Source organism: Meiothermus taiwanensis WR-220, from assembly GCF_003568585.1.
GTDB lineage: Bacteria > Deinococcota > Deinococci > Deinococcales > Thermaceae > Meiothermus > Meiothermus taiwanensis.
The window spans coordinates 2,622,192-2,802,273 of the sequence record NZ_CP021130.1; the positions used below are offsets into that span (position 1 = coordinate 2,622,192).

Annotated in this window: 172 protein-coding genes, 6 tRNA genes, 1 rRNA gene, 2 pseudogenes, 1 CRISPR repeat array and 1 riboswitch (1 of these 183 running past the window's edge); of the genes and pseudogenes, 73 read left to right on the forward strand and 108 right to left on the reverse strand. The window is 63.7% G+C overall.

The annotated features are described in order from the left end of the window. The 6 genes from MTAI_RS12910 to MTAI_RS12935 form a co-directional block, all read right to left on the reverse strand. Positions 1-183 carry the start of a DUF305 domain-containing protein gene (locus MTAI_RS12910; protein ID WP_027887721.1) on the reverse strand. It extends 399 nt beyond the left edge of the window, so the window shows 183 of its 582 coding nt (coding positions 1-183); its start codon is at positions 181-183; its stop codon lies off the left edge, out of view. A 10-nt stretch (positions 184-193) separates the two neighbouring features. Further along, positions 194-2,713, reverse strand: coding sequence for a heavy metal translocating P-type ATPase (locus MTAI_RS12915; RefSeq protein WP_187388623.1), 2,520 nt, complete (start codon positions 2,711-2,713; stop codon positions 194-196). Beyond that, entirely contained in the window at positions 2,704-2,988 is a 285-nt protein-coding gene (locus MTAI_RS12920) for a metal-sensitive transcriptional regulator (RefSeq protein WP_013012592.1), read from the reverse strand. The genes MTAI_RS12915 and MTAI_RS12920 overlap by 10 nt, the downstream gene beginning before the upstream one ends. A gap of 1 nt (position 2,989) precedes the next feature. Beyond that, entirely contained in the window at positions 2,990-3,187 is a 198-nt protein-coding gene (locus MTAI_RS12925) for a CopZ family metallochaperone (protein WP_027887723.1), read from the reverse strand. Between the two features lie 210 nt (positions 3,188-3,397). After that, entirely contained in the window at positions 3,398-4,363 is a 966-nt protein-coding gene (locus tag MTAI_RS12930; protein ID WP_027887724.1) for an alpha/beta hydrolase family protein, read from the reverse strand. Positions 4,364-4,381: 18 nt separating this feature from the next. Next, a complete protein-coding gene (locus tag MTAI_RS12935; RefSeq protein WP_027887725.1) occupies positions 4,382-4,990 on the reverse strand; it encodes a thioredoxin-like domain-containing protein in 609 nt (202 codons plus the stop codon). Positions 4,991-5,138: 148 nt separating this feature from the next. Here MTAI_RS12935 and MTAI_RS12940 point away from each other — a divergent pair, with 148 nt between their 5' ends. Next, on the forward strand, positions 5,139-6,125 hold the full coding sequence (locus MTAI_RS12940) for a hypothetical protein (protein ID WP_013012588.1): 987 nt from the start codon (positions 5,139-5,141) through the stop codon (positions 6,123-6,125). Between the two features lie 202 nt (positions 6,126-6,327). Here MTAI_RS12940 and MTAI_RS12945 read toward each other — a convergent pair whose 3' ends face one another. The 9 genes from MTAI_RS12945 to MTAI_RS12985 form a co-directional block, all read right to left on the reverse strand. Continuing rightward, positions 6,328-7,623 carry a cytochrome P450 gene (locus MTAI_RS12945; RefSeq protein WP_027887726.1) on the reverse strand — a complete coding sequence of 432 codons (1,296 nt, stop codon included), beginning with the start codon at positions 7,621-7,623 and terminating at the stop codon, positions 6,328-6,330. A 173-nt stretch (positions 7,624-7,796) separates the two neighbouring features. Beyond that, a 16S ribosomal RNA gene (locus tag MTAI_RS12950) occupies positions 7,797-9,285 on the reverse strand. 155 nt (positions 9,286-9,440) lie between these two features. Further along, positions 9,441-11,039, reverse strand: coding sequence for a glycoside hydrolase family 43 protein (locus MTAI_RS12955; protein WP_024049737.1), 1,599 nt, complete (start codon positions 11,037-11,039; stop codon positions 9,441-9,443). Then, entirely contained in the window at positions 11,036-12,370 is a 1,335-nt protein-coding gene (locus tag MTAI_RS12960; protein ID WP_027888515.1) for a GH1 family beta-glucosidase, read from the reverse strand. The genes MTAI_RS12955 and MTAI_RS12960 overlap by 4 nt, the downstream gene beginning before the upstream one ends. An 8-nt stretch (positions 12,371-12,378) precedes the next feature. Next, complete coding sequence (locus tag MTAI_RS12965; RefSeq protein ID WP_063843335.1) at positions 12,379-13,374, reverse strand: endo-1,4-beta-xylanase; 996 nt, start codon at positions 13,372-13,374, stop codon at positions 12,379-12,381. Positions 13,375-13,388: 14 nt separating this feature from the next. After that, a complete protein-coding gene (locus tag MTAI_RS12970) occupies positions 13,389-14,228 on the reverse strand; it encodes a carbohydrate ABC transporter permease (RefSeq protein ID WP_043983286.1) in 840 nt (279 codons plus the stop codon). A gap of 1 nt (position 14,229) precedes the next feature. Then, positions 14,230-15,213, reverse strand: a complete 984-nt coding sequence (locus MTAI_RS12975; protein ID WP_027888513.1) for a carbohydrate ABC transporter permease — start codon at positions 15,211-15,213, stop codon at positions 14,230-14,232. A 52-nt stretch (positions 15,214-15,265) separates the two neighbouring features. Next, a complete protein-coding gene (locus MTAI_RS12980) occupies positions 15,266-16,498 on the reverse strand; it encodes an ABC transporter substrate-binding protein (protein WP_027888512.1) in 1,233 nt (410 codons plus the stop codon). A 93-nt stretch (positions 16,499-16,591) separates the two neighbouring features. Next, the gene (locus MTAI_RS12985; protein WP_027888511.1) at positions 16,592-17,620 is read right to left on the reverse strand and encodes a LacI family DNA-binding transcriptional regulator; all 1,029 of its coding nucleotides are present in this window, start codon (positions 17,618-17,620) and stop codon (positions 16,592-16,594) included. A 178-nt stretch (positions 17,621-17,798) separates the two neighbouring features. On the opposite strand from MTAI_RS12985, the gene MTAI_RS12990 reads away from it, so the two are divergent. From MTAI_RS12990 to MTAI_RS13045, 12 genes are all read left to right on the forward strand, one after another. Continuing rightward, positions 17,799-18,827 (forward strand): LacI family DNA-binding transcriptional regulator, encoded by a 1,029-nt coding sequence (locus MTAI_RS12990; RefSeq protein WP_027888510.1) that lies wholly within the window; start codon positions 17,799-17,801, stop codon positions 18,825-18,827. Further along, entirely contained in the window at positions 18,824-19,771 is a 948-nt protein-coding gene (locus MTAI_RS12995; protein WP_036197295.1) for an ABC transporter permease, read from the forward strand. The genes MTAI_RS12990 and MTAI_RS12995 overlap by 4 nt, the downstream gene beginning before the upstream one ends. A gap of 10 nt (positions 19,772-19,781) precedes the next feature. Next, positions 19,782-20,651, forward strand: a complete 870-nt coding sequence (locus MTAI_RS13000) for a carbohydrate ABC transporter permease (protein ID WP_027888508.1) — start codon at positions 19,782-19,784, stop codon at positions 20,649-20,651. 9 nt (positions 20,652-20,660) lie between these two features. After that, positions 20,661-22,205, forward strand: a complete 1,545-nt coding sequence (locus MTAI_RS13005; RefSeq protein ID WP_027888507.1) for an extracellular solute-binding protein — start codon at positions 20,661-20,663, stop codon at positions 22,203-22,205. A gap of 52 nt (positions 22,206-22,257) precedes the next feature. Next, positions 22,258-23,064, forward strand: a complete 807-nt coding sequence (iolB, locus tag MTAI_RS13010; RefSeq protein ID WP_027888506.1) for a 5-deoxy-glucuronate isomerase — start codon at positions 22,258-22,260, stop codon at positions 23,062-23,064. After that, positions 23,064-23,822 carry a 2-dehydro-3-deoxy-D-gluconate 5-dehydrogenase KduD gene (kduD, locus tag MTAI_RS13015; RefSeq protein WP_027888505.1) on the forward strand — a complete coding sequence of 253 codons (759 nt, stop codon included), beginning with the start codon at positions 23,064-23,066 and terminating at the stop codon, positions 23,820-23,822. Before iolB ends, kduD begins: the two co-directional genes overlap by 1 nt. 10 nt (positions 23,823-23,832) lie before the next feature. Then, positions 23,833-24,474 (forward strand): bifunctional 4-hydroxy-2-oxoglutarate aldolase/2-dehydro-3-deoxy-phosphogluconate aldolase, encoded by a 642-nt coding sequence (locus MTAI_RS13020; protein ID WP_027888504.1) that lies wholly within the window; start codon positions 23,833-23,835, stop codon positions 24,472-24,474. After that, a complete protein-coding gene (locus tag MTAI_RS13025; RefSeq protein ID WP_027888503.1) occupies positions 24,471-25,400 on the forward strand; it encodes a sugar kinase in 930 nt (309 codons plus the stop codon). Before MTAI_RS13020 ends, MTAI_RS13025 begins: the two co-directional genes overlap by 4 nt. Positions 25,401-25,409: 9 nt before the next feature. Then, positions 25,410-25,745: a cupin domain-containing protein gene (locus MTAI_RS13030; protein ID WP_027888502.1), complete on the forward strand. Its 336-nt coding sequence runs from the start codon at positions 25,410-25,412 to the stop codon at positions 25,743-25,745. 55 nt (positions 25,746-25,800) lie between these two features. After that, positions 25,801-26,937, forward strand: a complete 1,137-nt coding sequence (locus MTAI_RS13035; RefSeq protein ID WP_027888501.1) for an oligogalacturonate lyase family protein — start codon at positions 25,801-25,803, stop codon at positions 26,935-26,937. A gap of 45 nt (positions 26,938-26,982) precedes the next feature. Next, positions 26,983-27,705, forward strand: a complete 723-nt coding sequence (locus MTAI_RS13040) for a PIG-L deacetylase family protein (RefSeq protein ID WP_036197292.1) — start codon at positions 26,983-26,985, stop codon at positions 27,703-27,705. A gap of 68 nt (positions 27,706-27,773) precedes the next feature. Continuing rightward, the gene (locus MTAI_RS13045) at positions 27,774-28,421 is read left to right on the forward strand and encodes a monothiol bacilliredoxin BrxC family protein (RefSeq protein ID WP_027888499.1); all 648 of its coding nucleotides are present in this window, start codon (positions 27,774-27,776) and stop codon (positions 28,419-28,421) included. Positions 28,422-28,562: 141 nt separating this feature from the next. Here the strand turns inward: MTAI_RS13045 and MTAI_RS13050 are convergent, their stop codons facing one another. The 4 genes from MTAI_RS13050 to MTAI_RS13065 form a co-directional block, all read right to left on the reverse strand. Then, on the reverse strand, positions 28,563-30,335 hold the full coding sequence (locus tag MTAI_RS13050) for an ExeM/NucH family extracellular endonuclease (protein WP_036197290.1): 1,773 nt from the start codon (positions 30,333-30,335) through the stop codon (positions 28,563-28,565). A gap of 262 nt (positions 30,336-30,597) precedes the next feature. Then, positions 30,598-30,801 carry a YgaP family membrane protein gene (locus tag MTAI_RS13055; RefSeq protein ID WP_027888497.1) on the reverse strand — a complete coding sequence of 68 codons (204 nt, stop codon included), beginning with the start codon at positions 30,799-30,801 and terminating at the stop codon, positions 30,598-30,600. Positions 30,802-30,890: 89 nt separating this feature from the next. Then, positions 30,891-31,430 (reverse strand): DinB family protein, encoded by a 540-nt coding sequence (locus tag MTAI_RS13060; protein ID WP_027888496.1) that lies wholly within the window; start codon positions 31,428-31,430, stop codon positions 30,891-30,893. A gap of 31 nt (positions 31,431-31,461) precedes the next feature. Then, positions 31,462-31,689 (reverse strand): hypothetical protein, encoded by a 228-nt coding sequence (locus MTAI_RS13065; protein ID WP_027888495.1) that lies wholly within the window; start codon positions 31,687-31,689, stop codon positions 31,462-31,464. 169 nt (positions 31,690-31,858) lie between these two features. Here MTAI_RS13065 and MTAI_RS13070 point away from each other — a divergent pair, with 169 nt between their 5' ends. Next, entirely contained in the window at positions 31,859-32,653 is a 795-nt protein-coding gene (locus MTAI_RS13070; protein WP_027888494.1) for an enoyl-ACP reductase FabI, read from the forward strand. 173 nt (positions 32,654-32,826) lie between these two features. Here the strand turns inward: MTAI_RS13070 and MTAI_RS13075 are convergent, their stop codons facing one another. After that, the gene (locus MTAI_RS13075) at positions 32,827-33,207 is read right to left on the reverse strand and encodes a S1 RNA-binding domain-containing protein (protein ID WP_027888493.1); all 381 of its coding nucleotides are present in this window, start codon (positions 33,205-33,207) and stop codon (positions 32,827-32,829) included. 323 nt (positions 33,208-33,530) lie between these two features. Between MTAI_RS13075 and MTAI_RS13080 the strand changes: the two genes are divergently transcribed. Beyond that, positions 33,531-34,715 (forward strand): acyl-CoA dehydrogenase family protein, encoded by a 1,185-nt coding sequence (locus tag MTAI_RS13080; RefSeq protein ID WP_027888492.1) that lies wholly within the window; start codon positions 33,531-33,533, stop codon positions 34,713-34,715. Positions 34,716-34,759: 44 nt separating this feature from the next. Beyond that, on the forward strand, positions 34,760-35,827 hold the full coding sequence (locus tag MTAI_RS13085) for a quinone-dependent dihydroorotate dehydrogenase (RefSeq protein WP_027888491.1): 1,068 nt from the start codon (positions 34,760-34,762) through the stop codon (positions 35,825-35,827). Here MTAI_RS13085 and MTAI_RS13090 read toward each other — a convergent pair. Continuing rightward, positions 35,802-36,647: a patatin-like phospholipase family protein gene (locus MTAI_RS13090; protein ID WP_027888490.1), complete on the reverse strand. Its 846-nt coding sequence runs from the start codon at positions 36,645-36,647 to the stop codon at positions 35,802-35,804. The genes MTAI_RS13085 and MTAI_RS13090 overlap by 26 nt on opposite strands. A 63-nt stretch (positions 36,648-36,710) precedes the next feature. Further along, on the reverse strand, positions 36,711-37,118 hold the full coding sequence (locus tag MTAI_RS13095; protein WP_027888489.1) for a thiol-disulfide oxidoreductase DCC family protein: 408 nt from the start codon (positions 37,116-37,118) through the stop codon (positions 36,711-36,713). Positions 37,119-37,229: 111 nt separating this feature from the next. Between MTAI_RS13095 and moaA the strand changes: the two genes are divergently transcribed. Beyond that, positions 37,230-38,204 (forward strand): GTP 3',8-cyclase MoaA, encoded by a 975-nt coding sequence (gene moaA, locus MTAI_RS13100; protein ID WP_027888488.1) that lies wholly within the window; start codon positions 37,230-37,232, stop codon positions 38,202-38,204. On the opposite strand, the gene MTAI_RS13105 is transcribed toward moaA, so the two are convergent. Together MTAI_RS13105 and MTAI_RS13110 are read right to left on the reverse strand one after the other, a co-directional pair. Further along, positions 38,201-38,557: a hypothetical protein gene (locus tag MTAI_RS13105; RefSeq protein WP_223299641.1), complete on the reverse strand. Its 357-nt coding sequence runs from the start codon at positions 38,555-38,557 to the stop codon at positions 38,201-38,203. The two genes, moaA and MTAI_RS13105, sit on opposite strands and share 4 nt — an antisense overlap. A 177-nt stretch (positions 38,558-38,734) precedes the next feature. Beyond that, complete coding sequence (locus tag MTAI_RS13110) at positions 38,735-39,274, reverse strand: inorganic diphosphatase (RefSeq protein WP_027888486.1); 540 nt, start codon at positions 39,272-39,274, stop codon at positions 38,735-38,737. A 49-nt stretch (positions 39,275-39,323) separates the two neighbouring features. On the opposite strand from MTAI_RS13110, the gene MTAI_RS15630 reads away from it, so the two are divergent. Genes MTAI_RS15630 through MTAI_RS13125 form a run of 3 tightly spaced genes read left to right on the forward strand, consistent with a single transcriptional unit; the run spans position 39,324 to position 41,755 of the window. Next, complete coding sequence (locus tag MTAI_RS15630; protein ID WP_051349842.1) at positions 39,324-40,268, forward strand: M23 family metallopeptidase; 945 nt, start codon at positions 39,324-39,326, stop codon at positions 40,266-40,268. A 9-nt stretch (positions 40,269-40,277) separates the two neighbouring features. Then, positions 40,278-41,105 (forward strand): hypothetical protein, encoded by an 828-nt coding sequence (locus MTAI_RS13120; RefSeq protein WP_027888485.1) that lies wholly within the window; start codon positions 40,278-40,280, stop codon positions 41,103-41,105. Further along, a complete protein-coding gene (locus MTAI_RS13125; protein ID WP_027888484.1) occupies positions 41,102-41,755 on the forward strand; it encodes an outer membrane lipoprotein carrier protein LolA in 654 nt (217 codons plus the stop codon). The genes MTAI_RS13120 and MTAI_RS13125 overlap by 4 nt, the downstream gene beginning before the upstream one ends. A gap of 108 nt (positions 41,756-41,863) precedes the next feature. Here MTAI_RS13125 and MTAI_RS13130 read toward each other — a convergent pair whose 3' ends face one another. Next, on the reverse strand, positions 41,864-42,613 hold the full coding sequence (locus MTAI_RS13130) for a DUF6615 family protein (RefSeq protein ID WP_036197287.1): 750 nt from the start codon (positions 42,611-42,613) through the stop codon (positions 41,864-41,866). Positions 42,614-42,672: 59 nt separating this feature from the next. On the opposite strand from MTAI_RS13130, the pseudogene MTAI_RS13135 reads away from it, so the two are divergent. Then, positions 42,673-43,760 (forward strand): annotated as a pseudogene (locus MTAI_RS13135) (integrase core domain-containing protein). A 117-nt stretch (positions 43,761-43,877) separates the two neighbouring features. After that, positions 43,878-44,333: a methyltransferase family protein gene (locus MTAI_RS13140; RefSeq protein ID WP_036197189.1), complete on the forward strand. Its 456-nt coding sequence runs from the start codon at positions 43,878-43,880 to the stop codon at positions 44,331-44,333. Here the strand turns inward: MTAI_RS13140 and MTAI_RS13145 are convergent. The 4 genes from MTAI_RS13145 to MTAI_RS13160 form a co-directional block, all read right to left on the reverse strand. Further along, positions 44,330-44,980 carry an HAD family hydrolase gene (locus tag MTAI_RS13145; RefSeq protein WP_027888305.1) on the reverse strand — a complete coding sequence of 217 codons (651 nt, stop codon included), beginning with the start codon at positions 44,978-44,980 and terminating at the stop codon, positions 44,330-44,332. The genes MTAI_RS13140 and MTAI_RS13145 overlap by 4 nt on opposite strands. Continuing rightward, complete coding sequence (locus tag MTAI_RS13150) at positions 44,949-46,052, reverse strand: MFS transporter (protein ID WP_027888306.1); 1,104 nt, start codon at positions 46,050-46,052, stop codon at positions 44,949-44,951. The genes MTAI_RS13145 and MTAI_RS13150 overlap by 32 nt, the downstream gene beginning before the upstream one ends. Positions 46,053-46,247: 195 nt before the next feature. Beyond that, positions 46,248-46,322: transfer RNA gene (locus MTAI_RS13155), tRNA-Glu, on the reverse strand. 75 nt (positions 46,323-46,397) lie between these two features. Further along, positions 46,398-46,471 (reverse strand) — tRNA-Gln (locus tag MTAI_RS13160). A 133-nt stretch (positions 46,472-46,604) separates the two neighbouring features. On the opposite strand from MTAI_RS13160, the gene MTAI_RS13165 reads away from it, so the two are divergent. The 9 genes from MTAI_RS13165 (at position 46,605) to MTAI_RS13205 (ending at position 55,363) form a co-directional block, all read left to right on the forward strand. Continuing rightward, positions 46,605-47,234, forward strand: a complete 630-nt coding sequence (locus tag MTAI_RS13165; RefSeq protein ID WP_027888307.1) for a roadblock/LC7 domain-containing protein — start codon at positions 46,605-46,607, stop codon at positions 47,232-47,234. 12 nt (positions 47,235-47,246) lie between these two features. Further along, positions 47,247-49,067, forward strand: coding sequence for a hypothetical protein (locus MTAI_RS13170; protein ID WP_027888308.1), 1,821 nt, complete (start codon positions 47,247-47,249; stop codon positions 49,065-49,067). A gap of 198 nt (positions 49,068-49,265) precedes the next feature. Continuing rightward, positions 49,266-50,027 (forward strand): sugar phosphate isomerase/epimerase family protein, encoded by a 762-nt coding sequence (locus tag MTAI_RS13175; RefSeq protein ID WP_027888309.1) that lies wholly within the window; start codon positions 49,266-49,268, stop codon positions 50,025-50,027. A 180-nt stretch (positions 50,028-50,207) separates the two neighbouring features. Next, positions 50,208-50,963 carry a c-type cytochrome gene (locus tag MTAI_RS13180; RefSeq protein ID WP_027888310.1) on the forward strand — a complete coding sequence of 252 codons (756 nt, stop codon included), beginning with the start codon at positions 50,208-50,210 and terminating at the stop codon, positions 50,961-50,963. Positions 50,964-50,976: 13 nt separating this feature from the next. After that, complete coding sequence (locus MTAI_RS13185) at positions 50,977-51,468, forward strand: hypothetical protein (RefSeq protein ID WP_013012542.1); 492 nt, start codon at positions 50,977-50,979, stop codon at positions 51,466-51,468. A gap of 21 nt (positions 51,469-51,489) precedes the next feature. After that, positions 51,490-52,134 (forward strand): QcrA and Rieske domain-containing protein, encoded by a 645-nt coding sequence (locus MTAI_RS13190; RefSeq protein ID WP_043983375.1) that lies wholly within the window; start codon positions 51,490-51,492, stop codon positions 52,132-52,134. A 9-nt stretch (positions 52,135-52,143) separates the two neighbouring features. Then, on the forward strand, positions 52,144-53,433 hold the full coding sequence (locus MTAI_RS13195) for a cytochrome b (protein ID WP_043983373.1): 1,290 nt from the start codon (positions 52,144-52,146) through the stop codon (positions 53,431-53,433). Between the two features lie 622 nt (positions 53,434-54,055). Next, positions 54,056-54,598, forward strand: a complete 543-nt coding sequence (locus MTAI_RS13200) for an FAD-dependent oxidoreductase (RefSeq protein WP_043983372.1) — start codon at positions 54,056-54,058, stop codon at positions 54,596-54,598. A gap of 24 nt (positions 54,599-54,622) precedes the next feature. Further along, positions 54,623-55,363 (forward strand): flavin monoamine oxidase family protein, encoded by a 741-nt coding sequence (locus MTAI_RS13205; RefSeq protein ID WP_312030462.1) that lies wholly within the window; start codon positions 54,623-54,625, stop codon positions 55,361-55,363. A gap of 133 nt (positions 55,364-55,496) precedes the next feature. On the opposite strand, the gene MTAI_RS13210 is transcribed toward MTAI_RS13205, so the two are convergent. The 11 genes from MTAI_RS13210 to MTAI_RS13260 all read right to left on the reverse strand — a co-directional run bounded on the left by MTAI_RS13210 (position 55,497) and on the right by MTAI_RS13260 (position 64,051). Then, a complete protein-coding gene (locus MTAI_RS13210) occupies positions 55,497-56,207 on the reverse strand; it encodes an adenosylcobinamide-GDP ribazoletransferase (protein WP_223299737.1) in 711 nt (236 codons plus the stop codon). A gap of 1 nt (position 56,208) precedes the next feature. Continuing rightward, a complete protein-coding gene (locus MTAI_RS13215; protein WP_027888315.1) occupies positions 56,209-56,442 on the reverse strand; it encodes a C1orf53 family protein in 234 nt (77 codons plus the stop codon). Between the two features lie 55 nt (positions 56,443-56,497). Then, positions 56,498-57,535 (reverse strand): nicotinate-nucleotide--dimethylbenzimidazole phosphoribosyltransferase, encoded by a 1,038-nt coding sequence (gene cobT / locus MTAI_RS13220; protein WP_036197183.1) that lies wholly within the window; start codon positions 57,533-57,535, stop codon positions 56,498-56,500. 3 nt (positions 57,536-57,538) lie between these two features. Further along, positions 57,539-58,048 (reverse strand): bifunctional adenosylcobinamide kinase/adenosylcobinamide-phosphate guanylyltransferase, encoded by a 510-nt coding sequence (gene cobU, locus MTAI_RS13225; protein ID WP_027888317.1) that lies wholly within the window; start codon positions 58,046-58,048, stop codon positions 57,539-57,541. A 6-nt stretch (positions 58,049-58,054) separates the two neighbouring features. Beyond that, positions 58,055-58,600, reverse strand: coding sequence for a histidine phosphatase family protein (locus MTAI_RS13230; RefSeq protein ID WP_027888318.1), 546 nt, complete (start codon positions 58,598-58,600; stop codon positions 58,055-58,057). Positions 58,601-58,603: 3 nt separating this feature from the next. After that, entirely contained in the window at positions 58,604-59,455 is an 852-nt protein-coding gene (locus MTAI_RS13235) for an ABC transporter substrate-binding protein (RefSeq protein WP_027888319.1), read from the reverse strand. Continuing rightward, positions 59,446-59,784, reverse strand: a complete 339-nt coding sequence (locus MTAI_RS13240) for a hypothetical protein (protein WP_027888320.1) — start codon at positions 59,782-59,784, stop codon at positions 59,446-59,448. Before MTAI_RS13240 ends, MTAI_RS13235 begins: the two co-directional genes overlap by 10 nt. Further along, positions 59,785-60,582 (reverse strand): ABC transporter ATP-binding protein, encoded by a 798-nt coding sequence (locus tag MTAI_RS13245; RefSeq protein WP_081698406.1) that lies wholly within the window; start codon positions 60,580-60,582, stop codon positions 59,785-59,787. Beyond that, positions 60,575-61,633, reverse strand: coding sequence for a FecCD family ABC transporter permease (locus tag MTAI_RS13250; protein ID WP_043983267.1), 1,059 nt, complete (start codon positions 61,631-61,633; stop codon positions 60,575-60,577). Before MTAI_RS13250 ends, MTAI_RS13245 begins: the two co-directional genes overlap by 8 nt. An 8-nt stretch (positions 61,634-61,641) precedes the next feature. Continuing rightward, positions 61,642-62,523, reverse strand: coding sequence for an ABC transporter substrate-binding protein (locus tag MTAI_RS13255; RefSeq protein ID WP_027888323.1), 882 nt, complete (start codon positions 62,521-62,523; stop codon positions 61,642-61,644). A gap of 117 nt (positions 62,524-62,640) precedes the next feature. Continuing rightward, positions 62,641-62,781, reverse strand: a riboswitch (cobalamin riboswitch). Between the two features lie 58 nt (positions 62,782-62,839). After that, positions 62,840-64,051: a TIGR02710 family CRISPR-associated CARF protein gene (locus MTAI_RS13260; protein ID WP_027888324.1), complete on the reverse strand. Its 1,212-nt coding sequence runs from the start codon at positions 64,049-64,051 to the stop codon at positions 62,840-62,842. 166 nt (positions 64,052-64,217) lie between these two features. On the opposite strand from MTAI_RS13260, the gene MTAI_RS13265 reads away from it, so the two are divergent. Next, positions 64,218-64,304 (forward strand) — tRNA-Leu (locus tag MTAI_RS13265). A 61-nt stretch (positions 64,305-64,365) separates the two neighbouring features. On the opposite strand, the gene MTAI_RS13270 is transcribed toward MTAI_RS13265, so the two are convergent. The 4 genes from MTAI_RS13270 to dnaK all read right to left on the reverse strand — a co-directional run bounded on the left by MTAI_RS13270 (position 64,366) and on the right by dnaK (position 68,346). Beyond that, a complete protein-coding gene (locus MTAI_RS13270) occupies positions 64,366-64,911 on the reverse strand; it encodes a DUF4256 domain-containing protein (protein ID WP_027888325.1) in 546 nt (181 codons plus the stop codon). A gap of 23 nt (positions 64,912-64,934) precedes the next feature. Next, a complete protein-coding gene (locus tag MTAI_RS13275; RefSeq protein WP_027888326.1) occupies positions 64,935-65,810 on the reverse strand; it encodes a DnaJ C-terminal domain-containing protein in 876 nt (291 codons plus the stop codon). 48 nt (positions 65,811-65,858) lie between these two features. After that, positions 65,859-66,413: a nucleotide exchange factor GrpE gene (locus tag MTAI_RS13280; protein ID WP_027888327.1), complete on the reverse strand. Its 555-nt coding sequence runs from the start codon at positions 66,411-66,413 to the stop codon at positions 65,859-65,861. A gap of 67 nt (positions 66,414-66,480) precedes the next feature. Next, the gene (gene dnaK / locus MTAI_RS13285; protein ID WP_187388556.1) at positions 66,481-68,346 is read right to left on the reverse strand and encodes a molecular chaperone DnaK; all 1,866 of its coding nucleotides are present in this window, start codon (positions 68,344-68,346) and stop codon (positions 66,481-66,483) included. A 177-nt stretch (positions 68,347-68,523) separates the two neighbouring features. Here dnaK and MTAI_RS15735 point away from each other — a divergent pair. The 4 genes and pseudogenes from MTAI_RS15735 to MTAI_RS13305 all read left to right on the forward strand — a co-directional run bounded on the left by MTAI_RS15735 (position 68,524) and on the right by MTAI_RS13305 (position 72,983). After that, a pseudogene (locus tag MTAI_RS15735) lies at positions 68,524-69,002 on the forward strand (transposase family protein). A 515-nt stretch (positions 69,003-69,517) separates the two neighbouring features. After that, on the forward strand, positions 69,518-69,670 hold the full coding sequence (locus tag MTAI_RS13295) for a hypothetical protein (RefSeq protein ID WP_155915750.1): 153 nt from the start codon (positions 69,518-69,520) through the stop codon (positions 69,668-69,670). Positions 69,671-69,910: 240 nt separating this feature from the next. After that, positions 69,911-71,788 (forward strand): ATP-dependent zinc metalloprotease FtsH, encoded by a 1,878-nt coding sequence (ftsH, locus tag MTAI_RS13300; RefSeq protein ID WP_027888330.1) that lies wholly within the window; start codon positions 69,911-69,913, stop codon positions 71,786-71,788. A gap of 22 nt (positions 71,789-71,810) precedes the next feature. Further along, positions 71,811-72,983, forward strand: coding sequence for a serine-tRNA(Ala) deacylase AlaX (locus MTAI_RS13305; protein ID WP_027888331.1), 1,173 nt, complete (start codon positions 71,811-71,813; stop codon positions 72,981-72,983). Positions 72,984-72,995: 12 nt separating this feature from the next. Here MTAI_RS13305 and MTAI_RS13310 read toward each other — a convergent pair whose 3' ends face one another. Continuing rightward, positions 72,996-75,200, reverse strand: coding sequence for an MMPL family transporter (locus MTAI_RS13310; RefSeq protein WP_027888332.1), 2,205 nt, complete (start codon positions 75,198-75,200; stop codon positions 72,996-72,998). A gap of 145 nt (positions 75,201-75,345) precedes the next feature. On the opposite strand from MTAI_RS13310, the gene MTAI_RS13315 reads away from it, so the two are divergent. After that, a complete protein-coding gene (locus tag MTAI_RS13315; RefSeq protein ID WP_281004672.1) occupies positions 75,346-76,224 on the forward strand; it encodes a restriction endonuclease in 879 nt (292 codons plus the stop codon). Here the strand turns inward: MTAI_RS13315 and mltG are convergent. The 6 genes from mltG to MTAI_RS13345 form a co-directional block, all read right to left on the reverse strand. Beyond that, positions 76,221-77,297, reverse strand: a complete 1,077-nt coding sequence (gene mltG, locus MTAI_RS13320) for an endolytic transglycosylase MltG (RefSeq protein WP_081698407.1) — start codon at positions 77,295-77,297, stop codon at positions 76,221-76,223. The two genes, MTAI_RS13315 and mltG, sit on opposite strands and share 4 nt — an antisense overlap. 32 nt (positions 77,298-77,329) lie before the next feature. Continuing rightward, positions 77,330-77,734, reverse strand: a complete 405-nt coding sequence (gene ruvX / locus MTAI_RS13325; RefSeq protein ID WP_027888335.1) for a Holliday junction resolvase RuvX — start codon at positions 77,732-77,734, stop codon at positions 77,330-77,332. A gap of 47 nt (positions 77,735-77,781) precedes the next feature. Then, positions 77,782-80,433 (reverse strand): alanine--tRNA ligase, encoded by a 2,652-nt coding sequence (alaS, locus tag MTAI_RS13330; RefSeq protein WP_027888336.1) that lies wholly within the window; start codon positions 80,431-80,433, stop codon positions 77,782-77,784. A gap of 205 nt (positions 80,434-80,638) precedes the next feature. Continuing rightward, a tRNA-Ser gene (locus MTAI_RS13335) sits at positions 80,639-80,733 on the reverse strand. Positions 80,734-81,247: 514 nt separating this feature from the next. Beyond that, positions 81,248-81,337 (reverse strand) — tRNA-Ser (locus MTAI_RS13340). A gap of 136 nt (positions 81,338-81,473) precedes the next feature. After that, the gene (locus MTAI_RS13345) at positions 81,474-82,691 is read right to left on the reverse strand and encodes an MFS transporter (protein WP_027888337.1); all 1,218 of its coding nucleotides are present in this window, start codon (positions 82,689-82,691) and stop codon (positions 81,474-81,476) included. Between the two features lie 105 nt (positions 82,692-82,796). On the opposite strand from MTAI_RS13345, the gene rlmN reads away from it, so the two are divergent. The 6 genes from rlmN to MTAI_RS13375 all read left to right on the forward strand — a co-directional run bounded on the left by rlmN (position 82,797) and on the right by MTAI_RS13375 (position 88,124). Further along, entirely contained in the window at positions 82,797-83,825 is a 1,029-nt protein-coding gene (rlmN, locus tag MTAI_RS13350; protein WP_027888338.1) for a dual-specificity RNA methyltransferase RlmN, read from the forward strand. 43 nt (positions 83,826-83,868) lie between these two features. Further along, positions 83,869-84,345 carry an FKBP-type peptidyl-prolyl cis-trans isomerase gene (locus MTAI_RS13355; RefSeq protein ID WP_027888339.1) on the forward strand — a complete coding sequence of 159 codons (477 nt, stop codon included), beginning with the start codon at positions 83,869-83,871 and terminating at the stop codon, positions 84,343-84,345. A 216-nt stretch (positions 84,346-84,561) separates the two neighbouring features. After that, positions 84,562-85,392, forward strand: a complete 831-nt coding sequence (gene rapZ, locus MTAI_RS13360; RefSeq protein ID WP_027888340.1) for an RNase adapter RapZ — start codon at positions 84,562-84,564, stop codon at positions 85,390-85,392. Between the two features lie 11 nt (positions 85,393-85,403). Beyond that, positions 85,404-86,729, forward strand: a complete 1,326-nt coding sequence (locus MTAI_RS13365; RefSeq protein ID WP_027888341.1) for a gluconeogenesis factor YvcK family protein — start codon at positions 85,404-85,406, stop codon at positions 86,727-86,729. Between the two features lie 256 nt (positions 86,730-86,985). Further along, a complete protein-coding gene (locus MTAI_RS13370) occupies positions 86,986-87,672 on the forward strand; it encodes a glucodextranase DOMON-like domain-containing protein (protein WP_027888342.1) in 687 nt (228 codons plus the stop codon). An 83-nt stretch (positions 87,673-87,755) separates the two neighbouring features. Next, positions 87,756-88,124 (forward strand): phage holin family protein, encoded by a 369-nt coding sequence (locus tag MTAI_RS13375; RefSeq protein WP_027888343.1) that lies wholly within the window; start codon positions 87,756-87,758, stop codon positions 88,122-88,124. Between the two features lie 16 nt (positions 88,125-88,140). Here MTAI_RS13375 and MTAI_RS13380 read toward each other — a convergent pair whose 3' ends face one another. From MTAI_RS13380 to MTAI_RS13390, 3 genes are all read right to left on the reverse strand, one after another. Beyond that, positions 88,141-88,578, reverse strand: coding sequence for a CBS domain-containing protein (locus tag MTAI_RS13380; protein WP_027888344.1), 438 nt, complete (start codon positions 88,576-88,578; stop codon positions 88,141-88,143). Positions 88,579-88,689: 111 nt separating this feature from the next. Further along, a complete protein-coding gene (locus MTAI_RS13385; RefSeq protein ID WP_027888345.1) occupies positions 88,690-89,832 on the reverse strand; it encodes an MFS transporter in 1,143 nt (380 codons plus the stop codon). 104 nt (positions 89,833-89,936) lie between these two features. Beyond that, the gene (locus MTAI_RS13390) at positions 89,937-90,821 is read right to left on the reverse strand and encodes an SIS domain-containing protein (RefSeq protein ID WP_027888346.1); all 885 of its coding nucleotides are present in this window, start codon (positions 90,819-90,821) and stop codon (positions 89,937-89,939) included. 130 nt (positions 90,822-90,951) lie between these two features. Here MTAI_RS13390 and MTAI_RS13395 point away from each other — a divergent pair, with 130 nt between their 5' ends. Then, positions 90,952-92,130 (forward strand): MFS transporter, encoded by a 1,179-nt coding sequence (locus tag MTAI_RS13395; protein ID WP_027888347.1) that lies wholly within the window; start codon positions 90,952-90,954, stop codon positions 92,128-92,130. Between the two features lie 158 nt (positions 92,131-92,288). On the opposite strand, the gene MTAI_RS13400 is transcribed toward MTAI_RS13395, so the two are convergent. After that, positions 92,289-92,990 carry an ABC transporter ATP-binding protein gene (locus MTAI_RS13400; protein ID WP_027888640.1) on the reverse strand — a complete coding sequence of 234 codons (702 nt, stop codon included), beginning with the start codon at positions 92,988-92,990 and terminating at the stop codon, positions 92,289-92,291. Continuing rightward, positions 92,990-94,129: an ABC transporter permease gene (locus MTAI_RS13405; protein ID WP_027888639.1), complete on the reverse strand. Its 1,140-nt coding sequence runs from the start codon at positions 94,127-94,129 to the stop codon at positions 92,990-92,992. Before MTAI_RS13405 ends, MTAI_RS13400 begins: the two co-directional genes overlap by 1 nt. Positions 94,130-94,237: 108 nt before the next feature. Between MTAI_RS13405 and MTAI_RS13410 the strand changes: the two genes are divergently transcribed. Beyond that, a complete protein-coding gene (locus MTAI_RS13410) occupies positions 94,238-94,786 on the forward strand; it encodes an LOG family protein (protein ID WP_027888638.1) in 549 nt (182 codons plus the stop codon). On the opposite strand, the gene MTAI_RS13415 is transcribed toward MTAI_RS13410, so the two are convergent. The 13 genes from MTAI_RS13415 to MTAI_RS13475 form a co-directional block, all read right to left on the reverse strand. Then, positions 94,761-95,348 (reverse strand): YceI family protein, encoded by a 588-nt coding sequence (locus MTAI_RS13415; protein WP_043982802.1) that lies wholly within the window; start codon positions 95,346-95,348, stop codon positions 94,761-94,763. The two genes, MTAI_RS13410 and MTAI_RS13415, sit on opposite strands and share 26 nt — an antisense overlap. 10 nt (positions 95,349-95,358) lie before the next feature. Then, on the reverse strand, positions 95,359-95,904 hold the full coding sequence (locus MTAI_RS13420; RefSeq protein WP_027888636.1) for a hypothetical protein: 546 nt from the start codon (positions 95,902-95,904) through the stop codon (positions 95,359-95,361). A gap of 63 nt (positions 95,905-95,967) precedes the next feature. After that, complete coding sequence (locus MTAI_RS13425; protein ID WP_027888635.1) at positions 95,968-97,206, reverse strand: ABC transporter permease; 1,239 nt, start codon at positions 97,204-97,206, stop codon at positions 95,968-95,970. 53 nt (positions 97,207-97,259) lie between these two features. Further along, a complete protein-coding gene (locus tag MTAI_RS13430) occupies positions 97,260-97,973 on the reverse strand; it encodes an ABC transporter ATP-binding protein (protein WP_027888634.1) in 714 nt (237 codons plus the stop codon). After that, complete coding sequence (locus MTAI_RS13435) at positions 97,970-99,313, reverse strand: efflux RND transporter periplasmic adaptor subunit (RefSeq protein ID WP_027888633.1); 1,344 nt, start codon at positions 99,311-99,313, stop codon at positions 97,970-97,972. Before MTAI_RS13435 ends, MTAI_RS13430 begins: the two co-directional genes overlap by 4 nt. Before the next feature lie 84 nt (positions 99,314-99,397). Beyond that, complete coding sequence (locus tag MTAI_RS13440) at positions 99,398-100,456, reverse strand: TolC family protein (RefSeq protein ID WP_027888632.1); 1,059 nt, start codon at positions 100,454-100,456, stop codon at positions 99,398-99,400. Beyond that, positions 100,457-101,782 carry a TolC family protein gene (locus MTAI_RS13445; protein WP_036197412.1) on the reverse strand — a complete coding sequence of 442 codons (1,326 nt, stop codon included), beginning with the start codon at positions 101,780-101,782 and terminating at the stop codon, positions 100,457-100,459. 168 nt (positions 101,783-101,950) lie between these two features. Further along, positions 101,951-102,847 carry an MBL fold metallo-hydrolase gene (locus MTAI_RS13450; RefSeq protein WP_027888630.1) on the reverse strand — a complete coding sequence of 299 codons (897 nt, stop codon included), beginning with the start codon at positions 102,845-102,847 and terminating at the stop codon, positions 101,951-101,953. A 19-nt stretch (positions 102,848-102,866) separates the two neighbouring features. Continuing rightward, positions 102,867-104,222 (reverse strand): M20/M25/M40 family metallo-hydrolase, encoded by a 1,356-nt coding sequence (locus MTAI_RS13455; protein WP_223299647.1) that lies wholly within the window; start codon positions 104,220-104,222, stop codon positions 102,867-102,869. A gap of 75 nt (positions 104,223-104,297) precedes the next feature. Next, a complete protein-coding gene (locus tag MTAI_RS13460) occupies positions 104,298-105,917 on the reverse strand; it encodes a long-chain fatty acid--CoA ligase (protein WP_027888628.1) in 1,620 nt (539 codons plus the stop codon). Between the two features lie 87 nt (positions 105,918-106,004). Next, the gene (locus MTAI_RS13465; RefSeq protein WP_081698424.1) at positions 106,005-106,919 is read right to left on the reverse strand and encodes an MBL fold metallo-hydrolase; all 915 of its coding nucleotides are present in this window, start codon (positions 106,917-106,919) and stop codon (positions 106,005-106,007) included. Between the two features lie 87 nt (positions 106,920-107,006). Further along, positions 107,007-107,708, reverse strand: a complete 702-nt coding sequence (locus MTAI_RS13470) for an endonuclease V (RefSeq protein ID WP_027888626.1) — start codon at positions 107,706-107,708, stop codon at positions 107,007-107,009. Positions 107,709-107,850: 142 nt separating this feature from the next. After that, positions 107,851-107,926, reverse strand: a tRNA-Arg gene (locus MTAI_RS13475). Between the two features lie 43 nt (positions 107,927-107,969). Here MTAI_RS13475 and MTAI_RS13480 point away from each other — a divergent pair. Both MTAI_RS13480 and ndk read left to right on the forward strand, forming a co-directional pair. After that, positions 107,970-109,832: a peptidylprolyl isomerase gene (locus MTAI_RS13480; RefSeq protein WP_027888625.1), complete on the forward strand. Its 1,863-nt coding sequence runs from the start codon at positions 107,970-107,972 to the stop codon at positions 109,830-109,832. A 118-nt stretch (positions 109,833-109,950) separates the two neighbouring features. Beyond that, complete coding sequence (gene ndk, locus MTAI_RS13485; RefSeq protein WP_027888624.1) at positions 109,951-110,367, forward strand: nucleoside-diphosphate kinase; 417 nt, start codon at positions 109,951-109,953, stop codon at positions 110,365-110,367. Here the strand turns inward: ndk and uvrB are convergent. Next, positions 110,364-112,364 (reverse strand): excinuclease ABC subunit UvrB, encoded by a 2,001-nt coding sequence (gene uvrB, locus MTAI_RS13490; protein WP_043982792.1) that lies wholly within the window; start codon positions 112,362-112,364, stop codon positions 110,364-110,366. The genes ndk and uvrB overlap by 4 nt on opposite strands. Before the next feature lie 16 nt (positions 112,365-112,380). Beyond that, positions 112,381-112,602 carry a type II toxin-antitoxin system Phd/YefM family antitoxin gene (locus MTAI_RS13495; RefSeq protein WP_036197407.1) on the reverse strand — a complete coding sequence of 74 codons (222 nt, stop codon included), beginning with the start codon at positions 112,600-112,602 and terminating at the stop codon, positions 112,381-112,383. Between the two features lie 81 nt (positions 112,603-112,683). Here MTAI_RS13495 and MTAI_RS13500 point away from each other — a divergent pair, with 81 nt between their 5' ends. Next, positions 112,684-112,920, forward strand: coding sequence for a ribbon-helix-helix protein, CopG family (locus MTAI_RS13500; protein ID WP_027888621.1), 237 nt, complete (start codon positions 112,684-112,686; stop codon positions 112,918-112,920). Further along, positions 112,920-113,318, forward strand: a complete 399-nt coding sequence (locus MTAI_RS13505) for a type II toxin-antitoxin system VapC family toxin (protein ID WP_027888620.1) — start codon at positions 112,920-112,922, stop codon at positions 113,316-113,318. The genes MTAI_RS13500 and MTAI_RS13505 overlap by 1 nt, the downstream gene beginning before the upstream one ends. Before the next feature lie 47 nt (positions 113,319-113,365). Here MTAI_RS13505 and MTAI_RS13510 read toward each other — a convergent pair whose 3' ends face one another. Next, complete coding sequence (locus tag MTAI_RS13510) at positions 113,366-116,167, reverse strand: S-layer homology domain-containing protein (protein WP_187388557.1); 2,802 nt, start codon at positions 116,165-116,167, stop codon at positions 113,366-113,368. Positions 116,168-116,821: 654 nt separating this feature from the next. On the opposite strand from MTAI_RS13510, the gene glmS reads away from it, so the two are divergent. Both glmS and MTAI_RS13520 read left to right on the forward strand, forming a co-directional pair. Continuing rightward, the gene (gene glmS / locus MTAI_RS13515; protein ID WP_187388558.1) at positions 116,822-118,636 is read left to right on the forward strand and encodes a glutamine--fructose-6-phosphate transaminase (isomerizing); all 1,815 of its coding nucleotides are present in this window, start codon (positions 116,822-116,824) and stop codon (positions 118,634-118,636) included. Positions 118,637-118,704: 68 nt separating this feature from the next. Then, the gene (locus MTAI_RS13520) at positions 118,705-119,514 is read left to right on the forward strand and encodes a DUF72 domain-containing protein (RefSeq protein WP_027888926.1); all 810 of its coding nucleotides are present in this window, start codon (positions 118,705-118,707) and stop codon (positions 119,512-119,514) included. Here the strand turns inward: MTAI_RS13520 and MTAI_RS13525 are convergent. From MTAI_RS13525 to MTAI_RS13535, 3 genes are all read right to left on the reverse strand, one after another. After that, positions 119,503-120,675 (reverse strand): MFS transporter, encoded by a 1,173-nt coding sequence (locus tag MTAI_RS13525; RefSeq protein ID WP_027888927.1) that lies wholly within the window; start codon positions 120,673-120,675, stop codon positions 119,503-119,505. The two genes, MTAI_RS13520 and MTAI_RS13525, sit on opposite strands and share 12 nt — an antisense overlap. Positions 120,676-120,719: 44 nt before the next feature. Continuing rightward, positions 120,720-121,679 (reverse strand): branched-chain amino acid transaminase, encoded by a 960-nt coding sequence (locus tag MTAI_RS13530; RefSeq protein ID WP_027888928.1) that lies wholly within the window; start codon positions 121,677-121,679, stop codon positions 120,720-120,722. Positions 121,680-121,757: 78 nt separating this feature from the next. Further along, complete coding sequence (locus MTAI_RS13535) at positions 121,758-122,558, reverse strand: DciA family protein (RefSeq protein ID WP_027888929.1); 801 nt, start codon at positions 122,556-122,558, stop codon at positions 121,758-121,760. An 81-nt stretch (positions 122,559-122,639) separates the two neighbouring features. On the opposite strand from MTAI_RS13535, the gene MTAI_RS13540 reads away from it, so the two are divergent. Then, positions 122,640-123,380: a sulfite exporter TauE/SafE family protein gene (locus MTAI_RS13540; protein WP_027888930.1), complete on the forward strand. Its 741-nt coding sequence runs from the start codon at positions 122,640-122,642 to the stop codon at positions 123,378-123,380. Between the two features lie 204 nt (positions 123,381-123,584). Here MTAI_RS13540 and MTAI_RS13545 read toward each other — a convergent pair whose 3' ends face one another. Both MTAI_RS13545 and recF read right to left on the reverse strand, forming a co-directional pair. Continuing rightward, positions 123,585-123,950 carry a hypothetical protein gene (locus MTAI_RS13545; protein WP_036197668.1) on the reverse strand — a complete coding sequence of 122 codons (366 nt, stop codon included), beginning with the start codon at positions 123,948-123,950 and terminating at the stop codon, positions 123,585-123,587. Beyond that, positions 123,950-125,005, reverse strand: coding sequence for a DNA replication/repair protein RecF (recF, locus tag MTAI_RS13550; protein ID WP_027888991.1), 1,056 nt, complete (start codon positions 125,003-125,005; stop codon positions 123,950-123,952). Before recF ends, MTAI_RS13545 begins: the two co-directional genes overlap by 1 nt. A gap of 94 nt (positions 125,006-125,099) precedes the next feature. On the opposite strand from recF, the gene MTAI_RS13555 reads away from it, so the two are divergent. Continuing rightward, a complete protein-coding gene (locus MTAI_RS13555) occupies positions 125,100-125,939 on the forward strand; it encodes a DMT family transporter (protein WP_027888990.1) in 840 nt (279 codons plus the stop codon). A gap of 27 nt (positions 125,940-125,966) precedes the next feature. On the opposite strand, the gene MTAI_RS13560 is transcribed toward MTAI_RS13555, so the two are convergent. The 3 genes from MTAI_RS13560 to MTAI_RS13570 form a co-directional block, all read right to left on the reverse strand. After that, the gene (locus tag MTAI_RS13560) at positions 125,967-126,566 is read right to left on the reverse strand and encodes a GNAT family N-acetyltransferase (protein ID WP_027888989.1); all 600 of its coding nucleotides are present in this window, start codon (positions 126,564-126,566) and stop codon (positions 125,967-125,969) included. After that, a complete protein-coding gene (locus tag MTAI_RS13565; protein ID WP_043983310.1) occupies positions 126,566-128,737 on the reverse strand; it encodes a primosomal protein N' family DNA-binding protein in 2,172 nt (723 codons plus the stop codon). Before MTAI_RS13565 ends, MTAI_RS13560 begins: the two co-directional genes overlap by 1 nt. Before the next feature lie 221 nt (positions 128,738-128,958). After that, complete coding sequence (locus tag MTAI_RS13570; RefSeq protein ID WP_043983309.1) at positions 128,959-129,894, reverse strand: GGDEF domain-containing protein; 936 nt, start codon at positions 129,892-129,894, stop codon at positions 128,959-128,961. 111 nt (positions 129,895-130,005) lie between these two features. Between MTAI_RS13570 and MTAI_RS13575 the strand changes: the two genes are divergently transcribed. Then, positions 130,006-131,064: an MFS transporter gene (locus tag MTAI_RS13575; RefSeq protein WP_027888986.1), complete on the forward strand. Its 1,059-nt coding sequence runs from the start codon at positions 130,006-130,008 to the stop codon at positions 131,062-131,064. Here the strand turns inward: MTAI_RS13575 and MTAI_RS13580 are convergent. Together MTAI_RS13580 and MTAI_RS13585 are read right to left on the reverse strand one after the other, a co-directional pair. After that, complete coding sequence (locus tag MTAI_RS13580) at positions 131,041-131,676, reverse strand: MBL fold metallo-hydrolase (RefSeq protein WP_027888985.1); 636 nt, start codon at positions 131,674-131,676, stop codon at positions 131,041-131,043. The two genes, MTAI_RS13575 and MTAI_RS13580, sit on opposite strands and share 24 nt — an antisense overlap. Further along, the gene (locus tag MTAI_RS13585; RefSeq protein ID WP_027888984.1) at positions 131,673-132,362 is read right to left on the reverse strand and encodes a sulfurtransferase; all 690 of its coding nucleotides are present in this window, start codon (positions 132,360-132,362) and stop codon (positions 131,673-131,675) included. The genes MTAI_RS13580 and MTAI_RS13585 overlap by 4 nt, the downstream gene beginning before the upstream one ends. Positions 132,363-132,407: 45 nt before the next feature. On the opposite strand from MTAI_RS13585, the gene MTAI_RS13590 reads away from it, so the two are divergent. From MTAI_RS13590 to meaB, 4 genes are all read left to right on the forward strand, one after another. Then, a complete protein-coding gene (locus tag MTAI_RS13590; RefSeq protein WP_036197673.1) occupies positions 132,408-132,995 on the forward strand; it encodes a GNAT family N-acetyltransferase in 588 nt (195 codons plus the stop codon). Positions 132,996-133,271: 276 nt separating this feature from the next. After that, positions 133,272-133,730 carry a hypothetical protein gene (locus MTAI_RS13595; protein ID WP_043983308.1) on the forward strand — a complete coding sequence of 153 codons (459 nt, stop codon included), beginning with the start codon at positions 133,272-133,274 and terminating at the stop codon, positions 133,728-133,730. Positions 133,731-133,769: 39 nt separating this feature from the next. After that, on the forward strand, positions 133,770-134,147 hold the full coding sequence (locus MTAI_RS13600) for a RidA family protein (protein WP_027888981.1): 378 nt from the start codon (positions 133,770-133,772) through the stop codon (positions 134,145-134,147). 10 nt (positions 134,148-134,157) lie between these two features. After that, positions 134,158-135,084, forward strand: a complete 927-nt coding sequence (meaB, locus tag MTAI_RS13605) for a methylmalonyl Co-A mutase-associated GTPase MeaB (protein ID WP_027888980.1) — start codon at positions 134,158-134,160, stop codon at positions 135,082-135,084. Here the strand turns inward: meaB and MTAI_RS13610 are convergent. From MTAI_RS13610 to MTAI_RS15370, 3 genes are all read right to left on the reverse strand, one after another. Then, entirely contained in the window at positions 135,055-136,236 is a 1,182-nt protein-coding gene (locus MTAI_RS13610; RefSeq protein WP_187388559.1) for an aminotransferase class I/II-fold pyridoxal phosphate-dependent enzyme, read from the reverse strand. The genes meaB and MTAI_RS13610 overlap by 30 nt on opposite strands. A 101-nt stretch (positions 136,237-136,337) precedes the next feature. Then, complete coding sequence (locus MTAI_RS15365; RefSeq protein ID WP_052488391.1) at positions 136,338-136,685, reverse strand: hypothetical protein; 348 nt, start codon at positions 136,683-136,685, stop codon at positions 136,338-136,340. 76 nt (positions 136,686-136,761) lie between these two features. Further along, positions 136,762-137,415 carry a transposase family protein gene (locus tag MTAI_RS15370; protein ID WP_245453120.1) on the reverse strand — a complete coding sequence of 218 codons (654 nt, stop codon included), beginning with the start codon at positions 137,413-137,415 and terminating at the stop codon, positions 136,762-136,764. A 280-nt stretch (positions 137,416-137,695) separates the two neighbouring features. On the opposite strand from MTAI_RS15370, the gene MTAI_RS13620 reads away from it, so the two are divergent. Next, complete coding sequence (locus MTAI_RS13620; protein ID WP_187388560.1) at positions 137,696-137,932, forward strand: hypothetical protein; 237 nt, start codon at positions 137,696-137,698, stop codon at positions 137,930-137,932. 46 nt (positions 137,933-137,978) lie between these two features. Then, positions 137,979-140,759: direct repeats of the CRISPR family, unit length 29 nt; unit sequence CGGTTCATCCCCGCGGGTGCGGGGAATAC. Between the two features lie 20 nt (positions 140,760-140,779). Here MTAI_RS13620 and cas2e read toward each other — a convergent pair. The 11 genes from cas2e to MTAI_RS13675 form a co-directional block, all read right to left on the reverse strand. Next, complete coding sequence (gene cas2e, locus MTAI_RS13625; RefSeq protein ID WP_013015254.1) at positions 140,780-141,160, reverse strand: type I-E CRISPR-associated endoribonuclease Cas2e; 381 nt, start codon at positions 141,158-141,160, stop codon at positions 140,780-140,782. After that, complete coding sequence (gene cas1e / locus MTAI_RS13630) at positions 141,114-142,073, reverse strand: type I-E CRISPR-associated endonuclease Cas1e (protein WP_187388561.1); 960 nt, start codon at positions 142,071-142,073, stop codon at positions 141,114-141,116. Before cas1e ends, cas2e begins: the two co-directional genes overlap by 47 nt. A 2-nt stretch (positions 142,074-142,075) precedes the next feature. Then, positions 142,076-142,708, reverse strand: coding sequence for a type I-E CRISPR-associated protein Cas6/Cse3/CasE (gene cas6e, locus MTAI_RS13635; RefSeq protein ID WP_013015256.1), 633 nt, complete (start codon positions 142,706-142,708; stop codon positions 142,076-142,078). Beyond that, positions 142,683-143,378 (reverse strand): type I-E CRISPR-associated protein Cas5/CasD, encoded by a 696-nt coding sequence (cas5e, locus tag MTAI_RS13640; protein ID WP_013015257.1) that lies wholly within the window; start codon positions 143,376-143,378, stop codon positions 142,683-142,685. Before cas5e ends, cas6e begins: the two co-directional genes overlap by 26 nt. A gap of 1 nt (position 143,379) precedes the next feature. Continuing rightward, positions 143,380-144,552, reverse strand: a complete 1,173-nt coding sequence (cas7e, locus tag MTAI_RS13645) for a type I-E CRISPR-associated protein Cas7/Cse4/CasC (RefSeq protein ID WP_013015258.1) — start codon at positions 144,550-144,552, stop codon at positions 143,380-143,382. 9 nt (positions 144,553-144,561) lie between these two features. Continuing rightward, a complete protein-coding gene (locus MTAI_RS13650; protein ID WP_015586609.1) occupies positions 144,562-145,020 on the reverse strand; it encodes a DUF2939 domain-containing protein in 459 nt (152 codons plus the stop codon). A 28-nt stretch (positions 145,021-145,048) separates the two neighbouring features. Continuing rightward, positions 145,049-145,657 carry a type I-E CRISPR-associated protein Cse2/CasB gene (gene casB, locus MTAI_RS13655; RefSeq protein ID WP_013015260.1) on the reverse strand — a complete coding sequence of 203 codons (609 nt, stop codon included), beginning with the start codon at positions 145,655-145,657 and terminating at the stop codon, positions 145,049-145,051. Next, complete coding sequence (casA, locus tag MTAI_RS13660; RefSeq protein WP_024050681.1) at positions 145,638-147,188, reverse strand: type I-E CRISPR-associated protein Cse1/CasA; 1,551 nt, start codon at positions 147,186-147,188, stop codon at positions 145,638-145,640. The genes casB and casA overlap by 20 nt, the downstream gene beginning before the upstream one ends. Beyond that, a complete protein-coding gene (locus tag MTAI_RS13665; protein WP_024050682.1) occupies positions 147,175-149,898 on the reverse strand; it encodes a CRISPR-associated helicase/endonuclease Cas3 in 2,724 nt (907 codons plus the stop codon). The genes casA and MTAI_RS13665 overlap by 14 nt, the downstream gene beginning before the upstream one ends. Further along, entirely contained in the window at positions 149,895-150,902 is a 1,008-nt protein-coding gene (locus MTAI_RS13670) for a helix-turn-helix transcriptional regulator (protein ID WP_223299810.1), read from the reverse strand. The genes MTAI_RS13665 and MTAI_RS13670 overlap by 4 nt, the downstream gene beginning before the upstream one ends. A gap of 455 nt (positions 150,903-151,357) precedes the next feature. Further along, a complete protein-coding gene (locus MTAI_RS13675) occupies positions 151,358-152,263 on the reverse strand; it encodes a C40 family peptidase (protein WP_027888977.1) in 906 nt (301 codons plus the stop codon). A 217-nt stretch (positions 152,264-152,480) separates the two neighbouring features. Here MTAI_RS13675 and MTAI_RS13680 point away from each other — a divergent pair, with 217 nt between their 5' ends. The 4 genes from MTAI_RS13680 to MTAI_RS13695 all read left to right on the forward strand — a co-directional run bounded on the left by MTAI_RS13680 (position 152,481) and on the right by MTAI_RS13695 (position 157,557). Continuing rightward, on the forward strand, positions 152,481-153,710 hold the full coding sequence (locus MTAI_RS13680) for an S-layer homology domain-containing protein (protein WP_027888976.1): 1,230 nt from the start codon (positions 152,481-152,483) through the stop codon (positions 153,708-153,710). A gap of 196 nt (positions 153,711-153,906) precedes the next feature. Beyond that, positions 153,907-155,166, forward strand: a complete 1,260-nt coding sequence (locus MTAI_RS13685) for a DNA polymerase Y family protein (protein WP_223299549.1) — start codon at positions 153,907-153,909, stop codon at positions 155,164-155,166. A gap of 112 nt (positions 155,167-155,278) precedes the next feature. Then, positions 155,279-157,108 carry a DNA polymerase III subunit gamma/tau gene (gene dnaX / locus MTAI_RS13690; protein WP_027888974.1) on the forward strand — a complete coding sequence of 610 codons (1,830 nt, stop codon included), beginning with the start codon at positions 155,279-155,281 and terminating at the stop codon, positions 157,106-157,108. 173 nt (positions 157,109-157,281) lie between these two features. Beyond that, positions 157,282-157,557: a metal-sensitive transcriptional regulator gene (locus MTAI_RS13695; RefSeq protein WP_027888973.1), complete on the forward strand. Its 276-nt coding sequence runs from the start codon at positions 157,282-157,284 to the stop codon at positions 157,555-157,557. A 3-nt stretch (positions 157,558-157,560) separates the two neighbouring features. On the opposite strand, the gene MTAI_RS13700 is transcribed toward MTAI_RS13695, so the two are convergent. After that, complete coding sequence (locus MTAI_RS13700; RefSeq protein WP_027888972.1) at positions 157,561-158,457, reverse strand: alpha/beta hydrolase; 897 nt, start codon at positions 158,455-158,457, stop codon at positions 157,561-157,563. A 96-nt stretch (positions 158,458-158,553) separates the two neighbouring features. On the opposite strand from MTAI_RS13700, the gene MTAI_RS13705 reads away from it, so the two are divergent. The 6 genes from MTAI_RS13705 to MTAI_RS13730 all read left to right on the forward strand — a co-directional run bounded on the left by MTAI_RS13705 (position 158,554) and on the right by MTAI_RS13730 (position 163,763). Further along, a complete protein-coding gene (locus MTAI_RS13705; protein ID WP_187388562.1) occupies positions 158,554-160,224 on the forward strand; it encodes a sugar phosphorylase in 1,671 nt (556 codons plus the stop codon). Positions 160,225-160,305: 81 nt separating this feature from the next. Next, positions 160,306-160,908 (forward strand): hypothetical protein, encoded by a 603-nt coding sequence (locus MTAI_RS13710; protein WP_013015272.1) that lies wholly within the window; start codon positions 160,306-160,308, stop codon positions 160,906-160,908. 60 nt (positions 160,909-160,968) lie between these two features. Then, positions 160,969-161,382, forward strand: a complete 414-nt coding sequence (locus tag MTAI_RS13715) for a hypothetical protein (RefSeq protein ID WP_013015273.1) — start codon at positions 160,969-160,971, stop codon at positions 161,380-161,382. Positions 161,383-161,392: 10 nt separating this feature from the next. Next, positions 161,393-161,803, forward strand: a complete 411-nt coding sequence (locus MTAI_RS13720) for a hypothetical protein (RefSeq protein ID WP_013015274.1) — start codon at positions 161,393-161,395, stop codon at positions 161,801-161,803. Between the two features lie 2 nt (positions 161,804-161,805). Continuing rightward, complete coding sequence (locus MTAI_RS13725; protein ID WP_013015275.1) at positions 161,806-162,462, forward strand: response regulator transcription factor; 657 nt, start codon at positions 161,806-161,808, stop codon at positions 162,460-162,462. Beyond that, on the forward strand, positions 162,459-163,763 hold the full coding sequence (locus tag MTAI_RS13730) for a sensor histidine kinase (RefSeq protein ID WP_187388563.1): 1,305 nt from the start codon (positions 162,459-162,461) through the stop codon (positions 163,761-163,763). The genes MTAI_RS13725 and MTAI_RS13730 overlap by 4 nt, the downstream gene beginning before the upstream one ends. Positions 163,764-163,799: 36 nt before the next feature. On the opposite strand, the gene MTAI_RS13735 is transcribed toward MTAI_RS13730, so the two are convergent. The 4 genes from MTAI_RS13735 to MTAI_RS13750 form a co-directional block, all read right to left on the reverse strand. Further along, positions 163,800-165,164, reverse strand: a complete 1,365-nt coding sequence (locus MTAI_RS13735) for an FAD-dependent oxidoreductase (RefSeq protein ID WP_027888169.1) — start codon at positions 165,162-165,164, stop codon at positions 163,800-163,802. 89 nt (positions 165,165-165,253) lie between these two features. Further along, positions 165,254-165,529 carry a hypothetical protein gene (locus MTAI_RS13740; protein ID WP_027888170.1) on the reverse strand — a complete coding sequence of 92 codons (276 nt, stop codon included), beginning with the start codon at positions 165,527-165,529 and terminating at the stop codon, positions 165,254-165,256. Between the two features lie 176 nt (positions 165,530-165,705). After that, positions 165,706-166,062: a hypothetical protein gene (locus tag MTAI_RS13745; protein WP_027888171.1), complete on the reverse strand. Its 357-nt coding sequence runs from the start codon at positions 166,060-166,062 to the stop codon at positions 165,706-165,708. A gap of 18 nt (positions 166,063-166,080) precedes the next feature. Beyond that, positions 166,081-166,458: a hypothetical protein gene (locus MTAI_RS13750; protein ID WP_027888172.1), complete on the reverse strand. Its 378-nt coding sequence runs from the start codon at positions 166,456-166,458 to the stop codon at positions 166,081-166,083. 245 nt (positions 166,459-166,703) lie between these two features. On the opposite strand from MTAI_RS13750, the gene MTAI_RS13755 reads away from it, so the two are divergent. Next, positions 166,704-168,719 (forward strand): molybdopterin-containing oxidoreductase family protein, encoded by a 2,016-nt coding sequence (locus MTAI_RS13755; RefSeq protein ID WP_027888173.1) that lies wholly within the window; start codon positions 166,704-166,706, stop codon positions 168,717-168,719. Here MTAI_RS13755 and MTAI_RS13760 read toward each other — a convergent pair. Continuing rightward, positions 168,716-170,320, reverse strand: coding sequence for an acyl-CoA dehydrogenase family protein (locus tag MTAI_RS13760; RefSeq protein ID WP_027888174.1), 1,605 nt, complete (start codon positions 170,318-170,320; stop codon positions 168,716-168,718). The two genes, MTAI_RS13755 and MTAI_RS13760, sit on opposite strands and share 4 nt — an antisense overlap. 33 nt (positions 170,321-170,353) lie before the next feature. Between MTAI_RS13760 and MTAI_RS13765 the strand changes: the two genes are divergently transcribed. After that, positions 170,354-171,373 (forward strand): threonine aldolase family protein, encoded by a 1,020-nt coding sequence (locus MTAI_RS13765; protein ID WP_027888175.1) that lies wholly within the window; start codon positions 170,354-170,356, stop codon positions 171,371-171,373. A gap of 7 nt (positions 171,374-171,380) precedes the next feature. Here MTAI_RS13765 and MTAI_RS13770 read toward each other — a convergent pair whose 3' ends face one another. Both MTAI_RS13770 and MTAI_RS13775 read right to left on the reverse strand, forming a co-directional pair. Next, the gene (locus MTAI_RS13770; RefSeq protein ID WP_027888176.1) at positions 171,381-171,575 is read right to left on the reverse strand and encodes a hypothetical protein; all 195 of its coding nucleotides are present in this window, start codon (positions 171,573-171,575) and stop codon (positions 171,381-171,383) included. Between the two features lie 52 nt (positions 171,576-171,627). After that, complete coding sequence (locus tag MTAI_RS13775; protein ID WP_027888177.1) at positions 171,628-172,308, reverse strand: glycerophosphodiester phosphodiesterase; 681 nt, start codon at positions 172,306-172,308, stop codon at positions 171,628-171,630. Positions 172,309-173,345: 1,037 nt separating this feature from the next. On the opposite strand from MTAI_RS13775, the gene MTAI_RS13780 reads away from it, so the two are divergent. Further along, positions 173,346-173,696: a helix-hairpin-helix domain-containing protein gene (locus MTAI_RS13780; RefSeq protein WP_027888178.1), complete on the forward strand. Its 351-nt coding sequence runs from the start codon at positions 173,346-173,348 to the stop codon at positions 173,694-173,696. Then, positions 173,693-175,732 (forward strand): DNA internalization-related competence protein ComEC/Rec2, encoded by a 2,040-nt coding sequence (locus tag MTAI_RS13785; RefSeq protein WP_027888179.1) that lies wholly within the window; start codon positions 173,693-173,695, stop codon positions 175,730-175,732. The genes MTAI_RS13780 and MTAI_RS13785 overlap by 4 nt, the downstream gene beginning before the upstream one ends. A 1-nt stretch (position 175,733) precedes the next feature. On the opposite strand, the gene MTAI_RS13790 is transcribed toward MTAI_RS13785, so the two are convergent. From MTAI_RS13790 to mnmG, 4 genes are read right to left on the reverse strand one after another with little or no spacing between them, the layout of a single operon-like run. Next, entirely contained in the window at positions 175,734-176,552 is an 819-nt protein-coding gene (locus MTAI_RS13790; protein WP_027888180.1) for a ParB/RepB/Spo0J family partition protein, read from the reverse strand. Further along, positions 176,536-177,300, reverse strand: a complete 765-nt coding sequence (locus MTAI_RS13795; RefSeq protein WP_027888181.1) for a ParA family protein — start codon at positions 177,298-177,300, stop codon at positions 176,536-176,538. The genes MTAI_RS13790 and MTAI_RS13795 overlap by 17 nt, the downstream gene beginning before the upstream one ends. Beyond that, positions 177,294-178,022: a 16S rRNA (guanine(527)-N(7))-methyltransferase RsmG gene (gene rsmG, locus MTAI_RS13800; RefSeq protein ID WP_027888182.1), complete on the reverse strand. Its 729-nt coding sequence runs from the start codon at positions 178,020-178,022 to the stop codon at positions 177,294-177,296. Before rsmG ends, MTAI_RS13795 begins: the two co-directional genes overlap by 7 nt. Positions 178,023-178,081: 59 nt before the next feature. Beyond that, on the reverse strand, positions 178,082-179,893 hold the full coding sequence (mnmG, locus tag MTAI_RS13805; RefSeq protein ID WP_027888183.1) for a tRNA uridine-5-carboxymethylaminomethyl(34) synthesis enzyme MnmG: 1,812 nt from the start codon (positions 179,891-179,893) through the stop codon (positions 178,082-178,084). Positions 179,894-180,082: the final 189 nt, after the last annotated feature.

The window sequence follows — 180,082 nt, forward strand, 5'->3', positions numbered from 1 at the left end:
CTCCACCGCACCCTTGTGGTGGTCAATCATCATGGATATGTAGGCGATGTCGAAGTCGCGCCCCTGGAGCTTTTGCAGCTCGGCCATGGCCTGCATGGTCATACCGCCGTGCCCGGCGTGGTCGGTCTGGGCCAGGCTCCATCTCAGGAGCATTGCCAAGAGCATTCCCAACAGTTTCCGCATAGTTTCCTCCCTACGAAAGCTCACGTACCAGCTTTCCCATTGTGGTTTGTTCACCCGGCCCAAAGGGCGGCCTGAAAGCGCGCAGGCGCAGCGCGTTGGACAGTACAAACAGCGAGGAGAGGCCCATGGCCGCCCCGGCCAGCACCGGCGAAAGGAGCCAGCCCGTGAGAGGGTACAGGGCCCCGGCGGCCACCGGAATCAGGAGCACGTTGTAGGCAAAGGCCCAGAACAGGTTGAGCTGGATGTTCCTGAGGGTGGCCCTCGAGAGCGCCAGGGCATTGGGCACGCCCCGCAGATCGCCCGAGATCAGGATCACGTCGGCGGTCTCGATGGCTACGTCGGTGCCGCTGCCGATGGCGATACCCACATCGGCCTGGGCCAGCGCGGGGGCATCGTTGATGCCATCGCCCACGAAGGCCACCTTGTGGCCCTTGGCCTGCAACGTCCGTACCGCTTCGGCCTTGCCGTGGGGCAGAACTTCGGCCAGCACCTCGTCGAGGCCAAGCTGCCGGGCGATGGCCTGGGCGGTGCGGGTATGGTCGCCGGTAATCATGGCCACCCGCAAACCCAGGCGGTGCAGGGCGGCCACAGCCTCCGCGCTGCCGGGCTTGAGGGGGTCGGCCACGGCCAGGATGGCGGCCAGTTTTCCGTTGATGGCCGCGTAGAGGGGGCTTTTACCGGCTTCGGCCAGCTTCTGGGCCAGCGCCGCCAGGGTGTGCACCTCGAGGCCCAGTTGAGCCATATAGCGATCGGCCCCCACCTCCACCCGGTAGAGGCCCACCCGACCCCTCACCCCAAAGCCGGGGAAGGCCTCGAAATCTTCCGGCTCGGCCAGCTCGAGGCCCCTGAACCGAGCCGCGCGCACGATGGCGCGGGCCAGGGGATGTTCGGATTTCTGCTCGACCGAGGCCACCAGGCGCAGCACCTCGGCTTCGTCGTAGCCTTCCAGCACCTCGAGGTCGGTGAGTTCGGGCCTGCCCTGGGTGAGGGTTCCGGTCTTGTCGAGGGCGATGACGCGGGCCTCCTGCAGCGTCTGCAGGGCCTCGCCCCTGCGGAAAAGCACCCCCAGCTCGGCGGCCTTGCCGGTGCCCACCATGATGCTCACCGGGGTGGCCAGGCCCATGGCACAGGGGCAGGCGATAATCAGCACCGCTACGGTGTTGACCAGGGCATAGGTAAGGGCATTTTCGCCGCCCAATACCAGCCACACCCCTGCTGTAAGGGCGGCGATGGCCAGCACGATGGGCACGAAGACCGCCACCACCCGGTCGGCCAGGTTCTGGATGGCCGGCTTGGAGGCCTGGGCGTTTTCGACCAGCCGGATAATCTGGGCCAGCACGGTGCCCTCGCCCACCGCCGTAGCCCGGAAGGTGAGGCTTCCGTTCTGGTTGAGCGTCCCCCCCACCACCGGGGCCCCCTCGGTTTTGTAGACCGGGAGGGGCTCGCCGGTAATCATGGACTCATCCACATAGCTCTGCCCCGCGACCACCACCCCGTCCACCGGTATCTTCTCGCCGGGCCTGACCTGCACCAGGTCGCCCACCAGTACCTCGTCCACCGGGATTTCCCGCTCGAGGCCGTCCTGCACGATGCGGGCGGTTTTGGCCTGCAGCGAGAGCAGCCGCCGCATGGCCTCGGAGGTGCGGCCCTTGGCGATGGCCTCGAGGTACTTGCCCAGCAAAATCAGGGTGATGACCACCCCCGCCGCCTCGAAGTAGGCGTGGCGGGCCTGCGGGGGGAAGAGGCCCGGAAAAAGCACCACCCCCAGGCTGTAAAAGTAGGCCGCGCTGGTGCCAATCATCACCAGGCTGTTCATGTCGGGCGAGCCCGAGCGCAGGCTCCTCCAGCCGTGGCGGTAAAAGCGCAGGCCAGGGCCAAACTGAATGGGGGTGGCCAGGGCCAGCATAACCCAGTTCAGGCCGCTCATCACCCCGTGCCCAAAGGTGCTCATCAACCAGGCCTCGACGGGCGGGAAGAGCATGGGCAGCATGGCGATCAGGAAGAGGGGCAGGGCAAACACCGCCGCAATCAGCAGCGCGCGGCGCAGGCTGGCCAGCTCGCGGGCGCGGGCCTCGCGCTCGAGGTCGGCGCGCTCCTGGCCCCTCCCCAGCTCGAGCACGCCGTAGCCCGCCGCGCGGATGGCCCGCTTGAACTGGGCCACCCCGGTGCTGGCCGGAAGGTATCTCACCAAAGCCCGCTCGGTCGCCAGGTTAACGCGGGCCTCCAGCACCCCGTCCAACTGCTGCAGGGCCTGCTCGACCCGGTTCACGCAGGCCGCGCAGGTCATGCCGGTAATGCCCAGTTCAACCTCGGCCACCTCCGGGGTATAGCCCGCTTCCCGTACCTTTTCCAGCAGGGCCTGGGGGGTGGTCTTCTCGGGGTCGTAGACCACCCGGGCGCGTTCGGTGGCCAGGTTGACCGAGGCCAGCGCCACCCCCTCGAGCTTCCCCAGCCCGCGCTCTACCCGGTTGACACAGGCCGCGCAGGTCATGCCCTGAACGCCGATTTGTAGCTCCTTGGTTAGCGGTATTTGAGCACCTCCATCAGTTCCTCTACCATCCTCTGGGTGTCGCCCCGCACAGCGGCGCTGGCCACGTGGTGCTCGAGGTGGCTTCTGAGCACCATCTCCCCCACCTTGTCGAGGGCCCCCTGCACGGCCTTAATCTGCTTGAGCACGTCCACGCAGTACGGCTCACCCTCGAGCATCTTGAGAATGCCCTCGAGGTGCCCCTTGGCCGAAAGCAGCCGGTTGCGGGCCTCCTGCCGCACCCTGGGGTCGAGGTGCAGGGTGTGTTCGTGGGTCATCTCAGGCCACCCGGGCGGTGTAACCCTCTTCCTGCACCGCCTCGATCAGCTTATCCACCGGCGCCGTCCCGGTTACGGTGGCCCGGCCCTCCTGCAGCGAGACCTCCACGTGCTCAACCCCCGGCACCTTTTTGAGGGCTTCGGTCACGTGACGCGCGCAGTTGTTGCAGCTCATGCCTTCAATCTTGAGTTGGGTCATGGTTTCCTCCACAGCGTCAGTATACCCACCCCCCTGGGGTGGGGTAAGGACAAAAGTCACTTTTTGCTCGAGGCAGGCCAGACCGGACTCAAGGGGATTGAGTATTACAGAACGTCAGTTCGAAGTTATCCAACGAGTCGAAACAGCATGGTAAAGTCCGCCCTACCGCGTAGGGGAGGCTCGCTTGTATCCGGGCGAATCAAGCCCCACTCAGCGCTTCAGATAGCGGTCGAAATAGGCCACCGAGCGCCGCATGGCCAGGCCGAAGCTCTGGCTCAGGTTGTGGTCGTTGCCGGGATAGGTAAAAAGCTCGTAGGGCCGCCCGGCTGCCCGCAGGCGCTGGGCCAGGCGCTGGGAAAAGCTCACCGGAACCACCGTATCGGCCAGGCCGTGGTGTAGCTGGATGGGCCCGACCCGCTCGAGGTAGTTGTGGGCGGTGATGGAGGCCCAGAAACCGGGGTTGCTCTCGGGCGAGCCGTAGCGGGCCAGAAACAGCTCACGCCGCCGCAAGGCGCCCGGCGGAAGCTGGGCCGGGGGGCTGCGCCGCCAGCGGTAGAGCAGGTCTTCGTAGGTGCCCACCACCCCCGCCCAGATCACCCCCACCCGGATGCGCGGCTCCACCACCATGGCCCGCAGGGCCAGGTAGCCCCCCATGGAGTGGCCCCAGATGCCGATGCGCTCGGGGTTGGCCTGGGGAAACCGGCGCAGCGAGGCAAAGGCGTTGAGGGTATCAATGGTGTAGTCCGGCGACCAGTAGGCCCCGCTGGCGGTGCCCTCGGAGTTGCCGTGCCCGCGCAGGTCAATCTTGAACACGATATAGCCGGCCCGGGCCAGCGCGTCCACATAGGCCCCATAGCGCTCGGTGGTGCGGTACTGGGCCGGTGGGATGTAGCCATGCACGAAGACGATGGCCGGCCAGCCCGCCCGGGGACGTGCGCCGTTGGGAACGGTGAGCAGGCCGTAGATTTTCAGCCCCTCCGAACGGTATGAAGCAATATAGCGGCGGTAGTTGGCGCCGGGGGCCAGGGTTTGCTCGAGGGTGATGGCGCTGCCCGGATAGCTGCCCTGGCGCAGGGCCTCGATGGACATGGGATGGGCCTCGAGCCCCCCCTGGGCCAGCGCCGTGCCCAGCAAGACCGCCAGCAGCGTTGTTCCAAAGCGTAGGGTGTGGCTCATGGTTGGCCGTGGCCTACTTTAGCGCACCGGGTTCTCCGGCCCCCGGCCCCGGTAGGCATCAATAAAGGCCGCAGCCAAAGCGGCATCCCAGGTCTCCAGGCGCAGCAGCTTGCTCCAGGCGGTGAGTTCGATGGTCTGACCCAGCCCTTGCTTGGGCACCACCACCAGCCCATCCCAGGCCCCGGTAAAGCGGCGCTGCCAGGCGCGAATCTGGCTCAAAACCTCGGCCGGGGGTTGGTCGTAGTAAATGACGATGTTGCCGTGCTCGAGGGCGTGTACCAGTTTTTCCTTGGGCTCGGGGCGGGTGTAAAACCCCGGCTCCGTCCAGTTGGGCCAGTGCACCCCCGAGGTGGGCGGGTCGGTGGCATACACAATGGAGACCCCGATGGTGCCGTGACCCCGCCCGGCATCGGGGTAGGTAATCTCCCGCGCTGCCAGACTGGCTTTGCCCGCCGCAACCAGCCCCTCAAAGGCCTGCGCGGTTTGCCGGGACTGCCACCAGAAATAGCCGCCCACCAACACCGCCAGCACCACCACTCCTCCCAGCACCCAGGGCATGGGCGAGGGTTTGGGCTGGGAGCGGTACTTGGCGGCTGCTTTCTTTTTCTTTTTTGATTGCGTTGCCATTGGATCACCCTTGAAACCCTAGCTTAGGAGCACTTTAGAATCTAGAGTACCCAATCATTTCACATTTTCCACCTTAAGGCTGGCTTAAGCTTATACCCCTCTGGCCTTCAGCTTTAAAGCGCAGCTTGTTAAACCGGGAGGAACAACCATGCACAAACACCTTCGCGCACTCGCAGGACTGGCCTTACTGGGGCTTCTGGCGGCTTGCAGCAATCCGTCCTCGAGCTCCGACCAGCTCAGCCAGAGCGATGCCCAGGCCCTATCTGAAGCGGTTCAGGGGGATCTGCAACTCACCGGCGCCATGCTCGGCGACGCAAGTACTGCCGCACTGGGCGCCCAGGGCCAGGTGGATGGCCTCGAGGCCGCCGCCCAGGCCTGGGGCCTGCCGCGTAGGGGCAGCCTGATTCTGCGGGCGGTGGGCGTGCTGTACCTACCCCCCACCTCCAGCGCCAACTGCTCCATCAGCACCAACCCCGCCACCCCGGTGGATGCCGACAACGACGGCGTACCAGCCAGCGCCACCACCACTTACGACTGCACCTATACCGGCCCTGGCAACACCAGCTACAGTCTGAAGGGCAGCGTGACCCTGCAAGACACCAACGACAACCAGCCCTACAGCGGCTACAGCGTTGCCTTCGACCGGTTCACCACGCGCCTGACCAGCGGCAACACCAGCATCGAGCGCACCCTGAATGGTAGCTACTCTATCGACAAGCAGGATGCCACCCTCTTCAAGATCACCAAGAATTACACCCATGCCGTCACCAAGACCGTCTTCAACAACACCTACACCGGCTCGCTGGTCTTTGATGTCAGCAAGACCTATGCCCCTGACCAGGACGGCAACAGCAACCCCTGGGATGCCGGCAGCATCACGGTTGAGCAAAACAACCCCGGCAGCGCCACCTGGACGCGCAACAACAACACCCGCAGCCTGATCTGGTACACCGACCCCAGCCTGCACTGGAACCGCGCAGCCTGCCAGAATCCCCTGGGCCGCCTGATGAACTTCGACAGCGGGGCCAAGGTGTTTGTCTACACCAACCCAGCGGGTGAAAGATCCACCCTGCGCATCGAGTTCAGCGGTTGTGGGCAGTTTACCGTGACCCTGAACGGACAGCCCGTGGAGTAATACGCATTTCGGTAGTATCGTTCACTTCGGCAAGCCTAAACGATACTACCGAAAGGCTTTTCTACTCCCTTCGGTCGGCTTGAATCCTTCACCTCTGACTTCGTTCAACGGCGAAGGATTCAAGCGGAAACGGTATAATACCGGATTCAAAGCAACTATTCGGCTGGGGTGGGCGGTTCTCCAAATCCACCCCAGCCCGGCATTACTTCCACCGGCGCACCCGCATGGGCATCCCACCATGGGCGCAGAGGGTGAAGTTGGGCTCCGGGCGCACAGGCGCGGGACGGACGAGCTCGAGGTCGAACTGCTGCAAAACCATAGCCACAATCAGCTTGTACTCGAGGGTAGCAAACCCCTGGCCGGTGCACACCCGGGGCCCCAGGCTAAAGGGAAAGTATGCCCCGCGCGGCAGCGACCTCTCAAACTCCGGTGTCCAGCGCTCGGGCCGGAACTCGTCGGGGTGCTCAAAGAAACGGGGGTCGCGGTGGGCCGCCCACTGGCTCATCACAATCTGGGTTCTGGGCGCGAGGCGCATCCCCCCCAGTTCCAGCTCCTCTACATTCTCCCGCCCGATAATCCAGACCGGGGGGTATAGCCGCAGGCTTTCCTTGAAAACCTGATCCAGGTAGGGCAGCCGCTGCACATCCTCAAAGCCGGGCAGCTTGCCCAGACTGTCCACCTCGGCCTTGAGCCGGGCCTTTACGTCTGGGTGCTGGTCAAGCAGATACCAGGTCCAGATCAGGGCGTTGGCGGTGGTCTCGAGGCCCGCCGTAATGACCGTGAGCACCTCGTCACGCAACTGCCGGTCGGATAATTGCACGCCAGGCTGGCTCTGGGCTTCCAACAACATCGAAAGCAGATCGTCGCCCAAATCGCCGCGCTCGCGCCGGTAGGCGATGTGGCGGCTCACCATATCGTTCAGGGCCCGCACCACCCGGATGCCATCGCGGTTGAGGCCGGGGTGCCAGTCGGGCAGGTTGAGCCAGCCATAAACCATCTGCCCCACCACCTTCTGCCCCAGCATGATGGCCCGGTGCATAATCTCGCGGTCTTCGCCAGCTTCCACGTCGAACATGCACTTAGCCACCACCCGCAGGGTAAGGGCGTTCATGTCTTCGTCGATGTGCCGGATTTCGCTGTTTTGCCAGTGCGAAAGCATCTCCAGGGTGAAGCGGCTCATCACCTCGGCATAGCCCTGCAGGCGCTTGTAGTGAAAGGCCGGGCGCATCAAGCGAATCTGCTGCTTCCAGAACTCCCCCTCGGAAAGCAGGATGCCGTTGCCCATCCCTCCAGCGAAGGAGCGGGTCAGGTCGGACTTATGAAACTGCTCGGCCCGCTCAATCAGCACCTCCCGGATCAGGTCAGGGTGGTTGAGAAAAACGATCTCCTTACCCGAAGCAAAGCGAAAGGTGGTGATATCGGGGCTGGTGCGTGAGAGGTGGACAAAAAAAGCCAGCGGGTCTTGGCGTAGCTCGAGTTCGGTGGGATCCAGAATCATCCAGATAAAGAATACCGCAAGGCCTGGAAGGTTCTACCACGCAAATAAAAAACCCGCCCCGAAGGGCGGGCATAAATCTTGGCGCAGGTTAGGCGAGTCTTCGCTTGCGCGAAGTCTGGCTCGGCTACGACAGCCGCCAGATTGGCGCCACAAAGGGCGCATGAACTCCTTAGAAAGGAGGTGATCCAGCCGCACCTTCCGGTACAGCTACCTTGTTACGACTTAGCCCCAGTCATGAGCCTTACCCTAGGCGCCTGCCTGTGGCTCCCGGCGACTTCAGGCAAAACCCACTCCCATGGCTTGACGGGCGGTGTGTACAAGGCCCGGGAACGTATTCACCGCGGCATGGCTGATCCGCGATTACTAGCGATTCCGGCTTCATGGGGTCGAGTTGCAGACCCCAATCCGAACTGAGCCTGCTTTTGTGCGATTGGCTTCCCGTTACCGGGTCGCAGCGCTTTGTGGCAGGCATTGTAGCACGTGTGTCGCCCAGGTCGTAAGGGCCATGCGGATCAGACGTCATCCCCGCCTTCCTCCTACTTTCGTAGGCAGTCTCGCTAGAGTGCCCAGCCGAACTGATGGCAACTAGCAACAGGGGTTGCGCTCGTTGCGGGACTTAACCCAACATCTCACGACACGAGCTGACGACGACCATGCAGCACCTGTCTCTGGGCTCCCTTGCGGGCACCCCCGGCTTTCACCAGGGTTCCCAGGATGTCAAGACCTGGTAAGGTTCTGCGCGTTGCTTCGAATTAAACCACATGCTCCACCGCTTGTGCGGGCCCCCGTCAATTCCTTTGAGTTTCAGTCTTGCGACCGTACTTCCCAGGTGGAGTGCTTAACGCGTTAGCTACGGCACCCAACAGATGTCGGACACCCAGCACTCATCGTTTAGGGCGTGGACTACCCGGGTATCTAATCCGGTTTGCTCCCCACGCTTTCGCGCCTCAGCGTCACAAATCGTCCAGGTAGCTGCTTTCGCTATCGGCGTTCCTTCCGGTATCTGCGCATTTCACCGCTACTCCGGAAATTCCGCTACCCTCTCCGACCGTCTAGCCTCACAGTATCCAACGCACCCCCGAAGTTGAGCTTCGGTCTTTAGCATCGGACTTGAGAGACCGCCTACACGCCCTTTACACCCAGTAAATCCGGGTAACGCTCGCACCCTCCGTATTACCGCGGCTGCTGGCACGGAGTTAGCCGGTGCTATTACCTCGGTACCGTCATTATCGTCCCGAGTTCAGAAGTTTACACCCCGAAGGGCTTCGTCCTTCAAGCGGTATCGCTCCGTCAGGCTTTCGCCCATTGCGGAAGATTCCTAACTGCTGCCTCCCGTAGGAGTGGGGTCCGTGTCTCAGTACCCCTGTGGCTGATCGTCCTCTCAGACCAGCTACGCGTCGTCGGCTTGGTAGGCCATTACCCCACCAACTACCTGATGCGCCGCAGGCCCATCCCAAAGCGCCGAAGCTTTAAACATCCACCAAAGTAGATGTCCACATCCAGGATTAGCTAAGATTTCTCCTAGTTGTCCCAGACTTTGGGGTAGGTCACCTACGTGTTACTCACCCGTCCGCCACTGGCTGCATAAACAGCCCGTTCGACTTGCATGTCTTAGGCATACCGCCAGCGTTCACCCTGAGCCAGGATCAAACTCTCCGAAAACATTTGAGTTTGAGCTGTGACGCTCAAAAGTTTATGACGTGGAAAACCACGTTTTGGTCGTATTTATTTCCTAACCTGCGCTTTCAAGATTCTCGCATCACCGTTTGGCGACGCAAAGAGGAGATTATCAAATGCTTTGGGTTATGTCAATAGGCTTACTCGAGGCCCCGGTAGACAAAGTAGTCGAAATCGGCGTGCAGGCGCGCTCCGCTCAGATCCTGCGCGCACAGCCCGATAAAGGTGCCGGTAAAGCCCAGCCCCCGGCAGTGGTCGTCGGAGAGTTTGTAGGCCGGGAAGCGCAGGGGAATCTCGCTCCAGTCCAGGCCATTGGCTGAGTAGGCGAAGCCAAAGGTATCGCGCTGGTATCGCACCTTGAGGTAGACCCTTGACCAGCCCTCGATTCCCAGCTCCCCATCCAGCGGCTCGTCGTAGTGGCCGTTGTCACAGGTCAGGATGCTAAGGGTTTTGCCCAGCGCTTCGTCGCGGCTTACCCGCAGGTATACCCAGTTGCCGGTGTCGTAGTAGCAGACCAGCCCGGCCATCTGCTGGAAGTGCTGGGGTTCGAACTCCAGCACCGTCTCGGCCTCGGCGTAAAAGTGTTGCAGGCGGCGGGCCACCAGGCTTTGGCGGTGGCGCGAACTGAGCGACTCGCGGCCAAAAAGGCGCAGGTAGCCGGGGCGCTCGGTGAGCGAGAGCCAGGAGGGATCGGGGGGGTGGCGCAGGGTCTGGAAGTGGAGGCTCAGGGTTGGGGCTTCGAAGTCGTCGCGTTCGGGTTCCTTCGGCCAGGGGTGGGGGGGGAGGGCCGGGGCTTCCACCTCCAGGGCCGGGGTATTGCTCCCGTGCCAGAGCCGGGGCCAGCCATCCGGGCTCCAGCGGATTTTTTGCAAGGCGGTCTCGCGGCCTAAAGGGCAGTGGCGGCGCAGGGCCTGGGGGGGCTCGAGGGGGCGTCCGACCAGGTGGGCCATGTACCACTCGCCCTGCTGGGTCTGCACCAGCGAGGCGTGGCCGGCTTTTTGCAGGGGTAGTTCCGGGTGGCCTCGAGCGGTCAGGGTGGGGTAGCAGGGATCCACCTCGTAGGGCCCCTCAATGCGCTGCGAGCGGGCCACCGTCACCGCGTGGGCATAGGTCGTACCGCCTTCGGCCACCACCAGGTAGTACCAGCCGTCCTTCTTGTACAGGTGCGGCCCCTCGGTCACGCCCAGGGGGGTTCCCCGGAAGATGTTGTGCACCGGCCCCACCAGCCGCTTTTGCTGGGGGTCGTACTCTTGCAGCAGGATGCCAGCAAAGGCGTTGCGGCCCTTGCGGTGATCCCAGCGCATATTCAAGAGCCATTTGCGCCCGTCCTCGTCGTGGAAGAGCGAGGGGTCGAAGCCCGAGGAATTGAGGTACACCGGCTCCGACCAGGGGCCTTCGATGCTTGGAGCGGTTACCAGGTAGTTGTGCGCATCCTTGAAGACCTCGCCGTTGCCCCAGGTTTTCACGTCGGTGTAGATGAGGTAGAACTGCGCCCCATCGTGGCTCAGGCAGGGGGCCCAGATGCCCCCGGAGTCGGGGTTGCCCAGCATCTCGAGCTGCGAGGTGCGGGTCAGGGCGTAGCCGATGGGCCGCCAGTGCACCAGGTCGCGCGAGTGGTGCAGCCGCACCCCCGGCCACCACTCGAAGGTGGAGGTGGCGATGAAGTAGTCGTCCCCCACCCGCAGGATGGAGGGGTCGGGGTGGAAGCCCCGCAGGATGGGGTTGAGGATCCGGGTCATGGCCTGACTACCGCCTCCCGCAGAAAATCCCGGAACCAGTAGCCGCTGGCCTTGATGCGGCGTCGCTGGCTGGGAAAGTCGACGTACACCAGCCCGAAGCGCTTGGCGTAGCCCTCGGCCCACTCGAAGTTATCCAGCAGGCTCCAGGCGAAGTAGCCTTTCAGGGGCGCGCCGTGCTGCAGGGCTTCCAGGCAGAGGGCCAGGTGGCGCTGGAAGTAGCGGACGCGCTCGAGGTCGTGAATCCCGCCGTCGTCGGCGACGGCGTCGGGGTAGGCCGCCCCGTTCTCGGTGATGTAGATGGCTTTGGGGCGGTACTCCCGGCCCAGCCGTATGAGCAGGTCGTAAAGCCCCTCGGGGTACACCTCCCAGTCCATATCGGTGTGCTCCTCGCCGACCCGCACATACTGGAAGCGGTAGGGCTCGAGGTCGCTGTTGCGCACCACCGCGCGGGAGTAGTAGTTGATCCCCAGGAAGTCGGTGGGTGCAGCAATGGTGATTAGGTCGTCGCCCTGCACGGACGGGGCTTCGCCGTAGAGGGCCAGCATATCCGCTGGGTATCCAAGGCCGTACAGCGGATCCAGGTACCAGCGGTTCTGGAAACCGTCGAAGCGACGGGCAGCGGCCACATCGGCGGGGTCTGGAGAGGCCGGGTAGCCTGGCGAAAGGTTGAGGGTAATCCCCACCCGAGCGCCCGTTACATTCCGACGGATCACCGGTACGGCCAGCCCATGGGCCAGCAGCAGGTGGTGCGAGGCCCATATCGAGTGCTTAAAGTTCTGCTGGCCCGGTGCATGGATGCCAGCGTGGTAGCCCAGGTACGCCGAGCACCAGGGCTCGTTAAGGGTAATCCAGTGCTTGACCCGATCCCCCAGGTGCCGGGTTACCAGGTCGGCATATTCGGCGAAAGCGTAGGCCGTCTCCCGGCTCGGCCAGCCGCCCTGATCCTCCAGGGACTGGGGCAGATCCCAGTGGTAGAGGGTGGCCCAGGGGGTAATACCCTGCTCCAGCAGGGCGTCCACCAGCCGGTTGTAAAAGTCCAGGCCCCTGGGGTTCACCCTCCCCCGGCCCTCGGGCAGGATGCGCGGCCAGGCCACCGAGAAGCGGTAGGCGTTCACCCCCAGTTCTTTCATCAGGGCGATGTCCTCTGGATAGCGGTGGTAGTGGTCGCAGGCCACATCCCCGTGGTCGCCGCCTTTGGTTTTGCCGGGGGTATGGCTGAAGGTATCCCAGATGCTGGGCCCCCGTCCGTCCTCGGATACCGCGCCCTCGATCTGATAGGCGGAGGTCGCCGTGCCCCAGATGAAGTTGGCGGGGAAATCGCTTCGTTTCATAGGTCTCCTTAGGGTTGTTGTAAGGTGCGCTGGAGGGCAAAATAGGCCGGTTTGGGTTGGTAATCCACGTCGAAGATGAGGGGCTCGCTGGCCCCCCGCCAGGAATGGGCATCGGTAAAGCCCCACAGGGTGAAGACCTTGCAGCGGGGCTGGCGCAGGCAGACTTGCAGTACCTCGCGGTACACCTGGGCCTGCTTCTCGAGCCGTTCGGCTCTGGAGCCGGTGCGACCGAGCAGCACATCCATCTCGGTGATGTGAATTTCCAGTCCGAGCTGGGCGAAGCGCTCGAGGTTCTCTTCCATCCGCACCTGCCTGGGGGAGAAGCTCGAGTCCACGTGCACCTGGAAGCCCACCCCATCCACCGGCACCCCCTTCGCCTTGAGGTCTTTCAGGAGGGCGTAGATGGCGTCCGACTTGGGCCCCAAGCCCTCGGCCCCGTAGTCGTTGTAGAACAGCTTGGCGCCGGGGTCGGCGGCACGGGCCAGCCGAAAGGCTTTTTCCAGGTAGCCGGGCAGCACATCAAAGGGTGTTGAGCGCAACCTGGCGTCGTCGCCGATGGCCTCGTTCACCACATCCCAGTAGGCGATTTGGCCGCGGTAGCGCCCCACCACGGTGCGGATGTGGTCGCTCAGGATGGCCTCCATCTCGGCCGGGGTAAACCGGCCGTACATCCAGCGCGGCAGCTGCTGGTGCCAGACCAGGGTATGCCCCCGCACCGCCTGCCGGTTCCTCTGGGCGAAGTTCAGAAGCAGGTCGGCAGCGGCGAAGTTGTACTCGCCTCGAGCGGTCTGCAAGGCCCCCCACTTCATCACGTTCTCGGCCACCACCAGGTTGAACTCCCGGGCCAGCACCCGGGCGTACTCGGGTTCTTGCAGCAGCAAACTTGGTTCTACGGCTGCTCCGATCTGAATTTTTCGTGCTTCTGCCAGGTTGCGCAGCGGCGGGCCGGGCTGGGCCAGCACCAACAACCCCAGGGATAACCCAAGAAAAACCCATCTAGACATAACCTTTGGGCCTCCTAGTTCTTGACCGCTCCCGAGGTCAGCCCCTCCATGAGCTGCCGGGCGGCCAGGGCAAACACCAGCAGCAGCGGGGCAACCAGCAGGGCCGTACCGGCCATAATGGCCCCCCATTCCACGTCGGTGGCCCCTTGCAGGGTGCGCAGCACCACCGGCAGGGTTTTGGTCTCCTGGGTGCGCATAATCACGTTCACGTCGGCAAAGCGGTTCCAGGAGCCGATAAAGGTAATCAGGCCCAGGGTGCCCAAGGCCGGGCGGATGAGGGGCAGCACGATGCGCCAGTAAATCTGAAACTCGCTGCAGCCGTCTATCCGCGCAGCATCCACCAGTTCCCTGGGAATGGCCGAGATGATGTACTGCCGCATCAGGAAGATGCCCAGCGCGCCGGCCATGGCCGGCACCCAGAGGGCCTTGGGGGTGTTGATCCAGCCGATCTGGTAGATGAGCAAATAGAAGGGAATCAGGTTGAGGATGGCGGGTACCAGCAAGGTCGCCATGACCACCGCAAAGAGCTGTTCACGCCAGCGGAACTGGTACATGGCAAAACCGAAGCCAGCCAGACTGCAGAAGAACAGGCTGGTGACGGTGGTCATCAGGGCCAGGTAGAAGTTGTTCCAGTAAGCCCGCCAGAAGGGTATTTTCTCAAGCAAAATCTGGTAGTTGGTCAGGAAGTGTTCACCAAACCAGAGGGGGGGTGGAAAGCCGAAAATTTCCGAGCGCTGGTGCGTAGCGAACACGAACATAAAGTAGAACGGGGCGATGGTTAGCAACCCACCCAGCACCAGGAGGGTGTAACCCCCTATACGCAGCAGCCAACCCCCCAGGGAAACTCGAGCCATACTAATCCCCTCCCCGGGCCGCACGCCCAAAAATCAGGTTGTTGAGGTAGGTGAGTATGCCGATAAAAACAAAGAGAATCCAGGCGATGGAGGCCGCCGTACCCATCTCGAGCCACTCAAAAGCCGTGCGGTACATGTACATGGTGGCGGTCTGTCCCCCCGGTGTGGCCGCGCTGGCACCCCCGTTAAGCAACACAAAGGGCTGCTCAAAAAGCTGCATGTTGCCGATGATGGTGAGGCTAACGGCAAAAAACATCATGGGCCGCAGAAGGGGCAGGGTGATGTAGCGGAACTGCTGGGCACGGGTGGCCCCATCCACCGCAGCGGCTTCGTAAAGATCCTTGGGGATGGCCTGGATGGCCGAGAGGTAGAGCAGAGTGTTCCAGCCGGTAAACTGCCAGATCACCACCAGCGCAAGGGCGTATTTAATGTTGGCGCTGGTAAACCAGTTGATGTTCTGATCCGGCAGCAGCGCACCCAGCAGAGGCCAGGTGTTGAGGTGGGCGATCACCAGATTGATAACGCCGTTGTTGGTGGCAAAAAGGGTGTTGAAGATCAGGGCAATGGCCACCGAAGAGGTGATGTAGGGGAGGAAGTAAACCGCCGTGACAAAGGTCTTGAAGCGGCTCAGCACCATGTGAATCACAAAGGCCAGCGGGATGGCAATCAGGTGCTGTGGGATACCCGAGAACACCCCCAGCCAGATGGTGTTCCACATGGAGCGCCAGAACATGGGGTCGGTCAGGGTAAAGGTGTAGTTCTCGAGGCCCACGTACTTCCACCGGCCCCACCCGTCGCTGGGCGTCCAGGCCTGAAAGGACATGTACAGAGAAAACAACGTGGGGTACAGGCCAAAAATCAGGAAAAGGATGAAAAAGGGGCTAACAAAAATGTAGGGCGCATAGCGGCGCTGGAAGCCGCTCCAGCGCATAGCCAGGGTAGGGCTGCCCTGGCCGGACGTTGGGATGCTAACAGACTTTCGCACGGATGCTCCTCAAAAGGGAGGGAGAAGGGCCGGCCCCCCTCCCTCCGTTGGGCTAGCGCATACGGCGTTCGATAAGCCGCTTGGCTTCGGTCAGGGCAGCCTGGATGTCCTTGCCCTCGTCCAGCACCTGGGACAGCGCCTGGGTCACAATCTCGTTGGCAATGCGGTCATACTTATTGGCTCGCAAAGGCTTGACCCGGCGGGCGGCGTCGCGCCAGAGCAGCCGGGCCTGCTGGCCGCCCAAGAACTCAATGGGCTCGTTAAAGGAGGGATCTTCCTGGGCCGACAACAGCGAGGGGAAGGCACCGATGGCTTTGAAAGCAGCCACCTGCGCTTCTCTGGTAGTGGTTACAAACTTGATAAGCTCCCAGGCCAGGGCTTTGTTTTTGGAAGTGGTGGGAATGGCATAAAAGCTACCGCCCCAGGAAGCATACATCCCCTCGGGCAGCTGCTGCACCCGCCATAGTCCCTTGGTTTCGGGGGCCATCCAGTTTTGCAGGTGGCCCTGCAGCCAGGCCCCGGAGAACTGCGTGGCCACGGTACCCTTTTTGAAGGCGTCGTACCACTCGTTGGTCCAGGCCCCAACCCGGGCATCCAGCCCGGCCGCACGGATGTTTTTGGCCAGCTCGAAGGCCCGCACAAAGCGGGGGCTGTCCACAATCACTTTGCCCTGGGCATCGAAGTAGGGGCTGGTATTGGCCGGGGTGGTGGCGAAGATATTGATCCAGGCCACATCCGCGGCGTCGGCAATCAGGAAAGCGCCGGTGGTGGCCTTGATCTTACGGCCAGCGGCAATATAGCCCGGCCAGGTCATCATGTTTTTGGGGTCTACGCCGGCTTTTTGCAGGATATCCACCCGGTAAAAGAAGGTGCCGGGCCCGATGTCCACCGGCATAGCGATAAACCGGCCGTCCGACGCGGTGGCCTGGGCGATGGTGTAGGGAGTGAAGAGCCGCTTGTACTGCCCGGCGTTGTAGGGGGCCTTGTTCAGGTCTTCGAAGCCCTGCCCTTCGGCAAAGCGGCCTACAAACCCAATCTCGATGGCCGCCACGTCGGGCAGGCCCTGCCCGGTGGCCAGGGCGGTGGTGAGGGCGTTGTGGTGGTCGGCGTACTGCTGGATCACCAGCTTGACCTCGACATCGGGGTACTTTTTGTTGAACAGCTGTATCTGGGATTTAAGGGCGTCGTCCAGGTTGGGAAAGACCCCAACCGTAAGGGTGGTTTTCTGGGCCAGGCCCAGTCCAAACAAGAGCAGCAGTGCCAGCAGTGACAGGATTTGCTTCATGGTTTCCTCCTAACCAAACAGATTGCCTAGGCCGAGTTTGAAAGCGCTTTCAAAATCACACCGTTGTTTCAACCACCTCCTTCACTCCAACAGTTAGGTCAACAGGTGCGCCGCCAGGGCGCCCGAAGAACGGATCAAGGCTGTGGATTCCCGTACCACCAGCTGGGTGGAAAGGGGTTTAGGGGTGTAATCGCGCCCCTCGAGGAGAGCCAGAATCAAGCGTGCAGCCTCCCAGCCCATGGCCGGGCCGGGCTGGCGGACGGTGGTGAGGGGTGGGGTGAAGTAACTGGAGCTGGGCAGGTCGTCAAAGCCCACCAGCGAGACATCGTGGGGTACGCGGATACCCCGGCGGTACAGGGCCACGTTGGCGCCATAGGCCATCTGGTCGTTGGCGGCGAAAATGGCGGTGAACAGAGCGCCTCGAGCCAGCAGCGCCTCAACGGCCAGCAACCCGGACTGCTCCATATAGTCCCCAACCACCACCAAGGCGGGGTCGAAGGGGATATGGGCGTCCTCGAGGGCCGCCCGGTAGCCCTCGAGGCGCTCGATGGCATCGGGGTGGGAGGTGGGGCCGGCGATGTGGGCAATCCGGCGGTGGCCCAGCTCAATCAGGTGCTGGACGCCCTCGTAGGCACCCTGCCGGTTGTCTATGCCCAGGCATTGCAGGCCCGGTATTTTGCGGCCCACCACCACCACCGGCATGGTGTGGGCCAGTTCCTGCAGGCGCTCTTCCGGCACGCTGCCGTCCATCACAATCAGGCCGTCCACCTGGCGGCTTACCAGCACCTTCAGGGCTGCTTCTTCCTGGTCAACCCGCCAGTGTCCACTGGCAAAGATGGGGTGGTAGGTGGTGCCCTCGAGGGCCTGCTCCACCCCCTTGAGCATCTCGCCGTAGTAGGGGCTGCTGATCTCCTGGGTGATGACCCCAATGGTGAGCGAGCGCCCCTGGGCCAGGCCCTTGGCCAGGATGTTGGGGCGGTAGTGCAGGCGCTCGATGGCCCTGAGAACAGCCTCGCGTTTGCTGGCGGCCACTCGAGCCGTGCCGTTGATGACCCGCGAAACCGTGCTGGGCGAGACCCCGGCCTCACGGGCTACATCGCTAAGGGTTACGGCTTCACGCATACCGGCCTCTAAGACTACTTGGGTTTCTGAGGGAAGAGTAAACCAGATTTTGAAAGCGCTGTCAAGCATCCGCTCGAGGTACCGCCATAACCCGGATGGTTGACAACAGAAAGCACGGGTGATAGTGTTTGCGTTAACGTTGTCTCAAAAAAACAATAAGCAAGGACGGCATAATAAAATGTCTAGAGAAAAGGTTACCCTTTCCCATGTGGCCCGCCTCGCCGGGGTCTCCATCATTACGGTCTCCAGGGTGCTCAACAACAAAGGGCGCTTCTCGGAGGCCACCCGGGCCCGGGTGCTCCAGGCCGCCAGCCAGCTCGGCTACGTAGCCAACACGGCAGCACGCAGCCTGCGCGGGCACCCCACCCAGATCCTGGGGATGGTCATCCCCGAGCTGGTCAGCCCGTATTTTGCCGAGCTGGCACGGGCCGCGGCCGATGCGGCCAGCCAGATGGGCTACGACCTGGCGGTGTTTACCACCTCACGCGATCCGGAGCGGGAGCGCGAGCGGGTGGGGGCCCTGCTCGGTGGGCTGGCCGACGGGCTGATCATCGTGGTACCGATTGGATCAGCCGCCTTTTTAGCCAGCCTCGAGCGCAGCCGTGCCCCGGTGGTGCTGGTCAACCACTTCGGCGCTGCCACCCACCTCCCGGTGGTGCGGGCCGACAGCTTCGAGGGCTCTCTGGCCGCTGTGCGGCACCTGCTGGCCCTGGGTCACCGGCGCATCGGTTTTATCACCGGGGCAGCGCACTCGAGCCAGGCCGCCGAGCGCCTGCGGGCCTACCGGGAGTGCATGCTGGCGGCGGGGCTGTGGGATGAACGGCTGGTGCGGCCCGGGGACTTCACCCAGCGGCGGGGGGTGGAGGCCGGTCATGAGCTTTTGAGCCTCGAGGATCCCCCCACCGCCATCTTCGCGGCCAGCGACCTCACAGCCTTTGGGGTTATCGCGGCTGCACAGGCCCGGGGTTTGCAGGTGCCCCAGGATCTCTCGGTGGTGGGCTTCGACAACATCCCCACCGCGGCCCACTCCCACCCCAGCCTGACCACCGTAGGGCATCCCATTCAAGCCATGGGCCAGGCCATGGTGGATCTGATCATCAAGGCCAAGGCTGGCGAGCAGGTGCGCGACACGCTGGTGGAGTTTCCCAGCGAGCTAATCGTTCGGGAATCGAGCGCACCCCCCCGAACCCCCGGAGAAAAAATATGAACCCAGCAATTGCAAAGAGCCTGGCCGGCCGCGATGGGCTTGCAACCCTGCTCCGCCGGATCTGGCGCTACCGGCTGCTTTACCTGATGTTGCTGCCCGGCCTGCTCTACTTCCTCATTTTCCGCTACTGGCCGCTGTGGAACGCCCAGATCGCCTTCAAGGATTTCCAGCCCATGCTGGGGGTCTGGGGCAGCCCGTGGGTGGGCCTGCAACACTTTCAGGACTTCTTCAGCTCCTACTATTTTGGTCAGCTTTTAGCCAACACCCTCATCATCAGCGTGGCCAAGATCGCGCTGGGCATCCCTCCGGCAATCCTACTGGCAATTGCCCTGCACGAAACCAGCCGGCGCTTTCTCTCGCGCATCGTACAGACGATGAGCTATCTGCCGCACTTTCTCTCCTGGGTCATCGTCTACGGCATCCTGCTGGCCATGCTTTCCCCCAGCGAGGGCCTGATAAACCACGGTTTGCGGGCGCTGGGCCTCGAGCCCATCCCCTTCCTCACCTCCACCGCCACCTTCCAGCCGGTGGTGGTGCTCTCGGAGGTCTGGAAAGAGACCGGCTGGAGCGCGATTCTGTTTCTGGCCGCCCTGCTCTCCATCAACCCCGCCCTCTACGAAGCCGCCGCCATAGACGGAGCCTCGCGCTGGCAACAGGTGCGCCATATCTCCCTGCCGGGTCTGATGGATGTATTGGTGCTGGTGGTGCTGCTCAAGATCGGAAGCATCCTGGATGCCGGTTTCCATCAGATCTTCGTGCTGTACTCGTTACCGGTCTACAGCGTGGGGGACATCATCGACACCTGGGTGTACCGGCAGGGCATTCAGAACTTTCAGTTCAGCCTGGCTACAGCAGTGGGCTTGTTCAAGGGCCTGATCGGCCTGGTCTTGATCGTGGTGGCCAACCGCCTGGCCCGGCGCTTTACCGGCAGCAGCCTGTACTAGGAGGTGCACCTTGAGAAAGCGCAGCCTATCTCCCAGCGACCGCCTCTTCGAGTGGAGCATCGACCTCTTCCTGGTAGGGGTATTGGTGGTCACCCTGGTACCCATGTGGTACGTGTTGATGGTCTCGTTTTTGCCCTTTGGCAAAAGCCCCAGTCTGTTCTTGGCCCCCTGGGACTGGTCTTTTGAGGCCTACGCCCAGCTCATTTTTCAGCCCACCATCTGGCGGGCAGCGCTCAACAGCCTGGTGCTCACCCTGGGTGGGGTGGCCATCAGCCTGACCCTCACCGTCATGGCCGCCTACCCCCTCTCCCGCCGCGAGCTTCCCGGCAGAGGTCTGATTGTGGGTCTGATTCTTTTTACCTTTCTGTTCAATGCAGGTCTGATTCCCACTTTCCTGGTGGTCAAAGATCTGGGCCTGCTCAACACCTACTGGTCGGTGCTGCTCAACGGGGCGGTGAGCGTCTACAACCTTTTGGTGATGAAAACCTTCTTCCAGAGCCTACCCGAGAGCCTCGAGGAGGCCGCCCGGATAGACGGGGCCAACGACTGGCAGGTGCTGTGGCACGTGGTGCTGCCCCTCTCCCGGCCCATCCTCCTGACCATTGGCTTGTTCTACGGCGTGGCTAACTGGAACAACTTCTTCGAACCCATTCTCTTCCTTTCCGACCGCAGCCTGATGCCTTTACCGGTGGTGCTGCGGGACATCCTGACCGGCCTCAACGTGGCCGAGTACGTGGAGGGCACGGCAGCCCAGGCTGCGCCGGCAGAGGCTCTGAAGATGGCAGCGGTTGTCCTTATCACGCTACCGATGCTCCTGGTATACCCCTGGATCCAGCGTTATTTCACCAAGGGCGTGCTGATCGGCAGCGTGAAGGAATAGGAGGTATGCATGAAGATCGGCTCTAGAGTCTTATGTTCCCTGCTCCTGTGTGGCAGCCTGGCCGCCCCAGGTGCGCTGGCCCAGGCCAACCTGACCGAGCTCAGCGTAGCCCTGTACGCCGCCAATCCTGAGGCCCCGGCCCCACCGGCCAACTGGGAGGTATACCGCCTGCTGCGGGAAAAGCTGGGGATCAACCTCAGGTTCACCATGCTGCCCACCGGCGCCGACGGGGACAACCGCCTGGGCGCGCTGGCTGCCGCCAACGACCTGCCCGACCTCTTCGAGGTGCGCAGCCTGGCCCTGTTCGACCGCCTGGTGCAGCAAGGCCAGTTGGCCCCGGTCAATAGCCTTCTGCCTCAGATGCCCAAACGCACCGCCGAGCGCTACAGCGATGCCAGGCGCAACCTGCTGGTCACCACCAACGGCCAGATCTACGGCTTGCAGGAGCCGGTAACCCTGAGCCGCCAGTACGCCATCTGGGTGCGCAAGGACTGGCTCGACAAGCTGGGGCTCAAAGCCCCTACGACCCTCGAGGAGTTCTTCGAGGTAGCCAAGGCCTTCACCGAGCGCGACCCCGACGGCAACGGGCGCAACGACACCTACGGCTTCGCCGGCGTGATCGACTTCGACACCGCTGGCATCCTGCCGGGCCTGGGCCTGGGCAACCACTTCCAGTGGGTCTACGGCGCTTACGGGGTAGCGGGCACCTGGAACTACAACCCCAGAGCCTTTGCCGCCAACCTGCGCGACCCCAACTTCCGCCGGGCCACCGAGTACATCCGGCGGCTGGTGGAGGCCAGGGTCATCGACCCAGACTGGGCCACCATGCGCCGGGCCGACCTGCGCACCCGCTGGCAGCAGGGCCGCTACGGGATGTTTTTTGAGAGCGTAGGCGGCCTGCAGGCTGGTTTACAGAACTTCCATGCCAACAACCCCGGCGCGGAGTTGCTCATGCTGCCCCCGCCCAGGGGCCCCGAGGGCAAAAGCACCATGGGTACCTACTCCTCGGCCGGCTGGCTCTTCGCGGTCTCCAAGCGGGCCATGGACGCGGGCAAGGGCCCGGCCATCGCGCGCTTCCTCGAGTGGGCCCACAGCGGTGAAGGGTACTTCCTGCTGGGCTGGGGTCGCTACAATGTTGACTACACCCTTCCCAACAACGTGCCTACCATCAACACCCAGATTCCCATCAGCGTGCGCGGGAGCTACACCCAGATGCGCTGGCTGGCCTTCAACGGCAACCCCCTGGAGATGCGCGGCCGCTACCCCGAGATCAATGTGGGTGGGCGCAGATATGTGATGCACCAGCTCATGGCCCAGGCCCAGCGCCAGGGCAACTGGATCGATCGCACCGGCGACCTGGTGGTCAAGGCCGCGTCCAACCAGGCCGACATCGAGCGCTACGTATCGGAAAACCTGGTGCAGTTTGCGCTGGGCCAGCGACCCATCAATGACACCACCTGGGGCCAGTTCCTGAGCGGCCTGCGCAACGTGCGTTTCGAGCAGTACGAGGAAGCTGCGGCCAAAGCCCTCCGAGAAAGCGGATACCTCAAGTAAACCCTGGAGGGGCCGCTGGCGGCCCCTCCCCCAAAAGGAGCGGAACCATCCGATGAAGTACTTTCACACCATCCCCCAAGGTTCGGGCCTCCTGCCCCTTGCCGACGAGGCCTGTCAACTGCTGGCCTTCGCCAAGCTCAACCTCGAGGCCGGCCAGAGCTATGAGGGTGAGACCGGCGAGCGCGAGATGCTGTTGGTGGCGCTCTCCGGCCGAGCGGAGCTCGAGGTGGGCGGACGAAAGTTTGCCCCGATTGGCGGCCGGCCCAACGTGTTTGCAGGCAACCCTCACAGCGTTTACTTACCTCGAGGCCAGCGCTTTCAGGTGCGCGCCCTTACCCGCTTCGAGGCCGCCCTGCCCTCCGCGCCCAGCGATCTGGAGACCGAGCCCTACGAGATCCGCCCCGAGCAGGTCAACACCGGCCGCTGGGGCACCCTGAACTTCACCCGCCAGTTCCGGGAAATCCTGGTTGAACCCGATGGGCGCCCGGCCAGCCGGCTGATCGTGGGCGAGACCATCACCCCCAGCGGCAATTGGAGCACCTACCCGCCTCATAAACACGAAACAGCCCAGGGGAGCGAGGTGTTTCACGAAGAGATGTACTACTTCCGCCTCTCCTCCCCGGAAGGCTGGGGGCTGACCCGCCACTACAGCCCCGAGCGCGGCTACGACCAGACCTATGTGGTGAAGGACGAGACCCTGCTCTCCATTCCGCATGGCTACCACACCTACGTAAGCGCCCCCGGCTATACCGGCTACTACCTGTGGTTCCTGGCCGGCGACGGGCGGCGGCAGGGGGTGCGCTTCGACCCCGATCTGGCCTGGGTGCAGAAAACCGTGGGCATGGTGCAAGGAGGCTGATGGTGCAGATGTTTTCGCTGGAAGGCCGGGTGGCCTTGGTCACCGGTGGGGCCGTGGGCATCGGTCAGGCCATCGCCATCGGGCTGGCCCAGGCCGGGGCCGATGTGGCCATCGTGACCCATACCGCCGATGCCGCGCAGACCCGGCGGGCCGTGGAGGCCGCCGGAAGGCGCTTTCACGTGGTGCAGGCCGATCTGAGGCAGCCCGCTTCGGCGGCTCGGGCAATCGCCGAGACCGAGGCGGCCTTGGGGCCCCTGGACATCCTGGTCAACAACGCCGGCATCATCCGGCGGGAATGGGCCGAACGTTTTAGCGATACCGACTGGCAGGAGGTGATCGAGCTTAACCTGAACGCGGTCTGGCGCCTCTCTCAGACGGCAGGGCAGAAGATGCTGGAGCGGGGCCGGGGCAAGATCATCAACATCGCCTCGCTGCTCTCGTTCCAGGGGGGTATCCGGGTGCCTTCTTATACTGCGGCCAAGCACGCGGTGGCCGGGCTCACCAAGGCCCTGGCCAACGAGTGGGCCGCCAGGGGGATCAACGTTAACGCCATCGCCCCTGGTTACATCGCCACCGACAACACCGCAGCCTTGCGGGCCGACCCCGAGCGCTCGCGGCAGATTCTCGAGCGCATCCCGGCCGGGCGCTGGGGCCAGCCGTCCGACCTAATAGGCGCGGCCATCTTTCTGGCCTCGTCGGCCTCCGACTACGTCCACGGCCATGTCCTGGTGGTGGATGGGGGCTGGATGGCCCGGTAGGAGGATACCTGTGAGCCAGCTGGATTTCATTCAAAGCCTGGCCGCGGCCCGGGTGGTGGGCATCTTGCGCAGCAGCACATCCGCCGCGGCGGTGGAGGCGGCGCTGGCCGCGGTGCGGGGCGGTTTGCGGGTTCTCGAGGTCACCTTTACCACCCCCGGCGCCCTCGAGGCCCTGTGCACGCTGCGCCGGCAACTCCCCGACCACGTTCGGCTGGGGGCCGGTACGGTCATGACGGCAGAGGAAGGCCGGGCTGCCCTCGAGGCCGGCGCCGAGTTTCTGGTCAGCCCCCACCTGGGCGAGGATCTGCTGGCTTTGGCCAGCGAAACAGGTGTGCCCTACCTGCCGGGGGTGCTGACCCCCAGCGAGATCGTGCGGGCCCTGGGCCTGGGGGCCCAGATAATCAAGGTTTTCCCGGTGGGCTCGAGCGGGGGCCTGGCCTACATCAAGGACCTGCTGGGGCCTTTGCCCCACCTGAAGATCCTGGCCACCGGGGGGATCCGGCCCAGCGAAGTGCCGGCCTACCTGCAGGCCGGGGTCTGGGCGGTGGGTCTGGGCTCCAACCTCTTTCCCCGCGCCGCGCTCGAGCAAGGCGACTGGGCGGCCATCGAGGCCGCCACCCGCCAGGCCCTGGCAGAAGCGGGGGTTGCATGAAAACGCTCGATCTGGTTGGCCTGGGCGAGTGCATGGTGGAGTTCTTCACCGACGAGCCCCTGGGCCAGGCCCGCACCTTTACCCGGTCGTTTGGGGGGGATGTGCTCAACGCCCTGGTGGCCGCGGCCCGGCTGGGCAGCGCCACCGGTTTTATCACCCTGGTGGGCAACGATCCCTTCGGCCCTGGGCTGCTTCAGGCCTGGAAGGCCGAGGGCATCGACACCACCCTGGCCCCCCTGGTCGAGGGGGAGAACGGGGTGTACTTCATCTCGCTGCTGGAAAACGGCGAGCGCGAGTTCACCTACCGACGCCAGGGCAGCGCGGCCTCGCGGCTCTCCCCCGAACACATCCAGCCCCCCTACCTGGCCCGCGCCCGTATGTTGCTGCTCTCCGGCATCACCCAGGCCATCTCGCCCTCGGCCCAGGCGGCCACGCTGTGGGCTGCCAGGGAGGCCCGTCGAGCAGGTCTCTGGGTGGCCTTCGACCCCAACTGCCGCCCCCGCCTGTGGGCCCTGCGCGGTGGGCTAAAGGCCGCCCAGCAAGCCCTGGAGGAGATCCTCCCGTATGTGGATCTGCTTCTGCCGAGCCTCCCGGCGGATCTGGCCCTGTGGGGCCTGGAGCACCTCGAGGCCCCCTTAGCCTTGCAGGCCCTCCTGCAGTACGTCCCACGGGTGGGGCTCAAGGCAGGGGCCGAGGGGGCCTGGCTGGGCTGGGAGGGCCAGACCCAGCACGTCCCTCCGGTTTCTCCCCGCCAGGTTCGCGACACCACGGGGGCCGGGGATGCCTGGAACGGCGCTTTCCTGCACGGCTTGTTGCAGGGGTGGAACCCCCTCGAGGCAGCCCTACATGCCAACCGCCTGGCCGCGGCCAAGCTGGCCTACCGGGGCGCTATACCCCCCAGACCCTGGCCATTGGAATTAACTTGAGGAGTGTACATGCAGTTGAACGGAGATTGGGAAGCTGTGGAACCAGGCATCGAACGCCGGCTGGTGGCTTTAGGCCAACGCATGATGGCGGTGCAGGTTCGCTTTGCCAAAGGCGCAGTAGGCACCCTGCACACCCATCCACACGAGCAGCTTACCCAGGTTCTGAGCGGACGTTTCCGCTTCTGGCTGGGCCAGGAGGTGCGGGAGGTGGCTGCGGGTGAAAGCCTGCTCATCCCCGGCGGCCTCGAGCACGGCGCCAAAGCGCTGGAGGCGGGGGAGCTGCTCGATGTGTTCTCTCCTCTGCGGGAGGATCTGCTCGATGGCCCCACCGCCCACCCAGAGTAGCAGGCACCCTGGAGGATCGACCCCCAACCGTGCAGCCTTGATGTAAGGAGACACCATGCGCCAGTTCCGCGACCCTCGAACCGGTCGGCTTATCACCCAGCTTACCGACCGAGGGAACAACGTACACCTCTACTTCACCGAAAACGCCTTCGACCTCACCCGGCCCGAGATCATCTTCCGCTCAGACCGGGCGGCCAAGCAGGAGCGCGCCCCGCATGAGAACCCGCACTACAACATCTTTCGCCTGAACTACCTGACCGGCGAGATCACCCAGCTTACCGACGAAGACCAGCCGGTTGGCAGTGTAAGCAAAACCCCCGATAGCGAGCTGATCGCCTACCTGACGGCTGGGAAGGTTAAGCTTTTGAATACCCGCACCGGGAAAACCACCGTGCTTTACGAAGACAAAGGGGACTACAACCTCTACTCCCCTTCGATCAGCCCCAACCGCCGGTATGTTGGGTTTGCCCGTAACGAACGGGTTAAAGCCGTCAATACCAACGTCAACTACGGGGGCTTTAAGGAGAGCTTCTACCAGATCAAGGATGGGCGCATCACCCTGGCCCGCACCGACGGCTCGAGCTGGTTCGACGTCCACTGCGACACCCACTGGCTGGGGCATTTCCAGTTCGCACCGGACGATCCCACCCTGGCTATGTTCTGCCACGAAGGCCCCTGGAACCTGGTAACCCAGCGCATCTGGCTGCTCGACCTAGTCGCTAGGCAGGTAAGACCTATTTTTCGTCAGGATGAGCAGGACTCGGTCGGCCACGAGTTCTGGACTCAGGATGGGCTGATATTCTTTGATAACCGCGGCCCCGGCCACGACGGCACCATCACCTCTGCCAAGACCCAGGCGGTGGTGCAGGCCCCTCACCCTGGCAGCTTCCGCCCTTATGTGGGCTTGATGGATCGCGAGGGGCGGCTGGTACGCCGGATTGAGATGCCTTTTTACTGCAACCATTACCACGCCAACCCCTCCAACACCCTGCTGGTAGGCGATGATGCCGATAACCTGGTGCTCATTGATATCTCCGGGGAGCAGGCCCGGCTCGAGGTGCTGTGCGAGCACGGCACCTCCTGGCACACCCAGGCCAGCCACTGCCACCCCACCTGGAGCTGGGACGGTAAGCGCATTCTCTATGCTTCCGACCGGGGCGGACGGGTCAACCTGTATTTGCTCGAGCTCTGATCCCAGCGGTTGCACGGGCCGTGGGAGTGGGCCATGATAAAGCCCATGGACTTGCTGGTGGTGGTGCCTCACCCCGACGACGAAGTGTTCGGCGCAGGTGGAACACTCATTCAGTACGCCGACTGGGGCCTGGAGACCGGCCTGATCACCCTGACCAAAGGCGAAGCCGGGCGCACTCTGGGCTTGTGCGCCCCCGAGGCGCTGGGGGATTTTCGTGCGGAGGAGTTGCGGCGGGCCGTGGAAATTCTTAAGGTGGGCCATTTTGAGCTATACGATTTCCCCAACGGTCTACCCAACAACCCGGTAGACGGTGAAGCCAGGGGCCACGGCTTCTCCACGCCGCAAGGGGTGGCCGACCATCCCGAAATTGTCGACCTGTTGCTGTGGCGCCTGGAGGTGCTGCGCCCCAGGGCCATCATTACCTTTGGCCCCAACGGCTCCAACCGCCACCCCGACCACGTCGCCACCCATCGGTTTGTGGTGAAGGCCGTAGAAAAATCGGGGCAGAAGATCAAGCTATTCTTCTACGCATCCCCACAGCCACTGCCGGAGTATCTGGAAGGCTGGCTGCCGCCCAACCACGTGCGCCACCTGCCGATGGAGGTGCTGCTGCAGAAACTGCGGGCCATGGCCCAGCACCGCACCCAGGCCCTCTCGGTGCTCAACTTTATGGATCGCTTCAGCCATCGCCTGGCCAGCGAGACCTTTCATCTGGCAGGCTACGAAGGGCCCATACAGCACGAGCTGCTCTGGTATGCCCGGCCTTAGGACGCGCCGGGCTGGGGAAGTGTTCCGGCTGACGGTTAGGAGCGGCCTCGAGGGTTAGACTCAAACCCATGAGAGAACGCATGTTTTCCATCACCACCCCCGAAGAGGCCGATGCTTTTATCGACAGCAGGCCCATCGTGGCCATCTTCAAAGCGGGCACCTGCCACAAAACCATGCAGGGCTGGGGCAACGTCGAAAAAATGCTGCGCGTGCGGCCCGAAATTCCGGTGGGCATTATCAAGGTGGTGGAGCACCGCCCAGCCTCGAACCGGGTGGCCGAGCGCACCGGCATCGTACACCACTCCCCGCAAATTATCCTGTTCCGTAACGGCCAGCCGCTTTTTGAGCTGAACAACTGGGAGATCACCCTGGAAAACCTCGAGCCCCTCTTCCAGCAGCACCTGCCGGATGTAAAGGTCGAACCCGCGCAAGAAGGGGGTAAAAGCAACCTCGAGCCCTACAAGCGCCTTCTGGACGCCTACCTGAGCGGAGCAGTCAGCGAACAGCAGTTCGCCTGGGCCTACCTCAACATGTTCCGCGAAGACGCTTCGCTGCGCTCGCAGGAGGAGTTCGAACTGCTCAACTCCCTGTTCGGCAACCCCGACGAGCACCACATCCACCCCATGACCATCCTACAGTTTGAGCAAGCCAACCCCCAGGCCACGCCCCTGTTCGAGCGCGCCCAGCACCTACGGGCCCGCCTCGATACGCTCTGATGCCAGGTTCGGTTAGTTCGGCGCCGAAAGACAGCAAACCAACCCGACCGAAGTTATCCGCGTAGCGGAAGACGATACCGCCCCTTAGAAGGGAGTGCCCTGGGATTCAAAAAGATAGCCTCTGAAAGTCTTTGCTGTTGATTATCTTTTTGAATCCGGTATAAGGTTCAACCCCACCACCACCGGGTCGTGGTCGGATACACGGTACTGATCAGGGGCGTAAAGGACGGTCTGCAGGTTGGGGGTTTTGAAGTTGGTGTTGTAGTCGAGGACATTAGGTTCGTCGGCGTTGATGTGGTACTCGGCCACTCCTGACACCTGGGCGTTCAGCGAGGGCGAGGCCAGCGCATAGTCCAGGTAGCCCCACTGCCCATCGAACACATACGAGTAGGCCTCGGGGCCCAGGCGGGCCTCGAGCAGGTTGATAAAGCCTGCCTTCCTGAGCGTGGCAATGGGGTCTTCCTGAGCATAAGCGTTGTAGTCGCCAATCAAGAGGATGTCTGGATCGGCCACACCGGTGGGGTTCGTAGCCAGCCAGGCCACCAGTTGCCGCGCAGCGTTGGTGCGCACCGCGTTGCAGTTGCCCTGGCCGTCGCCCTGGTCCGGTAGGTCGCAGGGCGAGCCCTTGCTCTTGAGGTGGTTCACGTTGACGATAAAAATGGCCCCGTTGTCCCTTTGCTGGAAGGCCTGGGCCAGCGAGGCCCGGTTGCGTGGGGCGCTGTCGCCGCCGTTAACAAAGGCCGGGGTGTTAAGAACCGCGGTTCGACCCACTGGGGTCACACGGGCCGGTTTGTAAATCAGGCCCACCTTGATGGCATCGGTGCCCAGGGCGTTCACCTGCCCGGTAGCTGCATCCGCATCAATAAAGGCATAGGTTCCGGGGGCGGTGGCTTCGTTGAGTTTATTCACCAAAAAGGCGATGGCGCTATCGGGGCCGTACCCGTCGTTCTCGAGCTCGTTTACCCCCAGCACATCCGGGTTCATAGCCAGGATGGCCGCCACCGTTTTGGGCCACTGACGGTCGAACTCAGCCGGGGTGTCGGCACCACGGCAGTCGGCGGGAGCTCCGCCCAGTCCGTAGGTGCAGTTATCCACTGTGTCCGGCTGGCCGTCAAAGGTGTTGAAGAAGTTGAGCAGGTTCATCCCCACCACCCGCAGCGTGCCCCCCACCTCGGGCGGGGTGGTCGGGCGTGGGTTGGCCGCCACAAAATTGACGTACCCGTTCAGGGCCCCAATGGGCCGCACCCGGTAGGCGTTTCCACTGGCCGCGTTACCAGACCAGGTGTAGGTCATCACCCCCACGATACCCGTCGCGGTATCCCCCCCACGCAGGGTGTTGCTGGCGCTCAGGGGCTGGCCGTTTCGCCCGAACAGGATGGGGTCGGGGTTCTGATTTTGCAGGGCATCGTCCAGGATGATGCGGTTAAGGCTGTTCTGGGCTTGCAAAGCGTTGGCGGCAGCGCCAGGGGTGGCAACCTGGGTGGGCTGCTTCAGCCGTCCACCGGACGAAAGCACCACCTGCCCAAAGCGCCCAAGCTGAAAGTGTTCGGTTACATAAAGGGTCTGGGGGAGCCGCACCAGCATACCCTCGTAGCGCTCGGCCTCGCTGGCCGAGGCAAAGGGCAGGGTCACATCGGTGGGGGTGACGGTGCCGGTTCCACACCTGGTAATGGAGGTCGAGCTGATCTGGGTCTGATCCTGAAACTCGCCCGCCGTTCCCACCACCCGCACCACCTCGCCCAGGCGCACGCTGTCGTTGTTGCCATTGAATACAAAAATACCATCGGAGGTGCTTGCGTCCCCGTCGCCGTTGGGGTCTTGGATGTAGAAGCCCCGCAGAGCCGGGGTGGGGCCTTCGTAATCCCCTACCACCACGCCTTTGGTCGCCACATCGCCGGTGATGGCTGCCGACATGCCGCTGCCCTGAATTTTATAGATCGGGGTGTAAGGCAGATCGCATTCTGAGGACGCACTGAAAGATAGAAGCCCGTGCGGGCCTATTCCCAAAGGTGTGTAGGCGAACAACCCAGCCAAGACAAGCAACCAAGCCCCTACGCGCAAAAATGGTTCCATACATCCTCCCGGCAAACTGTATCCAAAATGAGGCCGTAGCGCCAACTAAAAGCGCGACAAACAAAAACCCCGGCCTTTGCGGCCGGAGCGGGGTAGCTGGAAATTAGGGGGCCTTCCCTCGAGTATTAATCTTGAGCGCTGCCCAGATGGGGCAGAAGTTGAGGGTTGCGGTCACCACCATGATCAACCCCAACAACCCAAACACCCAGGCCCAGATGCCGCTACTACCGAAAAAGGCGATCAGAAAGAACACCACCGCCAGGATGTAGCGAACGAGCCGATCCGTGCTGCCTACGTTGGGAATCATAGACCCCTCCTTAGCCAGAGCCTAACATTTTCGAGCAGGTACATAGGCCCTTGCTATCAATTATACGCCGCCCACAAGCCTTTTAGATCTCAGGATTCGGGGCGGCTCAAGCGGTAGCGGAGCTGCTGCAGGTGATGCTGCTCGTGGTAGGCCAGGGTCTGTAGCCAGCCGAGGGCAGTCAGCTCGCCGAAAAAGGGGTGGGCATAGGTGGGGGGCCAGGATAGGCGCTCCCCGCTTTCGGCCACCTCGAGCAGCAGGCGTTGGCGCACCGCTTCCAGGCGTTCTAGCAATTGCGCACGGGTCAGCCCCCCCTTGGGCTCCATCTGGGGTGGGGCCAGCAGGCGGCCATCAGGCCGGGTTCGACCGGGCGGCGGGGGCGGGAAGGGCTCGGCCTCGCCCAGGGCGACCTTGCGCAGCCGCCGAATAATTTTTCCTGCCGACTCCTCGACCAGCGCAAGGTGCTCGAGCACCTCAGCGGGACTCCAAACCTCTGGCCCAGGTCGTCTCAACAAGGCCTCGTCGGTAAGACCCTCCACCAGTTGTAAAAGCTCCTGCCGTGAACGTGCCAGATGGCGCAGGCAATGGGCCGCATCACCAAAGCGCGACAGCATCTCCTGGGCGGAAGACATGAAGGCATTCTACAAAAATCAACCCCCCTGGCTACGAGCGATCAAAGGCCTCGCACATCTGGCTGGTGCAGGGCAGGCAGACCAAGCCCTTCAGGTAGAGCTCGTGCACCGCATCCACACCGGCAATCTGTTGCAAACGCTCGAGCGAAATCTGCACTTCGTGATCCGGTAGATACACTTTGACCTGGTTCATGGTGCCCGGAACCCACTCGCACTGGATACCTCCCCTCCCCGGCAATCCTTGTTGAAGCGCCTGCATAACCCTGCACCCCCTCACTGCCACAAAACCTGGTCTTTGAAGATATTTATAGCCGAACGGGTTGAATTGAACTAGAGAATTATGTCCCGTTGCAGGCCAGGCACCCAACACATCATGAAGCGTTTCAATTTGCCCACCCTCGAGCGGGTACAGGTAAGATACAGGGGTTATGGTTCCGATTGATCTGTCCGGTAAAAAAGCCCTGGTCATGGGCGTAACCAACGAGCATAGCCTGGGCTGGGCTATCGCCGAAAAACTGTACGCTGCTGGGGCCGAAGTGGCCTTCAGCTACCAGGGCGAGCGGCTCCGGGAAAAGCTTGAGAAACTTACCGCAGGCCGTCCAAATCAGCGCCTGTACCAGGTGGATGTCACCGACGAAGCCGCCCTCAAGGCCATGTTTGCCGACCTAGGGCAGGCCTGGGGCGGCCTCGACTACCTGGTACATTCAATCGCCTTTGCCCCCCGCGCCGCCATGGAAGGCCGCTTCATCGAGACCACCGCTGCCGACTGGAACACCGCCCTGCAGGTCTCGGCCTACTCGCTGGTCGCCGTGGCCCGCGAAGCCGAGCCGCTGCTCCGCGAGGGGGGCAGCCTGGTCACCCTGACCTACTACGCCTCCGAAAAGGTGGTGCCCAGGTACAACGTAATGGGCATTGCCAAAGCCGCCCTGGAAGCCAGCGTGCGCTACCTAGCCTATGAGTTGGGCAAGAAAAACATCCGGGTCAACGCCATCAGCGCCGGGGCCATTCGCACTGTGGCGGCCATGAGCATTCCCGGCTTTCGCAAGATGGTAGCCAAATACAATGCCACAGCCCCCCTGGGGCGCATGATCACCCATGAGGAGGTGGGCAACCTGGGTTTGTACCTGCTCTCCCCCCTATCCAGCGGCACCACCGGCCAGACGGTGTATGTGGATGCAGGCTACAGCATCATGGGCATGAGCTGGGATGACGCGCAGGAATAGATCCCCAAAGAGGGGATGTGGGGGCGCTATGATCCCTCGGTTTTCACATGCACCCCCGCATGTTCCGAAGGAGCCCATAGCTTAGCGGAAGGGCGGGATGCCCTGTCGCTAGCAGCCGCTCCAGAGGAATGCCCTGGAACGGCCCGCTTTGGGCGATTCCTTACAGACAAAACCTAGCGGCGCTTGCGCCCACCCTTGCCACCGGGCTTTTTACCGCCGCCGCTAAAACCTCCAGCACCGCGCAAAAAGCTTTTGAGCTTGTTTTCAAACTCGGGAGCCTGGCGGGGCAAGCGCTTGGGCCGGGGGGGCTCCACTGGGGCCGGGGTCAGTTCCTTGATGGAAAGATCCAGGCGGCCCTTTTCATCACGCCCCAAAACCAGCACCGAGACCACATCCCCTTCATTCAAATGGTCGCGGATGTTCTTGACGAACTCGTGGGCCACCTGCGAGATATGCACCAGACCCGACTCACCGTTGGGAAACTCCACAAAAGCCCCAAACTCCACAATTCGTGTAACACGACCTTCTACGATTGCACCGGCTTCAAGCTCCATTCAAGCGTTCCTCCAAAACCACACGCAATCCCATAGCTCAGATGTACCAAAGCTGTTGGGGATTCACGATACCTCACTATACCATCCCCGGTCTGCTTCGCCATAAAGCCACGCCCCGTCTAGGCGCTGTAATAGCAGATTCGGCGAACCAACCCCACCAAAGGGATACGCTTTCTTCGCCGAGCATAGCAAGGGGTGTGCTCTAGGATGCCCAAAGATGGCCTCTGTTTGCATCCGGTATAAGGGGTTGGCGGCTCCAAATGTAACGCATTTGCAACACTAAATATAAAAAGTGATATATTTGAACCACGGAGGAACTCAAAATGATCGTCGACCGCCCCAGGGATTTATGGTTTGAGCTCGATAGCGAGGAGCGCCAGATTATCGGCGCTCTGCGGGATTTTTTGCAGGCCGAGGTGGCCCCCACCGCCGCCGAGCGCGACGAGACCGGTGCCTTTCCCTTTGAGATTGTGAAGAAGTTGGGCCAGATGGGGGTGATGGGGGCCCAGGTGCCCGAGCAGTACGGCGGGGCAGGGCTTTCGACGCGTACTTTTGCCCGCATTATCGAAGAAATTGCCGCGGTGGATGGTTCGCTGGCGCTTACCGTGGCCTCGCACAACAGCCTGTGCACCGGCCATATTCTGATTGCCGGCAACGAACAGCAGAAGCGGCAGTTTCTGCCCCGGCTGGCTTCCGCCGAGGTGCTGGGGGCCTGGGGCCTCACCGAACCGGGCAGCGGCTCAGACGCGGCGGCCATGCGCACCAAAGCCGAAGAAACTGCCTCGGGCTGGGTGCTGAACGGTTCAAAGCAGTTCATCACCCAGGGGTCGGTGGCCGGGGTCTATGTGATCAACGCCCGCACCGATGCCGCCCCCAGCGAGGAAAAGAAGCACCTGGGGCTCTCGGCGCTGGTGTTCGAGGCCCCCATACCCGGTCTGCGGATTGGGCGCAAGGAGAAGAAGCTGGGGCTCAACGCTTCGGACACTGCGCAGATAATCTTTGAGGATATTACCCTACCCAAAGAGGCCCTGCTGGGTGAGCGGGGCAAGGGCTTCTACGATGTGATGAAGGTGCTGGAAGGCGGGCGCATCGGCATTGCCGCCATGGCGGTGGGGCTGGGGCGGGCCGCTCTGGAGTTCGCTAGCAAGTATGCCCTACAGCGCGAGCAGTTTGGCAAGCCCATCGCCGAGTTCCAGGCGGTCTCGCACAAGCTGGCCGAGATGGCTACGCAGCTAGAAGCCGCCCGGCTTTTGTACCTGAAGGCCGCCGAACTGCGGGACGCCGGTAAGCCCTTCGGCCCGGCTGCGGCCCAGGCCAAGCTCTTCGCCTCGGAGGTAGCGGTGCAGGCCTGCGACGAGGCCATTCAGATCCTGGGCGGCTACGGCTACATCAAGGAGTACCCGGTCGAGCGCTACTGGCGCGACGCCCGCCTGACCCGCATCGGGGAGGGCACCAGCGAGGTGCTGAAGGTCATCATCGCCAAGCACCTGCTGGCCCAGTACCGCTAACAAAGACCCTTCCCCCCTTCCCTGCGCCCTGCTATCCTTTTGCGGTGTACGAACTGTTCAAGCCCTGGCTGTTCCGCCAAGACCCCGAGACCATCCACGAGCGGGTGATGCACGGCCTGGCCTGGCTGGGGCAGCGGGGGCCTGGCCTCGAGCCCATCCGCCTGTTCTTCAGCCTGCGCGACCCGCGCCTCGAGGTCACGGCCTTTGGCCTGCGCTTCCCCAACCCCATCGGTCTGGCCGCAGGTTTCGACAAAAACGCAGCAGCCGTGCGAACCTGGGCCGCCCTGGGCTTCGGGCACGTGGAGGTTGGCTCGGTGACAGCCCGGCCCCAGCCGGGCAACCCCAGGCCCCGCCTGTTTCGGCTGCCCCAGGATCAGGCGCTCATCAACCGCATGGGCTTCAACAACGAGGGGGCCGAGGCCATCGCCCGCAGGCTAGAACGCTTGCAACAAACCTTTGGCCGGCCCCCGGTGCCGCTGGGCATCAACCTGGGCAAGTCCAAGATCACCCCCCTGGAGGAGGCCCCCCAGGACTATTTGCAAAGCCTCTCCCGGCTGTGGCCGTATGGCGACTACTTCGCCATCAACGTAAGCTCCCCCAACACGCCGGGGCTGCGGGCTTTGCAGGATAAAGAGCGGCTGGAGGAGCTGCTGGCCGCGCTCACCGGGTTTGTGCAGGGCCGGAAGCCCCTGCTGCTCAAAATCGCCCCCGACCTTACCTGGGAGCAGATTGACGAGATTCTGGGCCTGGTGGAAGATTACCGCCTCGCGGGCCTGATCGCCACCAACACCACCACCGCCCGCACCGGCCTGCAAACCCCCATAGACCAGGCCGGCGGCCTCTCGGGCAGGCCCCTGCGGGCGCGCTCGCTGGAAGTGTTGAAGTATCTACATCAGCAGCTTGGGGGCCGGCTACCGATTGTCTCGGTGGGGGGTATTTTCAGTGCAGAGGACGTGTGGGAGCGGCTGGAGAACGGGGCCACGCTGGTGCAGGTGTACACCGGTTTGGTCTACGAGGGGCCCCTGATGATGAAAAAGCTGTGCCGGGGGCTGCTGGAAAGAATGGAGCGAGAAGGTTTGCGCAGCCTCACAGAGCTCCGTTCGACTCCGTAGCCAGCAGTTCGCGAATTTTCTCGAGCTCCCCTTCGGCAGCGGCCTCGCCATCCCGGATGGCCTGCTCGAGCTGCGGCTGCTGAAAGTTAAAGATTCCGATGCCCTCGAGCTTAGGCCGCAGCACCAGGTCGGGGCGCGCGACCGCCAGCTTTACCTCGGCCAGGCGGATCTGCATAATCTCCACCGAACGGTAGACGTTTTGGATGGGGTTGGTGTCCGTGCCACGGCGGAAAATCTGCTGCCACCAGGTTTTTTTCTGGGGGTGCTCATGCAACACCTCCAGCGGGGTCACATCCACCGCAATCACCCGCTCCGCTCCCAAAAAGCGGGCCAGATCCACCGGAATCTGGTTCAGAATGCCGCCGTCGGCCAGCAGCTGCGCGCCCACCCAGATGGGGCTGATCACCCCTGGGTAGGCGATGGAGGCCCGAATGGCCTGGAACACATCGCCCTGGCGAAAATACACCTCGGTTCCGGTAACCAGGTCGGTAGCAGTAATGCCCAGCGGAATGGGGAAATCCTCTATCTGGCGGGGTAGGTGGGGCTCCAAAACACGCACCAGCTCGCTGAAGTTGAGCATATCGCTCAAAGGGTTTAAGTCCAAAAAGCGCCAAAAAGATGTCTGGGACAAGATCTCCTGCACCCCACTGGCCGAGTGACCCGCAGCGAAAAAGGCCGCCATAATGCTGCCCATGCTGGTTCCGGCCATCACGCTGGGGCGGAAGCCCTCGCGTTCCAGCACCCGCATTACGCCAATGTGGGCGTACCCTCTGGCCCCCCCACCGCCCAGAGCCATTCCGAAACGCTTAGACTCCGCCATGCCTCCAGCCTAACCCCAAACCACTGGTTAATTCCATTTAGACTTAGACAAGGACCGCGCCGCCTACAAAGAATCTAAAAAGCGCTTCTTGAGTTCGGGGGTTGGCACCATACAGCGCTCGAGCCGCCCAAAAAGGCGGTAGCGGTTTTTGGCAATCAAGCGGTAGACCCAGTCCCGCAACCCCTTGGGCACCCACCGCAGTAGCGCGGGGATGCGCCACACCCCTCCCAGCCGGTAGAGGATGTGCAGGGCGGCATCCGACTCCAGCCAGACCCGCCCCTCCTCAACCACCACCACGCTATCGGCCAGAGCTGTCTCGGTAGGAATACCGTACCGTCGAAGCAGCTGTTGCCCAACCTCGGACTGCTGGGAAGCAAACACAAAGCGCTGGGACTTGTCGTGGCGAAGGATAAACTGCACGGTGCGGTGGCACAGGTTGCAGACACCATCGAACAACACCACCGTCTTCATGGTTTCAGTTTAGTGCGGTAGGGCTCGAGGGAATGTGGCAGGGGCATTTGTAACCCACCTTGCGCCCCCAACCCCCCGTGTTGCTAAAATGCGCAACACGGGGTAGCCAAGGTGAAACTCATTGACCAATACGGGCGCATCATCAAGGATCTACGAGTTTCGGTCACGCCGCGCTGCAACCTGCACTGTTTGTACTGCCATCCGCTGGGCTGGGAGCAGAGCGAACCCCCCGGCACCCTCTCGGTTGAAGACACCCGCCACTTCCTGAAGGCCATGCAGATGCTGGGCCTGGAATCGGTGCGCTTTACCGGCGGCGAGCCCCTGGTGCGCAAAGAACTGCCCCAGATGATCGCGGCGGCCCGCGAGCTGGGCATCCCCGATATCGCCATCACCACCAACGGCCTCCTCTTCAAGCGAAAGGCCAAGGAGCTTTTAAGCGCAGGGCTCAAACGCATCAACCTCTCGATGGACGCGGTAACCCCCGAGGTCTTCCGAACCATGACCCGGGGCGGGCAGGTCGAGAAGGTCTGGGAGGCCATCGAAACCGCCTGGGAGCTGGGCATGCACCCGGTCAAAATCAACGCGGTGATGATCCGGGGCATGAACGAACAGGAGGTAATTCCGCTGGCCTCGCTCTCGCTGGACAAGCCCCTCGAGGTGCGCTTCCTGGAGTACATGCACCTCGACAACTCCAACCCTGAGCTCTACCACGCCCGCTTTATCAGCGGGGCTGAGACCCGGGCCAGAATCGAGGCCCACTTTGGCCCCCTCGAGCGCGTAGACCACGACCCCACCGCCCCCGCACGGGTTTATCGCATTCCCGGCGCGGTGGGTACGGTGGGCTTTATCAACCCGGTTACCGAGCCTTTTTGCTCCAAGTGCTCCCGCCTGCGCCTGACCGCCGACAAAAAAATCCGGCCCTGTTTGCTGACCGACCTAGAGATGGACATCGCCTGGGCCTTTGAGGCCGAGAACCCTGTGGAGGCCCTGGTAGACGCCATCCTGCTGGCTACCGACCGCAAACCGGCCTTTGGCAACACCCTGCCCACCCTGCGCGAGCGGGTGATGGTGGGAATTGGCGGCTAGAGCACACCGTAGTTGTAGGTATCGTGGCGGCCATTTTTGTCCACAATGGCCCACCAGCGGTGCTCGGAGAGCGAGGGCATCTGGAGTAGAAACACCCAGAACTTGTTGGGGTTTTCGCCGCCATCGGGCTGAATGGGGCTTTCGGGGGTGATCAGGGTGAGCTGGGAATCCCCCGCGTTCATGAAGTCCCGCACGGCATTTTGTAGCTCCTCGTGGTCGGGTTCGTCGGAGAGGTCGTAGGCCGAAGGATCGGCCTCGATCAGGCCCAGGGGGCTTTGGTCGTCCTCGCCGTCCTCTACAAAGCTGGTAATGGCCGCCTCGAGGGCCTCGAGAAAGCCCTCTTCATCGGTCACAGAGGGTACTTCGACATTCAGGTCGGGCACCCCCAGCGCTCTCAGCAAGGATTCTATTCGCTGTTGCAAGGCCATAAGCAAGCTCGTCTGATTACATAACCACAAATGTGCAGACCGGTCAAGCAAAACCCAGGCGAGCCGGGGCTTGACCGCGCTGGTGTTTTCTTCAAAACCCTGTTATTGAGCCTTGGCCTGCCGGAAGCGTTCGATGCAGGCCTGCACCTCGGCCACCGCCCCGGCCCTGTCTTTCCAGCCCGCAACCTTGACCCACTTGCCCTTGTGGGCTTCCAGGGCCTTGTAGGTCTCGAAGAAGTTCTGAATCTCCTGTTTGTAGGCGTTGGGCACGTCGCTTAGATCCTGGATGTGATCCCAGCGGGGGTCTTCCGCCACCACCCCGATGATCTTGGCATCGCCGCCTTTCTCGTCCTGCATGTCCACCATGCCCACAATCCGCACATCCACCACCACGCCCGGCAAGAGGGGGTAGGTGGAGAGGATGATGCCATCCAGGGGGTCGCCGTCCTCGGCTAAGGTGGAGGGGATGAAGCCGTAGTCGCCGGGGTAGAACTGGGCGGTAGGCAGCACCCGGTCGAGCTTGATAGCTTCGAGGTCGGGGTCGTACTCGTACTTGTTAGAGGAGCCGCGCGGCACCTCGATAACCATATGAACGATCTCAGGGGCTTTTTTCCCAACGGGTAGGTTCTTGAGGTTGGCCATAGCGCACTTATTTTGCCACCCTTCCGCCAAAGCGGCAAATAATGGTGCCATGCTGGAAAGGGTTTTCTATCTAGCACTCCTGTACGTCCTGCTGCTTACGCTTCTTGCTCCGCAACTGCAAAACGTGTGGGCCGTAAAACTCGGCCTGTACCTCGCCACCGCCCTCATCTTGCTGTACCCCTTGGTATGGCTGCTAGGGCTGCTGGCTCTGGCGCGGCGGCGCCCTGCCTTGGCCATAAGCCTGGCCCTGAGCACCATCTCCCCACCCATCCTTGCCACCAGCCTCCTCCAGCTCATCGGCGGGTTCGTGGCCTCAGCCCGCTACCGCTCCCGCCCACCCACCGCGGAAACCTACCGCCAGCGAACCCGCTACACCCTTCCGTTCACGGGGGTGTGGTGGGTCGCCAACGGCGGGCCAGACCCCTCCACCTCGCACTCCTGGGAGCTGATAGGCCAGCGCTACGCCTACGACTTCGTCATTCTTGACGAAAGCGGGAAGAGCTATCGCCAAGACGGGCGGCGGATTGAGGACTACTACGCCTTCGGGGCGCCGGTGCTGGCACCGGCGGACGGCATGGTGGTAGCGGTGCAGAACCGCCACCGCGACTGCCCGTGGCCGGGGGTAATAGACCCCTTGGCCTGGAGCATCCTCGGCAATTACGTGGTGATCCGCCACAACGAGGGCGAGTACAGCCTCCTCGCCCACCTGCGCCGGGGGAGCGTGCGGGTGCGCCCTGGAGATCGGGTGCTGCGAGGGCAGGTGATCGGGGCGTGCGGCAACTCCGGGCACTCCACCGAGCCGCACCTGCATTTTCAGGTTCAGGATCATCCCAACTTCTTCCTGGCCGCTTCCCTGCCGGTACGCTACAGCCGCTGGCGCCGCGTGCGGGAAGGACAGGGCCAGGAGGTGGAGGAGGGGTTTTTCGTCCGGGGGGAGTGTGTAGAAAGCCTCGAGGGCGCGCCCAACCCCGCCCGGTGGCCGCTTTTGCGTTAGCATCTTCCTATGCAGCTGCGCTTCTTCCTCGTCCTGGCGGCCCTTGGCTTCGGCGCTTCGGGCCTGGCCCAGTCCCTGAGTTTTGGTCTATATGCTCGCCTGAGTCCGGACTACCTGACCCCCACGGTGGAGGCCACCCTCCCACTGGAGGGACTCGAGCTCAACGCGCGCTTTCAGCGCGAGGCCCTGGGGGTGGGGCTGGGCGGTGCCCTGGAGCTTGGCCCCCTGGGCCGGCTGAGCTACGGCGCACGGGCCAGCCTGGGCTTTGCCGGCTGGGGCTTACAGGCCGCTGCCAGCGGCGTCTTTGGCCCGGTGGCTGCCAGTCTGGAGGCCGCTTATAGCAACACCCTGCGCTCGAGCTTGTGGGTGGGCGACGAGGCCGAGGGCGGGTTGAAGCTGGGCCTGGGCGGGCGCTACCGGCTGGACGGACGGCAGACCCTGGGCCTGCAACTGGGCTTCAAAAACAGCCTGGCCGGCGTCGCCAGCGGCTCGGGGGAGCTGAGCTATGCCCTGCGCCGGCAGGAGACCTACACCCTGGGGCTGGGGATAGACGATTCACGCCTGTATGGCCTGCTGGGCTGGCGGGGCGAGCTCGATGAGGCCGGGACGCTGCTCGAGGCCACCCTGCGGGCCGGGCAGCTCAACCGGCTGGAGGCGGCCCTCACCACCCCGCTCGACGAAGACCTGCTTAACTACCTTAAGCTGCGCCTAACCGTGGCCTACCCCTGGGCTGCTACCCTGGGGGTGGAGGCCTATGGCTTCCGCGTCGATGCCGGCTACGATGGCGGCTTCTCACTATGGTTGCGCTACCGGCTCAGTTTTGGAGGCAACGAATGAAAAAACTACTAACAATCGCCTTCCTATCCCTTGGGCTGGCTATGGCCCAGAACATCACCGAAATTACCCGCCAGGTGCAGGCCAACCTGGAACGCTCGCCCTGGGAGGCCACCATCACCGGCAGGGTGCAGCTACCCGACGGCAGCACCCAGGAGGCCGATTTCCGGCTCCAGGTGATTCCGGGCAAGGAGCAGCTGGCCCGCGTCGAGTTCAAAAAGCCCGCCGCCCTCGAGGGCAACTTTGTGGTGATCTCGGATAAGGAGGTCTGGAACTATCTCTTCCTGACCAACCAGCTCATCATCCAGCCCCGCGCCAAAGCCCGGATAGAGGGCCTGGGTGTGAACCTGACCAGCCTGGGCGACTTCCAGGAGCTCACCCAGCAGGTCACGCTGCGGCTGCTGGGCGAACAAAACACCCCCGCCGGCCCGGCCTGGCGCATTGCCGGCACCCCCAAGGATGCCTCGCTGGGCTTTGCCAGCATGGAAATTCTGGTGCTCAAGTCCGACCCCCGCCCCCTCTCCATCACCCTGCGCGACAGCAGCAACAAAGTGCTGGCCGACCTGAACCTCACCAACTTCCGCCGGGCCAACCTGACCCCCCAGGCCCTGCGTAAGCGGCCCGCCGATGCCGAGGTGTTGCGGCGGAACTAAAGTAAGGGACTTTGGCTCACGCAATGAGCAGCTTGATATGCTATGAATAGCAGACCGACTCAGATCAGGCTTACAGCGCGCAGGCTCGATTAGAGCGAGAAAAGGCCATCACTCGCGCATGTCATAGACAGCTACAAAACGAAAAGCACGCAGCCGTACACGCTCTTCAGGTTCAAGCGAGACACCTTGCCCATCTTGGTTCTTTGAAGAATCTAATAGACGTCTTGCGTAGGAGGGGAGTTCTGCTTCCCCTTCGATATAGATGTTATAAGCACGATGAAAATACTCTTCGAAGTATCCTTGTGTACCCAGAAGGCAGCAGAACATGCAGTGAAAAGGTTTTGCTTCCTTTAGCAATTTGTCGAGTGAAACACGTTTGCCACGTTTTCCGTCAGCAAACTCCTCCATTACTAAAGCGTCAGCTACGTAGATAGCACCGTCTGCAACTGAAAGTGGACAAATTGTTGAAGAAGACAATGTGTAGATGAAATAGAGAGGAAGCCTACCATTTTGCCTGGAATACGCGAGCAGCTTATTCATTTGCGCCTTTGTATTGTTGGGGTACCTAAGTCGCCTAACATAGGAGTCGCTACGCTTGATGAACTTCTTCGCTTGGACAGCAAAAGAAAGATGAAAGGTACGGCCAACTAACCAGAGCTCAAGCTCAAAGTCGGCACCGGTCACCCTCTCCCGGTCACGACTGAACGGTGTCACGCGCAAATAATTGAAGCGCTTATCTATTTCCCGCCACTTCCATACCAAGTAGTCAGTGATCGACTCCTCCTTTGCGCTGTCTACATTCTCAAGGAACTTGCGCACTTCAACGGAAACAGCGTGGTTGTGCTCGGCCGGATACATGTGAGACTCTGAGCGAAAGAGAATAGGGGGAACCGACTCTGGAAAGGAGGTTCCCCCAGATGCAGCTTACTACAGTTGGAAAACCCCTGCTCAAAGCCGCCAACCAAGCCAGCCAGCTCGAACAAGCAGGCGCCGGCGACCCCGTCGTGGCCGAGCGCCTGCGGAAGCTCAAACTGGTAGAGACCCTCAGAAAAAAGAAAGTTCCCTGGGACGAAGTCCAAAAGCTGGTAGGCATCAGCAAGGCCACCTACCACCGCTGGAAAAAAAGACTCGAAGAACAAGACCTTGCCGGCCTCAAACCCAAAAGCCGCAAACCCAGGAAGCTGCGCCGGAAGGTACACTGGAAACCCGATGTCCTCATACGCATAGAGCGGCTGCGCAAACAAAACCCCACCTGGGGCCGCTGGCGCATCGGGCAGAGACTGCACAGAGAGGGCTACACCCTAAGCGAACGCACGGTAGGACGCATCCTGAGCTACCTGGAGCGAAGCGGCCGGGTGGAGCCGGTGAGCGCTTTCCTGGCCAGAAACCGTAAGGCCCGTTTGCGCAGGAAGAGCCAGCGGCCCTATGCCCGGAGGAAGCCCGCGGAGTACACGGCGCTGCGGCCTGGGGATCTGGTACAGGTGGATACGCTGTGGGTGGATCTGGGGGACGGGACGGGTCTGCGGCAGTTTACGGCGGTGGACACGGTAAGCCGCTGGGGGACGGCGGGGGTGTACAGCCGGGCGAGTGCTAAGACGGCGCTGGATTTTCTGCAGCAGCTGGTGCGGCGATGTCCTTGTGTCATCCGTGCGATCCAGGTGGATGGGGGCAGCGAGTTCATGGCGGAGTTTGAGGAGGGTTGTCGGGTATTGGGGATAGAGCTTTTTGTTTTGCCGCCGAGGAGTCCGAAGCTGAACGGGATGGTAGAGCGGCTGCAGCGGACGTTTCGGGATGAGTTTTACACGCGGGCTTTACCGCTGGGGATAGAGGCTATTCAAGGGGAGCTGGAGGGTTATCTGGAGCACTACAACCTGCACCGGCCGCACATGGCCCTGGGGGGGTTGGCGCCGGTGGAGTACCTGGCTAAGCTACAGGAGGTGTCGGTTCCCCTGGAGTCTCAAATGTATTGACCGATTACAGTGGTTTGCAGCGCATATGTCCATAGGTTATGCTGGTCGCGGAACGTTTTGCGCCAGTACGCTGTTAGCACCAGGGCCGTATCTCGGGATTCGATTTTAGTACAAAAGCCCCGAATGCATCAAAGCTCCTGTATCCTATGGTTATGCGCTTCGGCGAGCGGGGCGAGGGGTATGTGGTGGGGCAGTTTGCCCTGCTGGGCCTGCTGGTGCTGGCTTTGTGGCTCACGCCTTCCTTTAGCCCGCCCTGGCTCACCTGGCTGGGGCGGGGGCTGGCCGGGGTGGGCCTGGGGGTGCTGCTGCTGGCGGCCTGGCAGTTGGGCCGCAACCTCACTGCCCTTCCCAGGCCAAAGCCGGAGGGCTACCTGGTGCAGCAGGGGCTTTACCGGGTGGTGCGGCATCCCATCTACTGCGGGGTGCTGCTGTGGGCGCTGGGCAGCAGCCTGGCCCATCTGAACCCCTGGACGCTTGGGCTGTGTGGGCTTTTGTTCGTTTGGCTCGAGCGCAAGGCCAGCCTCGAGGAGCGCTGGCTGGAAGAGCGCTTCCCCGATTATGCCGCCTACCGCCGCCGAACCAAGAAGCTAATCCCCTGGATCTACTAGCCCATCTTTTGCAGCCAGTCCCACAGGCGCGGGTCGGTAAAGTCGGGGATGCAGAGAAAGGCCCCGGCCTGTTCCAGGGCATGGGGTGGGTGGCCGGTGGTGAGGGCCACGGTGCGGAGGCCGGCCCCCACCGCCGAGCGCACCCCGGAGGGGGAGTCCTCAAAGGCCAGGGCCTCCTGGGGGCCGATGTTGAGGTGCTGCAGGGCCGTGCGGTAGGGCAGCGGGTCGGGCTTGCCGGCGGGCAGGTCTTCGGACAGGACGATGGCGTCGAACATTAGCCCCAGCCGCTCTAGCAGGTAGTGGGCGTTCTCCCTGGGGGCGTTGCTTACCAGAGCCCGGCGCAAACCCTGGCTTTGGGCCCAGTCCCACAGCACCCTCAAGCCCGGTAGGGGTTGCACTTCGGATGCCAGCTCGCGGAAGCGGGCCTCTTTTTGCTCGATAAAGGCCACCTGCTCGTCGGGGGAAAGCTGGGGCAGCAGGCGCGCTACAATCTCGGGGTTGAGGCCCCCGCTGATCTGGGCCTGGTAGAAGCGGTGGTCGCCCTGGATGCCGTAGCGGGACAGGCCCTCGAGCCAGGCCTGCTCGTGCAGGCGGTCGGTGTCGGCCAGGGTGCCGTCAAGGTCGAAGAGCAGGGCCCTCAGCTTCACTTTTCCTCCAGAGCAGGTAGGTCATACCGGCCATCCAAGCCACCACCAAAAGCATACCGGTGGCCAAGGTGTCCTTGGGCAGCAGGGCAAATCCCGCCGGGATTAGGTTGCTGCCCACCGCCGCCGCATAAAACAAAAAAGCCAGCCCACCGTAGCCGATGTGCTTCTCAGTGAAGGCATAAAGGGTTGGGAACGTGGGGGCCACCCAGAACCCCACCAGGGGAAAAGTCCAGGCCAGGGGGGGCACGAAGTAGCACCCCACCACCAGCAGCGCTGCCAGGTGCAGCCCCACCAGCCGGGCCAGGGGGTTGGCGGCCACGAAGTCGGCCAGCAGCCAGCGGCCCAGGGTCAGGCTCACCCAGTACAGCGAGAGCAGCACCCCCACCCAGTGGGGGTCGTAGCCCAGGTGGCGCAAATAGAGGCCGGAGAAGCTCGAGACCACCAGCTCCACCCCCACATACGAGACCGCCGCCAGCAGCACAAAGGGCAGCAAGCCCGAAGGTGTAGGGGCCGCTTCAGCCTGGGGGCGTGCCCGCGCCGCGGGGGCTTTCCACAACAGGCCCGCCGCCACCAGGGCCACCAGCGCCAGCACCCCGTAGCCCACCCGCCAGCCCAGCCCCAGCAGCAACAAGGGGGCCAGCACCGCCCCCACCCCAAAGGCGGTGTTGACACGGTAGAGCACGGCCAGCTGGCCCTTGGGGTAGATCTCCAAAGGCAGGGCATTGCAGTGGAAGTTCACCACCGCCACCCCCAGGCCCAGCAGCAAAGCCGCCGCAAACACCCCGTCCATCTGGGGGGTCAGGGCCATTAGCAGCAGGCCCAACCCCTCAACCAGCAAGGCCAGGGCCAGCCAGGGGTGGCGTCGGCGCATCCGGCTGCTCAGGAAGATGCCCAGCAAAGCCCCCACAAAAAACAGGTTGAAGTACCAGGCCAGCTCAGGGCCCACAGCAAACTGGGCCTGCCACTGGGGGATGGCCGCCCCCACCGCCGCCCCAATGGCCCCGGTCATAAACAGCCCCAGGGCACTGCCCCAGGTCAGGCGCAAACGTTGAGTCTTGTCTACCGGGTTCATGGGCGGCCTCGCATACGCATTTCGGTAGTATCGCTCACTTTGACAAGCCTAAACGATACGGCCGAGATGCTTTTCTACTCCCTTCGGTCGGCTCGAATCTTTCACCTCGGACTGCCCATGGCGGTGAAGGATTCAAGCAGAAACGGTATCAGCCTCTCGACAAAGCTAAAACCCCCGGCGCGAACCGAGGGCTGTTGGTGACCCCAAGGGGATTCGAACCCCTGCCGCCGCCTTGAAAGGGCGGTGACCTAACCGCTAGTCGATGGGGCCGGGTTGGGTTTATCTCGGGGCGCTGCCTCGCGCTTAGGTCGGAGCGCAGTGGGTGGCAGCCCTTCGAGATAAATCTGGCTGGGGCACGTGGATTCGAACCACGATTGACGGAGCCAGAATCCGTAGTCCTGCCGTTAGACGATGCCCCAACAAGGAGCCTGTTCGAGCAGGCAACGGGTATGGTACAAGATGACCCGGTTTTTGGCAAGCCCTTCACTATAATCATTCCCAGGCCGGGCCTGCGTGGGGGCTTTCCGGCCTGAACCCAGCGTGGGAGGACATTTGGACAAAACCGCACAGAAAATCATCGAGGCCCTGTCCCAGGTGGTCTCGCCCCTAGCAGCCAGCAGCCTGCTCAAGCGCGCGCTGGGAGGGCAGCCGCCAGAGGCACTGGAACCGCAGCGCTGGGCCGAGCTGATCGAGGGGCCGTTGCAGCGAGAAATCAAAGGCATCCTGCCGCTGAACGGGCTTTTGCCCGAGCTAAAGCAGTTGGCCCAGCAGCTCAAAACCCAAGCCCGCAGCCCCCAGCCAGTGGCGGCTCCTACCCTCGAGGTCACCGATCTGGCCGAGTACATAGATCTGCAAAGCGAGTCTGAGCGCCAGCGCCTGGTGCTAGAACTGGCTCGCAAAGAAGGGGTGCTGGCGGTAATGCTGGAGTCCAGTTACGGACGCGAATTGCGCTTGGGATCTTACAGCGAGAGCCTGGTCGAACTGCTTTCTACCATGCACCGGTTACTTGACCGCAAAGGGAGTTACCGGGTGTTTTACACTGTGTTCAGAGAGGCTCAGCTGGTGCTGCGCCCCTTGGGGCAAGGTTACCTGGCTGTGCTCACGCGCAACGAGGCCAATCTGGGGCAACTGCTATACCGAATGGGCAAGATCGAAGCCCTCCAGGTGGGCGCCGAGCAATAGGAGGTTATGACCATGAAGCGTTGGTTTGCGATAATCGCGCTATTTAGCCTGGCCTGGGCCACTCCGGCCCTCACCCTGTACGACCAGCTCGCACCCATCTTGGATCAGGTGCGCACGCTACAAAACAGCAACCCCGCACGGGCCCTCGAGCTCCTGGCCCAAGCCGAGGACAACTTCCGCAAGGGGGCCGGTGGATTGCCCCCGGTGCTGCGCGAGGGCATACAACAGTCCCTGGCCGATGCCCGCCAGGCCCTAGCGCGCCGCAGCAGCGCCGACCTCGAGGCCCGCACCCAGATCATCAAGGCCATCCTGGGCAAGGCCCTGTACGACAACTACTTCAGCGCCCTCGCGGCAGGCAACAGCGCCGATGCCAACCGCCTGCTGCCCAAAGTGCTCTCAGCCAGCGGGCTGCCCAGCAACCTCCAGGCCCAGGTGCAAGCCCTGGCCGCCGCAAACAACCTGGAGGGGGTGCGTCGTTTGTTTGAGCGCACCTATGCCCAGGGCATCACCAACGCCCTCCAGCGGGCCCAGGCCCAGACCAGTGCAGTACGGGCCTACCTCGAGGCCACCCGGGCCTACGCGCTTTATCTAATCGTGCAGGACTCGCCCCGCGCTCGTGGGCTCAGCGCCAAAGCCTTTGTGGATGCCCTGGGCAAACTGTCCAGCGGCAATCTGGGCGGTTTCAAAACCGATGTACAGGGGTTGGTAACCCAGGCTCAAAACTTCCTAAGAGCGGCCTCGAGCCCCCAGAGTCAACGGCGAAGTAACCCCACCACCACCGCTAACCAAACCCCCCCGGCCGCTGGGGGGGTTCGCCTAGAGGCCCCCCGCACCCCCCCGGCCCCCAGGGAAACGCCCCCAACAGTTGCTGTGCAAACCCGCCCGGCTGTTCAGGCGGCCCCCACCCCAGACGCCTACCAGCAGCTGCTGGGGGATCTGCGCTTCCTAATCAAAGACAGCCGCCAGCTCGAGCGTGTGGCCGACAGCCTGACAGGGGCCGGCGTTTACAGCATCGACGACTGGAAACGGGCCTTGCTGGAGGTACGCGGACGCCTGCTGGAGGCCCAGGCCCAGGTTGAAAATGGGCAGACCGCCCTTGCTCGTCGCACCCTAGCCCAGGTCAGCGCCCGCTACAGAACGGCCATTGCCCCCCTGATCGAGGCCCTGCAGCCCGAGCTGGCCCAACGCACCAACCGGGTGCTCAACCTGGCGGAAAACGCGGTGGGCCTGCGCACCAGCGACTTCACAGTGCTTTCGGGGGAGCTGCTGGAAAACGCCCTGGTTCTGGAGGGAAGAAGCCTAGGGGCTTTCCACAGCCTGCAAATCTGGCTGCTGCAAACCATCCTGGGCATCCCCCGGGCTTTTCTCTTCATCCTAGCCGGACTCCTGGCCTTCTTCCCGCTTTACCTGCTCAAGCTGACCTTCGGTGGGCGCAACGTCTACTGGCGCTTCCTGGGGCTGGCCTTTTTCTTCCTGCTGCTGCCGGCTATGATGGAGGGCTTATCTTACATCGGCTCCATCCTGTCCGACCCGCGCTACGGTCGGCTGCCCTTCCTGAACATCCTCACCTACCTGTCCATCCAGCAAAACCTGGTGGCCCAGTTGTTCTGGGGCCTGACGGTGTTCTTGGTGATCATCTTCGCTACGATTGGCCTGCGCGGCATTGCAACCCAGTTCGGTTTGCTGCAAAACCAGCGCACCCCTGTACAGCGCAGCCGAAGCTCCACCATAGCCCAGACCGCTGCGGGTAGTGCGGCAGGCACCGCTGCCAGCACCAAGCCGCACCCCGGCCTGACCAGCGAGACCATCGTGGAGTGGGATGAGGAGTTCTAATACCAGTTCGGCGCCGGAGTGCTCTAGGATTCAAAAAGACAGTCTTTGGAGGCCTTTGCTTTGGTTGAATATCTTTTTGAATCCGGTATAACAAAGCATCAAAGACCTGCACTGTTCCGGAAGCGTTAAGCTAGCCCAGCAGACCACGTAACGCCATACCCCCAACGCCCAGGCGGTATAATCCACCCGGTTTTTCTTATGAAACTGGGTTTTAGCCCCCTTACCGCTGGCCTCAGCTACCGGCAATCCCTCGAGCTGGCCTCCGATCTGGGCCTTTTTCTGGAAATCGCCTTTGACCAACACGAAATGGATCCCCGGCTGCCCAAAGCCCGGGAGCTGGCCGAAATGGGCCGGGTCGCCGGGGTGGGGTTTACCGTGCATCTGCCTTTCGTGGACTGGAACCTGGTCTCGCTGGTACCGGAGGTGCAACGGCTCTCCCTCGAGCGCACCCAGCGGGCCATCGACTTCGGAGCCCAGATCGGTGCGATCTGTGGGGTGCTGCACACCGGTTTGATTCCGCTGCGGCTACCCGAGGCTGTAAACCACGCCCACCAGCTCGCCCATCAGGCCCTCGAGCAGCTCGAGCTGGCCATACCGGTGGCACTGGAAAACCTGGGCCTCGACCCAAGCGATCTGCTAGAAACCCCCATCGAACTGCGGAACCTGCTGGAGTCCCACCCCCAGTACGGCTTCTGCCTGGATGTGGGCCACGCGCTTATCCAGCGAGGCCCCACGGGCCCCCAGGAGTACCACCACCTGCTGGGCCACCGCCTGCTGCACCTTCATCTGCACGATAACCGGGGTGTTCAGGACGAACACCTACCCTGTGGGGAGGGGGCCGTGGACTGGGCCTGGGTGCGGAAGCTGCTGGAGAACTTCGACGGCACCGCGGCCCTCGAGGTATCGGGCGGCGCGGAGGGTGTGCGCCGGAGTGTGGCTTTGTTGCGGGCTGATTCCTAAATTTATTCCAAGCTACAATTGGCGCACGCAAGCTTTTATTGTTGCAGTCTATACAAGGGACATTTGCCCCTGAGTGAGTTTTTATGATGGTCTTACCGGGGCGCAGGCCCCTAATTTTCTGGTAGTCTTGAAAGCAGTGCCCAGCCCCCCTGAACGGGCCTGGCCAGGAGGAATCAAGCAATGCCGATTGAGCGAATCGAAGTGTATCTGGATGGCGGCGCCGAACCCGTGCAGGTGCTCACCCAACCCCCTTTCAAAGTCACCTACGACACCCGCTCACTAAGCGACGGGGAACACCTGCTTCGGGTGGTTACCTACTACACCAACGGCGCCCGGGAAGTAAAGGAAGTGCCCTTTAAGGTAGCCAACACCCCAGGGGTGCTGCTGCAGGGCCTGGAGGAGGGCAAGGAGGTCTCGGGCACCCTGGACGTGACCCTGCGGGTGGCCGACCCCGATGTGAAGCCCAGCCGCGAGCGATTCCCTGGGCTGGGCGCGGCCATCGCCACCGCCGCTATTCTGGGCGGGGTCTGGCTCTTCTTTGCGGCCACCGGCGTAACCAACAAGACCCTCGAGGAGGTCGCCAAACCCCCCGCTGCCGCCGAGGCAGGGGCCCACGGGGGCGATCATGGCGGCGCGGTAGCAGCCGTGGACGAAGCCCTCAAAGCCAAGGGCGAGCAGATTTACAGCGCCAACTGCGCCGGCTGCCACCAGCCCACCGGCAAGGGCCTGCCGGGGGTCTTCCCGGCCCTGGACGGCAGCAAGAACGTGGCCGACAAGGCTTACACCATCAACATCCTGCTCAAGGGCAAGGGCGGAATGCCCAGCTTTGCCCAGCTCTCCGACGAGGAGCTGGCCGCGGTGGCCACCTACATCAAGAATAGCTGGAGCAACAAGTTTGGCGGCGTGACCCCCGACGAGTTCAAGGCGGCCCGCTAAACCTGGAGGGAAGATGTACCGCAACGATACGGTGGTTCCCTACTTCGCCCTGGTCTTCTCGGCGGCCCTGTTTCTGATGGCCTACCTCAACGACCGGATGCGGGTGGTGCACGAAGCCGGGGTGGTACCCCACCTCACGGTAGGCAACATCGGGCTGATGGCCTTTGCCATGGTGCTGTTTATCTACGGGTTTATCGGGCTGTTGAGCAACTGGCTCGAGGGCTCCGAGCTGCGCCCTGGCAAACATGAACCGGAGCCCAGCAGCCTGCCCATGGTGGCCGGGGTGGTGCTCTCGCTTCTACTGGTGATGCTCTCGGGCTTCTTCGTGCGCACTTTGGTGTTCGCCAACAACCCCGAGATTGGCTATTACAACGCCACCACCCTACAGGCCGGGGTGTTTGCCTCAATGATGCTCATCCTGGCCTTGCTCATCGCCATCTACAAAAAATACTTCGTGCCAGAAGAAGTTCTGGCCGAAGACGAGAAAAGCGACTTCCCCTGGTAGCAGAGTTTGGAGGATTTGACAATGGCCGATCATGAAGCCACTGCCCATCACCACGAGCACCACCACGAAGACCCCCAGGCCCACGCCACCCGCCGGGCCATCCTGCAGGCAGCCATCGGCGTGAGCGCAGGGGCCGCGGTGCTCTCGACCCTGTGGGTGGGCGCGGGTCTGGTACCCCGCGAAGAAAAGATTCCCAGCAAAGAACCGGTGGCGGTGGGCGACACCCTGGTCTTTGCCACCGGCCCCAAAGCCGACCAAGAGATTACCCTGGACGACCTGCGGGCCGCTCAACGGGAAAGAATCCCCTTCATCATCGCTTTCCCCAAAAGCCCTGAGAACGTGGTCAAAAAAGACCTGATCACCAACACCATCATGGTCATCCTGGCCGATCCCAACAAAATGAGCCCGGAGACCCGCCAGCACGCCTCCCCCGAAGGGGTGCTGGCCTACTCGGCGGTCTGCAAGCACCTGGGCTGTACGGTAAGCCTGTGGCAGAACGACACCTGGCTCTGCCCCTGCCACGGCGGCCGGTACGACATCTACAACCAGGCCAGGGTGGTGGGAGGCCCGGTACCTGCGCCCGTTCCCCAACTACCGGTTAAGGTGGAGGGGGGCAAGGTGGTGGTGGCGGGTGAGTTCCTGGGCAAGCCCGGCGCCGACGTATAGGGAGGGAGTATGTATCAGTGGTTAGACGATCGCTTGAGCATAGGAAAGCTATACGCCAAGGCTTTCCGCAAAGCCTTCCCGGTGCACCACTCGTTTTTCCTGGGCGAGATCACCCTGTTTTCCTTTGTCACCCTGGTGCTCACCGGCATCTTCCTGACCCTTAACTACGAGCCGTCCATCCGCCCGGTCTCGGGCTCGCTCTCGGGCGGGCAGGAGGTGCCGGCCGCCTATTACTCGATTCTCTACATCGACTCGCTACCCTTTGGCGCGGTGATCCGCTCACTGCACCACTGGGCCGCCCACATCATGATCGCCGCAGCCTTCCTGCACATGCTGCGCATCCACCTGACCGGGGCCTACAAAAACCCCCGCGAGCTGAACTGGATTGTGGGGGTGTTCCTGCTGGTGCTGGCCATCATCACGGCCTTCACCGGCTACGCCCTGCCCTTCGACAACTACGCCCTCACCGCCACCAAGATTGGCTACGAGATCGGCGCGGCGGCCCCCTGGGTGGGCAAGCTGCTCTCGGATATCCTCTTTGCCGGTGAGCTTTCCCCCACCAACACCCAGACCATCCCCCGGCTCTTCCCCATTCACGTGCTCTGGCTGCCGCTGGCCCTGATTGCCCTGATTGGCGCGCACCTGACCATCATGATCAAGCAGAAGCACACCCAGCCCAAGTACGCCGAGAAGGTGGCGCCGGGCAAGATTGTGGGGGTGCCGCTCTTCCCGCAGCAGGCCGCGATGATGGGCATTCTGTTTCTGGTCTACATCGCCGTGACCACCTTCATCGCCGGGGCTTTCCTGGCCCACCCGGTGCAGGCTTTTGGCCCCCCCACCGCCAACACCCCAGCGGTTAAGCCGGACTGGTACTTCATGTGGATCTACGGGATCTTGCAGATCATCCCGGCCAACTGGCGTTTTGAGTTCCTGGGGGCCACCTTTGGCCCGCAGTTCTGGGGCGGCATCCTGGTACCCACCATCATCATCCTGGGGGCCCTGGCCATCCCCTTCCTGGACTACTCCAAAGAGAAGCAGCGCTACCTCGAGCTCCCCAGCCAGCACCCCTTCCGCACCAGCTTTGTGGTGGGGATGCTGATGTTCTACATCATGAGCACCCTGGCCGGCTACAAGGTGGATCTGGGCCTCTCCAACGGCCTGTTGTGGGTGCTGGTCTTTATCGTGCCCATCGTTACCGGGGTGGTCTGCTACATCATCATGAAGGCCATCTACGGCAAGGACTGGAACCGGGAGCCCGACATCAAGCTGATGGGCAAAGGCTCCGCCGCCGACGATTAAGACTCGTTCAGTCTCAAGGCGCTCCCCTGCGGAGCGCTTTTTTTGGTTCCGCGGCATAATGGGGTCGGGGTTTTTGAGCGAACGCGAGCAGCTGGAAAAGATCCTGGCCCTGCTCGAGCTGCCGACCTCAAGTGCATACACCCCGCAATAGAAACCCACCCCAGCGCATGGCTAATCATCCCCGCGCTCGTTGGGGTGTGCCCGGTTTGCTCGAGCGCGGCCCGCTCCTCACCGCCCGCCTGGATCGCACCGCGCATTTGCATAAATATACACTTGCGAAATATGGCACCATCATGTCCAGGATTTGCTTAGCGGTGCTTTGCCGTAACAAAAAATACGGTTTTTGCCCCAATTGTGCGTAATCCTTCATCGGGCTTCGGGGGCCTCGAGCTAAACTAAAACTACCCCCGCAGAGGGGAAACCAAGCCAGAAAGGAGGTTGATCGAAACACCGCAAGGAACTTCCCATTGCTGGTCAGGCTTTGATTACAAGCAATACGACGAACTGCCACCACACGGTATGCCACCGTGCGATGGAGCGACTAAGTCGGCAGGGTGATGCCCGAGCATCCAGAACAATTCTCGGGAGAAAGGTTTGCAGAAGTGTAAAAAGGTAGATTCGCATGAAAACGCTCGTTATAGGCGCCGGAGCCGCCGGCCTGGCCGCGGCCCAAGACCTAAAGAAGGCGAAGCATCAGGTTACTGTTCTTGAAGCCCAACACCGCGTCGGAGGACGCATCCGCACCGATAGAAGTTTTGCTGCTGTACCTATCGAGCTCGGCGCGGAGTTCATCCACAGCAGCCAGGTTCCCACCTATCCCCTCGCTGCACAGTTTGGCCTGCGCACCCACTACTTCAACCAGCAGGACGACACCCTGGTACGCCTGCCGGATGGCAGCCTTCGCACCATTGCCGAGGTGGGCTGCGAGGCGCTGGGCTACAACAACATCCGGATGGTGGACTGGCCGCAGGCCCAGGGCGAGGAGTCGCTGGCCGCGTACCTCCAGCGCAACCGGCTCGAGGGCCAAAAAATCCCCTACAAGCTGCAAGAGTACATCTCCGACTTCGACGCTCCAGAAACCCTGAGCGCCCAGGCCGCGCTGGAGTTTCTGTGTGACAAGTCCGCCGAGGAGGGGGATTACCGCATCCTCGAGGGCTACGATTAACTAGCGATAAAACTAGCGACCTCACTGGACATCCGGCTGGGGGCCGTGGTGGAGACGCTCGAGTGGGGCCCTTTTGGCGTCAAGGCCCTCACCACCGATGGGCGGGTCTTCCTGGCCGACCAGGCCGTAATCGCCGTGCCCCTGGGCGTGCTGAAAGCCGGCCGGATCCGCTTTGTCCCCGAGCTGCCCGAGGCCAAGCAAGAAGCGCTGCACCGTTTGGGCCTCACCGATGCGGTTAAGCTCTTCTTTTTATTCGATGGGCCGGTCTTCCCGCCCGGCATTGTGGAGCTTTACGTGCCCGGCCACAGCCCCGACGAGTGGTGGAGCAGCGCCGCCGGCCACGGCGTAAACTTCGAGATTCTGACCGCCCTGGCCACCGGCCCCAGGGCCCGCGAACTCCTGGCCCTGCCCGAGGAAGAGGCCCTGAAAAGCGCGCTGCAAACCCTGCGCCAGGCCTTAGGCCGCCCCGACCTCACCCCCCGCCGGGCCCGGCTGGCCCACTGGCAGGACGACCCCTACACCCTGGGGGCCTACTCCAAGGCCAGCGTGGGGGCCTCCCAGGCCCGCCGCATCCTGGCCCAGCCGGTGGGCAACCGGCTCTTCTTTGCCGGCGAACACACCGCCTCCAACGCCTGGGCCGCCACCGTGCACGGGGCCTATGCCAGCGGACGGCGGGCCGCCCGCGAAGTCCTACAGGCCCGCGCGCTCACCTATCCGACCCCCCGTTCCGAAACCCTGCGACCCGCCCTGCCCTTGGGGGCGTGACAACCACAGCGCAGACTGCCCAGCACGGCGAAAAACCGCTGTGCTGGGCATTTGCTGTGGACTGGGGTGCCGCCGCGTTGAAAGGAGAAACACGGCAGCGACGGCAAAAAAGATTCGCCACCACCTGCTCAAATTACATTCCATGCCTCCCCCACCACACCCCCACCATCAAGCCCGCCACCTCCCCCAGCTCCACCAGCGCCCCGTACACATCGCCGGTAAGCCCACCCCCCAGCCTTCTGGCAGCCCAGGAGGCCAGCAGTAGCATCGTCGCAAGCACGGCCAGGGCAACCCAGGGGAAGAAGTAGATGGCCGGCAGGGCAAACAGCAAGGCCGGGAAGATTCGACCCTCGCGGCTGCGGGCCCCCAGGCCCTCCTGGCGGGCCGCCGGAAAGAGGTTCATGGGCAAAAGCAAGCCAAAGCGCACCAGGGCGGGCAGGCACAAGAGCAGCCAGGGCGAGGGGCTCGAGGCCAGCAACTGCCACTTCAGGAGAAGCACCACAAACCCCACCCCAAAGGCAAAGCTGCCCAGGTGCACATCACCCAAAATGCGCAGGCGCTCGGCGGGGGGTTTCATGGAGAGGAGGGCGTCGGCGGAGTCCAGCAGGCCGTCCAGGTGCAGCATGCCGGTACAGGCCAGCCAGACCGCCAGCAGGATGGCCCCTTGCAGCCCATCGGGCAAGGCAGCGGTCAGCCAGGCCACCAGGGCCAGCACCCCACCAATCAGGTAGCCCGCCAGGGGGTAGAAAGCCGAGGCGGCCTTCATTTCGCCGTCTTTGACCTGGCCCAGGTTGGGCACGGGAAAGGTGGTCAGAAAGCCTACAGCCAGCCAGAAAGGGCGCACCTTAAGGTTGTACCAGAACCGCCCCAAAGCGTGCCTCGAACTCTTCTTTGGTTCTGATGGGACGGCCCTCGAGCCGCAGTTGCACGGTCTGGGCCTGAATTTCTTTAGGGTAAGGACAGTGGCGGCACCCAGAGCCGCAGCAGTAGCCGCGCTTGCGGTGATACGCCTCGGTGAAAACGTAGAGACCGTTTTCGATGTAGTAATCTACGTTTTCTTTGAGTTCTACCCTCGCCATTTTTGTTTCCTTGTGAGCATTTTACTTTATTTTCTGGATTGAATATCAATCCAGCCTAGGTTTGCGACACCCCGGCCTGGGCAAAGGTAGCCATCCCCGCCATTACCGAGGCCGCCGCCCGCAGGATGGGAAAGCTCAAAACCGCCCCGGTGCCCTCGCCCAGGCGCATGTCGAGCTCGAGGATGGGCCGCAGCCCCAACGCATCGAGCTGCCTTCTGTGCCCCGGCTCCACCGAGCGGTGTCCGGCAAAAAGATATTCGCGCACGTTCGGCTCGAGGCGGCAGGCCAGCAAAGCCCCGGTGGTTACCGGGAAGCCGTCGGTGACCAGGGGCAGGCCGGCCTCGGCCCCGGCCAGAAACACCCCCGCTATCGCCGCAATTTCCAGCCCACCCAGCTCTGTGAGCAGCTCGAGCGGCCCGGCTTGAGTAAGCGCGCCCAGACGGGCCTGGGCCCGGTGCAGCGCCCTACGCACGACCTGCACCTTTTGCTGGTAGCGGGCCTCATCCACCCCGGTACCGCGCCCGGTCACCGCCTCGGCCTCCAGCCCCAGCAAGGCCGCGGTAAGGGCTGCCGCCGCGGTGGTATTGCCGATGCCCATATCACCGGCGGCCAGGATGGTAGCGCCCTCGGCGATGGCCCGGCGGGCGGCCTCGGCCCCGGCCCGGATGGCCTGCTCGGCTTCGGCGCGGGTCATGGCGGCCTCCTGGGCGATGTTGCCGGTGCCCGGTCGCACCCGCTCCGGCGAGGGAACAGGGGAATTGACGCCCACATCGAGCACGTAAACCTGGGCATGGGCGGCTCGAGCAATTTGATTGATGGCCGCGCCCCCCGCCCGAAAGTTCAGGAGCATCTGGGCGGTCACCTCGGATGGGTAGGCCGAGACGCCCTCGGCGGCCACCCCGTGGTCGGCGGCGCAGACGATCACGGCGCCTTTGCCCAGCACGGGCCGCAGGGTCTGCTGGATGGCGGCCAGGCGAACCCCCAGTTCCTCCAGATATCCCAGCGAGCCCGGCGGCTTGGTGAGCTGATCCTGGTGGGCGCGGGCCTGGGCCAGCCATTCCTGGGGGATGGGTGGGATGTTGAAGCGCATCATAGACTATTTGATCTGTAGCGGAATACCCGCCACCAGCAGGTAGACCCGCTGGGCCTCCTGTGCGACGCGGGCGTTGGCCGCCCCCAGCAGGTCGCGGTAGCGCCGGGCCAGGGGGTTGTCGGGCACGATGCCCAGGCCCACCTCGTTGGTGACCACCAGCAGGGTCTTGCCGGTCTGGGCCCGAACCGCCAGCAGGTGCTCGAGGGCGGGCTCCACCTCGAGGCCGGCCAGCATCAGGTTGGAGACCCACAAGGTGAGGCAGTCCAGCAGCACCACCCCGTGCCGGGCCCGCTCCAGGGCCTGGGGCACCTCGAGCGGGGCCTCCAGGGTCTCCCAGGCGGGGGGGCGCTCGGCCCGGTGCTGGGCAATGCGCTGGCGCATCTCCTCATCCAGCGGCTGTGCCGTCGCGATAAAGCTCACCCGCTCCTGCCCCAAAGCCCAGGCCTGGGCCTGGGCAAAGCGGCTCTTGCCGGCCCGGGCCCCCCCGGTGATGAGCAGCAGATGGTTCTGCATAGGGCCTCACCCCCCGTCCTCGGGCGTTCGCACAAAGCGCACCCGCTTGTGCGCCCAGTCCACCCCCACCACCGCGCAGGGCGGCAGGAAGCGGTCTTGATCCAGCTCCCGCAGCACCAGGCGCAGCACCCCCCCGTGGGTAAAGACCAGGTGGCGGCCCGCCGGCAGGCGGTCGAAGAAGCCATACACCCGGCGCCGCAGCTGGGCGGTGGACTCCCCGCCGGGTGCCTGGAAGCCATCAAAGGCCAGGAGCGCCGCTTTGCAGGCCTCGGGCAGCTCGGCCCACTTCAGGCCCTCGAGCCCGCCGAACTCGAGCTCGCGCAGCGCCGCCGAGACTTCCTGGGGTTCGCCGTAGGCCAGCCGGGCAGTCTGGATGGCCCGCTGCAGGTCGGAGGCCACCACCCGCTCGAAGCGTTCGGCGGCCAGCCAGCTCGACAAAGCCCGGGCCTGCTGCTCACCCAAGGCCGTAAGCGGCACGTCGCTCCAGCCGGTAAGCCGACCCTCCCGGTTCCAGGTGGTTTCTCCGTGGCGCACCAGCCAGAGCTCGCACATCCTTCACCTCCGCAAAGCCTCCTCCGGCGAGGGCAGCGGCCAGGCCTCGGGGTGTAGAATCCCGGCCAGGATCTCCACCCCCCGCACCACCTGGGGGGTCAGGGCGCAGAAGTAGGCCGAGTCCAGCGCCCAGCACTCCACCCCGGATAGGGGGCTTTTCCAGCCGGTCAGATCCCGCAGGGCTGCCTCCAGGCCGTAGCCGCAAAAGGAAAACAGCAGCACCTCGGGCTGCCAAGCGGCTATTTCCTCCCAGGTGGTGCGGAAGCTGGGGGCTTCGGGGCGGGCTCCTACCGGCTCACCGCCGGCGGCCTCGAGTAGGTCGGGCACCCAGTGGCCGCCTAAAAAAGGGGGCTCGAGCCACTCGATAAAAGCCACCCGGGGCCGCTTTCGCCCGGCCACGGCCCGCCGCACCCGCTCGAGCCGGCCCTGCAGCTCCTCAATCCCCGCCTCGACCGAGACCCCGGTGGCGGCCGCTACGGCCCGCAGATCGTCCCACAGGTGGGCCAGCCGGGTGCCCTGCAGGCTGAGGGTGGGCACCCCAAAGGACAGGCAGTCCACCGCCTGGCGCAGCTCGCCGGGCCCCACCGCACACACCTCGCAGACCCCCTGGGTCAGGATCAGGTCGGGCTTTAGGGCCTCGAGCACCTCCGTGCGCACCCGGTACAGGCTCTGGCCGGCCTGGACAGCCTGGCGCACCCGCCGGTCTATCTCGGCCTGCGAAAGCCCTTTGGGCAGGATGCTCTCGGTCAGCACGGGCTTGTCTGTCACGGCGCAGCAGTGCGAGACCCCCACCGGCTCCACCCCCAAAAAGCGCAGTATCTCGGTGGCCGCAGGCACCAGGCTGGCTACCCGCATCCGCCCCCCCTTTCCACCCAGGCATACAGCGGGGTTTCTACAAACTCCGGCGGCCCCTCCAGATACAACCGGAGTCCCGGCAGCAACAGGTTGGCGCCTTCCTGCTCGAAGTCCAGGGGATCGGCGGGCAGGGCATACAGCAGGGTCTCACCGGGAGCAACCCCCAGCCGCATCAGCCGGGCCCGCGCAGGGCGGACGCAGCGGATACGGGCCTCCTGCGCCACGGCAATGTAGCGGGCCAGGCAGGGGCCATCCTGGGTAACCAGGCGGCGCACCTCTCCCAGGTCGAGTAAAAGCAGCTTCTCTGTGACTTTCAAGCTGGCCTGCATCTATTCCTCCAGCACCACCACCGGCCGGTCTTTCACCCGGTGCACCCGCACCCCCGCCCCGTACACCCTTTGCAGCAAGGACTGGTCGAGCACCTCGGCGGGACGGCCCTGGGCCAGCAGCCTGCCCTCCATTAAGAAGGCCACCCGGTCGGCCCTTGCGGCCAGGTTGGGGTCGTGCAGCACCGTCAGGATGCCCAGCCCCTGGGCCCGCAAACCCGCCACCAGGGCCAGAAACTCGACCTGGTGGTGCAGGTCGAGGTGGTTGGTGGGCTCGTCCAGCAGCAAAAACCTGGGCCGCGCCGCCAGGGCTCGAGCCAGCAAAACCCGCTGCCGCTCCCCGCCCGAGAGGGTGGGGAGCCGTCGGTGGCGGAACCCGCTCACCTGGGTCTGCTGCATGGCCCATTCCACCGCTTCCCAGTCGGCCCGCCCCTCCCGTCCCAGCAAGCCCAGGTGCGGGATGCGGCCCAGGGCCACCACCTCTTCTACCGTGAGGTCTTCGGGGTAGCCGCCGTTCTGTGGCAGGAAGGCGATCTGCTGGCCCCGCAACCAGCTCGAGTACCCCCCCAGGGGCCGACCCTCCAGGTATACCCCGCCTGTGGTGGGCTGCAAAAGCCCGGCCAGCAGGCGCAGCAGGGTGGACTTCCCCGAGCCGTTGGGGCCCAATAGGGCCAGCCACTCCCCTGGCTTTAGGTGCAGCTCGAGGCCCTCGAGCACCCTTTTTTGGCGATAGGCAAAGCCCAGATTATGGGCCGCCAGCCCCCTTGGAACTGCCGGACTATCGGAAGGAGGCCTAGCCATACCGCCTCCGCTCCCGCCACAGCAGGTACAGGAAAAAAGGCCCCCCCAGAAGCGTGGTCACGATGCCCACCGGCAGCTCCGCCGGGGCCACCAGCACCCGCGCCCCCAGGTCGGCCCAGAGCAGCAGCACCGCCCCCCCCAGGGCCGAGGCCGGCAGCAGGTAGCGGTAGTCGCCCCCCAGGAGCCGCCGGAGCACGTGCGGAGCCACCAGGCCCACAAAACCGATGATGCCGGCCTGGGCCACCGCCGCAGCGGTCAGCAGCGTACAGACCCCAATCAGCAGCAGCTTAAGGCCTTCCAGCGGCAATCCCAGGCTGCGGGCGGTCTCCTCGCCCAGGGTGAGGGCGTTGAGGGTGCGGCCCAGCAGCAAAAAGACCGGCAGGGTAAAAAGCAGATAGCCCGCCAGCGCCCCCACCCCCGGCCAGCTTATGAAAGATAGGTTGCCCAGCGTGTAGGCGAACACCGCCCGCACCCGGTCGGCGCCCTGCAGCATCAGGTAGCTGGTCAGGCCCACCAGTATGCTTCCCACCACCACCCCGGCCAGAATCAGGTCGTGGGTGCGGCCGGCCCCTCCAGAGAGCAGCAACACCAGCAGCACCGCCCCTACCGCGCCCAGAAAACCAAACCAGGTAGCCGCGAAAGGCAAAAAGCTAAAAATGGCGTGCTGTGCAAAAGCACCGCTCAAGCCACCTGCCAGGCTCACCGCCAGTGTGACCCCAAAGGCCGCCCCCGCCGCCGAGCCCATCAGGTAGGGATCGGCCAAAGGGTTGCGAAACAGGCCCTGGAAGGCCGCTCCCGAGAGGCCCAGCGCGGCCCCCACCAGGATGGCCCCCAGCACCCTGGGCAGGCGCAGTTCGGTGACGATGGGGTTGTCTTGCCAGCCCAGCAGGGCCCTCAGCACCTCCTGGGCTGGTATCTGCACCGCCCCATACCAGAGCCCCAGCAGCCCACCCAGCCCCAGCAGCACCAGCAAAGCAGCAAAAACCCACAGCCGCGGGAGAAGCCCCGCCGCCACCCGGCGCTTAGGTGTGGTGAGGGCTGGGGTGTGCACCGTACCCCCTAGCGGCGCAGTTCTGGGTGGAAGCAGCCCACCAGCAGTTGCAGCCCCTGGGCCACCCGCGGGCCGGGGCGCGAGAGCAGGTTATCCTGCTGGCCGGTAAAGGCGCAGATGCGCTGGCTGCGGATGGCCGCCACCCCTGCCCAGCCCGCCCGCTTGGGCAGGTCGGCGGCCCCTGGGTGGGTGAGCACGATCACCTGCGGATTTTTCTGCACCACCAGCTCGGGGCTGATCTGGGGGAAGAGCCCCAGCTCCTTGGGAATGATGTTCTGGCCCCGGGCCTTGGTAATCAGCACGCCGATGAAGGACTCGGGCCCCACCGTGTAGGGGGTGGGGTCGATCTCGTAGTAGACCGTGGGGCGCTCCTTGGCCTTGGCCGCGCGGGTTTCTACCGTGTACACTTCGCGTTGAATTTGCGCCACCAGCCGCTCGGCCTGCGCCTCCAGCCCCAGCACCCGGCCCAGCAGGCGGGTGGTGCGGAAGATGTCGTCGTAGGTTTCGGGCTTGACGGCAAAGCTGGCCACCCCGGCCCGCTCGAGCCCCTCGTGCAGCCGGCCGTAGACCGAGACGATCACCAGGTCGGGCTTGAGGGCCAGGATGGCCTCGAGGCTGGGGTTATACAGCCCCCCCACCTTGGGCAGCCGCTTGACCTGCTCGGGAAAATCGGAGTAGTCGTCCACCCCCACCAGCCGCCCGCAGGCATTCAGGGCGCACACCGTCTCGGTCACCGAGGGCAGCATGGCCACAATGCGCTGCGGCGCAGCCTTGAGCGTAACGCTGCGGCCGAGGTCGTCGGTCAGGGTGCGCGGGAACGGCTGGGCCAGGCCAGAGGTCAGTAGCGCAAAGCTTAAGGCCAGAAGCAAAAGCCAGAAACTTCTCTTCATTGCGTCCCTCCCCAACCCGGTCTCGCCATGGGGCGTAAAAAAACGCCCTCGGGAGTGAGGACGCCAAACAGGTTCCCCAAAACTCCCCCTTCTTGCGAGAGGTGCCTTCCGTATGGGAGTTAGGAAGGCGTTTTGGCAGGTATTCGGACTTCGGGCTTTCTGCACCGTTACCGCTGCGCGACAGTGCCGGACTTGCACCGGACTTCCCCACTTTAAGCCAGGGCTACGCGCCCAGGCACCAAAACTTGACCGGGTTGTAAGAGCCCTAACGGGCCTTGGCTTCAGGCTACACCCCCAAGACCTACCCGACAAGCGCCTACCAGGTGGGCCAGGCCGGGGCGGCCTCGAGGCCCTTTTCGCGCAGGTAGTCCTGCAAGCCCTGGACAGCTTCGGGCTTAACCGGTTTTACCCCGTGGGCCAGAATGCTGCTGTGCCGCTGCTGCAACAAACCCTGAAGCTTGCTCGAGTAATCACCATAGAGATACTGGGCCAGGGTTCCAGTGTTGCCCAGGCGGGTGTCAATTTCAAAGGCCAGCCCCAGGGCCTCCTTCAGGCCAAGGGTTTTGTTGTTGCTATTGGCCAGGGCCTTCAACTTGTCGGGATAGGTAGATTCCTTGTGTAGGATAATACCGGTGCGCTCGAACAGGTCGGCCTCGGCGGCCAGCTCCACCGCCCGGTACAGCCGGGCCAGGGCATCGTCGTAGCGGCCCCGGGAGGCCCGGCGCTGGGCGTTGGCCAAAAGGTCGGCCAGCAGGGCAAAGGTGGGCTTACCCTCCCGATCCAGGATGTCCCGCAGCCGTTCCTGGGCCTGCTGTAATTCCTGCAACGCCCGCACCTTGGCCCTATGCCCCCAGGCCTCGGCGATGGCAAGGGCGGGCTCGAGGTGTGCTTTCAGCTTCTGCCAGGCCGCCTTGTGGTAGAACAGATCCCAGTCCAGCATCCCCTCGGTAATCCCTTTCAGATGCCCATAAAAGCGCTTTTCGGAGGGGGTCAGGGGCCGGGCCAGCAGTTCGTCCAGAAACTCCTGGGCAGCCTGGTAGTCGCACTGGTTCCAGGCCCGTCTAAAGCCCTCCCACTCGCGCAGGCCGTAGCGGTAGGTGGGGTCTTCCAGCAGCCGCAGCCGCTCGCTGCCGCTTTTCACCCGCCCCTGCGGGTCGCGCTGCTGGCCGCCCACATAGCTAAAGGTAACGCCCTGCCCGGTAAGGGCCAGCACCAGCCCCGCCGACATGGTTTTGGTGCCCCCGGTGATATCGGCCACAATGGCCCGTGCCTCCCACTCGAGGGCCTTTTGCAGCGCCAAGCGCCCTTTGCGGAACACCTCGCCCAGGTCTTCGGGGTCGTCGAGCAGCAGGGTGTGGTAGCGCAACCCATCGCCATACCGCCGGACAAGCTCCCCCGCCACCGCCTGCGAACCCTGGCTGGCTACAAGAATCACCCCCTGCGGGGTGTGCTCGGTCAGGGCAAACTCGAGGGGCCCCAGGGTCTGCCCCACCCCCAGAATCAAAACTGTGTTTAGTTGCTCCTGCACACATCCAATCTACCAAACCCCGCGCGACCTCGAGCTGCGCTCCATTGGCTACTTCTCCGCCAAACCTGGCGAACTCTACCTGTTGTTGTGCCCGTCGTGATAAAAGCCTTCCCGCAAACTTTGGCCTTGACAAGGAAGCAGCCCCCGACTAACCTTAGTTTTGCCTGCCGGGATGGTGGAACTGGTAGACACACTATCTTGAGGGGGTAGCGAGCGCAAGCTCATGCGGGTTCAAGTCCCGCTCCCGGCACCAGGTACCACGGTAAACGCGGTGCAGCCAACCCGACTGCACCGCTGCTTTTTTTAGCCTTTGATCAAACCTTCAAGCAGCCGCGAAAACCCCGGGCCGCGTAGTAGGAATCGGCCCCATTGTGGTAGATGAACACGCGGTCGTAGCGCCGGTCGCCAAAGATGGCCCCGCCCAGCTTTCGGATGGCCTCGGGGGTTTTGAGCCAGCTCGAGGTCTTGGTATCAAAACGTCCCAGCTGCTGCAAGGCCTGGTACTGCTCCTCGGTCAAAAGCTCGATGCCCATGGCCGCGGCCATCTCCAGGGCTGAGCCGGCAGGCCTGTGGTGCTTGCGGGCTAGAAGGGCTTCCCGGTCGTAGCAGAGGCTGCGGCGGCCTTTAGGGCTTTCCGGGGCGCAGTCGAAAAAGATAAAAGCCCCGGTCTTGGGGTCGTGGCCTACCACATCCGGCTCACCGCCTGTGTTCTCCATCTGTAGAAGCGAGGCCAGCTTATCGGGCTGGGCCAGGAGCCGGGCCTCGAGGTCGGCCCAGCGCAGCCCTGGGTGGCGGTGGGGGTGCTGCTCAAAGCGGCTTTTGAGCAGCCTGAGCAAGTCGTCGTACTGCTTGGGGGTCATGCCCATCAGTTTACAAACAGACGCTATCGAACCTTGATCAGCTCGGCCAGCTGGGCGTACAGCCGCTCTTCCTCGGGGCTGGGGTTGGTGGGGATGGTCACCCGCACCTCGGCGTACTGGTCGCCCCGGCTTTTGTCTTTGCGGGGCCAGCCTTTGCCAGCCAGGCGCAGCTTGCGCCCAGTCTGGGTTCGCCTGGGAATGGTGACCTCCATCGGGCCGTCGAGGGTCTGCACACGCACCTTGCCCCCCACCACCGCGATGGGGGCCGGCACCTCCACCACGCTGTAAATGTCATCGCCCTCCAGGCGCATCTCCGGTCTGGACTGCAGCTTGACGTGCAGATATAGGTCGCCTCCGGCGCGCCCCTTGCCGGCCAGGCGAATTTTCTGCCCCTCACGCACCCCTGGTGGGATGCGCACCGTAAGGCGCTCGGAGCCAATGGAGATGGTTTTTTCCCCGCCGTGGTAGGCCTCCTCGAGGCTCAGGGGCAGCTCGGCCTCGAGGTCGCCCGCCACCCGGCGCGCACCCCGGCCCGGCACCTGTTCGAATAGGTCTCCAAAGCCGCCAAAACCACCCCGGCCGCCAAAGAGCTGCTGGAAAAAGTCGGAGAAATCGCCCACATGGCCGGTAAAACCGCCAAAACCACCCTGCCCCGGCGGGGGGCCCTGCCAGCCCGGGCTGCCCGCAGCCGCACCGTAGGTATCGTAGTAGCGGCGTTTTTCCGGGTCGGACAGCACTGTGTAGGCCTCGTTAATCTCTTTGAATTTCTCCTCGGCCCCCGGCTCTTTGCTCACGTCGGGGTGGTACTTACGGGCCAGCTTCTTGAAGGCCTTTTTGATCTCATCCTCGCTGGCGTTCTTAGAAACCCCAAGAATTTTGTAGTAGTCCTTGTAGGCCATATTCATCCCCGCAAGTTAGGCGTAAGACTCGAGGCCGAGGGCCGGAGGTTAGTTGCTCTCGGCGCCTGGTTTCGGGCCTTCGGCCTCCTCCGGTTTGGCACCGCTGCCCACCACCACCCGCGCCGGTCGCACCAGCAGGTCGCCGTACTTGAAGCCTTGCTGGTAGACGTGCATGACCTTGCCCTCCTCGCCCTCCACGGCCCCGATGGCCTCGTGGTAGCGCGGGTCGAACTCGGCGCCCACCCCCGGCACGGCCTCCACCCCCAGGCTCTTAAGGCTGCGGGTGAAGTTTTCCAGCACGCTTTTAACCCCCGGAATCAGATCCTCGGGCTTTACGCTGGCAAAGCCCAGGGCCCGCTCGAGGTCGTCCATCGTGCCCAGCAAGGCCCGCACCGCGTCGAACTTGCCGTTGCGCTGGGCGGCCTCGAGCTCCTGCACCATGCGCTTTTTGTAGTTTTCGAAGTCGGCGTACAGGCGCAGGAATTTGTTTTTGGAGGCCTCGAGCTCCGCTTTCAAAAACTCCACCTCGCCCCTGAGGCGCTCCACTTCGGGCAGGTCGTTCTGGGCTTCAGGGGTATCAACCACCGGTTCCTTATTCTCCATACATCGCACCTCTGTGGGCTAAAGGTGGGGTGCAGGAGGCACGCCCCCACACCCCACCTTCTGCAACCTAGTCAGCCGGTTTGTAATCGGCGTCAATCACGTCGTCGGACTTGGAGGTGCTGCCCTGGGCCTGGCTGCCCGCAGCCGCCCCCTGCTCGTAGGCCTGCAGGGCCGCAAGCAGCTCCTCGGTGGCCTGGCGCAGGTCGGCGTCGGAGCCGTCGGTGTCCACCAGGGTCTTGGCCCGGCTGACAGCGGCCTCGAGGCGGCTCTTGGCCTCGGCGGTGCTTTCCTTCTCCCCCATCACCCGCTCGGCCTGGATGCGCGCGGTATCGAGGTTGTTCTTGAGCTCGGCGTGCTCCTTGCGCTTGCGGTCGGCCTCGGCGTTGGCCTCAGCTTCCTTGATCATGCGCTCGATCTCCTGCTCGGAGAGGGTGGTGGTGTTCTGGATGGTAATGGAGGCTTCCTTGCCGGTGGATTTCTCCTTGGCGGTCGCGTGCAGGATGCCGTTGGCGTCGATGTCGAAAGTGACCTCAATCTGGGGCATGCCAGCCGGCATGGGCGGGATGCCATCGAGGCGGAAGCGGCCCAGGCTCTTGTTATCGGCGGCCATGGGGCGCTCACCCTGCAGCACGTGGATCTCCACCGAGGGCTGGTTGTGCTCGGCGGTGGTGAAGATCTCCGACTTGCGGGTCGGTACGGTGGTGTTGCGCGGAATCAGCACCGTGAACACCCCACCCTTGGTCTCCACCCCCAACGAAAGCGGGGTCACGTCCAGCAACACCACATCTTCTACCTGCCCGGTCAGCACACCGGCCTGCACCGCCGCCCCCAGGGCCACCACCTCGTCGGGGTTGACGCTGCGGTTGGGCTCCTTGCCCAGCATCTCCTTCACAATCTGCTGCACCGCCGGCACGCGGGTAGAACCCCCCACCAGCAGCACCTCGTCGATCTGGCTGGCATTCAGGCCCGCATCGCGCAGGGCCTGCTCCACCGGGCCACGGAGCCGCTTGAGCAGGGGCTGGATCAGCTCCTCGAATTTGGCCCGGGTGAGCTTGCGCTCGAGGTGCAGAGGGGTCTTGGAGACCGGGTCGAGGCCGATGAAGGGCAGGCTGATGGTGGTCTCGGTGACCGCCGAAAGCTCGATCTTGGCCTTCTCGGCGGCTTCAATCAGGCGCTGCAGGGCCTGCCGGTCGGCCTTCAGATCCACCCCACCCGACTCCTTCTTGAACTCCTCGGCCAGCCAGTTCACGATGGCGTGGTCGAAGTCGGAGCCGCCCAGGTGGGTGTCACCCGCAGTGGCCTTGACCTCGAAAACACCGTCGCCGATCTCCAGCACCGTCACGTCGAAGGTGCCCCCACCCAGGTCGAAGACCAGCACGGTCTCGTGGCCTTTTTTGTCCAGGCCATAGGCCAGGGCCGCTGCGGTGGGCTCGTTGACGATGCGCAGCACCTCGAGGCCGGCGATCCTACCAGCGTTGGCGGTGGCCTCGCGCTGGGAGTTGTTGAAGTAGGCCGGTACGGTGATCACCGCCTTGGTGATCTTCTCTCCCAGCTTTTTGGAGGCATCGTCCACCAGCTTGCGCAGGATCATGGCCGAAATTTCCTCGGGGGTGTAGAGCTTGCCACCAATGTCCACCCGCACCCCGCCATCGGGGCCCTTAACCACCTTGTAGGGCACCCGCTTGACCTCATCCTGCACCTCTTCCCACCGGCGCCCGATGAAGCGCTTGATCTCGAAGACGGTGCCCTCGGGGTTGAGCACGGCCTGACGACGGGCCACCCGGCCCACCAACTGGTCGCTTCCCTTATAGGCCACCACGCTCGGGGTGGTGCGCTCGCCCTCGGCGTTCTCGAGCACCACGGGGCTGCCACCTTCCATGATGGCGATAACACTGTTGGTCGTTCCTAAATCAATTCCTACGGCTTTTGCCATATATCCTCCGCTGGCCGCACTTAGCACGGCTCACTGAACTATATGATAGCTGTTATTATTGATATAGTCAATAGAGTTGAGTCAGGTATTATCAAGTTTGAACCCACCCCTGGCCGCGCACCTATGTCTAACTCAAGTTGCCACCTATCCCAACTACGAAAGAAAATAAAGGCCACTATGAACTGGACTGTTCTAGTGGCCTACTGCATTATAGACGACCTGCTCAAGACCCCCGCCAGCGTCGTCCGGACCCTCTGGGTACTGGCAGCCCTGGCGTTTTCCGGAAAGCACAAGCACGCCCTGGCGTACGCCCAGGAACAGGCCTTCTTTCTGGTGCACAGGCGGTAGCCCGTCGTCCACTGCGGATGTGGAGGGGTTGTATCGGCTACCGCTGGACTTACCGAGGGGGAGTGAGCTGTATGTGGATCGGAGGTATGCTGCGGGCCATCCGCAAGAGGAACTCCAAACGCTACCAGCCGGCATCGCAGTGGATTGCCCAGCAGGGGCGGAGGATCATCGAATCGGTGGGTTCTGCCCTGACAGAGCTATTCCCCAAGCGGATTCATGCCACGATCCTCGAAGGGTTTGTGCTCAAGGTGTGGGGGTTCATCTTTGCCTACAACTTCAGGTATTTTGTAGGTGGCAACTTGGGTTAAAAATTTAACGCGGCAAGCCGCACATCCCCAATAAGCAGTTACCCTAGCTAACCATGAAGGCCAAAACAAAACTTTTATACATTTTACTTCGCTCAATCATCTTACTTCTCCTCTCAATGGTGGTTATTTATTACGCAATGCTTTTTATTTTTTCTTCCACAAAGTGGGCTGATTCACGTATTTACGTAGTTAATCAGGGATCTACCAAGATAACAGACGTTAAAGTTGTTTTTGGCGGCTCATGGGACGGCTCAACTGAGGTGTATTCATTGTCAAGTCTCCCACCAGGGGAAAAGTGGGTAATAACGCCAAAGATAAATCAAGAAGGCGGCGTAACACTCACCTACTTTGAGCAAAAGTCGGGGCCGAGGCCGCGAATGTCCTATATTGAACCTAAGTTTTTTAGGATCTATTTTTATGTTCGCTCAGACACAGCGTCGGTCACCACACGCTTATGGCCGCCGTAGGCCTGCCTTAGAACCCGTCCCGGTCGGTAAGAGAACGTATACTGCACTATGATCCACAGAACGCCCGACCACAGCGCCAAAAGCTGTTTCGCCGGGCCTTGGGACTCCAGCCTACCAGTGCCCGTGGGCTACGCCAACCAGGGCATCGAAGAGCCACACCTTCACGCCCAGATGTACGAGGGGCAGGGGGTGGGGCTTTAGGCCGGGGACATGCTGGCGGTGGAACCGGGCGAGGTTCACACTTTTGCCCGGAGTTCGCCGGATTGCTTCCACCCCATTTATTTAAGCAGCAGCTTTCCAGCAGCACAGATCGATTGGTTTCGGTCCCAAAAACAACCCTCATGAGCGCTGAGCGTATTCTCAATGGGACTTTCGAACTTTACAGGCATAGGTACTTTTGACTACCTTTGCGTATGCAATTAGGTGTACGCTAAAAAAACAATGAACCGCCTGCCGTTCAACTTATGGTTTATCCTGCTGGTAGCCATTCTGATTGCCTGGGCCTTCAGCCTGACCTCGCATCAGCAGCCCGCCAATCAGGTGGCCTATACGACGTTTCTGAACGAAATTGACCAGGGGCGGGTGGCCAAAATTACGGTGGATGGACGGCAGCTCAACGTCACCCGCCGCGAAGACGGAGACCAGTACATCACTTTTGCGCCAGGCCCCTTAGATACCAGCACCATCCGCGAGTGGGGCGACAAAAAAATCCAGGTGGAGATTGCCGCACCCAGACGGGAAAACCCCTTGCTGGGCTTCCTGATCCCCTTGCTGCTAATCGGTTTGCTGATCGGGCTCTTCCTCTTCTTCTCGCGCAACCGGGGCCCTTCGGGCGACAATGCCTTTAGCTTCACCAAAAGCCGGGCCAAGGTGCTAACCGAGGCCCCCAAAACCAGCTTTAAGGACGTGGCTGGCTGTGAAGAGGCCAAGGAGGAGCTCAAGGAGATTGTCGAGTTTCTTAAGGCCCCGGCCCGCTTTCACGAGATGGGGGCCCGCATTCCCAAAGGGGTGCTGCTGGTCGGACCACCCGGCTCGGGCAAGACCCACATTGCGCGGGCGGTGGCCGGCGAGGCCAAGGTGCCCTTTATCGCTGCCTCGGGCTCCGATTTTGTGGAGATGTTCGTGGGGGTGGGGGCCGCCCGGGTGCGCGACCTGTTCGAGACCGCCAAACGCCACGCGCCCTGCATCATCTTTATAGATGAAATTGACGCAGTAGGCCGCCGGCGCGGCGGCGGCGTGGGCGGCGGCAACGACGAGCGCGAGCAGACCCTCAACCAACTGCTGGTGGAGCTGGACGGCTTCGAGAAAGAAACCAGCATCATCATCATGGCGGCCACCAACCGCCCCGATGTGCTCGACCCCGCGCTGCTGCGGCCAGGCCGCTTCGACCGCCAGGTGGCCATCGATGCCCCCGATGTGAAGGGGCGTGAGCAGATCCTCAAGATTCATGCCAAGGGCAAGCCCCTGGCCGAGGATGTAGACCTGGCCCTGCTGGCCAAGCGCACCCCCGGCTTCGTGGGGGCCGATCTGGAAAACCTCCTCAACGAGGCAGCCCTGCTGGCCGCCCGCGACGGCCGCAAAAAAATCACCATGAAAGACCTGGAAGAGGCCGCCGACCGGGTGATGATGGGCCCGGCCAAAAAGAGCCTGGTGGTCACCCCGAAAGACCGCGAGATCACCGCCTACCACGAGGCCGGGCACGCGCTGGCCGCGCACTTCCTCGAGCACGCCGACAAGGTGCACAAGGTGACCATTGTGCCGCGTGGGCGGGCCATGGGCTTCATGATGCCCAGCCGCCAGGACACCCTGCACTGGAGCAAAAAGCGCCTGACCGATCAGATTGCCGTGGCGCTGGCCGGCCGGGTGGCCGAGGAGTTGATTTTCGACGACGTGACCACCGGGGCCGAGAACGACTTCCGCCAGGCCACCGACCTGGCCCGCCGCATGATTACCGAGTGGGGAATGCACCCCGACTTTGGCATGGTGGCCTACCAGGTGCGCGAGGACACCTACCTGGGCGGCTACGACACCCGGCAGTACTCCGAGGACACCGCCCGGCGCATTGACGAGGCCGTGCAAAAGCTGCTGCAAGAGCAGCACGACCGGGTGCTGGGCCTGCTCACCGAGAAGCGAGAACAGCTCGAGCGGGTGGCGCGAACCCTTTTGGAGCGGGAGACCCTAAATGCCGAGGAGTTCGTGCGGGTGGTGGAAGGCGAGGCCCTGGAGAGCCTCGAGGCCCCCGAAGCCCCCAAAGACAAGGAGGAGAAAGAACCCCCTCGGGTCATCCCCAAGATCAAACCCAACCTGGGCGGGGCCTGAGGTTTTTGGGTAAGCTGTCGGCGTGCGCGCTTACTGGGAACGCCCCTACGAAAGCGAGTTTGAGGCCCGGGTGGTGCGGGCCTGGAGTGAGGGTGAAAAGCACTTTGCCGTGCTCGATCAAACCCTCTTCTACCCCACCTCGGGCGGCCAGGCCTGCGACACCGGCACCCTGAACGGGGTGGCGGTGCTGGAGGTGCTCGAGGAGGCCAAGGCCACCGGCCCGGTGATCCACCGGCTGCAAAGCCCCCTTCCCGAGGGGCAGCTTGTGGTGGGCCGGATTGAGTGGGCCCGGCGCTACCGGCAGATGCAGCGCCACACCGCCGAGCACATGCTGGGCCAGGCCTTTTTGCGGGCCGCGGGCTGGAATGTGGTGGCCGTCAATATGCTCAACCCGGTCTGCACCATGGACTTCGACGGCGCCCCCGACGAAGCGGTGATCCGCCAGGCCGAGGCCCTGGCCAACTGGGCGGTGTATGCCAACACGGCGGTGCGAACCTATTTTATTGACGAGGCAGAGGCCCCGGCCCACGGCCTGCGCCGCGCCCCCAAGGTGACCGGGCTTATCCGGGTGGTGGAGATCGAAGGCTGGGACAAAGTGGCCTGCGGCGGCCTGCACGTAGCCCGCAGCGGCGAGGCCGGCCCCATCAAAATAACCCGCTTCGAACGCTACAAAGGCGGCACACGCGTCTACTTTGTGGCGGGCTGGGAGGCCCTCGAGCTCTTTGACCAGGAGCACCGCCTGCTCTCCCGCCTGGGGGAGTGGTTTAGCTCGAGCCCCCTCGAGCTCGAAAAGCCCATCGGCAACCTGCGCGAGGAGTGGCGCAGGGCGCGGGCCGAAAACGCCCTGCTCAAGGACGAGCTGGCCGAGCGCATCATGCGCGACCTGCTGACCGAGTTCCCCACGCAGACCATAGCCGCCCAGGTGCCCAACAGCGTGCTGGATATGGTGGGCCGGCGCCTGGCCGAGTGGCCGGGGGTGCTGGCCCTGCTTTTAGCCCAGGCCGAGGACAAAGCCCGCTACGTGCTGCTCAAGCACCCCAGCCGCAGCGAAGACCTGCAAACCATCTGGGAGGAGGTGCTCAAGCCGCTGGGGGCCCGGGGTGGGGGGGCTTTGGTCAAGCTGGGGGTGATGCCCCTGAAAGCGCTCCACCCGGCCCTGCTGGCCTTCGAGCGATACCTGGCCCAGGAGCGATAAGACCGGAAGCAACTACGGCTCGAGCCGCACCTTAGGCATGACCCGCCGGAGCGGCTCGGGCAGCCACCAGTTCCACCGGCCCGCCAGCACCAGCACCGCTGGCACCAGCACCAGCCGTACCAGGGTGGCATCCAGGAACACCGCCAGCGCCAGCCCCAGACCGATGGTCTTGTTGGCCACCACCTGCCCCACCACAAAGGCCGAGAACACGATAATCATGATCAGGGCTGCACTGCTGATCACCCCGGCGGTGCGCTCGAGGGCAAACCGCACGGCCTGGGGGGTGTCCAGCCCGGCCAGATGGGCCTCCTGCACGCGGGAGAGCAGAAAGATCTCGTAGTCCATGGAAAGCCCAAAAATCACCGCAAACATCAGGATAGGCAGCGAGCTGTCGATGCCCCCCACATCGGTGGGCGCGCCCACCAGCCCCGCCGCAAAACCCTCCTGAAACACCAGGGTTATAAGGCCGTAGGCCGCCCCCACCGTCAGGGTGTTCATCAGGATGGACTTGAGGGGGATGACCAGGCTACGGAAGGCCACCGCCAACAAAAGGAAGGTGGCCACAAAAACCGTCCCGATGGCGGCGGGCATGGCCCCCACCAGGGCCTGGGTGAACTCCATCGAACCCACCGGCGCACCGCCCAGCAGCACCCGCTGAAACCCGACCCCCTGGGCTTCCTGCTTAAGACGGGTATACCAGTCGGGGATGCTAGGGGCCTGAAGGGCGTCGCGGGGAATGACCGTAAGGCGCAGGTAGCGGCGGTCTTGGCTGATGTACTGGTTGGTGAGGCCCACCAGCTCGGCAAACCCGCCCTGGCCCTCTAACCTACCCGCCAGGAAAGGCGAGACCACCAGCCGCACCTCCGGCCAGGCGGAAATACGCTGCTCGAGCGCCCGCCAGCGGGCCCGGTTCTGGGGGGTGAAGCCCTCCTCTCCCAGGTCGAGCAGCACCTCGAAGGCATCCAGCGCCCCCCCGAGCTCGAGCTGCCGGATGAGCTCCAGGCCCTTGCGCGACTCCACATGAGGGCCCAGCCCAAACGCACCGGTGTAGCCCAGCTTCATCTGGGTGGCCGGCCAGGCCAGGGCCAGAAGCAGCCCCGTCACCCCAAACGACCACATCCAGGGGCGCTGCATCACCGTGCCGGCCCACCGGCCCCAGAAGGGGCTGGCCTTCCCGCTGCTGGTAGGTTTGAAGGCCCAGCGGCGCGGCGCGTTAACCCGCTCGCCCAGCAAAGCCAGAATGGCCGGAAGCAGGGTGATGGAGGCCAGCACCGTCAGGATAATAGCCATCACCCCGCCCACCCCCATCGAGCGGATGAAGGTCAGGTCGGGCACCAGCATGGCCCCCATGGCAATGGCCACCACCAGGCCGCTCGAGGCCACCGTACGACCGGCGGTCTGGGTGGTGATGGCCGCGGCGGCCTGCGCCGTGCGGCCCGCGGCCAGCTCCTCACGGAAGCGATTGACCATCAGCAAGGCGTAGTCGATCCCGGCTCCCAGCGAGAGCATGGTAATCACCGAAAGCGCAAAACTGCTGACTTCCCCCAGCAGGGTTAAGAAGAACAAGCCCGCCAGGCCGGTGGTAATGGCCACCACCCCGACCAGCAGGGGCAGCCCGGCAGCAACCAAAGCCCCAAAGGCCAGCAACAACACCCCTCCAGTCAGGGGCAGGGCCATCAGCTCGCTGCGCTTGACGTCGGCCTCCAGCAGGTGCAGAAAGTCCTTGGTCACCGCCGTAGCCCCCGTTACGTAAAAGCGGGTTTCGGGGGTCTGGGCCGCCCTGGCCTCACGCCGCAGGGCTTCTATCACCGCCTCGCCGTTCTCCAGGCGGGTGTCCAGCAGGGTTGCTGTTATCCTGCCATCGGCGCTTTTTTGCTGCAAGGGGCTGGGAGCATCGTAGCGGTGGAGGCGCAGCACCCCCTCCAGGGTCTGTATCCGGGCCATCAGTTGGTTGTAGGCCTGGCGAAAGCGGGGGTCGTGTTCAGGCAGGTTGGACTCGCTCACCAGCACCGTACGATCAACCGAGGGCAGCGCAAAGGCCTCGTTCAAGATTTGCAGGACCCTCTGGGCCTCGCTGTTTTTCACGTCGCTGGCGTTGGCGGCCAGGTTTTGCGGGGCCAGCCGGGCAGCTGGGATGGCCAGCAATACCAGCAGAAGCCAGACCAAGACAACCTGTACAGGATAGCGGACAACCAGGCGGGCTAAGGCAGCAAACATAAGAAAGCCCGCCCAATATGGCCCTTCTTTCACAAGAACACAAGGAGGGGTGCTGCAATTGCCCGGCCACACCAGCACCCCACCCCACAACCTGCCAATCCAGTAGAATGCTCGTGAAATGCCCGTTCCAAGCTACCAGAAATTCATGTACCCCCTGCTCGAGCTAGCAGCGGACGGTGAGGCGCACTCAATGGAGGAAGCCTATGAGGTGCTGGCCAAGAAGTTCAACTTAAGCAAAGAAGATCGGGCTGAATTGCTGCCCAGTGGAGGGCAAAGTAGGTATGAGAACCGCGTCGGATGGGCCAGAACCTACTTGATGAAAGCCGGATTGTTGGAGTCTCCAAGCCGAGGACAATTCAAAATCACTGCGGAAGGTCAGAGAGTTTTGCAGTCGGGCATTACCGAACTTAACAACCAGTACCTTATGCGATTCCCCGGTTTTGTTGAATTTAGGCGTAGAGACCGCACCACGGAAGAAACAAGCTCAAAAGAAGAGGTTGGCAATGAGACAACACCAGATGAACAGCTCGAGCAGCTCCACCAGACCCTGAAAAAACAACTGGCCCAGGAGCTTCTAGAGCGCGTCAAACAGTGCTCCCCCGCCTTCTTTGAGCGCCTGGTGGTCCGGCTTCTGGTGGCGATGGGGTACGGTGGCTCGATGGCCGATGCGGGCAGGGCCGTGGGGCGGAGTGGGGATAACGGCATTGATGGCATCATCAAGCAGGATCCGCTGGGCCTGGACAACATCTACATCCAGGCCAAGCGATGGGAAAGGCCCGTCCCGAGCGAGGTGGTAAGAACCTTCCATGGGAGCCTGGCCCTGCAAAAGGCCAGCCGGGGGGTTATCATAACCACCTCGGAGTTTTACAGTGAGGCGATAAGAACCGCCCAGGCGCTGGGGAATATCGTGCTGATAGACGGAAATACCCTGGCCGAGCTCATGATTGAGTACAACGTTGGGGTTACGGTAGCGGCAAGGTACGAGATCAAGCGGGTGGATCGGGACTTTTTCGAGGAGGACTAGCGGTAATACCGCGCCGTATCGCGCAGGTGCCCCTCGAAGTCCACGTTCAAAAACAGGCGGCCCTGGGCGTGCAGGAAGTAGAGGTACTTCTGGCCTTTTTCGTTGGTGCGGATGGGATAGAGCACGGCCTGCAGAGCCTCGGCGCCGGGATTGCCGATGGCCCCGGGGGGTAGGCCGCGCCGGGTATAGGTGTTGTAGGAGTTGTCTTTTTCAAAATCGCCCGCCCCTCGATCGAGTTCGGGCAGGCGTTTACCCAGACCGTAGGCCACGGTGGGGTCGGCCTGCAAGGGCATGCCGATTTCCAGGCGGTTGAGGAAAACCCCTGCAATCAAGGGCTTTTCGCTGGAATTTGCAGCTTCGGCTTGCACGATGGAAGCCAGCGTGACCCAGTCGTGGATGCTTTGTAGACCAAGTTGTTGCAGACGGGCCTTGGCAGCAGAGGTAAACTCCTGTTCCATGCGGCGGGTCATGGTGCGGATAACGTCCTCAGCGGTAAAGTCGAGGGGGAAGTCGTAGGTGGCGGGGAAGAGGTAGCCCTCGAGGGTGGGGCCTTTGGCCTCGGCAGGGCGCAGCTCGGAGGGGGGGTTGTTGACCAGCTCGAGGAATTTGGGGCCATCCAGGTTATTTTCGCTCAAGCGCTGGGCCATATCCACCGCCCGCCAGCCTTCCGGGAAGGTGATGCGCACGGTGAGAGGGCGGGACTCGTCGGTGATGGACAGGGCAATGGCCCGCAACCCCTTGCCCTCGAGCTGGTAGTAGCCGGGCTTGAGTTTTTTATCCTGACCGGAGAAGCGCAAATACAGAGCAAACATATAGCCCGAACGCACCAGTCCGGCCTGCTCGAGGATGCGACCGACCGCTGCAGCCCCGCTGCCTTTGGGAATGCGGATCTCGGCCGTGGTGCCGGTGGGGCCCATCAAATACAGGGCATAGCCAAATACCGCCGCCACCAGGGCAAACATGAACAGCACCCCCCGCAGAATCCAGCGGGTGGGCGACTTGCCCCTTTCCTGGGGGTCGTCGAGGGTTGCAACAGGCCCATCGGGAGGGGTTGGCTTGTTCGAATCGTCCATGCTAAAAGCTCCACGGCTCGGTACGGCCCGGCTTATGCACCTGCCAAATAGGATTCCAGCAGCGCGATGGCCGCGGCTTCGTCCAACTTACCTTTCTCCTGTCGAATGCGCTTGGGGGCATTTTTGAGGCGGTTTTGCCCCAGTTTGGTGGTGTAGCGCTCATCCAGCAGCTCGACCTGCATACCCCGCCCACGCATGGCCTCCACCAGGGCCTGCACCCGCTCGGCCTGGGCGCTGGGCCGGCCATCGGTGCGCAGGGGCAGCCCCACCACAAAGCGTTCGGCCCCTTCGCGCTCGGCAAAAGCCGCCAGGGCCTCGAGGTCGGCCTCGAGGTTTTTGCGCACCAGGTAGCCCCGGCCAAAGGCCCAGGGTGAACCGGTCTCGCCCACGGCCAGGCCAATCCGGGCCTCCCCCACGTCCAGCGCCACTACCCGCATCTACCCTATTATCTCCCTCAGCCCACAGGCGCAGATGAGGCCAAACACTATTCCAGCACCTGCTCGAGGGCCCCCAAGGCCTTATCCAGGTCGAAGCCGCCGCCCTGGGCCAGCGCCCCCTTGCCGCCGCCGCGCCCGCCCGCAACAGCCGACAGTTTCTTCATCACCGCACCGGCATCCAGCCCCTTTTCCAGGGCCTTTTTGCTCACCTTGACCACCAGGTTCTGTCCCGAGCCTACCGCCACCAGGTCGGCCTGGTGCTTGTCCAAAAGCTCGTCCGCTGCGCCCCGCAGGGCCCCGGCCTCGAGGCCCTCGAGCCGAACCGCCAGGTACCGGTAGCCGCCCGCCTCCCTGAGCGAGAGGCCCGCCGCGCCGCCCCCGAGCTGGGCTCGAGCCAGCTCCAGCCTCAGCCTTTCGATCTCTTTCTCGCGGGCCTTGAGTTCGTCCTGGAGCTTGTTCACCCGCTCCAATAGGTGCTCGGGGGCCGTCCCCAGCTCGCGGGAGAGGCCGCCCAGCCAGTTCAGCATCTCGCGCACGTACTGCACCGCCCCGGTTCCGGTCAGGGCCTCAATGCGCCGCACCCCCGCCGCCACCGACTCCTCGGCCACGATCACAAAGGCCCCGATCTCGCCGGTGCGCCGCACATGGCAGCCGCCGCAGAGCTCCTTGGAAGTCACATTGTCGATGGCCCCTTCCACGCTGACCACCCGCACCACGTCGCCATATTTTTCGCCAAACAGGGCCATGGCCCCTTCCTTGCGGGCTTCCTCCAGGGGCTTGTAGGCATAGCTCACCGGGAAGTCGGCCTGAATCCAGCGGTTCACCAGCAGCTCAATCCGGGCCAGATCCCTGGGGGCAATCGGCTCGAACTGGCTGAAGTCGAAGCGCAGCCGATCCGGCCCCACGTAGCTGCCTTTCTGCTGCGCGTGGGGGCCCAGCACGGCCCGCAAGGCAGCGTGCAGCAGGTGGGTGGCGGTGTGGTTTTTTTCGGTGTCGCGCCGCTGCTGATCCACCAAAGCCCGCACCGTCGAGCCGGCTTTAAGGGTGCCCTCCTCTACCCGCGCAATGTGCAAAAAGATGCCGTCGGGGTTTTTCTGGGTGGTCGAGACCCTGGCCCAGCCCCCCTCCCATTCCAGCACGCCCGCATCCCCCACCTGGCCGCCCCCTTCGGCGTAGAAGGGGGTTCTGTCCAGCACCACCTGCACCTCGGTGCCGGCCGGGGCTTCCTCTATGGTTTGCTCGCCCACCAGAAGCAGCTTGACCTGGGCCTGGGCCTCGAGGCTCTCGTAGCCCACAAACTTGGTGCCCCCATAATCCGCGGCCAGGGCCGCCAGGGCCTCGTTGGACCTCTTGAAAAGCTCCTTGCTGAAGGCGGCGGCGGCTCGAGCCCGCTCCTGCTGCTCCTCCAGGGCCCGCTCGAAGCCTTCGGTGTCCACCTGAATCCCATGCTCTCCCGCAATTTCGATGGTTAAGTCGAGCGGGAAACCGTAGGTGTCGTAGAGAGTAAAGGCATCCCGCCCCGCCAGGGTATCGCCCGGCGCCAGGCCTGCCAGCATGGCATCCAGGCGCTTGATACCGCTCTCGAGCGTGCGCAAAAACTGCTCTTCTTCAATTTTGATTTGCTTTTGCACACCCTCGAGGTGCTCCTTTAGCTCGGGGTAGACCCCGCCCATCACCTCGGCCACCACCCCGGCCAGCTTGAACATAAACGGCTCGCGCAGACCCAGCAGGTAGCCAAAGCGCACCGCCCGGCGCAGCAGGCGGCGCACCACGTAACCGCGCCCGGTGTTGGAGAAGTGCACCCCATCGGAAAGGATGAAGGCCACGGCACGGGCGTGCTCAGCAATTACCCGGTGGGCCACCGAGCTGGGGCCTTCGTAACTGATGCCGGTTAGCTCCACAATTTTGGCGATCAGGGGCTGAAACTCGTCGGTCTCGTAAAAGTCGGTCACCCCCTGCAGCACCATGGCCACCCGCGCAAGGCCCATGCCGGTATCAATGTTGGGCTTGGGGAGGGGCTCCAGCACGCCGCCGTCCTTGCGGTCGTACTGCGGAAACACCAGGTTCCACAGCTCCACAAAGCGGTTGGACTCGCGGGTCTCGTAGTAGTCGGCCCAGGTGTCCGAACCGAAGGCCGGCCCCCGGTCGTAGTAGATCTCGCTGCACGGCCCACACGGCCCGTTGGGGCCTTTGGTGGGGGCGTTCTGCGGCCAGAAGTTCTCGTCGGCGTCGAAGCGGTGGATTTTTTCGGGGGGTACGCCCACCCGCGTCCAGTGTTCAAAGGCCTCGTCGTCGTCCTTGTAGATGGTCACGTAGATGCGCGCCGGATCCAGGCCCAGCCACTTGGGGTCGGTCAGGAACTCCCAGGCCCACTCGATGGCCTCTTTTTTGAAGTAGTCGCCGAAGCTGAAGTTGCCCAGCATCTCGAAAACGGTCTGGTGGCGGTTGGTGCGCCCCACGTTCTCGATATCGCCGGTGCGCACGCTCTTCTGGCAGGTGGTCACCCGGTACCACTCGCCCTCGTGGCCGGGGAAGACCGGCTTTTTACCCAGAAAGTAGGGCTTGAGGGGGGTCATGCCCGCGTTGATGAAGAGCAGGGTGGGGTCGTCCTGGGGCACCACGCTAAAGCTCGGCAGGCGCAGATGCCCCTTGGATTCGAAGAACTGGAGAAACTTTTCGCGGATTTCGGCGGTTTTCATCGTGGCCTCTCAAACTAACCCAGCATAAAAAATATACCCCGCTAAGCAAACCCCACCAGCCATTTCAGAACGAAACGCCGGGATCAGCGGGTGGCTTGAGCGAAGGAAGAGGGTTTCATTGCTGAGCCTAGCATTGCACCTGGCCCCCCAAACAAAAAGTTGGGGCCCAGGCCCCAACCCTCAAGCGGATTGCTCGGTTTTACGTTGGCGGAGGAGGGGGGATTCGAACCCCCGATAGGGACTTTCGTTCCCTATAGCGGTTTAGCAAACCGCCGCCTTCAGCCACTCGGCCACCCCTCCATCTGTCCAGTTCTGGGGTATCCTCCCAAAAACTGCAAGCGATACTTTAGCACAAAACCTGGCAAGTAAACCACCCCAACCAAAGCAAAGACGATGCAGAGAAGAGATCCTTCGAATCCAGGCCGCTCTACACAGGTCAGGTGCACAGCGCCCGGCGGCCATGCCCATCGTGCCTGGGCTTTGGGCAGTGTACCAGGCCATCCCACAGGGTGGATGCGTTCGGAGCAAAGGAGTTGAGTGGATGCCTGGGGGCGATCCCCTGTCGTGACTCACCCAGGGGGACTGCCGCCCCAGACCCCAATCGAATGATACCGGATTCAAAAAGATAGTCATCCAAAGCAAAGATCTCCAGAGGCTATCTTTTTGAATCCTAGAGCACACCCCTCGCTACGCTCGGCGAAGAAAGCGTATCCCTTCCAAGGGGCGGTATCGCCCTCCGCTACGCGGATAACTTCGGTCGGGTTAGTTCGCCGCCTTCCAGCGCCGAACTAACCGAATCTGGTATGAAATAGCCTGGCGGAGGGAGAGGGATTCGAACCCCCGGTAGACTTGCGTCTACAACGGTTTTCAAGACCGCCGCTTTCAACCACTCAGCCATCCCTCCAGGACAGCGCATTCCTAACTATGGCCAAGCCCCCCTGGGTTGTCAAGTAAACCCAGCACCCCATCACCAACTTTTTGTAGAAGCAACAAGCAGTTTGCTACGAGGAAGCCCGGTGCGACCCTTCTCAATAGGGCGCTCAACGCACCGAGCGGATCTGGCGAACTAGGAGGGTGCCCAGCACAAAACAAACCGCCGCCACCAAGAACAGCACTGTGTAACCCAACCCAGGGCTCTGGCGGTTGAAGGCATCCAGCATGGCCCCAAACCCCCCTGCCAAGACCTGCGGCAGCACGATGGAGGTCTGCCAGATGCCCATATCGGTGGCGTGGGCCTGGGGGTTGGGCAGCACATCGGAGACCAGGGCCCAGTCTACCGCCAGATAGGCCCCGTACAGCACCCCGAACACCAGGGCCAGCACAACCAGCACATCGTAACGGGGCAGCAGCAGAATGGGCAGCATCAACAACGCCAGACCCACCCCAGCCACATAGATAATGGGCTTACGGCCATACCGGTCGGACAAACGCCCCGCCGGCACCGCAGCCACCGCGGCCCCAATAGAGATGAGTAAGCCCAGCAGGGCCACCGCCTGAAAGGCTTCCGTCGCCAGGGTTTGACCGAAGGCCTGGAATACCTGCACCACATCGGCCAGGTAGTACTGCAAGTAGGTTTGCACCACATACTGGGCCAGCATGACCAGAAAACGCGTAAACCAGACCCAGCGAAAATCGGCGCTGCGCCAGGGGGCCACCAGGCTCTCCCACAAGCCCCGGCGCTGGGGCCTTAATCCCGGCACCTCGCGGATCAGGCGCAAAACCATCCCGGCTGCGATCAGGTTGAGCAGGGCGATCAGCAAGAACTGCCACTGCAGGTTGGCCAGCAGGAAGCCCGTTGCGCCCGCCACCACCTGGCCGCTCACCTGGAGGGTGCCCAGCCAGCCCGAGGCCACCCCCCGCTCGCGCCGGGCCGTGAGGTCGGGGATTAGGGCCGAGTAGGGGCCGGTGGCCATATCGTCGGCCAGCTGCAGCAACAAATAGGCCACTACGAGCTGCCAGTAGCTGCCTGCATAGGCCATCCAGACCAGCGCGCCAGCCGTGATAATTGTGCCCATGGCCAAAAAGGGCATGCGGCGACCCACCCGGTCAGAGATGTAGCCCCAGATGGGCGGCCCGATGAAAGCCATCAACGCCCCCAAGGCGAACAGCAGGCCCAGGCGGGTAGCCCGCTCAGGTTCGGGCACCAGCTCGGCCACCCGCGCCGGCAGCAACACCAGCAAAATAAGAAACCACTTAAAGCTACTGGCAAACCAATAGGAGGAGAGCACCAAATACCACAGGTTGGTGTGGGCGCGCATCTGCCCCAGTATACGGGCGGCAGACCTGAAAGCGCTGCATCGGAAGCCCGAGAACCTCGAGCCGCCCACCATTTGAATCCGTCACGCCAGCTATACTGAAGCGTTATGGCTTTGCCGCAAGACCAAACCCCACTGCTTTCGCTGCCCATCGAACAGCTTCCGGGCCAGGGCTACCGCCGGGCGCAGCTGGCCGCCTGGCTCTATGCCAAGGGGGCGCGGCAGTGGGAGGAGATGACCGACCTGCCCAAGGCCTTGCGCGCTGAGTGGGCCAAGCAGTACCGCATCTCGGAGTTCAGCGAGGTTACCCCCTTCCCAAGCCAGGACGGCTCGGTCAAGTACCTGTTTACCCTGCTGGACGGCCAGAAGACCGAGGCTGTGTACATGCCCTACCTGAACCGTAAAACCATCTGCATCTCCAGCATGGTGGGCTGCCCGGCGGGCTGCACCTTTTGCGCTACCGGCCGGATGGGCTTTGGGCGCAACCTAACGGCAGCCGAGATCCTGGATCAGATTCTGTTTGCAGCCTACCATCAGGGGCACACCCCCCGCGAGATTCGCAACGTGGTGCTGATGGGCATGGGCGAGCCGCTGTTAAACCTGGAAAACGTATATAAAGCCCTCGAGCGCATGCTGCACCCCGAGGGGCTGGCCATGAGCCCGCGCCGCATTACCCTTTCTACCGTGGGGATTCCCCGGGGCATCTACAAAATGGCTGAGTGGGGGCTCGAGGTGCGCCTGGCCCTATCGCTCCACGCTCCCGACGACGAAACCCGCCAGCAGATCATCCCCACCGCCCACCGCTACAGCATCGCTGAAATTATGGAAGCCGTGCGGCACTACTACGCCAAGACCAAACGCCGCATCACCCTGGAATACACCCTGCTCAAAGGCATCAACGACCACGACTGGCAGGCCCGGGCCCTGGCCCAGCACTTCAGGGGCCTGAGCGTTCACATGAACCTGATTCCCTGGAACCCCTGGGAGGGGGCCCCCCACCAGGGCACCCCCAGGGCGCAAATCCTGAAATTCGCCGCTATTCTGGAGCAGCAGGGCATCCCCACCTCGGTGCGCTGGAGCCGGGGGCGCGACGTGGGGGCTGCCTGTGGGCAGCTCGCCCTGAAGCAACCCGCCTGAGCCAGCCAACGCGCTGGGCAAAAGCCATACAATGGGCAGCGGTATGAACCGAAACGTCATCCTCATTGTGGTTATCGCGTTGGCTTTGTTGGGTGCGATCTATTTTATGTTTGGGCGGCGCCCAGGCACCGTCAGCAGTACACTCTGCAGCAACCAACCCCCGGCGGCCACCGGCCTCACCAACGAGGGCGTCACCGCCCTCCGCATCGAAGACCTCAAAGAAGGCAGCGGCCCCCAGGCCATCACCTCCAACACCGTGCGGGTGCAGTACATTGGGCGGCTGGTAGACGGCAAGCAGTTCGACAGCTCCTGCCAGCCGGGCCGCACCCCCTTTGAGTTCACCTTAGGGGCCGGCCAGGTCATTCCCGGCTGGGACTCGGGCATTGTGGGTATGCGGGTCGGCGGCCAGCGCCGGCTGATTATCCCGGCCAGCCTGGCCTATGGTGAGCGCAGCCCCAGCCCCAATATTCCCCCCAACTCGGCCCTGGTTTTTGACGTGGAGCTTTTAGAAATCAAGTAGGCCTTGTAACCCATGCCTTGAAGAGGCCGCGGGTATACTTGGGAGGTGGGCTCGCCCGGCAGGGGGTGTAACACCGGATGCAAGGGGCTATCTTTTTGCATCGCAGGGCACACCCCTCGCCGCACTCGGCATCCCTTCGGTCGGGTTGGTTCGCCGCAGGAAGGCACCGAACCAAGCGAGTCTGGTGTGCATGGCCCGGTTTCCAAAGGTGAATAAATGCGGTTTGTGGTATTGAGCGGACAAAGCGGGGCCGGCCTGACCTCGGCCCGGATGGCCCTGGAAGACCTGGGCTATTTTTCGGTAGACAACATCCCTCCACAGCTTTGGAGTGACCTGCTCAAAACTGTCGAGCCTCGAGGCATCCATAAGGTGGCGGTGGTGCTGGATATTCGGGCCCGGGATTTGCTGAACGAGGTGGAAAGCATCCTGGCCCAGCTCCGTCCCTTCATCATCTACCTGGAGGCCAAGTCCGATATCCTGCTCAAGCGCTACAACCTTTCGCGCCGCCTGCACCCGCTGGGCATGGGCAACCTGCTGCGCGAGATAGAAGAAGAGCGCCTGGCCCTGGCCCCCCTGCGCGACCGGGCCGATCTGGTGATTGATACCTCTGAGCGCACCCCCCGCCAGCTCAAGGAGGCCCTCGAGGCCGCCCTGGGCGAAGAAGAGGGCTTCCTGCTGCGCCTGTTCTCTTTTGGCTTCAAGTGGGGCCCACCCCAGGAGGCCGATCTGGTGCTGGATGTGCGGGTGCTACCCAACCCCCACTACGACCCCGTGCTCAAAGCCCGCCCGGGCACCGACCCGGAGGTGGCGGCGTATGTGTTTTCGGAAAAGAAGCACGAACCCTTCTACCGCACCCTGCTGACCACCATCGGGCTTTCAGCAGACGGTGCCCGCCAGACTGGACGAGCCGCCTACACCGTAGCCATCGGTTGCACGGGTGGACAGCACCGCAGCGTGGCCGTGGCGGAGCGCTTGGCCCAGGAGCTCTCGAGCCGCTTTCGGGTGGAGCTCGAGCACCGCGACCTAGACAAGGCCCTGAACACCTGAGCGAGGCCGCTATGCTCTGGAACAAGGCCAAGCGCCCCAACCTGCAAACCCTCACCCAGGGCCTGCGCACCCACCCTGCCGACGACCGCTTTTTCAGCTTGCTGCGCTGGCTGCTGCCAGGCATGCGGGTCAAGCGGTATGCATTTTTAGCAGCCCTGGGCCTGCTGTGCATGTTCACCGGGGTGGTTCATCTCTCCTGGCAAACCTCGTTCCTGCCCTGGTTCTTGCAGACCACCCGCTGGGCCGGCTACTTTTCCATCCCGCTGTGGATCTCGGGGGGGCTTTGGCTGCTGGGGGGCCTGGTGCTGTTTTTGATGGGCTTGCGCTGGATGAACCGCAGCATGCTCTCAGCCATCACCGACCCCGACTCGATCTCCAAGCAGGTGTATATACACCGGAGGCTCGAGGCCGGCCCCCGCATCGTGGCCTTGGGGGGCGGAACAGGGCTTTCGCGCGTGCTGCGGGGCCTCAAGATGGAGACCGCCAACATCACCGCGGTGGTAGCGGTCACCGACGACGGGGGCTCTACCGGACGCCTGCGCGTCTCATTTGGGGTTCCGGCGGTGGGCGACCTGGTGGACTGCCTGGCGGCTTTGTCGAATGCCGAGGGACTTCCCGACCTGATGAAGTACCGCTTCCAGCGGGGTGGGGAGCTTGCGGGCCACACCTTCGGCAACCTGATGCTGGTCTCCTTGTTCGAGCTCAACAACGACTTTGCCAGCGCCATGCGCCAGGCCAACCAGGTGCTGCGCCTGCGTGGGGCGGTATGGCCTGCAACCTACGAAGCGGCCCACCTCTGGGCCCAGCGCGAGGATGGTTCGCGGGTAGAGGGGGAGACAGCCCTGCGCGAACAGCGCGGCCGGATCCGCAGGGTGGGGCTGGCCCCTATTGGGGTAGCTGCCATGCCCGAGGCCATCGAAGCCCTGCAAAAAGCCGATTTGATTGTGCTGGGGCCGGGCAGCCTCTATTCCAGCGTGATTCCCAGTTTTTTACCCAAGGGCATCCAGGTGGCCATCCAGCAGTCCCCAGCCAAGCTGGTCTACATCGTCAACATCATGAGTGAGCGCGGCGAGACCGAGGGCATGGACGCCTACGAACATTTTCATGCCATCGAGCAGCACCTCGGTCGCAGGCCCAACGTGGTGCTGATCAACAATGCCCGCATCCCCGAGGATCTGCTCCAGCGCTACCATAACGAAGGCCAGGCACCCGTGCGCTTCAACCCCCAGCGCTTCGAGGGGCTGGGGGTGCAGATTGTGGCCGACGATTTTCTGGAGCCTGGTTTTGCCCAACACGACCCCGCCCGCCTGGTTAAGGCCCTAATCAACCTGTGCTAGGGTTCTTGATGTAGGGGCCAATAAAGGGTAGGGTGTGGACTTGTGGGCTGCTCTGGCTCACCCGTTGCCTGTATTTCATACCAGATTCGGTTAGTTCGGCGCCTTCCTGCGGCGAACCAACCCCAGCGAAGGAAGTGCACTGGGATTCAAAAAGATGGCCTCTGGAGGTCTTTGCTTTGGATGACTATCTTTTTGCATCCGGTATCAGGTAGACATTACCGCGGATTACTTGAGCATTGCAGGGAAACCCTCCGCTATGATCCCGCTTCTCTTCTCCGATCCCGTAGGTGACGACCATGGGCTGGGCTATGCCTACCCCCGCGCTCCGCTGTTTGCTGAGGCCGGCTTCGCCGACCTGACTGGTTTCGAAGCCCTTCGCAGAGGGGAAAAGCTAGTACTTCGGGTCAGGCTCCACCGTTACTCTAATCAGAGCAACGCCCCCCACGGCTTCTCACTGGCCACCATTGGCATTTACATCCATACCGGGCCGGGCGGGCAAGAAGAGCTGCCCGGGGCTGGCTTCAAAACCCCGCCGGGGCAGGGGTGGAACTGGGCCTACCTGCTCACTGGCTGGAAAGCTGAGGAGCACCGCCCTGATGGCAGCATCGAGAACGTGTCGGTTACAAGGAATGGGGACTGGCTCGAGCTTGCCTCCAACCTACCCCCAGGGGACTATGGCTACTACGTGGCGGTGGGGCTCTACGACCCTTTCACACCCTGGAACTTTCGCCCAGTGCGCCCCGGTGGAGGCGCCTGGACGCTGGACGGGCCAGCAGGGGCCCCAGCCGCTGTCGATGTGCTCTCTCAGGATCAAAACCAGGCCTACCAAAGCGGTGTCTTGCAACCCGTCCGCGCCACCCAGAACCGCACCCCCTGGGCCATCCTGAGCGCGGCCTTGGGGGTGCTGTTCATCCTGCTGGCCTTCCGCTTTCCCCGACGATGAGACCCGCCACGGTCGCTTAGCCGATGGTTTTGCAGAGTTTTGAACGACCTATGCGAACCCGCCCCCAGGGTGTACCCTGGATTATGCGCGATTTCCTGCTAAGCTTGCTGCTCAACACCCTGGCCCTATGGCTCGTGACCCAGCTCTATGGCGGGCTTTTTTTCGCCCCTGGAAGCGGTTTGGGCGATTATCTGCTGACCGGGTTAATCTTTGGCCTGGCCAACGCCCTGCTCAAACCGCTGCTGCTATTGCTTACGCTGCCCTTCAACATCCTGACCCTGGGGTTGTTTACCCTGGTGGTCAACGCAGTAATTCTGCTGGTTGTGGCGGCCCTCACCCCGCTGGACGTGCGGGGCTTTGGCGGGGCCTTGATTGGGGCTGTTTTACTCGCGGTAATTAGTTTTGGTCTGAACCTGTTGATGGAGCCCCGGGATCGCCGCAAGACAAGGTGAGCCACCCTCATCCAAACTAGCGCGAGCCCGTGATGTAGCTTTCCAGCTCGGCAATCATAAACTCCTGCTGGGTCATGATGGCCTTCACCACATCCCCGATGGAAATCACCCCCACCAGCTTGCCATCCTCGAGCACCGGCAGGTGGCGTACACGGTGGCTGGTCATGAGGTTCATGCAGTCGGCCATGGTGGCCTCGGGGGTCACGGTGATGAGGCTGCTGGTCATGACCTCCTCTACCCGGGTTTCTTTGGAGATGCGACCCATCAGGATGATCTTGCGGGCATAATCGCGCTCGGAGAAGATGCCCACCAGTTGGTCACCTTGCATCACCATAAGGGCCCCCACGTCGTAGGCGGCCATGCGCTCCAAGGCCTCAAACACCGTGGCCTCCGGCGGGATGGCGTATACCACATTGCCCTTAGCCAGAAGCAATTGCCGTACTGTGCTGGTCATAGCGAACACCTCCCCAAACAGGTGTACTAAGCGGCAAGCCTTTCCACTTCCTCTTAGATTCGGAGTGTATAGGCTATTGTACTTGGCCCAGCCCAACTTTTGAAATAGGGGTTAGGCGGCTCGAGGCCGGGGCTGCGCCTCGCGCACCGCCAGGGACAGGGTCAGGGCCGGCACCAGCAGCAGGCCCAGCACGCTCAGGCTCTCGAGCACCCCAAACCGCTCGATAATCGGCCCTACCACCCCATACAAAAGCCCAGCAAACCCCCAGGTGAAGCCCATCAAAAGCCCCGAAACCGTGGCCATCTGGCTGGGCTCGTGCTCCTGGGCCATGGTGACGGCCACCGGCACGCCCGCATTCATCAGCGCCCCGGTAATCGCCAACAACCCCACATAGAACCAGTTCTCCGGCGGAACCACCAGCAAGGCGATATACAGCGGAATGGCAAAGATCATGGTTCCCACCAGCACATTGCGCCGCCCCAGCCGATCCGACAGGGTTCCGCCCAAAAAGGCCCCGACGGTGGCCGAAATGCTATAGACCGACAGCGTGAGGGCCACCTGGGCATCGGAGATACCGCGCTGGTGAAACCAGAACGGAATGGTGGTGGAGAAGCTCATAAACACAATGCTGCGCAGGGTCGAGACGGCCCACAAGCGGGCCACATGCCCCCTAAAAACCCGCTGCAAATCTGCAAAGGAAGAGGGTTTGGTCTGTAGCCGGGCAGGCGGCGCCTGGCGCAAGAGTAAAAAAGCCGGAATCAGGGCCAGGGGAATGAACCAGGCCAGGCTTTGCAGACCCCCTTGGTTCACGGCCGCGAGCGAGACGATAGGCCCCAGCGAGATACCAATGTAGCCCCCCGTACCAAAAAAGCTCATCCAGAAGCCCCGCCGAGCCGGATCGGCGTACTGCCCCACCAAGGCCGCCCCTGCCGAGTGGAACAGGGCTGAGCCCAGCCCCGACAGGGCCAGCACCACCCCCGCCACCCAGAGGTTGGGGAAGAAGCCCAGCAGACCACCCCCCAGGGCCATGAGCAAGGGGCCCAGGGCGGCCAGAACCCGGCGGTCGTATCGGTCGGCCACCAGCCCGGCCAGGGGTTGCAGCAGGCTCCCGGTTAGGGATTGCAAAGCCACCAGTAGCGATACCGCCCCATAGCTCACGCCAAAAGCGGCCTGGAGTTTGGGCAGCAGAGGGGTCAGAAAGGCACCGAATAGGTCGTTGGTGGCATGGAGCCAGGAAAGCAAAAACGGCAGCACCTCAAGAGCATACGCTGACCGCCGGGTCAGGAAAAGCAATTTAGGAATCAAAGCCCGGCTGAGGTGTGCCGCTCACGCAGGCCCGGTGTTTTGCAGCCTTACCCTCACGTAGCCTGCCGCAGGTTGTCCAACACCTCCCAATCGCCCGGCTCCACCCCGTACAGCAAGGCCAGGTAGTAGCTAGTCCAGGCCACGCGGTACCAGTAGCACAGGGCTTTGGCCAGGGTGCCTTCGGCCTCCGGCTCAGGGAGTTCGATAAGGGTATCCACCCGGCTTTCCAGGATTTCCTGGGCGTAGCCTCGGCGCTCGTCGTCGCCTATCAGCACAGCGGCAATGGGATCGCCCTGCTCGTGGCGGGCCTCCAGCGCCGTCACAAAGAATTCCAGGGCCGAGGGCGGGGGGGTGAAGGAAAGGCTTTTGCCGATGCGGCTGAAGGTTTGTTGCAGGGCCTGGCCCAAACCTGGATAGCGGTCGGGCACCACCCACATGGGGGTGCGCTCCAAAAGCGAGTAGGCCATGAACTTGGCTGGATTTTTACTCAAACCAACCTCGGGGCGCAAGCGGTCGCGCTCCAAAAGCAAAGCCCGGTCAATGCGGGACAGCTCAGCTTGCTGCCCTGTGGCCAGCAGCAAAAAACGCAGGTAACGGTAGGTGGCAAGGGGGTGGGCCGGCACCTCCACCTCGACATTCTCCCGAAAACCCAGCCGTACGATCTCCGCACCGCTCACCGATGCATAAAGCCCCGCCCCGGCTGCACCGCCAAAGTCGTAGCCCCCTTCCAGCACGAATTGCGTACCGTTAGCGGTAAGCTCCAGGGCAAAGTCGCGCGCCAACTGCGCCGCCCACCAGCCCTCGCCAAACCCCACCACGCCATACGGCGGGGCGTACTTAGCTTGGGGAATCGGCCCACTGCCCACCAGGTCGCGCAGGTCGAAGGCCAGGCCCAGACGATCGGCCAGGTAGGTTTCTTGGGCGTCAAGGTCACGCATTCTTTTTTCAGTTTACCGATAACCCAACCAAAGCGTCTTGCGGGCTTGATGGCTCATCCGGCCTTGGGCTGTGGGGGCCTGCATGGCCCAGTTTTACGCATCTGGCTAAATGCGGTAGCCTGAAGCTCGCATGTCGCCTTGGGCCGTCCTCATCGCCGCCATGTCCGCCGGAACTGCCGTCTCGCTCATTGGACAGGCCTACCCCACCCTGGCCCCCTATATCCGCACCGATCTACAGCTTTCCCTGGCTGCTGTAGGCCTGCTCAACACGTTTGTTTACATCGGCACCATGCTAGGTTCGCTGCCTTCAGGCTGGCTTACCGACAAGCTGGGCAGCCGCACGGTGATGGTTGTAGGCACCCTAGCAGGCGCTGGACTCGCCATTGCCATTGCCCTGTTTGCCAAGTCTCAATGGATGTTCATTCCATTTTTGTTTCTGGTGGGGCTGGTGGTGGCTTCAGCCACACCCGCCGGCTCGCACGCAGTCTCCCAGTCGTTCCCACCCCAGCGGCGCGGCCTGGTAATTGGGCTGCGCCAGATGGCGGTTCCCCTGGGGGGCGCGCTGGCCGCCGCCATCTTGCCAGCAGTGGCCCATCAGACCAATTGGCGCTGGGCCTCGGTGGTCGCAGCCGTCATCGCCATATTAGCCGCCTTGGTCACAGCCCGGCTCTACCGTGAAAACCCAGCAGCAAGGGCCCCCTCTAAAACCACCCCCCCAGGGCTGGCTACGGTGCTGCGCTCACGCAACATCCTGCTGGCGGCCACCGCCGGCGTAACCCTACCCACCGGGCAGTTTGTGATGATTACCTACCTGATTTTGTTTCTTAAGGAGCAGTACGGGGTTCCTGAGCTCACCGGCGCCGCCCTGCTCACCGCTGCCCAGTTGGCTGGGGCCTTTAGCCGGGTATTCTGGTCGTGGCTATCGGACAAGATGGGGGGCCAGCGCAAACCGCTGCTGGTCATGATGGTGGGGCTGGCCGGATTAAGTGCGCTGGTGCTGGCCTGGCTTCCCCCCGGCACGCCCTTGCTGTTCAAGGCCCTCATCGTGCTGCTGTACGGAGCCACCGCACTGGGCTGGCAGGGCCTACATTTTTCGCTTCTAACCGAGCTTTCGCCCCCCGGCTGGGAGGGGCGGGTGGTGGGGTTTGGCCTGATTTTTACCTCCATCGGCATTGCGGCTGCACCGCCCCTGTTTGGCCTGCTGGTAGATTCCAGCAACAACTACGCCCTAGGCTGGATTGCCCAGGCTGCGGTGTTTGGGCTCGGTGCCTTATTGCTGTCCAACATCGAGGAGAAAAACCGCCGCTAGTGCGGTTTTCGACAGCCAGAGCCTGGCCCCTTCATCCCGGTACCTCTACCCCCTTCGATCGGCTCGAACCCTCATCCCTTAGCAACTTGAATCCTAGAGCACTCCCATCGCTCGGGCTATTTCTTCACCATTCGGTAACGCAATAGGCGAATCTGGTATCAGCAGCTCGAGACGGCAGATCGCTTGGAGGGGGCCTCTTCGATTTCCATCAGCCGACCATCCCGCAGCCGCAAGACGCGTTCAGCCTGGCGGGCTAGCTCGAGGTCGTGCGTCACCAAAATCACCGTGCGCCCCTCCTGGGCCTGGTGCAAAAGCAGCTCCACCACCCGGGCCCCCGAGGCTGAGTCGAGGTTGCCGGTAGGTTCGTCGGCAAATAGGATGGGGGGGTTCAGGGCCAGGGCGCGGGCAATGGCTACGCGCTGCTGTTCCCCACCCGATAGCTTGTTGGGCCAGTGCTTAACCCGATGTCCCAGCCCTACCGCTTCCAGCAGTGCGGCGGCCCTGGCGGTGCGCTCCTTGAGGCCTATGCCCGCCAGCATCATCGGGAAGGCTACGTTTTCCAGGGCGGTCAGGGTGGGAATCAGGTTCCATTGCTGAAAAACAAAGCCCATGTGCTTCAGGCGCAGCTCCGAGCGGGCATCCTCGGACAGGGTGGAAAAGGGGGTGTTGCCAAGCCACACCTCGCCCTCGCTGGGCACATCGAAGCCGGCCAGCAGGTTCAGGAGGGTGGTTTTGCCCGAGCCCGAAGGCCCCACGATGGCGGTCAGGCCAGCCGGAAAGCGGTAGCTGAAGCGATCCACCGCCACCACATCCAACTCGCCCTGATGGTAGCGTTTGTGCAGGTTGATGGCCTCGAGCATCACAGCCTCCCCAACGCCTCGACCACCTTGAGCCGGCTGGCGGTTCGAGCCGGCAAGAACCCGGCCACAAGCCCCAGCACCACCGCCACCAACAACGCGAAGGAGGCCAGGCGGAAGGTGATAGCAGAGAGGGCCAGGCCCACCTCGCGCCCGGTGAACCAGTTCACCAGCCCGGAGGCCGCCTGGCCCAGGAGCAGGCCCAGGAGCCCCCCCACCACCCCCAGCAGCAGGGCTTCCAGGAGCACCAGCCCAAATATAAAGCCCTGCTTGGCCCCCAGGGCCCGCATCAGGCCGAACTCCCGGATGCGCTCGTAGACCGACATCATCACCGTATTGGCTACCAACAAGCCCCCCACCACCAGCGCCACCAGGCTGATGCCAAAGCGCACCAGATCGGAGATGCGCACCGCGCGCTCGGCGAAGCGCAGCACATCCCCGGTGGTCTGGGCGTTCACCCCGGCGATCCGGGCCTTGATGGCCTGGGCCACCTGGTCGGCTTTAAGACCCTCCCGCACACCCACCGCCGCAGCCGTATAGTTGCGTGTGCCCAGGGTCTCCTGCACGACGCTGGAGGGCACGTAGATGATGTTGTCGGAAAGGCCCCCGTTGGGCTTCAAAATACCCTCTACCCGCAGTGAGATGCTGGGCGAAAGGCGCAGCACCTTACCAAGGCCAAGTTGGTTACGCTCAGCCAAGCGGCTACCCACCACCGCACCTCTGGGGCCTGGAACCAGGCTGCCCTCGGCCAGGGTAAGGTTGGGGTATAGCGCCTGGGGGCTGAGCCCCTCGGGGATCCCCTGAAAGACAAAAGCGGTCTGGGGATCCAGCCCCCCTCGAGTCAGCACCACATAGGGAATCACCTGGCTGATACCGAGTTCGGGGGCAGATTTTTTCAGAGCCTCTACCGTTTCGGGCCGTAGCTCTGGGTAGCCAGGGCTAAAGGCCTCAACGCCCTCCGGCAAGACCAGCACCGCAGGCCCCACGGTTGATAACTCGGCCCCCAGGGCTTTACGCAGCCCCTCACCAAACGACAAAAAAAGCACCATAGAGGCCGTTGAAACCACAATTCCCAGCAGGGTCAGGATGCTGCGAACAGGCCGGGCCCGCAGGTTGCGGTAGATGAGCGCCAGAACTTCCACAGCCATCAGGATACCCGTAAAAGGCTGCCAGAAATGGGTAATCCGCGCCAGGTTTCTCGCCAGCTGGAGCCAGTGCGCACTGCTAGCCCTAACAGATAAGCTGTAGGCATGCAGCTCATTACGGTGTTTGGTTCATCGAGGGCACAACCGGGCACACCCGCTTTTGCCGAAGCCCATGCCTGGGGCCGGGCCATCGCCCAGGCCGGGTTCGGCGTGGCCACCGGCGGCTACAACGGGGCCATGGAGGCCGTCTCGCAGGGGGCCAAGGAGGCCGGGGGGCTGGTGGTAGGCATCACCGCGCCCAGCCTCTTCCCCCAACGCAACGGGCCCAACCCGCATGTGGATCTGGAGCTACCCTCTTCTTCACTGCTCACCCGCATCGAGCGGCTGATTGACGTGAGCGTGGCCTGCCTGGCCCTGCCCGGTGGGGTGGGCACCCTGGCCGAGATTCTGGCGGCCTGGAATCTCAACCACATCGCGCAGCTACAGGGCAAGCCGCTCAAGCCGCTGGGGGTGCACGTGGGCTGGCTCGAGGTCATCCGCCCCGGCCTCGAGGTCACCCCCGACAACCTGGAGCTGCTCACCCCCATTGACTCGTTGCCAGGCCTGCAAAGGTTTTTGCAGGGGCTTTCTAGCGCTCCAGCACCCGGAAAGTAAAGCTCACCTCGAGGCGGATGGTCTCGTCCACGCTCAGCACCGACAACACCCGCGGCTGGGTCAAGCCAAAGTCGCGGAAGGTGAAGCTGGTACGGGCTTGCAGGATGGCCGTCTCGCCCCGGAACTCCACCTCGCCCTCCCAGGTCACGCTTCGGCTCACCTCCCGGATCTTCAGGTCGCCCACAATCTGCACCGTGGCCTTGCCGCTCGTGGGCAAGGGGAAACTCAGGCCGCGCACCTCTTTGGGCACAAACTCGGCCAGGGGGTAGCGGTCGGTGTTGAGGGTGTTGCGGCGGAGGTAGTTGTCGCGCCGGGGCTGGTCGCTGGTGAGAGCGGAAAGATCCACCGTAAAGCGGGAACCCTCGAGGGCCCGCCCATTCCGGTCGAGCCGCACCACCCCCTGCACCTGCTTGCTAACCCCCACCGCGTCGCTGGGAAAGTTGACGCCGGCCAGCTGTTCGCGCACCCGGTAACGGGCCTCGCTCTGGGCCGGGACGAGCTCGAGGCGGCTCTGGGCCAGGGCGACCCCACAAAGCAGCAACAGTGCCATCAGCCTTCCCATAGATCCTCCTCTATCTCTTAGAGAGCAAAGCGATCAGATTCTTGAGGTTATCGGCGGCGCGGGGCTGCTCCTTGAAGGGGTTGTAGGGTTTGCCCTGGGTCACGGCCTGGAAGAACCCCCCAGGCCCCCCCTGCCGCGGCTGGCCCTGGAAGTTGCCCTGGCCCATCTGGGGGTTCTGCCCACCGCCCTGCTCCCGCCTCTGGCGGGCCTCCTCCCGCTGCTGGAGAATGGTCTGATCCATCCACTTGAGCTGGGCTGGGGTGAGGATGTTGTCCTCGATGTTGCTCAGTATCTTGCTAGCCTCGGCGGGCTTGAGGTCGGTGCGGGTCTGCAGGTCGCGCAGAATGGGCAGCAGCTTCTGGGCCTGGGCCTTGGTGAAGGCCAGGCCCCGCTGCTTGTCCAGCTCATCCAAAAGCCCAACGGTAGCCACCAGATCCAGCACCGGACGGTAGGCCTCGAACCGCTGCCGCATCTCCGGGCTGAGGTTGGACGGCCCACCCTGCGCCAGCGCCAAGCCTAGAGCCAGTGTGGTTAGCAGGCCGATCAGTCTTTTCATGTGCACGCCTCCAACGCTCGCAGTCTGCCATTGCTTTGTGTAGAAGCGATAAAGATTTGGTTGCTACTCGTACCTGAGCGACTCCACCGGGTCGAGCCGGGCCGCCCTCGAGGCCGGATAAAAACCGAAGAACACCCCCACCGCCACCGAGAACAGGAAGGCCAGCACCATGCTGAAGGGGTCGAAGACCGGGGTCACCCGCAGCAGCTGCCCCACGCTGCCGGCCATGGCCAGACCCAGCAGGATGCCCAGGATACCCCCCCCTACCGAGAGCACCACCGACTCCACCAAAAACTGGGTCAGGATGTCGCGCGGCTTGGCCCCCAGGGCCTTGCGGATGCCGATCTCGCGGGTGCGCTCGGTCACCGAGACCAGCATGATGTTCATGATGCCGATGCCCCCCACCAGCAGGCTGATCCCGGCCACCCCGCCCAAAAACAGGGTCATGGTCTGGGTGACCTGGTTGACCGAGGCCAGGGCATCGGCCTGGTTCTGCACGCTGAAATCGTACTCGCTGGGGTCGGTGACTTTGCGGCGCTGGGCCATAAAGTCGGTGAGCTCCTGCTGCAACCGGGGGAGGGCGTCCTTGTCGGGGGCCTGCACATAGATGGCGTTCACCCGGGGCTGGCCGGTGCTGCTGCTGCGAGCAAGGCGCTGGAGGTAGGTCGAGAGCGGCACCATCACCTGGTAGTTGGGGCTGGCGAATCCCGAGTCGCCCTTGTCGGGCAGCACCCCCACCACCGTAAAGGAGATGCCGGCGATGCGGATGCGCTGCCCTATGGGATCCTGGCCGCCGAACAGATCCTGGGCGATGCCGTACCCAATCACCGCCACCCGGCGGCGGCTTTGCAGGTCGGTCTCGTTGAAGAAGCTTCCAGAGGCCGGCTGGGCATTGCGTACGCTGGCGTAGTCGGGCCAGGTGCCAATCACGGTGGCGTTGAGGTTGTTGGCCCCCACCTTGACCTGCTGGTTGCTTTGCAGGGTGGGGGCAATGCCGACAATGCGGTCTGCAAAGGCCGACTGTACCGCCTCGGCATCGGCCAGGGTGATGGTCTGGGGGCCGCCAAAGCGCACCAGGCCAAAGCCCCCGCCCCGCCCCCCGGTGTTGCTGCCGATGGTGATCAGGTTGGTGCCCAGGCTTTGCAGGCTGCGGGTGATGTTGGCGGTAGAGCCCTGTCCCACCATGGTCAGGGCCACCACCGCCGCCACCCCGATGATCACCCCCAGGGTGGTCAGCACCGAGCGCAAGGGGTTGCCCAGAATGGCCCGCCAGGCGATGCGGAACACCTGCCAGGGGTTCATACCGCCCACGTGGGAGCGAACTTTTTGCGGAGCCGACCCCGCTACAGAAACACTCATGCCACACCTCCTACAGCCCGTTTGCGGTGGGGGTTGGGGCCGTCGGACTCGATCTGCCCGTCCCGGATGCGCACGATGCGCCCAGTGTACTCGGCGATATCGGGCTCGTGGGTCACGATAATCACGCTGGTACCCTCGTCGTTGAGCTCCTGAAACAGCCGCATGACCTCTACGGCGGTCTTGGAGTCGAGGTTGCCGGTCGGCTCGTCGGCCAGCAGGATGGAGGGGCGCATGGCCAGGGCCCGGGCAATGGCCACCCGCTGCTTCTGGCCACCCGAAAGCTGGGAGGGCAGGTTCTTGAGCTTGTCACCCAGGCCCACTTTTTGCAGCACCTCGAGGGCCCGTTCCCGCCGCTCCTGTGGGCTATAGCCGGCGTAGGTAAGAGGAACCTCCACGTTTTCCAGCACATTCAGGCGCGGCAGCAGGTGAAAAGCCTGGAAAACAAACCCGATCTCCTGGTTGCGCACCTCGGCCCGCTGGTTTTCGGTCAGGGTGGTGACGTCCCGCCCGGCTAAAACATAACGCCCCTCGGTGGGCCGGTCGAGCAGGCCGATGATCTGCATCAGGGTGGTTTTGCCCGAGCCCGAGGGCCCCATCAGGGCCACCATCTCGCCCTGGCGAATCTCCAGCGAAACCCCCTTGAGGGCCTCGAACTCGAGCGCCCCGCTTTTGTACACCTTGCGCACCTGGTGGAGGGCCACCACCGTCACCGCCCACCTCCCGGAGGGGCTCCCAGGGGCAGGCGCAGCCCGCCCTGGTTGCTGGAGCTGCTGGAGGTGGATCGGGCACGGCTGGGCAGCACCACGGTCTGGCGCGGCTCGAGGCCCTCCAGCACCACCTGGTTCACCCCGTCGTCGGGCCCCAGCACCACCCGCACGGTCTCCTTGCTGCCATCGGGCTGCAGCACTTCCACGTAAGCCCGGTTGCGCACGGTCTGCACCGCCCGCTTGGGGATGGTTAGGGCATTGGGAATTTCCTCAGCGATAATCTCGCCCTCGGCGGTCATGCCCGGCCGCAGCTTGCGCTCGGGGTTGGGTATGTTCACGGTTACATAAAAGACCGCGATGTTCTGCTGGATGGTGGCGCTGGGCGAGATGGCCGTCACCACCCCCTGGAAGGTCTCGTTGCTGAAGGCATCGAGGGTAACTTCGACCTTCTGGCCCACCTTAACCTTGGCGATCTCGCTTTCGTCGATCTGCACCGGCAGGTTGACGCTGCTGTCGTCAATCAGGGTGAGCAGGGCGGTGCTGTTGCTGACCGTGGCCCCCACCCCGATGCTCCCCACCTGGGCGTTGACCTCCGCGACCACCCCGTCGAAGGGGGCGTAGATTTTGGTGTTGGCCAGGTTTTCCTCGGCGTTTTTGACCTCGAGGCGGGCCTGTTCTACAGCGATCTGGGCGTTTCTAAGGTCTTGCGCGTTGGCGCTGTTCCTGAGCGAGAGGGCCTGGCGCGCGGTGTTCAGGTTAACCCGGGCCATCTCCAGGCTGGCCTGGGCCTTGGCGTAGGCATCGCGCGCGCTTTGCAGGCTCTGGGCGCTGGCCCCACCCAGCTCGAAGAGCTTCTGGGTGGCCTCGAGGTTGGTGCGGGCGGCCTCGAGGTCGCGCCGGGCGCTGTCGTAGGCCACTTCGGCACTGGAAAGGCTTTGCCGGGCTGAGGCCAGGGCGCTTTGCTGATCGGCCCGCAGCTTATCCAGGCTGGCCTGGGCTTTTTGCAGGGCCAGCCGGGCGTTCTCCAGGGCACGCTGGTAGTTGGTGGGGTCGAGCTCTACGATGAGCTGGCCTTTTTGCACCCGGTCGCCCACCGTTGGCAGCTTGAGCACCGTGCCGTTCACAGCAGGTTTAACTGAGAGGCTCTGCACGGCCTCGAGGGTGCCCGGCCCCGAGACCGAGACCCGGAACACCCCCTGCTGTACCGTGGCGGTCTCGACCGTAGGCGCAGCGCTGGCAGGCTTGGGGCGCGAGAACCAATAGGCCACCCCTCCCACGGCCAGCAGCAAAACCAGGGCCAGCCAGAGCCAGGGTATGCGGATACGGGAACGGGCTTGCGTCATGTTCACCCCTCGATTCTCTTCCAAGAGACCCAACGTTTGGTGTATGCCATGCGAAGGTTTGGTGAAGACAAGCCGTGGGAAAACCTAGGGCGCACCCGCCGCCCGCACCAGGCCGGTAAAGTCCTGGCCCGCCGCTACCGAGAAGGCCGCCAGGGCCCTCCAGTAGCTGCCCAAAGCCTGCACCAGGGCGTACTCAGCGCTTCTGAGCGAGACCTGGTCGGTCTGGAGTTGCAAGGCCGAGATGGTGCCGGCCCGCAGGGCGGCCTGGCTCTGCTCCACCACCTTTTGCGCGTTGGCGAGGTTGGCCTGGGCCAGGGCGATGTTTTTGTAGGCGCTCTGGGCGGCCTGGTAGGCGTTGGTGAGGCTGGTCTGGGCGTTTTGCTGGGCGGTTTGCAGGGTGCGCAGGTTGTTCTCCAGGCTGGTTTTGGCGGTGTTGAGCTGAACCGCCGGGGTGTAGTCGTTGTCGGCCAGCTTGACGTTGAGCTGCGCGAGTTCAACCGCCTGCTGGGCCTGCAGCACGCTGGGAAGGCGCTCGAACAGGCCGTTGCGCAGGGCCTCGAGGTTGGCTTCTAGAGCAGGCGGGTTCGGGGGGGGCGCCACCGTCACGTTGCCCAGGTCGCTGAGGCCCAGAAGCGCGGCGAGCTGGGCCGCCAGCACCGGTATCTGCGACTGGGCATTGGTGAGCGACTGCCTCGAGCTGTCCAGGGTGGTCTGGGCCCGGGCCACGTCCAGCGCGGTGGCGTTGCCCGCGGCCTGGCGGGCCCGAGCCACCTCCAGGTTGCGCTGGTTCAGGGCCACCTGGGCCTGGAACAGGGCCACGTTCTGCTGGGCTTCGTAGAGGTTGGTATAGGCGTTCACCACGCTCTGCATCACCGCAAGCCGGGTGGCCTCGAGGTTGACCTGGGCCAGCCTGGCGTTCTGCTCGGCCTGGGTCAGGGCCACAATCAGGGTGCTGGGGTCGGCCTTGAGGGCGGCAAGCTGAAGGTTGGCGTTTTGCAGGGTGGCCTGGGCGCTTTGAAGCGTGGGGCCCCGGCTATAGGCCTGGGCCAGGGCCTGAACCAGGGTCAGGCTGTTCTGGGCCAGTCCAGCCGAAAAAATCAGCATCGGCAGTAGCCAAAAAAAGCGTTTTGCGAGGTGGGTCATCTATTTTCCTCCAAGGGTTGCGGTGAGGTCGGCGCCCAGGGCGTTCTGCAGGGCCAGGGCGGCCAGCTGGGCCTGGATCAGGGCGGCCTCGAGGTTGCGCTGGGCCTGAAGCTGGCTCACCTGGGCCGCCTGCACCTCCACGCTGGTACCGGTGCCGGCCTGGAGCCGGGCCTGGGCGGTGCGCAGGTTTTGGTTGGCCGTATTCAAAGCAGCCCTGGCCGCGGCGATAGCGGCCTGGGCGGTCTGCAGGTTCTGATACTTCTGCCGCACATCCAGCTCGGCGGACTTACGGGCGGTTGCCAGGGCCTGCCGGGCCGCCTGCAAAGCGGTCTGGGCAGTGCGGATGCTGCTGTCGCTCACGGGGTCGAAGATGGGCACGCTCAGCGACAGGCCCAGGCTGTAGCCCTGCAACAGGGCACTGCTGGTGGACTGGCCCACAGGCAGGGCCGCCGAGAGCGAAGCGGTGCCGCTTTTGAGGTTCAGGCCTGCCGAGAGGGTGCTGCCGCTGTCGCTGTAACCCAGGCTAACCGAGGCGTTGGGGATCAGCCGGTTGCGCTCGGCGCTGGCCAGGTTCTCTTCGGCATCGCGCAGCTGGGACAGAGCCCGCAGCACGTCCGGGCGGCTTGCCAGAGCCCTTTGCAGCAGGGCTTCCAGGCCCTCACCGGGCAGGCTGGGTTCCTCGGGGGGGGTGGTGGGGTTGCCGAGCTGCTGGGGGTTCAGGCCCAGGGTGCCCGCCAGGGTGAGCCGGGCCAGCTCGAGGGTTCCCTGGGCGCTCAGCAGGCTCGAGCGGGCCGCGTCCAGGTTCTGCTGGGCGGTGAGCAGGTCGCTGAGGGTGGCGCTGCCGGCCTGGTTCTGGGCGGTCACAATCTGTAGCTGGCGCTCGCGCAGGGCCAGGGTGGCCTGGGCCAGGGCCAGGTCGGCCTGGGCCTGGCGCAGGTTGAAGTACTGGGTGTGCAGGGCGATGTACAGGTTGTTCCGGGCCTCGCGCCGGGCCAGGGCGGCCCGCTCCAGGGCCCGCTCAGCGCTGCGTACGGCATCGGCGCTGCTCGACCAGGGCAGCACCCCCAGGCTGGCAGTAGCGGAAACGGTCAGGCCGCTGCCGCTGCCCTCGCGCAGGGTGTAGTCGGCCCCACCTGAGAGCTTGAGGCCCTGGGCGGCCAGGGCGGCCTCGAGCTGCCGCAGCGCGCTCTCGTAGCTGAGGTCGGCGCTTTGCCAGTCCAGGGTACTGGGTAGGGCTTTGAGCGCATCGGAAAGATCGAGCCCCTGGGCTAGCACGGGGGGGGCCAGGGCCAGTAGGGTTGCAAGGGTTGGGAGCAGTCTCTTCAAAACGCCACCTCCACTCGGGTCATCTTTGACAAGGCGCATGTAGGCGCAACAAACGGGATGTGTAGGTTTGATGAAGGCGTTCTGGATAGCCAACCCAAGCCCGGCCAGGGCCGGGTTTTGTGTGGTCTTTCGCACAGCCGGTACCCAGGCCACCCTGGCTCAAACCCGCTAGCTCATCACCTCTTCCGGGTGGTGCTTGTTCCAGTAGCGCACCAGCCCATCCACGCTCATCCAGGCGGGGTCGGCAAATTCGTACTCCCGCAGCTCTTCCTCGGAAAGCCCCGCGGCCCGTAGGGTGTTGCTCACATAGGCCTCGAAGGCCTGCACCATCTGTTCGCGGGTGAGGCCGGCCTTGAGCTGCTGCTTGATCCAGTCGGCCCACTCCACAAGCCTGGCCTCCAGCGCATCCAGGTGCGGCCCGACCTCCTCGGTCTCGCCAAAGTGGGTCAGGTAAATCCTGCTCAGCTTCAAGGCCCGCAGCCGGGCGATGGACCCGCGCCAGGCTTCGATGTGAATTTCCGGCGGGGGGCAGGGGGGCAGCACCGGGCCGCGCCCGATTTTGACCCCGGTTACGTCGCCGCCGATCAGCACCTCGCCAATCCGGTAGGCGTGGTGGTGGTAGGCATGGCCGGGGGTCTCGAGGGCCTCAATCAGGGCCTCGCCAATCCGGATCACCTGCCCGTCCTGGACGATCTCAATCTGGCCCTCCGGCACGTGGCCCATCTGGCCCCAGAGGGCCTCCATCTGATCGCCGTAGATGCGGCTGGCCGAGGCCCAGAGCTTGCTGGGATCTGCCAGGTGCGGCGCCCCCTTGGGGTGAACGTAGATGGTGGCCCCCCGCTCGGCCATGCGCCAGGCCGCACCGGCATGGTCGAGGTGGATGTGGGTCACGAAGACGTGCTTAACGTCGGAAGCGGCGTAGCCCAGCGCGTTGAGGCCGTCCAGCAGCACCGAGAAGCGCGACTCCGGCCCGGTCTCGAAGAGCACCGGCCCCGCCGCTGTTTCCAGCAAAAACGCGGCGATCACCCTGGGGGCGCGGTCGTGAAGGTCGAGGATGTGGATCACAGGTTCATTGTACGCGGCCCTAAAAGATGCCTGCAAAGCCGTCCAGAATGCGGGCGATGTGCCGGGCGGCGTTGTGGAAGTCCTGGATGCGGATGTTCTCGTTGGGGGCGTGGGTGCGGTTGGTGATGCCGTAGCCCACCCCGGCGTCGATGACCGGGATGTTCAGGGGCCCGGCAAAGGCATACACCGGCGAGCTGCCCCCGGTCAGGGGGATGCGCTGGTAGGGCTTCTGGTAGACCTCCTGGGCCGCGCGGGCCGCCAGCTCTACCAAGGGGTGATTGGGGTCGGAGCGGGCCGGGAACATGTAGTCGGCGTGGGTGATCTGCACGTCGGTGAAGCCCTGGGCATCGAGGTGGGCCCGCAGCTTTTGCAGGATGTCGGTGGGGTTCTGGTCGGGCACCAGGCGGAAGTCGAGCTTGGCCGAGGCTTTAGCCGGAATCACGGTCTTGGTGCCCGGGCCCTGGTAGCCGGTGGTGATGCCCTGGATGTTGCAGGTGGGGTTGAAGACGGCCTTTCTTAGCTCGAAGCCGCTCAGGTTGTTCACAAAGCCCCGCACCCCAAAGCTCTGGCGCAGGTAGGCCTCGAGGTCGGGTAGCTGGCGCAAGAGCTCGAGATCCTGCTCCGAAACAGGCCGCACATGCTCGTAGAAGCCCGGGATCAGGATGCGCTCGTTCTCGTCCTTCAAGGAGGCCAGCACCCGCACCATCCGCCAGGCCGCGCTGGGCAGGATGTGGGCATTGCCGGAGTGGGCGTCGCGCGAGAGGGTCTCGACCTCGAGCTCCAGGGCCAGAATCCCCCGCCGGCCCAGCGAGGTGCCGGGCCGTTCCTCAAAGTCGATGCCCCCCTCCTCCCAGATGGCCCCGTCGCATCTGAGCAGGTTCAGGTGATCCTGCACGAACCGGGCGATGCCGGGGCTGCCCACCTCCTCGTTGCCCTCCACCACAAAGAGCACCCCACAGGGCAGCTCGCCCCCATGCGCGGCCCGCACCGCCTCCACCGCAGCCAGCCGGGCCATAAACTCGCCCTTGTCGTCCTTGGCCCCGCGGGCGAAAAGCCGGCCATCCCGAATCACCGGCGCAAAAGGGGGCGAGTCCCACAGCTCCAGCGGCTCGGGGGGCTGCACGTCGTAGTGGTTGTAAAAGAGCAGGGTGCGCTCTGATTTTCCGGCCGCCCGGCCCACGATCACCGGGTTGCCGTAGCCCTCGATCCTCCAGGTCTCAAAGCCGTGCTGTTGCAGGATTTGTTCGACCAGTTGGGCGCACTCCAGCACCCCCTCGCCGGTGGCCGAGACGCTGGGCTGGGCGCACAGGCGGATGGTCTCTTGCAGGTAGGCCTCGAGGTGCTCTTGCAGGTAGCGGTCAATAGCTTGCGACATAGCCAGACTATAAACCCGTCCCGTACCCCTTGGCCATTACGGGTTTTTGCTTCCCGTTTGCCAAACGTCTTCCCTCTAGGAGGGGGTTGCTTTGGTCTTGTAATCCCTGAACTGCTCCCGCAGCCTGGACTTCAGGAACTTGCCGGTGCTGGTGCGGGGAATCTCATCCAGGAAAACATAGGCATCCGGCAGCCACCACTTGGCAAAGCGGGGCTCCAAAAACCGGGCCAGCTCCTCCGGGGTGGCGCTCTGCCCCTCCTTGAGCACCACCACGGCCAGCGGGCGCTCGTCCCACTTGGGGTCGGGGATGGCGATCACCGCGGCCTCCTTGACGGCGGGATGGGCCATCAGGGCGTTCTCCAGGTCGATCGAGCTGATCCACTCACCGCCGGACTTGATCAGGTCTTTGGTGCGGTCGGCGATGCGGATGTAACCCTCGGGGTCCATCGCCACCACATCGCCGGTGCGGAACCAGCCGTCCTCTGTCCACTTGTCGGACTCCTCCTCCAGGTTGTAGTAGCTCGCGGCCACCCAGGGCCCCCGCACCTGCAGCTCGCCCAGCGACTGCCCGTCCCAGGGCACCGGGCCCTGCTCGCCCACCGCGCGGATCTCCACCCAGGGGGTGGGCAGGCCTTGCTGGGCCCGGTAGCGGTACTCGAGCTCGGGGTCGCCCCGCAGATGGCGCTTGAGCCGGCTCACCGTGCCCAGCGGGCTCATCTCGGTCATGCCCCAGGCGTGCAGCACGGTGTGGCCCAGGCGGTCGAAGGCCCGGATCATGGCCTCGGGGGCCGCGCTGCCCCCCACCACCATCTCCATCGGTCTGAGCTGCCAGCGGGTGGGTTCTTTCTCGAGGGCTTGCAGCACCCCCAGCCAGATGGTGGGCACCCCGGCGGTCTTGGTCACCTGTTCCGACTCGAACAGCTCCAGCAGGCTCACCGGGTCGAGGTGGGGCCCCGGCAGCACCAGCTTGCTGCCCACCATCACCCCGGTAAAGGGCAGCCCCCAGGCCAGCACGTGGAACATGGGCACCACCGGCAGCAGCACATCCTGGCCGGCCAGGTTCAGGGCATCCGGCAGGGCCGAGGCCAGGCTGTGCAGGGCAATGGAGCGGTGCGAGTAGACCACCCCCTTGGGCTTGCCGGTAGTACCGGAGGTGTAGCACATCGCGGCGGCGTCGCGCTCGTCGAGGGCGGGGTAGGCAAAGTCGGGGTCGCCGGTGGCCAGGAAGTCCTCGTAGCTCAATAAGCCCTCCGGCAGCGGCTGGCCCGAGAGGGGCACCACGATCACCCGCTCCAGGTTTACCTGCTCTTTCACCGCCTCATACAGCTTCAAAAGCACATCGTCTACGATGAGAAACCTGTCCTGGGCATGGTTGATGATGTAGGCGATGTCGGAGGGGTGCAGGCGCAGGTTCAGCGGGTGCAGCACCCCCCCGGCCACCGGCACGCCAAAGTAGGCCTCGAGGTGGGCGTAGGTGTTCCAGGAGAGGGTGGCCACGCGGTCGCCTTTTTGCAGCCCGGCCTTCTGCAAGGCCGAGGCCAGCCTGCGCGAGCGCTGGTAAAAATCGCCAAAGGTGTAGCGGTGAAGCGAGCGGTCGGGCCGCCGGGTCACTATCTCTTCCTTTGGAAACAGCTTGCCAGCCCGCTCCAAAAGATGCGGCAGGGTCAGGGGAAAATCCATCATGGTGGACTGCATGGGCGCCTCCTCTTGCTTCGGGTTGTAACAAAAGTATAAAGCCCCCTCGAGGCCGTTACCACGAGGGGGCTGGGTTCTGCGACCGGCCTAGAAAGTGAAGAAGGCCGGAACGAATTCGTAGGCGTTGCCCGCGCGGCGCACGTAGCCCACGCCCGGCCAGGCAAAGTGGTAGCCCACCACCATAATCCGCTCGGCCGCCGCGGCCTGCCACAGCCGGGCCCGGGTGGCCACGGCCTGCTGGGGGTTGGCGTCAAAGCCCAGGTAGTGATCGGGGAAGCGCAGCGAGAGGATGTAGTGGCCCCCGGCATCGCCCAGGTGCCACAGCGTCCGCCCGCCCGAGCTGACCTGCACGGCCAGGTGCCCCACGGTATGACCGGAGGTATCCACCGCCGTAACGCCCGGGGCAATCTCGGCGCCGGGGCGCACCCGGGTAAAGCGCTCGCGCAGGGCCACCAGGTTGGCGGGTGGGGTGGCCTGGGAGAGCCAGAACTGCAGCTCGGCCTCGCCGATGATGTGCTGGGCGTTGGCAAACACCGGCTGCCCATCCCGCACCAGCCCGCCGATGTGATCGCCGTGGCCGTGGGTGATGAAGACGATGTTGATATCGGCAGGCCGCAGGCCGGCGTTGGCCAGGTTGCTGAGCAGCTGCCCGGCCTGGCCCCGGCCCGTATCAACGAGGATCTTGGCCCGTCCGGTGTCGATGACCATGGGGTTGAAGTTGTTGATGAACTGGGTGGGCTCGAGGAAGTTCTCCCGCAGGGCAGCTTCAAACTCGGCCTGCCGGCCGGGGTTGGCCCCCCAGTTGGGGAAGGCATTGCCGGGTGGGGTCTGGCCATCGCTCAGCACCGTGAGGGTAAAATCCCCCAGTTTGAATCGGTAAAAGCCAGCCCCATTGGGCATCGCAGGGGCCTGCTGGGCCATAGTGGGTATGGTACCAGCGGCCGCCACCGCACCGGTGGTACCCAGCAGCTTGAGGGCTTGACGACGAGACAGTTTGCTCATACGGGCCTCCTCATGGTTCTTTCATTTGGCTTGACGAATTAAAGTACATAAAAAACCATAGCTTAGGGGGTTCAGCCCAATGTAAGCTCACCTCACATTGGCCTGCCGCCGCTGCAACCCAGCGTGTATGTGGGCCCAGCGCAGGGGCTCGGGCAGGCGGGTCTTCCCCATCAGCGAGCGCACCAAAGCCAGGCTCTCTTCCATGCCCACCTGGTGGCCCGGCGAGACCACCAGTGGGCGCACCCCGCTGCGGCTGCGGAAAAGCCAGCCCATCTGCGCTTCCCCATCCATCAGGCGCACCGCCGAACCCGCCTGTAAAGGCAGCGCACCCTCGGGCCGGCCAAAGAGCAGGGTCTTGGCCACCCCAACGGCCGGAAGATCCAGGTACACCCCCAGGTGGGCGGCGATGCCCAGCCGCCGGGGATGGGCGATGCCCTGCCCATCCACCAGAAGCACCTCGGGGGGACGGGAAAGCCGGGCCAGGGCCGCCAGGTACAGCGGGGCCTCACGGAAGGAGAGGTAACCGGGAATGTAGGGAAATAGCTCGGCCTCATCCATCTGGGCCGCGGCCACCTCGAGCACCCCCCCCGCCTGCCTGTCCCACAGAACCGCCACCGCCACCGAGGGGCCTTTTACCTTGGAAAAGCGGGTCGGGTGGGAGGCATCCAGGGCCCCGATATACCGGGCCCCACAGGGGTTCCCCGCCAGCACCACGGCCTGGGCCAGCGCGCGTTGCAGCGCCGCGGCCTCCTGTAGGCTGCTGGGTCGGGCCAAGCTATTGGGGTGCATAAACCATCCGCCTAATATGCTACAATCGGCCCTTGGCGTAGGTTCGCTGGTGCTTAACCCGGGTCTTACCTTATCGGGGTACAAAGAGTTGGGTGGGCAGTGCTACCGAAAAAGGGCCGGGCCAGGCCCGACCCTAAGAAGCTGGCGCACCCGACAGGACTCGAACCTGTGACCTTTCGCTCCGGAGGCGAACGCTCTATCCACTGAGCTACGGGTGCATAAGCACCAAGCAGGGTAGCACCGCATAGAGGAGGCAGTCAAGTGTTTGGAATCAACAGAAGGGTAGTTGCGGTTATTTTCGGGGTTCTGGCCCTGGCCTTTGTGGTGGGTTCGGTTCTGCTCTTTACCCCCCAGGGCCAGCGCAGCACCCAGGGCAAGACCGAGTTCACCGTGAACGGTCGCCCGGTCTACGAGCTGGATCTGGCCAGGGCCCAGCAAAGCGATCCCATCTTGAGCACCAACCCCCAGGGCCTTTTGAAAAACCTGGCCGAGGTCAACTTTATAGACCGGATGATCGTGACCACCGCGCTATTGCAGGACACCGCGCGCATCCGGGTCTCGAGCGGGGAGCTCAAAAAAGAGCTCGATACCATCAAGGAGCGCTTTGGCCTGCAGAAGAAGCAAGACTACGACCGCTTCCTGACCCAGGTGGGCTACACCGACTCGCAGCTGCGCAATGAGCTGCGGGATCAGATCCGCATCAATAAGCGGGTTGAGGAGATTCAGAAAAAAGCAGAGCCGACCGAAGAGGAGATGCGGCTGTACTTCGAGCTCAACCGCGAGCAGTACAAAAACGAAGAACGGGTGCAGGCCCGCCAGATTGTGGTGGACGACAAAGCCACCGCCGAAAAGATCTACGCCCAGGTGACCGCCCCGGGGGCCGATTTTGCCGCCATTGCCAAGGCCAACTCCAAGCTGAACGCCGAGCAGGGCGGGGCCTTGGGGGCCCAGGCCGGCCAGAGCGAGCCCGGGCCGGTGACCCGGGTGGTCTTCCCCAACGTGGTGGCCGACGCGGTCTTCAAGCTGCGCGACGGTCAGATCAGCAAGCCCATCGAGGCCGGGGGCCGCTTTTACATCGTGAAGGTTGAGAAGTACCTCCCAGCGGGCGATGTGAAGTTTGAAGAGGTCAAGGATCGGGTCAAGGAGGACGCCAAGCGCATCAAGGGCCAGGGTGCCCTGGAAGCCTACATCGAAGAGCTGCGGGCCAGGGCCAACGTGAAGTTTGCCGAAGGCTCCACCTACAAATTTGAAAACCCGGTCGTGGCCAAGGTCGGTGAGACCGAGATCAAGCTAACCGAGGTAACCCAGTCGGTCTTCGCCAACCCCCAGGTGCCCCAGCTGCTGCAGCAGGGCTTGGGGGAGCTGGCCGTGCAGTTCTTCATGCCGCAGACCCTGGAGCAGCTCATCAGCCGGGAGGCGGCCTACCAGTTCGCCCAAACCCTGGGCCAGCCCTTCTTTGGCTCCAAAAGCGATATAGTCACCCAGGCCCAGCAGTGGAAAACCCGCGACATCACCGTGACGGAGGCCGAGGTGCGCAGATACTACGACTCCAACCTGGCCAACTTCACCATCCCGGCCTCGGCCAAGGTACAGGCCGTGAACTTCAAGAAGGAAGACAAGGCCAAAGCCGATGCCTTCCGGGCCGCCGCCCTCCGAGGCGGAAAGCTCGAGGATCTGGCCAAGGCCAATGGCGGCACCGTGCAGGACTATGGCGTGGTCAACCCAGGTACCATGCCCCCCGTGCCCAACCGGCTGGTCTTCCTGACCCGTGGCACCTTCCCCAAAGGGCCCTTGGGCGAGGTGAGCGAGGTGGTGAAGCTCGAGGATGGGAGCTTCCAGGTGCTCATCGTCAACGACCGCAAGGCCGAGGTGCTGCGCCCCTTCGAGGAGGTCAAGGAGGAAGCCCGCCAGCAGGTGCTGGCCAGCCGCCGGGCCGAGGCCGCGCAAAAGTGGCTGGAGGAGGTGCGCAAGGCCGCCAAAGTGGAGAACAACCTGCAGAAGGTGCTGGCCGCCCTGACCCCCAAAGAAGAGCCCAAACAAGAGCAGCCCAAAACCAACGAGAGCCAGCCCAGCGGCAACCCGTCCCAGCCTGACACCAATCAAAGCACCCCAGCCAACCGCTAATCCCATACTGTTTGTGGCCCTCCCCCAAACTGGGGAGGGTCTTTATATGGCACCTGCTCGAACACCACCCACCCTGACCTTCTGCAATTGGCCGGCAGCGTGTAAACTCTAGGGCGGTATGGAACGCACCTACATCATGGTCAAACCCGACGGCGTGCGCCGGGGCCTGACCGGCGAGATCATCAACCGGATCGAGCGCAAGGGCTTCAAGATTGTGGCGATGAAGAAGATGGTCATATCCCGCGAGACCGCCGAGACCCACTACGGCGAGCACAAAGGCAAGCCCTTCTTCGAGGGGCTGGTTAACTTCATCACCAGCGGGCCGGTGGTGGCGATGGTGGTGGAGGGGCCGAATGCCATCGCCGAGATGCGCCGCCTGATGGGGGCCACCCGCCCCTGGGAGGCCGCCCCCGGCACCATCCGCGCCGACTTTGCCACCACCGTGGACGAGAACGTGATCCACGGCTCGGACGGCCCCGAGAGCGCCCAGCGCGAAATTAGTATTTTCTTCAAGCCCGAAGAGATTATCGGTTAGCGCTTGCGGCGGCGCCTGGCTTTGCCCGCAGTGGTGGGTTCGGGCAGACCCTTGAGGCGGGCCTCGAGGCTGCGCATCTGGTCGCGCAGGCTGGCGGCCTTCTCGAAGTCGAGGGCCTCGGAGGCCGCCCACATCTCGGTCTCGAGCTGCTCCAGCAGGCTCTGCAAAAGCGCCGGGTCGTCCAGCACCGCCTCGGCCGCCTCGGCCTCGTAGTCCTCGGGCTTGACCAGCTTGCGCACCGACTTCTGCACGGTGGCGGGGGTGATGCCGTGCTCGAGGTTGTAGGCTTCCTGCAAGGCCCGGCGGCGGTTGGTCTCGTCAATGGCCGCCCGCATCGCCTCCGAGACGGTGTCGGCGTAAAGAAACACCTCGCCCCCCACGTTGCGGGCAGCCCGCCCGATGGTCTGGATGAGGGAGCGTTCGGAGCGCAGGAAGCCCTGCTTGTCGGCGTCCAGGATGGCCACCAGCGAGACCTCGGGCAGGTCGAGGCCCTCGCGCAGCAGGTTGATGCCCACCAGGGCATCGAAGTAGCCCAGCCGCAGGTCGCGCAGCAGGGCCTGGCGCTCGAAGGCGTCGAGTTCGTGGTGCAGGTAGCGGGCCCGCACCCCGTGCTCCACCAGGTAGGCGGTGAGCTCCTCGGCCATGCGCACCGTGAGCACGGTCACCAGGGTGCGCTCGCCCCGGGCCGCGCGGGTGCGGATGGCCCCCATCAGGTCTTCGATCTGGCCGGCGGTGGGTTTGACCGTCACCCGGGGGTCTAAGAGGCCGGTGGGGCGGATGATCTGCTCCACCACCCGGCCCGAGACCTCGAGCTCGTAGGGCCCCGGCGTGGCCGAGACAAACACCACCTGCCCCACCCGCTCCAAAAACTCGTTGAACCGGAGGGGGCGGTTGTCCAGGGCGCTGGGCAGGCGGAAGCCGTAGTCCACCAGGGTTTTCTTGCGCATGTGGTCGCCGTTGTACATCCCCCGGATCTGCGGCACGCTCACATGCGACTCATCCAGGAGCACCAGGTAGTCCTCGGGAAAGTAGTCGAGCAGGGTGTAGGGCGGCTCGCCGGGGGCCTTGCCCGACAAAAACCGGCTGTAGTTCTCGATGCCGGGGCAGGTGCCCATCACCCCCAGCATCTCCAGGTCGTAGAGGGTGCGCTCCTTGAGCCGCTGGGCCTCCAGCAGCTTGCCCTCGGCCTCGAGCTCCCTAAGCCGCTCCTCCAGTTCCCGCCGGATTTGCGGGATGGCCTCCTTGAGCCGCCACTCCGGGGTGGCGTAGTGGGTGGCCGAGAGCAGCACAAAGCCCGGCAAATCTTTGAGGCGTTCGCCCGTCACGGGGTGCACCACCGTCACCCGGTCGATGGTGTCGCCGAACAGCTCGATGCGGATGGGCTCCTCTTCGTAGGCCGGCCAGACCTCGAGCACCTCACCCCTGGCCCTGAAGCGCCCGGCCGAAAGCTGCAGATCGCCCCGCTCGTACTGCAAGTCCACCAGCCGCTCGATCAGCCGCTCGCGGGGGTAATCCTGCCCCACCTCCACCACCAGGCTCATGTTTTTGTAGTCCTCGGGGCTGCCCAGGCCGTAGATAGCCGAGACCGAGGCCACCACAATCACGTCGCGCCGGGTGAGCAGGCTGCGGGTGGTGGAGTGGCGCAGCCGCTCGATCTCGGGGTTGATGCTGGCGTCTTTCTCGATGTACAGGTCGCGTCCCGGCACGTAGGCCTCGGGCTGGTAGTAGTCGTAGTAGCTGATAAAAAACTCCACCGCGTTCTGGGGGAAAAGCTCGCGGAACTCGGCCGCCAGTTGCGCGGCCAGCACCTTGTTGGGGGCCATGACCAAGGCCGGGCGCTGCAAGGCCTCGATCACCTTGGCCATGGTCACGGTCTTGCCGGTGCCGGTCGCGCCCAGGAGGGTGACAAAGCGCTCGCCATCGCGCAGGGCTTCGGTGAGGGCGGCAATGGCCTGGGGCTGGTCGCCTTTGGGTTCGGGGCCTTGGTAGCGGAACATCGGAAAAACCGGCACCTTAGGATACAATCCCCGGCACCCGCGCTTCATCGGGCAGCGGCTCAAAGAAGGCGTCCTCCACGCTGCCTTTCAAGAAGCCCAGGGGCACCTTGTCCACCGGCTCCAGGGGCGCCAGTTTGGCGTAGGGTTTGCCGCACTTCGAGACCACCACCTCCTCCCCCGCGTGGGCGCGCTCGAGCAGTTCGGAAAAGCGCTGCTTAGCCTGGTGCGCGGTGACCATCCTCACGCCTTATATCCTAGGTATCCAGGCCGACTTTCACAAGCCCGCCCCGTGCGGAGCGATGTATGCTAACATAAACATATGAAGCGGACGACCATCTACCTGGATCCCGAGCTCGAGCTCCTCCTCAAGCTCGAGGCCCGGCGTACAAAAAAGCCCATGGCCGAGATTATCCGCGAGGTGCTGCGCAAAGGCATCACCGCAAAACGCCCGCGCTCCCGGTACGTTGGCGCCTTCGACAGCGGCCACACCACCGACGCCGAGCGCTTTGAAGAAGTGTTGGACGAGCTGGGGTTTGGCGAGCCGGAGAACAGCTAATGCTCCTGGATAGCGGCATCCTTGTGGCCTATTACAACCGCCGCGATGAGTGGCATCACGCGGTGGCCCGTCTCCTGGATGAAAGAGAAATACTGCTGCTGCCGGCCCCGGTCATCCCCGAGGTGGATTATCTGCTGGGTAGGCGCATGGGCCTGGCCGCCCAAATGGCGCTTTACGAGGACATCGGGTCGCAGGTTTACCAGGTAGTCGATCTTTCCGAAGCCGGGTACTGGCGGGTTTTGGAGCTGAACCGGCAGTACGAAAGCCTCCGCCTGGGCTTCGTGGACGCTGCTGTTATTGCCATAGCCGAGGAGCTTGGCATCGGGCAGATCGCCACCCTCGACCGCCGGCATTTTGGGGCGGTGGAGGCCAGAATCAAGCTCGAGCTGCTGCCCTGAAAAAAGAACCCCGCCCTTTCGGGCGGGGCTTGAAGTGGGTTCGGTATTTAGAACTTCACTTCGTAGCTGATCTTGAAGCCCGTACCATTGCTGACAGTCGCGCCCGAGCCGTTCGCCAGGGTGGCCGAGGCCGCTGCCATGGTCAGGTTGCCATACTTCCACTCGAGGTACAGACCGGTCACGCTACCCGAGTTGGTGCCGAAGCCGCCGGTGAGGTTCCAGGGGTACTGCACCTCGCCGGGGTAGTTGAAGACGCGGTCGGTGGTGATGCTCAAGGGGAAGTTGCCGAAGCCGCGGGCCGGAGCACCGCCCACAGGGAGGGGCGATACCACGTTGGTCGCCCTGTACTGAGCATAGCCCACCTTGAAGACGCTCCCGGTAGCCAGGAACTCGTTCAGGTTGAGGCCCACCCGCCAGTATTGCTCGCTCGAGGAGTTGCTGCCAGGTGCAGTTTCAGTGATGGACTGCTGCACGAAGGCACCCTCGAGGCTGGGCTTGAGGGGGATACCCAGCGGGTCGGTGCTGACGCCAATACCGTATTTGAGGGCATTGGTGGACAAGTTAGTGTTGCCCCCTGCCGCATCCGCAAAGCTGTGGTAGCGCACGATGGGGTTGAGCGAGATAAAGCCTAGCTTCAGGTTGTAGCCCGCACTGGCCAAGATATCGGTGCCGGCATCGGGGCCCGCGAAGGACTGGTACCACAGGTTGAGATCCAGGTTCGGAACCAGCGCGTTGCTGGCCCGGCCGCTATGCACCAGCTTGACACCCCAGCCGCTCGACCAGCGGGCGTCCAGGTTGTTGTAGACGTAGAAGTTGTAGTTGCCGTTGAGGCCCGACTGGGTGCCAGCAACGGCGGAGACCTGCCCACCGTTCACGTTGGTGTTGTTGTAGAAGCCGTTCAGGCTGAAGCCGGCGAACAGCGGCACAGTGACACCCAAGCTGAGGGTATCTGCGGTCTGGCTGCGGGTGGCAAAGTCGGCGGAGTTGTCGTAGAAGACACGCGCCTCGATGTTATTCAAGAAGGACAGGGTCAGCTTACCATCGAAACCAAAGCCGATGTTGTTGGCGCCGTAGGGGGCCTCGCCGTTGCCACCCAACCCAAAGAAGTAGTAGCTGGAGGCCGAGGACAGGCCAGCCTGACCGTTATTGTATTGCGGGTCAATGGCGCGGTAGTTGAAGTTGGCCTCAAGGATACCCAGCTTCACCCCAATCTTGGTGTAGAAGGCCTGGTCGGTTACGAGCTGGTTGGAGAAGTCGGGAGTAAAGGCAAAGGGCGTGGAGGCCACATAGGCACCTTCCAGGTTCACAAGCCCAAAGAGGCTACCCTTGTAGTCCACTCCAAAAGCCGAACGGTTACCACGGTTCTCAGCGTAGCTGAGGCCGGTGGTAATACCCAGCAAGTTGAGTTCAGCCCGCAGACCACCGTAGGTGGGGTCGCTTCCCCATACGCGGCTTGCAGCCGGAACTGAAGTGCTGTCAATCCCTTCACCTGCCACCACGGTGAACTTAGGCGCCAGGGGGAAGGCTTTGGCATCCAGGGTAGCCACAAAGCCACGGGTGGTGATCAAGTCCCCCACGGTGCTGTTGTTGAAGAGGTAGGGGTTGAAGCTAAAGGTGCTGTCGTCGTTGTTGTAGGTGACGCTGAAGGCCTGGCCGGAGAGGCTGCCCTTGACGCTGGCGCTGTTGAGGGCCAGGGTACGAGCTGCACCCGAGTTCACCAGATCAGCGCTCAGACCCAGGCTGACCTCGCTGATGGCACCGCCGGTGGGCTTGAGACCAAAGTTCAGGGTGGCCCCGCCATAGGTGTAAGTTTGGTCGAAGTCCCCACGACGGAAGGCGTTGCGAATGCGGTTACCCGAGCTATCATCCGCACCGGTGCCGGAGCTCAGGGCGTTGTTCGGGAAGAGGCGGTCGATGTCGAAGTTACCGCCGGTGTTGGTGGCATAGCCATAGGTGGCCGAGAGCGAGCCGGTCAGGGTCGGGCGGGTGCCTTCTACAGCGGTCAGGCGCTGATCCAGGGCCCCCACCCGGGTGTCCAGGGCGCTCACCCGGTCGGAGAGGCGCACCAGGTCGCTGCGCAGGGCGGTGGCGAACTCCTGGATGGCGCTCACGTCTTCGCGGTTGGCGAAGCTTTCGAAGTCCACGTCGCCGAGCTGCTTCTCCAGGGCGGTTACGCGGTCTTGCAGCGAGAGGACGTCCTGGTTCAGGAGCACGGCCAGCTCGTTGAGGGCGCGGATGCTGTCGGCGTCGGCCTCCACCTGGGTCTTGAGGGCGGCCACATCGCCTTCCACGGCATCGAGGCGCTCGGCCAGCACCTGGGCCTGGGCCAGGGCGGTATCGGCGGCTACGCTGGCGGCCTCCACCCGGTCGGCCAGATCGGCCAGGGCGGCTTCGTCCATACCGGCGGCGGGCTCAGCCTTCATAGCCTTGAGTTCTTCGATGGCGGCCTCGAGGCGGGCGATGTCGTCCTTGGAAGCGGCGTTGTCTTCCAGGGCCGATACGCGCACGCCCAGGGCGGCCAGCTCGGCGGCCAGCTCCTGCACCGCGTTGCGGATGGCGGTCATGTCTTCCGCGTTCATGCCGCTGCCGTCGGCCTTCACGCACTCGCCGCCCTGCTGGATCTCGTTCAGCAAGCGCTGGAAGATCAGGGCGGCCTGGTAGCGGGTCAGGTTGGTGTTACCACGGAAGGTTCCATCGGGGAAACCCGTGATAAGACCGCAGGCCGCGATGCGCTCGACGGCTTCTTTGGCCCAGTGTCCGGCGGGTACGTCGGAGAACTGCGCCTGACCGAAGCCTAGACCGAGCACGGTCAGCAACCCAGCCAAGTAAACTACTAGCTTCTTCTTCATTCTGCCTCCTCAAAGCCTCGCGGGCCTCCGGATGGATGCCGCACGAGAACCGGTTTTGCGGAGGCGCGGGGTTTTGCGGGGCGAGTTGCCGTGTTTCCTCTCCCAGAGTCCCCAGCGTCCGCAACGGATGCTCGGTAGAGCGGGCTCCCCACTCACGGGGCTCAAAAAGCTCTCACCTTGCGCATCCGGGGGCATCATACCCATGTATTTATCGGGATGTCAAGTATGAACAGGCGCTCAGACGATTAAACTGTACAATGGGCTGGGGTTTATTAAGGCCCCAGGAAAGGAGGTTGGGTCTCAAAGTGAGGAGCGCAGGGGGTCGGATACCGACCTTACGAGGTGGCGGTCTCATGCCGAGATAAGCAGCCAACTGCGAAAGATCGAGTGGTTCCGCGGATGCCGCCAGGGGGCGAACCCCTCCCTCTCCGCTGGCCCAGCGGCCAGAGCAGCCCTGCGGGAAAGCCGGATGCGCGAGCGCCGGACAGCCAATGGGCAGGGTTCAGGTGGAGAAAGCAGCCTAAATTCATCACACCCACCGGCCTTATCCAGCCGGTAAGGGGTGGCCTTTGGGGTGTATGGCCCCAGGTTTGGTGCAAATAGCAGCGGCTTGAACGGACAGTTGGTCTATGGTTTAGGAAAAGAGGTAAAAAGATGTGTGGAATCGTAGGGTATGTGGGTTTCCGCGAGGCGTCGGAGGTAATTCTGGACGGGCTCAAACGCCTGGAGTACCGCGGTTACGACTCAGCGGGGATTGCAGTAAAGGTTAACGGGCACCTCGAGGTGGTCAAAAAAGCTGGCAAGCTCCAGGTGCTGGCCGACAGCCTCAAGGAGCATAACCTGAGCGGGCAGTTTGGGGTGGGGCATACCCGCTGGGCCACCCATGGGGCCCCCACCGACCCCAACGCCCATCCCCACACCACCGAGAAGGGCGATATTGTGGTGATCCACAACGGCATCATCGAGAACTACTTGCCGCTCAAGGAAGGCCTGATCGCCCGGGGTCATACCTTCACCTCCGAGACCGACTCGGAGGTGCTGGCCCACCTGATCGAGGAAAAATACCGGGGCGACCTGGTGGAGGCGGTGCGGCTGGCCCTGGCCGAGGCCTATGGGGCCTACGCCCTGGTGGTGGCCCACCAAGACCACGAGGAGATTGTGGTGGCCCGCACGGTGAGCCCGCTGGTGATTGGACTGGGCGAGGGCGAGAACTTCGTGGCCTCGGACGTACCGGCCCTGCTGCCCTACACCCGCCGGGTGATCTTCCTGCACGACGGCGATATGGCCGTGGTGACCCGTGAAGGGGTTAAGGTGACCGACCTGGCCGGCAACCCGGTGGAGCGTGAGGTGGTGACGGTGGAGTGGAGCCTCGAGGCCGCCGAAAAAGGCGGACACCCCCACTACATGCTCAAGGAGATCTACGAGCAGCCGAGGGTGCTGGAGAACACCCTGGGGGGCCGCCTGCACGAGGAAGAAGCCGGGGTGGAGCTGGGGCTCAAGCTCGAGCCCACCCGCTACGACAAGGTGCACATCGTGGCCTGTGGCACGGCCTACTACGCGGCCTGGGTGGGCAAGTACCTGCTGGAAGCCCTGGCCCGCGTGCCGGTGGAGATCGACGTGGCCTCGGAGTACCGCTACCGCGACCCGGTGGTGGACGAGAAAACCCTGGCCATCTGCATCAGCCAGTCGGGCGAGACCATCGATACCCTGGAGGCCATCCGCGAGGCGGGGCGCAAGGGCGCGGGCACCCTGGGGGTCATCAACGCCAAGGGCAGCAGCATCACCCGCGAGGTCGACGACACCCTCTACATCCACGCCGGGCCGGAGATCGGGGTGGCCTCCACCAAGGCCTACATCGCCATGCTGGCCGCCATGGCCATGCTGGCGGTCTGGATGGGCCGGGCCAGGGGCAGCCTGGACGAGAAGACCGCACGGGAATTTCTGGGGGAGATGCGCAAACTGCCAAGGCTGGTGGAAGAGGCGCTCGAGCTGCGCCCCCAGGTAGCCCACATCGCCGAGAAGTACCACCAGGCCCAGGACTACCTGTTCCTGGGGCGGCATATTCAGGCCCCCACCGCCTACGAAGGAGCCCTCAAGCTCAAGGAGATCAGCTATATCCACGCCGAGGCCTACCCCGCTGGCGAGATGAAGCACGGCCCCATCGCCCTGATCGACGAGCGCCTGCCGGTGGTGGTGCTCGCCACCCAGAGCCCCTTCTACGAGAAAACCGTCTCCAACATCCAGGAGGTGCGGGCCCGGGGCGGGCGGGTGATTGCCGTAGCCACCGAAGGCGACACCGAGGTAAAAAAGTTTGCCCAGGACGTGATTTATGTCCCCAAAACCCACCATTTGCTGGCCCCGGTGGTGAGCGTGGTGCCCCTGCAGCTGCTGGCCTACGAGACCGCAGTATGCCTGGGCCGTGATGTAGACCAGCCCCGCAACCTGGCCAAGAGCGTGACGGTGGAGTAGCCGAGCCCGTATAAACGCGCCACCCGAAGGTGGCGCGTTTTTTTGGTTCCTGTGCCACAATGGGCGGGGTGGAAATCTACCTGGGCACCGGCGGCTACACCAACGAGGACTGGGTGGGCCTTTTGTATCCGCTCGAGGCCAAAAAAGACCAGTGGCTCTCGATCTACGCCCGCCAATTCAACGCCGTGGAGCTAAACGCCTCGTTCTATCACATTCCCGGCCTCAAAGCCTTTGCCGGAATGCTAAAGCGCAGCCAAGGGCGGGTGCACTGGGCGGTCAAGATACACCAGAGCATGACCCACGAGCGCAAGGCCAGCGACGAGGATTACCGGCGGCTTTTTGAGTCGGTGGCCCCCCTGCGGGAGGCCGGGGTGCTGGGGCCATTTCTGGCCCAGTTTCCCCAGAGCTTCCACCGCACCCCCGAGAACCGCCGGTATTTGGCGGCCCTGGCCCAGCGTTTCGCCGACAAAACCCTGGCCCCCGGCGGGCTGGCGGTGGAGTTTCGCCATGCCTCCTGGGACCTCGAGGAGGTGCGCGAAGCCTTCAGGAAAGCCGGGCTGATCTGGGTCAGCACCGACTACCCGCCCCTGCCCGGCCTGCCCAAAAACCAGCTCCACATCACCGGCGAGATCGCCTACATAAGGCTCTCGGGGCGCAACAAGGAAAAGTGGTACGAGGGCAAAGACCAGGCCGAACGGCACGACTACCGCTACAGCGAGGAAGAGCTGCGCTTCTGGGTGCGCTCCCTGCAGGCCGCTTTGGAGCACGAAACCCTCACCCAGGTCTGGTTCATCTTCAACAACACCACCAAAGGCCATGCCCTGGTCAACCTGGAGATGCTCAAGCGGTTGCTGGAGGAGGCCGGGCTACCTGGCTAGCTGGGGCCGGGCCAGGAAAAACAAAAGCGCCAGAGCGATCAGCATGGCGGAAAACACATACGGGTAGGCCGGGGAAAGACCATACAAAGAGGTGCCCACCACCGGCCCCAGCATGCGCCCCAGGGCCTGGGCTGCGCTGGATAAACCCGCCACCACACCCTGTTCATCGTCGGAGACGGCCAGGGACTGGGCAGCGGTCAGGCCCGGACTGGCCATGGAGCCCAACCCCAGCAACACCAACGAGGCCGTGAGCCAGCCGAAGCTGGGGGCAAACACCAGGCCCAGGTAACCCAGCAGCAGCAGTGCCAGTCCAAAGCCCAACAGCACCCTGGGCGGCCACCTGACCACGCGCACCCAGAAACCCTGCACCAGTACCCCCACAATGCCAAAAATCACCAGGGCCAGGCCGACGGTCTGGGCCGTCTGGGCCGGGTTCAGGGCCAGGCGATCCTGATACAAGAACGCCACGGTCTGCTCCATGGCAATGGAGGCCAGGTTGATGCTCAAGCCAATGAGGAGCAACGGCAGGATGCGGGGATCGGCCCAGGAGAGGCTGGGAGGGGTTGGGGCGCGCTCGAGCGGCCGGCGCGACTCAGGCAAGGCCAGCCCGACAAAAAGCGCGTTCAGTAAGGCCAGGGTGGCCGAAAAAACCACCGGCACCAGCAGCCCAAAGTGCGCCAAGCCCGCCCCGATGGCCGGGCCAAAAATCACCCCAAGGCCAAAAGCAGCCCCCAGGATAGCAAAGTTCTGGGTGCGCTGTTCGCGCGGGGTGATGTCGGCCAGATAGGCCTGGGCAGTGGGCAGGGTAGCCGAAGAAAACGCACCCCCCAACAGCCTGGAGAAGAGCAGGCATCCAAACAACCCCCAACCCGAGAGCACCTGCTGATAGCCCAGCCAGGCGAACAGTGCAAACAAGAAAAAACTGGCCGCAAAACCCAGAATGCCCATCAACAAGATGGGCTTGCGCCCCACCACCTCGCTGCGTCGCCCCCAGTGGGCCGCCAGGATGAACTGCATCAGGGCGTAGCCAGTGGAAAACAACCCCACCTGCAGCTCACTTAGACCCAGCTCGCGCGACAGGGGCCCCAGGATGGGAAATAAAACCGACAGGCCCAGAATGCTGTTGAACAGGGTAAGGAATAACAACGATAGCGGTTTCACCGCCCAACAGTTTATCGCCTGAGCCACCCGATCGAAAAAGGCACCTATTGAACGTAGGTCAACCAGGCCTGGTATTTGGGGTTTTTGCCGTGCACCACATCCATGTAGGCAGCCCTGATCTTCATGGTGTGCTCACCGGCCCGGCCCGTACCAATGGCCCGGTGATCCAGGTAGGAGACGGGGGTAACCTCGGCGGCCGTGCCGACCATGAAGACCTCGTCGGCCATGTAGAGCTGGTCGCGGGTGGCCCGCACCTCGCGCACCTCGTAGCCCAGGTCGCGGGCAATGGTGATGATCGAGTCGCGGGTGATCCCCATCAGGTTAACCGAGTGCTCCACCGCGTACAGCACACCATTGCGGAAAAAGAAGATGTTTTCCCCCGACCCCTCGGCCACAAAGCCTTCCTTGTCGAGCAGGAGGGCTTCGTCGGCCCCCGCCTGCTGGGCCTCCACACGGGCCAGGGCGCTGTTGACGTAGTTACCCCCCACCTTGGCCTTGCCGGGCATCACGTTGGCCGGGAAGCGAGCCCAGGACGAGGTAATGAGCCGGGCCCCTTTGCGCACGGCCTCCTCACCCAGGTAGGTGCCCCATTCCCAGGCTGCAATCATCACCTCGGCGGGGTTGTTGGGCAGGGGGTTCACCCCCAGGGTGTGGGCCCCCATCCAGGCCAGGGGGCGGATGTAGCAGCTTTTATAACCGTTGGCCCGGACGACCTCCTGGATGGCCTGGTTGATCTGCTCGGGGCTAAAGGGCAGCTCGAACATCATGACCTTGGCGCTGTGAAAAAAGCGCTCGGTGTGTTCTTGCAGGCGGAAAATGGCCGGGCCCCGGGAGGTCTCATAAGCCCGGATACCCTCAAACACGCTGGTGCCGTAATGCAAGGCGTGAGTCAGTACCGAGACTTTGGCCTCTTCCTGGGGCACCATCTGCCCGTTGAACCAGATGAGCCCAGCCTTCATTTTGCTATCGCCACCAACGCTTTTGGTTTTGGTCTCGGTTGCCATGTTTCCTCCAAGGGTAAACGCGGTTCATTTGCTGTGCATCCCTCGCGGCAGGCCAGGGAAGCGCTGCGGACTCCAATATCATACTTCTTTGAGCAACGAGCCCAGGGTATCCGGTAGCAGGTGGCGGTAACTTCGAACCTCTTGTTCACCGGTGCGAAGCTGCAGGTAACGTCGGGCGGTGTCTTGCAGGATGGGCATCAGTTCGGGCTGCTGGATTACCTGGGGTAGCAGGTCGCGTAGCTGGGCCTCGAGCCTCTGTTGGGCCAGGTAGCGAGCGGCCTGTAAGGGCTCGCCCTCGAGGCGGTTCTTTAGCGGGAAGCGTGTCAGTCGCGCCGCCTCACGTTGCACAGTAGGCGTATCCAGCAGCTTCTGGCATGGCCTGCAGGGATGCACCGGACTGGGCGTACCGCAGATGGGGCATGGTGGATGGGGGCTGCTCTTTTGCCTTTGCAGTATGGCCCTTCCGGCCCGCAGAATCACCCCCTGCAGGTCTTGCGGGGAGCGCCCGGCCAGCTCCTGCAACCGGGCCTCTTCTTCGGGGTTTAGCTTGGGTAGGGCTTTTGGCCTTTCCTGGGGCCTGGCCTTTTTCTCAGCGCCTACCAGGAAGCGCAGTTCCCGCACCAGCCCGGGCTGCTTTTCCTGGTAGCGCCTCAGAAACTCCTCCCGCAGATAGGTAAGCTGGTGGGCCACCACCGCATCGACCACCCGCACGAACAACACCCCGTCTTCCAGGCGGTCGGCCTCGGTGAGCTCGCTCAGGGCCGGCCCGGCAATCTCGGGCCACAACGCCAGGGCCTGGCCCCGCCGAACCCCGCTGACCAGCCCCTTTTGGCGCAAAATCTGGGCAACAATCTCGGCAGATGATCGAGGCTTGGACATTCCTTCTACAGGCTAGGCAAAAGCCCCTCCCTTGGCTACTACCCGGCCCACCAATGGGCCGGACTGGGGTATGGTAACAGCGTGGAGCTCAGCCCCCAGTCCTGGATTGTGGCCCTGCTGGCGGCCTGGCTGGTGGGTGCTTCTAAAGCTGGGTTATCAGGTGCAGTAACCATTGCCGTGGTTCTGTTTGCCAGCATTATCCCGGCCCGCGAGGCCACCGGCGCTTTGCTACCGGTGCTGATCTGCGCCGACTTTATCGCTGTCGGCATGCTGCGCAACAACGTGCGCTGGCAGGCGCTCATGCGAATTTTCCCCTGGACAGCGGTGGGAGTGGGCCTGGGCACATGGATGCTCTACTTTAGCAACGACACCCAGGTACAGCGGGTGATCGGGGCCATTGTGGCTGGCATGACCCTGTATCAGCTATACCGCAAGGCCCGCAACCTAGACAAGGTGACGGTCTCCAAACACCCCGCCTTTGCACCCAGTATGGGCGTGGCAGCAGGTTTTACCACCATGGTGGCCAATGCAGCCGGGCCCTTTGTGCTCATCTATATGCTGGCTATGCGGATGGGGAAGCTCGAGGTGGTGGGCAGCATCGCCTGGTACTTTTTGGTGGTCAATCTCTTCAAAGTGCCTTTCGCGGTGGGACTGGGCCTCATCACCTGGGAGTCGCTTGCCTTCAACCTGTGGCTAACCCCTGCGGTGGTGTTGGGGGCGGTGGCAGGCCGCCGGCTTCTAAACCGCATCTCGCAAAACACCTTCGAGTGGATGGCCCTCGTGCTGGCCTTGCTGGGGGGCCTTCGGCTGCTCCTGGCCTAGGGGATCCTTTCATACGCATTTCATACCGGATTCAAAAAGATAGTCATCCAAAGTAAAAACCTCCAGAGGCTATCTTTTTGAATCCTAGAGCACTCCCTTCGGTCGGGTTAGTTCGCCACCATTCGGTGACGAACTAACCGAATCTGGTATCACTCCCTCACCACCAGGCGTAGCCCGGGGTGAAGGATACAGGCCAAACTTCTATCAGCGTTGGCCTTTATTTTTTTGGGGTTTCTTCTGGGTTTTCCTGCTGGTAGCCGGCAGGGGCCTGGCCCAGACCCGCCGCAGCCAGAACAAACCCCAGACCGAGGCCAGACCCAACCCCAGCGCAACAGCAAAGGTTGCAACCGCCACGCGCAGCCAGGAGGGGTGCAGGCGCTCGCCCGAAGGCAGGGTCACAGGCCCGCTCGAGGTCGCCAAAACTTCGGCGTAGGGTAACAGGCGCACCAACACAAAGCCCATAAACGCCGCCACAATGCCAGCCAGAATGGCCAGCCCCAGCAACAGGGCCCAGGCCAGCCCACGCTGGGCCTCCCGAATCGATTCAGCCTCTGCTTCCTTTCTGTGCATTACGAACCCCACACCCCGGCTTCAATCTCGATCACGGCCCCGGTGCCGGGGGTTTCCAGGCCGGCCAGGATGGCCTGCGGCAGGCTCTGGGCATAAGCCAGCAAGGCCCCCCGCCGGCGGTTGTCCAGCTCGCTATGCCATTCGTCTACCAAGAGCAGTGGGGCCTCCTCGTAGTGCTGCCAGAGGAGGCGGTGTTCGGCCAGGCGGAGGGCCAGGGCAATGCTACGGCACTCGCCCCGGCTACCAAAGCGGGCGGCCTCGCGCCCCTCCAGCAGAATCACAAGATCGTCGCGGTGGGGCCCCACGCTGGTGGCCCCGCGCTGGAGATCGTCTTGCAGGTTATCCTCCAGGGCCTGTAAAAAGCCATCGGGGTCGGTGGTCTCAGACAGCTCCAAGCTCAACTCACCCGGTGCCAGCTCGCGGTAGGCCTCGCGGGCCAGGGGGGTGAGCTTGGCCAGCATCCGGCGGCGCAGGCTGAGAATCTCCCCCCCGTACTTGACCAGTTGGTGGTTCCAGATGCTGAGGGTGGTCTGGATCCCGCCGGAGCGGCCCTCCCTGCGAAAACCGCTCTTCAAAACAGCATTGCGCTGCTGTAAAGCCCGGTTGTACTGGCTGAGCATCGAACGGTAGCGGGCCGAGAAGCGCGAGAGCAGCACATCCAAAAACCGGCGGCGCTCCTCCGGGGGGCCCAGCACCAGCTCGAGGTCGTCGGGGCCCAAGAGCACCGCACCGGGCAGCTGGGCCAGCTCGCGCAGCGAGGCCGGGGCCTCGTTGAGCCGGTGTTCACGCCCTTCGCGGCTCAGCTTTACCTCCAGGCGGCTGCTGCCGAACTGGGTCTCGATCTCGGCATGGAGCCAGGCCTCTCCCTGGCCGAAGGCGATGCGCTCGGCCAGGCCGTTGCGCAGCTCGCCCCCCAGGGCCAGCTCGATGGCCTCGAGCAGGTTGGTCTTACCCTGGGCATTCCCCCCCACCACCGTGGTCAGGCCCGGCCCCGGGGCAAAAACCGGGGTGGAGAGGTTTCTAAAATTCTTTTGCCGCAAGCGCACCAGCCGCACGGGGTATAGGCTAAAGGCCACAGGCCCCAGGCTCAAGGGCCAAAGGCGCATTTACAACTCGTCAACCCCCACAGGGTGGCGTATGCTGGCGCTCATGAGTCCCGAACTGCTCGCGGTTTCTTTTGCGCTACTTTCCGCCATTTCCTGGGGTGCAGGCGACTTTAGCGGAGGGGTGGCGGCCCGCCGGCTCAACCCCTACCTGATTGCTTTGCTGGTGCACGCCACCGGCTTGTTGCTTTTTACTCTGCTGGCCTTGCTGCGTGGGGAGGCTTTCCAGCCCAGCGACATCCCCTGGAGCGTGGGCGCAGGGCTGGCGGGCTGTGTGGGGCTGGTGTTCCTGTACCGGGCTTTCGAGGCCGGGCAGATGGGGCTGGCGGCCCCCATGGCCGGGGTGGTGGGGGCCGGGCTGGCGGCCCTGGTGGGGTTTGTGCTCGAGGGCCATCCCACCCCATCCCAGCTCCTGGGCTTTGGGGTGGGTTTGCTGGGCGTCTGGCTGGCGGCGCGCCCCGACGGCGCTTCTGGCCCCTCGAGGGGGCTCGTCTACGCTTTTTTGGCGGGTCTGGGGTTTGGGGGCTATTTCACCCTAATTCATCAGGTGGAAGGCCTGTTCTGGCCCTCGGCCCTGGCCAAACTCACCGCCACCACCCTGATGCTCTGGCTGGTGGGCGGGCTGGGTCTTTTGCAGCGGACAGCCGGTCTTACTGCCAGCCTGGGCCTGGTGGGCCTGGCCGGGATTCTGGACGCCGGGGGCAACCTGCTCTTTCTGGTCGCGGCCCAGACCGGGCGGCTGGACGTGGCCGCCGTGATCTCCTCGCTATACCCCGCCTTTACCACTCTGCTGGCCTGGGCCCTGCTACGAGAACGGCTGAGCCAGGGACAGGTGATGGGGGTGCTGCTTTCGCTGATAGCCATCGCCCTCATCGCCTCCGGTTAGCCGGGCTTGCAACGGGCCGTGTGCTCGCTAAAGCTTCAAGCCGTACTCGTAGCCCCAGGAGAAGGTCTGCAAGCGCGCAAACCCCATCCGCTCATAGAAGGCCACCGCACCCATGTTGCGCCGCCCCACCCCCAGGTGCACGCCCGGCACCCCTAGCTGGCGCAGGCGCTCCAGAAACACCTCCATCAGCCTGCGGCCCTGCCCCTGACCCTGGGCCCTGGGCAGCAGGTCGATGTGCAGGTGGGCCGGGTAGGTGTCGGCCAGGCTCGAGGGCACATAGCCTTTGTGAATCAGGCGGATCATGGCGGCATCCCTGGAGGTATCGGCCTCGAGCGGCAGGGGGTACTTTTCGCGCAGCGGCGGCAGCCACACCGCCTCCATCCAGGCTGCGAACTCGAGCGAGTCGCGGCAGCCCAGCACGTAGCCGCAGACCCCCTCGAGGTCGGTGAGCACGAAGGTCAGGTCGGGCTCGTGAACGGCATAGGGAGCGGCATAGAAATGCCCTAGCAGCGCGGGGTCATGGTACAGGCCGCTGGCATCGGCCCCGCTGTCGCCGGTCAGCAAGCAGATGCGATACAGCTCGGGCAGATCGGCGGGCCTATAGGGGCGGATGGTCATACCTTGCATCAGTCCTCCAGCAGTCCGATAAAGCTCTGCGGATCGGGGTCTATTTTGAGCCGGGCACCGCGCACCGGGGGCAGGTTCGCCATCAGGGCCTGGACTCGCTCTTCGCAGCTTTTGAGGAGCAGGTGAAACACGTACTGGCCCCGCAGGCGGGCCACGGGGGCCGGAGCTGGGCCCAGCAGCTCGCCCGGCTGGGCGCGGGCCTGGAGAACCCGGGCCAGCTGGTAGATGGCATCGCGGGCCACGGGCTCCTTGGCGTGTGCGACCTCGAGCTTCACCATCCGGCTGGCCGGGGGGTAGCCCAGGGCGCGGCGCAGGGCCAGCTCAACCTCCATAAAGCCCTGGGGACTGGCGGCCTGAAGCGCCCGGTGGGCGGCGTGCCCCGGTTCAAAGGTCTGCAACACCAAGAGCGGACGGCGGTGGGGGTGCAGGTCGGCCAGCTGCCACAAAAGCCGGTGGTAGCGTTCGGCCGCCCGAAAGTCGGACTCCAGCACGAAGCCATCGGCATAGGGCAGCAGCACCAGCGCCAGCTCCGGCAGCACCGGCCCCCGCAGTACGGCGGTGGTGCCCACCAGCACCCCCGGCTCGCCTGCCAGCAAAGGGCGCAGGTCGTCTTTGGCCTCGGCGGTGTAGCGGTAGCGGGGCAGGGTGGGCAGGTGCCGCCCCAGGGCCTCCAAAAGCCACTCCACCCCCGGCCCCCTGGGCTCGAAAACATCGGACTGGCAGCTAGGGCATAGCTCGGGGGCCTTCTCCTGGTGGCCGCACTGGTGGCATTGCAAGAGGCCCAGCCGCCCGCTTTTGTGGTAGCGCAGGGGCAGGGCACAGTGGGGGCACATGGCCTTCCAGTTGCACTGCTTACAGCGCAGCACCGCGCTATAGCCTCGCCGGGCCGAGAGCACAATGGCCTGGCGCTTTTTCTCCTGCACCTGCTGCAGCAGGGCAATGGCGGCGCCTGTAAGGGGCCAGCCCCGCTCCTGGCGCAGATCCAGCAGGTGCAGCCGCGGGCGGGGTGGGGGCAGCGTGTAGGCCGGCTCCTCCCAGACCTCCAGGCTGTTGACGCTCGAGCAGTAGTGGATGGGAATCCCCAGGCCCTGGGCCCGCAGCCGGGCCAGCCGGGGCACAAAGGCCCTCGAGCCCCCCGGAAGCTTGTAGGCCTCGGCGCCCTCCTCCACCACCACGATGCGTTCCCAGTCGAGCGGGAGCAAGAGGCCCTGATAGGTCGTCAGCACCCACCTGGCCGACCCTTGCGCGAGCTTTCCCCAGACCAAGCGGCGTTCCTCGGCTTTCATCTCGCCGTGTAAAACGGCGGCCCCGGGGAAGAAAGACTGGCATTTTTTGAGCAGCGAGACCTCGGGAAACAACACCAGGGCCGGGCCCTCTTGCACCAGGCCCATCAGAGCACGCAGGCGCTCCAGCAGCCGCCCCCCTTGCAGGCGCACCGGGGTGAAGGGCAGCGCCAGGGGCTCGAGCGCCCGCGTCGCAGTGGCTTCTGGAGCCGGCAGCACCTCCACAAACCCGATGTACCCCTTCTCAAGCAGGCCCTTCACCACCCCCACCCCCACCCCGGCGGCTCGAGCCAGCGCGGCCATGCTCTCCACCCGACGCAGGTCGCGCAGGGCATACCAGGCTGTCCGGGCCTTCTCGCCCACGCCCTCCGGGGGTTCGCGCAACACCACCAGGGCCTGGGCCGGGGTGCGCCGCTCGGCCACCTCCTCCTGCAAAACCCCAGCCTCGCGCAGAAAATCCAGCAGCTTGGGATCCAGGCCCTGGGCCTCCTGCCAGCCTTCGGCCAGGGCTTCCAGGCCCCCGGGCAGCACCGCCGGGTCGGCTCCGGGCAAAAGCCGCACCCGATGGGCAAGGGGGGGCTCGAGGAAGGGCAGCAGATCGTTGAGCAAAACGCCCACCGCACAAAAGCTGTCGCGGGCGGCGGCCAATAGAAACTCGAGGGCCGCAGGATTAAGCCAGGGCTGTGCATCGAGGTAGGCCAGGGCCTCACGCAAAGCAAAGGCCTTCTGGGGGGCTTCCTCGTAGCCAACCACCACCCCCACCCGCAGCTCACCGCGCCAGGGCACCACCACCCGGTAGCCCAGCACCTCCGCTCGAGGGTCGGTGTGCGGGGGCAGGTAGGTCATCGGCTCGAGCGGCAAGGGCAGGGCAACCTTCAAGACCTGCATCCCGCCCAGATTACCCGAAGGCCCCAGGCCGGTGGCACCCCTACATAGCAGATTCGGTTAGTTCGGCACCGGAGGGCCGCCAGCCCACCCCACCGATGGGGCAGGCTTTCTTCGCCGAGCGTAGCGAGGGGTGTGCTCTAAAGATAGCCTTGTGGTCTTTGCTCTGGATGAGCATCTTTCCGGTATCAATCCGCCCGGTCATCGTGCGACCACCCAAACTGCTAGGCCCTGGGCATCCCAGTAAGACTCTGCTGGGGCCGCCGGTGGCTTCGATACAGCAGCTCCTGGGCCTGGCGCAGGGCCTCCTCCAGGGTCAGGCCGTTGCAGGCCACCCAGACCACCCGGGCGTTGGCAAACCGCTGGCTCAGGCGCTCGGTCAGCTCGTGTCCGCTCACCAGTCCGATGTGCAGCCCGCAAAACAGGTGATCGTCCATGCGGTATAGCCCATCCCCCTGCCGCAGCGCTTCGCGCATAATCTGCCCCAACTCCTGCAGGAGCTGGAGGTTCTGGCCGGCCTCCGGGAGCAGCCAGTAGGAGAACAACAGCGGCTGGTCGCTGCGGCTGGCCAGGGCCTGGTAGCGTTCGTAGTCGACCTCGAGGGCCAGGCGGGTGCTCAGGCCCGTCTGGCGGTCGAAGAGGGCCACCTGGGATAGCTCCTGCTGGGTTGCCTCGAGGTTGCGCACAGCCTGGAAAAGCGCCACCCCCACCAACCCCCCCAGGGCCCACAGCGGCCACACCACCCAGTAAGGCCCCGACTCGGGATGGGGTAGCAGCGCCACCAAACCAATCAGGCTGCCCAGCATTACCCAGGGCCCCCCAAACAAGGCCAGCGCCGTCAGGCCCAGGGTGGCCAGGGTGGCGACCGCGTAGAGCATCACCTCATGATTCCAGCCGGGCACAACTGCCTCCGGCTGCTGCACCGCCCAGACCAGCAGCCCCAGGGTTGCCCCCAGGTGCGCAATGAGCGCCGGCTGCGGGTAGCGCTGGGTCAGCGAGAGTAGGATGGGGGTGGCACCAAGGTAGGCCAGGGCCGTCCACCGGGCTGTGTCGGTTCCCACTAAAAGCTGGGTTAGCGCCAGGGCCCCCCCTCCGAATACGGTCATACGCCAATACAGCCGGTGGAGCCAGGATCCAACCGGTTCGAGTCCCTGCGACATGGGGCTATTGTAGAAAAACCTCCGGGCTGGATGCCACAGGAATGAGCGTTAAAACGCAGACCGGCGTTACTTCCAGGCCCCCGCCCCGGCAGAACTGGATATGCTTTAGGCGTGGCCTGGGCCCTGATTCCATCGGGTGCGCTGCTCTACGTAGCGCTGTACGCGGTGGTGCCCATGCTCCCCGGCCTGGAACGCCTGTTTGGTACCCCGCCCGGCAGCGCCCACCTGGGCATCAGCCTGCCCTTTGTGCTGCTGGTGTTGCTCTCACCGCTGGTACCGCGCCTCCGCCTGCCAGCGGGCCTGGTGATGGGCGGTGGGCTGCTGGGGGTGGGTTTATTTGGTGTGCTGGCCGGGCTGGCACCCAGCCTGGAGGTCTGGACGCTCTGCCGAAGCCTGCAGGGGGCCTTCGCGGCGGCAGTTCCAGGGCTTTCACTGGCCCTGTTACCCCGGCTGTATCCCCGCAGGCATACCCAGATGGCCGGGTTCTGGGTGGCCGGCAATGTGCTGGGCGGGGGCCTGGGGCGGGGGCTGGGGGGGCTGTTTGCCGAGTGGTTTGGTGAGCGCTGGGCCATGGTCTTGCTGGCCCTTCCGGTGGCGGTCATCGCCTGGGTGGTGCTGCGCACCCGCGATCACCTGGCCCTGCCCGCACCCCAGTACACCCTGCGGGCCTGGCCCCTGTACACCCTGGGCTTTATTCTGCTGTTTCTGAACTTTTTTGTAGCCAACCTGCTGCCCTACCGCCTCGAGGCCCTGGGGCTATCGCAGGCCCAGATTGGGGGGATTTTTTTCGCCTATCTGGCCGGTATTCCCGGCAGTGCCCTGGCCGGCGCGCTGGTGCGGTGGCTGGGTGAGGTGCGGGCCTTCCGGCTGGCCTTTGGCGTGGTCACCCTGGGCCTGCTGCTCCAGCTGCCCGACCAGCCCCTGTGGATACTGATAGGTTTTGTGGCGATGATGGCGGGTATCTTCACCGCCCAGGCCATCGCCGGTGGGGCCTCGGGGCGGGGCGGGAGTGGGGTGAGCGGCACCTACGTAGCGGCGTTCTACCTGGGTGGGACGGTGGCAGGCCTGGTGTATCCACCCTTCATTGGGCAAAGCCCCTTGTGGGGCCTCGAGGTGGCCCTGGGGGTCTCGCTGCTGGCGGTGTTTTTAGCCGGGCGGGGGCTGCGCTAGGTCCGCTAGATAGGGGTTGCTGGCCCGCTCATGGGCGATGGTGGTGGTGGGGCCGTGCCCGGGGTAGACCACCGTCTCGGGCGGCAGCTGGGCGATCCGCTGGAGCGAGGCCCACAAGGCCTGGGGGTCGCTGCCCGGCAGGTCGTAGCGGCCAATGCCCCCCCGGAAGAGCACATCCCCGCTCAGCAGGTGGCCGGGCCGGTAGAAGCCCACGTGTCCCGGGGCGTGGCCGGGCAAAAACAGCACCTTTAGGCCCAGGCCAAAGTCCAGGGTCTGCCCTTCGGCCAGGGGCTCGACGGGCTCGGGCGGCTGGGGAATGGAGAGCCCCCAGCGGGCCGCGCTCAAAGCGGCGCTGCGGTAGAGCGGCAGGTCGGCCGGGTGCAGATAGACCGGTAGGTGCAAAGCTTCTACCAGCGGGGCCACCGCCCCCACGTGGTCGAAATGGGCATGGGTCAGCAGGATGGCCTCGGGGTTCAGCCCCACCCGCCGCACCTCGGCCAGAATGCGCCCGGGCTCGTCGCCGGGGTCTACGATGACCCCCCGCCCGTTTTCGGCCATCAGCAGATAGGTGTTTTCCTGCAAGGGGCCTACACTGAGAGCGTATACCTTCATAAGGAACGCTCCACCGGCAGGTCGGCCTCGGCCTCCCACTCCAGCATGCTGCCCAGGTAGTTGCGGGCCTCTACCCCCTGCTGCCGCAGCAGCCAGAAGGCGCTGGCGCTGCGGGCCCCACTGCGGCAGTGCACCCCTACCACCTGGCCGGGCAGAAGACCCAGGGCCCCGGCGTTGTCGGGGCCGAAGGCTCCCAGCGGGATGTTTTTGGCCCCTGGGATCCGGGCGGTGGCAAACTCGTGGGGCTCGCGCACGTCCAGCAAAGGATAGGGCAGCCCCGCCAGGATCTCGTCGGCAGTGAGCAGGATCCCGCGGTTGAGCCGGGCCCAGGGTTCACCGGCCACCGGCTGGGCCGGGGCCTGCTGGGTGGCCCAGGGCTCCCATCCCTGCGGCCACAGGTAGACCTCGAGGCCCCCCAAAGCCAGCATAAAAGCGGTTTTGCTCAGGCGGGTGTTGAGCCCCATATCGTAGACCACCACCGGGCGGTGGGGGCCCGCCCCGATGCGGCCGTTGAGCTCGGCCAGGGCTTGCTCGAGCTGCTCCAGCTCTTCCTGGCTGCGCAAGCGCCCTCGGAAGCCCGACAGGTCGAGGTTAATGGCCCCCTCGAGGTGGCCCTGGGCGTACTCGGCCGGGGAACGGCTGTCGATCAGCAAGGCGTGGGCGGGGGGATCAGCAGAGATAATCATCCTTTCAGATTGTACCGGGCGCACCCCCTGTTTATGCTGATAAAGATGAACCTGCGCGTGGATGTTTTCTCCGGTTCCGAGCTGGCCCCCTTCATCCCCGAGCTGGCCCGCCTGCGCATGGCGGTGTTTCGGGAGTGGCCCTATCTCTACGAGGGGAGCCTCGAGTATGAGACGCACTACCTGGCCAAGTTTCTCAATCTTCCCGAGAGCACCCTGGTGGTGGTGCGGGACGGCGAGCGGGTGGTGGGGGCCTCCACCGCCCTGCCCCTCGCCCAGGCCGAGGCCGAGTTCCAGGAGCCCTTCATACAGGCCGGGCTGGATCCCCAGGACTGGTACTACTTCGGAGAATCGGTGCTGGAGCCGGCCTACCGGGGCCGGGGGCTGGGGGTGGCCTTTTTTCAGCACCGGGAGGCCCGGGCCCTCGAGCTCGGCTACCGCCGGGCCACCTTCTGCGCCGTCGAGCGCCCCGCCGAGCACCCCCTCAAGCCGGCCGATTACGTGCCGCTGGATGCCTTCTGGCAGCGGCGGGGGTTCACCAAGCGCCCCGATCTGGTCTGCCAGTTCACCTGGCGCGACCTCGGCCAGCCCCAGGAAACCCCCAAGCCCATGGTCTTCTGGATGAAGCAGCTCTAATGCAAACCGCATGAATTGGCAACCGTTTCACATTCGGGTTTTTGAATAATATCCCGTCCCAAACGAATAAAACCTATACCCTCCGCTGGGAAACACCCAGATACCCACAGAGTTATCCACAGGCCAGACCGGGTTATCCACAGAGTTATCCACAGGCCCGTCCTTTGCATGAGGAAAAGATGAGGCAAAGCCCAAGGGCTGCCTGAATTTTCCTGGGCCTTCCTTTCACTTGCTTTATAAGCGCGGCCTATAGCATGATGGGTATACGGGTTGTTTATGCCAGGATCGGATGCCATTCGCATTGAGCCGAGGCCGTTTTTGCGCTTCGTGGCGGGCCTTCTGAATCGATGCCCCCTCTGGGTGGCCTCGCCAACCCCCGACCAGAACCATCTTCTGGCCCGATCGCCCCTAGGAACCCGGTATGTCTTCCAGGCATTCTCCCACCTTTCCGGTCTGGACAGCGCCTTGCAAGACGCACTGAGCGCCAAGCGAACCCACCAGGCCGAAGGCGTGGTGCTAATTCTGCTCGACCAGCCCCAGGGCGCTTCGTTCGGCGAGCTGGCCCAGGCCCACGGGGTGCAGCTATGGACCCTGGCCGACGTGGACTATCTGGTGATGGCCGCCGACCTCGAGTCCAACGCCCCCCTGGCCCACCTGGGCCTCCACACACAGCCGACCAACGCCACCATCGCCCCCCCACCCGCCCCCACTGCCCGGGCCGAGCGGGGCCTTTAGCGCCACTGACCCGCCCGGCTTGTGGTATAAGCTGTGGGTATGAGTCAGCAGCGCGTGCAAACCGATCAAGCCCCTCAGGCCATCGGCCCCTACAGCCAGGCCATCGTGGCCGGCGGGATGGTGTTTTGCTCAGGCCAGATTCCCCTCACCCCTTCCGGTGAGCTGGTTGCGGGGGATGTGGAGGCCCAGACCCATCAGGTGATGAAAAACTTAGGGGCGGTGCTCGAGGCCGCCGGAAGCTCTTTTGAGAAGATCGTGCAGACCACCTGCTACCTGGCCGATATGAACGACTTTCCGGCCTTCAACAAGGTGTATGCCGAGTACGTGCGCGAGCCCTTCCCGGCCCGGGCCACCGTGCAGGTAGCCCGCCTGCCCCGCGACGTGAAGGTGGAGGTCGCCTGCATCGCCCTTCTCTAAAGGCCCGCCCATGAATCTCTACGAACGCTTTCTGGCCCAGGACGTGCGGGCGCTGGCCCGGGCCATCACCCTGGTGGAGTCGGGCTACCCCGAGGGGCAGGCCCTGCTGCGGCAACTGCGCGGGCGCGGCCAGGCCAAGGTGGTGGGCCTGACCGGCAGCCCCGGGGCCGGCAAAAGCACCCTCACCGACCGCCTGATCGAGGAGGCCCGAAGGCGGGGCGAGCGGGTGGCGGTGCTGGCGGTGGACCCCAGCAGTCCCTTCACCGGGGGGGCCATCCTGGGCGACCGCATCCGCATGATGCGCCACCACCAGGATCCGCAGGTCTACATCCGCTCGCTGGCCAGCCGGGGGGCCTTGGGCGGGCTGGCCGGGGCCACCGTGGCCAGCCTGGCCCTTCTGGAGGCCTTTGGCTTCGAGCGCATCTTCGTGGAAACGGTGGGGGTGGGGCAGAGCGAGGTGGACATCGCCCGCGTGGCCGACACCACCGTGCTGATCCTGACCCCGGCCGCCGGCGACGCGGTGCAGGCCTTCAAAGCCGGGGTGATGGAGATTGCCGACGTGTTCGTGGTCAACAAGTTCGACCTGCCGGGTGGCGAGCGCATCGTGCAGGAGCTAAAAACCACCCTGGAGCTGGCCGCCCCCCGCCCGGCGGGCTGGAAGCCGCCCGTACTCACCGCCATCGCCCCCAAGGCCGAGGGGGTTCCGGAGCTCTTCGAGGCCCTCGAGGCCCATTACCAGCACCTGCAAGCGCACAACCTGCTCGAGGCCGACCGCCTCGAGCGCGCCCGCTTCGAGGTGGAGAGCGTAATCCAGGAGTGGGGCCGCCGCAGAACCCGCGAGGGCCAGGCCCTCATCGCCCGGGTGGCCCGGGGCGAGCTCACCCCCGAGGAGGCCGCCCTACAGCTGCTAAGCGGGCCCCTGGGCATCCAGGTCTAGGCTGCGCATAAAGGCCCCTATCCGCTGAGCCGCCCGGCGCAGCACCGCCTCGGGCTGCACCAGGGCAAAGCGCACATACCCCACCCCTCCCGGCCCAAAGGCCCGCCCCGGCGCAAGGGCCACCCCGGTCTGGGCCACCAGGGCCTTGGCAAAGGCCAGGTCGTCCAGGGACAGGCTGGAAGGCAGCCGGGCCCACAGATACATCCCGGCCTCGGGCAGCGGCACCGCCCAGCCCTGCTGGGCCAGGGCCTCCACCATGGCTGCCCGGCGGCGGGCCCAGGTCTGGGCGTCGGCCTGCAGGCGCTCTTGGGGTATGGACAAGGCGGCCACCCCCATGCGCTGGATGCCCAGGTACTGGTTGAAGTCGATGGGGGCCTTGAGGGCCTCCAGGCTGGCGATGGCCTCGGCGTTGCCCAGGGCAAAACCCAGCCGGAAACCGGCCAGGTGGTAGCTTTTGGAAAAACTAAAAAGCTCCACCACCCGCTCCCGTCCCCCCGGTAAGGCCAGGGGCGAGGGGGTGGGTTTCAGGGCCTGGTCGAGGTAGGGGTTGTCGTGGATGAGGAGCAGGTCGTAGCGCCGGCAGAACTCGAGGGCCTCGGCAAAAAATTCCTCCGAGGCCAAAGCCGCGGTGGGGTTGTTGGGGTAGTTGAGCAAGAGCGCCCTGGCCCGCCGGGCCACCGCCTCCGGCACCGCCCCCAGCTCGGGCAGCAGGTGCTCGCCCAGGGGCATCAGGTGAACCTCGAGGCCCGCCACCTTGGCCGCTCCGAAATAGGAGGGGTAGGCCACATCGCACATCAGCAGGACATCGCCGGGGTCGGCCACAGCCATCAGCAGATGGGCCAGCCCCTCCTGCGAGCCGATCAGGCTCAGGGCCTCGCGCCGGGGGTCGAGCCGCACCCCGTAGCGCCGGAAGTACCACTCGGTGGCGGCCTCGAGGAAGGGCAGGGTGCCCGACTTGAGGCAGTAGCCGTAGCTCGAGGGGTCGTCTATGGCCTGTTTGAGGGCCTCCAGGGCCTCTGGGGGCGGGGGCAGGTCGGACGCCCCAATCGAGAGATCCACCACCTCGAGGCCCTGGGCGCGGGCCTCGGCCTTGGCCCTGTCCATCTCCAGAAAAACCCCTCCACCGGTGGGAGTGCGGCTCGAGCGAAACATATGGTCTACCATACCGCAAACCGCTCAGTGGTAACTCGAGTGGTTTTCCAAACACCCGGCGGCCTAGCAATACGCCTGTGCGCCTGTGCGCTAGGCTTTTATCACGAAGGGCACAACAACCGGTAGAGTTCGTTGGGGTTGGCAGAGAAGTAGCGAATGGAGCGCAGTGGGGATAGGTTGTGGAGATGTAAAAGGTTGATGAGCACATCACGGAAATACATCAACCCAGCGGCCCCCTTGCGACTGCGGGAAGCGTCTTCACCAAAGACGGTATCGCGGGGGTGGTGCAGGCGGTTCTCTACCTGCCAGTGCCCGCGCCAAAGGGCATAGAAACCCTGAGGGGTGCGATCCAGCGAGGTGATGGCATCGTCGGTCTCCTCGCTGACGTGGAACCGGCAAAGCCACTGACGCTGGGAGGCATGGGGGCGATGCTCAGTGTCCAGATCCACAACTGACCGCTCCGCACCTCGTGGTGCTGGTACTGCTCAGCCGGGTGGGGTGGGTATGTGTCCAGGGCCCAGGCTATCAGCTGCTGCAGGTCTTTCTGGTTACTCTTGACCGTGAAGAGGTAGCCCCCTTTTGCGCCACCACCTGCTGGGCCAGGGTCGGGCTCATCACCCCAGCATCCCCCGTAATCAGCCAGTCCACCCCCAGGTCGCTCATCCGCACCAACCAACCCTCGGCTGCCTTGGCCTCGCTGGTCGTAACCGCTGTGCTACCCAGGCTCAGCCCCAATCCCTGCACCAAGGTGGAGAGGAAGACCAAAGCCGCCTCACCCTTGCGGCCCCGCCGGGTACCTCGCAGGTGTTTGCCATCGGTGGCTATGGCCAGCGGCTCTTCCCGGCCCAGCGCCCGCAGCACATCCTGGGCCCAGGCCAGCATGGCCTCCTGCAAGGCTGCCAACTGCCCATCCAGGAACCAGAAGAAGCGATACATCGTGGCCTGGGCGGGCAGTTTGCGTTGCCCGAAGCGGTTGCGTAGCTTCAGGGTGTTCAGCAGGTACTTCTCCTGATCCCTGATCCAGTGGGCGATGGCTAGGATATTTGTCCGACCGCTGCCCAGGGCCATCAGACTGATCAGCATCAGGTTTTCCCATTCATGCTCGGTCTTCAGATATTCCCTCGGATCGGGTATCTCCGCCAGGTATGGCAAGGGGCTGGGTATCTGTGTGGGATTCATAGGCTCTTATGATAAAAGCCTGCCTGTGCGCAGCTCAGGAGCTTCGAGCCCTCCTAGTTTGCTATAATGTAGGGACTGCCCGGGAGTTTACGTGACAACTAACAAGCCAGCCGTCGCAAACCTGAACGACCACCATCTTGGCACGATGGCTGTTATACACAGGAAGAGTTTGAGCAGCTCTGGCTGTAACCAATCGAGGCTTCTGGCGGAGATTACGAGGCACTTAATGCGGTGCGTATGTTGAACCCGAAGACTGGTTTCTGAACAGCTTGAGGTAGTTATGGCTCCCCACCCGATATCCGAACTGTACGACGAAATGTACATCTTGTACCGAGAAGGCCGCTATACCCGCGAGGACTTTGAGCGGCTCTGGCCGCAAATGGTGGAAATTGCCCGCCAAAATAACGACTGGGATTTGCTGAGTACAGTGCGGATGCTGACCCCCGAGGACTGGCTTCGGGATGCGTGGCAAAAGACGGTTGCCGAAAGCCGCGCAGCAGAAAAAAATCCCGTATAATCGAGCCAATCTCGCCAACCCATACCCTGACCCCAATCGGGGCCAACGGTTCATCCCCGCGGGTGCGGGGAATACACCTTGACGGTATTCGAGCTGGGCGAAGGCCCGGTTCATCCCCGCGGGTGCGGGGAATACCCACTTCAACCGGCACGTTTTCCAATCCTTCGCGGTTCATCCCCGCGGGTGCGGGGAATACCTGGAGGCGGTGAATACTCTGGCTACTGTAGCCGGTTCATCCCCGCGGGTGCGGGGAATACGCTCATCACGCAATAACCATGGGACTGTCCGCGCGGTTCATCCCCGCGGGTGCGGGGAATACGAGATCTCAGTAGACGAGGAAGCTCCCGTAGACCGGTTCATCCCCGCGGGTGCGGGGAATACAGAGAGAGTATCAGGATCAAAAGTACGGACAACGGTTCATCCCCGCGGGTGCGGGGAATACCTGACCCGCGCGGTCAAGCGGGCCTTCCAGGAACGGTTCATCCCCGCGGGTGCGGGGAATACCAGGCCGCCGGAGGTGATCTAAGCGGGATTCCCGGTTCATCCCCGCGGGTGCGGGGAATACGTATCGGCTGGGAGAGGGGAAGCGCTGATGCTCGGTTCATCCCCGCGGGTGCGGGGAATACGCTGCGCGCCTTTATGAGCAATCTGGTGGCCCGGTTCATCCCCGCGGGTGCGGGGAATACCCTCCGCGCTGCCGTCCGGTGGGGACGCTCGCCGGTTCATCCCCGCGGGTGCGGGGAATACGGGCTGAGGTCTTCCGGGCCTGCGTGCGGCACGGTTCATCCCCGCGGGTGCGGGGAATACTATCCCCTAGCCGAACCACCATCCATTACCGCCGGTTCATCCCCGCGGGTGCGGGGAATACGCCGCAGGGGGTAGCATGGGCACCACCCCGGCTGGTTCATCCCCGCGGGTGCGGGGAATACTCCGTGAAAGCTAAGCTGTTAGATCAAGAGATGCGGTTCATCCCCGCGGGTGCGGGGAATACAGTTCAGGGCAGGGGGTGTAGCGGAAGCGCTCCGGTTCATCCCCGCGGGTGCGGGGAATACGCATGGCCTGCATGATGGCGGCCTCGAGGGCGGCGGTTCATCCCCGCGGGTGCGGGGAATACCCCTCCCCTCTGCCCCTGCGGGCGGTCAATATCGGTTCATCCCCGCGGGTGCGGGGAATACGCTCCTCAGAGCCCACCGCCTCTGCCTCTGCCTCGGTTCATCCCCGCGGGTGCGGGGAATACGGCTCGTAGTTCTTCCAGCGCGGCCATCAGGTCGGTTCATCCCCGCGGGTGCGGGGAATACGCGCTGGGGATTTCCTCAAAGGTTGCGTCCTCAGCGGTTCATCCCCGCGGGTGCGGGGAATACGGGTAGGCGTAGGGGGCGGGGCCGCCATAGGGCCGGTTCATCCCCGCGGGTGCGGGGAATACATCCGCTCGGGGGGACCATCAAGCCGTTCGACCGGTTCATCCCCGCGGGTGCGGGGAATACCGCGTACCCCTCGCACGCACTGGCCCCAGCCGCGGTTCATCCCCGCGGGTGCGGGGAATACGGCTGGGGGGTAATCTGGCCCCTGACCCGAAACGGTTCATCCCCGCGGGTGCGGGGAATACACGGTTTCGTTCCAGTTTAGCATGTTCTCCTCCGGTTCATCCCCGCGGGTGCGGGGAATACGGGGTTTTGTCGCTTCAGGAGCTAACCGACAGCGGTTCATCCCCGCGGGTGCGGGGAATACTGGGGAAGAGGAAGCTCCGCGCCTTTTCCCAGCGGTTCATCCCCGCGGGTGCGGGGAATACCCCTGGCCGCTCTCCCCAAGGATTTTTGCAATAGGTTCATCCCCGCGGGTGCGGGGAATACGCCCGCAGGCAGGGCACTGCCGGGAGGTGTTCGGTTCATCCCCGCGGGTGCGGGGAATACTCATGCAGGATGTCCTCAGCATAGCGATAGGCGCGGTTCATCCCCGCGGGTGCGGGGAATACGATGCAGGGAACCCGAGCGGTACTGTTGCGCTCGGTTCATCCCCGCGGGTGCGGGGAATACGCCCGAGGGCCAGCGCTGCGGGCAGGTACTCCTCGGTTCATCCCCGCGGGTGCGGGGAATACGGCTCCAGGGTTCCGTCCTGGCGCAGGCGGGCGGTTCATCCCCGCGGGTGCGGGGAATACGGCCTGGACTACCTCGGGGTTGGCTTTGACGGCGGTTCATCCCCGCGGGTGCGGGGAATACGAAGATTATCCAGGGGCGAGAGCAGTTCATCACGGTTCATCCCCGCGGGTGCGGGGAATACTTAGCCGTCCGCTTCAGCCGTCCGCTTCAGCCGGTTCATCCCCGCGGGTGCGGGGAATACGCAGCAGGGGGGATGTAGCGCACCGCAACCCCACGGTTCATCCCCGCGGGTGCGGGGAATACGGTCTAATGTCATATTCCTGTCCTGGGTTGCTCGGTTCATCCCCGCGGGTGCGGGGAATACTCCTTGCCGCCCGACATCTGCACCACGACGTTCGGTTCATCCCCGCGGGTGCGGGGAATACTTGAGACAATGAAGAGGCGAGGTATTAACACCCGGTTCATCCCCGCGGGTGCGGGGAATACATGTGCTCGATGGTTCCTACTGCCAGGTTTGCCGGTTCATCCCCGCGGGTGCGGGGAATACGGCTGCAACCGCCCCTGATTTAGGGCTTTTCTCGGTTCATCCCCGCGGGTGCGGGGAATACGGAGGCCTCCTTGGCGGTATAGCCCCAGTGCGCGGTTCATCCCCGCGGGTGCGGGGAATACGGTAACTACGCACTCAAAGTGGTGGTGGTTGACCGGTTCATCCCCGCGGGTGCGGGGAATACACTTGATTCTAACAGCAAAACTAGCCGCTCGAGCCCCCGGAAGTGTCAGAATCCCGAGTCTGATTGTCAAGATTCACCCCTGGTTTGGCTTTTCTACTTCGCTTTTGGTGCATACGCTCCCACTCGGCATTCTTCACGGCCACCAGGGTCAGGCCGTCAAAGTCTACGAGGGTGCGGGTGGTGTCGCCATGGGTTCGGATGGCAAAGCCCTGTTCGTTGTTGGTGCGGTAGAGCAGGCAGCAGCGTCCAGCAGTTTTTTTGGCGACGCACTTTTCCCAGAGCAGGTCGCGCACCAGCGCCGAAACGCTGCCCACAAACACACCGGTACTCACCTCGAGCATCCAGCGCGAGAGCTCACCCCTCAGGGTCTTGGGTACCTTCTCCAGGACGATCACTACCATAGGCTATCCCACCTGGAACCGGGCCGTCGGGATCCCATAGATCGCCCGGTGCTGCGGGGTCGGCAGCGTAGGGGTCGGGGGTCTCGAGGGCATCGAAGAGGCTATGCAGGTCGGAGACGATGCGCTCCAGGAGCTTGACCTCCTTAAGCTGTTCGCGCAGGGTGTGGCGCACGCGGCGTTCGACGCCCACGTCCGACTCGGCGACCACTCGGAAGGCGGTGGGTATGAGGGTTTCGGCCTTGTAGATATCGGCCACGTCGTAAACGAAGGAAAGCTGCTTACCGGTGTGGATGAAGCCCAGGGCCGGGCTGTAGCCCGCCGAGAGGATGGCGGCGTGGGCCAGGCCATACAGGCAGGCTGCCCCGGCGGAGATGGCGCGGTTGATGGGGTCGGCGGCGGCCCAGTTGCCCCGCTGGTAGTTGCGGCCCTTCCACTCCACGCCGGTCTCGCGGCTCCAGCGGGCGTATCTCGCGCACCCGCACCCCTTCCGGCCCCGGATTTGCTCAAGGGAAAGCTCGGGCGACAGCGGCTCGGGAAAGCGCAGCCGGTAGAGGCGCTTGACCACCTCGAGGTGGGCCTCGGGGTCGGCCCAGGCCCGCACCTGGCGCATCAGGTTGGCGCTGGAGCGGGTCTCCCCCATCCCGCTGGCATAGAAGCGCACCATCTCCTCACCCACCCAGAACACTGAACAGCCGTTGTTGGCTAGCTGGCGTATAGCGGCGTGGGTGATGGAGGTGCCAGGGCCCAGCATCAGCACCCCCAGCGCCGCCGCCGGGATGGCCACCACCCCTTCCTGGCTGTAGTAGGCCACCGCCTGGTCTTGCTGCTCGAGGCGGCCATGTTCCAGGTAAAGGTACGAGAGCCCATCGCGGAATTTGGGGAGTTCCTGGAGGTTGCGGGTCTCGTACTTCATGGCTAGACCTTTGCGATGGAGAGCAGGCCAAAACCCAGGGCTTTGGCGTGGCCCAGGCCAGCAGCCAGGGTGTGTTTGAAGGCCTCGAGGTCGGTGATCTTCAGATGCCCCTCGTACAGCACCGACTGAAGCACAATCGGGCCGGAGCCGTCGTGTTTGTACATGCGCACCCGCTCGCTCTGAACCACCATCGCGCCCAGCACCGAGAAGCCCCCTTTGGCTCCCTGGCGATGCAGCCACTCGAGCTGCTCTTCGAGGGTTTTCAAACCGTGGCGCTTGCGCTTTTTGCTATCAGGATTGTTGGGATCTTTTTTGGTCACAGTAGGGTTAGCACGTAGGCGAAAGCGCAGCACCTGGGCAGGCTGGAGGTGCTCGAGGGGGATGGGTTTGGAGGCTGGGGGCTGGGCAAAGTAGCCGGGGAAACGCTGGACCAATTTTTCCCAGTCCGGCATCCCGGCACTCTGCACCAGCACAATGGGGATTTTTCCTACCTCAGCCCGCCACAAAAAGCGCGCTGGGGTCTGATTGGGCCCGGCAAAGGCATGGCACAGGGTGGCGTGCAGCTCATAGGGGCTGGCCAGGTCGGTGCGGGCCTGCTTAGAGCGGGGATCAAGCTGGAGTCGGCTCAGGTACACGCTTCACCTCCACCCAATGAGGAACCACAAAACGGGCCCCAAAGCGGCGTTCCGCAAAGGAGCCCAGCGGCTGATCCATGCGCAGCGAACCTTCGCTCGAGCCCCAGTTTTCCAGCATGACCAGGCACCTGACCGACTCGCAATCCTTCCCCTCTTCGTCCTTCGGCCAATCGCGCCCGAGGTAGCGGTACTTGAGGGCTTCCTGCAAAGGCTCCTCGCGCAGGCCGTCCTCGAGATACACCCCTGGGCTGGGCAGGTAGCCCTTTCTACCCAGAAATAGCGGCCAGGAGGGGTTCTTCAGCGCCCGGTGCGCGCGCTCCAGGAGGCGTTGGTCTTCCCCCTCGAGCCCCACCAGGAAAACCGCATCGGCCAGGTAGTAGCGCCGGGATGTGGTGGTGGGGTGCACCTTGGACTCATCGGCGGCGATCACGTTCTGGGCGGTCTGGTAGTCGTAGCGCAGCACCCCCGGCTGGTCGACGCGCACCCCCATCCGCAAACGCGCCAGCTCGAGCACAGGCGCCCGCTCTTCGCGGTCTATGCCCATAGCCGCACACAGCAAGCCGATCACCCCGCTTTTGGAGGGGGTGAGGTCGGTGTCTCGCTCGTCAAAGCGGCTTTTGGTGCCCCAGGACTGCATGGGGCCCGCCAGGCGCAACAGCAGGGTGGGCATCTCAGACCTCCAGCCCAAGGTTGGCCCTGACAGCTTTCATTGTGCTTTGCACCAGTTCGTCCAGGCTTCCCACGGGCGTGCCGATCTGGCTCTGGGCATCGGTGAGGTTGAGCACCCAGGCCGCTCCATCCTGCCCGTAGGCGGCGGAGAGCTTTTGCCACCTGGCCTCGAGCCGCTCCACCGAGGCCTCGGTGAGGCTTTTTTCCCGGCTTGGGCGCACCGGCTTCTCGAAGGCGTTGGCCAGGTTGCGCGGGTCGGCTTCCTGACGCACCGTGAACAGCACATACTCGGGGTCGTTGTGGGCCGCAAAGGAGTTCTGCTTGCCGCTGGGCTTGGCTTTGACTATCGCCCGCAGGAAGGCCTCGAGGCCCCGGAGCATCAGCTCGGTATCGTTCTGGAGGTTCGCACGGAGCTTCTCGAGGTCGAGCGCAACATAGCGGTAAAAGCAGGCCGAGTTGAACTCCACCGTACCGATCATGTCGGCCCCCGCATTGTCATCGGGCTTGAGGTCGTCCACAGCGGTGTAGAAGTCGAACTCGCGCTCCACGGCGTGGGTGGAAAGGGCATGGGCCACCTGGCAGGCGGCGTCCTGGTTCTTCTCGGGGAGGTCGGCCAGCATGCGCCCGAACAGGGCCACGTCCAGGGCCTTGCCGCCATCTAACACACTGCCCAGGGCTTTTTTGATTTCGTCGGGGACGGCTTCCCTGGCAGCTTTCTTGGCATCTTTGGTTTTCTTTTTACCCCCCTCTTCCTCGGCCTGGGGGGCCACCAGGCCATCCCAGTGCTGGTCGATGAGGTCAGCGATCCTGGCTACCTCTTGCCTGCCCAAAAACAGCAGGTACTGGGTTTTGCCCTCTGCATCAACCCTCAGGCCCATACCGCCCAGGGCTTGCTCCACCTTCTGCCGGGCTTCCTCCTTGCCCCTGCCCCTGGCCTCGAGCTGATCTACCAATGCCTGAACCAGCCGCTTGGTGCGTAAAGCCAGCGCCTCCTGGGGCAGGCCATTGGGGTGGTCGCGCACATACTCCCGTGCAGCCCGCTTGAGGCACTGGCTGCTGATGCGCCCGCGGCGGTAGCCACCAAAAATGGCATCCTTGGGAGAGCCAGTGTCGTCGCGGTTGAGGTTGGAGGGGGCGAAGTTTTGCAGGATGTGAATCTCGAGCAGGTGTTTCATGTTTTTCTCCTATTGCGATAGATTGAGATCGATCTGTAGCCGAACAACCTTCCACCCCAGGCCCTGGCGTTCCATGACCAGGCCTTCGTTGGGGTTATCTTTAGCGTGAATAAACGCTTCGGAGAGACCGCGGCGCTTGATGCGCCAGTGGGTCACATTTTGTGTATCGGCCTGCCCCGGCTCCTCTCCCGTACCAACGCTGGCAAGCCCTTCAGGCGTGACGTAAGCATCTATAACCCGGTCGACCATCGGCCCCACAAAAGCCAGGGCCAGCGCCCCGAAGCCCGTGGTGTCTTTCTCAACTTCTCGCATAAACGCGCGGTTGAGATCGGATTTCAGGCTTTCCCGCACCCTGGGAAAGTCCACATATCTTGAAACGGCCGAAGCGTTGTTGGTTGCTATGGCCCGCTGCAACCCGCGAAGGGCAAGGTAGGGGGAGAACCAAAAATAAGCGAACCCCAGCACCATAGCCGCAATCGCTACCCACAACCACTGTTTACTGCGCATCTTCACCCTCCATGGAGATGGTCTCTTCCTTAGCAACGGTACGGTAGAAAGCCCTGGCCCATTTCTGTTGCACTGGCTTGCGCTCACGGTTCCAGGCCAGCAGGTCGCGCAGGAGTTCCGACCAGTAGATGCGGATGTCGTCCTGGCTCTCAATAAGCTGCACCATCTGGCGCAGGCGGTAGGGCAACTGCTCTTCATCGGCATCCAGCAGGGCGATAAAGCGCTGCTCGATGCTTTTGGACTGGTCGCGCGCAAGGTAAAGCTGTGCAATGGCGTGACCCAGCGTGCGGCGGTAGCCTTTATTCACGCCTCCTTCATTGTTCTGGCCCACCTCAGGCTCCTCTTCATCTTTGCGAAACTGCTCCAGCTCCGATGAAGAGACCGTGCTGGCCCACAAACCGGCCACCAGGTAATAACAAATCCGCTCCCAGCGATCTTCGTGCTCGTCCTGGATGCGCCCCAGGAACCCCTCAACCAGCGGAACCACCTCCGCTCCCGGCGCATCCAGGCCGCGGCGCATCCGTGCCAGGTCGGCTGGCGTGCTGCGCTGGCGCAGGTACCGTACAAAAGCCTGTTCTCTACTGACTTCCTTTTGCACCCACTACCTCCTTTTGTTTGTAGATATGGGCCAGCAAAATGCCCTCGCCCTTGTGAACGGCCCGCAAAGCCCGGGCATCGTCCCCCGCGGCCAAAGCAGCAAGCCGCCAGGCCTGCAGGGCCTCGCGCTGGAGAATCTCGCGCCAGGCCCGCTCGAGCCGAGCCTGCTGCTTTTCGAAATCGGGGCCGAGCTGGCTTATCCAATCGGCGAAATGGCCCTCGAGCGCCGACCAGTAAGCCACCTGGTGAGGAAAGCTCCGGGCCAGCTTGCTCACGTCGTCTTTATGGGGCTTGCGATCCCCCATGGACAGCAACCCGGCGGCCAGGGCTCGAGCAGCCCCATTCAAAACCTCTCCCATCACTTCGGCTTCGTTCAGGCATTGCTCGACAAAAGCGCGCAGGTCGGTCTCGCCCAAAATGGCCTCGGGCAGGCGGTATATCTCCCCCCGCCAGAGTTCGACCTTGGCCTGATCACTGGCCTGACCCGCCACCATCACGGGGAGGCCCCGCTGCCTGAAATGGCGGCCCAGGGCGCGGTAAACGTTGCGGGCATGGTCGGCCACGGCCAGCCCCTGGGCCGAGCCGGGCTTGGGCAGCAAAGCGGCAAAGTCGCGCCACAAGGCCCGGCCCTCGCTAAAGCCGAGGGGGCGCTCTCTGGTGGGGTCTTTGGGGTCAGGGCGAAACGCCACCATCGGGTCGCGCCGAACCTGGCTCTCCTCGTAGCGAACCCCCGAGGCGTAGGCGATCCAGCGTACGATAGTCTGACCATCTTCCTCCTCAGGGTGCAGGCGCACCGCGCGCGCGAGCCAGGTGTAGCGGTGCACGATGCCCTTGGCGCTGGCCCTGGCCCGCTCGCAGTCCGCCAGGTCGGCAACCTTCAGGGGCTCCTGCTCCCAGGTGGCGAAATCGTGCTCGTGCTCCCTTTTGGGATAGGCCACTAGGTTCAGGCACAGCGTCTGGTGGAGGTTGTCGCCCAGCACCAGCGCCAGAGCCGCCGTCGCGACCGGCGCCGTGGCGGTGTGGCACAGCACGCTCTTGCCTGCAGAAAGGGCAAAGGTCTGGTTGGCCACCAACAGCCGGGCGGCCTCGGCGGGCAGGAGGGGGCGGGGCCTCGAGGTGACGGTGTGGTCGAAGAGCACCTTGTTGTTGTCGGAGTTGAGTTCGGGGGCCAGCACCGTCCAGGAGCGGCAGGAGCGCTCGAGACTGAAGTCGGGCACCTGGTAGAAGGGCCGCTCGGGGTGGAACAGGTCGAAGCGATCCCGGTACTTACTCAGATAGGTCTGAATCTTTCCGCGATCGAACCCCTCTTCGAACCACTCGGCCGCCTCGTAGGCATCGGCGGGGCCCTCCAGCGCCCGGTGCAGCACCGCCAGCAGCAAGCGGTGCAAGGCCGCCGTCACCAGCGGGCTGGGGTCTTCGATGCGCTCGAACTCGCGGGCCTCGAGCAGGGCCTGCTCGAGGCTCACAAGCAAAAGCTCGTTTCCCGTTCGTACGGGAATCCAGGGCTGGGTTATTAGATTAAACGTGGGCAAAGCTTACCTCCTGTTGCTTCCTGTAAACCACCCCAAGCTCGGGGTGAAGCTCGAGCACAAGTTCCCCCAGCACCGCGCACCCTCCCTCGAGCACCACCGGATGGGCATGGGCCAATAGGGGGGTTTCACTCCAGGGCTTGGCGGGCAGGCCGTGGGCTTTCCGATGGGCCTCCAGGGCCTTAAGGTTGTTTTGCACCAGCTCATACCGGCTGAGCTTGACCGAGCGGGCAAAGATGCGCCTGGCCTGGGCCAGCTCGAGCTGGCTGGCCAGGCTCACCCCCTCCTTCCCGCCCGCATCGAGGCAGAGCTGCCCGCCCACCTTGTGCAGCAGCACCACCGTGGCGCTGGGGGGGCCTTTGCGGGTTTTGAGCAGGCTGGGGTCGTCGTCGGGGTTGGGCTCGTCGTCGGGCAGCCTGGTGAAGTCCCGGGGCTCGAGCCAGCCGGTTTCATCGGGGTCGCCAAAAGGCGCGTAGAAGGCCTCGTCCTGATCTCGGGCGTCCCTTTTTTCCATGCGGGCCTGGGCTTCCTCAAGGGCCCTCCTCCACGCTTCCGGAAGCCCCTGGGGCATAGGGTCGCTGTAAACCTCCTGCACCAGGCGGTCGATATCGCCCGGAAGCTCGATCTGGGTGCGGTTGCGCAGGGCCAGCCAGCTCCGCAGCAGAACGTAGCGCTCGTAGATGCGTTCGGCCGTACCGAAGTCGGGCACCCCTTCGCACTCCAAACCCGCCACCCACAACACCGGTTCGGTGTGGGAATGCCGCTCCTCCGCGCTGCGGGCGTGGCGGTGCAGCCGCCCTGCGCGCTGCAAAACCAGATCCACCGGGGCCAGGTCGGTGAACATCACATCAAAGTCGAGGTCGAGCGATTGTTCAACCACCTGGGTGGCAACCAGGATGGCTCTTTTAGGGCGCTGCCCTTGCTTACCAAACTTATCTAGAACAAGCTGCTCGCGATTTAAGCGCTCCTCGAGCGGATAGCGGGCATGAAACAGGTATACCTCCACCCCATCCGAATTGCCCGCCAAAGCCCGGTACAGCTCCTGTGCCCGCTGCACGGTGTTGACAATACAGGCCACACAGCCGCCCCGGCGGGCCTGCTCGAGCGCCTGCTCGGCGATGGCCTCGAGGCCGAGCGGCAAGGCCCGTAGCCGCAGGGTGGGCTGTTTGCGCGCCTCAAAGGTCTCCACCACGGGCATGGGGTTGTCCTTTACGACACGGGTAATGCGGGGGTATGGCTTGTCCTCGGTTATCTTCTCGGCCCCAAACGCCCTGAGCAGATTTTCCCGCTTGGCCCTGGGCAGGGTCGCGCTCATCAGCACGACCGATGAATCCAGCGCCCTAAGCCAGCGCACCAGCGACTCGATAAGGCCGCTGGTGTAGGTGTCGTAGGCGTGCACCTCGTCCAGCACCACCACCCGGTTGCCCAGGCCCCACAGCCGCACGAACTGGTGCTTGGTGGGCAGGATGCCCAAAAGCGCCTGATCTACCGTACCCACAGCGTACTCCGAGAGCAGGCCGCGCTTGCGGTGAGAGAACCAGATCTGGGCCTCGACTCCTTCTTCACGCTCTTCAGGGCTGTTGGGGCGCACGCGTATCTCCTGGTAGGCCTCCACCAGCTCGCTGGCCCCGTGCAAGAGTTGCAGGTCGAGCCTGCAGGACTGCCCCCAGCGATCCAGAAAGGCCTTGGCCCGCTCGAACATCAGGTTGCCGGTGGCCTGGGTGGGCAGGGCCACGTACATCCCCCGGTGGCCGTTGGCGGCTTGCAGGCGCAGGTGGGCGTAGAAGGCCGCCTCGGTCTTGCCTTCGCCCATGGGGGCCTCCACCAGCAACAGGGCGGGGCGATCCACGCCCTCCAGGAGGCGCTCGATGGCAGCTTGCAGTGGGCGGGCCCTGAACGGCGCTTCGGGGCTACCCAGATAGGCAAAGACCTCTTCCAGGCTTTGCGGCTCGGGCATCAGGGTTTTGCGCTGAAACCAGCCGATGCCATCAAGCTTTTGCGTGGCCCGCACCTTGGCCTCCCGGTAATACCCGGCCAGATCGTCGCCGAGGGGGTGAAAGTCGAGGCTCGAGCCAATCCAGTCGGCAAAGCTGGTAAGGCCCGCCAGGCGCTCGAAAGCCGCACCCCCATAGAGCTTAACTTTGGGAGCCTCCCCCACCCCCAGCACCTCGAGCACCGCTTCGAATAGCTCGCGGCGCACCTCGTCCCAGTTCGCGTTGCCTTTCTCACGGGTTGTTGCTTTGTCCAGATCGCCCCTTGTTGCCCGGAAGCCGTGGTGCTCCCCCACCGCCGCTGCGACATTCTGGGCGGCCCGGTATTTCCACCCCCTGGCCTCGAGTAGTTCGGGCAGCACCGCCTCGCTGATGATGCTGTGGGAAAGGTCGTCGGGCGGCGGCGTTGGGTCGCTTGACCAGGTGAGCCCCGTGGCCCAGAGCCGTTCCTTGCCCTCGAGCCACTTCTGCTGGAAGGCTGGGCTGGCCTTGCCGATATCGTGCAAGCCCGCCAGGGCGCAAACCCAGGCTTTGGCTTGCTGGGGCTCCAGGCTTAGATCGTGGGCGTAAAGCTCGAGGGTCTTGGGGGGCTCGCGCTCGAGGATCGCCTCGGCGCAGGCCGCCACGTCCAGCAAGTGTGCAATGAGCGGATGCCAGGCGCCCTGCTCCCGGCCCCGGTCGCTTTTGGCCCACAGCCTCCTGGCTGACTCCGAAAGCCTCATGAACCCACCTTCCCCTTCATCCCTTCGAACCCCCTGGCATACTCTTCCAGCACCTGCCGCGCCTCCAAAAGCCACCGCTGCCGCAGGCTAGCCGGTTCCAACACCTCCACCCGAGGCCCCCAGCTCTGCACCCAGGACAGAAGCTCCAGGGGGAAGTTGTCGTTGTTGGTGCCCACGGTAATGCAAACCTCGAGGCCCCCGTCGGGAAGCCTCGAGGCAATACGCAGGTTGGGGTAGCCGCCTTCCAGGATGCGGTAGGCGGCCTCGGGGCGGAAGCGAAGCCGGACTTCCACCGGCACGCCGCCGCTGCTGCCCACCACCCCCCAGGCATTGGAGAGGTAGTGGCGGGGGTCGAAGTCCGGTGGGATGGTGTAGGCCCCCGGCTCTCCCACCGCCCGCACCCGGCGCATCCGGCTCAGCTTGTAGGTGCGCAAAGCCTGGTGGTAGCCGCGCTCGAGCCCGATCACATACATCCCCAGGTTGGTGCGGGCCACCTCGAGGAAGTAGACCTCGAGCACATTTTTGCGCGGCCTACCCGAGCCACCGGGCTTGAGGTAGTCGAACTCGATGCGCTGGCGCTTGAACCAGGCCTCGGCCACCACGGCCATGGCCTGCCCTTCATCACGGTGCTGCAGGGTGCGGCGCTCGAGGTCTTCGGTGCTCTTGAGCGCCAGCTCCTGGGCCGGGGAGGGCAGCCGCCGGGCCAGCTTTTTGAGGGCCGAAAGATAGGTTGGCTCGTAGCCGGGGGTGTGGTGGTAGAGCATCCGCAGGGCGCTGTGGGTCACCAGCGCCTCCACCGGGCTCAGCTCGTAGCTTTGCAACAGCTGATACTGGGGAGAACGCCCCACCTTGCCCACCTCCACTGCCTGCAAGTCCTCGAGCAGGTAGCGCAGGGCCGTGCGCTTATGAACCCCCAGTACCTGGGCCAGCTCACCGGCCGTGTAGGGCCTGACCGCCAGCAGGTCGCGGGCCTCCACTAAGCGCAGCGCCTTTTTGTAATCCACACTTTCTCGGCGTGGCTGACCCATATGGCTTTACCTACCTGCAAGTCTAGGTGCTGGCGTCCAGGTCTCGTCCAGATTGTCAGAAAAGCTTCTAGTTCGCTCATAAAACTTGATCGAATCGTGCTAATCTTTACCAGATTTTTCCTCATGGGAAGCGCCGTCGCGAGGTGAGGGTTACCTGGACTACCCGCCCCCACAACATTTGGGGCCACCGTCTACAACCCAATGGCCCGGCCTATTCCCAGGGGTGCCTGTCTGTAGGGCCAAGCTCATCAGCACCAGCAGCAGGATTCCTTTCTTCAACCAACCGGATACCTTTTTATGAATGCCTCGTTTGTTTTCCACGCCCGCCAGTGTGGGCCCCGAGCGTGACAGAGCCTGTCTCGAATCTTTGACAAGCGAACAAACCCCTACCGCTTGGGCCTGAACCCAAGCCGACTTTATTGATGGCGTTACTAGGGATGTACAGCTTGCAGGGCCTCCACCCGCTTGGCCCCGCGATAAACCCGCTTATAGAAAGGGCTGTCCAGGCTTTCGATTACCACCCGGCTGCCGTAGCTGTTGGCGTGGGCGAACACGCCCCGGCCCAGGTAGATGCCCACGTGGTCAATTTGGCGGCCTCCAAAGCTGAAGAACACCAGGTCGCCCTGGCGCATCGCACCCTGCACGGTGCTGAAGGCTTCCCACTGTTCGCGGCTGGTACGGGGCAGTCTGATGCCCACTTCGGCAAAGACCTGCTGTACAAACGCCGAACAGTCCACCGCACGGTCGGAGCTGGCCCCAAACACATAAGGCAGCCCCAGGTATTTGAGCACCACCAGGATCAGGGGGTGGGTGGGGTCGTAGTCGGTGTCGGCGGGCTGGGGCTGTGGGGCGGGGTCGGGCGCAGGCGGGGTGGGGTTGGGCAGCGGGGTCGGGTTCGTCAGACTGGCCGAAGCGCCCGCGGGCGGGGTGGGGCTGGGGTTGGCTGGGGGCGGGTTGGGTGTCGAGGCAGGTGGGTTGCTAGGGGCCACCGCTCCTGCCTGGGGAATCCGGAGCACCTGGCCGGGTGAAAGATTGGTGCCCTCGAGGCCGTTTTCCCGCTGAATAGCCTGCACCGTGGAGCCGTAGCGCCGGGCGATGGAAAAAAGCGTATCCCCCCGCTGAACAGTGTGTTGTATGGTACGGGCCGGCAGCTGCAGCACCTGCCCTACGCTCAGGGTGGCCTCGCTCAGGCCGTTGAGCCGCATCAGGATTTCCACGGTGGTCTCGTGGCGTTTGGCAATGGAGTACAGGGTGTCGCCGCGTTGCACCGTGTAGGTGGGCCCATTCTGGGCCAGCACCAGCGCAACCAGCCAGGGCAACACAGCAATTGTGCGCATAACAAGGTAAGTATACGCTCAACCCCCCCGGCCTTGCGTTTATGAGCGGTTAATGCAGGCTGGCCTTTAGGCCCGGCGGAAAATCGTAAACATGAAATGGGTGATAAGGTTCGCAATTTCGTTTAAAGCCTAGCCATAAGAGTCCCTCACCCTGGCTGCGTAGCGTAGGAATCGAAGCCGAGTTAATCAGGCTTCAACAGCCCAAAAGGAGGTTTATATGCGAAAAAGCCGTGTAACCTTATTGGGGTTCATACTGGCCGTATTTTTCGGCACATTTGCCCACGCCCAGACCCAGTTCCGGGATGTTCCAGCCGGGCACTGGGCCCGCCAGGCCGTGGAGTTTGCCGTGCAGTGTGGCCTCATCGAGGGTTTCCCCGACGGCACCTTCCGTGGCGACCAGAACCTGACCCGCTACCAGGCCGCCCTGATTTTCTTCCGCCTCTACCAGACCAACCGCCTCGAGAACGCCCAGCCCGAGTGCCGTCTGGCGGTAGAGCGGGGAGCCCAGGAGGTAGCCCCCGAGCTTCAGCAGCTACAGCAGCGCTTCGAGGCCCTCGAGCGCACCACCCAGGATCAGGCCGCCCAACTGGCCGCGCTCGAGGCTGAGGTTAAGCGGGCCATCGAGACCAGCCAGCAAGCCGCGGCCCTCGAGCAGCGCCTGGTGACCCTCGAGCAACAAGTCCAGCGCCTGGCCCAGGCCCCGGCCCAACCGGCAGGCCCCACCCCGGCCGAACTCCAGGCCCGCATCGCAGCCTTGGAGGAGCAAGTCCAGCGGCTGGCCCAGGCCCCTGCCGCCCCCACTGCTCCGCAGGAAGTAGCAGCCCTCGAGCGCCGCATCGCCGCGCTGGAGGAGCAGATTCGCAACCGCCCCGACACCGCCCGCGTGGCTGCCCTGGAAGAGCAGGTGCGCGGCCTGAGCAACCAGGTCACCACGCTGCAAAACCAGGTCAACGAGCTGCGCCAGCAAACCCAGCAACCCGCACCACAACCCCAGCCTGAGGTGCGGCCCCCCGAAGCTCCCACGCTCGCTGCACCCCCGGCCCGCAATTTTTACCTCGGTGTAGGTGCGGCCCTGGGCATCGTTCCTCAGCCCAGCGGGGGCATCTTTGACAGCAGCAATATCAACCTTACCGGGATGGTAGGGGTGCGCGAGGCGTTGCTGGGATTCGGTTTGCGGGCCGGCCTGGACTACAACCTCAGCACCCAGGCCCTAGGAATCGAGGCCTACCTGATGCGTCACTTCGGCAGTGAACTTGTTAGCCCCTACCTGGGCGTGGGCGCCCGCTTCCTGCCCGCCCTGGCCGACCCCATCTACGGCAGTGCCGCCGTGGGGCTCGATATCAACCTGTCTGGCTCCCTCGGCCTCTTCGTGGAAGGCAACCCCCGCTTCGAGAGCGGCGGCAACTTTGGTCTGGGGGCACGGGCCGGCTTGAAGCTGAACTTCTAACACCCATCCTTGAGTAAAAAGAGCCCCCACCTGGGGGCTCTTGCTTTTTTGCACCCAGGAGGGCGCCGCCGGTGCCTGCTTTGGGATGGTTCATCGCCAGCGGGTTTTCTGTGGCACGCACAGGCACCGAGCATTTGATCTTGCAAAAACACGAGGCTTGTATTATGTATTATACATAATCACCGAAACCCATTCGGTGTGTACCATCCGACGCATCCTGGAGGTTCGCATGGGCATCCACTACCTGTTTCTGGACATGAACGCCTTCTTCGCCTCGGTGGAGCAACAACTCCGGCCCGAGCTGCGCGGCAAGCCGGTGGCGGTGGTGCCCATGCTGGCCGAGACCACCTGCTGCATTGCCGCCAGCTACGAGGCCAAGCGCTACGGCATCAAGACCGGCACGCTGGTGCGGGAGGCCCGGCTGTTGTGCCCTGGGCTCGAGCTAATCGAGGCCCGCCCCAAAGAGTACATCCGCGTTCATCATCAGATTCTGCAGGCCGTGGACAGCGTGCTGCCCGTCGAGGCGGTGCTCTCGATCGACGAGCTGGTCTGCAAGCTGATGGGCCGGGAAAAGGAACCGGAAAACGCCCTTAAACTGGGCCAGCAGGTCAAAGCGGCCATCTACCGGCGCGTGGGGGAAGAGCTTCGCTGCTCGGTGGGGCTGGGGCCCAACCGCTTTTTAGCCAAGGTGGCCGCCGAGATGCACAAACCCGACGGCCTGACCCTGCTACAACCTTCCGACCTGCCCCACCGGCTCTACTCGTTGCAACTGCGCGACCTGCCGGGTATCGGCCCCGGTATGGAGCGGCGCCTGTTCAAGCACGGGGTAACCACCGTGGAGGGGCTCTACCGGCTTTCTGCGCTGCAACTGGCCCAGGTCTGGGGCAGCCGGGTGCACGGTTTGGCCTGGTGGCACCGCCTGCGGGGCGCCGACCTGCCCGAAGCCCCCACAAGGCGGCGCAGCCTGGGCCACTCGCACGTGCTGCCCCCGGTATTCCGTAGCGAGGCCGGGGCCCGCGCGGTGCTCACCCGGCTGGTGCACCGGGCCGCCGCCCGGCTGCGCCACGAGGGCTACTGGGCGGGTTCGCTGGCCCTGTTTGTGCGCTTTCTGGAGGGGGGTGAGAAGCGCAAATGGGACGCCCATATCCGCATCCAGCCCAGCCAGGACACCCTGACCCTGTTGCGGGTGGCCCTTGGGCTCTGGCAGCAGAAGCCCGAGGGCACCCCTTTCAAGGTAGGAGTGGTTCTGGGAAACCTGATTTCCGGCGACCAGCTTAGCGAGCCGCTGTTTGAGTCCGAGCAAAAACTGGTGCGGCTGGCCCAGGCCATGGACAAGGCCAACAGCAAGTACGGCCCCCAGGCCCTCTACTTCGCCGGTATGCACCGCACCGAGCAGAGCGCCGTGACCCGCATCGCCTTTAATCGCATCCCCGACCTGGACTTGCCGGAGATTTGAAGACCGATCGGGGTTTTTCGGAGGGTTTTTGCCAAAACCATGACCAGCGCCCCTGCTGTAAAACCGAATCTATAGCTTTGCGCTTTTGGCCCCGGGCCTTAAGCTAGAACCCGTGAGTGCGCTCTACCGCCAGGCCCGCCCCACCACCTTCGATGAGATGGTGGGACAGGAGCATGTCAAGGAAGTGCTGCTCAACGCCTTGCGTTCGGGGCGGCTGGCCCAGGCCTACCTGTTTTCGGGGCCCCGGGGGGTGGGCAAGACCAGCAGCGCCCGGCTGATTGCCCAGGCGGTCAACTGCTCGAGCGACCCCAGGCCCTGCGGCACCTGCGAGGGCTGCCGGCTGGTGCGGGAGGGGCGGCACCCCGACGTGCTGGAGATTGACGCAGCCTCCAACAACTCGGTAGAGGACGTGCGCGAGCTGCGCGAGCGCATCCTGCTAAGCCCCATCCTGGGCCAGCACAAGGTGGTGATCCTGGACGAGGCCCACATGATGTCCAAGAGCGCCTTCAACGCGCTCTTGAAGACGCTGGAAGAGCCCCCACCCCACGTGATCTTCATCTTCGCCACCACCGAGCCCGAGCGCATGCCCCCCACCATCCTCTCGCGCACCCAGCACTTCCGCTTCCGACGGCTTTCCGAGGCCGAGATTGTGGAGAAGCTCCGGCGCATCCTGGCCTGGCTGGGCCGCGAGGCCGAACCCCAGGCCCTGCAGCTCGTGGCCCGGCTGGCCGATGGGGCCATGCGCGATGCCGAGAGCCTCCTGGACAGGCTGCTGACCCTCGAGGGCCCCCTCACCCTCAAGCAAACCGAGGAGGCCCTGGGGCTGCCCCCGCAAGAAGCTTTGTTTGCCCTGGCCGAGGCCCTGGACAAAGGGCAGCTCCGGCTGGCCCTGGAACAGGCCCATCGCCTGTACACCCAGGGCTTCGCCGCCCGCACCCTGGCCCAGGGGCTCCTGGAAGCCCTGCGGGCCGGGCTGTACGGGCGCATGGGGCTGGGCACAGGCCCCCACCTGAACCAGCCCGACGAACGCTTAGTAGCCGCCATGACCGCGCTGGACGAGGCCCAGGAGCGCCTCCTCAAGCGCTCGGATGTCATGTCGCTGGAGCTGGCCCTCCTCGATGCTTACCAGGCTCTCCACCCGGCCCCCACCTCCCCAAGCGCAACGGTAACGCCGGCACCGCCCAGCATCCCCGACTTCGACCCCAGACCCAAAAAGCTCGAGGCCCGCAAGGAGGCCCCCGCCGCGCCGGCCAGCCCCCCATCCCCTTCCCCCGGCGTGGCCGACCTGGCTTCGGAGTGGCGGCGGGTCATGAATGCGCTCAAGATGACCATCCGCGGCTTCGTGCGCGAGGCCGAGCCGCGCTTTGAGGAGGACAAACTGGTGCTTTTGTTCCCCGAGCGGGCCAGCTTCCACTTCCAGGGGGCGCAGAAGAACCTCGAGGAGATTCAGAAAGCAGTCCGGGAGGTGCTGGGCATCCAGCAGGTCGAGCTGCGCCTGGGTGGGAAAAAAAAACTAGCGGATGAGCCGGCAGGGAACCGGGCCAACAGCTTACGGGTGCCAGACCGTCCCGAAGGGGATCGTCCATCAACCCCACCCCCAACGGAAATCCCCCGCACCCCAGATACAGCCGCTCCAGCCCCCGCCCCCACCGATGCGCCCTGGGAGGAACCCGCTCTCTCCCCATCACACCCCCTGGATGGGGGCCCGCCCGAACCGGAACCCTGGCACCCCGAAGCGGCCCTCTTTGACCCCAACCCGCCCGACGAAGCCCTCGAGGAGACCGACGGCCAGGCCCGCAGCGAGGCCGGCCTGCTGGAAGACCCGCGTTTTCAGAAGCTCATCCACCTATTCGGTGGAAGGCTGCGCAAGTTTTACCCCGAGGCTCCGCGCGAGGTAGCGCTCGAGGCTCCTGCCCACGAGAGCGAAGGGGAGCCGGACTGATACCCGATCCGGTCAGCTCGGTTCCGGAAGGCAGCGAACCAACCCGATCGAAGGGGGTAGACATGCATTCCTCGGCTTGTCAAAGTGAACGACCTACCAAAATGCGTATGAAGCCAGGAACGCGCTGAATGGGCTGCGCACAGCCCAAAGTAGGGGTGTAGACTAACATTGCCATGAACACCAGCGACCTCAATGGGGAGACTCTAGACGGCATTCTCAAGCGCTTGCGTCGCATAGAAGGACAGGTACGGGGCTTACAAAAAATGGTCGAGGAAGGGCGCCCCTGCGAGGAAGTGCTCACCCAGATGACCGCTACCAGAAAGGCCATGGAGTCGGCTTCCACCCTCATCCTACAGGAGTTCCTGACCCTTTGCGCCCTTGACATCGCAAAAGGCGACACTCAAAAACCCGCGCAAATTGCCGCGATGCTGCGCAAGTTTGCGGGATAAGGGTCAATCTCGAGCCCGAATCTGGGCCACCACCCACCGCATGGCATCGCTGCCCTGGGCGGTAACGCCGCTGTGGTCTTCGCGGGACTGGAAGCGGAACAGGCGGGTTTTGGAGCCGTCGAGCCGGTGGTCGGGGTCGTCGTCGTGGATGAAGTTGACCGGGGCCAGGTTGAGCGGGCGGCGGCTCACCACCTCGAGGCCCACCCCCACGTTGGGCGGTACCACATCGTTGAGATCCTGTTGGGTCGGCAGGCCCGGCACCGTCAGCACCCTGCAGGGGCCGCCGCCTTCATCTGCGTTGAGCGGGAAGGGGCGTCGCAGCCCGCGGGCGTCGTAGTAATCCTGGATGATGCGGTTGTTACGCATATTATCGGTATCCCAGAAGCTACAGATAGCATCCAGGTAGATGGCATAGTCGAAGCGCACCTCGGGGTGGTTCCAGGCCAGCAGGCTGGCCCAGACCGTGCCGTGGGAGTGGGCCAGCAGCACCACCCGCGTGGGGTTCTCGAAGCCCCGGATCCAGTACTCGTAGACCCGTTTTAGATACCCTTCGGCCTCGAGGTAGCCCGGCTCCTGCTGCCGGGAGATGCCGCTGGTGTGGGCGTACAGGAAGGCCGAAACGTCGAAGTATTCCACGCTGTAGCCCAGTTCACGAAAAACCCCCACCACCGTCTGGGCGGTCTGGCGGGGGATGGTGCTGCGAGGAAACACCTCGTCGTCGAGGTAGCCGTAGTTGTCGAAGGGCGGATTGCAGCCATCCCCCACCACCGGCAGCGAAGCGCAGCGACCCGAAAAACCCATCACCACCACATCGGGGCTGCCTGCCGGTCGCAGGTTGCGCTGCGGCGGGGCGGGCAGGCAGGCGGCCAGCAGCACTACCAGCCAGAGCAGGTGCCTCATGGGTTTTAGGTTACAATTTTGGCATTCTTGAGGAACATAGCAAGGGTTCGTTCTGCCATAATCGAGCCAACCCCCGAGGAGCGATCACATCCCACCATGACTGCACACGCCGATATACACCTGAAGCTGAAAGACCACCTTGAGTTCCTCTACCCTGGCCGGGGCCAGGAAGTGCTGGGGCAGCTCATGGCCCTGCTCGAGGGCTACCCAGACCTGGCCCGACCGCACCCCACCCCTCCCTGGAGCGAGCAGGACGCCATCCTGATCACCTACCCCGACCAGATCACCCAGGCCGGCGAACCCCCCCTGCAAACCCTGCACCGCTTTCTGCGCCAGCACCTCCGGGGGGCTTTCTCCGGGGTGCACATCCTGCCCTTTTATCCCTACACCTCCGACGATGGCTTCAGCGTGGTGGACTTCAAGCAGGTCAAGCCCGCGTGGGGTACCTGGGAGGATGTCCAGGCCATCGCGGCGGATTTTCGCCTGATGGCCGATCTGGTATGTAACCACGTCTCGGCCTCGAGCCCCTGGTTCCAGGCTTTCTTGCGGGGCGATCCAAAGTACCAAAACTACTTCATCACCGTGGAGCCCGGCACCGACCTCTCTGCGGTCTTCCGGCCCCGCGCTTTGCCCCTGCTTACCCCCTTCCCCACCACAAGCGGCGAGAAGCTGGTCTGGACGACCTTCTCCACCGACCAGATCGACCTCAATTTCGCCCACCCCGAGGTGCTCCTGGAGGTCATAGATGCCCTGCTGCACTACGTGCACAAGGGGGCGCAGTTCATCCGGCTCGATGCGGTGGGCTTCATCTGGAAGGTGATCGGAACCAGCTGCATACACCTGGAAGGGGCCCATCGCATCGTCAAGCTGATGCGGCTGGTGCTGGATATAAAAGCGCCCCAGGTGGTGCTGGTTACCGAGACCAACGTGCCGCACCAGGGCAACATCGCGTATTTCGGCAACGGCCACGACGAGGCCCAGATGGTCTACCAGTTCCCCCTGCCCCCTTTGGTGCTGCACACCTTCCGCACCGGGGACGCCAGCAGGCTGGCTGCCTGGGCCGCCAGCCTGAAGCCGCCCTCCGAGCGCACCACCTTCTTCAACTTCCTGGCCTCGCACGATGGGCTGGGGGTGGTGCCGGCCCACGGCATTCTGGAGCCCGAAGAAATCGCGGCCCTCGTCCAGCAGGCCCTGGATCATGGGGGCCGGGTCAACTACAAGGACACCCCGGCGGGCCCGGTGCCCTACGAGCTATGCCTGACCCTGTTCGATGCCCTCAATCATCCCCACGGCGACGAGGACGAAGACCTCAAGATCGCCCGCTTCCTGGCAGCCCATGCCGTTCTCCTGAGCCTGCAGGGGGTGCCGGGGGTCTACATCCACAGCCTCTTCGGTTCCCCCTCCGACCACGCGGGCCTGCAAGAAAGCGGGATCAACCGCCGCCTCAACCGGCACAAGTTCACCGGGCCGGAGCTGGCTGGGCTGCTCTCCAACCCTCACTCGCGCGCCCGCAAGGTGCTGGCCCGCTTTACCCACCTGCTCAAGGTGCGGGCTTCTCACCCAGCCTTCCACCCCAACGCGCCCCAGGTGGTGATGGAGTCCAGGGAGGTCTTGCGCATCCTCCGGGGCTACCGCGACCGGCAGGTGGGGTGCTACATCAACGTGACCAACCAGCCCCAGCCCATCCGGCGGGTGGGGCGCGACCTGATTAGCGGCAAATACTTCGCCGGCAGCCTGCCTCCCTACGGGGTGGTGTGGCTGGTCTGAGGCTCCCACATCCTTCCCACCAAACCCATCTACCCTCCTAGGCGAACCTGGTTCACACGGGTTCTTGCAAAGGAGGTCAAGATGAAAAAAAGCATCTGGATTTCACTGATCGCCCTGATTGCCAGCCTGGCGCTGGCCCAGCCGCAGCCGCCCGTTCCCCCCACGCCCCCCCCTGCGGGCCCTGGCACGAATGCTCCTTTGGCCCCCAACCCCAGCTCCTATCGAGAGGCGGAGCGGGCTTCCAAAGAGCTCTACAGGCTGCAATTTGAGCTTTCGCACACGCAAGGCCCCCGCGTAGCCCTGGCCCAGCGCCTGGCCGGTGAAGCCCAGCGGGATTTCCAGGCCCAGCGCTATTTCCAAGCTGCCGAACGGGCCAAGGCCGCCCGGAAAATTCTGGTGGCCCAGCGCTTTGAAAGTGGGATGCTCACTGCAAGCCCCAGCGGTAGGCCCCGCCCAGTAAGCTACTCGGCCCCCTATAGAGCCCAGGAACGGATCACTCGTCTGGAAGCGGAGTTGGCCTATTACCGCAACAACAACCCGCTGGTGCGACAGCTCCTGCAAGAGGCTCGAGGCCTGCTAAGCCGGGTAAGTCCCAACGATTTTAGCTCCCTGTATCAGGCTGAAGCGGCCCATCACCTGGCCAGCGCTGCCGGGGATCTGATCAAGGCCGACCGGGGTTTCTAGCAAGCCTTGCATCACCCGCCCCTGGCGCTAAGGGGCGGGTTCTAATGAAAGGAGGTATCTGTGAAAAAGCTGTGGTTGTTACTGATTCCTTTGCTGGCAGCCTGTGCGCCCTATTATGGGCCTAGAGATTTCTGGGGGCCCCGCGAGCGGGATTTCTTTGAGGCGCTGGTAGGTTTTCTTTTCCTGATACTGCTTGTGCTGCTGATAGCTGTGGTTGTAGTGTGGGTGCTACGTCAGCTACGGCAGGGCCCGTGGTCTCAGCTCAAAGACGCTGTGCTCCCCCTCCCCTCTCCACTGGCCCCGCGAATCCGGGCCCTTAGGGAGGCCACAGGGTCGCTACCACCTGACCAGCGCGAGCGGTTGAATGACATGATTGTAGAAGTCTGGGAGGCCCTCGAGCGCGGGGATCGCAAGAGCGCCGAGGCGGGCGTGCTGCGGGCGGAAGCCTTCCTCGAGTTCAGCCGAAAGGAATAGGCGCGGCGTTATGGTAGGTCTTTGGTTGGTAGCCTTCGCATCCCCCCTGCTGCACATCGAGCAGGCTGTAAAGCTGGCCCAGAACCACCTGGGCCAGCCGTACGAACCTTACAAGGTTGAGTTCAAGCTGGACAAATCGCCCCCATACTTGGAGGTGCGGCTGGGGGGCTGGGAAATTTGGGTAGAGGCCCGCACCGGGCAGATTTTCCGCGTGCGCCCCAAACCCCCGCCCCCCCATACCCGCGAAGCTCACCTGCCTTTTAGTCAAGCCCTCCAGCTCGCCACAGCCAGCCTGGGCACGGTGGAGAAGCTCGAGCTCAAGCCCAAGCCCAAAGAACGTCTGTTGGTCTGGGAGGCCAAAACCGGCCGCCGGGAGATTTGGATTGAGGCCCGCACCGGGCAGATAGTCCTTCGCAGGTGAGTATGCGGCTTTTGTTGGTAGAAGATCACACCGGGCTGGGCCGGTTGTTGCAAGACACCCTCAGCGGTCAGGGATTTGCGGTGGATCTGGCCGAGGATATGGCCAGCGCCGATGGCCTGCTGCAAAGCTTCCCTTACGACCTGGTGGTTTTGGATCTGGGCCTTCCAGATGGGGACGGCATCGAGCTATTGCAATCGCTCCGGGCTCGAGGCGAGAAGATGCCCGTGCTGATTCTAACTGCCCGGGATGGCCTGGCCGACCGGGTAAAAGGCCTGGAAGCCGGCGCTGACGACTACCTGGTCAAGCCCTTCCACCCCGAGGAGCTGGTAGCCCGGATCAGAGCCCTTTTGCGGCGGGCTCGAGGGGAGCCTACCAACCGCTTTAAGGTGGGTCGACTGGAGCTGGATATGGAGCTAAAAAGGGCCTGGTGGGACGGGCAGTCGGTACACCTGTCCGGTCGGGAGTATGCCCTCCTGGAGTTCCTGGCCCTCCACGCCGAGGGTTATTTTTCCCGCGAGGCCCTTATGGAGAAAGTCTGGCCCGGAGAGGCCGCCATAGACCCGCGTACGGTGGACACCTATGTGCGCTACCTGCGGCGCAAGCTCTCGCCGGAGGCTATAGAAACCGTGCGCAATCTGGGCTACCGTTTTCTGGGATGAGCCTGCGCCTGCGCCTGACCTTGCTGGTGATGGTGGTGACCACCGCCGGCTTCCTGGCGAGTGGGGTTCTGCTCAGGTGGGGCCTCGAGGCCAGCCTGCTCCGCCGGCTGGACAGCCAGCTCGAGCGCGCCACAGATATTGCGCTCACCCTTCTGGGCCCCGACCCCGAGGACGGCAGTTCACGCTTTGTTCCAGAGCGGGGCCTGCCGGTTTTACCCCAGCTACTCCCGGGTCTGGTGCTGCTACTGGTGGACGAAAGCGGCACCTTACTGGACGCCTTTGGCCGTCCACCCGCCCCCAGGCTACTGGAGGAGCTGGCCCAGGGAAAATCCTCTGTCTATCGGATACACACCCGCCCTCTCGCAGACGGCCTGCTGCTTCGCGCGGCCCTCCCCCTCGAGCCCGTTCAGGAAAGCCTACGGTTTCTAACCCGTCTTCTTTTGTGGATTATTCCCCTGGTCTTCCTAGGAACCCTGGCGGGGGCCTATTTTCTTCTGGGGCGCGGCCTGAACCCGCTGGATCGCCTCACCCGTCGGGCCATGACCCTGGCCGAGCAGCGCCGGTGGGGTTCCAGCCTGCCCGAGCCCAGAAGCCGCGACGAAGTGTGGCGCTTTGTGCGCGCTGTCAATAGCCTGCTCTTTGCCTTGGGCGAGGTTATCCAGAGCGAGCGCCGCTTCACCCAGGATGCCGCTCATGCGCTGCGCACCCCGCTGTCTATCCTGAGCGGCCGCCTTGAGCGGGCCCTGGCCCAGGCCCCCGCTTCGGTAAAGCCAGAGCTTTTAGAAGCCCAAAAAAGCCTGCGGGATATGCTGGACTTGGTGGAGTCCCTACTCCATCTGGCCCGGGCCGATGCCGGCAGCCTGGAGAAACGCCCGGTGTTCCTGGACACTCTTGCCTTCGAAGAATCTGAGCGTATGCGGGAAGCCTTTAACCGGCTGGACTGGTTCTTGCCCGAGGAACCGGTGGTGGTATCTGGGGACGAAACCGCCTTGCGGGCTGCCATCCGAGCCCTGCTAGAAAACGCCCTGCACCACGGTGGGGGGCAGGCCAGCCTGCGGGTGTACCCCCAGGGACGGCAAGCCTATCTTGAGGTTCACGACCAGGGGCCAGGCCTCGAGCCCGGACAAATCCCCCACATTTTCCAGCGCTTTTACCGTGGGCGGCGAAGCGCTGGCAGCGGGCTGGGGCTGGCTTTGGTAGATGCCGTTGTACGCTGGCACGGGGGCCAGGTCATAGCCGGGCGATCCCCAGAGGGCGGTGCGCTCTTAGGGTTTGCCTTACCGTTGCAAACAAAATCGTAAGCAGACTGGCCGGGAGGTCTTGCTTCCGTGGTTTGTTTAGTTCTGGGCCAGCTCGAGCATCTTCTCTATCTGGGTCACCTTGACCCGCGGGCGGCCCTGGGCCTGCCCCTGGGCGCATTCGTGCTGGTCGAGTTTGAGCCAGTGCTCGAGGGTCACGTACCGCACCCCGCGCGACTGCAATAGCTGGGTGACCGCCTGGGGACTGGGCTCGGGGGCCCGGGGCAGACCGGGAGCATCCTCCAGCAAAAGCCGGATGGTCTCGGTGGCATCGGCCTTGTTGGTGCCGATCACCCCGCTGGGGCCGCGCTTGATCCAGCCGGCGGTATACTCGCCCACCGCCACCTGGCCCTCGCGCAAAACCCGCCCGCCCTGGTTGGGGATGACCCCCTTGCGGCTGTCGAAGGGCACCTCGGGTAGGGGCACGCCCTTGTAGCCCACCGAGCGCAGCACCATCCCCACCTCGAGCTCCTCAAACTCGCCCGTGCCCACCGCGTTCAGGTTCTCGTCCAGGCGGTTTTTCTCCAGGCGGATCCTCTGCACCCGGCCCTCGCCCAGCACCTCCACCGGCGAAACAAAGAAGCGGATGTGGATCCGGCGGGGCTTGCCGCTAAGGGGCCTGGCCGCGAACTCCCGCAGCACCTCGAGGTTCTTGAGCAGGGCCGGATCGTGGGCAATGGAGGCCGCGCTTTTTTCGTCGAGCTCGAGCTCCTCCGGCCTCACTATGACATCGGCGTTGTGGAGCTCGCCCAGCTCCCGCAGCTCCTTGGTGGTGAACTTGGCCTGGGCCGGCCCCCGCCGCCCCAGCATGTAAATATCGGTCACCTGGCTCTCTTCCAGCACCGGCAGGGCATGGTCGGCAATATCGGTTTTGCCCAGCTCCTCCGCCGACTTAGCCAGGATGCGGGTCACGTCCACCGCCACATTGCCCATACCCACCACCGCCACACCCCGCACATCCAGCCGGATATCCAGGTTCTGGTAATCGGGGTGGCCGTTGTACCAGGCCACAAACTCGGTGGCCGAGAGGCTGCCCGGCAGGTCTTCACCGGGAATGTTCAGGTGGCGGTCGCTGGAGGCCCCCACCGTGTAGACCACCGCATCGTAGTGGCGCTTTAGGTCGGCGTAGGTGAGGTCGCGGCCATACTCCACGTTGCCCAAAAACCGCACCCGTGGATCTTGCAGCACCTTCTGCATCACCTTGGTGACCGACTTGATGGTCTGGTGGTCGGGGGCCACCCCATAGCGCACCAGGCCATAGGGGGTGGGTAGCCGGTCGAAGACATCCACCGAGACCGCCACCTCGCCCTGTTTGATCAGGGCCTCGGTAGCATAGATACCCGAGGGCCCCGCACCAATGACTGCTACCCGTAAGGGGCGGTTTGCGTCCAACTGCTCTGCCATCTATCTCCTCCGGTTTGTGTCTGGAATCGGGCCGCGGATGCACCGCGTTCAGATAGGGCCAATCATATCCCATCCTCCCGCCGCAAACACTACGCCCTGAGCAATGCGATCAGTGCGGCGTACAACCCAGCCCCCACCCCATACAGCCCCAGCCAGAGCAGGTCGGCCACCCGCAGCCGCCGGCGCAGCAGCTGCACAACCCCCACCCAGAACAGCCCCAGCGAACCCACCAGGCAAAACAGGCTCAGGTAGGCGATAAACACTGGGGCCGCTACGCTGCGGACCAGCAGCCAGGAGCCCCCTGCCATGACCAGCGGGAGCCAGAGGAGCAGGGCGGCGTAGATCAGCCAGCGGCGGCCTTGCACCCCTTCATTATCGCAGGAGGTCGCCCACCCAGCTCGAGCCCCTTAGCAAAACGCCGCTCGGTCTGAAGGTAGACAAGTTCCGGTGAAAAGCCCAAAAAGGCTTTCCAGGTAGCATCTAGGGTAAGCTCGAGCGCCCCCGGCAGCGGCAGTCCAAAACACCCAGATGCGTGGGGTTTTCATCTGTCTTTGCTATTTAGCCAGAGCTCGACGCGGTACCACAGTAGGTAACTAGCAGCACCAACAGCGAGCAGGATGAGCCAAGATATCCACGGAAATAGCAGGTAAGCGATCAAGGCAGCCCCGAAAGCCACATACGATGCTTCATAAGCGGCAATTTTTCTTTGATCTCCGCGCGCAAATTTTTGCAAAAACTTCTCCTCGAGATTGGTAACGAAAGGATGTAGCAAGTATATCAAGGCGAATACGATCGCAAATCGGAAAATCAATACTCCAAGGTCACTGGAAGGTGATATAAGCTCTCGGGCAACAGCTATGCCCGAGGAATAAAGAAGGCTTTCTCTGAGGCGCTTCATGGCGATCCTTAGGGGTAGTTATAGGCGTGCCCATTGAAAAAAGAAGGTTAGCGCCACCGCAAGTAAAAGCAGAAGAACAAGCGCCCAACCGCTTTCCATACCCCAAGCATAAATTGCGGGCACTACCAGCAGAAAAGCCGAGATGGTATCAAATATGAGAAAGAAACCTTTCTTCGCACCTCTCTTGGTGGTATCGGTGCCAGCTGCGGTCGTTCTTTCAGGGTAGAAGATAGCCTGCAACACGATCCCCAAAATAATCGCCACCGCCATTGGCACACGATTAGCCAAGTCGCTCCACAGATCCCCACCTTGCAGGCTATGGATTAAGGAAAACAAAATGCCTACAGCCAAAACATAGAGACCTATAGCCAAGTAAGCTAGAAGCCTTTTGATCATAGATGCTGGGCTGGCCGTCTCGGGCCTGAGCTAGAACGAGGGCCAACGGGGTAAGCGATGGCTAGGGCTTGATTGGCTCTCCGCATGGTTCCTCACTTTTGAAGTCTCAATAGCAGCAGCGCTGGTACTACAGGTATAGCAAAGCAACACCCCCTAAGCAATGTGGGCTACTTTGGTTGGCCCAAGCTAAGGCATTGTAAGCACCGCATAGACAGGTGCCCATTCGAGTTTTTAGCATGGTTTTTATGACTGTACGCAAAGCCCGCGTCACCTGCCCGCTGGACTGCCCCGACGCCTGCTCGCTGATCGCCAGCATCGACGAGGAAAGCAACACCCTGCTCAAAATCGAGGGCGACCCCCGCCACCCCATCACCCAGGGCTTCGCCTGCGTCAAGACCTACCGCTACCCCGAGCGCAACCACCACCCCCTGCGCCCGCTCTACCCGCTGCGGCGGGTGGGCAGGAAGGGCGAGGGGCGGTTTGAGCGGGTGAGCTGGGAGACTGCGCTGGACGAGATCGCCGAACGCCTAAAGGAGATCATCGAGAAATACGGCCCCGAGGCGGTTCTGCCCTACTACTACGCCGGCACCATGGGGCTCATGCAGTACGAGCATCCCCTGGCTTTCTTCCGGGCCATCGGGGCCAGCGAGCTGGAGACCACCATCTGCGCGACGGCGGGCCGGGAGGCCTGGGTGAGGAGCTACGGCGACCGCTATGGGGTAGACCCGGAGGATGTCCCCCAGGCCAGGTTTATCCTGCTGTGGGGCATCAATAGCCTGCACACCCACACCCACCTGACCCCCTTTTTGAAAAAAGCCCGGCAGAACGGGGCCCGCATCGTGCACATCGACCCTTACGAGAACCTGACCAGCCGCTTTGCCGACGAGCACATCAAGATCCGCCCCGGAAGCGACGCGGCCCTGGCCTATGGGATGGCCCGGGCGATTGTGCAGGCCGGGCTGCACGACAAAGACTACATCGCCCGCATGACCACCGGCTTCGAGGCCTTTATGCAGGTGGCGGAGGCGTGGACGCCAGAGAGGGTGGAGGCCGTCACGGGGGTGCCCGCCGAGGTGGTAAAGAGGCTGGCCCTCGAGTTCGCCCAGGCCAAGGCCAGCCTGATCCGCACCAGCTACGGCCTGACCCGCCACCCCGGAGGGGGCAGCGCCCTGCGGGCGGTGATCCTGCTGCCGGCCATTACCGGGGCCTGGCAGTACCCGGGGGGCGGGGCCCTGCTCAGCACCTCGGGGGCCTTTTTCCTCAACCGCCGCTACCTGGGGGGAGCCCACCTGCTGGCCGCCCGGCCCACCCCACCGCGGCGGATCAACATGACCCAGATCGGCAGCGCCCTCACCAGCCTGGAGCCGCCCATCCGGGCCCTGTTTGTCTTCAACTCCAACCCGGCGGTGGTGGCCCCGCGCTCCGACCTGGTGCAAAAGGGCCTGCAGCGCGAGGATCTGTTTACGGTGGTGCTCGAGCAGGCCCTTACCGAGACCACTCGCTACGCCGACTATGTGCTGCCCGCCACCACCTTTCTGGAGCACCCCGACCTCTACACCGCCTACGGCCACTACTACCTCTCCTGGAACGAGGCGGTGATGCCGCCCCAGGGCGAGGCCCGGCCCAACACCTGGGTTTTTGCCGAGCTGGGCCGGCGGCTGGGCCTGGAGGAGCCCACCCTCTACTGGGACGCCGAGACCCTGGCCCGCTCGCTTTTAGACACCGACCACCCCTGGCTGCAGGGCATCACCCTCGAGCGCCTCAAGGCCGAGGGCTTCGTGCGGCTCAACATCCCCCGGGGCTTCCGGCCCTTTACCGAGCGGGCCGGCACCCCTTCCGGCAAGGTGCAGTTCGACCCCCCGCCGCAGGTGATCCTGACCGAGCCCACCCCGGAGTTCCCGCTCATCTTGCTCACCCCTCCCGCCAAGCACTTCCTGAACACCACCTACGGGCACATCGAGCGCCTGGTGCAGGGCGAAGGGGGGGAGCCCACCCTGCTGGTACACCCCGAGGACGCGCGGGCCTTTGGCGTGGTGGACGGCGCGCGGGTGCGGGTGCGCTCCCAGCACGGCGCGGTGGTGCGGCGGGTGCGGGTGAGCGAGGCCCCCATCCGGGGTACGGTGGTGCTGGAGGGCACCTGGTGGGAAAAACCCGCGCCGGACGGCAAGGGCATCAACTGGCTGACCGGCGAACACCTCACCGACATGGGGGCGGGCTCCACCTTCCACTCCAACCCGGTGCGGTTGGAAGGTTTGGACTAGGGGGCTGGGGTGGGCTCCAAACCCACCCGCCACAGCCCTTCTTCCCGCATGGCCCAGGCCGGGTACTCCTCCTGGGCCAGGAAGCGCCGGGCGTACAGAGCGGCCAGCCGGGCATGGCGTTCGCTATCCAGCTCGTAAAGCAGGGCCACGCTGGCCGCGTCGGCCAGGGTGCGCAGGGCCTCCTTGGCCTGCCACTGGGCCTCCTCGGGGGAGAGGCTTTGCAGGCGGCGGAGGGTGCGCTCCAGGCTATTCAGCGCCAGCCTGGCCTCCTCGCCGCCCACCGCCTCGAGCTTGGCGGCAAACTCGGCCAGGAAGGGCTCGGCCGCGCCCTTGCGGAAGAGCACCTCGAGGGTATCTAAAGCCTGCACGTTGGCGGGGCCTTCCCAGATGGGGGTGATCAGGGCCTCGCGGGCCAGGCGGGCGATGGCGAAGTCCTCCACAAAACCCACCCCGCCGAAAAGCTCCATGCCCAGCTGGGTGCAGTAGGTGCCGTGCTCGGCGGTGCGGGCCTTGGCCAGGTGGGCCAGCAGCCGGGCGTAGTGGTAGCGGGGGCTGTAGGGCGGGGTCTCCTGCCAGGCCGCCTCCCAGGCCGCCACCGCGCGGAAGGTCAGGGCCAGGCCGCCGGCGATGCGCACCGCCAGGTCGGTCAGGTCGCGGCGGATGAGGGGGTGCTCCTCCAGTTTTTTGCCAAAGGCCCGGCGCGAGCGCACCCGGAAGAGGGCCTCGAGCTGGGCCTTGCGGGCCAGCCCCATGGCCCCGCAGGCGTTGGCCAGGCGCGACAGGGTCAGGGTTTCCAGGATGTAGTAGATGCCCTCCTCGGCCCGGCCCACCAGATGGGCCTCGGCCCCCTCGAACTCCACCTCGCCCGAGGGCACCGCGCGGGTGGCGAGCTTGTCCTTGAGCCGCCGCACCCGGTAGTTGAGCCGGCCCTGGCTGTCCAGGCGCGGCACCAGAAAGAGCGCAACGCCCTTGGGCCCCGCCGGCGCGCCTTCGGGCCGGGCCGAGACGATGGCGTAATCGGTGAGGCCGGCCCCACTGGAGAAGTATTTGTCGCCCCACAGCCGCCAGACCGCCCCCTCGGGCACCGCCCGCACCTGGTTGGCCCCCAGGTCGGAGCCGCCCTGCACCTCGGTCATCCAGGTCGCGCCAAAGGCCCGGCCTGCCAGGAGTTCCTCTTTCCAGCGGGCCAGCTGCGGGGCGTACTTGTGGATGGCGTAGACGGTGGCGTTGGTGATGGTCTGGATGCAGTAAAGCCCGGGGTCGGCCAGCAGGTAGCCCAGGGCAAAGTGCAGGTGCCAGCTTCCCCCCTGGTAGGGGGCCCGGTTGATGGCGGCCAGTTCGCGGTTGAGGGCCTCCTGGGCCGGGGATAGCCGCACCCGGTCGATGCGCTGGCCGTCCAGGTCGTGCATCACCAGCACCGGACGGGCTTCTTTATCCACGTGGTCGGCGATGCGGTAGGCCGCCCCCCCGGCCAGAGCCCCGAAGCGCTCGAGCTCTTCCTTGTGGTTTCTCCAATCTTTCCAGTGGCGCTCCAGCAAGGCCGGCAGATCGGGCTCCAAGGCCCAGTGGTTCTTGCCGTAGGCATAGGACTGGTGTTCCATAACTACCCCGCTTTCAGCAGTAGTATAGGGCCTATGCGCATCATCGACCTCCGCTCCGACACCGTGACCCGGCCCACCCCGGCCATGCGCAAGGCCATGGCCGAGGCCGAGGTGGGCGACGATGTCTACGGCGAAGACCCCACCGTGAACCGGCTCGAGGCCCTCGCGGCCGAGATGCTGGGTTTCGAGACCGCCCTTTTTATGCCCAGCGGCACCATGACCAACCAGGTCGCCCTGATGCTGCACCTCAAGCGCGGGCAGGAGGTGATCGCCCCCGAAGGGGCCCACATCTACGAGTACGAGCCGGGCTCGCTGGCGGTGCTCGCGGGCGGAACCATCCGGCTGGTGAAGGCGCCCTACGGCATACCCGACCCCGAGGCGGTGCGGGCCGCCATCCACACCTCGGTGCACCAGGCCCCCACCGGCCTGATCGCCCTGGAGAACACCCACAACACCGCGGGCGGCACGGTGGTGCCCATCGCCGTGCAGCGGGCCATCCAGCGGGTGGCGGAGGAGGCCGGGCTGCCCACCCACCTGGACGGGGCGCGTTTTTTCAACGCGGTGGTGGCCCTGCAAACCACCCCCGTCGAGCTGGCCAAAGGCTTCCGCACCGTCTCTATCTGCCTATCCAAGGGGCTGGGGGCCCCGGTGGGCTCCCTTTTGCTGATGCCCAAGGAATACCGCGCCGAGGCCTGGCGCTACCGCAAGCTGCTGGGCGGGGGGATGCGGCAGGCGGGGGTGCTGGCCGCGGCGGGCATCCTGGCCCTGACCGAAGGCCCCGGGCACCTGGCCCGCGACCACCAGATGGCCCGGGCCCTGGCCGAGGGGTTGTTGCGGCTTTGCCTCGAGGTGGATCTGCAGGCGGTGCAGACCAACATGGTGTACGTGCAGATACCCCAGGCCCCGGCCTTCGTCCAGCGCCTGCGCGGGCTGGGCGTGCTGGCCAACGCCATGGGGCCCAGCCGGGTGCGCTTCGTCACGCACCGCGACCTGCACGACGAGGACATCCCTCTGGCCCTGAAGCGAATCGAGCAGGCCTTGCAGGTGGCCTAGGCCTCCCCTACTCCTTCCACTCCTCCACCGACTTGTACTGCACCAAGGCGGCGTAGGTGGTTTGTGAACCACTCTGGGAGGTGGAAAACTTGACATCTATCAGAAGAGCCTCCAGGGGAAGGCTTTCTACAAAACGGTTGAGGCGTTCCTGGAATATATCGGGATCCGTAGCCGAAATTAGCTTGAACTGCACTCCTTGCATACCAAAAGACTAGCGCAAGAACCGGCCGAACCGGGTGCAAAACCCGGTTGGGTCAAGCCCGGCCGGCCAGCAGTTGCTCCGGCCGGTCACCGATCACACCGTCCACACCCCACCCCAGCAGCTCCCGCACCGCCGCGGCCTGGTTAACCGTCCAGGTGACCACAAACATCCCACGGGCCTTGAAGTATTCCACCTTTTCCCGGCTCAGCAGCTTACTTAGCGGATGCACCCCCTGCACCGGCAGGCAGGGTACCAGCTCTTCCATCTCGGTCTCGGCATAGAGCAGGGCCAGCGGGACATCTGTCCCCAGGCGGTGCAGCCGGATCAGGGCCAGGGGGTCGAAGCTGCTGATCCAGGCCCGTGCGCGCCCTGGCCAGCTCTGCAAGACCTGTACCAGTAGCGCTTCACGGCCATCCGAGGGGCCCGGCCGGCTTTTGAGCTCGAGGTTGAGCCAGGCTTGGGGGAATCCCTCGGCCAGGGCCAAGACCTGCTCGAGTCGGGGCAGCCAGGGCGCTTGCTGCTGCAAGGTGGGCCAGTCCAGCGCGGCAATGGGCTGGCCCTCTAGCTCAAAGTCGTGGTGCACCACCAACACCCCGTCGCGGGTGCGCTGCAGGTCGAGCTCGAGGCCGTCCAGGCCGGCCTCCAGGGCCTTGCGAAAGGACTCGAGGGTATTTTCCTTGGCCTGCAGTGGAGCGCCGCGATGCCCTAGAAGCAAGGGTTTACCTGATAACATGCCATTTCTCCTTGCCAGAGGTACTCACTTCCCAAACCGCTTTTGTGTCTGGGAGTCGAGATTATACCGCTTTCAAGCAAATTGTACGTGATGGATGAAAGCAAGCCGGTCTGCGCATGTTGTAGACTGCTAAATATGGGCAAATATGATGCGCGTCTTTCGCAATTGACCCAGTCCCCCATCATTGCTCGGCTCGAAGGCCCCGGCGGTCTTCTGGCCTTAAGTAGCCGAGAATTGTTCTACCTAGACGATAACACCTCACAGAGCTCACGCCTTTCCATAATCAAGCGCATTAGCGTAAACAAGCAGACCGGCACCATAGACGTGATGAGCGAGCAGGGGATCCTCATGAGCATTGCCCCGGCCGCTTTCCAGAAAGACGAATTAAAGCTTTTCCTGGAGTCGCTCAAAGGACATGTGCTCAGGGCCAAGTCCGAAGCCACCCAGACCGATGAGCCCCCCCGGGTGGTCGAGTCGGTAGAAACACCCCCACCCACACCGGATGCTGCCCGCGAAGCCAGTGTTCCACCCCCCAGCCCCCCCACGCCCCAACCCACCTACCCGACACCCCCGGAAACACCGCCGGTTGCGCCAGCTTTTTCTAACCAACTCAACATCACAGAACCAGCCAAAACCCTCCCCGATGAACCCAGCGATTCCATCTGGGCCTATGAGGGTTCGCCTAAGCCCAGCTCCGCTGCACCCGTACCCGCACCCGCGCCCACCCCTACAGCCACAGACGCGCGAAGCGAGGCCAGCCCAGCGCCCAAGGTTTCTGCTCAAGGCAGGGGCCCTTCCTCAACGCAACGCGTCATTTCGGTGTTACTAAAGGTTTCAGCCCTGATCACAGCAGGTGTTACAGGAGGATATTTAGTAGTAAATATGGGTAGCACCAGCGATATCTGGGTTCCGCTAGGGGTAATTTCAGTGGGTCTCTCTCTTGCGCTTATTCAGTGGCGCTTATCGGAGCCCTACTGAGCGCATTTCTGTAGGTTCAAGGGCTGGATTCGCAGCCCCATACAGTAAATTGGGCTTCAATGAAGCCTTGGCTGAACATAGCCTATATCCTGGTGGTGCTCGGTCTAGGGCTGGCGAGCCTATGGCCCAACCTAACCGTTCGATTCGCGCCAGCCCAGTTCTACACCCCACCCACCCCAGGCCTGGAAGCCACAGATACTCTAAGACCCGGCCCTGCTTTACCCGAGGTTCAAAAGGTCAACCTCAACACAGCCAGCCAAGCCGAGATCGAGAGTCTGCCCGGAATTGGCCCTGCGCTAGCCCAGCGCATCATTCAAGGACGCCCCTACCGCACGCTCGAGGACCTCGAGCGTGTTAAGGGAATCGGGCCCAAAATACTTGAGCGGTTGCGTCCCCTAGTAACCCTATGATTCCTTTTGCTCTGGGTGCTGGGGCCCTGCTGGGAGCCCTCAGCCAGCTAACCCCCTGGGCCTTCCTAGGCTTGCTGGCAGGGCTTGGACTCCCGCAATCCGCACGTTGGCTTGGTTTGGGTGCCTACGCCTTGATCATCCTGCACCTAGGCCTAGCCAAGGATCCTTGGGATTCGCAAATAGGCCGGTGGGTGCGGATCGAAGGCACCCTTCGAGGGGGTTTTCTATACACACCGCAAGGACGCCTGTACGTACACCACTTTCCAAATCTGCAGGATGGCCGCTACGTTTTGGAGGGCCATCTGCTGCGCCCTTTAAGTAAGCGCAACCCCGGGGGCTTTGATCAACAAACCTGGTTGCACAGCCTGGGGGTTACAGCAGTGCTGCGAGCCCAGCAGGTTGTGCATTACGAACCCCTGCCCCCAGATCCCCGCCAGTGGCTTCAAAAGCAGCTTGTAGCGGGCCTCTCCCCTCCAGTAGCCGCCCTGCTCGCCGCCCTGACCCTCGGTGAACGTCGCAATCTAGGTGAAGCCTATACGGAGTTTCAGCAAGCCGGGCTGGCCCACACCCTGGCCCTATCTGGCTTACATGTGGCGATCCTAACCGGCTTTTTTGTACTCTTGCTCCATCCGCTGGGCAGGTGGCGCTACCCTGCAGCCTTGCTTTTATTGCTGCTGTATCTGTGGCTTGTTGGGCCCCAGCCCTCGCTGGTACGAGCAGTGATTATGGCGGGCTTTGTGTTGACGGGGCTCTTCATTGGACGTGGCCGGGTAGCAGTCTTGCCGGCTTTGTCGCTAGCTTTATTTGTTCAATTGCTGCTCGAGCCGCGTACCTTGTTCAGTCTTTCGGCGCAGCTCTCCTATCTGGCCGTGCTGGGCATGGCCCTGGTACTACCACGCCTGCCCAGGCTCGAGGGCTGGAAACAGTGGGTCTGGTCATCGGTGAGCGTCACCCTTGCTGCACAAATTCTGATCCTTCCCCTCTTGCTACATCATTTCCATCAACTGCCCCTGGTCTCCCCCATTGCCAACTTGCTGGTGTTACCCTTGCTGAGCTTCCTGGTTCCCCTGGGCTTTCTCAAACTACTAGTGGGCGGCCTGCTGGCCGGGCCCATCGAGATTCTTGGTTCCTTGGTTCTGGGGCTGGTTGGGTGGCTGTCAAATGGCCCTTTGTTGCGCTGGGGTGAGATACCGCCCGTGGGGTTCGCTCTCTACTACCTCGGCCTCCTCCCACTCCTGCTGGCCCTTTACGGCCGTCTTCACTGGGAACATGCGGCAGGGCTTGCTGCCACGGCGGCCCTGGCCTCCATCCTGCCGCAGCACCTACCCCGGGCCGAACTGTGGCAGCTCGACGTCGGCCAGGGCGATGCCACCCTGGTGCGCCTTCCCGGCAGGGTAGAAATCCTGGTGGACGGAGGGCGTGACTGGGCTTACCCCCGGCTAGAACAAGCCTTGCGGGCCTTGGGTGTGGATGATCTTGACCTGCTCATCGCCACCCACCCCGATGGAGACCATGTGGGGGCCCAGTTAAAGGTTATACGGAATTTTCCAGTTGGTGCATTGGTTACTGGGCCCAGGGTGCGGGGCGCCACCTTGGACGATGCCCTGCACCTGGCCGCCCGTCAGCGTGGAGTCCCGGTTTTTTTTGCACGCAGAGGAAGCCAGCTAACCCTGGCCGGGGCCCGCCTTCGTTTCTTGGGGCCACAAGGTGACGAGGTCGAGGACAACGAACGCAGTTTGGTTTTTGTGTTGGAGTACAGGAGTCACAAGATACTTTTTACCGGCGACGCCCCCGTCTCCGTCGAGGTGCGCTGGCCTACCGAGAGGGTGGATATCCTAAAGGTGGGTCATCATGGCTCTGAGAGCAGCACCGGTGATTATCTATTGCAGCACTTCCGCCCCAAGCTAGCCTTAATTGGTGTGGGCAATAACCCGTATGGCCACCCGTCGAGGGTCGTACTAGAGCGTCTAAATCAGTACGGTGTGCAAATTCGACGTACCGATATCGAGGGGGCTATACGAATTCCGTTGCCTTGAATTACCCCTCGTAGCCCAGGGCCTGCAAGATTGCGGTGAGTTCTTCTTCTGAGTGGTAACTGATCTCTATCTTCCCTTTTTTGAGGCTCGTAAAACGAACTTTTGTACCCAGTCGGCGCGAGAGGTTGCGGGCGATCTCGGGGTAGGCTTCTTCGCCTTTTGCGCGGCCGCTCGAGGCCGCAGGTCTATCCTTGAGTTTTTCAGTCTCGCGCACGCTCAGCTGCTTAGATAGCACCTCAGACAAACCCCAGCTTCGCCTGGACTCAGGCAACATCAGAAGGGCCCTGGCATGCCCTGCACTGATTTTATTCTCCTCCAGGGCTTTTCTAATCTCTGGGCCGAGCTGGAGCAGCCGCAGGGCGTTGGTAACCGTTACCCTGGCCTTGCCCACGGCCCTGGCCACCTCTTCTTGGGTCATGCCCATATCTACCAGCCGTTTGTACCCCTCCGCCTCTTCCATGGGATTTAGGTCTTCACGCTGCAGGTTTTCAATAAGGGCAATTTCCAGGGCCTCGCGCTCCCCTATATCCTTGATAATGACCGGAACCTCGCGCAACCCCGCCATCTGAGAGGCTCTAAAGCGCCGCTCACCCGCCACCAGCTCGTACATATCCCCCTTCGGCCTCACCAGCAACGGCTGCAACAACCCCTTCTCCCTGATGGAGGCGGCCAGCTCTTCCAGCGCCTCTGAGTCGAACAGGCGCCGGGGTTGTCCGGGGTTGGGCTTGATCAAGGCCAGAGGAAGTTTGGTTTGGGAAGCCGGGGTTTTGGGCAGTAAGGCTTCCAATCCTTTTCCCAGACCGCTAGGCTTCTTTGACACGACGCATCACCTCCTCAGCCAGGCGTCGGTAGGCGTGGGCACCGCTGCTGGTTGGTGCGTACTGGCTAATATCCTGACCATAGCTGGGTGCCTCGGCCAGCCGGACATTGCGTGGAATTACAGTCCAGAACACCTTTTCTCCTAGATTGGCTCGGATGTTGCTCTCAACCTGCTGTGATAGCAAGGTGCGAGGGTCGTACATGGTGATCAGTACACCCAGAAGCCGCAAAGCTGGATTTATGCTGGTACGCACTTGTTCAATGGTCTCCATCAGGCCAGCAATTCCCTCGAGGGCATAGTATTCAGCCTGCACCGGAACCACCAAGCCCTCCGCTGCCGCCAAAACGTTGATGGTAATGGGGCCCAAACTGGGGGGAGCGTCCAGTAAGATGAGGTCGTAGGCCGGCTCCAGCGACCGTAAAACTTCAGCCAACCGCGTGGGCTTTTCTATAAGCTCTGCAGAAGCCCCGACCAAATCAGGGCTCGAGGGAAGCAGATCCAGCCCCTCAGCCACCTTCACCAGTGCGTCTCGAACATCATCATTACCTACTAAAACAGTATAAATGTTGCGCTCAGGTACAGCCTGCCCCACCCCCGAGGTTGCATTAACTTGGGGATCGAGATCCACTAACAGAACCTTTTGACCGGCCTTGGCTAGGTAGGCTGATAAATTTACGGCGGTGGTGGTCTTCCCCACCCCCCCTTTTTGATTCACTATGCCAATGCGCTTCACCTTGCTCACTAGGATAACGGATTTTTGGCGGGAACCCCAGGTTTGCGGGGGTACTGGGGCGGTGTGTGCTCCACCTTACGCAGGATAATTAGATGTCGTGTATCGCCTGTGCCTGGCAGCTTCAGGTGTATTACCTCCTCCAGCACGCCCCCCAGCTTTCGTACTGCACCTTGGGCCTCTGCCACTTCACCCATCACCTCAGCGCCTTTCTGTACCAACACAAACCCACCCACCTGCACCAGTGGTAGGGTCAACTCAGCAGTGACGGCCAGTGCAGCCACCGCGCGGGTCAGGGCGGCCCCATATGTTTCACGTTTTACACTCTGCCGACCAAGGTCTTCAGCGCGCCCCCAGAGAGCCTGTGCGTTTGGCAGCGCCAGGTTTTGTATGGCCTTGGTCACAAACCCTATTTTCTTCTGGGTAGCATCCAGCAAATCAAAGCGGATGTCAGATCTTACAACTGCCAAAGGCAGCCCAGGAAAACCCGCTCCGGTACCAACGTCTATCACCGACAGCCCGCTTGTAAAGCCAGAGTAACGCAGACAAGACAGAGAATCTATAAAATGCTTATATACAATGCCACTTTCATCCCGGATGGCGGTTAAGTTAAGGTTTTGGTTTGCGGTTGTAAGCAGGTCAAAGAGCAAAGCAAAGCGGGTTAGATGGGGTTCTAGTTCCAGTCCCAGTTCCGCACCCGCTCGCAACAGCATCTGTTTTCCATCCGCGCTCATCTGCATACATTGGCCGCTCCATCGGCAGCATGCGATATGTAAAACGTGAAACATCACCAGCCTGATCAATGAACAGGAACCGGCATTTTAGCGATGTACACCAAAAGCGCTGTGATGTCTGAGTCCCGGATTCCTGGAACCCTCGAGGCTTCCGCTACCGAGTGGGGGCGAACCCTGCTGAGTTTCTCGACCGCCTCTTTAGAGAGGCTGGGAACCTGGGTATAATCAAGATTCACTGGCAGGCGGTAGGCCTCGAGTTCTTTCAGTCTCTCACGCAGCTTGGCCTGCCGCTCCATATAACCTGCGTACTTGGCCCGCACTTCAACCTGGTAAGCCTCGGCCTTGCTAAGGGGTATCTCCGGCGGCCCAATTAACCGCAGTACCTGTTCATAACTGGCCTCAGGCCGCCGCAGGTATTGCAATGCCGAGACCCCCTCTATACGGCTACGCTGAAGGCGGTTCAACTCGTTCTGAACCCGCGTATATTTGGCCTGTACGGCCCGTAGATCTTCAGCCGGGCGCAGCCCCCAAGCAACCGCCAGCGGTACCATGCGCTCATCCGCATTATCCGACCTGCACAACAAGCGCAGCTCCACCCTCGAGGTCATCATGCGATAGGGCTCGTCCACCCCACGGTGAACCAGGTCGTCTACCATCACCCCGATATAGCCAGAGGCTCGAGGTAGTTGAACCTCTTCCAGCCCCATTGCATACCGCGCCGCATTCAAACCAGCAAGCAAGCCCTGGGCTGCTGCCTCTTCATAGCCCGAGGTTCCATTGAGCTGACCAGCAGTAAACAGCCCCGGTAGCATACGGGATTGCAGACCTGGGGTTAGTTCCAAAGGGTCTACCGCATCGTATTCCACCGCATAGGCATAGCGTTGAATCACAGCCTGCTCAAACCCTGGCAGGCTACGCACCATCTGAACCTGCAGCTCAGGGGGTAGGGAAGAGCTAAAGCCCTGCAGGTACAGCTCTGTGGTGTGCAGTCCATCGGGCTCCACAAAAAGCAGATGCGTCTCCTTGTCGGAAAAACGAACCACCTTGTCTTCAATGGAAGGGCAGTACCGGGGTCCAATGCCTTCAATATCCCCACCGTACAGAGGCGATAGGTGCAGGTTTTCCTGGATCAGCCGGTGGGTGGTTGCAGTGGTGCGGGTCTGCCAGGTGGGGCGGGCCGTCGCATAAGGGCCAGGCACCCCAGCAAAGGTTTCTGGAGGATCATCCGCCGGAACCACCTCGAGCTTGTGGTAATCCACCGAGTCGGCCTGGATGCGGGGGGGCGTCCCCGTCTTAAAGCGCAACAAACGATGCCCCACCGCTCGTAAGCTCTCGGAGAGAAAACGGGCAGGGGGCTCTCCTTGTCGCCCTGCGGGCCGGGACTGCCTTCCATACCAGACCACCCCTTGTAAAAAGGTGCCGCTGGCCACCACCACAGCCCTGGCCGGCAGTCTGCGTCCATCCACGGTTTGCACGCCACATAGCACCCCCTGCTCAACCCACAGCGCCGCCACTTCCGCCCGCACGCTTTCAATCTGAGGGTGCCCCAGCAGCACCCGTTGGGCCTCGAGCGCATAAAGATCACGATCCACCTGCACGCGCAAGCTCTGAACCGCGGGGCCTTTAGAACGATTTAGCACACGGGTGTGAATGGCGGTGGCATCCGCCAGCTTGCCCATCAGGCCACCCAGGGCCTCTACCTCAGCCACCAGTTGGCTTTTGCCGGGCCCACCCACGGCGGGGTTGCAGGGCATCAAGCCGATGCGCTCGGGGTTCGACGTAACCAGGCCCACCCTAGCCCCCAGCCTGGCTGCTGCCCAGGCCGCCTCGATTCCCGCATGACCACCGCCCACCACTATAACGTCATAGGCCCCCATCCCCATCAACTCCTAACCTCGCATTTTAGCAGAGGCCTCCTAGAATCCACGAGCCCAACGGGCACACCACTCGAATTTCACGCGGTCTTATTTTTTACTGTTCCAGATACGGATCCTAGGCTCCAGCAAGGTTTTTCTCACACCCACACAACATTATCCACAGGGGGTTCTCCACCTGTGGATAACTCG

Bases quoted from the DNA above. Each gene is read 5' to 3' on its own strand.
- MTAI_RS13560 (WP_027888989.1), bottom strand. From the start codon at position 126,566: ATGCAAGGTATGACCATCCGCCCCTATAGGCCCGCCGATCTGCCCGAG.
- MTAI_RS13240 (WP_027888320.1), bottom strand. From the start codon at position 59,784: ATGCAGGCCAGCTTGAAAGTCACAGAGAAGCTGCTTTTACTCGACCTG.
- MTAI_RS13500 (WP_027888621.1), top strand. From the start codon at position 112,684: ATGAAGCGGACGACCATCTACCTGGATCCCGAGCTCGAGCTCCTCCTC.
- cobT (WP_036197183.1), bottom strand. From the start codon at position 57,535: ATGATGCGCTTCAACATCCCACCCATCCCCCAGGAATGGCTGGCCCAG.
- MTAI_RS13125 (WP_027888484.1), top strand. From the start codon at position 41,102: ATGAAAAAACTACTAACAATCGCCTTCCTATCCCTTGGGCTGGCTATG.
- MTAI_RS13060 (WP_027888496.1), bottom strand. From the start codon at position 31,430: ATGTCTTCCGCCCAGGAGATGCTGTCGCGCTTTGGTGATGCGGCCCAT.
- MTAI_RS13395 (WP_027888347.1), top strand. From the start codon at position 90,952: ATGTCGCCTTGGGCCGTCCTCATCGCCGCCATGTCCGCCGGAACTGCC.
- MTAI_RS12980 (WP_027888512.1), bottom strand. From the start codon at position 16,498: ATGAAGCAAATCCTGTCACTGCTGGCACTGCTGCTCTTGTTTGGACTG.
- MTAI_RS13380 (WP_027888344.1), bottom strand. From the start codon at position 88,578: ATGACCAGCACAGTACGGCAATTGCTTCTGGCTAAGGGCAATGTGGTA.
- MTAI_RS13760 (WP_027888174.1), bottom strand. From the start codon at position 170,320: ATGGAACACCAGTCCTATGCCTACGGCAAGAACCACTGGGCCTTGGAG.
- MTAI_RS13460 (WP_027888628.1), bottom strand. From the start codon at position 105,917: ATGCAGTCCACCATGATGGATTTTCCCCTGACCCTGCCGCATCTTTTG.
- MTAI_RS13610 (WP_187388559.1), bottom strand. From the start codon at position 136,236: ATGTTTCGCTCGAGCCGCACTCCCACCGGTGGAGGGGTTTTTCTGGAG.
- kduD (WP_027888505.1), top strand. From the start codon at position 23,064: ATGGTGCAGATGTTTTCGCTGGAAGGCCGGGTGGCCTTGGTCACCGGT.
- cas2e (WP_013015254.1), bottom strand. From the start codon at position 141,160: ATGGTAGTGATCGTCCTGGAGAAGGTACCCAAGACCCTGAGGGGTGAG.
- MTAI_RS13355 (WP_027888339.1), top strand. From the start codon at position 83,869: ATGAACCGAAACGTCATCCTCATTGTGGTTATCGCGTTGGCTTTGTTG.
- MTAI_RS13235 (WP_027888319.1), bottom strand. From the start codon at position 59,455: ATGCGGGTAGCCAGCCTGGTGCCTGCGGCCACCGAGATACTGCGCTTT.
- MTAI_RS13545 (WP_036197668.1), bottom strand. From the start codon at position 123,950: ATGCACAGAAAGGAAGCAGAGGCTGAATCGATTCGGGAGGCCCAGCGT.
- ftsH (WP_027888330.1), top strand. From the start codon at position 69,911: ATGAACCGCCTGCCGTTCAACTTATGGTTTATCCTGCTGGTAGCCATT.
- MTAI_RS13725 (WP_013015275.1), top strand. From the start codon at position 161,806: ATGCGGCTTTTGTTGGTAGAAGATCACACCGGGCTGGGCCGGTTGTTG.
- MTAI_RS13315 (WP_281004672.1), top strand. From the start codon at position 75,346: ATGTACCCCCTGCTCGAGCTAGCAGCGGACGGTGAGGCGCACTCAATG.
- uvrB (WP_043982792.1), bottom strand. From the start codon at position 112,364: ATGTTCCGCTACCAAGGCCCCGAACCCAAAGGCGACCAGCCCCAGGCC.
- MTAI_RS13365 (WP_027888341.1), top strand. From the start codon at position 85,404: ATGCTCTGGAACAAGGCCAAGCGCCCCAACCTGCAAACCCTCACCCAG.
- MTAI_RS13270 (WP_027888325.1), bottom strand. From the start codon at position 64,911: ATGACCCCCAAGCAGTACGACGACTTGCTCAGGCTGCTCAAAAGCCGC.
- mltG (WP_081698407.1), bottom strand. From the start codon at position 77,297: ATGGACGATTCGAACAAGCCAACCCCTCCCGATGGGCCTGTTGCAACC.
- MTAI_RS12930 (WP_027887724.1), bottom strand. From the start codon at position 4,363: ATGAGCCACACCCTACGCTTTGGAACAACGCTGCTGGCGGTCTTGCTG.
- MTAI_RS13570 (WP_043983309.1), bottom strand. From the start codon at position 129,894: ATGTCGCAGGGACTCGAACCGGTTGGATCCTGGCTCCACCGGCTGTAT.
- MTAI_RS13415 (WP_043982802.1), bottom strand. From the start codon at position 95,348: ATGGGAAGGCTGATGGCACTGTTGCTGCTTTGTGGGGTCGCCCTGGCC.
- MTAI_RS13785 (WP_027888179.1), top strand. From the start codon at position 173,693: ATGATTCCTTTTGCTCTGGGTGCTGGGGCCCTGCTGGGAGCCCTCAGC.
- cas1e (WP_187388561.1), bottom strand. From the start codon at position 142,073: ATGAAGTACGAGACCCGCAACCTCCAGGAACTCCCCAAATTCCGCGAT.
- mnmG (WP_027888183.1), bottom strand. From the start codon at position 179,893: ATGGGGGCCTATGACGTTATAGTGGTGGGCGGTGGTCATGCGGGAATC.
- MTAI_RS13230 (WP_027888318.1), bottom strand. From the start codon at position 58,600: ATGTGCGAGCTCTGGCTGGTGCGCCACGGAGAAACCACCTGGAACCGG.
- MTAI_RS13255 (WP_027888323.1), bottom strand. From the start codon at position 62,523: ATGAAGAGAAGTTTCTGGCTTTTGCTTCTGGCCTTAAGCTTTGCGCTA.
- MTAI_RS12925 (WP_027887723.1), bottom strand. From the start codon at position 3,187: ATGACCCAACTCAAGATTGAAGGCATGAGCTGCAACAACTGCGCGCGT.
- MTAI_RS13005 (WP_027888507.1), top strand. From the start codon at position 20,661: ATGAAGATCGGCTCTAGAGTCTTATGTTCCCTGCTCCTGTGTGGCAGC.
- MTAI_RS13650 (WP_015586609.1), bottom strand. From the start codon at position 145,020: ATGGTGCTGGGGTTCGCTTATTTTTGGTTCTCCCCCTACCTTGCCCTT.
- MTAI_RS13505 (WP_027888620.1), top strand. From the start codon at position 112,920: ATGCTCCTGGATAGCGGCATCCTTGTGGCCTATTACAACCGCCGCGAT.
- MTAI_RS15630 (WP_051349842.1), top strand. From the start codon at position 39,324: ATGCTGGAAAGGGTTTTCTATCTAGCACTCCTGTACGTCCTGCTGCTT.
- MTAI_RS12985 (WP_027888511.1), bottom strand. From the start codon at position 17,620: ATGCGTGAAGCCGTAACCCTTAGCGATGTAGCCCGTGAGGCCGGGGTC.
- iolB (WP_027888506.1), top strand. From the start codon at position 22,258: ATGAAGTACTTTCACACCATCCCCCAAGGTTCGGGCCTCCTGCCCCTT.
- MTAI_RS13390 (WP_027888346.1), bottom strand. From the start codon at position 90,821: ATGCGTGACCTTGACGCCCAAGAAACCTACCTGGCCGATCGTCTGGGC.
- meaB (WP_027888980.1), top strand. From the start codon at position 134,158: ATGAATCTCTACGAACGCTTTCTGGCCCAGGACGTGCGGGCGCTGGCC.
- MTAI_RS13275 (WP_027888326.1), bottom strand. From the start codon at position 65,810: ATGGCCTACAAGGACTACTACAAAATTCTTGGGGTTTCTAAGAACGCC.
- MTAI_RS12945 (WP_027887726.1), bottom strand. From the start codon at position 7,623: ATGATTCTGGATCCCACCGAACTCGAGCTACGCCAAGACCCGCTGGCT.
- MTAI_RS13680 (WP_027888976.1), top strand. From the start codon at position 152,481: ATGCGAAAAAGCCGTGTAACCTTATTGGGGTTCATACTGGCCGTATTT.
- MTAI_RS13420 (WP_027888636.1), bottom strand. From the start codon at position 95,904: ATGAAAAGACTGATCGGCCTGCTAACCACACTGGCTCTAGGCTTGGCG.
- MTAI_RS13675 (WP_027888977.1), bottom strand. From the start codon at position 152,263: ATGCGCACAATTGCTGTGTTGCCCTGGCTGGTTGCGCTGGTGCTGGCC.
- MTAI_RS13140 (WP_036197189.1), top strand. From the start codon at position 43,878: ATGCGCTTCGGCGAGCGGGGCGAGGGGTATGTGGTGGGGCAGTTTGCC.
- MTAI_RS13495 (WP_036197407.1), bottom strand. From the start codon at position 112,602: ATGGTCACCGCGCACCAGGCTAAGCAGCGCTTTTCCGAACTGCTCGAG.
- MTAI_RS13170 (WP_027888308.1), top strand. From the start codon at position 47,247: ATGAAGCGTTGGTTTGCGATAATCGCGCTATTTAGCCTGGCCTGGGCC.
- alaS (WP_027888336.1), bottom strand. From the start codon at position 80,433: ATGAAAACCGCCGAAATCCGCGAAAAGTTTCTCCAGTTCTTCGAATCC.
- MTAI_RS13770 (WP_027888176.1), bottom strand. From the start codon at position 171,575: ATGCAAGGAGTGCAGTTCAAGCTAATTTCGGCTACGGATCCCGATATA.
- MTAI_RS12990 (WP_027888510.1), top strand. From the start codon at position 17,799: ATGTCTAGAGAAAAGGTTACCCTTTCCCATGTGGCCCGCCTCGCCGGG.
- MTAI_RS13120 (WP_027888485.1), top strand. From the start codon at position 40,278: ATGCAGCTGCGCTTCTTCCTCGTCCTGGCGGCCCTTGGCTTCGGCGCT.
- MTAI_RS13425 (WP_027888635.1), bottom strand. From the start codon at position 97,206: ATGAACCCCTGGCAGGTGTTCCGCATCGCCTGGCGGGCCATTCTGGGC.
- MTAI_RS13035 (WP_027888501.1), top strand. From the start codon at position 25,801: ATGCGCCAGTTCCGCGACCCTCGAACCGGTCGGCTTATCACCCAGCTT.
- MTAI_RS13195 (WP_043983373.1), top strand. From the start codon at position 52,144: ATGTATCAGTGGTTAGACGATCGCTTGAGCATAGGAAAGCTATACGCC.
- rapZ (WP_027888340.1), top strand. From the start codon at position 84,562: ATGCGGTTTGTGGTATTGAGCGGACAAAGCGGGGCCGGCCTGACCTCG.
- MTAI_RS13620 (WP_187388560.1), top strand. From the start codon at position 137,696: ATGGCTCCCCACCCGATATCCGAACTGTACGACGAAATGTACATCTTG.
- MTAI_RS13025 (WP_027888503.1), top strand. From the start codon at position 24,471: ATGAAAACGCTCGATCTGGTTGGCCTGGGCGAGTGCATGGTGGAGTTC.
- MTAI_RS13190 (WP_043983375.1), top strand. From the start codon at position 51,490: ATGGCCGATCATGAAGCCACTGCCCATCACCACGAGCACCACCACGAA.
- MTAI_RS13455 (WP_223299647.1), bottom strand. From the start codon at position 104,222: ATGTCGCAAGCTATTGACCGCTACCTGCAAGAGCACCTCGAGGCCTAC.
- MTAI_RS13055 (WP_027888497.1), bottom strand. From the start codon at position 30,801: ATGATTCCCAACGTAGGCAGCACGGATCGGCTCGTTCGCTACATCCTG.
- MTAI_RS13410 (WP_027888638.1), top strand. From the start codon at position 94,238: ATGCAGCTCATTACGGTGTTTGGTTCATCGAGGGCACAACCGGGCACA.
- cas5e (WP_013015257.1), bottom strand. From the start codon at position 143,378: ATGCCCACCCTGCTGTTGCGCCTGGCGGGCCCCATGCAGTCCTGGGGC.
- MTAI_RS13755 (WP_027888173.1), top strand. From the start codon at position 166,704: ATGACTGTACGCAAAGCCCGCGTCACCTGCCCGCTGGACTGCCCCGAC.
- MTAI_RS13065 (WP_027888495.1), bottom strand. From the start codon at position 31,689: ATGCAGGCGCTTCAACAAGGATTGCCGGGGAGGGGAGGTATCCAGTGC.
- rlmN (WP_027888338.1), top strand. From the start codon at position 82,797: ATGGCTTTGCCGCAAGACCAAACCCCACTGCTTTCGCTGCCCATCGAA.
- MTAI_RS13730 (WP_187388563.1), top strand. From the start codon at position 162,459: ATGAGCCTGCGCCTGCGCCTGACCTTGCTGGTGATGGTGGTGACCACC.
- MTAI_RS13375 (WP_027888343.1), top strand. From the start codon at position 87,756: ATGCGCGATTTCCTGCTAAGCTTGCTGCTCAACACCCTGGCCCTATGG.
- MTAI_RS13175 (WP_027888309.1), top strand. From the start codon at position 49,266: ATGAAACTGGGTTTTAGCCCCCTTACCGCTGGCCTCAGCTACCGGCAA.
- MTAI_RS13200 (WP_043983372.1), top strand. From the start codon at position 54,056: ATGAAAACGCTCGTTATAGGCGCCGGAGCCGCCGGCCTGGCCGCGGCC.
- MTAI_RS13310 (WP_027888332.1), bottom strand. From the start codon at position 75,200: ATGTTTGCTGCCTTAGCCCGCCTGGTTGTCCGCTATCCTGTACAGGTT.
- MTAI_RS13700 (WP_027888972.1), bottom strand. From the start codon at position 158,457: ATGAGGCACCTGCTCTGGCTGGTAGTGCTGCTGGCCGCCTGCCTGCCC.
- MTAI_RS13345 (WP_027888337.1), bottom strand. From the start codon at position 82,691: ATGCGCGCCCACACCAACCTGTGGTATTTGGTGCTCTCCTCCTATTGG.
- MTAI_RS13710 (WP_013015272.1), top strand. From the start codon at position 160,306: ATGAAAAAAAGCATCTGGATTTCACTGATCGCCCTGATTGCCAGCCTG.
- MTAI_RS13130 (WP_036197287.1), bottom strand. From the start codon at position 42,613: ATGTATCCGGCCGAGCACAACCACGCTGTTTCCGTTGAAGTGCGCAAG.
- MTAI_RS12965 (WP_063843335.1), bottom strand. From the start codon at position 13,374: ATGTCTAGATGGGTTTTTCTTGGGTTATCCCTGGGGTTGTTGGTGCTG.
- MTAI_RS13245 (WP_081698406.1), bottom strand. From the start codon at position 60,582: ATGGCTAGGCCTCCTTCCGATAGTCCGGCAGTTCCAAGGGGGCTGGCG.
- MTAI_RS13595 (WP_043983308.1), top strand. From the start codon at position 133,272: ATGCCAGGATCGGATGCCATTCGCATTGAGCCGAGGCCGTTTTTGCGC.
- MTAI_RS13665 (WP_024050682.1), bottom strand. From the start codon at position 149,898: ATGAGGCTTTCGGAGTCAGCCAGGAGGCTGTGGGCCAAAAGCGACCGG.
- MTAI_RS13370 (WP_027888342.1), top strand. From the start codon at position 86,986: ATGATCCCGCTTCTCTTCTCCGATCCCGTAGGTGACGACCATGGGCTG.
- MTAI_RS13600 (WP_027888981.1), top strand. From the start codon at position 133,770: ATGAGTCAGCAGCGCGTGCAAACCGATCAAGCCCCTCAGGCCATCGGC.
- MTAI_RS13150 (WP_027888306.1), bottom strand. From the start codon at position 46,052: ATGAACCCGGTAGACAAGACTCAACGTTTGCGCCTGACCTGGGGCAGT.
- dnaK (WP_187388556.1), bottom strand. From the start codon at position 68,346: ATGGCAAAAGCCGTAGGAATTGATTTAGGAACGACCAACAGTGTTATC.
- cas7e (WP_013015258.1), bottom strand. From the start codon at position 144,552: ATGAAACACCTGCTCGAGATTCACATCCTGCAAAACTTCGCCCCCTCC.
- rsmG (WP_027888182.1), bottom strand. From the start codon at position 178,022: ATGCAGATGAGCGCGGATGGAAAACAGATGCTGTTGCGAGCGGGTGCG.
- MTAI_RS13750 (WP_027888172.1), bottom strand. From the start codon at position 166,458: ATGATCAAAAGGCTTCTAGCTTACTTGGCTATAGGTCTCTATGTTTTG.
- MTAI_RS12960 (WP_027888515.1), bottom strand. From the start codon at position 12,370: ATGAAACGAAGCGATTTCCCCGCCAACTTCATCTGGGGCACGGCGACC.
- MTAI_RS12940 (WP_013012588.1), top strand. From the start codon at position 5,139: ATGCACAAACACCTTCGCGCACTCGCAGGACTGGCCTTACTGGGGCTT.
- MTAI_RS13185 (WP_013012542.1), top strand. From the start codon at position 50,977: ATGTACCGCAACGATACGGTGGTTCCCTACTTCGCCCTGGTCTTCTCG.
- MTAI_RS13050 (WP_036197290.1), bottom strand. From the start codon at position 30,335: ATGTCGGCAGCCATCACCGGCGATGTGGCGACCAAAGGCGTGGTGGTA.
- MTAI_RS13720 (WP_013015274.1), top strand. From the start codon at position 161,393: ATGGTAGGTCTTTGGTTGGTAGCCTTCGCATCCCCCCTGCTGCACATC.
- MTAI_RS13295 (WP_155915750.1), top strand. From the start codon at position 69,518: ATGATCCACAGAACGCCCGACCACAGCGCCAAAAGCTGTTTCGCCGGG.
- MTAI_RS13565 (WP_043983310.1), bottom strand. From the start codon at position 128,737: ATGCAGGTCTTGAAGGTTGCCCTGCCCTTGCCGCTCGAGCCGATGACC.
- MTAI_RS12920 (WP_013012592.1), bottom strand. From the start codon at position 2,988: ATGACCCACGAACACACCCTGCACCTCGACCCCAGGGTGCGGCAGGAG.
- MTAI_RS13440 (WP_027888632.1), bottom strand. From the start codon at position 100,456: ATGACCCACCTCGCAAAACGCTTTTTTTGGCTACTGCCGATGCTGATT.
- MTAI_RS13090 (WP_027888490.1), bottom strand. From the start codon at position 36,647: ATGGCGGAGTCTAAGCGTTTCGGAATGGCTCTGGGCGGTGGGGGGGCC.
- MTAI_RS12955 (WP_024049737.1), bottom strand. From the start codon at position 11,039: ATGACCCGGATCCTCAACCCCATCCTGCGGGGCTTCCACCCCGACCCC.
- MTAI_RS13535 (WP_027888929.1), bottom strand. From the start codon at position 122,558: ATGTCCAAGCCTCGATCATCTGCCGAGATTGTTGCCCAGATTTTGCGC.
- MTAI_RS13585 (WP_027888984.1), bottom strand. From the start codon at position 132,362: ATGATTATCTCTGCTGATCCCCCCGCCCACGCCTTGCTGATCGACAGC.
- MTAI_RS12935 (WP_027887725.1), bottom strand. From the start codon at position 4,990: ATGGCAACGCAATCAAAAAAGAAAAAGAAAGCAGCCGCCAAGTACCGC.
- glmS (WP_187388558.1), top strand. From the start codon at position 116,822: ATGTGTGGAATCGTAGGGTATGTGGGTTTCCGCGAGGCGTCGGAGGTA.
- MTAI_RS13580 (WP_027888985.1), bottom strand. From the start codon at position 131,676: ATGAAGGTATACGCTCTCAGTGTAGGCCCCTTGCAGGAAAACACCTAT.
- MTAI_RS13780 (WP_027888178.1), top strand. From the start codon at position 173,346: ATGAAGCCTTGGCTGAACATAGCCTATATCCTGGTGGTGCTCGGTCTA.
- MTAI_RS13745 (WP_027888171.1), bottom strand. From the start codon at position 166,062: ATGAAGCGCCTCAGAGAAAGCCTTCTTTATTCCTCGGGCATAGCTGTT.
- MTAI_RS13045 (WP_027888499.1), top strand. From the start codon at position 27,774: ATGAGAGAACGCATGTTTTCCATCACCACCCCCGAAGAGGCCGATGCT.
- MTAI_RS13735 (WP_027888169.1), bottom strand. From the start codon at position 165,164: ATGGCAGAGCAGTTGGACGCAAACCGCCCCTTACGGGTAGCAGTCATT.
- MTAI_RS13070 (WP_027888494.1), top strand. From the start codon at position 31,859: ATGGTTCCGATTGATCTGTCCGGTAAAAAAGCCCTGGTCATGGGCGTA.
- MTAI_RS13765 (WP_027888175.1), top strand. From the start codon at position 170,354: ATGCGCATCATCGACCTCCGCTCCGACACCGTGACCCGGCCCACCCCG.
- MTAI_RS15370 (WP_245453120.1), bottom strand. From the start codon at position 137,415: ATGAATCCCACACAGATACCCAGCCCCTTGCCATACCTGGCGGAGATA.
- MTAI_RS13280 (WP_027888327.1), bottom strand. From the start codon at position 66,413: ATGGAGAATAAGGAACCGGTGGTTGATACCCCTGAAGCCCAGAACGAC.
- MTAI_RS13555 (WP_027888990.1), top strand. From the start codon at position 125,100: ATGAGTCCCGAACTGCTCGCGGTTTCTTTTGCGCTACTTTCCGCCATT.
- MTAI_RS13510 (WP_187388557.1), bottom strand. From the start codon at position 116,167: ATGAAGAAGAAGCTAGTAGTTTACTTGGCTGGGTTGCTGACCGTGCTC.
- MTAI_RS13465 (WP_081698424.1), bottom strand. From the start codon at position 106,919: ATGAGCAAACTGTCTCGTCGTCAAGCCCTCAAGCTGCTGGGTACCACC.
- MTAI_RS13400 (WP_027888640.1), bottom strand. From the start codon at position 92,990: ATGCTCGAGGCCATCAACCTGCACAAACGCTACCATCAGGGCGAGTTG.
- MTAI_RS13705 (WP_187388562.1), top strand. From the start codon at position 158,554: ATGACTGCACACGCCGATATACACCTGAAGCTGAAAGACCACCTTGAG.
- MTAI_RS13080 (WP_027888492.1), top strand. From the start codon at position 33,531: ATGATCGTCGACCGCCCCAGGGATTTATGGTTTGAGCTCGATAGCGAG.
- MTAI_RS12970 (WP_043983286.1), bottom strand. From the start codon at position 14,228: ATGGCTCGAGTTTCCCTGGGGGGTTGGCTGCTGCGTATAGGGGGTTAC.
- MTAI_RS13775 (WP_027888177.1), bottom strand. From the start codon at position 172,308: ATGTTATCAGGTAAACCCTTGCTTCTAGGGCATCGCGGCGCTCCACTG.
- MTAI_RS13695 (WP_027888973.1), top strand. From the start codon at position 157,282: ATGAACACCAGCGACCTCAATGGGGAGACTCTAGACGGCATTCTCAAG.
- MTAI_RS13075 (WP_027888493.1), bottom strand. From the start codon at position 33,207: ATGGAGCTTGAAGCCGGTGCAATCGTAGAAGGTCGTGTTACACGAATT.
- MTAI_RS13180 (WP_027888310.1), top strand. From the start codon at position 50,208: ATGCCGATTGAGCGAATCGAAGTGTATCTGGATGGCGGCGCCGAACCC.
- ndk (WP_027888624.1), top strand. From the start codon at position 109,951: ATGGAACGCACCTACATCATGGTCAAACCCGACGGCGTGCGCCGGGGC.
- MTAI_RS13590 (WP_036197673.1), top strand. From the start codon at position 132,408: ATGAACCTGCGCGTGGATGTTTTCTCCGGTTCCGAGCTGGCCCCCTTC.
- MTAI_RS13040 (WP_036197292.1), top strand. From the start codon at position 26,983: ATGGACTTGCTGGTGGTGGTGCCTCACCCCGACGACGAAGTGTTCGGC.
- MTAI_RS13030 (WP_027888502.1), top strand. From the start codon at position 25,410: ATGCAGTTGAACGGAGATTGGGAAGCTGTGGAACCAGGCATCGAACGC.
- MTAI_RS12995 (WP_036197295.1), top strand. From the start codon at position 18,824: ATGAACCCAGCAATTGCAAAGAGCCTGGCCGGCCGCGATGGGCTTGCA.
- MTAI_RS13470 (WP_027888626.1), bottom strand. From the start codon at position 107,708: ATGCACCCCAATAGCTTGGCCCGACCCAGCAGCCTACAGGAGGCCGCG.
- MTAI_RS13110 (WP_027888486.1), bottom strand. From the start codon at position 39,274: ATGGCCAACCTCAAGAACCTACCCGTTGGGAAAAAAGCCCCTGAGATC.
- MTAI_RS13530 (WP_027888928.1), bottom strand. From the start codon at position 121,679: ATGGCAACCGAGACCAAAACCAAAAGCGTTGGTGGCGATAGCAAAATG.
- MTAI_RS13095 (WP_027888489.1), bottom strand. From the start codon at position 37,118: ATGAAGACGGTGGTGTTGTTCGATGGTGTCTGCAACCTGTGCCACCGC.
- MTAI_RS13435 (WP_027888633.1), bottom strand. From the start codon at position 99,313: ATGACGCAAGCCCGTTCCCGTATCCGCATACCCTGGCTCTGGCTGGCC.
- cobU (WP_027888317.1), bottom strand. From the start codon at position 58,048: ATGCAGAACCATCTGCTGCTCATCACCGGGGGGGCCCGGGCCGGCAAG.
- MTAI_RS13215 (WP_027888315.1), bottom strand. From the start codon at position 56,442: ATGGCGAGGGTAGAACTCAAAGAAAACGTAGATTACTACATCGAAAAC.
- ruvX (WP_027888335.1), bottom strand. From the start codon at position 77,734: ATGCGGGTAGTGGCGCTGGACGTGGGGGAGGCCCGGATTGGCCTGGCC.